Origin of the sequence: Rhodococcus sp. NPDC127527 (genome assembly GCF_042672245.1) — a bacterium.
Classification (GTDB): Bacteria; Actinomycetota; Actinomycetes; order Mycobacteriales; family Mycobacteriaceae; genus Rhodococcus_G.
Genome location: NZ_JBHXVP010000010.1, coordinates 1 through 185,330, shown reverse-complemented (window position 1 = coordinate 185,330; position 185,330 = coordinate 1). Strand labels below are relative to the sequence as shown.

Annotated in this window: 179 protein-coding genes, 1 pseudogene and 2 riboswitches; of the genes and pseudogenes, 102 read left to right on the top strand and 78 right to left on the bottom strand. The window is 69.5% G+C overall.

Annotation, left to right across the window (positions count from 1 at the left end; all coding sequences use genetic code 11):
* Positions 1-113: 113 nt before the first annotated feature.
* Entirely contained in the window at positions 114-1,457 is a 1,344-nt protein-coding gene (locus ACFVH2_RS17910) for a M1 family metallopeptidase (RefSeq protein WP_378423287.1), read from the bottom strand.
* A 13-nt stretch (positions 1,458-1,470) separates the two neighbouring features.
* The gene (locus tag ACFVH2_RS17905; protein WP_378423289.1) at positions 1,471-5,352 is read right to left on the bottom strand and encodes a Pls/PosA family non-ribosomal peptide synthetase; all 3,882 of its coding nucleotides are present in this window, start codon (positions 5,350-5,352) and stop codon (positions 1,471-1,473) included.
* A 180-nt stretch (positions 5,353-5,532) separates the two neighbouring features.
* Between ACFVH2_RS17905 and ACFVH2_RS17900 the strand changes: the two genes are divergently transcribed.
* Together ACFVH2_RS17900 and ACFVH2_RS17895 are read left to right on the top strand one after the other, a co-directional pair.
* Entirely contained in the window at positions 5,533-6,246 is a 714-nt protein-coding gene (locus ACFVH2_RS17900; protein ID WP_378423291.1) for a YciI family protein, read from the top strand.
* 1 nt (position 6,247) lies between these two features.
* Positions 6,248-7,504 (top strand): RNA polymerase sigma factor, encoded by a 1,257-nt coding sequence (locus tag ACFVH2_RS17895; protein ID WP_378423293.1) that lies wholly within the window; start codon positions 6,248-6,250, stop codon positions 7,502-7,504.
* A gap of 90 nt (positions 7,505-7,594) precedes the next feature.
* On the opposite strand, the gene ACFVH2_RS17890 is transcribed toward ACFVH2_RS17895, so the two are convergent.
* Positions 7,595-7,867: a DUF1876 domain-containing protein gene (locus tag ACFVH2_RS17890; RefSeq protein ID WP_378423294.1), complete on the bottom strand. Its 273-nt coding sequence runs from the start codon at positions 7,865-7,867 to the stop codon at positions 7,595-7,597.
* A 378-nt stretch (positions 7,868-8,245) separates the two neighbouring features.
* On the opposite strand from ACFVH2_RS17890, the gene ACFVH2_RS17885 reads away from it, so the two are divergent.
* Complete coding sequence (locus ACFVH2_RS17885; protein ID WP_378423594.1) at positions 8,246-10,228, top strand: CocE/NonD family hydrolase; 1,983 nt, start codon at positions 8,246-8,248, stop codon at positions 10,226-10,228.
* 26 nt (positions 10,229-10,254) lie between these two features.
* On the opposite strand, the gene ACFVH2_RS17880 is transcribed toward ACFVH2_RS17885, so the two are convergent.
* The 4 genes from ACFVH2_RS17880 to ACFVH2_RS17865 all read right to left on the bottom strand — a co-directional run bounded on the left by ACFVH2_RS17880 (position 10,255) and on the right by ACFVH2_RS17865 (position 14,051).
* A complete protein-coding gene (locus ACFVH2_RS17880) occupies positions 10,255-10,908 on the bottom strand; it encodes an NAD(P)-dependent oxidoreductase (RefSeq protein ID WP_378423296.1) in 654 nt (217 codons plus the stop codon).
* Between the two features lie 212 nt (positions 10,909-11,120).
* Entirely contained in the window at positions 11,121-11,255 is a 135-nt protein-coding gene (locus ACFVH2_RS17875) for a hypothetical protein (RefSeq protein ID WP_378423298.1), read from the bottom strand.
* 168 nt (positions 11,256-11,423) lie between these two features.
* Positions 11,424-12,839, bottom strand: coding sequence for an MFS transporter (locus ACFVH2_RS17870; protein WP_378423596.1), 1,416 nt, complete (start codon positions 12,837-12,839; stop codon positions 11,424-11,426).
* Between the two features lie 552 nt (positions 12,840-13,391).
* The gene (locus tag ACFVH2_RS17865) at positions 13,392-14,051 is read right to left on the bottom strand and encodes a TetR/AcrR family transcriptional regulator (protein ID WP_378423300.1); all 660 of its coding nucleotides are present in this window, start codon (positions 14,049-14,051) and stop codon (positions 13,392-13,394) included.
* Positions 14,052-14,147: 96 nt separating this feature from the next.
* Here ACFVH2_RS17865 and ACFVH2_RS17860 point away from each other — a divergent pair, with 96 nt between their 5' ends.
* The 3 genes from ACFVH2_RS17860 (at position 14,148) to ACFVH2_RS17850 (ending at position 18,097) form a co-directional block, all read left to right on the top strand.
* The gene (locus ACFVH2_RS17860; protein ID WP_378423302.1) at positions 14,148-15,485 is read left to right on the top strand and encodes a saccharopine dehydrogenase family protein; all 1,338 of its coding nucleotides are present in this window, start codon (positions 14,148-14,150) and stop codon (positions 15,483-15,485) included.
* 98 nt (positions 15,486-15,583) lie between these two features.
* Positions 15,584-16,759 (top strand): NADH:flavin oxidoreductase, encoded by a 1,176-nt coding sequence (locus tag ACFVH2_RS17855; RefSeq protein ID WP_378423304.1) that lies wholly within the window; start codon positions 15,584-15,586, stop codon positions 16,757-16,759.
* Between the two features lie 102 nt (positions 16,760-16,861).
* Positions 16,862-18,097 (top strand): NAD(P)/FAD-dependent oxidoreductase, encoded by a 1,236-nt coding sequence (locus tag ACFVH2_RS17850; protein ID WP_378423306.1) that lies wholly within the window; start codon positions 16,862-16,864, stop codon positions 18,095-18,097.
* A gap of 86 nt (positions 18,098-18,183) precedes the next feature.
* On the opposite strand, the gene ACFVH2_RS17845 is transcribed toward ACFVH2_RS17850, so the two are convergent.
* Entirely contained in the window at positions 18,184-19,461 is a 1,278-nt protein-coding gene (locus tag ACFVH2_RS17845) for an Ig-like domain-containing protein (RefSeq protein ID WP_378423598.1), read from the bottom strand.
* 556 nt (positions 19,462-20,017) lie between these two features.
* Between ACFVH2_RS17845 and ACFVH2_RS17840 the strand changes: the two genes are divergently transcribed.
* The 3 genes from ACFVH2_RS17840 to ACFVH2_RS17830 all read left to right on the top strand — a co-directional run bounded on the left by ACFVH2_RS17840 (position 20,018) and on the right by ACFVH2_RS17830 (position 22,578).
* On the top strand, positions 20,018-20,371 hold the full coding sequence (locus ACFVH2_RS17840) for a hypothetical protein (RefSeq protein ID WP_378423308.1): 354 nt from the start codon (positions 20,018-20,020) through the stop codon (positions 20,369-20,371).
* Positions 20,350-20,463: riboswitch (SAM riboswitch) on the top strand. (Overlaps the previous gene by 22 nt.)
* 48 nt (positions 20,464-20,511) lie before the next feature.
* The gene (locus tag ACFVH2_RS17835) at positions 20,512-21,810 is read left to right on the top strand and encodes an aminotransferase class V-fold PLP-dependent enzyme (RefSeq protein WP_378423310.1); all 1,299 of its coding nucleotides are present in this window, start codon (positions 20,512-20,514) and stop codon (positions 21,808-21,810) included.
* A gap of 147 nt (positions 21,811-21,957) precedes the next feature.
* Positions 21,958-22,578 (top strand): hypothetical protein, encoded by a 621-nt coding sequence (locus ACFVH2_RS17830; RefSeq protein ID WP_378423311.1) that lies wholly within the window; start codon positions 21,958-21,960, stop codon positions 22,576-22,578.
* A 79-nt stretch (positions 22,579-22,657) separates the two neighbouring features.
* Here ACFVH2_RS17830 and ACFVH2_RS17825 read toward each other — a convergent pair whose 3' ends face one another.
* From ACFVH2_RS17825 to ACFVH2_RS17805, 5 genes are all read right to left on the bottom strand, one after another.
* Entirely contained in the window at positions 22,658-23,188 is a 531-nt protein-coding gene (locus tag ACFVH2_RS17825; RefSeq protein ID WP_378423313.1) for a winged helix-turn-helix domain-containing protein, read from the bottom strand.
* A 117-nt stretch (positions 23,189-23,305) separates the two neighbouring features.
* Positions 23,306-23,773 carry a flavin reductase family protein gene (locus ACFVH2_RS17820; RefSeq protein ID WP_378423600.1) on the bottom strand — a complete coding sequence of 156 codons (468 nt, stop codon included), beginning with the start codon at positions 23,771-23,773 and terminating at the stop codon, positions 23,306-23,308.
* Positions 23,774-23,936: 163 nt separating this feature from the next.
* Entirely contained in the window at positions 23,937-24,008 is a 72-nt protein-coding gene (locus ACFVH2_RS17815) for a putative leader peptide (RefSeq protein WP_378423602.1), read from the bottom strand.
* Positions 24,009-24,049: 41 nt separating this feature from the next.
* Positions 24,050-24,523, bottom strand: a complete 474-nt coding sequence (locus ACFVH2_RS17810) for a YbaK/EbsC family protein (protein ID WP_378423315.1) — start codon at positions 24,521-24,523, stop codon at positions 24,050-24,052.
* 90 nt (positions 24,524-24,613) lie between these two features.
* On the bottom strand, positions 24,614-25,702 hold the full coding sequence (locus ACFVH2_RS17805; protein WP_378423317.1) for a hypothetical protein: 1,089 nt from the start codon (positions 25,700-25,702) through the stop codon (positions 24,614-24,616).
* Between the two features lie 181 nt (positions 25,703-25,883).
* On the opposite strand from ACFVH2_RS17805, the gene ACFVH2_RS17800 reads away from it, so the two are divergent.
* From ACFVH2_RS17800 to ACFVH2_RS17785, 4 genes are all read left to right on the top strand, one after another.
* Positions 25,884-26,453, top strand: coding sequence for a TetR/AcrR family transcriptional regulator (locus ACFVH2_RS17800; RefSeq protein WP_378423604.1), 570 nt, complete (start codon positions 25,884-25,886; stop codon positions 26,451-26,453).
* 87 nt (positions 26,454-26,540) lie between these two features.
* Entirely contained in the window at positions 26,541-27,368 is an 828-nt protein-coding gene (locus ACFVH2_RS17795) for a crotonase/enoyl-CoA hydratase family protein (protein WP_378423319.1), read from the top strand.
* A gap of 190 nt (positions 27,369-27,558) precedes the next feature.
* A complete protein-coding gene (locus ACFVH2_RS17790) occupies positions 27,559-28,047 on the top strand; it encodes a MarR family winged helix-turn-helix transcriptional regulator (RefSeq protein ID WP_378423321.1) in 489 nt (162 codons plus the stop codon).
* On the top strand, positions 28,044-29,735 hold the full coding sequence (locus ACFVH2_RS17785; protein WP_378423323.1) for an MDR family MFS transporter: 1,692 nt from the start codon (positions 28,044-28,046) through the stop codon (positions 29,733-29,735). The genes ACFVH2_RS17790 and ACFVH2_RS17785 overlap by 4 nt, the downstream gene beginning before the upstream one ends.
* A 149-nt stretch (positions 29,736-29,884) precedes the next feature.
* Here the strand turns inward: ACFVH2_RS17785 and ACFVH2_RS17780 are convergent, their stop codons facing one another.
* From ACFVH2_RS17780 to ACFVH2_RS17770, 3 genes are all read right to left on the bottom strand, one after another.
* Positions 29,885-30,040 carry a hypothetical protein gene (locus tag ACFVH2_RS17780; protein ID WP_378423324.1) on the bottom strand — a complete coding sequence of 52 codons (156 nt, stop codon included), beginning with the start codon at positions 30,038-30,040 and terminating at the stop codon, positions 29,885-29,887.
* 460 nt (positions 30,041-30,500) lie between these two features.
* A complete protein-coding gene (locus ACFVH2_RS17775) occupies positions 30,501-30,944 on the bottom strand; it encodes a hypothetical protein (RefSeq protein ID WP_378423326.1) in 444 nt (147 codons plus the stop codon).
* 33 nt (positions 30,945-30,977) lie between these two features.
* A complete protein-coding gene (locus ACFVH2_RS17770) occupies positions 30,978-31,538 on the bottom strand; it encodes a DUF2231 domain-containing protein (protein WP_378423328.1) in 561 nt (186 codons plus the stop codon).
* Positions 31,539-31,894: 356 nt separating this feature from the next.
* Between ACFVH2_RS17770 and ACFVH2_RS17765 the strand changes: the two genes are divergently transcribed.
* Positions 31,895-32,098, top strand: a complete 204-nt coding sequence (locus ACFVH2_RS17765) for a sigma factor-like helix-turn-helix DNA-binding protein (protein ID WP_378423330.1) — start codon at positions 31,895-31,897, stop codon at positions 32,096-32,098.
* Between the two features lie 12 nt (positions 32,099-32,110).
* Here ACFVH2_RS17765 and lexA read toward each other — a convergent pair whose 3' ends face one another.
* Entirely contained in the window at positions 32,111-32,773 is a 663-nt protein-coding gene (lexA, locus tag ACFVH2_RS17760) for a transcriptional repressor LexA (RefSeq protein WP_378423331.1), read from the bottom strand.
* Between the two features lie 101 nt (positions 32,774-32,874).
* A complete protein-coding gene (locus tag ACFVH2_RS17755; protein ID WP_378423334.1) occupies positions 32,875-33,366 on the bottom strand; it encodes an inorganic diphosphatase in 492 nt (163 codons plus the stop codon).
* Positions 33,367-33,520: 154 nt separating this feature from the next.
* On the opposite strand from ACFVH2_RS17755, the gene dacB reads away from it, so the two are divergent.
* The 6 genes from dacB (at position 33,521) to ACFVH2_RS17725 (ending at position 40,554) form a co-directional block, all read left to right on the top strand.
* Positions 33,521-34,909, top strand: a complete 1,389-nt coding sequence (gene dacB / locus ACFVH2_RS17750) for a D-alanyl-D-alanine carboxypeptidase/D-alanyl-D-alanine-endopeptidase (protein ID WP_378423607.1) — start codon at positions 33,521-33,523, stop codon at positions 34,907-34,909.
* Positions 34,906-35,973 carry a zinc-dependent metalloprotease gene (locus tag ACFVH2_RS17745; RefSeq protein WP_378423335.1) on the top strand — a complete coding sequence of 356 codons (1,068 nt, stop codon included), beginning with the start codon at positions 34,906-34,908 and terminating at the stop codon, positions 35,971-35,973. Before dacB ends, ACFVH2_RS17745 begins: the two co-directional genes overlap by 4 nt.
* Complete coding sequence (gene tilS, locus ACFVH2_RS17740; RefSeq protein ID WP_378423337.1) at positions 35,970-36,974, top strand: tRNA lysidine(34) synthetase TilS; 1,005 nt, start codon at positions 35,970-35,972, stop codon at positions 36,972-36,974. The genes ACFVH2_RS17745 and tilS overlap by 4 nt, the downstream gene beginning before the upstream one ends.
* Before the next feature lie 57 nt (positions 36,975-37,031).
* A complete protein-coding gene (gene hpt, locus ACFVH2_RS17735) occupies positions 37,032-37,586 on the top strand; it encodes a hypoxanthine phosphoribosyltransferase (protein WP_378423339.1) in 555 nt (184 codons plus the stop codon).
* A gap of 60 nt (positions 37,587-37,646) precedes the next feature.
* Positions 37,647-38,984 carry an amidase gene (locus tag ACFVH2_RS17730; protein ID WP_378423342.1) on the top strand — a complete coding sequence of 446 codons (1,338 nt, stop codon included), beginning with the start codon at positions 37,647-37,649 and terminating at the stop codon, positions 38,982-38,984.
* Between the two features lie 115 nt (positions 38,985-39,099).
* On the top strand, positions 39,100-40,554 hold the full coding sequence (locus ACFVH2_RS17725) for a glycoside hydrolase family 5 protein (protein ID WP_378423344.1): 1,455 nt from the start codon (positions 39,100-39,102) through the stop codon (positions 40,552-40,554).
* Positions 40,555-40,640: 86 nt separating this feature from the next.
* Here the strand turns inward: ACFVH2_RS17725 and ACFVH2_RS17720 are convergent, their stop codons facing one another.
* From ACFVH2_RS17720 to ACFVH2_RS17710, 3 genes are all read right to left on the bottom strand, one after another.
* Entirely contained in the window at positions 40,641-42,011 is a 1,371-nt protein-coding gene (locus ACFVH2_RS17720) for an MFS transporter (protein ID WP_378423346.1), read from the bottom strand.
* Positions 42,012-42,057: 46 nt separating this feature from the next.
* Entirely contained in the window at positions 42,058-42,450 is a 393-nt protein-coding gene (locus ACFVH2_RS17715; protein ID WP_378423347.1) for a carboxymuconolactone decarboxylase family protein, read from the bottom strand.
* A 180-nt stretch (positions 42,451-42,630) separates the two neighbouring features.
* On the bottom strand, positions 42,631-43,635 hold the full coding sequence (locus ACFVH2_RS17710; RefSeq protein WP_378423349.1) for an AraC family transcriptional regulator: 1,005 nt from the start codon (positions 43,633-43,635) through the stop codon (positions 42,631-42,633).
* Positions 43,636-43,818: 183 nt separating this feature from the next.
* On the opposite strand from ACFVH2_RS17710, the gene ACFVH2_RS17705 reads away from it, so the two are divergent.
* From ACFVH2_RS17705 to ACFVH2_RS17675, 7 genes are all read left to right on the top strand, one after another.
* Positions 43,819-44,793: a quinone oxidoreductase family protein gene (locus ACFVH2_RS17705; protein WP_378423351.1), complete on the top strand. Its 975-nt coding sequence runs from the start codon at positions 43,819-43,821 to the stop codon at positions 44,791-44,793.
* A 90-nt stretch (positions 44,794-44,883) separates the two neighbouring features.
* Positions 44,884-45,732, top strand: coding sequence for a TauD/TfdA dioxygenase family protein (locus ACFVH2_RS17700; RefSeq protein ID WP_378423609.1), 849 nt, complete (start codon positions 44,884-44,886; stop codon positions 45,730-45,732).
* Between the two features lie 56 nt (positions 45,733-45,788).
* Complete coding sequence (locus ACFVH2_RS17695) at positions 45,789-46,844, top strand: 3-keto-5-aminohexanoate cleavage protein (protein ID WP_378423353.1); 1,056 nt, start codon at positions 45,789-45,791, stop codon at positions 46,842-46,844.
* 110 nt (positions 46,845-46,954) lie between these two features.
* Positions 46,955-47,536, top strand: a complete 582-nt coding sequence (locus tag ACFVH2_RS17690) for an RBBP9/YdeN family alpha/beta hydrolase (protein ID WP_378423355.1) — start codon at positions 46,955-46,957, stop codon at positions 47,534-47,536.
* Positions 47,533-48,297: a CoA transferase subunit A gene (locus ACFVH2_RS17685; RefSeq protein ID WP_378423357.1), complete on the top strand. Its 765-nt coding sequence runs from the start codon at positions 47,533-47,535 to the stop codon at positions 48,295-48,297. Before ACFVH2_RS17690 ends, ACFVH2_RS17685 begins: the two co-directional genes overlap by 4 nt.
* On the top strand, positions 48,294-48,986 hold the full coding sequence (locus ACFVH2_RS17680; RefSeq protein WP_378423359.1) for a 3-oxoacid CoA-transferase subunit B: 693 nt from the start codon (positions 48,294-48,296) through the stop codon (positions 48,984-48,986). The genes ACFVH2_RS17685 and ACFVH2_RS17680 overlap by 4 nt, the downstream gene beginning before the upstream one ends.
* A 7-nt stretch (positions 48,987-48,993) precedes the next feature.
* Positions 48,994-50,565 carry a long-chain fatty acid--CoA ligase gene (locus tag ACFVH2_RS17675; RefSeq protein WP_378423361.1) on the top strand — a complete coding sequence of 524 codons (1,572 nt, stop codon included), beginning with the start codon at positions 48,994-48,996 and terminating at the stop codon, positions 50,563-50,565.
* 6 nt (positions 50,566-50,571) lie between these two features.
* Here the strand turns inward: ACFVH2_RS17675 and ACFVH2_RS17670 are convergent, their stop codons facing one another.
* Positions 50,572-51,471 (bottom strand): LysR family transcriptional regulator, encoded by a 900-nt coding sequence (locus ACFVH2_RS17670; protein WP_378423362.1) that lies wholly within the window; start codon positions 51,469-51,471, stop codon positions 50,572-50,574.
* A 102-nt stretch (positions 51,472-51,573) separates the two neighbouring features.
* On the opposite strand from ACFVH2_RS17670, the gene ACFVH2_RS17665 reads away from it, so the two are divergent.
* Positions 51,574-52,635 (top strand): YeiH family protein, encoded by a 1,062-nt coding sequence (locus ACFVH2_RS17665; RefSeq protein ID WP_378423364.1) that lies wholly within the window; start codon positions 51,574-51,576, stop codon positions 52,633-52,635.
* A 99-nt stretch (positions 52,636-52,734) separates the two neighbouring features.
* Here the strand turns inward: ACFVH2_RS17665 and ACFVH2_RS17660 are convergent, their stop codons facing one another.
* Both ACFVH2_RS17660 and ACFVH2_RS17655 read right to left on the bottom strand, forming a co-directional pair.
* On the bottom strand, positions 52,735-53,586 hold the full coding sequence (locus tag ACFVH2_RS17660; RefSeq protein ID WP_378423366.1) for an alpha/beta fold hydrolase: 852 nt from the start codon (positions 53,584-53,586) through the stop codon (positions 52,735-52,737).
* A 138-nt stretch (positions 53,587-53,724) separates the two neighbouring features.
* The gene (locus ACFVH2_RS17655) at positions 53,725-54,300 is read right to left on the bottom strand and encodes a TetR/AcrR family transcriptional regulator (protein ID WP_378423368.1); all 576 of its coding nucleotides are present in this window, start codon (positions 54,298-54,300) and stop codon (positions 53,725-53,727) included.
* 68 nt (positions 54,301-54,368) lie between these two features.
* On the opposite strand from ACFVH2_RS17655, the gene ACFVH2_RS17650 reads away from it, so the two are divergent.
* Positions 54,369-54,938 (top strand): dihydrofolate reductase family protein, encoded by a 570-nt coding sequence (locus tag ACFVH2_RS17650; RefSeq protein WP_378423370.1) that lies wholly within the window; start codon positions 54,369-54,371, stop codon positions 54,936-54,938.
* A gap of 9 nt (positions 54,939-54,947) precedes the next feature.
* Here ACFVH2_RS17650 and ACFVH2_RS17645 read toward each other — a convergent pair whose 3' ends face one another.
* Together ACFVH2_RS17645 and ACFVH2_RS17640 are read right to left on the bottom strand one after the other, a co-directional pair.
* On the bottom strand, positions 54,948-56,984 hold the full coding sequence (locus ACFVH2_RS17645) for a serine/threonine-protein kinase (RefSeq protein ID WP_378423371.1): 2,037 nt from the start codon (positions 56,982-56,984) through the stop codon (positions 54,948-54,950).
* Between the two features lie 85 nt (positions 56,985-57,069).
* A complete protein-coding gene (locus ACFVH2_RS17640; protein ID WP_378423373.1) occupies positions 57,070-57,702 on the bottom strand; it encodes a maleylpyruvate isomerase family mycothiol-dependent enzyme in 633 nt (210 codons plus the stop codon).
* 252 nt (positions 57,703-57,954) lie between these two features.
* Between ACFVH2_RS17640 and ftsH the strand changes: the two genes are divergently transcribed.
* The 22 genes from ftsH to ACFVH2_RS17530 all read left to right on the top strand — a co-directional run bounded on the left by ftsH (position 57,955) and on the right by ACFVH2_RS17530 (position 79,584).
* Complete coding sequence (ftsH, locus tag ACFVH2_RS17635) at positions 57,955-60,276, top strand: ATP-dependent zinc metalloprotease FtsH (RefSeq protein WP_378423375.1); 2,322 nt, start codon at positions 57,955-57,957, stop codon at positions 60,274-60,276.
* Between the two features lie 86 nt (positions 60,277-60,362).
* Entirely contained in the window at positions 60,363-61,007 is a 645-nt protein-coding gene (gene folE / locus ACFVH2_RS17630; protein WP_378423377.1) for a GTP cyclohydrolase I FolE, read from the top strand.
* 32 nt (positions 61,008-61,039) lie between these two features.
* Positions 61,040-61,855 carry a dihydropteroate synthase gene (folP, locus tag ACFVH2_RS17625; RefSeq protein ID WP_378423611.1) on the top strand — a complete coding sequence of 272 codons (816 nt, stop codon included), beginning with the start codon at positions 61,040-61,042 and terminating at the stop codon, positions 61,853-61,855.
* Complete coding sequence (gene folB, locus ACFVH2_RS17620; protein WP_378423379.1) at positions 61,848-62,222, top strand: dihydroneopterin aldolase; 375 nt, start codon at positions 61,848-61,850, stop codon at positions 62,220-62,222. Before folP ends, folB begins: the two co-directional genes overlap by 8 nt.
* The gene (folK, locus tag ACFVH2_RS17615; protein WP_378423381.1) at positions 62,219-62,725 is read left to right on the top strand and encodes a 2-amino-4-hydroxy-6-hydroxymethyldihydropteridine diphosphokinase; all 507 of its coding nucleotides are present in this window, start codon (positions 62,219-62,221) and stop codon (positions 62,723-62,725) included. The genes folB and folK overlap by 4 nt, the downstream gene beginning before the upstream one ends.
* The gene (locus ACFVH2_RS17610) at positions 62,725-63,192 is read left to right on the top strand and encodes a DUF3180 domain-containing protein (protein WP_378423383.1); all 468 of its coding nucleotides are present in this window, start codon (positions 62,725-62,727) and stop codon (positions 63,190-63,192) included. Before folK ends, ACFVH2_RS17610 begins: the two co-directional genes overlap by 1 nt.
* Positions 63,193-63,259: 67 nt before the next feature.
* Positions 63,260-64,276, top strand: coding sequence for a DUF6779 domain-containing protein (locus tag ACFVH2_RS17605; protein WP_378423385.1), 1,017 nt, complete (start codon positions 63,260-63,262; stop codon positions 64,274-64,276).
* Between the two features lie 109 nt (positions 64,277-64,385).
* On the top strand, positions 64,386-65,327 hold the full coding sequence (locus tag ACFVH2_RS17600) for a Rossmann-like and DUF2520 domain-containing protein (protein WP_378423387.1): 942 nt from the start codon (positions 64,386-64,388) through the stop codon (positions 65,325-65,327).
* Positions 65,324-66,238, top strand: a complete 915-nt coding sequence (gene panC / locus ACFVH2_RS17595) for a pantoate--beta-alanine ligase (RefSeq protein WP_378423389.1) — start codon at positions 65,324-65,326, stop codon at positions 66,236-66,238. Before ACFVH2_RS17600 ends, panC begins: the two co-directional genes overlap by 4 nt.
* Positions 66,239-66,288: 50 nt before the next feature.
* Positions 66,289-66,729 carry an aspartate 1-decarboxylase gene (panD, locus tag ACFVH2_RS17590; protein ID WP_378423391.1) on the top strand — a complete coding sequence of 147 codons (441 nt, stop codon included), beginning with the start codon at positions 66,289-66,291 and terminating at the stop codon, positions 66,727-66,729.
* A 2-nt stretch (positions 66,730-66,731) separates the two neighbouring features.
* Positions 66,732-67,547, top strand: a complete 816-nt coding sequence (locus ACFVH2_RS17585) for a type III pantothenate kinase (protein WP_378423393.1) — start codon at positions 66,732-66,734, stop codon at positions 67,545-67,547.
* A gap of 168 nt (positions 67,548-67,715) precedes the next feature.
* Positions 67,716-68,276 (top strand): cysteine dioxygenase, encoded by a 561-nt coding sequence (locus ACFVH2_RS17580; RefSeq protein ID WP_378423395.1) that lies wholly within the window; start codon positions 67,716-67,718, stop codon positions 68,274-68,276.
* Entirely contained in the window at positions 68,273-68,695 is a 423-nt protein-coding gene (locus tag ACFVH2_RS17575; protein ID WP_378423397.1) for a rhodanese-like domain-containing protein, read from the top strand. The genes ACFVH2_RS17580 and ACFVH2_RS17575 overlap by 4 nt, the downstream gene beginning before the upstream one ends.
* 89 nt (positions 68,696-68,784) lie before the next feature.
* Positions 68,785-70,296, top strand: coding sequence for a lysine--tRNA ligase (lysS, locus tag ACFVH2_RS17570; RefSeq protein ID WP_378423398.1), 1,512 nt, complete (start codon positions 68,785-68,787; stop codon positions 70,294-70,296).
* Positions 70,297-70,419: 123 nt separating this feature from the next.
* A complete protein-coding gene (locus ACFVH2_RS17565; protein ID WP_378423400.1) occupies positions 70,420-70,764 on the top strand; it encodes an Lsr2 family protein in 345 nt (114 codons plus the stop codon).
* A gap of 143 nt (positions 70,765-70,907) precedes the next feature.
* Positions 70,908-71,801, top strand: coding sequence for an esterase/lipase family protein (locus tag ACFVH2_RS17560; protein WP_378423613.1), 894 nt, complete (start codon positions 70,908-70,910; stop codon positions 71,799-71,801).
* A 364-nt stretch (positions 71,802-72,165) separates the two neighbouring features.
* A complete protein-coding gene (locus ACFVH2_RS17555) occupies positions 72,166-74,718 on the top strand; it encodes an ATP-dependent Clp protease ATP-binding subunit (protein WP_378423402.1) in 2,553 nt (850 codons plus the stop codon).
* Positions 74,719-74,843: 125 nt separating this feature from the next.
* Positions 74,844-76,034 carry an alpha/beta hydrolase family protein gene (locus ACFVH2_RS17550; RefSeq protein ID WP_378423404.1) on the top strand — a complete coding sequence of 397 codons (1,191 nt, stop codon included), beginning with the start codon at positions 74,844-74,846 and terminating at the stop codon, positions 76,032-76,034.
* 111 nt (positions 76,035-76,145) lie between these two features.
* A complete protein-coding gene (locus ACFVH2_RS17545; RefSeq protein ID WP_378423406.1) occupies positions 76,146-77,744 on the top strand; it encodes an MFS transporter in 1,599 nt (532 codons plus the stop codon).
* 69 nt (positions 77,745-77,813) lie between these two features.
* On the top strand, positions 77,814-78,248 hold the full coding sequence (locus tag ACFVH2_RS17540) for an OsmC family peroxiredoxin (protein WP_378423408.1): 435 nt from the start codon (positions 77,814-77,816) through the stop codon (positions 78,246-78,248).
* A gap of 243 nt (positions 78,249-78,491) precedes the next feature.
* Positions 78,492-78,671, top strand: a complete 180-nt coding sequence (locus tag ACFVH2_RS17535) for a hypothetical protein (protein WP_378423410.1) — start codon at positions 78,492-78,494, stop codon at positions 78,669-78,671.
* A gap of 220 nt (positions 78,672-78,891) precedes the next feature.
* The gene (locus ACFVH2_RS17530) at positions 78,892-79,584 is read left to right on the top strand and encodes a DsbA family oxidoreductase (protein WP_378423615.1); all 693 of its coding nucleotides are present in this window, start codon (positions 78,892-78,894) and stop codon (positions 79,582-79,584) included.
* Positions 79,585-79,663: 79 nt separating this feature from the next.
* Here ACFVH2_RS17530 and ACFVH2_RS17525 read toward each other — a convergent pair whose 3' ends face one another.
* The 5 genes from ACFVH2_RS17525 to ACFVH2_RS17505 all read right to left on the bottom strand — a co-directional run bounded on the left by ACFVH2_RS17525 (position 79,664) and on the right by ACFVH2_RS17505 (position 82,723).
* On the bottom strand, positions 79,664-80,500 hold the full coding sequence (locus tag ACFVH2_RS17525; RefSeq protein ID WP_378423412.1) for a CbtA family protein: 837 nt from the start codon (positions 80,498-80,500) through the stop codon (positions 79,664-79,666).
* On the bottom strand, positions 80,491-80,685 hold the full coding sequence (locus tag ACFVH2_RS17520) for a CbtB domain-containing protein (protein WP_142095147.1): 195 nt from the start codon (positions 80,683-80,685) through the stop codon (positions 80,491-80,493). Before ACFVH2_RS17520 ends, ACFVH2_RS17525 begins: the two co-directional genes overlap by 10 nt.
* Before the next feature lie 24 nt (positions 80,686-80,709).
* A riboswitch (cobalamin riboswitch) is annotated at positions 80,710-80,839 on the bottom strand.
* A 42-nt stretch (positions 80,840-80,881) separates the two neighbouring features.
* A complete protein-coding gene (locus tag ACFVH2_RS17515) occupies positions 80,882-81,925 on the bottom strand; it encodes an alpha/beta hydrolase (protein WP_378423414.1) in 1,044 nt (347 codons plus the stop codon).
* 59 nt (positions 81,926-81,984) lie between these two features.
* A complete protein-coding gene (gene mhuD / locus ACFVH2_RS17510) occupies positions 81,985-82,293 on the bottom strand; it encodes a mycobilin-forming heme oxygenase MhuD (protein WP_378423416.1) in 309 nt (102 codons plus the stop codon).
* Between the two features lie 40 nt (positions 82,294-82,333).
* A complete protein-coding gene (locus ACFVH2_RS17505) occupies positions 82,334-82,723 on the bottom strand; it encodes a MarR family winged helix-turn-helix transcriptional regulator (RefSeq protein WP_378423418.1) in 390 nt (129 codons plus the stop codon).
* Positions 82,724-82,823: 100 nt separating this feature from the next.
* Between ACFVH2_RS17505 and ACFVH2_RS17500 the strand changes: the two genes are divergently transcribed.
* Both ACFVH2_RS17500 and ACFVH2_RS17495 read left to right on the top strand, forming a co-directional pair.
* Positions 82,824-84,293, top strand: coding sequence for an MFS transporter (locus tag ACFVH2_RS17500; protein ID WP_378423420.1), 1,470 nt, complete (start codon positions 82,824-82,826; stop codon positions 84,291-84,293).
* A 49-nt stretch (positions 84,294-84,342) separates the two neighbouring features.
* The gene (locus ACFVH2_RS17495) at positions 84,343-85,089 is read left to right on the top strand and encodes an alpha/beta fold hydrolase (protein WP_378423421.1); all 747 of its coding nucleotides are present in this window, start codon (positions 84,343-84,345) and stop codon (positions 85,087-85,089) included.
* Positions 85,090-85,143: 54 nt separating this feature from the next.
* Here ACFVH2_RS17495 and ACFVH2_RS17490 read toward each other — a convergent pair whose 3' ends face one another.
* The 4 genes from ACFVH2_RS17490 to ACFVH2_RS17475 all read right to left on the bottom strand — a co-directional run bounded on the left by ACFVH2_RS17490 (position 85,144) and on the right by ACFVH2_RS17475 (position 89,761).
* Positions 85,144-87,429 (bottom strand): heavy metal translocating P-type ATPase, encoded by a 2,286-nt coding sequence (locus tag ACFVH2_RS17490; protein ID WP_378423423.1) that lies wholly within the window; start codon positions 87,427-87,429, stop codon positions 85,144-85,146.
* A gap of 24 nt (positions 87,430-87,453) precedes the next feature.
* The gene (locus ACFVH2_RS17485) at positions 87,454-88,380 is read right to left on the bottom strand and encodes a hypothetical protein (RefSeq protein WP_378423425.1); all 927 of its coding nucleotides are present in this window, start codon (positions 88,378-88,380) and stop codon (positions 87,454-87,456) included.
* Positions 88,377-88,601 carry a heavy-metal-associated domain-containing protein gene (locus ACFVH2_RS17480; RefSeq protein ID WP_378423427.1) on the bottom strand — a complete coding sequence of 75 codons (225 nt, stop codon included), beginning with the start codon at positions 88,599-88,601 and terminating at the stop codon, positions 88,377-88,379. The genes ACFVH2_RS17485 and ACFVH2_RS17480 overlap by 4 nt, the downstream gene beginning before the upstream one ends.
* A 278-nt stretch (positions 88,602-88,879) precedes the next feature.
* Positions 88,880-89,761, bottom strand: a complete 882-nt coding sequence (locus ACFVH2_RS17475; RefSeq protein WP_378423429.1) for an A/G-specific adenine glycosylase — start codon at positions 89,759-89,761, stop codon at positions 88,880-88,882.
* Positions 89,762-89,840: 79 nt separating this feature from the next.
* Between ACFVH2_RS17475 and ACFVH2_RS17470 the strand changes: the two genes are divergently transcribed.
* Positions 89,841-90,482, top strand: a complete 642-nt coding sequence (locus ACFVH2_RS17470; protein ID WP_378423430.1) for a carbonic anhydrase — start codon at positions 89,841-89,843, stop codon at positions 90,480-90,482.
* 71 nt (positions 90,483-90,553) lie between these two features.
* Positions 90,554-91,252, top strand: a complete 699-nt coding sequence (locus tag ACFVH2_RS17465) for a hypothetical protein (RefSeq protein ID WP_378423432.1) — start codon at positions 90,554-90,556, stop codon at positions 91,250-91,252.
* A 68-nt stretch (positions 91,253-91,320) separates the two neighbouring features.
* On the opposite strand, the gene disA is transcribed toward ACFVH2_RS17465, so the two are convergent.
* Positions 91,321-92,400 carry a DNA integrity scanning diadenylate cyclase DisA gene (gene disA, locus ACFVH2_RS17460; protein ID WP_378423435.1) on the bottom strand — a complete coding sequence of 360 codons (1,080 nt, stop codon included), beginning with the start codon at positions 92,398-92,400 and terminating at the stop codon, positions 91,321-91,323.
* A 94-nt stretch (positions 92,401-92,494) separates the two neighbouring features.
* Between disA and ACFVH2_RS17455 the strand changes: the two genes are divergently transcribed.
* Positions 92,495-93,052, top strand: a complete 558-nt coding sequence (locus ACFVH2_RS17455; protein ID WP_378423437.1) for a PaaI family thioesterase — start codon at positions 92,495-92,497, stop codon at positions 93,050-93,052.
* A 17-nt stretch (positions 93,053-93,069) separates the two neighbouring features.
* Here ACFVH2_RS17455 and radA read toward each other — a convergent pair whose 3' ends face one another.
* Genes radA through ACFVH2_RS17440 form a run of 3 tightly spaced genes read right to left on the bottom strand, consistent with a single transcriptional unit; the run spans position 93,070 to position 95,227 of the window.
* The gene (gene radA / locus ACFVH2_RS17450) at positions 93,070-94,470 is read right to left on the bottom strand and encodes a DNA repair protein RadA (RefSeq protein ID WP_378423439.1); all 1,401 of its coding nucleotides are present in this window, start codon (positions 94,468-94,470) and stop codon (positions 93,070-93,072) included.
* A gap of 53 nt (positions 94,471-94,523) precedes the next feature.
* Complete coding sequence (locus ACFVH2_RS17445) at positions 94,524-94,856, bottom strand: DUF202 domain-containing protein (protein WP_378423441.1); 333 nt, start codon at positions 94,854-94,856, stop codon at positions 94,524-94,526.
* Positions 94,853-95,227 (bottom strand): YidH family protein, encoded by a 375-nt coding sequence (locus ACFVH2_RS17440; RefSeq protein ID WP_378423443.1) that lies wholly within the window; start codon positions 95,225-95,227, stop codon positions 94,853-94,855. Before ACFVH2_RS17440 ends, ACFVH2_RS17445 begins: the two co-directional genes overlap by 4 nt.
* A gap of 391 nt (positions 95,228-95,618) precedes the next feature.
* Here ACFVH2_RS17440 and ACFVH2_RS17435 point away from each other — a divergent pair, with 391 nt between their 5' ends.
* The gene (locus tag ACFVH2_RS17435) at positions 95,619-97,712 is read left to right on the top strand and encodes a 3-hydroxyacyl-CoA dehydrogenase NAD-binding domain-containing protein (RefSeq protein WP_378423445.1); all 2,094 of its coding nucleotides are present in this window, start codon (positions 95,619-95,621) and stop codon (positions 97,710-97,712) included.
* Here the strand turns inward: ACFVH2_RS17435 and ACFVH2_RS17430 are convergent, their stop codons facing one another.
* The gene (locus ACFVH2_RS17430; protein WP_378423447.1) at positions 97,713-98,627 is read right to left on the bottom strand and encodes a LysR family transcriptional regulator; all 915 of its coding nucleotides are present in this window, start codon (positions 98,625-98,627) and stop codon (positions 97,713-97,715) included. It abuts the gene before it with no gap.
* Positions 98,628-98,719: 92 nt separating this feature from the next.
* On the opposite strand from ACFVH2_RS17430, the gene ACFVH2_RS17425 reads away from it, so the two are divergent.
* From ACFVH2_RS17425 to ACFVH2_RS17400, 6 genes and pseudogenes are all read left to right on the top strand, one after another.
* Positions 98,720-99,613 carry a LysR substrate-binding domain-containing protein gene (locus tag ACFVH2_RS17425; RefSeq protein WP_378423448.1) on the top strand — a complete coding sequence of 298 codons (894 nt, stop codon included), beginning with the start codon at positions 98,720-98,722 and terminating at the stop codon, positions 99,611-99,613.
* Positions 99,614-99,914: 301 nt separating this feature from the next.
* Positions 99,915-101,474: an MFS transporter gene (locus ACFVH2_RS17420; protein ID WP_378423450.1), complete on the top strand. Its 1,560-nt coding sequence runs from the start codon at positions 99,915-99,917 to the stop codon at positions 101,472-101,474.
* A 127-nt stretch (positions 101,475-101,601) separates the two neighbouring features.
* Positions 101,602-102,909 carry an MFS transporter gene (locus ACFVH2_RS17415; RefSeq protein ID WP_378423452.1) on the top strand — a complete coding sequence of 436 codons (1,308 nt, stop codon included), beginning with the start codon at positions 101,602-101,604 and terminating at the stop codon, positions 102,907-102,909.
* 237 nt (positions 102,910-103,146) lie between these two features.
* Positions 103,147-103,383: pseudogene (locus ACFVH2_RS17410) on the top strand (nitronate monooxygenase); the annotation flags it as partial.
* Positions 103,384-103,745: 362 nt separating this feature from the next.
* Positions 103,746-104,438 (top strand): hypothetical protein, encoded by a 693-nt coding sequence (locus ACFVH2_RS17405; protein WP_378423453.1) that lies wholly within the window; start codon positions 103,746-103,748, stop codon positions 104,436-104,438.
* Positions 104,439-104,630: 192 nt separating this feature from the next.
* Positions 104,631-107,195 (top strand): bifunctional lysylphosphatidylglycerol flippase/synthetase MprF, encoded by a 2,565-nt coding sequence (locus ACFVH2_RS17400; protein WP_378423455.1) that lies wholly within the window; start codon positions 104,631-104,633, stop codon positions 107,193-107,195.
* A 103-nt stretch (positions 107,196-107,298) separates the two neighbouring features.
* Here the strand turns inward: ACFVH2_RS17400 and ACFVH2_RS17395 are convergent, their stop codons facing one another.
* Entirely contained in the window at positions 107,299-107,913 is a 615-nt protein-coding gene (locus ACFVH2_RS17395; protein WP_378423456.1) for a hypothetical protein, read from the bottom strand.
* A 275-nt stretch (positions 107,914-108,188) separates the two neighbouring features.
* On the opposite strand from ACFVH2_RS17395, the gene carD reads away from it, so the two are divergent.
* From carD to ACFVH2_RS17365, 6 genes are read left to right on the top strand one after another with little or no spacing between them, the layout of a single operon-like run.
* On the top strand, positions 108,189-108,677 hold the full coding sequence (gene carD, locus ACFVH2_RS17390; protein ID WP_378423458.1) for an RNA polymerase-binding transcription factor CarD: 489 nt from the start codon (positions 108,189-108,191) through the stop codon (positions 108,675-108,677).
* A 5-nt stretch (positions 108,678-108,682) separates the two neighbouring features.
* On the top strand, positions 108,683-109,393 hold the full coding sequence (ispD, locus tag ACFVH2_RS17385; protein WP_378423460.1) for a 2-C-methyl-D-erythritol 4-phosphate cytidylyltransferase: 711 nt from the start codon (positions 108,683-108,685) through the stop codon (positions 109,391-109,393).
* An 11-nt stretch (positions 109,394-109,404) separates the two neighbouring features.
* Entirely contained in the window at positions 109,405-109,881 is a 477-nt protein-coding gene (gene ispF, locus ACFVH2_RS17380; protein WP_378423462.1) for a 2-C-methyl-D-erythritol 2,4-cyclodiphosphate synthase, read from the top strand.
* Positions 109,882-109,892: 11 nt separating this feature from the next.
* A complete protein-coding gene (gene cysS / locus ACFVH2_RS17375) occupies positions 109,893-111,302 on the top strand; it encodes a cysteine--tRNA ligase (RefSeq protein WP_378423464.1) in 1,410 nt (469 codons plus the stop codon).
* Positions 111,302-112,285: a 23S rRNA (guanosine(2251)-2'-O)-methyltransferase RlmB gene (rlmB, locus tag ACFVH2_RS17370; protein WP_378423466.1), complete on the top strand. Its 984-nt coding sequence runs from the start codon at positions 111,302-111,304 to the stop codon at positions 112,283-112,285. Before cysS ends, rlmB begins: the two co-directional genes overlap by 1 nt.
* Positions 112,286-112,304: 19 nt before the next feature.
* Positions 112,305-113,522 (top strand): amidase, encoded by a 1,218-nt coding sequence (locus ACFVH2_RS17365; RefSeq protein WP_378423468.1) that lies wholly within the window; start codon positions 112,305-112,307, stop codon positions 113,520-113,522.
* On the opposite strand, the gene ACFVH2_RS17360 is transcribed toward ACFVH2_RS17365, so the two are convergent.
* A complete protein-coding gene (locus ACFVH2_RS17360; protein WP_378423470.1) occupies positions 113,500-114,360 on the bottom strand; it encodes a biotin-dependent carboxyltransferase family protein in 861 nt (286 codons plus the stop codon). The two genes, ACFVH2_RS17365 and ACFVH2_RS17360, sit on opposite strands and share 23 nt — an antisense overlap.
* 37 nt (positions 114,361-114,397) lie before the next feature.
* Between ACFVH2_RS17360 and ACFVH2_RS17355 the strand changes: the two genes are divergently transcribed.
* Positions 114,398-115,087, top strand: a complete 690-nt coding sequence (locus tag ACFVH2_RS17355) for a ZIP family metal transporter (RefSeq protein ID WP_378423472.1) — start codon at positions 114,398-114,400, stop codon at positions 115,085-115,087.
* Between the two features lie 70 nt (positions 115,088-115,157).
* Positions 115,158-116,555, top strand: a complete 1,398-nt coding sequence (locus tag ACFVH2_RS17350; RefSeq protein WP_378423474.1) for an MFS transporter — start codon at positions 115,158-115,160, stop codon at positions 116,553-116,555.
* 18 nt (positions 116,556-116,573) lie between these two features.
* Here the strand turns inward: ACFVH2_RS17350 and ACFVH2_RS17345 are convergent, their stop codons facing one another.
* The 5 genes from ACFVH2_RS17345 to ACFVH2_RS17325 are packed head-to-tail and all read right to left on the bottom strand — an operon-like array spanning position 116,574 to position 120,793.
* On the bottom strand, positions 116,574-117,185 hold the full coding sequence (locus tag ACFVH2_RS17345) for an allophanate hydrolase subunit 1 (protein ID WP_378423476.1): 612 nt from the start codon (positions 117,183-117,185) through the stop codon (positions 116,574-116,576).
* Positions 117,185-117,943 carry a LamB/YcsF family protein gene (locus ACFVH2_RS17340; protein ID WP_378423478.1) on the bottom strand — a complete coding sequence of 253 codons (759 nt, stop codon included), beginning with the start codon at positions 117,941-117,943 and terminating at the stop codon, positions 117,185-117,187. The genes ACFVH2_RS17345 and ACFVH2_RS17340 overlap by 1 nt, the downstream gene beginning before the upstream one ends.
* Before the next feature lie 44 nt (positions 117,944-117,987).
* Positions 117,988-118,875, bottom strand: coding sequence for a metal ABC transporter permease (locus ACFVH2_RS17335; RefSeq protein ID WP_378423479.1), 888 nt, complete (start codon positions 118,873-118,875; stop codon positions 117,988-117,990).
* A complete protein-coding gene (locus ACFVH2_RS17330; RefSeq protein WP_378423481.1) occupies positions 118,872-119,720 on the bottom strand; it encodes a metal ABC transporter ATP-binding protein in 849 nt (282 codons plus the stop codon). The genes ACFVH2_RS17335 and ACFVH2_RS17330 overlap by 4 nt, the downstream gene beginning before the upstream one ends.
* A gap of 20 nt (positions 119,721-119,740) precedes the next feature.
* The gene (locus tag ACFVH2_RS17325) at positions 119,741-120,793 is read right to left on the bottom strand and encodes a metal ABC transporter solute-binding protein, Zn/Mn family (RefSeq protein ID WP_378423483.1); all 1,053 of its coding nucleotides are present in this window, start codon (positions 120,791-120,793) and stop codon (positions 119,741-119,743) included.
* A gap of 86 nt (positions 120,794-120,879) precedes the next feature.
* Here ACFVH2_RS17325 and ACFVH2_RS17320 point away from each other — a divergent pair, with 86 nt between their 5' ends.
* Positions 120,880-121,995, top strand: coding sequence for a LacI family DNA-binding transcriptional regulator (locus tag ACFVH2_RS17320; protein WP_378423485.1), 1,116 nt, complete (start codon positions 120,880-120,882; stop codon positions 121,993-121,995).
* A 25-nt stretch (positions 121,996-122,020) separates the two neighbouring features.
* Here ACFVH2_RS17320 and otsB read toward each other — a convergent pair whose 3' ends face one another.
* Both otsB and kstR read right to left on the bottom strand, forming a co-directional pair.
* Entirely contained in the window at positions 122,021-124,561 is a 2,541-nt protein-coding gene (otsB, locus tag ACFVH2_RS17315; protein WP_378423487.1) for a trehalose-phosphatase, read from the bottom strand.
* 14 nt (positions 124,562-124,575) lie between these two features.
* Entirely contained in the window at positions 124,576-125,238 is a 663-nt protein-coding gene (kstR, locus tag ACFVH2_RS17310; protein WP_378423489.1) for a cholesterol catabolism transcriptional regulator KstR, read from the bottom strand.
* 128 nt (positions 125,239-125,366) lie between these two features.
* Between kstR and ACFVH2_RS17305 the strand changes: the two genes are divergently transcribed.
* From ACFVH2_RS17305 to ACFVH2_RS17280, 6 genes are all read left to right on the top strand, one after another.
* A complete protein-coding gene (locus tag ACFVH2_RS17305; RefSeq protein ID WP_378423491.1) occupies positions 125,367-127,517 on the top strand; it encodes an acyl-CoA dehydrogenase in 2,151 nt (716 codons plus the stop codon).
* A gap of 79 nt (positions 127,518-127,596) precedes the next feature.
* Positions 127,597-128,661, top strand: coding sequence for an acyl-CoA dehydrogenase family protein (locus ACFVH2_RS17300; RefSeq protein ID WP_378423493.1), 1,065 nt, complete (start codon positions 127,597-127,599; stop codon positions 128,659-128,661).
* A complete protein-coding gene (locus tag ACFVH2_RS17295; RefSeq protein WP_378423495.1) occupies positions 128,646-129,794 on the top strand; it encodes an acyl-CoA dehydrogenase family protein in 1,149 nt (382 codons plus the stop codon). The genes ACFVH2_RS17300 and ACFVH2_RS17295 overlap by 16 nt, the downstream gene beginning before the upstream one ends.
* Positions 129,791-130,816 (top strand): bifunctional MaoC family dehydratase N-terminal/OB-fold nucleic acid binding domain-containing protein, encoded by a 1,026-nt coding sequence (locus ACFVH2_RS17290; RefSeq protein ID WP_378423497.1) that lies wholly within the window; start codon positions 129,791-129,793, stop codon positions 130,814-130,816. The genes ACFVH2_RS17295 and ACFVH2_RS17290 overlap by 4 nt, the downstream gene beginning before the upstream one ends.
* On the top strand, positions 130,816-131,226 hold the full coding sequence (locus ACFVH2_RS17285) for a MaoC family dehydratase (RefSeq protein WP_378423499.1): 411 nt from the start codon (positions 130,816-130,818) through the stop codon (positions 131,224-131,226). The genes ACFVH2_RS17290 and ACFVH2_RS17285 overlap by 1 nt, the downstream gene beginning before the upstream one ends.
* A complete protein-coding gene (locus ACFVH2_RS17280) occupies positions 131,223-132,395 on the top strand; it encodes a lipid-transfer protein (RefSeq protein ID WP_378423501.1) in 1,173 nt (390 codons plus the stop codon). The genes ACFVH2_RS17285 and ACFVH2_RS17280 overlap by 4 nt, the downstream gene beginning before the upstream one ends.
* A 76-nt stretch (positions 132,396-132,471) precedes the next feature.
* On the opposite strand, the gene ACFVH2_RS17275 is transcribed toward ACFVH2_RS17280, so the two are convergent.
* The gene (locus ACFVH2_RS17275) at positions 132,472-133,098 is read right to left on the bottom strand and encodes a TetR/AcrR family transcriptional regulator (RefSeq protein WP_378423502.1); all 627 of its coding nucleotides are present in this window, start codon (positions 133,096-133,098) and stop codon (positions 132,472-132,474) included.
* A gap of 68 nt (positions 133,099-133,166) precedes the next feature.
* Between ACFVH2_RS17275 and zapE the strand changes: the two genes are divergently transcribed.
* Positions 133,167-134,135: a cell division protein ZapE gene (gene zapE / locus ACFVH2_RS17270; protein ID WP_378423504.1), complete on the top strand. Its 969-nt coding sequence runs from the start codon at positions 133,167-133,169 to the stop codon at positions 134,133-134,135.
* Positions 134,136-134,144: 9 nt separating this feature from the next.
* Here the strand turns inward: zapE and ACFVH2_RS17265 are convergent, their stop codons facing one another.
* Positions 134,145-135,053 (bottom strand): bile acid:sodium symporter family protein, encoded by a 909-nt coding sequence (locus ACFVH2_RS17265; protein ID WP_378423506.1) that lies wholly within the window; start codon positions 135,051-135,053, stop codon positions 134,145-134,147.
* Positions 135,054-135,241: 188 nt separating this feature from the next.
* On the opposite strand from ACFVH2_RS17265, the gene ACFVH2_RS17260 reads away from it, so the two are divergent.
* Positions 135,242-136,078: a mycofactocin-coupled SDR family oxidoreductase gene (locus ACFVH2_RS17260; protein ID WP_378423508.1), complete on the top strand. Its 837-nt coding sequence runs from the start codon at positions 135,242-135,244 to the stop codon at positions 136,076-136,078.
* 120 nt (positions 136,079-136,198) lie between these two features.
* Here ACFVH2_RS17260 and ACFVH2_RS17255 read toward each other — a convergent pair whose 3' ends face one another.
* From ACFVH2_RS17255 to kstD, 3 genes are all read right to left on the bottom strand, one after another.
* Complete coding sequence (locus ACFVH2_RS17255) at positions 136,199-137,971, bottom strand: cholesterol oxidase substrate-binding domain-containing protein (protein WP_378423510.1); 1,773 nt, start codon at positions 137,969-137,971, stop codon at positions 136,199-136,201.
* A 68-nt stretch (positions 137,972-138,039) separates the two neighbouring features.
* Positions 138,040-138,900 carry a MaoC/PaaZ C-terminal domain-containing protein gene (locus ACFVH2_RS17250; protein ID WP_378423512.1) on the bottom strand — a complete coding sequence of 287 codons (861 nt, stop codon included), beginning with the start codon at positions 138,898-138,900 and terminating at the stop codon, positions 138,040-138,042.
* Between the two features lie 12 nt (positions 138,901-138,912).
* Complete coding sequence (kstD, locus tag ACFVH2_RS17245; protein WP_378423514.1) at positions 138,913-140,625, bottom strand: 3-oxosteroid 1-dehydrogenase; 1,713 nt, start codon at positions 140,623-140,625, stop codon at positions 138,913-138,915.
* A 124-nt stretch (positions 140,626-140,749) separates the two neighbouring features.
* Here kstD and ACFVH2_RS17240 point away from each other — a divergent pair, with 124 nt between their 5' ends.
* The 4 genes from ACFVH2_RS17240 to dmpG are packed head-to-tail and all read left to right on the top strand — an operon-like array spanning position 140,750 to position 145,157.
* A complete protein-coding gene (locus ACFVH2_RS17240) occupies positions 140,750-142,369 on the top strand; it encodes an FAD-binding protein (protein WP_378423515.1) in 1,620 nt (539 codons plus the stop codon).
* A 30-nt stretch (positions 142,370-142,399) separates the two neighbouring features.
* Complete coding sequence (locus ACFVH2_RS17235) at positions 142,400-143,185, top strand: 2-keto-4-pentenoate hydratase (RefSeq protein ID WP_378423517.1); 786 nt, start codon at positions 142,400-142,402, stop codon at positions 143,183-143,185.
* Positions 143,186-143,196: 11 nt separating this feature from the next.
* Positions 143,197-144,099, top strand: coding sequence for an acetaldehyde dehydrogenase (acetylating) (locus ACFVH2_RS17230; RefSeq protein WP_378423519.1), 903 nt, complete (start codon positions 143,197-143,199; stop codon positions 144,097-144,099).
* 5 nt (positions 144,100-144,104) lie between these two features.
* The gene (dmpG, locus tag ACFVH2_RS17225; protein WP_378423617.1) at positions 144,105-145,157 is read left to right on the top strand and encodes a 4-hydroxy-2-oxovalerate aldolase; all 1,053 of its coding nucleotides are present in this window, start codon (positions 144,105-144,107) and stop codon (positions 145,155-145,157) included.
* 252 nt (positions 145,158-145,409) lie between these two features.
* Here dmpG and ACFVH2_RS17220 read toward each other — a convergent pair whose 3' ends face one another.
* Both ACFVH2_RS17220 and ACFVH2_RS17215 read right to left on the bottom strand, forming a co-directional pair.
* Positions 145,410-145,751, bottom strand: a complete 342-nt coding sequence (locus tag ACFVH2_RS17220) for a hypothetical protein (protein ID WP_378423521.1) — start codon at positions 145,749-145,751, stop codon at positions 145,410-145,412.
* Positions 145,748-146,920: a Rieske 2Fe-2S domain-containing protein gene (locus tag ACFVH2_RS17215; RefSeq protein ID WP_378423523.1), complete on the bottom strand. Its 1,173-nt coding sequence runs from the start codon at positions 146,918-146,920 to the stop codon at positions 145,748-145,750. Before ACFVH2_RS17215 ends, ACFVH2_RS17220 begins: the two co-directional genes overlap by 4 nt.
* Positions 146,921-147,119: 199 nt before the next feature.
* On the opposite strand from ACFVH2_RS17215, the gene hsaA reads away from it, so the two are divergent.
* From hsaA to ACFVH2_RS17190, 5 genes are all read left to right on the top strand, one after another.
* Positions 147,120-148,295, top strand: coding sequence for a 3-hydroxy-9,10-secoandrosta-1,3,5(10)-triene-9,17-dione monooxygenase oxygenase subunit (gene hsaA, locus ACFVH2_RS17210; RefSeq protein ID WP_378423525.1), 1,176 nt, complete (start codon positions 147,120-147,122; stop codon positions 148,293-148,295).
* 10 nt (positions 148,296-148,305) lie between these two features.
* The gene (hsaD, locus tag ACFVH2_RS17205) at positions 148,306-149,211 is read left to right on the top strand and encodes a 4,5:9,10-diseco-3-hydroxy-5,9,17-trioxoandrosta-1(10),2-diene-4-oate hydrolase (protein ID WP_378423527.1); all 906 of its coding nucleotides are present in this window, start codon (positions 148,306-148,308) and stop codon (positions 149,209-149,211) included.
* Positions 149,211-150,110, top strand: coding sequence for an iron-dependent extradiol dioxygenase HsaC (gene hsaC, locus ACFVH2_RS17200; protein WP_378423529.1), 900 nt, complete (start codon positions 149,211-149,213; stop codon positions 150,108-150,110). Before hsaD ends, hsaC begins: the two co-directional genes overlap by 1 nt.
* Before the next feature lie 14 nt (positions 150,111-150,124).
* Positions 150,125-150,694 carry a 3-hydroxy-9,10-secoandrosta-1,3,5(10)-triene-9,17-dione monooxygenase reductase subunit gene (hsaB, locus tag ACFVH2_RS17195; protein ID WP_378423531.1) on the top strand — a complete coding sequence of 190 codons (570 nt, stop codon included), beginning with the start codon at positions 150,125-150,127 and terminating at the stop codon, positions 150,692-150,694.
* A 276-nt stretch (positions 150,695-150,970) separates the two neighbouring features.
* The gene (locus ACFVH2_RS17190) at positions 150,971-151,759 is read left to right on the top strand and encodes a hypothetical protein (RefSeq protein ID WP_378423533.1); all 789 of its coding nucleotides are present in this window, start codon (positions 150,971-150,973) and stop codon (positions 151,757-151,759) included.
* Between the two features lie 70 nt (positions 151,760-151,829).
* Here ACFVH2_RS17190 and ACFVH2_RS17185 read toward each other — a convergent pair whose 3' ends face one another.
* Positions 151,830-153,884 carry a neutral/alkaline ceramidase gene (locus ACFVH2_RS17185; RefSeq protein ID WP_378423535.1) on the bottom strand — a complete coding sequence of 685 codons (2,055 nt, stop codon included), beginning with the start codon at positions 153,882-153,884 and terminating at the stop codon, positions 151,830-151,832.
* Between the two features lie 303 nt (positions 153,885-154,187).
* Between ACFVH2_RS17185 and ACFVH2_RS17180 the strand changes: the two genes are divergently transcribed.
* The gene (locus ACFVH2_RS17180; protein ID WP_378423537.1) at positions 154,188-154,631 is read left to right on the top strand and encodes an SRPBCC family protein; all 444 of its coding nucleotides are present in this window, start codon (positions 154,188-154,190) and stop codon (positions 154,629-154,631) included.
* A 4-nt stretch (positions 154,632-154,635) separates the two neighbouring features.
* On the opposite strand, the gene ACFVH2_RS17175 is transcribed toward ACFVH2_RS17180, so the two are convergent.
* Together ACFVH2_RS17175 and ACFVH2_RS17170 are read right to left on the bottom strand one after the other, a co-directional pair.
* Positions 154,636-155,382 (bottom strand): acetoacetate decarboxylase family protein, encoded by a 747-nt coding sequence (locus ACFVH2_RS17175; protein ID WP_378423539.1) that lies wholly within the window; start codon positions 155,380-155,382, stop codon positions 154,636-154,638.
* A complete protein-coding gene (locus ACFVH2_RS17170; RefSeq protein WP_378423541.1) occupies positions 155,379-156,227 on the bottom strand; it encodes an SDR family oxidoreductase in 849 nt (282 codons plus the stop codon). The genes ACFVH2_RS17175 and ACFVH2_RS17170 overlap by 4 nt, the downstream gene beginning before the upstream one ends.
* Positions 156,228-156,359: 132 nt before the next feature.
* Between ACFVH2_RS17170 and ACFVH2_RS17165 the strand changes: the two genes are divergently transcribed.
* Complete coding sequence (locus ACFVH2_RS17165) at positions 156,360-157,532, top strand: cytochrome P450 (protein WP_378423543.1); 1,173 nt, start codon at positions 156,360-156,362, stop codon at positions 157,530-157,532.
* Positions 157,533-157,558: 26 nt separating this feature from the next.
* Here the strand turns inward: ACFVH2_RS17165 and ACFVH2_RS17160 are convergent, their stop codons facing one another.
* Positions 157,559-157,906, bottom strand: coding sequence for a DoxX family protein (locus ACFVH2_RS17160; protein WP_378423545.1), 348 nt, complete (start codon positions 157,904-157,906; stop codon positions 157,559-157,561).
* Between the two features lie 132 nt (positions 157,907-158,038).
* Between ACFVH2_RS17160 and ACFVH2_RS17155 the strand changes: the two genes are divergently transcribed.
* On the top strand, positions 158,039-158,377 hold the full coding sequence (locus ACFVH2_RS17155; RefSeq protein ID WP_378423547.1) for a winged helix-turn-helix transcriptional regulator: 339 nt from the start codon (positions 158,039-158,041) through the stop codon (positions 158,375-158,377).
* Positions 158,378-158,395: 18 nt separating this feature from the next.
* Here ACFVH2_RS17155 and ACFVH2_RS17150 read toward each other — a convergent pair whose 3' ends face one another.
* The 6 genes from ACFVH2_RS17150 to ACFVH2_RS17125 form a co-directional block, all read right to left on the bottom strand.
* The gene (locus ACFVH2_RS17150; RefSeq protein WP_378423549.1) at positions 158,396-158,884 is read right to left on the bottom strand and encodes a nuclear transport factor 2 family protein; all 489 of its coding nucleotides are present in this window, start codon (positions 158,882-158,884) and stop codon (positions 158,396-158,398) included.
* Positions 158,885-159,027: 143 nt separating this feature from the next.
* Entirely contained in the window at positions 159,028-160,155 is a 1,128-nt protein-coding gene (locus tag ACFVH2_RS17145; RefSeq protein ID WP_378423551.1) for an acyl-CoA dehydrogenase family protein, read from the bottom strand.
* The gene (locus ACFVH2_RS17140) at positions 160,152-161,141 is read right to left on the bottom strand and encodes an acyl-CoA dehydrogenase family protein (RefSeq protein WP_378423553.1); all 990 of its coding nucleotides are present in this window, start codon (positions 161,139-161,141) and stop codon (positions 160,152-160,154) included. The genes ACFVH2_RS17145 and ACFVH2_RS17140 overlap by 4 nt, the downstream gene beginning before the upstream one ends.
* Positions 161,138-162,277: an acyl-CoA dehydrogenase family protein gene (locus tag ACFVH2_RS17135; RefSeq protein WP_378423555.1), complete on the bottom strand. Its 1,140-nt coding sequence runs from the start codon at positions 162,275-162,277 to the stop codon at positions 161,138-161,140. The genes ACFVH2_RS17140 and ACFVH2_RS17135 overlap by 4 nt, the downstream gene beginning before the upstream one ends.
* Positions 162,277-163,152, bottom strand: a complete 876-nt coding sequence (locus tag ACFVH2_RS17130; RefSeq protein ID WP_378423619.1) for an enoyl-CoA hydratase — start codon at positions 163,150-163,152, stop codon at positions 162,277-162,279. Before ACFVH2_RS17130 ends, ACFVH2_RS17135 begins: the two co-directional genes overlap by 1 nt.
* Before the next feature lie 2 nt (positions 163,153-163,154).
* Entirely contained in the window at positions 163,155-164,732 is a 1,578-nt protein-coding gene (locus ACFVH2_RS17125; protein WP_378423621.1) for a FadD3 family acyl-CoA ligase, read from the bottom strand.
* A 76-nt stretch (positions 164,733-164,808) separates the two neighbouring features.
* Here ACFVH2_RS17125 and ACFVH2_RS17120 point away from each other — a divergent pair, with 76 nt between their 5' ends.
* The 3 genes from ACFVH2_RS17120 (at position 164,809) to ACFVH2_RS17110 (ending at position 167,999) form a co-directional block, all read left to right on the top strand.
* Complete coding sequence (locus tag ACFVH2_RS17120) at positions 164,809-166,008, top strand: acyl-CoA dehydrogenase family protein (protein WP_378423557.1); 1,200 nt, start codon at positions 164,809-164,811, stop codon at positions 166,006-166,008.
* Positions 166,005-166,814: an SDR family oxidoreductase gene (locus tag ACFVH2_RS17115; protein ID WP_378423558.1), complete on the top strand. Its 810-nt coding sequence runs from the start codon at positions 166,005-166,007 to the stop codon at positions 166,812-166,814. Before ACFVH2_RS17120 ends, ACFVH2_RS17115 begins: the two co-directional genes overlap by 4 nt.
* Positions 166,815-166,943: 129 nt before the next feature.
* Positions 166,944-167,999, top strand: coding sequence for a type IV toxin-antitoxin system AbiEi family antitoxin domain-containing protein (locus ACFVH2_RS17110; protein ID WP_378423560.1), 1,056 nt, complete (start codon positions 166,944-166,946; stop codon positions 167,997-167,999).
* A 23-nt stretch (positions 168,000-168,022) separates the two neighbouring features.
* Here ACFVH2_RS17110 and ACFVH2_RS17105 read toward each other — a convergent pair whose 3' ends face one another.
* Positions 168,023-168,784 (bottom strand): SDR family NAD(P)-dependent oxidoreductase, encoded by a 762-nt coding sequence (locus ACFVH2_RS17105; protein ID WP_378423562.1) that lies wholly within the window; start codon positions 168,782-168,784, stop codon positions 168,023-168,025.
* Positions 168,785-168,824: 40 nt separating this feature from the next.
* Here ACFVH2_RS17105 and ACFVH2_RS17100 point away from each other — a divergent pair, with 40 nt between their 5' ends.
* Both ACFVH2_RS17100 and ACFVH2_RS17095 read left to right on the top strand, forming a co-directional pair.
* The gene (locus ACFVH2_RS17100; protein ID WP_378423564.1) at positions 168,825-169,457 is read left to right on the top strand and encodes a TetR/AcrR family transcriptional regulator; all 633 of its coding nucleotides are present in this window, start codon (positions 168,825-168,827) and stop codon (positions 169,455-169,457) included.
* Between the two features lie 29 nt (positions 169,458-169,486).
* A complete protein-coding gene (locus ACFVH2_RS17095; RefSeq protein ID WP_378423566.1) occupies positions 169,487-170,641 on the top strand; it encodes an acetyl-CoA C-acetyltransferase in 1,155 nt (384 codons plus the stop codon).
* A gap of 67 nt (positions 170,642-170,708) precedes the next feature.
* Here ACFVH2_RS17095 and ACFVH2_RS17090 read toward each other — a convergent pair whose 3' ends face one another.
* The 4 genes from ACFVH2_RS17090 to ACFVH2_RS17075 all read right to left on the bottom strand — a co-directional run bounded on the left by ACFVH2_RS17090 (position 170,709) and on the right by ACFVH2_RS17075 (position 174,775).
* On the bottom strand, positions 170,709-171,407 hold the full coding sequence (locus tag ACFVH2_RS17090; RefSeq protein ID WP_378423568.1) for a methyltransferase domain-containing protein: 699 nt from the start codon (positions 171,405-171,407) through the stop codon (positions 170,709-170,711).
* A 95-nt stretch (positions 171,408-171,502) separates the two neighbouring features.
* The gene (locus ACFVH2_RS17085) at positions 171,503-172,603 is read right to left on the bottom strand and encodes an alpha/beta fold hydrolase (RefSeq protein WP_378423570.1); all 1,101 of its coding nucleotides are present in this window, start codon (positions 172,601-172,603) and stop codon (positions 171,503-171,505) included.
* Between the two features lie 88 nt (positions 172,604-172,691).
* A complete protein-coding gene (locus ACFVH2_RS17080; protein WP_378423572.1) occupies positions 172,692-173,318 on the bottom strand; it encodes a TetR/AcrR family transcriptional regulator in 627 nt (208 codons plus the stop codon).
* Between the two features lie 59 nt (positions 173,319-173,377).
* Positions 173,378-174,775: a cytochrome P450 gene (locus tag ACFVH2_RS17075; RefSeq protein ID WP_378423574.1), complete on the bottom strand. Its 1,398-nt coding sequence runs from the start codon at positions 174,773-174,775 to the stop codon at positions 173,378-173,380.
* Between the two features lie 82 nt (positions 174,776-174,857).
* Here ACFVH2_RS17075 and ACFVH2_RS17070 point away from each other — a divergent pair, with 82 nt between their 5' ends.
* Both ACFVH2_RS17070 and ACFVH2_RS17065 read left to right on the top strand, forming a co-directional pair.
* Positions 174,858-175,484 carry a TetR/AcrR family transcriptional regulator gene (locus tag ACFVH2_RS17070; RefSeq protein WP_378423576.1) on the top strand — a complete coding sequence of 209 codons (627 nt, stop codon included), beginning with the start codon at positions 174,858-174,860 and terminating at the stop codon, positions 175,482-175,484.
* 173 nt (positions 175,485-175,657) lie between these two features.
* Positions 175,658-175,936, top strand: a complete 279-nt coding sequence (locus ACFVH2_RS17065; protein ID WP_378423577.1) for a DUF2277 domain-containing protein — start codon at positions 175,658-175,660, stop codon at positions 175,934-175,936.
* A 60-nt stretch (positions 175,937-175,996) separates the two neighbouring features.
* On the opposite strand, the gene ACFVH2_RS17060 is transcribed toward ACFVH2_RS17065, so the two are convergent.
* Genes ACFVH2_RS17060 through echA20 form a run of 4 tightly spaced genes read right to left on the bottom strand, consistent with a single transcriptional unit; the run spans position 175,997 to position 179,476 of the window.
* Positions 175,997-177,064, bottom strand: a complete 1,068-nt coding sequence (locus tag ACFVH2_RS17060; protein WP_378423579.1) for an NAD(P)H-dependent flavin oxidoreductase — start codon at positions 177,062-177,064, stop codon at positions 175,997-175,999.
* On the bottom strand, positions 177,061-177,819 hold the full coding sequence (locus tag ACFVH2_RS17055) for a CoA-transferase subunit beta (RefSeq protein ID WP_378423581.1): 759 nt from the start codon (positions 177,817-177,819) through the stop codon (positions 177,061-177,063). The genes ACFVH2_RS17060 and ACFVH2_RS17055 overlap by 4 nt, the downstream gene beginning before the upstream one ends.
* Positions 177,816-178,700, bottom strand: a complete 885-nt coding sequence (ipdA, locus tag ACFVH2_RS17050) for a cholesterol ring-cleaving hydrolase subunit IpdA (protein ID WP_378423582.1) — start codon at positions 178,698-178,700, stop codon at positions 177,816-177,818. Before ipdA ends, ACFVH2_RS17055 begins: the two co-directional genes overlap by 4 nt.
* Before the next feature lie 14 nt (positions 178,701-178,714).
* Positions 178,715-179,476 (bottom strand): (7aS)-7a-methyl-1,5-dioxo-2,3,5,6,7,7a-hexahydro-1H-indene-carboxyl-CoA hydrolase, encoded by a 762-nt coding sequence (echA20, locus tag ACFVH2_RS17045; RefSeq protein ID WP_378423584.1) that lies wholly within the window; start codon positions 179,474-179,476, stop codon positions 178,715-178,717.
* 154 nt (positions 179,477-179,630) lie between these two features.
* Between echA20 and ACFVH2_RS17040 the strand changes: the two genes are divergently transcribed.
* The gene (locus ACFVH2_RS17040; protein ID WP_378423585.1) at positions 179,631-180,419 is read left to right on the top strand and encodes an SDR family oxidoreductase; all 789 of its coding nucleotides are present in this window, start codon (positions 179,631-179,633) and stop codon (positions 180,417-180,419) included.
* A gap of 9 nt (positions 180,420-180,428) precedes the next feature.
* Positions 180,429-181,343 (top strand): SDR family oxidoreductase, encoded by a 915-nt coding sequence (locus ACFVH2_RS17035; protein WP_378423587.1) that lies wholly within the window; start codon positions 180,429-180,431, stop codon positions 181,341-181,343.
* Positions 181,344-181,402: 59 nt separating this feature from the next.
* Here ACFVH2_RS17035 and ACFVH2_RS17030 read toward each other — a convergent pair whose 3' ends face one another.
* The 3 genes from ACFVH2_RS17030 to ACFVH2_RS17020 all read right to left on the bottom strand — a co-directional run bounded on the left by ACFVH2_RS17030 (position 181,403) and on the right by ACFVH2_RS17020 (position 183,818).
* The gene (locus tag ACFVH2_RS17030) at positions 181,403-182,080 is read right to left on the bottom strand and encodes a GNAT family N-acetyltransferase (protein WP_378428685.1); all 678 of its coding nucleotides are present in this window, start codon (positions 182,078-182,080) and stop codon (positions 181,403-181,405) included.
* A gap of 102 nt (positions 182,081-182,182) precedes the next feature.
* The gene (locus ACFVH2_RS17025; RefSeq protein WP_378428687.1) at positions 182,183-182,647 is read right to left on the bottom strand and encodes a nitroreductase family deazaflavin-dependent oxidoreductase; all 465 of its coding nucleotides are present in this window, start codon (positions 182,645-182,647) and stop codon (positions 182,183-182,185) included.
* Between the two features lie 7 nt (positions 182,648-182,654).
* The gene (locus tag ACFVH2_RS17020; protein WP_378428689.1) at positions 182,655-183,818 is read right to left on the bottom strand and encodes a steroid 3-ketoacyl-CoA thiolase; all 1,164 of its coding nucleotides are present in this window, start codon (positions 183,816-183,818) and stop codon (positions 182,655-182,657) included.
* A 162-nt stretch (positions 183,819-183,980) separates the two neighbouring features.
* Here ACFVH2_RS17020 and ACFVH2_RS17015 point away from each other — a divergent pair, with 162 nt between their 5' ends.
* Positions 183,981-185,234, top strand: a complete 1,254-nt coding sequence (locus ACFVH2_RS17015) for a cytochrome P450 (protein ID WP_378428691.1) — start codon at positions 183,981-183,983, stop codon at positions 185,232-185,234.
* Positions 185,235-185,330 lie beyond the last annotated feature (96 nt).

Sequence of the window (185,330 nt, the reverse complement as noted above, 5' to 3'; positions counted from 1 at the left end):
GCGCCCTCCGGGCCCCGCCAAGTCGCCGCCCACCCCGCGCCCTTCCCAGGGGGGGGGGGGGGGGGGCCGCGCGCCCGCCCCCCCCCCCCCCCCACCACTGCGGCGTAGCCGCATCAGGGCAGGGTCTTGCTCCAGAGCCAGGCGTCCCACAGCGGGCGCAGCGGGCGGTCGGTGAAATGTGCTGCCAGGTCGGTGAATTCCTCGGTGGTCACCGTCGCGTGGCGGTACTTCGCCGTCCACTGCCGGAGCAGGTCGAAGAACGCGTCGTCGCCGAGGACCTCGCGCAGCGCGTGCAGGGTGAGCGCGCCGCGCTTGTACACCCGGTCGTCGAACATCAGCCGGGGTCCGGGATCGCCGAGTAGCAGGTCGTACGGCAGGCCCGACAGGTTCCGGTGCGCCTGCGCCGCGATCTCCTGCGCGGACGGTCCGCCGGAGTTCTCCGACCACAACCACTCGGCGTAACAGGCGAATCCCTCGTGCAGCCAGATGTCGCGCCACGCGCCGAGCGTCAGGCTGTTCCCGAACCACTGGTGCGCGAGTTCGTGCGCGACGAGCCGCTCCGAACCCCGCCTGCCGTCGCAGTGGTTCGCCCCGAACACCGACATGCCCTGGGCCTCGATGGGAATCTCGAGCTCGTCGTCGGTGACGACGACGGTGTAGTCGGCGAACGGGTAGGGGCCGAACAGGCGGACGAAGGTCTCCATCATCTCCGGCTGCCTGCCGAAGTCGTGCTCGAAGGGCATTCGAAGTCGTTGCGGCAGAACGGCGTGCATGGGCACCCCGAGTGGGGCCTGCGCGCTGACCAGATGCCGGGCCGGTGTGATGCGGCGACGCTCGTACGGCCCGATCTGGATGGTCGCGAGGTAGCTGGCCATCGGCTCGCTCTGCTCGTACACCCAGGTCGTCTGGCTCGCGCGGGTCTGCTTGCGCACGAGCACGCCGTTCGCCAAGGCATAGTACGGCGAGTCGGTCGTGATGGAGATCTGGTAGCTGGCCTTGGCGCTGGGGTGGTCGTCACACGGGAACCAGGACGCCGCACCGTTCGGCTGGCTTGCCACGATCGCGCCCTCGGTCAGTTCCTCCCACCCGACCTCGCCCCACGGCCCGCGGATCGGCCTCGGGGTGCCGGCGTACTGCACCGTCACCGACAGCGCACCGCCCGCCGGGATCTTGTGCGCCGGCGTGACGGTCAGCTTCCCGTTCTGGTGGGTGTACTTGACGGACCGGGAGCCGTTGACGGTCACCTTCGACACCGCGAGCGACTGCGACAGGTCGAAGGCGAACCGGGGCCGAATCTCGGTGGAGGCCGCGGTGATCGAGGCCTTGCCCGCGAGCCGGTTGCTGGCGACCTTGTACGTCAGGTCCAGCTCGTAGCGTGACACCCGGTAGCCCCGGTTGCCCGCCGACGGCAGGTACGGGTCGATCGGCTCCTCGTAGAACTTTCCCGGCTTGACCATGCTCGCCGCCCCCTCAGTTCCAGGGCCCGATGGGGTTCCCCTGCCAGCGGGTGTTCGGCGGCACCACGTCGCCGCGCATCACCAGCGACGCGGGGCCGACGGTCGCGCCGTCGCCGATCCCGGAGGCGGGCAGTGCGACGCAGTGCGGTCCCAGGGTGGCTCCCTTGCCGAGGGTGACGGTGTCCATGGCCATGATCCGATCATGGAACAGGTGCGTCTGCACAACGCAACCGCGTTCGACGGTCGCGCCGTCACCGAGGGTCACCAGGTCGGCCTCCGGCAGCCAGTACGACTCGCACCACACGCCGCGGCCGATCCGCGCGCCCATGCCGCGCAGGTAGACGTTCAGGACCGCGGTGCCGGTCGCGGCCCGCGCGAACCACGGCGCCGCGACGGTCTCGACGAACGCGTCGGACACCTCGTTGCGCCACACGAACGAACTCCAGAGCGGGTGCTCGACCTTGTCGATTCGCCCGACCACCAACCACTTTGCCGCCACCGACACCGCCCCGGCCACCGCGCCGGCCACCAGCAGCACAGCGCCGCTCAGCAGCGCCGCGAGCCAGAACCCGACCGCGCCCGCCATCGCCTGCAGGGCGAACAGCACGCCGAGCCCGATACCGAAGGTGACCATCACCGGGATCAGCCGGCAGGTCTCGACCACCGCCCGCGCGACCTTGAGCCGCAGCGGCGGCTCGAACGTGCGCGCCGCGTCGGTGTCGCTGGCGGACCGGCGCAGCCGCACCGGCGGGCTGCCCAGCCACGAGGAACCCGACTTCGCCTTGCTCGGCGCGGCCGAGAGCACCGCGACCAGACCGTTCTTCGGTACCCGGCGGCCCGGACCGGCCATGCCGGAGTTGCCGAGGAACGCGCGCTTGCCGACCTTCGCCTCCTGGATGTGCAGCCAGCCGCCGCCGAGTTCGTAGGAGGCGATCATCGTGTCGTCGGCGAGGAAGGCGCCGTCGGCGACGGTGGTGAACTTCGGCAGCAGCAGCACCGTGGACGCCTCGACGTTCTTACCGACCTTCGCGCCGAGCAGTCGGAGCCAGCCGGGCGTGAGCAGGCTCGCGTACAGCGGGAAGAGGAAGGTGCGGGCGGAGTCGAGCAGCCGCTCGGTTGCCCACACCTGCCACCCGACCCGGCTGCGCACCGGGTGGTATCCCTCGCTGAGCCCGACGCCGAGCGCGCGCACCGCGACCACCGTGAGCGACGCGAACACGAACAGCGTGAGCAGGGTGGAGACCGGGAGCCAGGCGACGGCGCGCAGCACGGCCGACCCGAGGTCGGGGGCGTCGTGCACACCCCAGCCGATCACCGCGATCCCCACGGCCAGCGCGAGGATCGGCAGTCCCGCGATCGCCACCGAGGTCGCGCCGTAGACGGGCACCCACTGGGTCGCGCGGCGCGGCCGCTCCGCGGGCCACGGGTGCACCGCCTTGCCGACCTTGACGGCGGGGGAGCCGGCCCAGCTCTGTCCCGCCTTGACCCGGCCGATCACCGCCGACCCCGGGGCGACCTCCGCGTCCCTGCCGATGCGGGTGCCGGGGAGCAGCGTGGAGCGGGCCCCGACCGCGGCGCCGTCACCGATCCTGATCTCGCCGATGTGCACCACGTCGCCGTCGATCCAGTGCCCCGACAGGTCGACCTCGGGTTCCACCGAGCAGCCGTCGCCGAGTTCGAGCATGCCGGTCACGGGCGGCAGGGTGTGCAGGTCGACGCCCCGCCCGACCTTCGCGCCGAGCGCGCGGGCGTAGTAGATCATCCAGGGCGCGCCGGACAGGTTCGCGGCGCCGCTGGCCTCGGTGAGCCGGTGCGCGATCCACAGCCGGACGTGTTCGGGCCCGCCGCGCGGGTAGGTGCCCGGCGCGAGTCCGCGCAGCAGCAGCCGGGACCCGGCGACGGCGATCGACATCCGGCCGAGCGGGGTGATGAACAGGACCAGCGCGGCCAGCACCCACCACCAGGACAGCGTCGGGGCCCACGGCACGTCGACGAACCAGCCGAGCACGTTGTTCACCAGGGCCAGCCAGGTCACCCACTGCAGCCCGGTGAGGGTGGTCAGCGGGATCGTCGCGAGCACCTGCGCCCACTGCGTGGACCGCGGGGTGGGTGCGACCTCGCGCGGCTCCGCCGTCTCGGTGGGGGTGAGCCCGTCGAGGAAGTCGGCGAGCGAGCCGAGTCGGGGATGGTCGTAGAGCTGCGCGACGGTCACCTCGGGGAAGCGTTCCCGCAGGGCCGTCACCAGCTGGGCCGCGGCCAGCGAGCCGCCACCCGCGGCGAAGAAGTCGTCGCCGGGCCCGGTGATCTGGGCGCCGAGGATCGACGCCCACAGCCCGGCCACCCAGGCGGCGGTGCCGTCGAGCCCGGCGGCCGTCGCGGCGTCCTCCGACCCGGTCCCCGGCAACGGCCACGGCAGCGCGGCCCGGTCCACCTTGCCGGAGGTGCGGGTCGGCAGTTCGGCGAGCAGCGCCAGCCGGGGGACCAGCGCCGCGGGCAGCCGTTCGGCCAGCTGGTTCCGGGCGGCGCCGAGGTCGAAGTCGGGGTCGGTGCTGGCGAGGTAGCCGACCAGGATCGAGTTCCCGGCCGCCGTCTTGCGGACCGCCGCCGCGGCGCCGGCGACGCCGGGCAGGTTCTGCAGCGCGTTGTCCACCTCGCCGAGTTCGATCCGCCTGCCGCCGAGCTTGACCTGATCGTCGGCGCGGCCCTGGAACAGCAGTCCGGCGGTTTCGAGGCGCACCAGGTCGCCGCTGCGGTACGCGCGCTCCCAACCGAGCGAGGGCATCGGCGCGTACTTCTCGGCGTCCTTGGCCGGATCCAGGTAGCGGGCCAGGCCCACCCCGCCGATCACGAGTTCGCCGACCTCGCCGGCCGGCACCGGGATGCCGTCGCCGTCGACCACGGCGAGGTCCCAGCCGTCCAGCGGCAGCCCGATGCGCACCGGTCCGCGGCCGTCCATGAGGGCGCCGCACGCGACGACCGTCGCCTCCGTGGGTCCGTAGGTGTTCCACACCTCGCGACCGGGCACGGCCAGCCGTTCGGCCAGCTCCGGCGGGCAGGCCTCGCCGCCGAAGATCAGCAGCCGCACCGCCTCTAGAGCCTCGGCGGGCCACAGCGAGGCCAGGGTGGGCACCGTCGAGACGACCGTCACGTCCCGGGAGACCAGCCACGGGCCGAGGTCCATGCCGCTGCGGACCAGGGCGCGGGGCGCGGGCACCAGGCAGGCGCCGTGCCGCCAGGCCAGCCACATCTCCTCGCAGGAGGCGTCGAACGCGACGGACAGCCCCGCGAGGACCCGGTCGCCGGGACCGATCGGGTCCTGTTGCAGGAACATTCGGGCCTCGGCGTCGACGAAGGCGGCGGCGCTGCGATGGCTGACCGCGACGCCCTTGGGGGTGCCGGTGGAGCCCGAGGTGAAGATGATCCAGGCGTCGTCGTCGACCGTCGGCAGCCGGACCGCGCCGGGCTCGTGACGGTCGGCGGTGCCGGGTCCGATGCCGTCCTCGGTGATGATCGCCGCGACCGCCGCCTCGCCGAAGACCAACTCCGCGCGTTCGTCGGGATCGTCGGCGTCCACCGGCACGTAGGCCGCGCCCGCGGCGAGCACCGACAGGATCGCCACGTAGAGGGAGTTCGAGCCGGACGGCATCCGGATGCCGACCCGGTCACCCGCGGCGACACCCGCATCGCCGAGCCGTTCGGCCCCGGTGTGCACGGCGTCGAGCAGTTCGCCGTAGCTCAGGGCGGTGTCGCCGTCGTCGACGGCCGGAGCGTCGGGAAAGGTCTGCGCGGTCGCGGTGAGGACGTCGACGAGGGTGCGCGGCGCGGGGGCGTTCGGCGACCGGAGGTACTCGGTCGGTATCCGATGTGACTGGTCCGATGGTGACTGGAGATGCAAACCCGGGGTCCCGTCTGAGTCGGCTGGTTGTTGGGTCGTTATCTCATGACAAGTTGGCGCTTGGGTGAACGAATCGTACGCCGGGGACCGGTGGCGGCGCGGTGTCCGATCCGGGGTGGCCGGTTCGTCGTACTGGTAGAGGGGTTCCGACGGACCCCTTCGACCAGGAAGGATTGGACCATGTACTACCTCGGACTGTTCTACGCCGACGCGAATCGGCCGCCGGTGCGGCCCGGTTCCGCGGAGTTCGACGACCTCGTGGCGGCCTACGGCCGCTTCTTCGAGTTCGCGGGCGACGCGGCGGTCGCGAACGCACCGTTGCAGCCTGCGAGCACGGCCGCGACGATCCGGCACGGCGGCGGGACGCCGCTGATCACCGACGGCCCGTACACCGAGACGGGCGAGGTGGCCATCGGATTCTGTGTGCTCTCCGCCGAGGACCTCGACGAGGCGATCGAGCTGGCGCGCCGGATCCCGGCGGCAGGCGACGGCGCCGTCGAACTGTGGCCGATGGTCGACTTCTACGCGGCCGGCGAGATCGACCGGGACTGGTGGCTGGCGATGCTGCTCGAGCCACGCGGCGACGCGGTGACCCCGGGCAGCGACGAATGGGAGCAGGGCAAGGCCCGGCACGGCGAGTTCGCGAGGGTGGCCGGCTCGGCGATGCGCGGTGGCGGCGGCCTGTACCCGCCGGAGTCTGCGACCACGGTACGGGTGCGCGGCGGCGATGTGCTGCTCACCGACGGCCCGTTCGCGGAATCGGCGGAGCTCGCCAACGGGCTGTACCTGCTCGCGGCCGGCGACCGGACGTCGGCGGTCGAGCTCGCGGCGAAGATCCCGGTCGGACCCAAGGGCTGCGTCGAGGTTCGCCGGCTGATGCGGACGCGGGACTGACGTGACGGGCGCCCGCACTCCGATCACGACGGACCCGGCGCTCGATCGCGCCTTCCGGGAGGAGTCGGGGCGGGCGCTCGCCACGGTGGCTCGCATCGTCGGTGACCTTCAGTTGGCGGAGGACGCCGTGCAGGAGGCGTTCGTCGACGCGATGCGGACCTGGCCACGGTCCGGGGTGCCGGCCAATCCCGGTGCCTGGATCACCACGGCCGCCCGTAACCGGGCACTGGATCGGATTCGCCGCGAGTCACTGCGCGGCCCCAAGGAATTCGACTCGTACCGGCAGGCACCGCCGAGCGACGACGGGGAGGAGGTGTGGCCGGTGCGCGACGACCAGCTCCGGCTCATGTTCACCTGCTGCCACCCGGCCCTCTCGCGGGAGGCGCAGGTGGCGTTGACGCTGCGCCTGGTGGGCGGGCTCACCGCCGCCGAGATCGCCCGCGCCTTCCTGCAGACCGAGTCGACCGTCACTCGCAGGCTGACGCGTGCCAAGTCCAAGATTCGCGACGCCGCGATCCCGTTCCGGATGCCGCCCGAACACCTTCTGCCGGAACGGGTGCCGCAGGTCCTCGCCTGCATCTATCTGGTGTTCACCGAGGGCTACTCGGCGACCCGGACGTCCGTCGGTCCGTCCGTTCGCGGTGACCTGTGCGACGAGGCGATCCGGCTCGGCCGGCTGCTCACCGAGCTGATGCCGGACGAGCCGGACGCCTGGGCGCTGCAGGCGCTGATGCTGTTGCAGGACAGCCGCAGGGCCGAACGTCTCGACGAGGACGGGGCGGCCCGTCCGCTCGAGGAGCAGGACCGTTCGCGATGGGACCGGCAGCGAATCGAGGACGGCACCCGGTGCCTGCTTGCCGCCCGGAGGTCCACCGGCAGCTACCTGCCGCAGGCGGTCGTCGCGGCCGCGCACGCGCGGGCGGCGAGCTGGGAGGCCACCGACTGGTCGGTGATCGTCGCGGCCTACGAGCGACTCCTCGAGCTGACGGGGTCTCCGGTGGCCGCGGTGAACAGGGCTGTCGCCGTGGGTTTTCGGGACGGCTACGGTCGGGGCCTCGCCGCCCTCGACGAGATCGACGACGACCCCCGGCTGGACCGTCTGGTGCGACCGGTCCGGGCCGACCTGCTGCGGCGGGCCGGCAGGCACGACGAGGCCGAACTCGCGTATCTCGCCGCGCTCGAATCGCCGGTGAACGATGCCGCGGAACGGTTTCTGCAGCGGCGGCTGGTCGAGGTCCGCGCGGCACCGAGGCCTTGACGGCTCATTGCCCCAACGGGTCTCGTCGATTCGGCTGTCGAGCGCTGCGTGACCCGGAGGTCAGGGCCTCAGGGTGGTGGGTCGTCTCGCTCAGGCCCAGAGGTGCGCCGGTCGATGAGTGCTCGCCTGGATGTCCTCCGACGCCGCCTCGAGCAGCTTGTGTGCGAGATCGGACAGGGCCCGCGCGGCGGCCAACTCGTCCCCGATCTGGGGGATCGCACCGTCGCTGGGGCTGCATCGTGCCAGCCCCTCGCCGGTGATCACGCCGACCGGCCCGACCCGCTCGAGCTTCGCCTCGGCGCGGGTCTGGGGATCCCGCTCGTCGATGTCGATCGTGACGGTCCAGTGCTTTGCGCCGTTCATCGCGGGCCTCCCGGGTCTCGGATTCCTACTCCAATCCCACTCCGATGAGCACGCGAGGGCAAGGGTGACCGACCCGCTCGGTTGAATGGGGGTTCATGGCTCACTCCGCCGTCCCGAACGACCCGTGAACCCCCATTCAATCCTTGAGGGCGGCCGCGTCCCAGGATCCCGATGTGACCTGCATTACAGTCGGAAGTTAACGGGGAATGTTCACCTAGGGTTTCCCCGGTAGTGCTCGTCCTCGCAGGTTGGCGCCCCGAATACGTGTTTGGTCCGACTTTTGTGAGCGGGCAGTCGGGTCGTTGACAGGGGGAGACGTTGACCGTGCTCGTGAACGCGAAGGTGGCGAAAGCCACGCTGGTCGCTTCGGTCGGGGTGATGCTGACGGTTCCGTTCGCACCGGTGGCCTCGGCCGCCGGCACGCCGGACGGCGGCAGCCTCGGGGCGAAGTGGACCGCGACCGAGGACGGCCCGCAGCAGTACCCCGGGATGCACGTCGACTGGGACGTGCCGATCACCATGAGCGACGGTGTCGTGCTCGAGGCCAACGTCTACCGGCCCGCCGACGCGTCGGGGCGGGCCGTGGACACGAAGACACCCGTAGTCCTGAACCTGACCCCGTACACGAAGCTGGTATCCGCGGTCGCCGAAGCGGCGCTTGCCGTCCCGCAGCTCGGCGACCCGATCATGGCGTTCGCGCGGAGCCTGAACCTGTCGGGTACCCCGATCAGCGGTCTCGGCGACCTGATCAAGGTCACCTCGGGCGGCGGCTTGCGTTCGTTCAGCGTCGATCCGAAGCTCGTGCAGAGCGGCTACACGCAGGTGGTGGTCGACGTCCGCGGCACCGGGTTCTCGCAGGGCGAATGGCAGGTGTTCCAGAGCCGCGAGCAGCAGGACACCGTGGAGGCCATCGACTGGGCCGCCAAACAGCCGTGGTCGGACGGCAAGGTCGGCATGACCGGGGTCTCCTACTCCGCGATCAACCAGGTGCAGGCGGCGAGCAAGCGCCCCGCCGCGTTGAAGGCCATCGTTCCGGTGGAGCCGGGCGGCGACATCCTGCGTGACGTCGTCGCGCCCGGTGGCGGCATCGGCATCGGGTTCATGCCGGTGTGGCTGGCGGCGGTCAACGGCGCCAAGTGGCTGCCGAACGTGCAGTCGATCCTCAACGGCACCTTCGACTGGAAGTGGTTGGCGGACAGGCAGTCCGACCCCCTCACCTTCGTGTCGCTGCTGATGAACGCGCTCACCGTGCCGAGCGTCGACGCCGTCACGCCCGATCTGAAAACCCTCCTCGAGAGCGACAGTTCGCTGCGCCAGGACCTGATCTCGCATCCGGAGAACATCACCGCTCCGACCTTGGTCTACGGCGGCTGGCACGACATCTTCGCCAACAGCGAGCCGAAGATCTACAACGCGATCCCCCTGCCTCCCGGCGAGAAGCAGCTGATCATGGGCGACACCTACCACCTGAACTTCGGCACCGGTTTCGGCGAGCCGGGCAATCCGCCGCGGCTCGACGTGCTGCAGCGCGCATGGTTCGACCACTGGCTCAAGGGAATCGACAACGGGATCGAGACGTACGGCCCCGCAACGCTCTACCAGCAGGGCGCCGGTTGGACCACCGCCGACCAGTTCCCGCGGTCCGGAATGAGCTACCAGCGCATGTACCTCGACGGGCGCTCGAGCGGCACCGCGAACGGCAGCGTCCACGACGGCAGCCTGGTGCCCGCGACGCCGGCCGACCGGTCCACCCTCACGGTTGCGCCGGGCCTGGCGACGCTGTGTTCGCGGGATTCCGCGCAGGAGACGATCGGCGTCACCGCGGTGCTCGACGCCTGCGGCAAGGACGCTCGGTTCAGCGAACGGAACGCGCTCACCTTCACCAGCGCACCGGTGTCCGCGCGGACGGAGATCTCCGGTCCGGTGAACCTCCACCTGAACACCGTCCTCGACGCTACCGACGGCTACTGGACTGCGACGCTCAACGACGTTGCGCCGGACGGGACTTCGACGGTGCTGACCAGCGGGCAACTCACCTCGTCGCTGCGTGCGATCGACGACGCGAAGAGCGAGAAGTCGGCGAACGGCGACTACACGGACCCGTTCTACACCCTGACCCTCGACAGCAGGCAGCCGGTCGTGCCTGGACAGCCGACCGCGCTGGACGTCGGGCTGACCGCCACCGATGCGGTCCTGGCGCCCGGTCACCGGCTTCGCGTGGACGTCTTCGCGAGCAACCTGCCGAAGGGCATGCTGCTGCGCCCGCTGCTCAACGAGAGCGAGCTCAAACCGCAGCATCTCGTGCTGGACCCCGACGCGCCGAGCTTCGTCAACGTCCCGGTCGGCACGCGACTGGGCTGACCGTGGCGGGGCGCTCGACCACGCGGTCAGCGAGCGGAGTCGAGTGCCTCGCCGATCGGGACGTCGCCGTTGTTGAAGCCGATGAACTTGCCGGCGGTGTACGGCCTGGCCAACGTCGCTGCGGCGACAGCGGCGACGTCTTCCCGGGAGACGGTGCGGGGCCGGATGTCGGGTCCGGTCTCGATCTTGCCGGTGGGCGGTTCCAGGGTGAGCGTGCTGGGGCCGAGGATGGTCCAGGCGAGGTCGGTCGCGCGCAGGTACGCGTCCGCGGCGGCCTTCGCCTCCGCGTAGGCGAAGAACGAGTTGTCCGGCGGCACACCGTGATCGGTCCGAGATCCGAGATAGGACACCATCACGTAGCGGTCGACGCCCGCCAGGGCGGTGGCGTCCATCGAGCGGATCGCGGCGTCTCGGTCGACGCCGTAGGTGCGCGCCGCGTCGCCGCCGCCCGCGCCGGCGGACCACACCACGGCGTCGTGTCCGCGCAGGACCTCGGCCAGTGCCGGGGTGTCGAGGCTCTCGACATCCGCGACCACCGCGGCCGCGCCGGCGATCTCGACGTCGGAGGTGTGTTCGGGATTGCGGATCAGGGCGGTGACCTCGTCCGCGCGGGCGGAGAGGATCCGCGCGAGATGCAGGGCCACCTTGCCGTGACCGCCGATGACGACGACTCGTGCCATGCCGGTTCCTTCCGCGGGTCTTCACCAATGCCGGTACATATCGGGTTACGTGAGGATCGAACAAGTTGATCGGTCGGCAATCACACCTTACGGGGGCTCCTGATCACACACATCTCGGCGAGTTCGAGTGCGGCGAAGTCCCCTCAGCAGGCCAACGGGAGTGCGTCACGGGTCCCGGGCCATGCTGAGAGGACTTCACCTCGTTCTCGTGGCTACGCGGCCGACCCTCCGCCCGCGAGAGCTGCCAGGCCGAGCGCTGCGCCGACACCGGCGACCACGCCGCCGATCCCGCCGATCAGTGCCGCCGCGGTGCCGATCTGCTGGAGGTCGGTTGCTGAGGATCCCATGGTCAAACTCCTTTGTTCGTAATGTGATTCGCTTGTGGTGGTGTGGATCGGTTCGACGATTGTTGGCGTGGACTGTCCCTTGGCGGCTCCTTCCGTCGGGGCGGTCGACAGGTATCGGTCGGTGCTGCGCTCAGCCGGACCCTTCGTTCGGCGACGCAACTCCCGAAGTCAGGGCGCGTTGGAGGACAGCACGGGCGCTTCCGACGGCGACTGGGTGTCGGTGCCGAGGTCGGCGACCTGCTCGACCTTGCGTGGCAGGGCGAACGCGGCGACGGCCGCGATCAGTGCAGCTCCGGCGGCGATCAGGAAGCCGATCGTCAGTCCTTCGTCGGTGTAGAACGCCGCGCCCTCGACGACGGTCGCAATGTGGGAGTTGAGGACCGTGAAGGCGATCACCGGCAGAACGGCCGGGAAGACATTCTGGGATACCGAGGACACCGCACCGGTCGTCCCCTGCAGCGACTGCGGAACCGTCGCGAGCAGCAGGTTCGGTGTCGCCGCATAGCCGATTCCGCCGCCGAGACCGACCAGCGCGGAGAAGATGATCACGAGTGGCTTGGACTCGTGGGAGATTGCGGTCGACGTGCAGGCGAGAGCCATCGTGACCATGCCGACGACCATCAGGGGGCGCGCTCCCACGCGTGAGACCAGGGAGCCAACGAGGAATCCCCCGACAACAGTCGCGCCGCCGAGAGGAGCCTGGAAGACGGCGAACTCCTCGGCACTGACTCCGAACCCGTAGCCGAGGCCGAGGACCGCGGGGGTCATGCACATGAAGGGCAGCAGAATCGTGAACACCGCGCTGACCGCGTAGCAGAGCCCTCCGCTGAGCGTGGTCAAGGCGACGGCACGATTGGACAGGATCCGAAGGTCGATCAGTGGTTCGCGGATCATGCGAGCCGAAACGGCCCAGGCGGCGAACAACGCGGTTCCGCCGCCCAGGTATGCCAGGGTGCTCGGTGCGGTCCACCCCCACTCCGGAGCGAAGCTCACCCCGATCAGCACTCCGGCGATTCCCGCCCCGAGCAGCGCCGCGCCGACGAGATCGATCCTCGACCGCAATCGCACGGGCGACTCGTCGGTGGTAGCGAGAATGAGGGGCCCGAGAACGCAGAGACAGATCAGGGTGAACCAGAAGACACTGCGGAACCCGAAGTTGTCGACCAGCCAGCCGGTGAGGAACGGGGCGGGGATCGCGACCAGGCCCATGCCGCTGATGGCGACACTGACAGCCATCGCGACGGTTCGCCTGGGGAACACATCACGGATGAGGGTGTAGACCAGGAAGAGGCAGGGTCCGAGCATGCCGGTCAGCGCTCGGCCGGCGACGACGACACCGAAACTGGGGCCCGTGGCCGAGATCAACGCGCCGACTGCGGAGAGCGCGACGCACACCATCAGCAGCTTGCGCTTTCCGTGTGTGTCGGCGAGCTTGCCGATGAGCGGCGAGGCGACAGCGCCGAGGAGCAGGAAGGCTGTCTGCAGCCACGCGCCCTGGGTGGTCTGGTAGTGCGCGGAGATCTGAGGCAAGGCGATGGCGATCATCATGTAGCTGATCGACAACAGCTCGAGCAGCAGGGCCATGGAGGTCAGTGAGCCGATTACCCGCGGTGTCCAGTTCCTGCCGGCTGGCGTGTTCGTGACTTCGTGCGGGGGATCTGGGGTGCCGAGGGTGAACTGAGAAGCGTCCATGGATCGGAGTCCTTCCGGAAACGATGCGGATGCGGCAGGTGCCTAGCTCGGGGCGCGTCGATCGGTGAAGTCCTGGAATGGGATGGTGGTCGTTGGCGACCTGTACCGAGCACTGAGAGGTGTTCTCGGCCAGCAGATTCGACGCTGGGAACTGGACGGGAACGCTATCGCCGCACTGTTGCGAGAGAGCAGCGACCCTCCCGTTGAGTGGGACACTATTTGACTTGGCGATGCGTAGTGGCGGAGGTGAGGCCGGCCGCATTCGTCCCAGGATTCGCACTAATCGGGCGAATCGTCGGATCGCTTTGTAAATAAAGCGATTTGGGCGACTATTCCGCCCGCGCTGCGCATGCGGTCCCTTGCACCGGCGCAGTCGAGCGCCGGAATGGCGCTGCGCCCGAGGCTGATCCGCCGCGATGAGTGTGTTCGAGTGATTCGGCTCGGTCAGAGGAGGGCATGGCGGGCTTCGACACCCGCGATGAAGCTGTCGAGAGCCTCGATGAACGCGTCGTACCCGGCGTAGTCGTGCAGTTCGTACATGAATCGAACAGCGCCTCCGTGTGCAGGGGAGGACCTCAGGTCGAGCTCGGCGGCGGCCTGGCGGCGCCATTCACGCAGGTCGACGCCCGACTTGAGCTCGGCGCCGGGGTTGTCGACGGTAACCGCGGCCATTCCGAGGGTGAGGCCGGCCACGCCGAAGAGAACCGCGAAGCCCGCGGAACGGTCCATCCCGGCCTGGTCCAGGCGGTCGAGAAGAACCTCGAGCTGGTCGAGGGAGGCCAGGTCCACGCGGCGACGCGGCGTGCACCACACTCCGATCAACCAGGGGTGTTCCACGAATGCCTGCCAGTCGCCGAGTGCCATCGTCTTGATCAATTCCTGCCAGGAATACCCGGGATCGGTCGGCAGGGGACTCTGGCCGGTGATGGTGTCCACCATTGCGACGACGAGGTCGTCCCGGTCGACAACGTGGCGGTAGGGCGACATCGTCGCCACCCCGAGCGTGGTGGCGACGCGACGCATCGACACAGCCTCCAAGCCCTCTGCGTCGGCAATGGCTATGCCGGCCTGGGCAATTCGCTCACGGGTTAGCGGTTGCTTCATGGGTCGAAAATATCTCCTCGTCAACTAGTGACACAACCAACGTCCGTGTGTACATTGTACGCACGGCGAGGTGATCGACGCCACAACGCGCTCGTCGTGGCCGCCGGCACGCTCGCCGCCGACCAACGCCCCGGCCGACTCAGCCGCACCCATGCGGCGGGGTCAGCACGCTGTCGCGGCCTGCCGACGTCAGATTCAGGCTCCCGCACAGCCAGGCCGCAACCATCTACCGAATACGGCTCGTCCGCCCACACAGATCGAGGTCCGCCACCCATGAAACTCGTCATTCTCAGCGCCGGTTCCATCGCCAGCGGCGTTGCCAGAATCCTCGCCCGCTCCGGCTGCTACGACGAACTCGTCATCGCCGACATCGACCTCGACAAGGCCGGTGCCCTGGCCTATGAGCTGGGCGGAAAGGCCGAACAGTTCGATGCCTCCGACTCCGCCAGCATCAAGTCGGTGATTACCGGAGCCGACGTCGTGTTCAACGCGGTCGGACCGTTCTTCAAGTACGGCATGCCCATCATCCGCGCCGCCATCGAGTGCGGCGTCAACTACGTCGACGTCTGCGACGAGTTCGATGTCGCCGAGCAGATCATTCGGGACTCGGGCCTCGACGAGGCCGCGAAGAGGGCTGGAGTGACGATCGTGTTCGGCATGGGCTTCGCGCCGGGCATCACGAGCCTCCTCGGCCGATGGGCCGCAGACCTGCTGGACACCGCCGACAGCGTCGACGTCATGATGGCGATCCCGTACATGGTCAACATGGGCCCGACGATCAACGAGCACATGCTGCATTCGATGTCGGGCGACGTCCGGCAGTTCATCGACGGCGACGTCCGCTCCGTCCCGGCCTGGTCCGACCCGAAACCCTTTGCGCTGCAGGAGCCCTTCGGAGTCTGCCACGCCGGATACATGGGGCACCCCGAAGGCATCACGCTCGGCCGCTACGTGCCAGGGCTGCGCAATGCCGCCGTCAGGTTCACCTGGTTCGAGGAAGCCGGTAACGACACGTGGAAGGCGTTCGAGGCGCTCGGCCTGACCAACCCCGTCAGGCTCGACGGGCTGCCGATGTCGCCTCGGGAGTTCCTTGCGCGGTACATGGCCACCCCGGAGGGAGAGCGCGCACTTGCCGTGGAGCCCAGTGGCATGCCGGGCACGGTGATGCAGATCGTCGCGGAAGGCGAACTCGGTGGCGAGCCTGCCCAGGTCATCTTCGAAGCGCAGGTGATCTACGCGGACGGGGTGGCAGACGATCCGACGCCGCGGGCCGCCGCCGCCGCGGTGAGAGAGATGCTCGAAGGCCGGATCGTCGCGCGCGGAGTCTTTTCTCCGGAGGCGTGCATCGATCCTGAACCGTTCGTGCTCGGTGTCCTCGCATCAGCCGGGGTCACGCTCAGCAAGCGCATCGTGACCCTGACCGACATTCTCTGAACCCTCCTCTGAAGAACCCTGTGGGGCATCGCGCGACGTCGTCGATGCCGGTGCCCACAGGCCCCGTTTTCGCACACATCCAGGAAAGGCCGACCTCCGTGACAACTGGTCCTGACGTCCTCGCCCCGGCCACGCTCGGCCCGATCACACTGCGTAACCGCATCATCAAGTCCGCGACGTTCGAGGGCAAGACGCCGAACGCACTCGTCACCGACGAGCTCATCGAGTTCCATCGCCGCCCCGCCGCCGGTGGGGTGGGCATGTCCACCGTCGCGTACTGCGCGGTGGCCCCGGAGGGGCGCACCGAGTACGGACAGTTGTGGATGCGGCCGGAGGCGCTGCCCGGGTTGCGCCGGCTCACCGACGCGATCCATGCCGAGGGGGCTGCGGCCTCCGCGCAGCTGGGGCACGCGGGGCCAGTCGCGAATGAGAAGTCGACGGGTTTCCCGGCGTTGGCGCCGTCACGGTCGTTCAATCCGCTCAGCTTGAGGATGATCCGGTCCGCGACGAAGGACGACATCGAGCGGATCGCCGAGGCGCACGGCACCGCTGCGAGGCTGGCGGTCGACGCCGGATTCGACGCGGTGGAGATCCATTTCGGGCACAACTACTTCGCGAGCTCGTTCCTCAGTCCGAAGCTCAACCGCCGCAAGGACTCCTACGGCGGATCGCTGGCGAATCGGGCGCGGGTCGTGCTCGAGACCGCGCGCACTGTGCGCGAATCAGTCGGCGGCGAGGTCGCGATTCTCGCGAAGCTCAACATGGACGACGGTGTGCCGGGTGGCTTCTGGGTGGACGAGGCGATCCAGGTGGCGCAGTGGCTCGAGGCGGATGGCAGCCTCGACGCGCTCGAGCTGACCATGGGCAGTTCATTGCTCAACCCGATGTACCTGTTCAAGGGCGACGCCCCCGTCCGAGAGTTCGCCGCGGCGATGCCGCAGCCGGTGCGGCTCGGGGTGCAGCTGGTCGGCAAGCAGATGCTCCACGCCTACCCCTACCAGGACCTGTTCATGCTCGAGCAGGCCCGGCAGATCCGGGCGGCGGTGAAGCTGCCTCTGGTGCTGCTCGGTGGGGTCACCGACCGGGCCGGTATGGACACGGCGATGGCCGAGGGCTTCGACTTCGTGGCCATGGCGCGGGCGCTGCTGCGGGAGCCGGATCTGGTCAATCGGATCGCCGAGGACGCTCGGACGAAATCGCTGTGCATCCACTGCAACAAGTGCATGCCCACGATCTTCTCCGGCGCGCGCTGCGTGCTGGTCGAACGAGGATAGCGGGCAGTCGAAGGAAGGCGACTGCGTCGATGGCTGCCGACCCGCTCCGCCTGCCCACGGAACTCTCATCAGCCCGACGGGGCACACACTAGGAGGCTGCACATGGAAGCTGAACACGAGTTCGACGTCGTCGTGGTGGGAGCTGGTCCCATCGGAGCGGCCACGGCTAGGCATCTCACTGAGCTCGGCGCGGACGTCCTTGTCGTCGGCCCCGACGAACCCGCTCGTTTCGACGATCACGAGGGGGTGTGGGCCGGGCACTACGACCAGGGCCGACTGGCACACGTCCTCGAGGTGCCGCTCGTTGCCTCACTTCTCGCCAACCGTTCGATACGTCGATTTCCCGCCTTGTCCGAAAGCGCCGGCATCGAATTCGCCAAGCCCACACAGTCACTCGCCGTGATGCCGGAGACCATCGCGGACCCCGCGTCGGCTGAGTGGTTCGACAGGGAACGACTGGTCACCAATGCCGCGGACGTCGGAGTGGGAGTCGTCCGACTCGGCGAAGCTGACCTGCGCCAACGGTATCCGCGCCTGTGCTTCGAACCCGGGCACGTGGGGGTTGTTCAGCCAGAGGCCTTCATCGTCAATCCACGCGAATTGGTGCGGGCGTTGCTCACGGTATCCACGAGAAACGGGGCGACTCTCGTACGCGACGACATCGTCGACATTCGACGCGAGGCGGGCGGGCGACGTGTCACCGCGCGGTCCGGTCAGTCGTGGCGCGCCCGGTCCGTCGTCGTCGCGACCGGTGCGGCCACCAACGCAATCGGGTTGTTGGCCAGGCCCCTCGCGATGGACACCTTCGGGGCCACGGTCGTCCTCGTGGAGGCACCAGATCCCGACGAGGTCGATCTTCCGGCGACGATGTACCTCAAGATCCGCGAGGGCCAAACCCTCTACGGCGGAATCGTCATGCCGCCGCTTCGCTACCCAGACGGACGTTGGTACTTCAAATGCGCAGGAAACAGTGTGCTGGAGACTCCGTTGGACACGTCGGACGAGATCGCGCGATGGGTTCGAACTGGCGGCAACGAGAAGGACATCGACGATGCGCTTTCGGTCCTCACGGATCTGCTGCCGCGGCAGCGGTTCGGTCCGGCACACACGCGGCCGTGTCTGGTCTCGGCCAACCACACCGCCCACCCGTACATCGACCAGGTCGAGGACGACCTGGTCGTCGCGGTCGAGGGTGAGCGCGGTGTCATGGCGGCCGACGAGATCGGTCGACTCACCGCCGAGCTCGTCTCCACAGGTCGATGGTCCGACAGCATCCCCCACGACCTGCTGCGCGCTGTCTGGGATGCTCCGCTTGCGGCCGACTCGCTCGGACGGTGACGTGGTGTATCGCGTAGCCGATGAACGGGAGAACGGACGTCACGTCACCCGCGGCGAGCACGGTACGGCGCCCGCCGCCGACCCGGTCAGCGAGGAAGAGGCGCAGGTCCGGGCGCCGGCGCCGCGTTGTGGAGTGCGCTCCCCGCGACCCACTGCGCCCACGGCACGCTCCAGTCGCCGTTCTGCCACACCTCGAGCGGGGCCCCGCCGGTGTTGCGGACCTCGACGACGTCGCCCGGCTGGGAGAAGCCGAAGAACCACCGTGCGTTCTCCGGATTGAGGTTCAGGCAGCCGTGCGAGGTGTCGGTGTTGCCCTGGGCCCACACCGTGCTCTCCAGCTCGTGCAGGTAGATGCCGTCGGTGCTGATCCGGGTCGCCCAGTTGATCGACTCCTTGTAGCCGAGCCGGGAGTTGATCGGCAGGCCGTACGTCGAGGAGTCCATGATCACCGGGTTCGACTTGTCCATCACCGTGTAGGTGCCCGGCTGCGTCCAGAACGAGAGCGTGGTGTTGCCGATGGTCTCGGTGCCGCCGCGCCCCATCGAGGTGGGCATCTCCCGGACCACCTGGCCGTTCTCGTAGACCGTCACCATCTTCGTGTTGTCGTCGGCGATCGACACGTGCGAGTCGCCGATCCGGAAGGACACCTTCTCGTCCTGCTGGCCGTAGAGTCCCTTGCCGAGTTGGGCGCCGTAGATCTTCGCGTCCACCGACACGGTGGTGCCGGGCGCGTAGTAGTTCTGTGGTCGCCAGTGCGCGTTCTGGTCGTCCATCCAGTACCAGGAGCCCTGCACCGGGGGAGTGGTGGTGACCGTCAGCGCCTTCTCGGCCGCGGCCTTGTCGCCGATCTGCTCGTCGAAGTGCGCGACCACCACCATGCCCACGCCGTACGTCGCGCCGTCGATGAGCGAGATGCCGCCGGTGGTGTTCAGATTCACGGCGGTCTGGTTGCTCGGCGCCACGGTGGTGACAGTGGAGTCCTTCGTGGTGGCTACGCCGTCCTGGTCCACGGCCGCGACCGCGAGCTGGTAGGTCTTGCCGTACCCCAGCGGCTCGCCTGGCTTCCACGACGTCTTGTCCGGGGTGAGAATCCCGGGGATCACCTTGCCCTCGGGATTGGTCAGGGTCACCGACGTGATCGTGCCCTGCGCGACGTTCACCTGAACCGGGCTCAACGGGCTGACCGGGGTACCGGCATCCGCGGGGGTGACGGTCACGACGGCCGCGCTCTGCCTGGTGGTCGGGGCGGCGGCGGGTCCGTCCCCGGACTTGTCTCCGGTCGAGATGGTGCAGCCGGCGAGCGTGAGCGCTGCCACAACTGCACATGTCGCCGCGAGGGTCCTGCGCCGCAGGCGGGTAGCCATCATGCCTCCTCGTCGAGTTCGAGCGGACACGATGCACCGCACGTCGGAACCGACCCCAGAATATCGGCGTTCGACACCACGTGCGTCTGCGGCGCTCGCCGGTCGGAAAAGCGCAGGCCAGGGGAGGTCGGTCGGGATCGGGTGGGGGCTTGTCCGCCGATCGGGGGACGGGCGATTCATCCGGTCCCGGGTCCGGCCGGTGGACAGACTCCGGCGGCGCCCGCGGCGATAGTTGATGCATGCCGGAAACGGCGACGGAATGCGGGTTCGGGGTAACACTCGATGTGTTGCCGGTCACACCCGCGCAGGCGATGCCGCCGTGCAGGCGGATCGACACGAGGAGAGGCAGTGCACGAATGAACGCATCAGTGATCGCATCGTCGACGGGCCGGGCGGCGTCCCGGTACGGAGGGACGATGAGCACGGAGGAGATCAGGCTTCGGATCGACGCGATGTTCGCTCGCGACGAGGCCCCGTCGGTCCTCGGCGGGTCGGCAGTGCGAGCGGAGGGTGTCCGATGATCGACCGCGGTTTCCGTTGTGGGAAAGGAACATCGGTGAGGGTGACGGAGGAGACGGTGCGTTCGCGCCGGGTGCTGTGCATCGGAGACCCGGCCGCGTTCGTCGAGGCGGCGCAGTGGCTGGCGCGCCGTGGGCTGGAGGCGACCCCGGTCCTCGACGGTGACCTGCGGGGTGGTGGCCTGCTCGGCGCGCTCGCCACCGAGGACGTGCTCGACGGGCTGTGTACCGCCGCCGAGGCCGCGGCCGTCCAGCGCGTGAGAGCGCTCGATCTACCGCTGGTCTGGGTGCGTGATGTCGGCCGGTTCGATCTCCTGGTGGCGGGCGGGTGGCTTGACAACGCGCAGGGGAGCCTGCAATTCTCTGGTCAGGTCATGAGTGCCAGCAGATAGCCCCGGCTTGCTGGCCGGCAACCCTCCGCCGCGGTGGGGTGCCCCGGGTGACGACCTGGCCGTTGTCCGACCGGGCACGGCAAGCGCGGACTCGAAGCACAACCATCGATCGCTCGGGTCCCTGGACAAAGGGATGCTCCATGACTGCCGTTCTCTCCGCTGACACCTGTGCCACCACGGATGCGGTTATCGCTGAAATCTGCTCTGCGACTGCACCTTTCGCTCAGGTTTCCGGGTCCGAGCTCACCGTTCCGCTCGCCGACGGCGGTTCCTGCACGTACGCCAACTTCGACTACGCCGCCAGCGCTCCCGCCCTCGCTCAGGTGACCGAACGCGTGCAGGAGCTGCTGCCGTACTACGCGAGCGTGCATCGCGGCGCCGGCTACGCCTCGCAGGTGTGCACCGCCAGCTACGAGGGTGCTCGTGAGGTGGTGGCCCGGTTCGTCGGTGCCCGCGCCGACGACGTCGTGGTGTTCACCCGCAACACCACGGACTCCCTGAACCTGCTCGCGGGCTGCGTGCCCGGCGAGACCGTGGTTCTGGACATCGAGCACCACGCAAACCTGTTGCCGTGGAAGCGAAACGGTGCCCGAGTTGTCGAGTCCGCCGACTCGGTGGAGGAGACGGTGCGGCGGATCGCCGCCGAACTCTGCGCCCGCCCGACCGCGCTGCTCGCGGTCACCGGGGCCTCCAACGTCACGGGCGAGGTGCTGCCGATCGCGCGACTGGCCGAGATCGCGCACCGCTGCGGCGCAAGGATCCTGGTCGACGCCGCCCAGTTGCTGCCGCACCGCCGCGTCGACATCGCCGCGCTCGGGGTGGACTACCTGGTGTTCTCCGGGCACAAGCTGTACGCGCCGTTCGGTGCCGGAGCGCTCGTCGGGCCCGCCGACTGGCTCGACGCCGCGGAACCCTACCTCGCCGGCGGGGGTGCCACCCGCGACGTCTCGGCGGCGGGCACGGTGGAGTGGGCGAGTGCGCCGCAGCGTCACGAGGCCGGTACCCCGAACGTGCTGGGCGTTGCCGCGCTCGCCGCGGCCTGCGAGACGCTCGCCGGGCTCGACTCGGCGGGCGCGGAGGAGCACGAGCGCGCCCTGTGTGAGCGGTTGACCGACGGGCTGAGCGCGGTCGACGGTGTTCGCGTGCTGCGGATCTGGTCGGATGCACCGGACGCGGTCGGCATCGTCACCTTCACCGTCGACGGCGCCGAGCCGCGGGAGGTCGCGTCGTACCTGTCCGACCGGTACGGCATCGGGGTGCGCGACGGCAGGTTCTGCGCGCACCCGCTGCTGGCCCGGCTCGGCCGCCCCGAGGGCGCGGTCCGCGCCAGCCTCGGTCTCGGCAGCCACGCCGCGGACGTGGACCGGCTGATCGCGGCGGTCGCGGACTTCGTCTCCGCGCGCGCCGACGAGGGGTCGGCTCCGACGCTCTCGCGGTAGCATCTCGGCATGGCATCCGTGACGACCGTGGCGACCGACGCCCAATGGTGCCGTCGTCACGTGGATCTGTGCCGTACCGCGTCGGGAACGTGTCCGAGCTGAGGTCCGCCTCGAGCCCGTTCACCCCCACGCACACAGAGGACTGTCATGTCTGCCTATTCGCCTGTCCGCATACCGCCGCTGCACGTGGCGGTCGAACTCTCCGGCGCCGGACACCACCCCGCGTCGGGATCGCACACCGAGTTTCGAATCCCTTTGGGGCTCAGTGACTACTGGGTCGACCTCACCGGGTCGCCGCTGGATCTGGTCGCCGAGCCGGCCACCGTGGTCCGGGTTCGCGCGCACGACCTGCGCGAGGCCCAGTTGCGACGCGAGGCCGTCCGAGCCCGGGTCGCCGAGGAGGGGCGCGACCCGGACTCGGTGACCGTGCTGCTCGATCTCGAAGTACTGCTCGCCGACGATCATCGCAGCGCGCGAAGTGAACTCGCCCGGCTCGACGCGAGCCTGGCCCGGCCGCGGGTACCGGACTCGGTTTCCTACGTCGGCACCGCGCCGGGACTGGCCGGGCTGATCGCCGACATCGGCGCCGCCGGGGTCGCCGACGGAGTCACCCTGCTGCCACTGGTGCTCCCGCGGGTGCTCGACCGCGTCGTCGACGACGTCCTGCCCGAACTGCACGAGCGGGGTCTCGCCAGGCCGTCGGAGATCCTGGGTGAGGTGCTGAGCCGGTTTGGATTGTCCACGGACAGAGCGGTTCTCGCCTCCTGATTCGCTTGCGTCGCCGGGAGCCCTCGGTAGGTCGGGACCGAGGGCTCCCGCGGTCGAGCGTGCCGGGGCGGGGTGCGGGCTACGCCGCCGGTTCGGAGACGATGCGGACCCGGGGGTCGGGGTCGAAACGGTAGCCGGTGCCGCGCACCGTCGACACGAGCCACCCGAAGCGGTCCAGTTTGGTTCGCACGCGCGATACGTGCACGTCCACGCTGCGACCGGGTCGCTCCCTGTCGCCCAGGGTGCCGCTGAGCTCGAGGAGCCGTCGCCGCGAGACCACCACCCGGGGCCGTCGCGCGAGATGGGAGAGAATCTCGAATTCGGTGTGGCTCAAGGAGACCGGCTGACCGTGCAGGAGCACCTGACGGGCGGGCAGGTCGATCAACAGCGGCGCGTCCGAACTGGGACGGCGCTCGGTCGTCACCGGGGGCGTCGCGATGTCCACCCGAGCCCGGGTGCTGACCCCGGGCACGATGTCCTGGGCGGTGGCCCGCAGCGCGTTGGCGAGTGAGATCAACTGCTGTCGATCGGCCGAACCGGGATGCGAGAACTGCAGTGTGAGAACGAGCTCGGACGTCGAGTTCTGCTGTCCGACGGAAGAAACGGTCATGACGGCTCCAGGCGGAGGGTAGGGGAGGGTGCGGCGGTCGTCGTCAACGACAGCCGCGACACTCCCGTCCGTCGCCTGCGGCGCGCTCGGAGCGAGGCATGGTCGGGCGGGGGTTGCTCATTCGCCCAGCGGGGTGGGGCGGTAGTAGCGGCCGTCGTGGTAGAGCAGCGGGGCCGCGGCGGCCTCGGCGTCGTCCTCGTCGTGCACTCGGGTGACGAGCCCGATGACCAGGGTGTGGTCGCCGACCGGAATCAGCTGGTGCACCGTGGTGCGCAACCAGATCGGCGTCCCGTGCAGCACCGGTTCGCCGGTGTCGAGGCGCTTCCACAGCGATTCGTCGCTGAAACGCTGGTCGGCGCTGCGGGAGAACCGATGCGCGAGGTGCTGCTGGTGCTCGCCGAGCAGGTGGATGACCAGCGAGTCCGCCGCGAGCAGTGCCGCGATGGACGACGAGTTCTGCGCGATGTTGAACGAGATCAGCGGCGGGTCCAGCGACAGCGACGCGAAGGAGGTCGCGGTGAATCCCACCGGGCCGGCGCCCGAGTCGAGCGTGACGATGGTGACGCCCGCGGGGTAGCGGCGCATGGCGGCGCGATACTGGTCGGCGGTGATGCCGATCGGGTCCGCGGGGATCTGGGCGTGCGGAAGGTTCGCGAGAGGCTGGTGCGGGGCGGGCTGCGACAAGGCGTTCTCCGGATCTAGGACTGCACGAGTTGCACGCACCATCGGTGCGTGCTGACGAGTCGGATCAGTGCGAACACAGGCTTGCGGTGAGACGGCACAGGTCGACGTGTCGTCGGCTCCATGCTTCGTCAGCCACTTCGTCCTCCAGGGTCGGTTCGAGTCACTATAGAACCCGACTCAGTCGACGTCGATCTCCAGGCCCGCGGTGATCCGAACCAGCTCGCGAAAGGTCGTCCGGAACACCGCGTTCGGGTGCCCGGCGGACGCCCACAGTTCCGGGTAGTCGGCCAGCGCGGTGTCCACGTAGGTCGGCAGGTTGGTCGGGTGTCCGACCGGGGCGATCCCGCCGACCGGCTGCCCCGTCGCCCGCCGGACCATGTCGGCGGGGGCCCGGGTCAGGGTTCCCTCGAGCCGCTTGCCGGTCCGCTCGAGCTCCACCTGGTGTGCGCCCGAGACCAGCAGGAGCACCGGTTCGTCGTCGAGCAGGAACACCAGGGACTTGACGATCGCGGCGACGTCGACCCCGAGGGCGGCGGCCGCCTGCGCCGCGGTGTGCGTCGGTTCCTCGCGGGTGACCACCACCCCGTGGTGGCCGCGAGCGATCAGGGTCTGCGCCACGTGCGCTGCCTCCGGAAGCAGGATCCTCGCCATGCCCCACTCTATGGCGGCGCGCGTCAACGCGCCGCCCAACTGTCCCGCCGAGTTGTGCGGCGGACCCGGCCGGGCGGCGCGCCGGCCGGGTCAGACCGAGGCGGCCGCCCGGCCGGAGCGCGCGGCGCGGGCGGTGAATCCGAGCATCAGCGCCAGGCCGACCAGGGCGTAGAGGGTGAGGGTCACCGCCGGCTGGGCCACCCCGGTGCCGTGGAAGTAGACGATGCTCCGCACGCCCTCGGTGCCCGCACCGGGTGTGATCCACCGGCCGATGGTCGCCCAGAAGGTGGGCAGCACGTTGGACCCGAATGCGCCGCCGGCGCTGGGGTTTCCGAGCACGACGAAGATCAGGATCGCCAGCGGGACCGCCAGGATCCCGACCGCCGCGCGCAGGCCCATGGTGAACAGTCCGGTCGCGAACACCACGCCGAAGCCGAGCAGCGACAGCGGCAGCAGGTGTCCGGTGAAGGTGCCGAGCAGGTTCGTCGTGATCAGTGCGCCGAGGAACCCGGACGCGGCGGCGTATCCGGCCATGATCGCGACGTGCGCGCCGGCTTCCCTCAGGGTGCGCGGTGCGCCGATCATCAGCCCGATCGACGCGGCGAGCAGGTAGCCGCCGACCACCCAGCCGATCGAGAGGTAGAACCCGGACAACCCACGGTTGTCGTGCACCGAGACGGGCACCTCGTCGCGCACCACGAAGGTGCGGTGCTGGGCCGCGTCGGCCTTGGTGAAGATGCCTTCGAGCGCGGTGGCCGCGGAGGTGCCGGCGCCGCTGGCGGTGATCAGGGTGTCGGTGCCGGTCGGGCTGATCAGGTAGGCGCCCATGATCTCGCGGTCGTTGATCAGGTTCCGCGCCTCGTACGTGCTGGACAGCACGCGGGCCTGGACCGGGCGGCCGTCCGCGGCGTTGAGCTTGTCGGTGACCTGCTGGTCGACGCCCGCGGGCAGACCCGCGTCGGCGATGACGCCGATCGGGATGTCGTGCGGGGTCGGCTGGTGGAACGCGGCGACGTAGCTGGTGATGAAGCCGAGTTGGAGCAGCAGGACACCGAGCACGACGGCGACCATGATCTGGCGTCGGCTGTAGCGGTCGGTCGGGCTGGTCGACCGGTGCGGCTCGTCGACGGGGTCGGCGTCGACGAGTCCGGGTGCCGGTGCGCTGGTGGTGGTCGTCATGCGGATCTTCCTCGCTGTCGCGGCGATGCCTGATCCCGCAGCGAGCAACCTGATCTGCGGGACCCTTGCCGATACTCTGGGTATTGAATACCGTAAGTATCGTGATGTGGACGGGTCAAGCGTGAATTCGGACAGTTTCGGGAGAGCTGCATCACCGCAGGCCCGCCCGACCCGCACCGAGGTGCGGCAGCGGTTGATGGCCGCGGCCGCCGACGAGTTCGCCGAGCACGGCTTCGTCGCCGCACGGCTCACCGAGATCGCGCGACGCGCGGGGTTCACCAAGGGCGCCGTGTACTCGAACTTCGAGTCCAAGCAGGACCTGTTCGCCGAACTCTTCGCCGAACGGTCGCTGGAACTGGCTGGCCGCGTCCTCGGGGAGATCGCCGGCCTCAGCGTCACCGACGCCGCCGGGCGCAGCGGCGCGACCATCAGCTCCTGGCTGGTCAGCGACCCGGGGTGGGCCCTGCTCGTGCTCGAGTTCGGCGTCCAGGCGGGCCGCGACCCGTCGCTCGCCCAGGCCTACCTGCGCGAGCGCAGGCGGTTGCGGGGACAGATCGAGGAACTGGTCGCCGAGCGGGCCGACGAATGGGGCGTCGCCGACCGGCTCGACGCGCACAGCGTCGCCATCACCCTCATGGCGCTCATCTCCGGGCTGATGCTGGAGCACGCGGTCGATCCGGAACAGGTGGACCAGCAGGCGGTGCAGTCCGCCATCTCGGGGCTGTTCGCGAACGCGCTCGCGGGCGCCTGACCCTCCCGCTTCCCCGTGGTCGCCAGCGGCCGATCATTGAATTTCCACAGCCCTGACGTGTCGCCGGACGGTTGTTACTCTTGAGTAATGACCGAACACAGCTGGAACGCCTTCACCGTCGAGTGCAAGGACAACGTCGCGCAGGTGACCCTCATCGGTCCGGGCAAGGGCAACGCCCAGGGGCCCGACTTCTGGAGCGAGCTGCCGCAGATCTTCGCCGAGCTCGACGCCGACCCCGAGGTGCGGGCGGTCGTGCTCGCGGGCGCGGGCAAGAACTTCTCCTTCGGCCTCGACCTCCCGGCGATGGCGCCGGTGATGGGGCCAGTCCTCGCCGACAAGGCGCAGGCCGCGCCGCGCACCAACTTCCTCGGCGACATCAAGAAGATGCAGGCCTCGATCAACGCGGTCGCGGACTGCCGCAAGCCGGTCGTCGCGGCCGTGCAGGGATGGTGCATCGGCGGCGCGCTCGACCTCATCTCCGCGGCCGACATCCGCTACGCGAGCGCCGACGCGAAGTTCAGCATCCGTGAGGTCCGGGTCGCCATCGTCGCGGACATGGGCAGCTTTGCCCGGCTGCCCGCGATCATCGGCGATGGTCACCTGCGTGAGCTCGCGCTCACCGGCAAGGACATCGACGCCGCGCGGGCGGAGAAGATCGGCCTGGTCAACGACGTGTTCGCCGATGCCGACGCGGTGCTCGCGGCCGCGCACGCCACGGCCGCGGAGATCGCCGCCAACCCGCCGCTGGTGGTGCAGGGCGTCAAGGAGGTGCTCGACCACAGCCGCAAGCCGGCCGTCGACGACAGCCTCCGCTACGTCGCGGTCTGGAACGCGGCCTTCCTGCCCTCGGAGGACATCGGCGAGGCGATGGCGGCCGTCTTTCAGAAGCGTGCTCCCGAATTCAAGGGACGCTGACCTTCACGGGGCACTGACCCGATCCGGGTGAGAGGAGCCTTCGAACGGACGCACCGACGAAGGCTCCTCTTCGCGGCGCCGGGGCTGCCAAAGGGTCGGTAAACGCCGCGTTTTCGGTTGCCCGAGCGGCGGCGTCGCGGACATACTTGCGGGCATCAAGTAGTTGAATGACGCACGCAAGGAGTTGAACATGACGCCCGAAGAGGTCGAACCTCTCGCGGACGAGATCGGCAATTACCTGGTCCGCCTGCAGCGAGTGCGCGACCGGACGATCGCACACGCCAAGTCCACCGACGGTATCGACCCGGCCGCGTACGCCTGTCTGTTCCGGCTGATCAACGACGGTCCGATGCGATCCGGTGCGCTGGCCGAGGCCATGTACGCGGACCCGTCGACCGTGAGCAGGCAGGTCGCGCAGCTGGTCGAACGCGGTCACGTCGAGCGCCAGGCGGACCCGACGGACGGCCGGGCCAGCGTCCTGGCCGTCACCGACTCGGGTCGTGCGGCAGCGGGCCGGATCCGCGCGCTGCGCAACGAGAAGCTCGGCCGGCTGCTCGCCGACTGGCCGCTGCAGGATCTCGAGGACTTCGCCCGGCTGATGGACCGGTTCGTCTCCGACTACGAGCTCGCCCGCCCGACCTTCGCTGCCGTCGAACCCGGAACGAGGACCGCACGATGAGCAATGCGACCAACCCCACCGCGGACGTCGGGAACGCCACTCGGGAAGGGGTGTTCACCCACCGGGAGATCCTGGTGATTCTCTCCGGACTGATGCTCGGCATGTTCCTCGCGGCGCTCGACCAGACGATCGTCTCCACCGCGATCAGGACCATCGCCGACGATCTCAACGGCTATTCGCTGCAGGCCTGGGTCACCACCGCGTACCTGATCACCGCGACGCTGGCCACGCCGCTGTACGGCAAGCTCTCGGACATGTACGGCCGCAAGCCGTTCTTCATGGCCGCGATCATCATCTTCGTGCTCGGCTCGTTGCTGTGCACGCTGGCCCAGTCGATGTACATGCTCGCCGCGTTCCGTGCGTTCCAGGGGCTCGGCGCCGGCGGCCTGATGTCGCTGGCGCTGGCCATTCTCGGGGACATCGTCGGTCCGCGTGAACGCGCGAAGTACCAGGGCTACTTCCTCGCCGTCTTCGGTACCTCCAGCGTGCTCGGACCGGTGCTCGGCGGCCTGCTCGCCGGCCAGAGCTCGATCCTCGGCATCGACGGCTGGCGCTGGGTCTTCCTGGTGAACGTCCCGATCGGGATGTTCGCACTCGCCGTGGTCTACCGCGTCCTGCACCTGCCCAAGGTGCGCAAGCCCGGTGTGCGGATCGACTGGTGGGGCGCGCTCGTGCTCGCGATCGGCATCGTCCCGCTGCTGATCGTGGCCGAACAGGGCCGCGAATGGGGTTGGGGGAGTGCCGCATCGGTGAGCTGCTACGTGATCGGCGCCGTCGGCGTGCTCGGCTTCGTGTTCGTCGAGAAGAGCATGCGCGACGCGGCGCTGATCCCGCTGCGGATGTTCCGGAACTCCACCTTCGCGCTCGGCGTGGTGATCTCGATCGTGGTGGGCGCGGCCATGTTCGGTGGCATCTCGCTGTTGCCGCAGTACCTGCAGGTGGTCCGCGGGTCCAGTCCGACCCTCGCCGGGATGCAGATGCTGCCGATGGTGCTCGGGCTGATGATCGGATCCATCACCTCGGGGCAGCTGATCGCGAAGACCGGGCACTACCGGATGTTCCCGCTGATCGGCGCGAGCATGCTGACGCTCGGCATGTTCCTGCTGCACTTCGTGCAGGCGGACTCGCCGCTTCCACTGGTGATGGTGTTCATGCTGATCACGGGCTTCGGGCTCGGCAACCTGATGCAGCCGCTGACGCTGGCGATCCAGAACGCGCTGCCCCCGCAGGACATGGGTGTGTCCACCGCTGCCGCGACGTTCTTCCGACAGATCGGCGGCACCCTGGGTGTCGCGGTGTTCCTGTCGATCCTGTTCGCGCAGCTCACCCCGAACATCACCAGCCAGTTGCAGTCCGCTGCACATGATCCGGCCTTCCAGCAGGCGGTCGTCGAGGGCGCGCACAGCGCGAATCCCGCCGACGTCGCTCTGGCCACCGGACTGATGAGTCACGACACGACGGCCGCCGCCAGCGTGCTCCAGGACAGCTCGGTGATCCAGCAGCTCAGCCCCGCACTGGCCCAGCCGTTCAAGGTCGGGTTCGCGGACTCGATGTCGGTGGTGTTCCTGACGGTCACCGTGATCGCGCTGATCGCACTGGTACTGGTCGTGTTCTGGAAAGAGGTGCCGCTGCGCACCGCCGGCGGTCTGGCGGCGGCGCGGCAGGAATCCGACGGGTCACCGGACTAGGCACGGGCGTCGACGAACCCTCGGGCCCCGGCGGTCCCCCTCATCGATCCAACTCCGATCGGTGCGAGCGCCGGTGGTCCGCGGGTTCGCTACCCCGGAGGTCGTTGTGGCGGTGAGGTATTCGCCGGCCGCCGGGGCGGCTTGTCGTTCTATCCGTGGGGCCGCATGATGCGTGACCCCAGATGGAACGCGCGGCGGTGTTGTCCGCGTTGGCCGGGACTCTGGCGGCGGGCGGCCTGTACAGCCGCGGTGCCGCCGATCCCGACGGCCAGCATCGCCAGCAGTTGTGCCACGTTGGTGTTCACGGCCGTGCCCCCTCCGTTGGTTCGTTCCCGTCGAGGGCGTACATGGCCTCGATGCGGGTCTTGATCTCCTCGGTGCTCATCGAGGCGCCTCGAGCAATGGTGCGGCCGGTAGTCGTCGTGGTCGGTGTCGGGTACACGTGCGCCGGTTCCTGTCGTCAGTTGAATGTGCTTGCGCCGGTAATTGGTTCGGGGTAGTCGGTGCCCGTGCCGAACCGCGAGCGGTCCGGCCCCCGAGCAGCGGTGTGTCCAGGCGTTCTCGTTGTGCGCGGCCACAATTGTTGTGTGCTAAATCACAAATGTGCCGCGATGTCATTTCTACCGCACGGGCTCGGCTCGGCGCCACCCGGTCAATCGTTCAGTTGACCGGGATGGGCCGGGCGGGAGGCCGTTTCGTCCTCATTGCGATATTTCGATGGCGTCCGGCGGCCTCCCGTGACCCGGTTGGGATACGGCGATCGTTTCAGCTGCCGCCCACCCCGAGGGCGGTCAGCAGTACCAGCAGGACGGTCACGACGGCGAACAGTCCGTGGCCTGCGACGGCCGCAACGGGGAAGTGCTTCTCCGCCGGCTCCTGCTCCGCCGGGGTGGGCCGGTCGGTGCCGGCACCGAGAGCCGCGTGGGCGCGGTAAGTGGGGATCCAGCGCACCAGCATGGCAAACCCCAGGAGTGCGACCGGGACCAGCAGAACGAACGCGATCCAGGCGATCCCGTCCTTGTCGGTGACGAGGTAGACGATCCACACGATGAGGCCGATCACGGCGAGTGCGAAGTGCCCGAAGATCAGCGTCGGCGGAAAGTGGCTGGTATGTGGTTGGCGTGTCCCGCCTTTGGCGATCCAGGTTGCCAGCAGGTAGAAGCCGCCGACCGCCGTGAGTAGCCAGGTCACGAGTGCAGCGATACCCATGTCAACTCCTAACATATGTTGGACGAGAAGGGATTACGGCTGGACCGGGCGTTCGTGGCCTGCGGATGGTTCGAAGCCCTCGGCCTGGGTTGCCTCGTCCACGACCCGGACCCCGTAGCGGAATGCGAGCCTGCCTCCGAGGTATCCGGACACGGCCAGGGCGATCACGCTCACCACCGACAACGCCAACTGCCCGACACCGACCGCCTGTTGCTGCCCGTACACCGAGTGGCGCCAGAGAAAGTTCACCGCAAACGCGGCGGTCACCGCGAGATTGAGCGCCATGTGCACCAGGCCGGTGCGAAAGGCAGGCGTCCCCGTCGGAATCGCGAACAGGTCGAGAAAACCCACCATCGCCGCGGCCAGCGCGCCGAGCACCCCGATCGCGATCAGCCAGACCGAACCCTGCGTGAGGAAACTCGGCCGCTCGACGATCCGCGAAGCAATGTCGAACACCAGGCTCGCCACCCATGCCCCGATCGGGAGTGTCACCAGGATCGGATGGAACGGGTGGCCGTACGGCCCTGCCAACCCCGCGCTGACCGGACGCTTTCCGCGATCCGCCGCGCCCAGCAACCCGACCACCCACTTCACGCCCCCGCGAAGGTCTACTCAAATCTTGGTCCCGATGCCGGGAACGGTCAAGACCGGACGGTCGGACTCCCGACGGGCCGTTTCGGCGTTTCCGGCAGGGGAATCGACCCAGGAGAACCCGGAGGGCGAATTTCACCCCTAGGGTGCAGCGAACCCACCCCTAGGGTGCCTACTCCGGGCGGCCGCGCGCGGGAAACATGGGTGACGCACTCGAATCGGGAACCCGGCACCAGACCCGCCGGGACAACCGCCCGGAGCATCGCCCGAGGGGGTGATCGAGAAACATGTGGCCCCGGTCGGGCCGCCTCGACAGGTCGCGGACCAGTCCGCCCGCGCACCCGGAGGCGCCCGCCCCAATGCTGGTACGCGAGCGCGACGTCGTCCGCGCGCTGGTCGAGTTGCCGCCGGAACAACGGCAGCCGCTCGTACTGGCGTACTACCGCGGCATGTCGTGTGACGAGGTGGCGAAGAGCCTGTCCCTCGACGTCGGCGTCGTCATCGACCGTGTGCACGACGGGCTGACCACACTGGCGAGCTTGCTGCAGGCACCCTCCGCGTGACGATCGCCCGGCTCAGACGCGTCGCATCACCGAGACGACTTTGCCCAGCACCACGGCCTCGTCGCCGTCGATCACGGCGTAGGCGGCGTTGCGCGGCTCCAGGTAGACGTGCCCACCCCGGCGCCGGAACACCTTCACGGTGGCCTCGCCGTCGATCATCGCCGCGACGATCTCGCCGGAATGTGCCTCGTGCTGCTGGCGCACCACCACGATGTCCCCGTCGCAGATGGCGGCGTCGATCATCGACTCGCCGCGCACGCGCAGCCCGAACACCGTGCCGGACCCGACCAGTTCGCGGGGCAGCGTCAGTGCCTCGTCGGTGTGCTGCTCGGCGAGAATCGGTGTGCCCGCAGCGATGTCGCCGACCACGGGGACCGACACCGAATCGTCCGAGGTGGTGCGCGCCTCGGTGCCGCGGAGAAAGGGGCGCACGTCGATCGGCCGCGAGACCGACTGGCTGCGGCGAAGAAAACCCTTGTCCTCCAACGACTTCAGATGCTTCGACACCGACGACGTGGACGCCAGCCCGACCGCGTCCCCGATCTGTCGGGTGCTCGGTGCGAACCCGTGCAGGCCCACCCAGTCCCGGATCGTCACGAGAATGCGCTGCTGCCGCGGCGGCAGCGCAGCAGGGTCGAGGCCGCCGAAGGGGTCGATGTCGTCGTATCCGGTCACGCGGCGAATCGTAGTGGTGGGGTGCGACAAGCCCCGAAACGACGAAGGTGTGGCTTCTTCCCCGTCGGGAAGAAGCCACACCTTCGGTCGTGAAGTCGAGCTCAGTGGCCGCCGTTGGCCTTCAACCGCTCGAACGCCTCCGCGATGACCTTCTCGGCCTCCGCGAGGCCGACCCAGTCGGCGCCGGTGACGTGCTTGTTCGGCTCGAGGTCCTTGTAGTGGACGAAGAAGTGCTTGATCGCGTCCAGCTCGAACTGGGACACGTCGGAGATGTCCTGGATGTGGTCCCAGCGCGGATCGCCCGCGACCACGCACAGCACCTTGTCGTCGCCGCCGGCCTCGTCGACCATCTTGAACATGCCGACCGGGCGGGCCTCGACGATCACGCCGGGGTACACGGACTCGGGGAGCAGGACCATCGCGTCGAGCGGGTCGCCGTCCTCGCCGAGGGTGTTCTCGATGTAGCCGTAGTCGGCGGGGTAGCCGAAGGAGGTGTAGAGGTAGCGGTCCAGCTTCACGCGGCCGGTCTCGTGATCGACCTCGTACTTGTTGCGCTGGCCCTTGGGGATCTCGATGGTGACGTCGAACTCCACGCCTCTTCCTCGCTTTGTCTCGGTGGATGGTGCCGGGTCAGGGTAACCGGTCGACGATACTGTGGGGGAACTACAGCAGTCGGCTGCGACACCGCAGACGCGGTACCGATCATTCGGAGGGATGTTGGCAAAGGTAGGGGCGAAGGACCGCAAGATGGGGTCGCTGGCCGCGCAGCGACGCAAGCGCGTCCGGGTTCTGCTCGGGGCCGTCGGGGTCCTGGTGCTGGCGACCGCCGCCGGCGTCTTCGCACTCGCCCGTCCGAACCTGGGCTTCGACGCCGGCGCCGCCACCACCACGACCGCCCCCGCTCCGGCCCCGGTGGTGGCGACGCCGCAGGTGGCGCCGGTGCCCGCGGACGCGCCGATGCCGACCCCCGCCGCGCTGGCCGCCGCCCTCGGGCCGGCGCTGGCGAACCCGGCGCTCGGCACCCTGACCGGAGTGGTCTCCGACGCCGCGACCGGCACCGTGCTGTGGAGCCAGGGCCCCGACACCCCGATGGTCCCGGCGTCGACCACGAAGGTGCTCACCGCGACCGCCGCGCTGCTGGCGCTCCCCTCCGAGCACCGGGTGGCCACCCGCATCGTCCAGGGCGACGTCCCCGGGCAGATCGTGCTCGTCGGTGGCGGCGACCCGACGCTGACCGCGCAGCCGGCCGGGCAGCCGGGCTTCTACCCCGGCGCCCCCAGGCTCGACGACCTGGTCGAACAGGTCAAGCGCGCGGGCGCGACCGTCACCAGCGTCGTCGTCGACAACAGCGCCTACGCTGGACCGGCGCTGGCCCAGGGCTGGGATCCCGCGGACATCGCCGGCGGGAACATAGCGCCGATCGAACCGGTGATGCTCGACGGCGGGCGCATCAAGCCGCTCGAGGACGATTCGCCGCGCACCGCGACCCCGTCACTGGACGCCGGCCGACTGCTCGGTGCCGCGTTCGGCGTCGATCCCGCCCACGTCACGCTGGGGACCGCGCCGTCCGGTGCGGCGCCGCTCGCCTCGGTGGAATCCGCGCCGCTGCGGGTCCGGCTCGGCCAGATGATGGGGCATTCGGACAATGTGCTCGCCGAGGCGGTCGGCCGGGAGGTCGCCGCCAAGGTCGGCGCCGAGCCGTCGTTCGCGGGCGCCGTCACCGCCATCGGCCAGACGCTCGGCGCGGGCGGGTTCGACCTGCGCGGGCTCACCCTGCACGACGCGAGCGGGCTGTCGGTGGACGGGCGGATCCCCGCGCGGCTGCTCGACCAGGCCTTGTCCGCGGCGACCGGCGCCGACAAGCCGCAGTTGCGCCCGATCCTCGACTACCTGCCCGTCGCGGGCGCCACCGGAACACTCTCGGACCGGTACGCCACCGGGGACCGCAACGCCGCGGGCTGGGTGCGGGCCAAGACCGGCACCCTGTCCGCTGCGAGCGCGTTGGCCGGATACGTCACCGACGTCGGCAACCGGGTGCTGACCTTCGCGCTGATGTCGAACGACCGGCCGCCGGACGTGAGCAGGCCGGCACTCGACGCGATCGCCTCGACCTTGCGCTCCTGCGGATGCCGATGACCGGAGACCAGTCGGGCGGGGAGAAGTCGAGCGCATTCGCAGGCGCGGTCGACTGGGACCTGGCGGCATGGACCGGGGTCCGGCTCGCGCGGCCGGGGCCGAACACCTCGCGGTACTCCGCGGAGGCGGTGGTCGCCGAGCTGGCGGATGCGTCGATCCGAGCCGAGGGTCCGGTCCGCAGTGTCACCGGGCTCGCCGACGGGCTGCCGGTGCCGGACGCCGTGGTGGTCGACCGGCCGGGCTGGATTCGGGCCGCCGCCCGGTCGATGGCCAATCTCACCGGCGAGGACGGGGCGCAGACGAAGGGCCTGCTCGGCGGCCGTCCCGCCGGACTCCAGGCGGGCGCGATGCTCGCGTTCCTCTCGTCCGCGATCCTCGGCCAGTACGACCCGTTCACCGGGGAACACGGAACGCTGCTGCTGGTCGCGCCGAACGTGGTGAGCGTCGAACGCGCGCTCGCCGTCCCGCCCAGCGACTTTCGGCTGTGGGTGTGCCTGCACGAGGTCACCCACCGGGTGCAGTTCTCGTCCGCACCGTGGATCGCCGACTACATGCGCGCCAACGTCGCCACGCTCGGGCAGACCGGCGAGGAGCCCGTCACCGAGATGATCGGCAGGCTCGCCGCGGCGGTGCGGGGTCGACGCGCCGGTGCCGAGCAGGCACCCGAGGACACCGGCGTGCTGGGATTGCTGCGCGCCTCCCAGTCGGAGCCGCAGCGCGCGGCACTGGACCGGCTGCTGATGCTCGGCACCCTGCTCGAGGGGCATGCCGATCACGTCATGGACGCCGTCGGCTCGGACGTGGTGCCGTCGGTCGTGCGCATTCGCCAGACGTTCAACCAGCGCCGGACGCGGCAGAGCAACCCGCTGCAGCGGCTGGTCCGGGCGCTCCTCGGGATGGACGCGAAGATGGCCCAGTACGTGCGGGGCAAGGCGTTCGTCGACGCCGTCGTCGACCGGGTCGGGATGGCCGAGTTCAACGCGATCTGGACCGGACCCGACACCCTGCCGCTGACCACCGAGATCGAGGACCACGAGAAGTGGATCGCCCGGGTCCTGGGATGACGAGCGGGCCGTCGCTCGGTCCGCTGCCCGAGGGGCCCGCCCTGCTCGAGGTCCGACATGCGATCCGTCGTTGGGTGCGCGGGCATTGCGCCGACGGGAGCGGCGTTGCCGTTGCCCTGTCCGGCGGGGCCGACTCGCTGGCGCTGACCGCGGCGGCGGTCGCCGAGGCGGGTCCCGTGCACGCGCTCGTCGTCGACCACCGGCTGCAGGACGGCTCGGATGCCGTTGCCGCGCAGGCGGCCGAGCGCGCGGTCGCCCTCGGTTGCGCGACCGCGCGGGTGCTGCCCGTCACCGTCGACGGGCCGGGCGGGCTCGAGGCTGCCGCGCGGCGGGCGCGCTATGCGGCGCTCGACGCGGCCCGCGACGGACTGCCGGTGTTGCTCGGCCACACGCTCGACGACCAGGCGGAGACGGTGCTGCTCGGGCTGGCTCGTGGCTCCGGCCCACGCTCGCTGGCCGGGATGCGCGAGAACGACCCGCCGTGGGTGCGTCCGCTGCTGTCCGTGCGGCGCGCGGTCACCGAACGGGCGTGCGTCGAGTTGGCGCTGACTCCCTACCGGGACCCGCACAACGTCAGCCCCGAATTCACCCGGGTGCGGCTGCGCACGGAGGCCCTGCCGCTGCTCGAGCAGATCCTCGGTGGTGGTGTGGCCGAGGCGTTGGGCCGGACCGGGGCACAGCTGCGAGAGGACGGCGAGGTGCTCGACGGTCTGGCGGCCGAGCTGCTGGTCGACGCGGGTGCCGACGACGGCCTCGACGTCGCTGTCCTCGCCGGCGCACACCCGGCGCTGCGCCGGCGGGCCCTGCGGACCTGGCTGCTCGGGCGCGGTGCCCGCGGGTTGACCGACCGGCAGTTGCGCGCGGCCGACGACCTCGTGGGTCGTTGGCGAGGGCAGGGCGGGGTCGCGTTCGGCGGCGGCGGGCCAGGAGTCAGGTTGGTGCTCTCGCGGCGACGTGGGATGCTGTCGGTCGGGTTCGTCAGCGAACGGCCCCGTCAGTGAACGGCCGGCCGAGCCGGGCCGGGCACACGCCACCAAGAAGCAAAAGGGGCTAGCGCCGTGTACGAAGGCGATATCGCATCGGTCTTGATTTCCGAGGAGCAGATTCGTGACAAGACGGCCGAGCTGGCCGCCGCGATCGCGGAGCGCTACCCGGACGGTGCACCCGAGGGCGACCTGCTGCTCGTCGGCGTGCTCAAGGGCGCGATCTTCTTCATGACCGACCTGGCGCGGGCGCTGCCGATCCCCACTCAGATGGAGTTCATGGCCGTCAGCTCCTACGGCTCGTCCACCTCGTCGTCGGGTGTGGTGCGGATCCTCAAGGACCTCGACAAGGACATCGCCGGGCGGCACGTGCTGATCGTCGAGGACATCATCGACTCCGGGCTGACCCTGTCCTGGCTGATCCGCAACCTGTCCACCCGCAATCCGGCCTCGCTCGAGGTGGTCACCCTGCTGCGCAAGCCGGAGGCCACGAAGATCGAGGTCGACGTCGAGTGGGTCGGCTTCGACATCCCCAACGAGTTCGTCGTCGGCTACGGCCTCGACTACGCAGAGCGCTACCGCGACCTGCCCTACATCGGCACCCTCGAGCCCAGCGTCTACGGCGGCTGACCCGCCTTCCACCCGTGCGGCGATGCACCCGGTCGAGCGGCGATTCGAGCGCATAATCGGGTGATGGACCCGGAATTCACCGCCTCCTCCATTGCCGCGCGGGTGCGTTCGGGAGCGCTCACCCCGACCGAGGCCGTCGATGCCGCGCTGGTGCGAATCGCCGAACGCGATCTGCAGCTGGGTGCATTCGTGGCGGTGCGCCCGGAGCGGGCCAGGGCCGAGGCGGCCGCCCTGGCTGCCCGGGGCGACCTCTCGGACTTGCCGCTGGCCGGGGTGCCGATCGCGATCAAGGACAACGTGCCGGTGACCGGCCACCGACTCGGCAACGGATCGCGCGCGAGTTCGCCCCTGCCTGCGACGGCCGACCATCCGGTGGTGGCGCGGTTGCGCGCCGCGGGCGCGGTGGTCGTCGGGCTCACCGCCGTGCCCGAGTTGTGCCTGTGGGGGACGGCCGACACCCCGGAGGTGATCACCCGGAACCCGTGGAACCCGTCCCGGACGTCGGGCGGTTCGTCCGGCGGATCGGCGGTCGCGGTCGCGGCGGGCATGGTCCCGGCCGCGCACGGCGCCGACGGCATGGGTTCGATCCGGATCCCGTCCGCGGCGTGCGGGGTGGTCGGGATCAAGCCGGGCCGAGGCCTGGTGCCCGCCGAGCTCGGCGTCGACTCGTGGTTCGGGATGTCGGAGAACGGTCCGATCGCGACCACCGTCGCGGACGCCGCGCTGCTGCTGTCGGTGATGGCGGGCCGGCCCGAACTCTCCGAGGTCGCCGATCCCGGCCCGCTGCGGATCGCGGTGTCGACGCGGTCACCGCTCGCGTTCGTCCGGGTCGATCCGCACTGGCGGGCGGCGGCGGAGCGGGCCGCGGCCGCGCTCGGCGGGGCGGGCCATCACATCGCGACCGCACAGCTGCCGTACCCGGCGAACCCGCTCCCGCTGATCGCGCGGTGGACGGCGGGCACCGCGGCGGATGCGGCGGAGCTGGATCCGGCGTTGCTGCAGCGGCGGACCCGCGGGCACGCGGCGGTGGGTCGACGGCTCGCCAGGTTCGTCAAGCCCGAGCAGGTGGAGCGGGTGCAGCGGGCGCTGGACGGGTTCTTCGCCGACTACGACGTGGTGATCACGCCGACCCTGGCCGCGGCGCCGATTGCGTCGGCTCGGTGGAGCGAGAAGTCGTGGCTGTCGAATGTGGTCGCGAACGTGCGGTATGCGCCCTTCCCCTCGTTGTGGAATCTGGCGGGGTGGCCGGCGGCGAGCGTGCCTGCCGGGATCCACCCGCAGACCGGGACTCCGCTCGGAGTGCAGATCGCGGCGCCGCCCGGCGGCGAGGGAAAGATCCTGGCGGTGGCCGCGCAGCTGGAGCAGCTGCTGCCGTGGACGAGGGTCGCGTCGGTGTGACGGACGAGGGTCGCGTCGGTGTGACGGAAACCCGATGCTCCGTCTTGTACCCCCGACAGGTTGCGTGTGGCTAAACTCTGGGCAAACTGGACGGTTGTTTAGGAGGCACACGCTCGTGCGCACACTGCTTTTGGTAGTCCTCGCGGCCCTGACTCTGCAGGCGGCCCCGAGCGCTGCGGCAGCGCCTGCCCCCGCCGGCTGGTCGTTGCCGAGGCTGACCGTCGAGAACCGCACGATCAAGGACGTCGACGGGCGCACGGTGCTGTTGCGCGGTGTGAACGTCAACCAGCTCAACGACTATTCGGACAACGGCACCGGCCTGCCGACGGTGATGCCGCTCCACCGCAGCGATTTCGCGGGGATGGCGGCGCTGGGATTCAACGTCGTGCGGCTCAATGTCGCGTGGTCCAAGCTCGAGCCCACCCCCGGTGCGTTCGATCAGGACTACGTCGGTCGGATTCGGGAAGCCGTGTCGGACGCGAAGGCGCACGGTCTGTACACGGTGCTCGACATGCACCAGGATGCGTGGGGTCCGTCGGTGGGCACGCCGAAGGGCGAACAGTGCCCCCCGCTGACGAAGCCGGGGATCGGGTGGGACGGTGCGCCGGAATGGGCGACCATCACGCACGGTTGGACGACGTGCAACGTCGGGGGTGTCCGTGAGGTCTCGCCTGCGGTGGCCCGCGCATTCCAGTCGTTCTACGACGACGAACAGGGCGTGCAGGGTCACCTCGTCGCGACCTGGGCCCGGCTCGCGGCGGAGTTCAAGAACGAGCCCGCGGTTGCCGGTTACGACCTGTTGAACGAGCCCAATCCCGGTCTTCGGGACCCGGTCGCGGCGGCCGACCAGCTCGGTCGTTTCTATCAGCGCGCGATCGCGGCGATCCGGCAGGCGGAGGCGGGTGGGTTCCCGCACCTGGCCATCTTCGAGCCGAGTGCGATCTGGTCCGGGTTCGGGCTCGACGCGGTGCCGCCGCGTCACTACGTGTCGGATCCGCTCGTCGTCTTCTCTCCGCACCTCTACAGCCAGTCGATCACCGTGAGCAGCGACTTCCCGACCCTCGAGGAGGGATTCAAGATCGCCGCGGACGCGGCCGCAGGCTACGACGCACCGCTGTGGACGGGCGAGTGGGGCTGGTGGGGTGACAATGCGGCGGCCGACACGGACCGATTCACGGATGCGATGAACCGGTACCGCATCGGCGGCGCGTGGTGGTCGTGGATTCAGGCGTGCGGCGATCCGCATGCCGTGCGGGACGGCAACACGTCCAAGCCGCAGGAGAACCTCAATGTCGTCGACTGCCCGTCCGGCACCCCACTCGGGTTGCAGAACGACGTCGCGGCCGCACTGGCACGTGCGTACCCGCGCGCGGTTCCCGGTGAGCTGACCGAGGTCACGGCGATCGGCTTCGCCGGCAAGGGGTCGGGTCGCGTGGAGGCGTGGTACCCGGGCGACGTGCGGCCGCAACTGCGGACGGTCAACATGTCGGATGTGGTGCTCGAGGGCGTGGACGGCGGCTGGCGTATGACGGCGCATGCCGAAGGCGCGTACTCGGCAACGATGGGCTGACCGGTATTCAGCGAACTCGGACCTGTTGTGGTGAGATCGATTCCACCACAACAGGTCCGATTTGGTTCGACCGACGAGGCCTAGGCCTAGGCCGAGGCGGAGGCCTTGGCTGCCGCGGAGGCGGTCTGGTCCGCGAGCTTCGCGAGTCCGGCCGGGTACATCCGCCTGCCGAGGTACAGGGCGACGATCGCCAGGACGTACACCAGCGGTGCCAGTTGCAGCGCCTCGACCAGCCCGAGTCGGTCGGCGAGGAGACCGATGACGAACGGTCCGGTCGCCAGCCCGAGGATGTTGTTGGCGACGGTCAGCGTGCCCAAGGCGGACGAGCGCACCGCCGGGTGGGTCAGCCCTGCCACCACCGCCGCGGTGGGCCCGGAGGATCCCGCGGCGAAGAAGGCTCCGACACCGAGCAGGATCAATTGCGGCGCACCGGTGTGCAGGTGGAACGCGGTCCCGAGCATCACCAGCGAGATGATGCAGAACGCGATGGCGCTGGTCCACTTCCGTGACGGGTCGTTCCGGCTCACGCGGTCGGTGATGAACCCGCACACGACCATGCCGGAGCCGATGAGCAACACGAACACCGATGCGACCACCGCGGCCTTGTCGGGGGCCAGGCCGTACGTCCGGTTGAAGAAGCTCGGCATCCAGGCGAGCAGGACGGCCGCGGTGAACATCTGCAGGCCGCCGCCCAGGTACGCGCACCACACGGCGGAGTTGGTGAACAGGCTCGACACCGGGACCCGGACCGGCCTTCCGGAGGCACCGATGAGTGCGACGTCCTCGTTGACGGCATGCTCCGCGAGTCGGCGCTCGGTGACGACGGCGCGGAACACGGCGACCAGCAGGAGTCCGAGGACTGCCATCGCCGTGAACGACCAGCGCCAGCTCAGATGCACCGCGATGACACCTCCGAGGGAGACACCGACGACCGAGCCGAAGGACCCGCCGGCCATGAAGGCGCCGCTGAGTGTCGAGTGGACGCGGGGGGCGAAGACGCTGAGGACCACCGCGATGCCGACGCTGCCGTAGGCCGCCTCGCCCACGCCCACGAAGAAGCGGGCGACGAGCAGTTGATCGTAGTTGGAGGCGATCGCGCAGCTGAGGGTCGCAATGCTCCAGATCACCGCCATCAGGGTGAGGCTTCGGACACGACCCCACCGGTCGGCGAGCAGCGACAGCGGGAACGTGAGCAGCCCGACCATCAGCGCGACGATGCTGACGAGAGATGCGAGTTGCGAATCTGTCAGCGCCCATTCGGACTTGAGGAACGGGAACACCGCGCTGAGAACCTGGCGAGACATGTAGTCGGACAGCAGCAGTGCGAAGGTCAGTGCGAACACGAGCCAGGGGTAGAGCCTCCGGCGTCCGCGGTGCGGGCGGTTCTCGGCGGTCGCGCTGGGCGCGGGGCCGGCGGAACCGGACTCGTGGTCGGTCAGGGTGGAAGTGAGTTCCATGGTGCTCCTCATTCGGCAGAGGGACGGAAGGTGCGGCGGCAGGCGGTCAGCGCGCTGCGCGCCGGGATTCGAACGCGTCGAGTTCCTCCGCGAGAATCGGCACGCCGAGGTTGCAGGCGTGGATACCGAGGACGCTCACCATCTCGAGAACGGTGAGGATCTCCTGCCTGGACACGCCGAGCTCGAGTGCGGCCCGGATGTGCCGGCGAACTCCCGGCGCGTACATGTGGGTCGCGGCGGCGTCGATGGCGATGCTGAGCAGTTCCACGAACTCGGGCGAGAACACCCCCCGACGCACGGGGGTCGCATTCATTGCCATGAACTGCTCGGTCCATTCAGGATCCCATTGGAACAGCTTGTCCCACATAGGATTCCAGTTTCCCTCGCGCTGCATGCGGTCGATCGTGGGAGTAGGTGTCAACTCGGGGCTCGTCGTCATGCGTCGCTCGTTTCACGAATAACGAAAATGGATGAGATGCGGGCAACGATCCGGCCGGATGGTGGCCTGTATCACACTACGTCGCACGTGAGTCGAATAATTACCCCTGCGGGACGGGATGCTGTGCATATCGGGACATGGCCGGGAGGGTGGACTCGGCCGGTCGACCGGAAGGACCGGCTATCCCGCGGATTGCGTGCGCCACGCACGTGGGCTCATGCCGAACCGCTGGTTGAACCAGCGGGAGAAGCTGCTCGGCGTAGAGAAGGCGAGCATCTCCGAGATCTCCGTGAACGAGTATCGCCGGCCCGTGACCATGCGGTTCGCGAGTTCGGCTCGCGTGGAGTCGACGACCGAGGTGAACGTCTGTCCGGACTTCGTGAGGTGTCGATGCACCGTCCGTCGGTCGACGCCGAGGCTGCGGGCCACCTGCTCGATCGAGCACCGCCCGGTCGGCAGCAAGAGGTCGACGAGCTCGCGGATGCGGTTGTCGAGCGTGGGTTCCTCGGGGACGGTGAGTGTGTCGAGGAACTGCTGCGCGTACGACCGCAGGTGTGGGTCGGACAACCTGTTCGGTTCGTCCAGATCGCCTGTGTACGTGACGATTCCCGTGAAGTCGCTGTCGAAGTGGAGTGGTGCGTCGAAGACCTGGCGATGCGTCGTGTCGTCGGTGGGTCGGCTGTGCTCGAAGCACACCGACACCGGGTGCCATCGATCGCCGAGGAGCTGCCGCAGGAGCTGGTGGGTCACGGTGACCGCCAGTTCCACCGACTGCCGAACGGGGATCGGTTCGCCGGGCTCGACGCTGATCCGGATGGTGGTGAGGCCGTCCCGCTCCGACATCCGGATGTGCAGCGACTCGTTGTACATGTGCTGATACCGAATGAGCATGCGGAGCGCGCTTCGGGCGTCCGGCTCCTCGCGGATGCTCACGCTGAGCGGACCGAGGGTCGACAGTCGTCGCCGCTCGGCCAGCTTGAGTGCGAAGTCCTGTCGCCCCGACGTGGCCGCGGACTGTTCGAGGAGCCGGGCGACCGCCGATGCGGGCACCCAGCGATCCTGGAGCTCGAGGCCTCCCGGATCGAGGCCGGCGCCGCGAAGCATCTGCACCGGGTCGAGTGACAGCGTGCGGCTCAGCTCGATGTAGCCGGTCAACGCCGCATACCGCGCGAGGGGTTTTGCCACTCGAGTCACCTCTTCTCGATCGCGTTCGACTCGTCTCGGGCGCCTGCGGTACCTGTCCCGAAAGGCGAACAATTATGTCCCGTAGGGGTAAGTGTGAACCTTCTCTCATCGTTAGTGTCGTGTCAACTGAGTCACATCGGAACGTCGTCTGCTTCCGGTGGAACCACGATCAAGGAGAAGGCAATGGCGAAAGCGATCCGCTTCCACGAAACCGGCGGTCCGGAGGTCCTGCAGTGGGAATCCGTGCAGGTCGGCGAGCCGGGGCCGGGTGAGGTGCGGGTTCGCCACGAGGCGGTCGGCCTGAACTTCGCCGACACCTACTTCCGTACCGGACTGTACCCGGCGCCGCTGCCCGCGGGCATGGGCGTCGAGGCCGCCGGTGTCGTCGAGGCCGTCGGCGCCGGCGTCACGGGGTTCAAGGAGGGCGACCGAGTCACCTACACCGGCAGCCCGCTCGGTGCGTACAGCACCGAACGGCTGATGCCGGCTGAGCACCTGATCTCGCTGCCCGACGGCATCGAGTTCGAGACCGCCGCGGCGATGACGATGCGCGGGCTGACCTCGGCCTACCTGCTGCGCCGAATCCACCCGCTGAAGGCCGGCGACACCGTGCTGCTGCACGCCGCCGCCGGTGGCGTCGGACTCATCTTCACTCAGTGGGCAAAGCTGTTGGGTATCAAGGTGATCGGCACCGTCTCGACCGACGAGAAGGCTGTGGTCGCGAAGGAACACGGCTGCGAGCACGTCATCGTCTACAAGCGCGAGAATGTGGCCGAGCGGGTCCGCGAGATCACCGACGGCGTCGGCGTTCCCGTCGTGTACGACAGCATCGGGGCGACCACCTTCGAGACCTCCCTGGACTCGCTTGCGAGGCGTGGCCTGATGGTCTGCTTCGGCACCGCCTCGGGACCGACCCCGCCCATCATCGCCCAGCAGCTGGCCGTCAAGGGATCGCTGTACATCACCCGGCCGGCTCTCGCCGACTACATCGCGGATCCGGCCGAGCGGGCCGAGCTCGCGGGCGAACTGTTCGGTCATGTTGCGGCCGGCCGCATCTCGATCGAGATCAACCAGCGCTACGCCCTCGCGGACGCCGAGCGAGCGCATCGCGACATGGAGTCGGGCATCAGTATCGGCTCCTCGGTCCTCACAGTCTGAAAGCCCGTCCACCCGACCGCAAAGGAGAGCGTCATGACCACAATCATCGACCGCGCGGACGTTCGAACTGCAGCCGCCCCGGTGCCGACGATGGATGCCCGGCGGCTGACCTGCAGCATCGGCGCGGAACTCGTCGGCGTCGACCTCGCCGAGATCGCCCGCGACGACCGACTGTTCGCGGAGCTGAAGTCCCTGCTGCTCGAGCACAAGGTGCTGTTCTTCCGGGATCAGGACATGAGCCGCGCCGAGCACGTGGCGCTCGCCGAGCGGTTCGGCTCGCTCGAGGACCATCCCGCGCTGGGCAGCGATCCGGACCATCCCGGCCTCGTCCGGATCTACAAGGACCTCGACAGCCCACCGGAGCGGTTCGAGAACGCCTACCACTGCGATGCCACGTGGCGGGAGAACCCGCCGATGGGGTGCGTGCTGCGGTGCATCGAGGGACCCGAGGTCGGCGGCGACACCATGTGGGTGAACATGGCTCTTGCCTACGAGCGGCTGCCCGAGCACGTCAAGGAGCAGATCGCGGGTCTGCGGGCGCGGCACAGCATCGAGGCGACCTTCGGCGCGCGGATGCCGATCGAACAGCGACTCGAGCTCAAGGAGCGCTTTCCGGACGCCGAGCACCCCGTGGTGCGCACGCACCCGGAGACGGGCGAGAAGATCCTGTTCGTCAACAGTTTCACCACCCACCTGACGAACTTCCACACCGCCGAGAACGTCCGGTGCGGCATCGACTACGCACCGGGAGCGGGGGAGTTGCTGCGCTACCTGCAGAGCCAGGCCGCGATCCCCGAGTACCAGGTGCGCTGGCGGTGGACCCCCAACAGCGTCGCGATCTGGGACAACCGCTCCACGCAGCATTACGCAGTCCAGGACTACTGGCCCGACGTCCGAAAGATGGAGCGCGCCGGCATCATCGGCGACCGCCCCTTCTGATTCACGCGAACCCCTTTTCACTTCAAGCCTTTCCAGCCCCTCGACAGGAGATTGACATGCATTTCCACGACGACGCTCTGTTCCCCGAGAACCAGGACAAGCTGGTCATCACCGTTGCCCCGTACGGCCCGGAGTGGGCGGTCGAGGACTTCCCCGAGGACCTGCCCCTGACGATGGATGAGCACGTCCAGCAGGCCGTCGACTGCTTCGAGGCCGGCGCCACCGTGCTGCACATCCACGTCCGGGAGGAGGACGGCAAGGGCTCCAAGCGGCTGTCGAAGTTCAACGAGCTCCTCGGCCGCCTCCGCGAGGCGGTGCCGGAGATGATCCTGCAGGTCGGCGGCTCGATCTCCTTCGCGCCGGAGGGCGACGGCGCCGACGCGAAGTGGTTGCCGGACAACGTCCGCCACATGCTCGCCGAGCTCGATCCGAAGCCGGACCAGGTCACCATCGCGATCAACACCAGCCAGATGAACATCATGGAGCTGATGACCCCGGGCGACATCAAGGGCACCTCCCTCGAGAACGCCGAGCTCGCCACGACCTACCGCGAGATGACCGTGCCCGCCGGCCCCGAGTGGGTCGAGGAGCACCTGCGCCGCCTGCAGGCCGCCGGCATCCAGCCGCACTTCCAGCTCTCGTCGATCCCGCAGCTCGAGACCGTCGAGCGGCTGATCCGCCGCGGCGTCTACACCGGTCCGCTGAACCTGACCTGGGTCGCCATCGGTGGCGGCTTCGACGGCCCGAACCCGTACAACATGATGCAGTTCATCGACCGGGTCCCGGACGGCGCCTGCCTGACTCTGGAGACGCTGATGCGCAGCGTGCTGCCGGTGAACACGATGGCCATCGCGATGGGCCTGCACCCGCGCTGCGGCAACGAGGACAACCTGTGGGCGCCGAGCGGCGAGGTCAAGATCACCTCCGCCGAGCAGGTCCGCCAGCTGGTGCGCGTCGCCAACGAGCTGGGCCGCGAGGTCGCGACCGCGAAGGAGGCCCGCGACATCTACCGGATCGGCACCACCTACGCCGACGCCGACGAGACCCTCGCCAAGCTCGGGTACGCGCCGAACCGCAAGCCGGGCCAGACCGGATTCACCCAGCACGCCTGACCAGCGCATCCGATGTCCGTGCGTGACCGGTACTCCCTCCCCGGTACCGGTCACGCGCCGGCGGCGCTGTCGCGCCGATCTGCTTGTGTACCACCGAATTTTGGAGCCTCATGAACAGCAATGCCGACCCGACCGTGGTGATCGTGCCCGGTCTGCGCGACCACGTAGCCGACCACTGGCAGACCCTGCTCGCGGCCAAGCTGGACCGGGTGCGCACGGTGCCGCCGCTCGAACACGACAAGCTCAGCCTGGCCGCTCGGGTGGCCGCGCTCGACGCCGTGCTCGCGGACGTCCACGGGCCGGTCGTCCTGGTCGCGCACAGCGCCGGGTGCATGATCACGGTGCACTGGGCCCAGCGGCCGACCCGCCCGATCCAGGGTGCGCTGCTCGCGACCCCGGCGGACCTGGAACAGCCGCTGCCCGAGGGCTACCCGACTTTCGAGGACCTCGCCAGCCACGGCTGGCACCCCATCCCGCGGGGCCGCCTGCCGTTCCCGACCATCGTCGCGGCGAGCGACAACGACCCGCTCGGCGGCCACCGGCGGATCGCGGGCATGGCGGAGACGTGGGGCAGCCGACTGGTCGACCTCGGCGACGTCGGCCACCTCAATCCCGCATCCGGCTACGGGTACTGGCCGCAGGCCGAGGAGCTTCTCGCCGATCTGATGTGCGTCAAGGAGGTCGCATCGTGACCCGGGTATTCGTCTCGGCGGCGGAGGCGGTGGCCGACATCGGTAACGGCGCCTCGCTGGCGGTGGGGGGATTCGGGCTGTGTGGCATCCCCGACGCGCTGATCGCGGCGATCGCAGACGGGTCTGCAACCGACCTCGAGGTGGCGTCGAACAACTGCGGAACCGACGGGTACGGGCTCGGGCTGCTGTTGGGGCAGAAGCGGATCCGTCGGGTCATCGCGTCGTACGTCGGCGAGAACAAGGAGTTCGCCCGGCAGTATCTGGCGGGGGAACTGGAGGTCGAGCTGTCGCCGCAGGGCACGCTGGCCGAGCGGCTCCGCGCCGGCGGCGCAGGCATCCCGGCGTTCTTCACCCCGGCAGGGGTCGGTACCCCCGTGTCGGAGGGCGGTCTGCCGTGGCGGTACGGCGCCGATGGTTCGGTCGCCGTAGCGTCCCCTCCGAAGGAGGTCCGTGAGTACGCGGGCAAGCGGTACCTGCTCGAGGAGTCGATCACCACCGACTTCTCGTTGGTGCACGCCGCGATCGGGGACACCGACGGCAACCTCGTGTTCAACCTGGCGGCTCGCAACTTCAACCCGCTTGCGGCAATGGCCGGACGAGTCTGCATCGCACAGGTGGAGACCCTGGTGCAGCCCGGTGTGCTGGACCCGGGACAGGTGCACCTACCGGGGATCTTCGTCGACCGCGTCGTCGCAACGGGATTGCAGGACAAGCAGATCGAGAAGCGCACGGTGACGGCGCGGAAGGAGGCCGCCGCATGAGCACGACGGTGACCGAAGTGGTTGGCTGGACCCGCGCGCAGATGGCGGCCCGGGCGGCAGCGGAGCTTTCGGCGGGGGAGTACGTCAACCTCGGTATCGGCCTGCCCACGCTGATCCCGAATCACCTCCCGGCGGGGCTCGAGGTGGTGCTGCACAGTGAGAACGGGATCCTCGGCACCGGTGCCTATCCGGACGAGGACGCGGTGGACGCGGACCTGATCAACGCAGGCAAGGAAACCGTCACGGTCAATCCCGGCGCCGCGTTCTTCGACTCGGCGCTCTCCTTCGGGATGATCCGCGGCGGGCACATCGACACCGCGGTGCTCGGCGGGATGCAGGTCTCGGAGTCCGGTGACCTGGCGAACTGGATGGTGCCCGGTGCGATGGTCAAGGGCATGGGTGGTGCGATGGACCTCGTCCACGGCGCCCGCCGCGTCATCGTGCTGATGGAGCACACGGACAGGTACGGCGGATCGAAGATCGTGCGCGAGTGCACCCTTCCGCTCACCGGTCAGGCCGTGGTGCACCGGATCATCACCGATCTCGCCGTCATCGACGTGACCGAGGCGGGTCTGGTGCTGCGTGAATGCGCACCCGGAGTGACCGAGGAGTTCGTGCGTGCTGCCACGGACGCACCGCTCGCGTCGTGTGCCGACACCGACCCCATCCTCCGCGACAACCGAAAGTGACTTCAGCGTGCTGAACCTGTCCATGCTTCTGGAGGACTCCGCTCGCCGCTACCCCGACCGGGACGCGGTCGTCCTGGGCGACCAGCGGATGACCTACGCGGAGCTGAACGCCCGAGCCAATCGGGTGGCGAACCTGCTGATCTCGCGCGGCATCACGCCGGGCGACCGGGTCGCGCTGTCCTGCTCGAACCTGCCGCAGTTCCCGATCGTCTACTACGGGATCCTCAAGGCCGGTGCCGTGGTCGTCCCCCTGAACGTCATGCTCAAGGGTCGCGAAATCGCTTACCACCTCACGGATTCGAGCGCCAAGGCGTACTTCTGCTTCGAGGGAACCGCGGAACTGCCGATGGGTGAGTACGGCCGCGCCGGATTCGTGGAGTCGGACGGGTGCCGGGAGATGTTCCTCGTCACCGCCGACCCCGCGGCCGTCGCGCCGGTCGACGGCGTCACCACGCTGGCGGCGGCGTTGGCAGACATGCCCGCGGAGGCGGAATCAGTGGTGCGTGAGGCCGGCGACCCCGCGGTGATCCTCTACACCAGCGGCACGACGGGCAAGCCCAAGGGCGCCGAACTCACCCACTCCAACATGGTGATGAACGCGGCGACGGCCAACAGACTGTTCGACAGCAACCCGATTCGCCGCGACACGTACCTCGTCACCCTGCCGCTGTTCCACTCGTTCGGGCAGACCGTCGTGATGAACGCGGGCCTTGCGGTCGGCGCCACCCTCGTGATGCTGCCCAGATTCGAGGCCGCCGCGGCCCTGCGACTGATGGTCGACGAGGCCGTCACCGTGTTCGCGGGCGTGCCGACCATGTACTGGGCCCTGCTCGGTGCTCTCGACGGCTCCATCGACGTGGAGCGGATCGCGGGCACCATCCGCCGGGCCATCTCCGGCGGCGCAGCGCTGCCGGTGGAGATCCTCAACCGGTTCGCCGAGCGGTTCGGAGTGCAGATCCTCGAGGGGTACGGCCTGTCCGAGACCTCACCCCTCGCACTGTTCAGCGACCCGGAGCGGGACCCGCGCCCAGGTTCGATCGGCGTGCCGGTGTGGGGGATCGAGGCGCGACTGGTCGATCAGGACTGGAACACGGTGTCGGGCCCGGACGCGGTCGGGGAGATCGCGTTGCGTGGGCACAACATCATGGCGGGCTATCTCGGCCGCCCCGCCGCCACCGCCGAGGTGATGCGGAATGGTTGGCTACGCACCGGTGACCTGGCCCGCTGCGACGACGACGGCTTCTACTACATCGTCGACCGGGCGAAGGATCTCATCGTGCGCGGCGGGTTCAACGTCTATCCCCGCGAGATCGAGGAGGTCCTGCTGACTCACGAGGCAGTCTCCCTGGCCGCGGTCGTCGGTGTCCCGCACGAGAGTCACGGCGAGGAGATCAAGGCATTCGTCATCCTGGAGCCGAACGCGCAGATCACCGAGAGCGAACTGATCGCCTGGTGCAGGGACCAGATGGCGAACTACAAGTACCCCCGCCACATCGAGTTCGCCACCGTGCTGCCGATGACCGCCACCGGGAAGATCCTCAAGCGTGAACTCTCCGGGATGGTCTCCGCCACAAGGTGACAACCGTCAGCGCGCGGTGCGGCGGACCAGTCGGACCAGGTCGCCGGCCGGCCCCTCGAGCTGGCGCGGTGGGCGCCACACCGCGCGCAGCGTGCGAGCGAGGTCGAGCCCGTCGACCTCCACCGCCCGCACGTCGCCCGTCGCCAGCTGATCGGACACGGCCAGCGAGCTCAGCACCGCGGGTCCCACGCCGCTGAGCACGCTGGTCCGGATGGCGGCCGCACTGCCGAGTTCGAGAAGTGGTGCTGCCCGGTCGTATTCGTGCAGCGCGACGTCGAGGGTGGTGCGGGTGCCGGAGCCGGGCTCGCGGACCACCAGGGGGGTGCCCGCGAGCTCGGCGACGGACAGCGCACGCCTGCGCCGTGCCCACGGATGGTCGGGGTGGACGACGACGATCAGCCGGTCCCGGGCCACCGCGACACTGTGCAGCGGGCGGGGCACCGTCGGTGACTCGACGAAACCGATGTCGCAGGATCCGGCGGTCACGTCGGCGAACACCTGGGTGGAGTTCCGAACCTGAAGGTGGATAGTCACATTCGGATCCACTTGGCGGAACTGCCCGAGCCAGCGGGGCATGAGGTGCTCCGCGACGGTCATGCTCGCACTGATGGTGAGCTCGGCGGCGCGCTTCTCGCGCATGCCCTCGGCGACGTGCAGCAGTTGACGGGCGTCGGCGAGCACCTGCCTCGACCAGTGCGCGATCACGGTTCCCTCCGGCGTCAACGTCGATCCGGTCGGCTTTCGCTGCAGCAGTGCTGTGCCGATCTGTGCCTCGAGCCGTTTGATCGCGCGACTGGCGTTCGGCTGTGCGATTCCGGCGACTTTGGCAGCAGCGCTGAGGCTTCCGTGATCGTCGACCCCGACGAGCAGCTCCAGCACGTCGAGATCCGGCCATCGGGGGGACATCCGAATACTATATGCCATTCGAAGGTTTCATATCAGTTTGATATGCAGCGATGGTCAATCGGGGGCTACCCGGACGGGCCGGTGTGGCGAAGAGTTGCAGGCATGTCCCAAGAAGTTGACGAAGCCACCCGAGACCGCCAGCCGTCGGCCGGCCGAGCGGCCGTCGTCCAGTCCCGACCGCGGTCGGTCGGCATCGCGACGGGCGTGGGCCTGTGCGCGGTCGGCGCCGCGATCGCCATGGGGGTCGGGCGCCTCGTCCCCGCGGTGAATCCGATGCTGATCGCCATCGTGCTGGGCGCGTTGATGGCGAACCTCGTCACCGTCCCGGCCTGGATCCGGCCGGGGCTGGACTTCTCCGCCAAGCGACTGCTCCGAGTGGGCGTCGCACTTCTCGGGTTTCAGCTGATGTTCAGTGACGTCATCGGTCTGGGATGGGGGGTGATCGGCGCCGTGGTGGCCATCGTGGTCCTCGGGATCGTGGGAACCATGTACGTCGGCAAACTGCTCGGGCTGTCCTGGACCCAGCGGGTGCTCATCGCCTGCGGATTCTCGATCTGCGGTGCGGCTGCCGCGGCGGCCGCCGACGGCGTGGTCGATGCGAAGGAGGAGGAACTTCTCACCGCGGTCGCCCTGGTGGTGGTCTTCGGAACGCTGATGATCCCGACGATCCCGCTTCTGTCCCATGCCCTCGGACTCACGGACCGGCAGGCGGGGATGTGGGCGGGTGGATCCATCCACGAGGTCGCGCAGGTGGTCGCCGCGGGTGGTGTCATCGGCGGGGGAGCGCTGGCGGTCGCCACGGTCGTCAAGCTGGCCCGCGTGCTGATGCTGGCGCCGGTAATGGCGTACCTCGGTGCGCGGCAGCGTCGGAATGTCGACGGGAGCGGCAAGGCGAACTCCAAGCAGCCGCCGCTGGTTCCGATGTTCGTCGTCGCCTTCATCGGGTGTGTGGCGCTGCGTTCCTCCGGCATGCTGCCCGACGTTGTGATCGCGCAGGCGAAGGTGCTGCAGACGGCGCTGCTGACGGCGGCCATGTTCGCCCTCGGGCTCGGTGTCCGGGTGACGCTGTTGCGCTCGGTCGGGCCGCGCCCGTTCGTGCTCGCCGCGATTTCCACGGTGTGGGTCGCGGTCGTCGCCCTGATCGGTGTCTGGATCGTGAGCTAGCACCGAAGGTGCTGGCCGCCAGCGCCGAAGGAGCAGGCCGTGCGGGCGTTCGAGCGCCCGCGCGGCCCACTCATGTGTAGCTGAACTACCTGGTCACCCTCATCGATCTGCCTCGTGTTCGGGCTGAGGGCGCTCCGTTGTGCGGGTGAGGAATTCGCCGGCAACCGGCGCGAGGAGCTTGATGTTCGGGTTGTGGCTCAACTTCGGTACTTCTCGGTGGGTTGCGTTGGGCAGCACCGCGGTGATCGCCGCCGCGCCGGTGCGCAGCAGGGCGCCGCTCTTCTCCCCGGAGATGACCAGGGTCGGCGCGGTGACGGCGCTCCAGTCGGCGGGGTCGAGTGCCGCGCCGCGCATGTAGGGGCCCATCACGGCCCAGTCGTGTGCCGTCGAGGGGGCCGTGGCGAGCAGGTTCTTCCACATCGGGGTGAACCGCATCATCGCGGTGAACAGACGCGGCATCCCCATGGCCTCGGTCATGTAGATCCTGACGGTCTCGGCGCGTCGCCCGGCATCGATCATCTCGTGCAGCCGCACCTGCAGATCCGCTGCGGGGACGAAGTTCTCGTGGTCGACGACGAACGGTGGCTCGAAGGCGACCACCCGGCTCACGCCAGGCACCCGAGCCGCGGCCAGCAGTGCCAGCCCCGCGCCCGAGGACCAGCCGAACAGTGCCGCCGAGCCGCCGACGGCCTCGACCAGCGCGGCGATGTCGTCGATCTCGTTCTCGACGTCGTAGCTGCCCGGCGTATCGGTGCTGTCGCCACGGCCGCGGCGGTCGTAGTTGACGACGGTCAGGTGGTACGTCTCGGCGAGCTGCTCGGCCAGTGCCACCATCTTCGGGAACCTCCGCTCGCCGAAGGCGCCGCCGATCAGGATCACCGTCCCGGCGTCACCACCGACGTAGCGGTCGAAGGCCAGCACGATTCCGGCTGGTGTGGTGATGGTTTCCATGGTTGAGGCCTTTCGTTCCGGCGATACACGCTGCTGTGATCGAGGTGGTCGGTGATGTAGACGGACCGCGGCGCCGGAAATCATCGCTGCGACCGTCGATGCTGGCGGGGTGCAGGTCAGAGGTGTCGCAATGTGACGTCAGGTCTGCGGCAGGACCCGTTCCACGATCCGGGTCACCAGGTCGTGCATCTGTTCCTCGGGGAAGACGTCGGGAAGCGTGAGGTGCTCGACGATCAGCCAGTTCATCGAGAAGTACAGCGCGAGGACGCTGGTGGTGTCCCCGGGCAACCCGGAGTCCAGATGGTAGGCCACGTTGGCATCGACGTCCGCGCGGATCCGGGTGGTGAGCACGTCGCGGAGTTCGGGGCGTCGGGTTGCCTCGAGCCGAAGTTCGAGCAGGGCCAGGTATCCGGTTCGGTAGGCGCTGATGCGGTCGACGAGTTCGCGCATCAGCGCAGCCACCCGGGCGCGGTCGCGCGGACCGGAGAGGCTGGCCGCGATCGTGGACGCATCGGGCTGCAGGCGTTCGTAGATGCGGCCGCCCGCCTGGGTGAGCAGGTCGTCGCGGTTGGTGAAGTAGTTGGAGGCGGTGCCTGCCGGCACTGCGGCCTGTTTGTCCACGGCCCTGAAGGTGAGGCCGCGGGCCCCCTCGGCGGCCAGCACCTCGATGGCGGCGTCGACCAGTGCCGCCCGTCGTTCCGTGTTCTGCCGCATTGACACCACTCCAGTCGTAGTACTAAGTTCAAACCACTTCAGATAGAGTACTACGAACGGAGTTGTTCATGCGAAAGCTGGTCTACTACGTCGGTGTCTCGCTCGACGGCTACATCGCGGGCCCGAACGGGGAGTACGACTTCTACCCGGTGGGTGAGGACCTCGCGGCCTACATGAACGCCCAGTTCCCCGAGGTGGTCCCGGCGCACGTCCGCGAGGCGATCGGGCTCGAAGCCGAACCGGTGCGCTACGACACCCTGATCATGGGGCGCGGCACCTACGAGCCCGCACGGTCCGTCGGCATCGCCAGTCCCTACAGCCCGCTACGCCAGTACGTCGTGTCCACGACCCTCGGTGCGGTGGATCACCCGGACGTCGAGGTGACCGCCGACGACCCGGCCGAACTCATCCGGCGGCTCAAGCAGGAGGAGGGGAAGGACATCTACCTGGCCGGCGGGGGCAAGCTCGCGGCGTCGGTGCTGCCCCAGATCGACGAGCTGATCGTTAAGCTGTACCCGGTGGTCGCGGGCGCCGGCATCCGGGCCTTCTCCGGAGAGTTCCAGCCGACGATGTTCACCCTCACCGGCACCCGCGCCTTCGACAACGGCACTCTCGTGCTGACCTACGACCGGGCCTGAGCCGGACACTCAGCGTTCGGCGCGTTCGTGCGAGACGACCCGCTCGAGCGCATGCAGGTCGACCTCGAGCTGCCGGAACAGCCAGTAGGCCCAGACGAACGCGAAAATGGCTCCCACACTGAGGATTCGGACCGCGCTGATCATCGCGCCGATCTGGTCCGGGGACAGGAAGGTGATGCCGGCGACCGCGACCAGCGGAACCGAGGCGGCGACCGCGAGGTATCGGGTGCTGCGGCGGTCGAGTCCGCGCAGCTTGCGGTCGTCGTCACTGCTGGTGATGCCGAGCGGCAGCAGCACCGGGTACAGGCAGCGCACCGCGTAGAAGGTCACGAAGAAGAACGGATAGGCGACCGCGATCGCACCGCACACGACCAGCGAGCCGAGGAAGTGCACGTACGCGCCCGGCGGTACGCCGCCGGCCGCGACCTGGAGCGAGATCGGATACGCCAGGCCGGCGAACGCCCAGAGTCCGAACACGACCAGTACGACCCGGTCTCCGAGCAACAGGGTGTCGGTGCGGGCGCGCGCGAGGGTCGGCGCGTCGTACCGTCGGCCCTTGCGGAGTCCGCGCGGCACGGTGAGCGGATAGCGGCACAGGAACAACAGGATGATCGCGCCGAGCGGGAAGGTGATGGCGTTGATCACGAACTGGATCTGCTCGAAATGGCGCTGCGCCAGCGGCGAGAGCGTGCTGATGATCAGGGTCTTGTTGTGGTGGTAGTTGTAGGCGCCCGCCAGCGCGTTGGGAATGGCGATGGCGGCGACCAGGATCGGAATTGCCCACCGCTGCATGACCCGTCGCCAACTGTGTGGTGGTGGGTCGACGAGGTCTCTGGCGTGAGGGTCCAGGCAGAGCTCGAACTGCTGCGCCAGTTCCGCGCCGCTCTGCCAGCGTCTGGCGGGGTCGGGGTCGAGACAGGTGCGCAGCACCCGGCGCAGCGCGGCGGGGCAGTCGGCAGGCAGGCTCACCAGCGCCTCGGGTCCGATACCGCGTTTGCGTGACTCGAGCATTGGCTCCAGGGTCGGCGCGGTCGCCCCCCCGGCCCCGAGGTCGGCGAAAGGTTTCGTGCCGGTGAGCAGTTCCCACAGCATGACGCCGAGGGCGTAGATGTCGCTGCGGGTGTCGAGATCGGCGGCGGTCGTCGGCAGGTCGGGATGGCAGGCTCGCAACTGCTCCGGCGACATGTAGGACAGCGATCCGCCGAAGTAGGCGACCGGGCTCGTGCCTGCCACCTGATCACTGAAGCTGATGTTGAAGTCGGCGAGCTTGGGTACTCCCTCCGCGGTCAGCAGGACGTTCGCGGGCTTGATGTCGCGGTGCAGCACGCCCCGCTTGCCCGCGTAGTCGAGCGCCTCGGCCAGCCTGCGGCCGAGCCACGCGACCGTCTCCGGCCAGGACAGTCCGGCGATCTCGGCCCGTACCGTCGAATCGCTCGGCCTGATCGCTCCCTTGCTGTCGAGCACCGCGTCGATCGAGTCGAGCATCAATCGCCCGGTGCGGAGGTCGGGTGGTGTGTCGCGGACCCGCTGCAGCACCCCGAGCAGGGTGCCGCCGGGCACGTACTGCATGTAGAGCAGCTTCATCCCGAGTTCCTCGACGACGCGCTGGTCGAAGACCCGCACGATGTAGTCGTGGTCGAGCTGGGCGAGGGTCTGGGGCTCGGTGCCGTGGTCGCGGGAGATCTTCACTGCGACCACCCGCTGCATGGACCGCTGGCGCGCGAGGAACACCCGGGCGAACGCACCCCGGCCGAGGGCGACCAGCAGGTCGAAGTCGTCGACCCGCTCGCCGGCGTCGAGGTCGTCGAGGGTGCGCCGGTCGCCGGGCCCGGCGGGGACGGTGCTGATGTCACTGCGATGTGCGGGATCGCCCGCGGTCCCGGTCAGCAGTGCTTCGAGCTCGGTCGGTTCCTCCGGCACGGCACGGGAGTACTCGTTGGTCGCCTCGGTGGAAGCCGCACTCCGCCGCGTCGCGTCGGAGACAACCGTTTCGTCGTCGTCGGCGACGGTCGCGTCGGGGGTGGATCGAGTCGGGCGATCCGTCATGAAGCCTTCTAGCGTTTCGGGGGCGCCGGACACTCGGCGCCCGCGAATTCAAGGGTATCCCCGCGGGCAGAACCCGTCAGCGCACTCAGAACGGCCACGGGGGCAGCTCGGGCAGGTCCTCACGGGTGGGCCTGCCGACGATCCACGCAAGTAGTTCGGCCCGCGGCAGATCGGGCAGCGGCAGGTCCGGCGCGACCCTCGCCAGCTCCGGCAGCTGCGAGTCGAGGGTCGACTCGACGAATTCGACCGGCCAGTCCAGGCAGGTGTAGCCGAGGTCGAGATCGACGTGGTGGATCTCGAGTTCGCGCCAGCGCAGTACCGGGACCTCGGCGGCGGGGACGGGCCTGCGCCATTTCACCGGGGTGCCGAGCAGGTCGGGCCCGATCGACCGCAGCGCGTCGATCACCCGCCCCCCGGCGAACCGAAGGTCCGCCGTCAGCAGTTCGACGGGGCGATCCGCGCCCTCCTCGATGGCGGCCGCGCGGGCGTCGTGTCCGCCCGGGTACATCTCGGGGGACGTCCCGTCGAGCACGCCGCGCGCGAGCCGGTTCAGGGCGTCGGCGTTGCGGGCCAGGTGGGTGACCAGGTGTCCGCGGCTCCAGCCGGGCAGGGCGGACGCGGCGCGGGCCTGCATCTCGGTCAGCGTGGCGAGTGTCTCCTCGACTCGCGCCTGGGACCGTGCAACCAGCTCGACGACCTCGGGATACGCCAGCGTCATGTCGGTGAGCGTAGCGAGCGGCGGCCACGCGCGGCGGGATCACACGTCGTTGGGCGTGCCCCGAGGAACCATCGGCGGGATCCGCGCGTTCTACTGTTCGGGACCGGTGCCGACACCGGCCCGCCGCGACGAGTGCTACCGGCATCACCAGCAGGGTTCGCGGTAACCTTGATTGTCCGGTGAGCAGCCGGAACCCGGCGCACCGAGCTCGACCGGAACTGGAAAGGACTGGCCCGTAGCGGCTGAACCTGTATGAACCGCAAGACTGTGTTTCGCAACCTGGCGATCGTCGCCGGCATCCTGCTGATCATCTATGCGTTCAGCTACTTCGGCAACGACACCCGCGGGTACAAGAATGTCGACACCTCGGTGGCCATCGCCCAGCTCGAGGCGAAGAACGTCACCAACGCGCAGATCGACGACCGCGAACAGCAGGTCAGGCTGACCCTGAAGCAGGGCAACTCCGCCACCGACGACTCGACCCAGATCATCGCCAAGTACCCGAGTGCCGCCTCCGAGCAGATCTTCAACGACGTGCAGAAGGCCGGGCTCGAGAAGTACAACACGAAGATCAGCCAGCAGAGCTGGCTGACGCAGATCCTGCTCTTCGTGCTGCCGATGGTGATCCTGCTGGGACTGTTCGTCTTCGTCATGGGCCGCATGCAGGGCGGCGGTCGCGGCGGCGTGATGGGCTTCGGGAAGTCGAAGGCCAAGCAGATGACCAAGGACATGCCGAAGACCACCTTCGCGGACGTCGCGGGCGCTGACGAGGCGGTCGAAGAGCTGTACGAGATCAAGGACTTCCTGCAGAACCCGACCCGCTACCAGTCGCTCGGCGCGAAGATCCCGAAGGGCGTGCTGCTCTACGGACCGCCCGGTACCGGCAAGACGCTGCTGGCGCGCGCGGTGGCGGGCGAGGCCGGGGTGCCGTTCTTCACCATTTCCGGTTCGGACTTCGTCGAGATGTTCGTCGGTGTCGGCGCCTCCCGGGTGCGCGACCTGTTCGAGCAGGCCAAGCAGAACAGTCCCTGCATCATCTTCGTCGACGAGATCGACGCGGTCGGGCGCCAACGCGGCGCCGGCCTCGGCGGCGGCCACGACGAACGCGAGCAGACCCTCAACCAGCTGCTCGTCGAGATGGACGGTTTCGGTGACCGCACCGGCGTCATCCTGATCGCCGCGACGAACCGCCCCGACATCCTCGACCCGGCGCTGCTGCGACCGGGCCGCTTCGACCGCCAGATCCCGGTCAGCAACCCGGACCTGGCCGGCCGCCGCGCGATCCTCAAGGTGCACTCGCAGGGCAAGCCGCTCGACCAGCACGCGGACCTCGAGGGCCTCGCCAAGCGGACGGTCGGCATGTCCGGTGCGGACCTGGCGAACGTCATCAACGAGGCCGCACTGCTCACGGCCCGCGAGAACGGGACGGTCATCACCGAGGCCTCGCTCGAGGAATCGGTCGACCGGGTCATCGGCGGTCCCCGCCGCAAGAGCCGGATCATCTCCGAGCACGAGAAGAAGATCACCGCGTACCACGAGGGCGGGCACACCCTGGCCGCGTGGGCGATGCCGGACATCGAGCCGATCTACAAGGTGACGATCCTGGCCCGTGGCCGCACCGGTGGTCACGCGATGACAGTTCCGGAGGACGACAAGGGCCTGATGACCCGCTCCGAGATGATCGCGCGCCTGGTGATGGCGATGGGCGGTCGTGCGGCGGAGGAGCTGGTGTTCCACGAGCCCACCACCGGCGCGTCCTCCGACATCGACCAGGCCACCAAGATCGCCCGCGCGATGGTCACCGAGTACGGCATGAGCGCCAAGCTCGGCGCGGTTCGGTACGGCCAGGAGCAGGGCGACCCGTTCCTCGGCCGCTCGATGGGGATGAACTCGGACTACTCGCACGAGGTCGCCCGAGAGATCGACGAGGAGGTGCGCAACCTGATCGAGGCCGCGCACACCGAGGCGTGGGCGATCCTCAACGAGTACCGAGACGTGCTCGACATCCTCGCGACCGAGCTGCTCGAACGCGAGACGCTGACCCGCAAGGACCTCGAGAAGATCTTCACCACCGTCGAGAAGCGGCCGCGGATCACCGCGTTCAACGACTTCGGCGGCCGCACCCCATCCGACAAGCCGCCGGTGAAGACGCCGCGCGAGCTGGCGATCGAGCGGGGCGAGCCGTTGCCCGACGATTCGGTGCGCAAGCCGGCGTTCGGTGATCGCCAGCCTGTGGGGGCAACAGCCCCCACACCGCAGAACGGATACCCGGCGCCCGCGCCGCAGAACGGTGGCTACCCGCAGCCGGTGCCGGGCGGTGGCTACCCGCCGTACCCGCCGCAGCAGCAGGCGCCGCAGCCCTCGCCGGGTTCGGTGCCGGACTACGGTGCCCCCGCCGGCTGGTCGGCCCCGGGCTGGCCCCCGCGGAACCCGAACGAGGGCCAGCACACGCGGCCCGCGGACAACCCGTACAGCGGGTACCCGCAGTGGAATCCGCCACCGCAGCAGTCGCACCCGACCGGCGAGAAGGACGTCTCGACCGAGCCGTGGGAGGGGCCGAACGGGCAGCAGTAGATTCGCGCGCACTAGTGTTGGGCAACGATCCGTGCTGCACGGGACAAGCTGTGGACGTCGGTCCCTGAGAAGTGGAGGTGCGGTCGGTGTCGGTCAATCACATCGGTGGTGCGAGTTCCCGTGAGGGGAGTGAGTTCTTGCTGCAGTCGGTCGAGACAGGACGGATTTTCGACCAGGCCCGCGCGGAGGCGGCCGTTCGCGAGCTGCTGGTCGCGGTCGGCGAGGATCCGGACCGCCCCGGTCTGATCGACACCCCGGCGCGGGTGGCGCGCGCGTATCGCGAGGTCTTCGCGGGGCTGTACACGGACCCGGACTCGGTGCTCAACACCACGTTCGACGAGGGTCACCAGGAGCTGGTCCTGGTGCGCGACATTCCGATGTACTCGACCTGCGAGCACCACCTGGTGTCCTTCCACGGCGTGGCACACGTCGGTTACATCCCCGGCTCGACGGGCCGGGTCACCGGGTTGTCGAAGCTGGCCCGGCTGGTGGACCTGTACGCGAAGCGGCCGCAGGTCCAGGAACGACTGACCAGCCAGATCGCCGATGCCCTCGTCCGCAAGCTCGATCCGCGCGGCGTCATCGTCGTGGTCGAGGCCGAACACCTGTGCATGGCGATGCGCGGTATCCGCAAGCCGGGAGCGAGCACCACGACCTCGGCGGTGCGCGGTCTGCTCCAGTCCAGTGCTGCCTCGCGCGCCGAGGCACTGGACCTGATCCTGCGCAAGTGACCGTGTTGCCGACGCCGGGCCGCACCGTGGTGATGGGCGTCGTCAATGTCACCAGCGACTCCTTCTCGGACGGCGGGCGCTTTCTCGACCGTGACGCCGCCGTCGCGCACGGTCTGGAACTGCGGCGCCTCGGCGTCGACATCGTCGACGTCGGTGGCGAGTCCACGCGCCCCGGGGCCCAGCGGATCGATGCGGCGGTGGAGGCGCAGCGCGTCGCACCGGTGATCGCGGACCTGGTGGCCGAGGGCATCACTGTCAGCGTCGACACCATGCGGGCGTCGGTGGCCCGGGCGGCGATCGAGGCGGGTGCCGCGGTCGTGAACGACGTCTCCGGCGGGCGGGCCGATCCGGCGATGGCCTCGGTGATGGCGGACGCCGGATTGCCCTGGATCCTCATGCACTGGCGGTCGGCAGGCGCGTACGTCCACGCGGGCGGTGTCGAGCACTACGGCGACGTGGTCGCCGAGGTCAGCTCGGAACTGCTGGCGGCGGTGGACGACGCGGTGCGGGCCGGGGTCGACCCGTCCCGTCTGATCCTCGACCCGGGCCTCGGTTTCGCGAAGACCGCCGAACACAACTGGGCGCTGCTCGGGGCGCTGCCGCAGCTGAACGCGCTGGGTTTCCCGGTGCTGATCGGGGCCTCACGCAAGCGGTTCCTCGGCGCACTGCTGGCCGACGAGGAGGGCATTCGCCCGCCCGACGGTCGTGAGGTGGCCACCGCTGTCATCTCGGCCCTCGCGGCCCGTGGTGACGCCTGGGGTGTTCGGGTGCACGACGTCCGGGCCTCGCGGGACGCGATCGCGGTGGCCCGGGCCTGGACGACGGCGGAGAGGCCGGGGCATGTCTGATCGAATCGAGTTGCGCGGGTTGAAGGTTCGCGGCAATCACGGGGTATTCGACCACGAGAAGCGGGACGGGCAGGACTTCTACGTCGATGTCACCGTCTGGATGGACCTCGCGCCCGCCGCGGCCTCCGACGACCTCGAGGACACCCTGCACTACGGCGAGCTCGCGCAGACCGCGGCCGACATCGTGGCCGGCCCCTCGCGCGACCTCATCGAGACGGTGGCCGCCGAGATCGCCGACGCGGTGCTGGCCGACGACCGGGTCAATGCGGTCGAGGTGACGGTGCACAAGCCGTCGGCACCGATCCCGCTGACCTTCGCCGACGTCGCGGTGGTGGCACGACGGTCCCGCAAGGCGGCCCGGGGATGAGTCGCGTGGTGCTCTCGATCGGCTCGAACATGGGCGACCCGTTGGCGAACCTGCGGTCGGTGGTCGAGGCGCTGGGGGACCGCGTGATCTCGGCGTCGAGCGTCTACGCGACGGCGCCGTGGGGCGGGGTCGAACAGCAGGACTTCCTGAACGCGACGGTGATCGCCGAGGATCCGGACCTGGACTGCTGGGGATGGCTCGCACTGGGCCGCGAACTCGAGGCCGCGGCCGACCGGGTCCGCGAACAGCGGTGGGGCCCGCGCAGCCTGGACGTCGACGTGGTGGACTGCGACGGCGTGGTGAGCGCGGACGCCGAGTTGACGTTGCCGCACCCGCGGGCGCACGAGCGCGCGTTCGTCCTGGTGCCGTGGCTCGAGGTCGATCCGGCCGCCGAACTCCGGCTCGGCGGCGCGCCGGTACTCGCGCGCGATCTGCTGGCCGCCCTGGACCCCGCCGAGCGCGACGGCGTGCGCCGCACCGGCCTTCGATTGACGACACTGTGATGAAGCCGACCCGGGTCCGGGACCTGCTGGGACTGGCAGCCTTCGCGGCGATCGCGTCCTGGCTGCTGGTCGGTGCCTTCTACGGTTCGCTGCCCCCGGTCTCGGTGTTTGCCGGTGCCTCGCTGTATCCGGTCGCGGCGATCGAGGTCGGGCTGGCGTTCGTGATTCGGGCGCGCGTCGCCGAGCACAGGGTCGGGCCGGACCGGCATCAGCTCCATCCCATCACCGCGGCCCGCGCGGTCGCACTTGCGAAGGCGTCGTCACTGGTCGGGGCTGCGAGTGCGGGTGTGTGGCTGGGGCTGCTCCTGTTTCTGCTGCCGAAGAGGTCGACCGTGGATGCCGCCGCGGCGGACACGACCGGCGCGGTGGTGGGCCTGACCGCCGGCATTGCATTGGTCGCCGCAGCAATGTGGCTGGAGCATTGCTGCAAGACGCCCGACGAGCCGCCGGACGAGCCCGCGGTCTGACCTGCGCGGCGGGGGAACTCCGGTTGCCGACCCCGATGCCCGTGCCCCGGACGGCTATCCTCGCTGCATGACGGTTTCTGGTCGCGCGGGGTCGCTTCGGCGAGGCAAGCGCAGTGCAAGCCAGATGATCGTGGCCGGGCTGGTGGTGCTGGCGGTCCTGGCGAGTCTGTTCCTGATCTTCAGCGACAGCGTCGCGCTGCTTCGGGTCGGCACGGTCGTCGCGCTGTGGGCCGCGTTGCTCGGCGCGATCGCGATGATCAAGTACCGCCGCGAGTCGGACGCAGACAAGGCGAAGGTGCGCGACCTGCAGACGGTGTACGAGCTGCAGTTGGAGCGCGAGATCACCGCGCGCCGCGAGTACGAGTCCGGGGTCGAGGCCCGGGTCCGCAGCGAGACCAACCTCGACGTGTCGGAGATCGCGGCACTGCGCGCGGAACTGGCAGCGCTGCGCGGCAGTCTCGAGGTGCTGTTCGAGGGAAGGATGCCCGTCGATCGCGTCGCCCTCACCGCCGACGCCACCAGGGTTCCGGAACTCGCCAGCGCGGTCCGTGGCCCGTACGCCCCGCCGCGTACGTTCACTCCGGAGCCGACGTACGCCAACCCCGCCTCGGGTCCGACGTTCGCCACCCCCTTCGACGAACCGGTGACCGCCGAGGTCTCCGTGGTGGCCGACGCTGCCGAAGAGCCGGTGCCGCCGACCAAGGCCGCGCCCGTGGCTGCTCCCCGCCCCGTCGTCGTGTCCGGTGATACGACTCCCGGGTCCCGCCCGACGCCGGTCGGTGCGGTCCCGGTTTCCGTCTCGGCACCCGCACCCGCTCCCGCGGCCGCACCCGCACCCGCACCCGCACCCGCGCCGCGGCCGGCCCCGGAACCCGTGGTCGCGCAGGCTCCGGCCGCGGAGCCCGTCACCACGGGCGGTGGCCGCCGGCGCCGCGTCGACCCGGACGACGCCCAATCCGACGAAATCGCACCCGGTGCGCACTCGAGTGGCCTGTCCGTCGCGGAGATCATGGCGAACATGGCGACCGGCCGGTCGGAGACGGAGTCGGACGTCGGCAGGCCGGGCCGGCGTCGGCGCGACTGAGCCGTAGATCACTATTTTCGCCGTGGCGGCCCCCGACGGGCGGCGGCTATCCTCGCTGTGAACGTCCGGTACCCGCCCCGCGGGACTGGAACGAACGAGAGGAACAACGGTGACCTCATTCGAGATCACTCGAGACGGGCCCTGTCCGGACCCGGCGCCCGCACGATTGACAGTCGGAATCGTCTCGGCGGGACGCGTGGGTACTGCCCTCGGCGCCGCGCTCGAGCGGGTCGGCCACGTGGTGGTGGCCTGTTCCGCCGTTTCCGACGCCTCGGTCCGCCGCGCCACCGTGCGCCTGCCGGACACCGACATCTTTCCCGCCGCCGATGTCGCGGCCCGCTGTGAACTCCTGATTCTCGCCGTCCCCGACGACGAACTCGCCGCGCTGGTGGCGGGCCTCGCCGCGACCGAATCGATCCGACCGGGCACCCTCGTCGCGCACACCTCGGGCGCGAACGGCATCGGCGTCCTGGCCCCGCTCACGGCGATCGGTGCGGTGCCGCTGGCCATCCACCCCGCGATGACCTTCACCGGGCACGACGAGGACGTAACGCGAATGTCCTCCGCCTGTTTCGGCATCACCGCCGCGGACGAGATCGGGTACGCCATCGCCCAGGCGCTGGTGCTCGAGATCGGTGGGGAGCCGGTGCGGGTCCGTGAGGAGGTTCGCCCGCTCTATCACGCCGCACTCGCGCACGGCAGCAATCATCTGGTCACGCTGGTCGTCGACGCGGTCGCGGCGCTGCGCGTCGCCCTGGCCGGCGACGAGTTGCTCGGCCAGCAGGTGGTGGACGGCGACCCGAACGGTGTCGCCGAACGCGTGCTGGCCCCGCTGCTGTCCGCGGCGCTCGACAACGCGCTGCGCCGCGGGCCGTCCGCACTGACCGGCCCCGTCGCCCGCGGCGACGGTGCCGCGGTCGCCGCCCACCTGCGGGTCCTCGACGAGGTCGACCCGCAGATCGCTGCCGGCTACCGAGCGATGTCGCTGCGGTCCGCGCAACTGACAGGTGCATCACCCGCACTTCTCGAGATCCTGGAGGACCATTCGTGAACGGCTATGCGCGCGGGGAACTGACCGTGCATCACGATCCCGCCGAGCTGACCAGGGTTGCCAAGGCCCTGCGCGGCGTCGGCAGGCAGGTCGCGCTGGTGCCGACCATGGGTGCGCTGCACGCCGGGCACCTCGAGATCGTCCGCCAGGCCAAGCTGCGCGGCGCGGTGGTGGTCGTGTCGATCTTCGTCAACCCGCTGCAGTTCGGAGTGGGGGAGGACCTCGACGCGTACCCGCGCACCCTCGACCGCGACCTCGAGCTGCTGCGCGGCGAGGGGGTCGAACTCGCCTTCGTCCCGTCGGTCGCCGCGATGTACCCGAGCGGCCGGCGCACGATGATTCATCCGGGTCCGCTCGGCGGCGAGCTCGAGGGTGCCAGCAGGCCGACGCACTTCGCGGGCATGCTCACCGTGGTCGCCAAGCTGCTGCAGATCACGGTGCCGAACAGCGCATACTTCGGAGAGAAGGACTACCAGCAGCTCACCCTGATCCGGCAGATGGTGCGGGACCTCAACTTCGACGTCGAGATCCTCGGCGTGCCCACGGTGCGCGAGCAGGACGGCCTGGCCCTGTCGTCGCGCAATCGCTACCTCGACGACGCTCAGCGGACCGCGGCCGCGACGATCTCCGCTGCACTGGTGGCGGGCGCGCACGCGGCCGCGGGTGGTCCCGAGGCGATCCTCGCCACCGCACGCGAGGTGCTGGCCACGACGCCCGAACTGGTCGTCGACTACCTCGAGGTTCGTGGCGTCGACCTCGGTCCGGCACCCGAGCGGGGCGACGGCCGCCTGCTCGTCGCGGCGAGGCTCGGCGGCACCCGGTTGATCGACAACGTCGGTGTCGCCGTGGGCACTGGATTCCTGGAGCGGGACGAGGATCCCCGCACCGCGCAGCCGTCACAGGCGGGGTAACAGCACCCCCTCGACCGACCTGATATTCCGTTATCCCGTTAGGACTGCACATGTTTCGCACGATGATGAAGTCGAAGATCCACCGCGCCACCGTGACCCACGCCGATCTGCACTACGTCGGGTCGGTCACCGTGGACCAGGACCTGATGGACGCCGCGGACCTGCTCGAGGGCGAGCAGGTGTGCATCGTCGACATCGACAACGGCGCCCGCCTCGAGACCTATGTCATCGCCGGTGAGCGTGGCAGCGGAGTGATCGGGATCAACGGTGCGGCAGCGCATCTCGTCAAGCCCGGTGACCTCGTCATCCTCATCGCCTACGGCGTGATGAACGAGCAGGAGTGCCGCGACTACGACCCCCGCGTGGTCTTCGTCGACGCCGACAACCGGCAGGTCGAACTGGGCTCCGACCCGGCCCACGCCCCGGAGGGATCCGGGCTGATCACGCCTCGGATGCTCGCCACCCTCGACGGCCACGCGGCACTGGTGTAGCTGTGCTGCTCACCGTCGACGTCCGCAACACCAACATCTCGCTCGGGTTGTTCTCCGGATCCGGTGAGCACTCGAAGTTGGTGCAGGACTGGCGGATGCGGACCGACCCCCGGATGACGGCGGACGAGCTGGCCTGGATGCTGCGGGGACTGCTCGGCGCGCACGTGGATCAGGTGGTCGGTGTCTCGGCGCTGTCCACGGTTCCGTCGGTGCTGCGCGAGCTGCGGGTCATGCTGACCCGCTACTGGGGCCACGTCCCGCACGTCGTCGTCGAGCCCGGCGTGCGGACCGGCGTACCGCTGCTGGTCGACAACCCCAAGGAGGTCGGGGCCGACCGCATCGTCAACAGCCTTGCCGCACATCACCTCTACGGCGGTCCGTGCATCGTCGTCGACTTCGGGGTGTCCACGTGCGTCGACGTGGTGTCGGCGAAGGGCGAGTTCCTCGGCGGGTCGATCGCGCCCGGCCTCGAGATCTCCGCCGACGCGCTGGCCTCGCAGTCCGCCGCGCTGCGGAAGGTCGAGCTGGTGCGCCCGCGCGGCGTGGTCGGGAAGAACACCGTCGAGTGCATGCAGGCGGGAGCGATCTTCGGGTTCGCCGGGCTGGTCGACGGGTTGGTGCGCCGGGTGCGGGCCGAGTTGCCGGCCTTCTCGGGCGACGACGTCACGGTCATCGCGACGGGTGACAGTGCGCCGCTGGTGATGCCGGAATCGGAGACCATCGCCCACCTCGAACGCGATCTCGCGTTGGAGGGCCTGCGCATCGTCTACGAGCGCAACCAGGAACGGCGTGCGGCCAAGCGTCCGCCGTTGGCCTGACCGTCGACGCAGTGAACGGACCCTTTGCCAAACTCCGGATCTGTGTCACACTGGTCGGCGTGAATATCCGCATGGTTGCTCAGGAGTGTTGTCGAGGCTGATTGCCGCCTCGATTCGTTGAGGCACGTTGCACGGCCTTGACCAATTCACACTCCTGGAGTCTCTCCCATGCTTTCCACATCAGTGGTTTCATCTGTCACATCCCTGTCCGCGCCGGCATCGCCGAGTCGCCTTCGTCCCGCGGACCTTCTCCGCATCACCGACCAGGGCGCGCAGGACGTGCTCGACGGCCGCTTCGCGCACCTGCTTCCGGGGGCGGGCCAATGGCCGACCTCGGAGCGCTGGTCGGTCCGGCTGCACGCAGACGACGACGTCGACGTCTGGCTGATCAGCTGGGTGCCGGACCGGACGACCGAGCTGCACGACCACGCGGGTTCGCTCGGGGCGTTGACCGTCCTCAGTGGCACCCTCGCCGAATACCGTTGGAGCGGTAGCGAATTGAAGTACCGGACGCTCGAGGCCGGCGACCAGGCGTCGTTCCCGCTCGGCTGGGTGCACGACGTCATGGAGGCGCCGGGCAGCCCCGCGGACCCGGCGACCCCGACGCTGAGCGTGCACGCCTACTCGCCGCCACTGACCGCGATGTCGTACTACGAGGTCACCGACCACGGCAGCCTGCGTCGCACTCGCACCGAGCTGACCGATCTTCCGGAAGGACGGTCGGCATGACCATCGACGAGATGCTCGAGAAGGCCCGCGGCAGCTACCGGCGCATGTACGTCTTCGAGCTCGAGGACGCGATCGCGCGGGGCGCGATGATCGTCGACATCCGCCCGCAGGCACAGCGCGATCGCGAGGGCACGCTGCCCGGGGCGCTCGCGATCGAACGGAACGTGCTCGAGTGGCGGCTCGACCCCACCAGCGACGCACGTATTGCCCTTGCCTCGGACCACGATGTCGAGTGGATCGTGATCTGCTCCGAGGGCTACACCTCCAGCCTCGCCGCGGCGGCGCTGCAGGAGCTGGGTCTGCACCGGGCCACCGATCTGGTCGGCGGCTACCAGGCGATCCGTTCGGCCGGGCTGCTCGGGCTGGCGACGCGCTCGCGGCACCTGGTTCGCGACACCGCGGCGGCGGCCGCGCACTGACGGCGGCCGGCCCAGCGTTCGTGGGCGCCCCGAGGGGGAGGGAGGCCGACGCGGTCATCCCGCACCGCGGGGCATTACCCTGGTCAACCGTGAGTGATGTAGCAACCGAGCCCACCGACGACACCCCCGAGCAGCTGCGTATCCGCCGCGAGAAGCGGGACCGGATCCTGGCGCAGGGTGGACAGGCGTACCCGGTGTCGGTGCCGCGCACCCACGCCCTCGCCGAGATCCGCGCGAAGTACCCGGACCTCGAACCCGACACCGCGACCGGTGACCAGGTCGGGGTCGTCGGCCGGGTGATCTTCGTCCGTAACACCGGCAAGCTCTGCTTCGCCACGTTGCAGGAGGGTGACGGCACCCAGCTGCAGGCGATGATCAGCCTCGCCGCTGTCGGCGAGGAGGCGCTGGCGGCCTGGAAGTCGGACGTCGATCTCGGCGACTTCGTGTTCGTGCACGGCGAGGTCATCAGCTCCCGGCGCGGCGAGCTGAGCGTCATGGCCGATGCCTGGCAGATCGCGTCCAAGTCGCTGCGTCCGCTGCCGGTCGCGCACAAGGAGATGAGCGAGGAGTCACGGGTCCGGCAGCGCTATGCCGACCTGATCGTGCGCCCCGAGGCCCGGGACAACGCCCGCAAGCGCGTCGCGGTCGTGCGCGAGCTGAGGGCCGCCCTCGAGCGACGCGGATTCCTCGAGGTCGAGACCCCGATGCTGCAGACCCAGGCCGGTGGCGCGGCGGCCCGGCCGTTCGTCACCCATTCGAATGCGCTCGACATCGATCTGTATCTGCGGATCGCCCCCGAGTTGTTCCTCAAGCGGTGCGTCGTCGGTGGCATCGAGAAGGTATTCGAGATCAACCGGAACTTCCGCAACGAGGGCATCGATTCCACGCACTCCCCGGAATTCGCGATGCTCGAGACCTACGAGGCCTACGGCACCTACGACGATTCCGCGACGATGATTCGCGAATTGATCCAGGAGGTCGCGCAGGCGGCATTCGGCACCCAGGTGGTGACCCTCGCCGACGGCACCGAGTACGACCTCGGCGGCGAGTGGAAGACGATGGAGATGTACCCGTCGTTGTCGGCGGCGATCGGCGTTGCGGTCACCCCGGACACCACCGTCGACGAGCTGCTGTCGTTGGCCGAGAAGGTCGGCCTCGAGGTGCCCGAGGGCAAGGGCTACGGCCACGGCAAGCTGGTCGAGGAATTGTGGGAGCACCAATGCGGTGACCAGTTGTTCGCGCCCACCTTCGTGCGCAACTTCCCGGTCGAGACCTCGCCGCTGACCCGGCAGCACCGCAGCGAGGCGGGTGTCACCGAGAAGTGGGACCTGTACGTACGCGGTTTCGAGCTCGCGACCGGCTATTCGGAGCTGGTGGACCCGGTGATCCAGCGGGAGCGGTTCGTCGACCAGGCTCGGCTGGCCTCGGCCGGCGACGACGAGGCGATGCAGCTCGACGAGGAGTTCCTCGCGGCGATGGAACAGGGCATGCCGCCGACGACCGGCACCGGCATGGGTATCGACCGGCTGCTGATGGCATTGACCGGATTGGGTATCAGGGAAACGATCCTGTTCCCAATTGTCCGGCCTGCGGCGCGCTGATTTCTTTCTATTAGCGTTTTCCCTTTTCTTGCGTAGTGGGTATCTTCGATTCGGGGGTACACTCGGCCGAAACCGGAGCACGGGACCCGGTAATTGCGCGCTCATTTGAAGGGAACTCGACCTATGGCGAAGAAGGTCACCGTCACGCTGATCGACGATGTGGATCAGGAAGCCGCCGCCGACGAAACTGTCGAGTTCGGGCTCGACGGCGTCACCTACGAGATCGACCTCTCCTCGGAGAATGCGGCCAAACTGCGCGACCAGCTCGAGATGTGGGTTTCCCACGCCCGTAAGTCGACCGGGCGCAGGCGCGGCAAGTCCGTGCCGGTGACCGGCAAGTCGCGGGTGGCGGTGGATCGGGAGCAGAGCGCGGCCATTCGCGAGTGGGCCAGGCGGAACGGTCACCCGGTGTCCGCACGCGGCCGCATCTCCTCGGAAATCACGGAGCTGTACAACAAGGCAAACTGATCTCCCTGCTTCTTTCTTTCGTTTCCCCGCCCGCGCGTATCTCGGCTGTTAGCCTCGCGGGCGGGCGGGGAAACGACGAGAACTGTGGGGGGACTGTGCGCGGACGAATTGTCTTCGGTGCATTGATTTCGGCGGCAGCATTCATGCTGGGTGCCGGCACCGCGGGGGCCGCGCCGGCGCCGCTTCCCGTTCCGTATCAGTTCCTGGCAGGCGTTCCGCTGGAACTGGGGAATCCGGGTGGTTCGGCGCCCGGCTCCAACGACTGGTCCTGCAAGCCGACCGCGGCCCATCCCGAGCCGGTGGTCCTCGTGCACGGGACCGGCGGCAACCGCCAGACCAACTGGGCGACCTACGCGCCGCTCCTCGCGAACGAGGGCTACTGCGTCTTCTCCATCACCTACGGTGCCCACGACGAACTGCCGTGGCCGATCAGCGCCATCGGCGCGATGCGCCCGATGGAGCAGAGCGCCCAGGAACTCTCCGATTTCGTCGACCGGGTGCTCGCGTCGACCGGGGCCTCGAAGGTCGACATCGTCGGTCACTCGCAGGGCACCCTGATGCCCACCTACTGGGTGAAGTACCTCGGTGGCGCCGCCAAGGTCGACAAGTACGTCTCGCTGGCGCCGCTGTGGCACGGCGAGGGCGCCTTCGACTTGGATGCGACCCTGCGCCAGTACCGTGCGGCCGGAATGGCGGCCGCGACCCCCACGATGTCGCCCCTGTGCGGGGCGTGCACCCAGTTGGTCGCCGGTACTCCCTTCATGGAGAAGGTGCGCGCCGGCGGGGTGTACGCGCCCGGCATCACCTACACGAACATCATCACCCGCTACGACGAGCTGGTCATGCCCTACATGAGCGGCTTCGAGGAGGGTCCGAACGCGACGAACATCTTCGTCCAGGACTACTGCTCGCAGGACTACGGGGATCACCTGTCGATCTCGGGCGAGCCGGTGGCGGCGACGATCGTGCTCAATGCGCTCGACCCGGCGCACCCGCGCCCGGTGCCCTGCGTCTTCGTACCGCCGGTCGTCGGCTGAGCGGCTCGGCCGACGCCAGCGCAGCGGTTCGTTTCCAGACGCCGTTCGGCTAGGTTGCCCCGAACGGTGTCGCGGTGAGCCGTCCGAGCGTGCCCTCTGTCGCGAGGCCCCGTTGCGCAGACTCGATCTGCTCGCGCAGGGCCCTGTCGCGCGTGCTGCGCCATCTCCCCACTCTGTTCGCTGCAGGCGTAGCGCCGATGGGAAACGAAACACCTGGGTGCCGCGTTGTGACCAGTAAGCATGCACACTGTCCCCGTCGGAATGGGATGGAGGCGGCGCAGGCCGTACCACCGGCCACTAGAGTAGGGGTGCGGCTCGTGGATCCCGCTGAGGGATCTACCCATCAAGAACGTGAGGGAGAGCGATGTTCGAGAGGTTCACCGACCGCGCACGGCGCGTTGTTGTCCTGGCCCAGGAAGAGGCCCGGATGCTCAACCACAACTACATCGGCACGGAACACATCCTGCTCGGTCTCATCCACGAGGGTGAGGGCGTTGCGGCGAAGTCGCTGGAGTCGTTGGGTATCTCCCTCGAGGGCGTGCGCAGCCAGGTGGAAGAGATCATCGGCCAGGGTCAGCAGGCCCCGTCCGGTCACATCCCCTTCACCCCGCGCGCCAAGAAGGTGCTGGAGCTGAGCCTGCGCGAGGCGCTGCAGCTCGGCCACAACTACATCGGCACCGAGCACATCCTGCTCGGTCTCATCCGTGAGGGCGAGGGCGTGGCCGCCCAGGTCCTCGTGAAGCTGGGCGCCGATCTCAACCGGGTCCGTCAGCAGGTCATCCAGCTGCTGTCCGGCTACCAGGGCAAGGAGCCGACCGAGTCGGGCGGCAGTCGCGGGGAGGCGGGCACGCCGTCCACGTCGCTGGTCCTCGACCAGTTCGGCCGCAACCTGACGCAGGCCGCGCTGGAGGGCAAGCTCGACCCGGTCATCGGTCGTTCGAAAGAGATCGAGCGGGTCATGCAGGTGCTGTCGCGGCGCACCAAGAACAACCCGGTGCTCATCGGCGAGCCCGGCGTCGGCAAGACCGCCGTGGTCGAGGGCCTGGCCCAGGCGATCGTCAACGGCGAGGTCCCGGAGACGCTCAAGGACAAGCAGCTGTACACCCTCGACCTGGGTTCCCTGGTCGCGGGCAGCCGCTACCGCGGTGACTTCGAGGAGCGCCTGAAGAAGGTGCTCAAGGAGATCAACACCCGCGGCGACATCATCCTGTTCATCGACGAGCTGCACACGCTGGTCGGTGCGGGCGCGGCCGAGGGCGCCATCGACGCGGCCTCGATCCTCAAGCCGAAGCTGGCCCGCGGCGAGCTGCAGACGATCGGTGCGACCACCCTCGACGAGTACCGCAAGTACATCGAGAAGGACGCCGCCCTCGAGCGCCGGTTCCAGCCGGTTCAGGTCGGCGAGCCGACCGTCGAGCACACGATCGAGATCCTCAAGGGTCTGCGCGACCGCTACGAGGCGCACCACCGCGTGTCGATCACCGACGGCGCGCTGGTCGCGGCCGCCACCCTGGCCGACCGCTACATCAACGACCGCTTCCTGCCGGACAAGGCGATCGACCTCATCGACGAGGCGGGCGCCCGGATGCGCATCCGCCGGATGACCGCGCCGCCGGACCTGCGCGAGTTCGACGACAAGATCGCCGACGCGCGCCGGGAGAAGGAGTCCGCGATCGACGCGCAGGACTTCGAGAAGGCCGCGAACCTGCGTGACAAGGAGAAGACCCTCGTCGCGCAGCGCACCGAGCGTGAGAAGCAGTGGCGTTCCGGCGACCTGGACGTCATCGCCGAGGTCGACGACGAGCAGATCGCCGAGGTCCTGGGCAACTGGACCGGCATCCCGGTGTTCAAGCTCACCGAGGAGGAGACCACCCGTCTGCTCCGCATGGAGGACGAGCTGCACAAGCGGATCATCGGCCAGGAGGACGCCGTCAAGGCGGTCTCCAAGGCGATCCGCCGCACCCGCGCCGGCCTGAAGGATCCCAAGCGTCCGTCCGGATCGTTCATCTTCGCCGGCCCGTCCGGTGTCGGTAAGACCGAACTGTCCAAGGCGCTGGCGAACTTCCTGTTCGGCGACGACGACGCGCTCATCCAGATCGACATGGGCGAGTTCCACGACCGCTTCACCGCCTCGCGGTTGTTCGGTGCACCCCCCGGGTACGTCGGCTACGAGGAGGGCGGCCAGCTCACGGAGAAGGTGCGGCGCAAGCCGTTCTCGGTGGTGCTGTTCGACGAGATCGAGAAGGCACACCAGGAGATCTACAACACCCTCCTGCAGGTGCTCGAGGACGGCCGTCTCACCGACGGTCAGGGTCGCACGGTCGACTTCAAGAACACCGTGCTGATCTTCACCTCGAACCTGGGCACCTCGGACATCTCCAAGGCGGTCGGGTTGGGCTTCTCGTCCGGCTCGGGCACCGAGTCGAACTACGAGCGGATGAAGCTCAAGGTCAACGACGAGCTCAAGAAGCACTTCCGGCCCGAGTTCCTCAACCGCATCGACGACATCATCGTCTTCCACCAGCTGACCAAGGATCAGATCATCGAGATGGTCGACCTGATGATCGGCCGCGTGGAGAAGCAGCTGAAGAACAAGGACATGGACATCGAGCTGACCGAGCAGGCCAAGTCGCTGCTCGCCAAGCGCGGGTTCGATCCGGTCCTGGGGGCGCGGCCGCTGCGTCGCACCATCCAGCGCGAGATCGAGGACCAGCTCTCCGAGAAGATCCTCTTCAACGAGGTCGGACCCGGTCAGATCGTGCTCGTCGACGTCGAGGGCTGGGACGGCGAGAGCGCGGGCGAGGACGCGAAGTTCACGTTCACACCCAACCCGAAGCCGGTCAAGGTTCCGGACTCTCCCGCCGAGGCACTGGCGGGTGCGGGCGAGGCTCCGTCCGAGGGCGGTTCCGCCGAGTAGCTACCCACGCCACGACGCCCCGGAAGCATCGCTTCCGGGGCGTCGTCGTGTGCGGGGCGCTTCCCGGCGAGGGCGGGTTGCGGCGCTTCCTATGATCGAATGACGAACGATCGCAGGGGGCGCAGGTGTCCGAGCGCACGCTCGCGCGCACGACCGCCGCGGCTGTGCTGGCACTCGTCGCGGCGCTGCTGCAGGCCCTCGTCGCGCCGGCGGCCCAGGCACAGGAGCCGGTGTTGCCGACTCCCACCGGACCGCATCCGGTCGGCAGTGCGGTGCTGCACCTGGTCGACGAGGCCCGCGCCGACCCCTGGAAACCGGACCGGCGCCGGGAACTGATGGTCACCGTGTGGTACCCGGCACGGGACGTCGCGGGCCGTCCGCGCGCCCCGTACACCGGCGCCGAGTCCGCGCTCGGCTACCCGTTCGGTGGGCTTCCCCTGGCCGGGGCTACGGGCAACTCGTATGCGGGTGCGCCGGTGGACGATTCGCTCGGCGCGGTTCCGACCGTTCTGTTCTCGCCCGGATACGGCACCGCGCGCGACCTCTACTCGGTGATGGCAGAGGAACTGGCCAGCCGCGGGTTCGCGGTGGTCACCATGGACCACACGTTCGAGACCCCCGCGGTGGCGTTCCCCGGGGGACGCGTCGAGTACGCGGACCCCGCGGTGCTCGGCGACGAGTCGATGGTCGACGTCCGGGTCGCCGACAGCCGCTTCGTGCTCGACGACCTGTCCCGGATCGTGGCCGGCGAGAACCCGGACGCCGAGCACGCCGGGCTCCCCGCCGGTCTCGCACGGGCCCTGGACCTCGACCGGGTCGGAATGTTCGGGCACTCGTACGGCGGGTACACCGCGGTGGAGACGATGCGGGTGGACGCGCGGATCGATGCGGTCGTCGATCTCGACGGCGCGATCGGGTCGGACGACGAACCGGTGCCCGCCGTCACGGAGGGGATGGATCGCCCGGTTCTCCTGATGGCCAGCGGGGCGACCTACCGGTCGAGGGGAGGTGGTCCGGTGACGTGGGATCCGACGTGGGGGCCGTTCCTGTCGAACCACCGCGGCTGGGTGCGGGCGCTCGCCCTGCTCGACTCCGGCCACTTCAGCTATTCGGACCTGCCGGTGTTCATCCCGTTGGCCGCGGCCGTGCTGCCGTCGATCCGCGACGCCGCCGGGGTCGGGTCGGCCGAGCGCGCGATCGCGGTGCAGCGCGAGTACGTCCCCGCCATGTTCGACCGGTTCCTGCGCGATCGCGACGGCGCCCTCCTCGACGGTCCCACGCCGCGGTTCCCCGACGTCCTGTTCTGGACGCGGTGACCGCGCAGGGAGGGGTGGGCCGGGCCAGGTCGCAGGACGGCAGCGCGGCACGGCCGCGACTCGGTGCGCAATTCGGCGTTTCGGGGCCTCGCGGGTGGTGAACTGGTGGCCGTGACCACCGATGCCACGACCGACACGACCGGCGAGGCCCCCGCGCGGGCGACGCTCGTCCTGCTGTCTCTGATCCTCGTCGCCGCAGTCGCGAACCTGAACCTGGCGGTGGCGAACGTCGCCCTGCCCGACATCGGCAAGGCGTTCGACGCCGGCCAGACCGGTCTGAACCTGGTGGCGGTCGGCTATTCGGTCGGCCTGGCGGCGTCCGTGCTGTACCTCGGCGCCGTCGGAGACCGCTACGGGCGCAAGACGATGCTGGTGCTCGGCATGGTGCTGTCGATCCCGGCCTGCCTGGTGGCCGCGTTCGCGCCCAGCCTGGAGGTGCTCTTCGTCGCTCGCCTGGTCGGCGGCGTCTCCGCGGGCCTGGCCTTCCCCACCACGCTGGCACTGATCACCGCACTGTGGTCGGGCGCGGCCCGGACGCGGGCGATCGCGCTCTGGTCGGCGATCGGTGGCGGCCTCTCCGCGCTGGGCCCGCTGGTGGCGGGCGCCCTGCTGCAGTGGTTCTTCTGGGGATCGGTCTTCCTCGTCACGCTGCCGCTCGCGCTGGTCGCGTTGGCGATGGCGGTGCTCTTCGTGCCGGCGCACGTCAACGAGTCCACCGACCCCGTCGATCACCTCGGCGGCGTGGTGTCGGTGGTGCTGGTGGCGGCGCTCGTGCTCGGCATCAACTTCGCGCCGATGCCGGGATACGGTGCGACCGCCGTCGGCCTGCTGGTCATCGCGCTGGCCGCGGGCGTGGTGTTCGTGATCCGCCAGCGACGGGCGCCGAACCCGCTCTACGACCTGCAGGTCGCGGGTCGCCGGATCTTCTGGGTCGCGGCGGTGGCCGGCATCGTCGTCTTCGGCACCCTGATGGGCACGATGTACATCGGGCAGCAGTACATGCAGAACGTGCTCGGCTACTCCACGCTCGCCGCCGGATCCGCGGGTCTGCCCGCCGCAGCGGTCATGGTGCTGGTGGCGCCGCAGTCGGCGAAGCTCGTCGAGGCGCGCGGCGCCCGGTTCACCCTCCTGGCCGGTTACACCGCGATCGTGGCGGGGCTCGTGGTCGCGCTGCTGCTGTGGACGGAGGACGCCCAGTACTGGAAGATCGCGCTCAGCTACGTGCTGCTCGGCATCGGCGTCGGCCTGGCCGGTACGCCCGCGTCGCGGTCGTTGACGGGCTCGGTCCCGGTTCGCCGGGCCGGAATGGCCTCCGGCACCGCCGATCTGCAGCGCGATCTCGGCGGCGCGATCGTCCAGTCGATCCTCGGCGCGCTGCTCACCGCGGGGTACACGGCCTCGTTCGCGGCGTCGATCGCCGCGTCCGGCGATGCCGACGAGGTCAGCACCGAGGTACAGGGCACGTTGGAGAAGTCGTTCGCCGGCGCCGCCGGGATCGCCGAGCGGTACCCGCAGTACGCCGACCAGATCCTGTCCGCGGCGCGGGCGGCCTTCCTCGACGGCGACACCAAGGCGTACGCGGCGGCCATCGCGATCGTGCTCGTCGGCGCCGGGCTCGTGTTCTTCGTCTACCCGAAGCGGGAGGAGGAGCGGCGCCTGCTCGATCACTACCACGAGGTCGACGGCGAACCGGCGCCCCAGCCGCAGTGATTCGGCTTCCGCGCCGGCAGGTTCGGGAGAACACTGGTCCTCGCCCCGTTCATCGACGAGAGGACCGCCATGCCCACACGTACCGCCCGCACCGCCTGGAACGGCACCCTGGAGGCGGGCTCCGGCCAGGTCGAACTCAGCAGCTCCTGCGTCGGCACTTTCGAGGTCTCCTTCCCCAAGCGCGCCGCCGAAGACGCGGGCGGCACGACCAGTCCCGAGGAGCTGATCGCCGCCGCGCACTCGTCCTGCTACGCGATGCAGTTGTCCGCGCTGATCGGGGAGGCGGGTGGCGTCCCGCAGAGCTTGGAGGTGTCGGCCGCGGTCAGCCTCGGCCCGGACACCCCGGGCTTCAAGCTCACCGGCATCGTGCTGACCGTCCGCGGCGAGGTCGACGGGTTGGACGCCGCTGGGTTCGAGAAGGCCGCGCAGGCGGCCAAGGAGTCGTGCCCGGTCAGCAAGGCACTGACTGGCGTGGACATCACGCTGGACGCGGCCCTCGTCTGATTCCGCCGTCGGTACCCGGCGGCGTCGGTCGGATGCCGTCGGGTGCAGTACGGGCATCTTGTTAGAAAAGGCAAGGATCGCTCTCGTCAACGGGCGAATCTCCCTATATCATGGCTTTGCCGCGCCGATGCAACTGCCCGCCAGTTCCGACGCGGATCCCCCATGGAGACAGCTGCGAAGGCGCAGGTCGAGAATGTCGGCGCCGTGATTCGGGGCTGTCGATCGAAGTAAGGATTCATCGCTGTGATCAAGCCCACCATCTCGCCTGCCCGTCGTCTCGCGGCCAAGATCGCCCTCACCGGACTGTTGACCGCGCTGCCTCTCGGCCTTGCTGTGGGCCCGGCGCTCGCCGCCGGCACGCACGCGGGAAGCTGCAACATCGACGGAAACGTCAAGTGGGTCAAGGACTGCCCCAACGACTAGGGTTCGGTCCGTTGTCCGGGTCGCGGCGCGGATAACATTGCATCGCAATAGTTTTCAAATATTCCACGGCGTGGATGCGGTTGAACCGTTCGCGAGGGCGAACGGTCGACTGTTCGTCGTGCGAGCCTCGGGAACACCACGATAATGGTGGACGTTTCAACCAGTTGTGAGCACAGAACCAGTCGCAGCCCCGTCCGCCCCCGCCGCACCGGCCGTCCTGATGGAGGTGTGGTCCGACATCGCGTGTCCGTGGTGCTACATCGGTAAACGCCGCTTCGAGGCCGCGCTCGCGTCATTCGAGCACCGCGACCGAGTCGAGGTCGTGTGGCGGTCCTACCAGCTCGCGCCGGACACCCCGGTGGGCGCCCGCGTCGGTGAACTCGAGGCTCTCGTCCAGCAGAAGGGCATGCCCGCCGAGCAGGTCAGGCAGATGTTCGCCCACGTCGCGTCGGCGGCGGCTGCGGACGGCCTGACGATGGACTTCGACACGGTCATCGCTGCGAACACCTTCGACGCGCACCGGTTGGTGCACCTCGCGGGCGATCGCGGGCGAGACGTGATGGCGGCGCTGTTTCGCGCACACTTCAGCGAGGGCCGGGTCGTCGACGACCGCGCCGAGCTGGTGAGGATCGCGGGAGAGGTCGGGTTGGACGCCGAGCACGTGCGTGCGGCCCTCGACGGCGACGCCGCGGCCGACCGGGTGCGGTCCGACATCGCCGAGGCCCGCGCGCTGGGTGTCACCGGTGTCCCGTTCTTCGTCGCGAACCGGGCCATCGGGGTCTCCGGTGCGCAGCCGGTCGAGGTGTTCACCCAGTTGCTCGAGCAGGCCTACGCGCAGTCGGGCGCCATCGTCACCCTCGACGGCGCCGAGTCGGACGGCGAGACGTGCTCCGACGGCTCCTGCGCCGTCTGACCAGAGCCCCTGCCTCCCGAATGGCCCATCCGTTCAGTCCAACTGAACGGATGGGCCATTCGGGAAGGGGCAGGTGGTCCTAGCGGACCGCGTCGAGCGCCGCGTTCCGTGCTCGGGTGGCGCGTTCGGTGAGGAACGCGAAGCCGAGTCCGAGTGCGAGCCACAGCGTCGCCTGGATGGCCAACGAGGAGACTCGGAACTCCCACAACAACGTGGCGGGGAAATCGCTGCCGACTTCGTTGACGCCGGGGAGCGCGACGTACCCGATCGCCACGACCACCAGGAACACCAGCAGCGGCACCGCGATGCGCACGGTCAGGAACTGGTGCGCCGAGACGATCCTCGCCGCGTACGCCGCGAGCCCGACCGCGAGCAGTCCGAGCAGCACCGATGCGAGCCAGAGCCAGGTGCGCTTGTCGATGGTGTCCGGGTCGCCGACGGCGGGCGGGTTGGCCGGGTACTTGAAGAACGGCACCGCCTCGATGGCTAGCCAGCCGAGGCCGGCGAGGCACAGACCCAGGACCGGCCCGGACAGAGTGCTCACCCGCCGCGCGTAGTGGGCGACGACCGCGAAGATCGCGCCCAGTGCGAGCCCGGCGAACGTGGTGGCCAGGAACAGTCCGAACCGCTGACCGTCGCGACTGACCAGCGCGTCTCCGCCGTGCGAGTGGCCTGACGACTCGGCGGCAGGTTCATCGGGATGCTCGGTCGCGTCGGTGTGCACGGATGCGGCGTTGTGCTCGTGCGGCGTCGCCGCGTGCTCGGCCGGAGCGGATGCGGACTCCTCGATCGCGATGGCCGCGTCGATGTGCGGTTCGCCGATCACGAACGCGACGGCGCCGGCCAGCAGGCCGGCGACGAGGCCGGCCAGCAGGCCGCGGATGAGGAGTTTCGTGAAGGCGTCGGTCAGTGGCACGGCAGGCCCAGCAGGTGGCGACCGTCGTGCATCAGCTCGTGCATGTACATGCCGCCGCGCGAGACCGCACCCTGGTCGAAGCCGACCAGGTACAGGGTCAGCATCGCGAGCAGGACCACGCCCGCGATGATCATCGCAATGCCGATGGAATCGGTTGCCTTGCTGGGGGTGTGAACGAGTGCCATGGTTCCTCCTGGGATTGCGCGTCCCTCAAAAGTCCAGGCGATGGCCACGGTGTCTGGCTGTCGAGGCGGTGCCTCGATCACAGTGGCGCGACCGCTCCGGACTTTCGCCGGATTCCCGTCAGCCATCGCTATTACCAGCGCACTCTCGCACTGACCCGGCGGTGGTGTCAATCGATGCCGTCCCGGCGAGGAACGGCTACGGGGCGGAGACGGCCTTCCGCAGCGCGGCCGCGGCCCGTCCCATTGCCTCGGGCCCCGAGCGCCCGACGCCCACCATGTTCGCGAAGGAGTGGATCAGCCCGGGCTCGCGGACGTGCTGCACCTGCACCCCCGCTTCGCGGAGCTTCTCGGCGTAGTCGTCGCCCTCGTCGCGCAACGGGTCGAATCCGGCCGTCACGACACAGGCGGGCGGCAGGCCTGTCAGGTCGCCGTAGATCGGGGACAGCAGCGGGTCGGTCAGGTCCACCCCGGCGGGCGGGTAGCTCGCCTCGGTGAGGTCCGTGAACCGTTTGTTCAGGAAGAACCCAGTCGCGAAGGTCGTCCGGCTGGGCCGCTTCACGGCGAAATCCACCGCGGGATAGATCAGCAACTGGAAGACGGGCGGCGCCCCGACCTGCCCGCGGGTGGCGCGCTGGGCGAGCACCGCGGCGAGATTGCCGCCCGCGCTGTCACCGCCGACGGCGATGCGGTCCGGGTCGATGCCCAGGCCCGTCGCGTTGGCGGTCACGAACGAGTACGCCGCCTCGACGTCGTCGACGGCCGCGGGGAAGGGCGATTCGGGGGCGAGCCGGTAGTCGACGGCGACCACCCGGACTCCCGCCCGCTCGGCGAGGAAACGGCACATCGCGTCGTGGGATTCGAGGTCGCCGTAGATGAATCCGCCGCCGTGGACGAAGAACAGGGCCGGCGACGCCGCGGTCAACTTGCGCGGGGTGTAGAAGCGCAGCCGGAGCGGGCCGCCCGGACCGTCGATGTCGAGGTCGGTGACCGCGCCGATCGGCAGGTCGCCGCCGACCGCCTTGGCGGCGTCGACAAGCGCGCGTCGGCCGCTCGGAATCGGTCGTTCCTCGATGGCCGCGCCCTCGATCTTGCGCAGCGCGAGGACGAGCTGCATCTCGGGGTCGAGGACGTTGCCCTCGATCTCCACCGGCCGCCCTGCGAGGCGGCGGACGATGCCGGGGGGCAGCGACAGCAACGCCTGCAGGGTGTGCCGTTTCGCGGAGTCGACTACCGCGGTCATACGAGTGAATCTACCGGCGCGATCAGTACCAGACCGGGTTTCTCCGGGCTCGGGCGTCCCTATGCCTTGGCGGCGACGTCGAGCACGACCTCGAACTCGAGCAGGGAGGCGCCGGTGGCGACGGGCTTGCGCGCCTCGCCGGCGTGGGCGGCGCGGGCGTCACCGTCGCGCCAGGCCGCGAAGGCATCCTCGGACTCCCACTGGGTGACCACGAAGTAGCGGGTCTCGCCGCCGGTCGGGCGCAACAGCTGGAAGCCCAGGAATCCGGGGGAGTTCTCGACGGCGTCCGCGCGCTGCGCGAACCGCTTCTCGAGTTCGGGACCGGCGCCCGCGGGCACCTCGATTGCGTTGATCTTCACGACTGCCATGGCCGCGAGCGTACTCGCGACGCCTCGCGGAGTGGTGCGGTCAGCCGGCGTCGGTGGGCTCGCCGAGGTGCTCGGCGAGCACCGTCAGCTGGATCCCGGCGGCGTCCGCGTGGACCGCGCGCCCGGCATCCGTCACGTCGACGAAGACGCCGCGCCGGTCGGATTCGCACAGCGACCGCGACACCAGCCCGGCCTTCTCCAGCCGGGCCACGCTGCGCGAGAGCGCGCTCGGGCTCAGGTACATGTCGGCCGCCAGCTCCTGCATGCGCGGGTGCTTGCAGGTGACCGACATCAGGCGGTCCAGGGTCTCGAAGTCGCTCATGCTCAGCCCGTGGGCGCTCTGCATCCGCCGGTCGAGTTCGCAGGCGATGCCGTTGTACCGGGTCAGCAGGGTGCGCCAGGTGTCGCGCAGCTCCGCGGGTGAGGTCATGGCCGCATCCTAGTTCGCCCCCCGAATCGGTGCAAGCAAAATAAATGCAAACAGAATTAGTGCTTGCACATTGATTGCACATGCATCTACTGTCTCATTCGTGACCATCACCGAATCCATCCCGAACCTGACCACGACAACGGATTCGCCGGGGGCCCAACAAGGTTGGACGGCCCGGCTCTGGGGGATCCTCGCGGTGCTGTGCGTCGTGATGTTCCTCGACGGGCTCGACGTCTCCATGGTGGGCGTCGCACTGCCGTCCATCGGTACCGAACTCGGCCTCGACACCACCTCGCTGCAATGGATCATCAACGGCTACGTGCTCGGCTTCGGTGGCCTGCTGCTGCTCGGTGGGCGCACGGCCGACCTGCTCGGCAGGCGCAACGTCTTCCTGGTGGCTCTGGCGGTCTTCGCCCTGGCCTCGCTGGTCGGCGGGCTCGTCGACGACGGCACCCTGCTCATCGTGACCCGCTTCGTGAAGGGCCTCGCCGCGGCCTTCACCGCGCCGACCGCGATGTCGATCCTGACCACCACCTTCAAGGAGGGGCCTGCCCGCAACCGCGCGCTGTCGATCTTCTCCGTCTTCGGCGCCAGCGGCTACTCCTCCGGGTTGATCCTGGGCGGACTGCTGACCAGCGCCGGGTGGCGATGGACGTTCCTGATGCCGGTGCCGTTCGCGGTCGCCGCCCTTGGCGCCGCCGTCGTTCTCATCCCGCGGGACCGGCCGGCCGATACCGGCGGGCACGACCTCGCGGGTGCGGTCACCCTCGTCGCGGGCATGATGCTCGCCGTCTACACGGTCGTGTCCGCACCAGCGCGTGGCTGGGCGGCTCCGCTCACGCTCGGACTCTTCGCCCTCGCGGCCACGCTGCTCACCTCGTTCGTCGTGGTGGAGAAGCGAATTGCGCATCCACTGGTTCGGTTGAGCATCCTGCGGGTCGGCGCGATCGTGCGCGCCAACCTGAGCATCATCGCGCTGTTCGGTTCCTACCTGAGCTTCCAGTTCATGATGACGATCTTCCTGCAGTCGGGACTCGGCTGGTCGCCGCTGAAGATGGCAATGGCACTGCTCCCGGCGGGGCTGATCGTCGCGGTGATCTCACCGTTCGTCGGCCGACTCGTGGACCGCTTCGGGACGCCGCGGATGATCATCGCCGCGATCGGCTCGCTCAGCGCGGGCTACCTGTGGTTCCTGTTCGTCGGCAGTGACCAGCCCACCTACGTCGTTGCGATCATGCCGAGCGTCATCCTGCTCGGGTTCGGCTTCGCGTTCGGCTTCACCTCGATCATGGCGCAGGCCACCGCGGGCGTGGACGACTCCGAGCAGGGTCTGGCCTCGGGCCTCGTGCAGACCTCGATGCAGGTCGGCGCGGCCCTGGTGCTGGCGCTGACCACCGCGCTCGTCACCGGCGGCTCGCACGCAGCGGGAGCGGCCACCGCGAGCTTCGACCAGTTCCGGCCCGGGCTGGTGCTCGTCACCGGCGTGGCACTGGTCGGGCTGGCGGTCACCGTGTCCCCGCTGCTGCGGCGACGTAGGTACCCGGCGGTACCGGTGCTCGACCGGGGCTGACAGCACCAGGGGCGTCGATGCGGCACGGCACCGGGTTAACCTCGGTGCCGTGCTGCATGACGAGGGTGGGACCGGTCGGCCGATTCTGTTGCTCCACGGACTGATGGGCAGCGCCAGGACCTGGCGCAGGCACGTGCCGTGGCTGCGCGAGCACGGACACGTCTACACCTTCGACGCGGCCGGGCACGGCAGGCCCGCTCCCGCCGAGCTGACCACCGAGGCGTTCGTCGAGGATCTCGCCGCGGCGGTCGCGCCGATCACCGAACCGATGGTGGTGATCGGACATTCGATGGGCGGCCTACACGCGTGGTGTTTCGCCGCCGCCCATCCGGATCGCGTCACCGCGCTGGTGGTCGAGGACATGGCGCCCGACTTCCAGGGCCGCACCGCACGCGACTGGGCCGAGATGATCGGGTCCTGGCCGGCGCCCTTCCGGGACCGCGAGCACATGGTCGATTTCTTCGGACCCGTTGCGGCCCAGTACTTCATGGACTCGTTCGAGGAGCGACCCGACGGCTTCCACCTGCACGGCGAGGTGCCCGTGTGGCGGGACATCTCCGAGGAGTGGGGGACCCGCGACTTCTGGACGCAGTGGTCGGCGGTGCGGGCCCCGGCGCTGCTGCTCGAGGGCGAGTTCACCATCACCCCCGAGGGCCAGATGCGCGCGATGGCCGAGACTCCACGCGACGCGGCGACGAGCTACGTACTGGTGGCCGGCGCCGGACATCTCGTGCACGACGACCGGCCGGCCGAGTACCGGGCCGCGGTGGAGGCGTTCCTGGACGGGCAGAGCTGAGGGCGGGCGGCTCGTCGATCGAGCCGCCCGCCCTCAGGGTTCACCGCCGGCCCGCTACGTCGCGGTGGAGCGGAACCGGCGCAGCCGCAGGCTGTTGCTGACCACGAAGACCGAGGAGAAGGCCATCGCGGCGCCGGCCAGCATCGGGTTCAGCAGGCCTGCCGCGGCCAGCGGCAGGGCGGCCACGTTGTAGGCGAACGCCCAGAACAGGTTGCCCTTGATGGTGCCGAGGGTCTTGCGGGACAGGCGGATCGCGTCCGCTGCCGCCCGCAGGTCCCCGCGCACCAGGGTCAGGTCGCTGGCCTCGATCGCGACATCGGTGCCGGTGCCCATCGCCAGGCCGAGGTCGGCCTGGGCGAGGGCGGCCGCGTCGTTGACGCCGTCGCCGACCATCGCGACGACCCGGCCTTGCGCCTGCAGCCGCTTGACGGTCTCGACCTTGTCCTGCGGGAGCACCTCGGCGATCACCTCGTCGATCCCGACCTGGTCGGCGATGGTGCGCGCCGCGGCGGCGTTGTCGCCGGTGAGCATGATCGGGGTCAGTCCCAGCGCCCGCAGCTGCTCGATCGCCTCGGCGGAGGTGGCCTTGACCGCATCCGCGACCACGAGCACGCCGCGAGCCCGGCCGTCCCAGCCGACCGCGACGGCGGTCTTGCCCGCGGATTCGGCTGCGCGCATGGCCGTTTCGAGTTCGGCGGTCAGCGGTTGCGCCCAGTCCGCCAGCAGGCGGGCCCGGCCCACGATCACCGCGTGGCCGTCGACGATGCCCTGCACGCCGAGGCCCTCGATGTTCGCGAACTCAGCCACCGTGGCGAGGACGCTCGTCGCATTCCCCGTCGCTGCGCTCGCCCCGACCTTCTCGCGCGCGCCCTTGGCGATCGCCTGGGCGATCGGGTGCTCGGAGGAGTCCTCCAGCGCCCCGGCCAGCCGCAGCAGCTCGTCGGCGTCCACGCCCTCGGCCGCGACGACGTCCTGCAGGGTCATCTTGCCGGTGGTGACGGTGCCGGTCTTGTCCAGCACGACGGTGTCCACGCGCCGGGTGGACTCGAGCACCTCGGGCCCCTTGATCAGGATGCCGAGCTGCGCGCCGCGACCGGTGCCGACCATGAGCGCGGTCGGCGTGGCCAGCCCCAGGGCGCACGGGCAGGCGATGATGAGCACGGCGACGGCGGCGGTGAAGGCGGCGGCGATCGAGCCGCCGGTGCCGATCCAGAAGCCGAGGGTAGCCACCGACAGGGCGATCACGATCGGCACGAAGATCCCGGAGATCCTGTCGGCCAGGCGCTGCGCCTGGGCCTTGCCCGTCTGCGCGTCCTCGACCAGCTTCGCCATCTGCGCGAGCTGGGTGTCCGAGCCGATCCGGGTGGCGCGCACCACGATCCGGCCGCCCACGTTCACGGTGGCACCGACCACCGCGTCGCCCGGGCCGACCTCGACCGGAACGGATTCGCCGGTCAGCATCGAGGCGTCGACCGCGGACGAACCCTCGGTCACCTCGCCGTCGGTGGCGATCTTCTCGCCGGGACGGACGACGAACTCGTCGCCGACGGCGAGCTGGTCGACGGGGATGCGTTGTTCGACCCCGCCGCGCAGCACCGAGACCTCCTTGGCGCCGAGCTCGAGCAGGGCCCGCAGCGCGGCGCCGGCGCGACGCTTGGACCTGGCCTCGAAGTAGCGTCCAGCGAGGATGAACGTGGTCACGCCCGCCGCGGCCTCGAGGTAGATGTTGCCCGCGCCGTCGGTGCGGGAGATGGTCAGCTCGAACGGGTGCGTCATGCCCGCCACGCCCGCGGTGCCCCAGAACAGCGCGTACAGCGACCAGCCGAGCGCCGCGAGGGTGCCCATCGACACGAGGGTGTCCATGGTGGCGGTGCCGTGCCGCAGGTTGGTCCAGGCGGCCCGGTGGAACGGCCAGGCGCCCCACACCACGACGGGCGCGGCGAGGGTCAGCGACAGCCACTGCCAGTTGGTGAACTGCAGCGCCGGCACCATCGCCATCGCGATGACCGGCACGCTGAGCGCCGCCGAGATCAGCAGGCGGCGGCGCAGCGCCGCGGTCGGGTCGTCCTCGGCCGGTGCCGTGGCGTCGGGGGCCGCGCTCGCGGGGGTCGGCAGGGTGGCGCGGTAGCCGGCCTGCTCGACGGCGGCCACGAGCTCCTCGGTGGTCACGTCACCGTCGATGTCGACACGCGCCTTCTCGGTCGCGTAGTTGACGGTGGCGGTCACCCCGTCGATCTTGTTGAGCTTGCGCTCGATGCGGGCCGCGCAGGACGCGCAGGTCATGCCACCGATCAGCAACTCGACCTGTCCGTCGGCCGGGGCGTGCGTGACGGGGTTCATCGTGACTCCTCTCCGGTGTGGCTGTCAGTGTCCGTGGCCGCCGGTGGCGGGCTGGGGTGCGGCAGGTGTGGCCGCCTCGGTCTTTCCGGTGGCGACTGTGAATTCCGCTGTGCGGACGACGTTCTCGTGCTGGAAGTCGAGGTACACGCGGTAGCTGCCGTCGCTCGGTGCCTGGGCGTGGAAGGTGATCTCGGGTCCGGGCGCGGTGACGCCGTCGCCGGGTTCGCCCTGCGGGTGTACGTGCAGGTACGCGAGGTCGCCGGCGCGCAGCGCGACCAGGTGGCCGTAGGCACCGAGGTACGGCTGCAGGTCGGTGACGGGCTTGCCGTCCCTGGTGACCGTGAGTGTCAGCGGTCCGCCCTCGGTGGTGAGGTCTCCGTCGAGGGTCACCTGGTAGCCGTCGACCTCCGCGACCTGGGACGGCGCGGGCAGTGGGGTGGGGGCCAGATCGCCGGCGACCTCGACGTTGCGGCCGAGGGTGAGCTGGCCGGGGCCGCCGCTGGGCTGGAAGTCGGCGAACACCCGGTAGGTCCCGCCGCGGGCCCAGGTCCAGTCGATGGACCAGGTCCCGTTCGCGTCGAGGGCCGGGTGCACGTGCCGGAAACCGCTGGTGTCGGTGCGGACCGCGATCAGGTGCAGCTGCTTCTCGTGCAGGTCGTCGAACGTGGTGACCGGTGCGCCGTCGGGTCCGAGGATCCGGAAGGCCAGGGTGCCGGGCTGATTCGTGGCGACGGGCGCGGTGACCTCGGACAGGGTGTACCCCCGCTCCGAGACCTGCAGTCCGGCCGGCGTCGCGGCCTCGGTGTGACCGGCGTCGGCGGCGGCTTCGTGGGTGGAATGGTCGGTGGTCGTGTCGGCGGGGCTTCCGGTCGCGGCGCCGAGGCCGAGGGCCGCCGTGAAGATCACGGCGAGACCCCCGGCGTACCCGGCGAGTTTGGTTGCGGTGTTCACGGCCGATCCTGTGCGGGCGCGGCCCTGTAGCCGGCCTCGTCGACGGCCTCGATCACGGCGGCGTCGACGAGGGGGGCGGTGCTGGTGATCGTGAGACGGCCGGAGGGGACATCGACGTCGATCGCGGTGATCCCGTCGATCTTGCCGACCTCCTCGCGGACCGAGCTCGCGCAGTGGCCGCAGGTCATGCCGGTGACGGTGTAGTTCGCGATAGTGGTCATGTCGGTCTCCCTCTCTCTACATTCTGCCCTATACCACTGGGGGGTAGGGGCTCTTACGGAGATGAACATACCCCTGGGGGGTAGGTGACGCAAGGGGTGGACTCGGCCGCGGAGTCATACCGGGTGGGGGTATGCGTTTCGGGGTCTACGGCCGGAGAAAATCGCCTGGTCGGGGCAGGTGTGTCGGACATGCTGGTATTCGTGGTGTGGCGGAGGTCACGGAGTGTCCCGGGTCGGCGGTGCGCAGGCTGCGGGCGACTACCGGGTCGGGTCGGGCGTCAGTGCCCGGCGTCACCCTCGCCCGCGAGTGCGAACAGCCCGTCGTCGGTCTGCTCGACCAGCCCGTCCACGAGCAACGAGTCCAGCGCCCGGTCCCGCTGTGCGGGGTCGGTCGACCACGCCAGGTCGAGGCGCGCTCGTTCGACGGGTCCGTGGCTCTCGCGCAGCACGTCCATCAGGCGCCCACGCACCTGACGGTCGGTGCCGGCGAACTTCTGCACCTTGCGAGGGGGGCCGGTGTGTTCGGGGCGACCCGCGTCGACCCAGGCGCATTCGGTCAGCGGGCACCGGTCGCAATCGGCGTTGCGCGCGGTGCAGACGGTCGCGCCCAGTTCCATGAGCGCGGCCGAGAACACCGCGGCTCTCGCCCTGGCTCGGGGGAGAAGCGCCAGCGCGTCGGCCAGATCGCGGTTGGTCGACGGGTTTCCGGGCTCGGCCGCGCCGTGCACGGCACGGGCGATCACTCGGCGAACGTTGGTGTCCACCACGGGGACTCGCTGTCCGTAGGCGAAGCACGCAACCGCGCGGGCGGTGTAGGCGCCGATCCCCGGCAGGCCGAGCAGGACGTCCACGTCGGTGGGCACCTCGTCGCCGTGCTCGGTGGCGAGCACTCGCGCGCACTCGTGCAGCCGCAGCGCGCGGCGCGGGTAGCCGAGCTTGCCCCAGGCGCGCAGCACCTCGCCCTGGCTGGACGCGGCCATCGCCGACGGCACCGGCCAGCGCGCCACCCACTGCTCCCAGATCGGCGCCACCCGCACGACCGGTGTCTGCTGCAGCATGATCTCGCTCATGAGGATCTGCCAGGCGGTCACCGCCTCGCGCCGCCACGGCAGGTCTCGCCCCTCCTGCTCGAACCAGCGGATCAGTGCGGAGGAATTCACCGGATCGTCATGCCCTCTCGTCGCAGTTCTGCCAGGTCGCCGTTACAGCGGTGATGTGGTCGGGTGCACAATGGCTGGCATGCCTAACTCCAACCCGATTTCGGCCTGGAAAGCCCTCAAGCAGGGTAACGAGCGGTTCGTCAGCGACACCTCGCTGCACCCCAGTCAGGGGATCGCCGACCGGGCCAAGCTCGTCCAGGGACAGCACCCCACCGCAGTGCTGTTCGGATGCGGCGACTCACGTGTCGCCGCCGAGATCATCTTCGACCAGGGACTCGGCGACATGTTCGTCGTGCGGACCGCGGGTCACGTCATCGACAGCTCCGTGCTGGGCTCGATCGAGTACGCCGTCGACATCCTGAACGTGCCGCTGATCGTCGTGCTCGGTCACGACAGCTGCGGCGCGGTCGCCGCGACGCTCACCGCTCTCGACAAGGGTGAGGTGCCCGGTGGCTTCATCCGCAGCATCGTCGAGCGGGTCGCGCCGTCGATCCTGATGGGTCGCAACGAGGGACTGAGCACCGTCGACGAGCTCGAGGGCAGGCACGTGGTGGAGACCGGGTCGCTGCTGATGGACCGCTCGCGGATCATCGCGGAGCGGGTCGCCAACGGCACCTGTGCGATCGTCGGCGTCACGTACACGCTCGCCGACGGGGGCATCAAGCTGCGCGGTGTGGTCGGTGAGATCGGCGAGGTCGTCGACGAGGCCGAGTCCGCCTGATCGCAGCAGTGTGAGCGACACGCCGGACCTGGTGGGCGATGGTGTCGGCGCGGGCACCTACCGTGGTATCCGTGTTGGAACCATCCGGGCCGCTGCCCCCCGAGATCTACCAGCGACGCCGCATGCTTGCGCTCGGCGTGGCGGTGGTCGCGCTGATCGTTGTGGTGTTGATCGTCACCTCGCTTCGCGGCGGTGGCGACGACAACCCGTCCGCGGAAGCCGCGGCCGCGAGTTCCTCCCTGACCTCGACATCGACGACCGCCGCGTCGACCTCGGCCGACGCGGATGCCGGCTCCGGGTCGGTCTCGGGCGGCGCGGACGATCACGTGTCGGGGACCTCGGTCGCGGCCTCGGTGTCCGGGGCGGCGGTGCCCCCCGGGCAGTGCCCCGACAACTCGCTCGCGATCAAGGTCAGTTCGGACCAGCCGAACTACCCGGCCGGGACGGAGCCGTCGTTCGGCATCGTCGTCACCAACATCGGCAACGCTGCCTGCGACCGTGATCTCGGTGCCGGCATGCAGCAGGTGATGGTCTACTCCCTCGACGGACAGAAGCGGTTGTGGTCGAACACCGACTGCTTCCCGAACGCCGCCGCCGACGTGCGCACCCTCAAGCCGGGGGAGCAGGCGGCCTTCACGGTCAAGTGGTCGGGCGCGACCTCGGAGCCGGGCTGCACCGCGCCCCGGAACCCGGTCGGCCCCGGTGCCTACACGGTGGTCGGTCAGCTCGGTGCCCTGCGCAGCACGCCGGAGCCGTTCAACCTCGGCTGACCAGCCTCCGGCGCCTGTGCGCGATCCGCACCCTCCCCAGGGTGAGGATCGCGCACAGCGCGGAGGGCTCAGTCGAACGGGCCGGTGATCGAGGTCTCGGCCAGCCGGGACAGGCCCTCGCGGATGTGCCTGGCCCACAAGCCGCCGATGCCCTCCACCGACTGTAGGTCGGCGGCGGTCGCGGCGAGCAGGCCCTGCAGCGTGCCGAACGAGCCGACCAGCCGGTGCACCTGGTGGAACTGCAAGCGCGGGACCCGTGCCAGCACCCGGTACCCGCGCGGGCTCATCGGGGAGTCGAGCGCCTCGATCGTCGCGGGGTAGCCGAGCGCGCGGGCCAGGGTGGTCAGGTCCAGCAGGTCTGCGTCGGTCAGCTTGTCGAGTGCGGCGAGGGTCTTCTCGACCGACTCGGTCGTCGGCTGCCCGGATCCGGCGAGGTAGTCGCGGACCACCAGCTGCCGTGCCACGTCGTTGTCGCCGACCAGTTCCTCGAGCTGCAGTGCCAACTGCCTGCCGTCGGTGCCGAGCTCGAGCACGTCGCGTTCGATCTCCACCGACACTCGGCGCACCATCTCCAGCCGCTGCACGACGGTGAGCGCGTCACGCAGGGTCACGAAGTCCTCGATCTCGACGACCGAGAGCGCGTTGGTGACCTCGGTCAGTCGCGACTTGTAGCGCTCGAGGGTGGCGACCGCCTGGTTCGCGCGCGAGAGAATCGTCGCGGACCCGTCCAGCACGTGCCGGACCCCTCCGACGTAGACGCTGACGATGCTCATCGACTGGCTCACCGACACCACCGGGTAGCCGGTCTGGATGGCCGTGCGTTCCGCCGCGCGGTGCCGGGTGCCGGACTCGACGGTCGGGATCTTGTAGTCGGGCACCAGCTGCACGTTGGCGCGGACGATCCGGGTGCCGTCGGTGGAGAGCACCACCGCACCGTCCATCTTCGACAGCTCACGCAGTCGGGTCGGCGCGAACTCGACGTCGAGTTCGAAGCCGCCGTCGCAGAGTTCCTCGATCTCGTCGTCGTAGCCGAGCACGATGAGGGCGCCGGTGCGGCCGCGCAGAATGCGCTCGAGTCCGTCACGTAGTTCGGTGCCCGGCGCCAGCCGCGCCAGCGTCTCGCGCAGCGTGGCCGCGGTGTCTTCCATCGCCGTCCCCCTGCTCGCCGACCCTCGCGGTCCCGTTCCGATGCGAGGGAGCCGGTAACTCCACGCGCAATTCCCGCGGTTAGCCTACCTATCCATGAGTAGTACCTGGACTTTGCCCGATGATCTCGAACTTCCGACCCGCCCCGACTGGTTCCCGGCGCCCGGCGCTGCACTTCCCCAGCACTGGTCGAAGTGCTTCGGTTGCGGCGACGACCAGCCCAGCGGCATGGCCATGGCGTTCGTCGCGGAGGAGGGCATCGAGGTGTCCGGCCGGCTGACGGTCGCCAACCGCTACCAGGGCGGACCCGGAGTCATCCACGGCGGCATCCTGTCCACCGCGTTCGACGAGACGCAGGGCATGGCGTGCATGCTGCTCGGCGGGCCGGTGGTGACCGGGCACCTGGAGATCGATTTCGCCCGGCCGATTCCGCTCGGCTCGGTGCTCGAGTTCCGGGCCCGGATAGACGGCATGGTCCGACGCAAGGTCTACACCAGTTCGGAGGCCCGCATCGTGGAGGGCTCGGCGGCGAGCGACGAGGTGGTCGCCACCTCGCGCGGGCTGTTCCTGACCATCAAGCCCGAGCACTTCACGCCCATGCAGGAGTTCGTCGACGGCACGGCGACCTCCCCGTTCGGCAGTTCCACGCTCTAGCGGTACGGGCCGACTGCCTAGACCGCCTCCATCCTGCGGGGCAGTACGCGCAGTGCCTCGCGCAGGGTGGACACCTCGTCGACGCGCAGGCCGGCGGGGTGCGGCCCGGAGTCGCGGGGCACCACCGCGTGGGTGAATCCGAGGCGCTTGGCCTCGGCGAGTCGCCGCCCGACGGCGGTGACCCGTCGGACCTCTCCGGCCAGCCCGACCTCGCCGAGCACGACCAATCCCGGCGGCAGCGCCTGGTCGCGGTTCGCGGACGCGATGGCCAGCGCGAGCGCCAGGTCGGCCGCGGGTTCGGTCAGGCGCATACCGCCGACCGTCGCGGCGTACACCTCCTTGTCGTGGGTCCGCACATTGCCGTGCTTGGCGAGCACCGCCAGCACCATCGCCACCCGGGCCGCGTCCATGCCGCTCACCGCCCGGCGTGGCGACGGGTTCTGGGTCGGCACCACCAGGCCCTGCACCTCGCCGAGCAGCGCGCGTTTGCCGTCCATCGAGACGGTGACGGCGGTGCCGGGGGCGGTGTCGTCGCGGTGGTGCAGGAACAGGCCCGAGGGGTCGGTGACGCACTCGATGCCGTCCTCGCGCAGTTCGAAGCACCCGACCTCGTCGGCTGATCCGAACCGATTCTTCACCCCGCGCAACATCCGCAGCGTCGAGTGCTTGTCGCCCTCGAAGTGCAGCACCACGTCCACCAGGTGCTCGAGCGCGCGTGGGCCGGCGACCGCACCGTCCTTGGTGACGTGCCCGATCAGCAGCACCGGGATGCCGCTGGTCTTGGCGAGCGTCGTCAGGGCCGCGGTGATGGCGCGGACCTGGGTGACACCGCCGGTCACGCCCTCGACGTCGGCGGCGAGCATCGTCTGTACCGAGTCGACGATCAGCAGCGTGGGCTTGACCTGTTCCACGTGGCCGAACACCGTCGCCAGGTCCGATTCGGCGGCCAGGTACACGCGGTCGTGGACGGCGCCGGTGCGGTCGGCGCGCAGACGCACCTGTCCGGCGGACTCCTCGCCGGTCACGTAGAGCGAGCGGTCGTCGGGGCCGCGGCGCGCCCATCGGTGCACGACCTCGAGCAGCAACGTCGACTTGCCGACGCCCGGTTCGCCGGCGAGCAGGACCACCGACCCGGGGACGATGCCGCCGCCGAGGACCCGATCGAGCTCGGGGACGCCGGTCGGCTTGGCTCGGCTGACAGTGGCGCTGACCTGTGTCAGCGGCGTCGCGGGGGAGGTGGGGACCAGTCCGGTGCCGGCGCGGGCCGTGCTCGCGCCGGGCCGGCCGGCGACGGCGACGGCGAGCACCGGGGCCTCCTCGACCGAGCCCCAGGCGTCGCACTCCGGGCAGCGGCCCACCCACTTCGCCATCACGTGCTGGCAGGCCGAACAGCGGTAGCTGGATTTGGGTTTCGCCACGAGGGCAGCCTAGGTGCCGGGTCCGACACACCGTGCGGGAGCGAGCGCCGGCACTAGTGGGCGAGGACGAGTACGGCGGCGCCTCCGGCCAGGGTCAGCACGGTGGACGTGAGGAGCAGGTTCCAGCGGAGTGCGGGCGCAGCCGTGCCCGAGGCGAAGCGGTGGACCCGCGTGCCGTGACGGCGGCGCGCGGTCGCGAGCACGAAGAGCGGAAACATCAGGCACACGACGCCGACGGCCGTCGCGGCGACGGCACCGCCCGGCGTGACCCTGGCGAAGAGCAGGACGTCAGCGACCAGGACCGTCGCGGTGCGGATCCACGACAGGGTGGTGCGTTCGGGCTGCAGTCCGGGGTCGTCGTGGACGGGTTCGGCGACGGCCGTCACGGCAGTAGGACGGACATGAAGACGGCGCACGCTCCCACGAAGAAGACCGTCAGGACGCCGAAGACGACGGGCACGGGGAGGCTGCGCCCGGTCCGCATCGCCACCTCGATACGCAGCCATCGGTAGAGGGCCGCGACCACCACGACCGCCGCCAAGATCAGCAGCGCGGCCGCCACGACCTTGCGCAGTGTCGCAGGCAGCAGGTCGCCGGCGAAGGCCTCGAGCCCCAGCGCGGCGGCCACGATCCCCAGCGCAGTCCGCACCCAGGCCAGGAAGGTCCGCTCGTTCGCGAGGGTGAACCGCGGGTCCGGATCGGTTCCCTCGGTCAGGGACCGCGGTCGCCAGGGGGTACGGAGGTCGTTCGTTCCCATCACGTGAGCTCGGTCGGCGCCGCTGTGGAGCGGACGCTCGTACCGAGGGTGTCCCCGACAGCCTCCCGGATCGCTTCGCTGCTCTCGAAGACGCGCATGCCGTCGCTTTCTCTCAGGTCGATCGAAGTCGTATCAGCGTCGCCCCGTTCCGATCCCACGTCCAATACCAATAACCGGTGGCTCGAATAGGGATTGGCTATCGAATCGGGGGGCGGACAGGGCATCCGCCGGCAGCGCGTTGCCGACACATAGGCGCTGCCGATGCCCGCCTTCGGTTTTCGGACCTTGTCGTGCGCCCGCGCACACCGTTGACTGGATCTCGTCGCCACCACACCCGTGGCACAGGCGCTGCGGTCCGATCAACCCACCCGTGAGGAAGAGGTCCTGACATATGTCCACCCAGTACAGCGTCGCCGGGGGCGTCGCGATCATTCGACTCGACAATCCACCGGTCAACGGGCTCGGCCTCGAGACCCGGCGGGGGATCGTGCGTGATCTCGGCCTCGCGCTGGAGTCCGCCGACGTGGCGGCCATCGTGGTGGCCGGCAACGGGAAGTTCTTCTCCGCCGGTGCGGACATCTCCGAGTTCGGTACCGCCAACGCCGCAGCGGAGCCGTCGCTCCCCGCGGTGATCGAGGCGCTGGAGGAAGCCGGCAAGCCGGTGGTCGCGGCGATCGAGGGCACCTGCTTCGGCGGCGGGCTCGAACTCGCGCTGGGTGCGCACTACCGGGTCGCGAACGCCGCGGCGAAGGTGGGCCTGCCCGAGGTCAAGCTCGGACTGGTACCGGGCGCTGGTGGGACGCAGCGGATCCCGCGCGTGCTCGACGTGCGCACCGCGGCGGAGTTCATCACCGGGGGCGCGCCGCGCACCGCGAAGGCGCTCGCGACGGTGGCGGGCCAGCGGCTGTTCGACCGGGTCGTCGACGGCGACGCGGTGGCCGCGGCCACGCAGTTCGCGCTCGAGGTGGCCGGCGCCCCCACGCGCCCGCGGATTCGAGACCTGTCCGTCACACCGGACTCGGCCGGGGACCTCGACGCGTTACGCACCCAACTGACCAAGCGAGGTCGCGGATTCGCGGCGCCGCTGGTCGCGCTGGACCTGGTCGAGAAGGCGATCACGGTGCCGTTCGACGAGGGTCTCGCCGCGGAGCGTGCAGCGTTCCTCGGGCTTGTCGATGGCGACCAGTCCGCCTCGCTCAGGCACGCATTCTTCGCGGAGCGGACGGCCCGCCGGATTCCCGGCATCGCGGCCGACACTCCGGGGCGCCCCGTGGAGAAGGTCGCGGTGATCGGTGCCGGGACCATGGGAGGCGGCATCGCGATGAACTTCCTCGACGCGGGTGTCCCGGTGACGCTGCTCGAGACCGGTCAGGAGCCGCTCGATCGGGGCCTGGCCGTCATCCGCCGCAATTACCAGGCACAGGTCGACCGGGGGAAGCTGACGGCCGAGACGTTGGAGAAGCGGATGGCCCAGCTCAGCCCGACCACCGACTATGCGGACCTCGCCGACGTCGACCTGGTGATCGAGGCGGTCTTCGAGGACATGGACGTCAAGCGGGCGGTGTTCTCGCGGCTCGACGAGGTGGCCAAGCCGGGTGCGATCCTGGCGACGAACACGTCGACGCTGGACGTGAACGCCATCGCGGACATCACCGGTCGTCCCGGTGACGTGCTCGGCTTGCACTTCTTCAGCCCGGCCAACGTGATGACCCTGCTCGAGGTCGTGCGTGGTGCGAAGACGTCGGAGGACGTGCTGGCGACGGCGATGGCGGTGGGACAGCTGATCGGCAAGGTAGCGGTGGTGGCCGGCGTCTGCGACGGCTTCATCGGCAACCGGATGCTGGCCCGGTACCGGCAGGCGGCGAGCGGACTCCTCGTGGCGGGTGCCACGCCCGAGCAGATCGATCGCGCCATCGAGCGATTCGGCTACGCGATGGGGCCGTTCCGAATGGGTGACCTTGCCGGCGGCGACATCGGGTGGGCCATCCGCAAGCGGCGCTACGCGGAGGACCCCGACACGCCACGGGACGAGATCTCCGACAAGCTTTGCGAGATGGGCCGATTCGGGCAGAAGACGGGCGCCGGCTGGTACGACTACGCGGCCGGGAGCCGTGACGCGATCCCGAGCCCGGTCGTCGCGGAACTGTTGGAGACCTACCACCGCGAGCACGGAACCCGGCGGCGGGAGTTCTCGGACGAGGAGATCGTGCAGCGCTTGGTGTTTGCGCTCGTCGACGAGGGTGCCCGGATCCTGGACGAGGGAATTGCGTTGCGCGCCTCCGACATCGACGTCGTCTACCTGGCGGGATACGGGTTTCCCAGGTACCGCGGTGGACCGATGTTCTACGCCGACACCGTCGGACTGGACGTCGTCGAGGTGGCTCTGCGGCGTTTCGACGGCGACCGGGAACCTGCACCGCTGTTGGCGCGACTGGCGAAGGAAGGCAAGACCTTCAACCCGACGGCTTCCACGCGCGGAAGCTGATCACTGCCGGTCGGCCAGGTCCCGTCGCCGCAACGCGATCTCGAGCAGCGCCCGCGCGGCCGGGGCCAGTACCCCCGGACGGTGCAGCACGGCCATGGTGAGCAGCACGGGCGGGTCCGTCGCGCGCGACACCACACCGGGCTCGCTGGCGTTGTCGGCCTGTGTCCTTGTGGTCCAAGCCATTCCGGCGCCTGCGGCGACCAGCGGTATGGCCGCCTGCCGGTGCGCGGTGACAATGCCCAGCCTGGTCCGTTGGGATGCGTGGCGGAGCGCGGTCTCCACCACGAACCGCGCCCGGGCACCGCTGGGCACCGCGATCACCGGAAGGTCGGGGAGGCGCTCGAACGGCAGCGGGTCGGCCAGTTCCGCCGCGACCGATTCGGGAAGTGCCACAACCAGTTCGTCGACGATCAGGTCGTGGACCTCGAGATCCGTTGGCCTGCTGGGTTCGTCCAATTCGGGGAGTTCGAGGTAGCCGAATCCCAGTTCGACACTGCCGTCGCGGACGGCACGCACGACCTCCGGCTCGGACGCGTACTCATTGATCCGGACCGTCACGGTGGGGTACCTGCGCCTCAGGTCGCCGACCAGGTCCGGCAGCGCAGACTCGTGTGCGCCGGCGGTCGAGCCCACATCGACGTGCCCGCCGTGCAGACCCGAGAGCTCCGCAACGGAGGCCTGGGCGGTGGCCATGTCCCTGAGCAGCTGCCGGGCCGGTTTGACCAGATCCGTGCCGGCGGGGGTGGGGACGAGGCCGCGTCCGACACGGTGGAACAGCGGGGTGCCGAGTTCGCGTTCGAGGACCCTGATCGACTGTGACAGTGAGGGTTGCGCGAGGTGCAGTGCCGCGGCGGCCCTCACCACCCCGCCGTGCTCGATCACGGCAAGGAAATGCTCGGCCTGCCGAAACTCCATCCTGCACCTCGACATCACGTGGTCGCCGCCGCCGGCGACCGGACCCGGTCGGCTCAGCCTATCGCTCGGCGACCGGGGGATACGCTCGGGCGATGGATTCACGTCAGCTGCGCTACTTCCTCGCAGTGGTCGAGCACGGCAGCGTCACCCGGGCCGCCGAGATGCTCTTCGTCGCGCAGCCGGCGTTGTCCCAGTCGCTTCGATCCCTGGAGAACACCTTGGGCGTCGAGCTGTTCCGGCGGGTGCCGCGGGGCATGGAACTCACGGCAGCGGGCGTGGCACTGCTCGGTCCCGCGCGTCAGGTCATGGAGTCGTCGCGATCGGCGGACGAGGTGGTGCGTCGGATCGCCACGCTCGAACGGGGCCGGCTCGACGTGGCCAGCCCCTCGGACCTGGCGGTGGATCCGCTCACACCGCTGGTGGCCCAGTTCCGGGCGCGGTACCCGGGTGTCTGGGTGAACGTGATCGATCCGGGAGCCAACGCGAAGGTGGAGGACCTGCTTCGGAGCGCACGATGCGAGGTCGGGGTCGACTACCTGCCGGTCGGCGGTGCGAAGGTGGTCGCCCACCCCCTCGGCAGACGTCGGCTGCTGCTCGGCCTTCCGGCGGGTTCGCCGCACGCTGCATCGGCGACGCTGCCGTTCGCACAGCTCGCGGACGTGCCGCTGGTGGTGGGTCCGCGCGGTACCACGGTTCGAGACGAGATCGACCGCACGTGTGCCGCGTTCGGGTTCACTCCGCGCGTGGTGGTCGAGCTGGAACACGAGCACAATGTGTTCCTCCTGGTCGCGGCAGGTGCCGGGGCCGCGTTCCTCACCGAGCACGAGGCCGAGCAGGCGGCCCATCGAGGCGTCGACATCGTGCGCACCGAGCCGGAGCTGGGGCGTGACTTCGGCGTGGTGTGTCGAACCGATGAGCTGTCACCAGCCGCGAACGCCTTCGCGGAGATGGCCAGGGCCGCCGGGACGAGCAGCGCGACCGCTTAGCCGCCGAGCGAATCCCGCCGAGAGTGCGCCTGCCGGTGCATCGGCCGAGTGGCGGAGCAGAACGTGCCCGCGCGTCGGCCCGCATTTCGAACCGATACAAATCGGCTATGTCGCCATGTGGTTCTTCGTCTTTGACGCGAGGCGGTCCTCGAGGAGATGTTGGGTGCACGTGGCGAGACATGGTTCGACAGGGATGGGCGATGAGCGAGACCGGACAGAATGGTGTGGCCGACGTCGGCGCGCTGCCGGCCGGTACTGAACCCGGAGGGGCACCGGACGCGTCGGTGGCGCGGTCCGGAACGTGACCGACATTCGAGTCGCGATCCCTACCGATCCGGACGCGCGCCTCATGGGCGGCCGCCCGGTCTGGGTGCTCGTCGTCGCCTCGTTCACCGCGTTCCTCGGCGGTATCAACCAGGGCACACTGAACGTCGCGCTGCCCGTGATCGCTGTCGGACTAGGGTCCGGCCCGACGGCCACCAGCTGGATCCTGCTGTCCTACCTGGTCGGGATGGTCGGCACGATCCTGGTGTTCGGACGCGTCGCCGACATGATCGGTCGCCGCCGGGTGTTCCTGGCGGGGATGACTCTGTTCGCCGTGTCCAGCGCGCTGTCGGCCCTCGCGCCGGGAGCGGTCGCCCTGATCGCCGGGCGGGCGCTGCAGGGCATCGCCGCGGCGATGATGTTCGCGACCGGTGCGGCGATGATCGCTGCCGTGTATCCGCCGCGCCGACTGGGATCGGCGATGGGGATCTTCTTCGCGGTCAACTCCGTCGCGCAGATTGTCGGCCCGGTGCTCGGCGGCATCATCGTGTCCGGCCCGGGATGGCGGTGGTTGTTCTGGGTGAACGTCCCGATCGCGGTTGCCGCCTATCTCGCCGGGCTGCGAGTGCTGCCACGGCGGTCCGACGACCCCCGCAGCGGGGGATTCGACTGGGCCGGAGCCGGGCTGTCCGTCGCCGCGATCGTGTCGGGTGTGGCTGCGTTGAGTACGGGCAACGAACGAGGCTGGACGAGTCCACTGATCGTCGTGCTCGTCCTCGTGGCCGCCGTGTCGCTGGTCGTATTCCTCTGGTGGGAGCGGCGGTTCTCCTTCCCGATTCTCGACCTGTCCCTGTTCACCGACAGGGTCTTCCGGTGGGCGAACGTCTCCAGCTTCCTGAGCTGCGCGGTGCGCTTCCCGCTGATCCTGTTGATCGCCCTGATGTTCCAAACGGTGCATGCTCTCGGGCCGGCGGTCGCGGGCTTGGCGGTGGTTCCGCTCTCGATCGGAACAATGCTGGCCGCACTCGCCTACGGAGTCCTCGAGCGATGGTTCAGCCACTACTGGCTCGGTGTCGCAGGCTCGCTCGTCACGGTGGTCGGGGTGTTGCTCCTGTTGCCGACCGTGAGCGGGTCGGCTTACCTGCAGCTCACCGCGGTCGGGGGGTTCGTGTCGGGTACCGGGACGGGCATCCTGCTCACCGCCAACGGTGCGGCGCTGCTCCTGGATTGCGATCGCTCGAAACTGGGCGTCATCAGCGGCGTGCGGGCGTTGCTGCAGATGCTCGGCAACGTGATCGGCGTCGCCGGATGCCTTGTCGTGCTGGCAGCGCCGCTGTCCGGCCCGGACCGCAGTGCGGTGTACAGCCGCAGCGGCGAGGCTCTCGGGCCTGGTGCGGCGACCGCACTGGGACAGGGGTTCCAGATCGCCTTTACCGTGCTCGCCGTCGTCGCGCTGCTGGGCGCGCTTGCATCGGCCGCGGCGCGGTCGCACCGATCGGCGAACGACGGCAGTGTTGTGACGGAGCCCGTGGGTGGAACCGATGACCCGGATTCTGCATATTGCTCTACAGATGGACGTGATCGAGTGATGCACTGAGGGTGGCAGCATTCCTCGTCGGATCGGAGGGTCGCCGATGGCCGTTGGACCGCCCGCGATTTCCCCAGCGTCGCCCGTCAGTTCGCCGCCGCCACTGAACGGGCGCCAGGCGTGGGCGATCACGGGCATGTTGCTCCTGTTCATGCTGATCAACTTCGGGGACAAGGCGATTCTGGGGCTGGCGGCCAAGCCGATCATGAGGGATCTGGGGCTGTCAGCGAGTCAGTACGGGTTGCTGTCGAGTGGGTTCTTCGCGCTGTTCAGCATCTCGGCGATCGTGGTCGGGTTCGTGGCGAACCGGGTGCAGACCAAGTGGGTGCTGGCGGTGATCGCCGTCGTCTGGGCGGTGACGCAGTTGCCGATGTTGACGAATGTCGGGTTCATCGCGATCCTGGCGAGCCGGGTGGTGCTGGGTGCGGCGGAGGGGCCGGCGAATCCGCTGGCCTTGCACGCGGTGCAGAAGTGGTTCCCGGACGAACGGCGGGGCCTTCCGTGCTCGATCGTCAACCTCGGGGCCTCCCTGGGGGTCGTGGTGCTGGCCCCGGTGATGACCAGCATCATCATTTCCTTCGGGTGGCGCTGGGCGTTCTTCACCATGTTCGGCATCGGACTGCTGTGGGTGGCGGCGTGGCTGGTGGTCGGGCGCGAGGGACCGTACGACTCGATCGAAGCTGCGACGGCGGCACCGGTGGCGGACGGTTCGACGGCCGCGGAGCCACACATCGCCTACCGGCACATCTTTCTGTGCGGGACCAGCCTGAGTCTGCTGGTCGCGGGCTTCGCAGCGTACTGGGCGCTGGCCCTGCTGATCTCGTGGGTGCCGGCGTACCTCGAGGGGCCGCTCGGATTCGGCGCCAGGGCGGCCGGCCTGCTTGTCGTGCTGCCGTGGGGTGTCAGCGGTGTGCTGATGCTGTGCCAGGGCTTCCTGACCGACGGGTTGATGCGGCGCGGGGTTTCGAGCCGGATCGCGCGCGGGTTGCTCGGCGCCGGCTGTGTCCTGGTGGCCGGTGTCGCGATGCTGCTGCTGCCGGTGGCGCCGGCCGGTCTTGCGACGATGGTCCTGCTCACCCTGGCATTCGCGATCGGCGGCGTCCAGTTCGCGATCGGTGCGACGGTGATCGGTGCGATTGTCCCGGTTCGACAGCGGGCGGCCGTGTTCTCGACGCTGACCGGATTGATCACGACGGCAGGGCTGGTCGCGCCGTACGTGACCGGGCGGTTGGTGGAGGCCGCCGGCGGGGCCGATTCTGCCGCCGGGTTCAACCACGCGTTCGTGATCGCCGGGGTGCTCTTGCTGGCCGGCGGAACCATGTCGGTCCTGTTCACCCGGCCCGAGCGTGACGCCACACGACTGGGGGAGTCGGCGGAGGTCGCGACAGGACCGGGTGATCACGAGAACCTGTCGGACGCGTGTAAACGCGACTTTCCCTCCTGACGACAGACGACCGTCGATCTCAGGACGGACGCCCGGAAGGTCGAGGGTGGTCGTTACGTCGGACTCCCGTATCACATTGCCGGACAGCCCAGTTCGGCTGCCGTCCCGTCGCCGGAACTGGGCGAGCGCTCGGTGGCGGTGCTCCGCGAGGCGGGCCTGACCGGCGCGCAGATCGGCGCCCTGATCGAGTCCGGTGGTCGCCGAGCCGGACAACGTTTCGACGGAAGCCGCGTCGTAGGTGGGCTGTTCGACGATGTCCGAGACCTGGTGTCCGGCGCCCGCGGCCGCACGGTCTACGAGAACGGCGATCCCGAAGCCGGCATCTGGTCCGCCGGTATGTCGCAGGGTCTGATCCACGACGTCCCGACGGTGGCCGTGCTGGTCGACCGGATCGTGGCCGAGGCGGTCGAGCTGATCCAGGGCCGACTCGCCAGGTTCTGCGGGAGTCGAGAGCCCGAGGTGGTCGGGCTCTGAGCTCACCGAACGGCGGTAAGCCGCATGGGAATTGACGAGAACCGGGAAGGGCTGTCGAGGCTCTTCCCGGTTTCGTGACCGATGTGGGGGGCCGCCCTGATTCCATCGCCAGTGCCTATGGATGTATGTGGCATTTCGTCTTGGACCCCTGACCCGAACTGGCGGCATCATTACCGATGCCATGTGATTCGCACCACACGTTTGTTGCGGTCGTGGGCTTTCGCCCTCCGGGAGGAGTGACCCCCGACCGGCAGGCGCCCGCGGTCGGCCGACCTGTACCCGGGACGATCCCCGCTGCATCCGTTGTTCGCCTCGCGCTGGCACCCCCCTGCCAACCCGACAGAATCGAAAATACGATCACCATGAAGATTCGTAAGTTCACTGCCACCGCCGTCCTGGCGATCGCCGCCACCGGCATCGCCGCAGGCACCGCCTACGCCGCACCCGCGACGCCCGATGCGTCGCAGACCAGCCAGGCCGAGCAGCACGCCGTCGGCTGGACCGTCACCCGCAGCGGCAACCAGGTCATCGTCCAGACCGCCGCCGGATCGCTGAACGTCGAGGACAACCACCTGGTGGTCCGCGACGGCCAGGGCGTCGCCGTCGAGGCCGTGCCGCTGAGCCTGGCCGTCGACGGGCGCGCCTACCCGGTTGCCGCGCAGGTCGCAGGCAACACCGCGACCCTGACGGCGAACACCGATCCCGCTGTTGCCACCGCGGCGCCGAGGCTGGCGCCGAGCGACATCGACCTGCCCGCCGCGATCGGTGGCGTGCAGCCGGCGATCGGTCTGACCGCTTCGGTCGGTGGTTTCCTCGGTGCTGCGGCCGGCCTGGTCGGCGGTTGCATCCTCGGTGCGACGGTGGCGGGTGTGGTGTCGGCGCCGGCGGCGATGTTGTTCGGTGCGGGTCCGATCGCCGGGTGTATCGGTGGTGCGTTGCTGCTCGGTGCGACGTCGAGCCTGGCGGGTACCGCGGTCGGTGGCCTCGGTTCGGCGTTGGCGAATGCCCCGCAGTTCATGCAGGTGCTCAATCAGCCGGCTGCCCCGAAGAAGTAGTCGCCACCTCGAATCGGGTGGCCCGCCCCCACAACGGGGGCGGGCCGCCCGCCCGTGCTCCAACCGTCGTGAGGGCCGCGGTACCGCACGCAGATCCGTTCCCATCAGTACCAGCGCAGTGCCCGGGTCCTTGTTGCGCGACATGTCGACGAGTCCCGAGATGCGCTTGACGCAGAGAGTGGGGCTCGTGTCATGAGCTCGACAAGTCTGAGTTCGCCGCCGAGCGGGGCCACAGCGCGGAGGCAGGCCACCCGACTGGCAGGTCTGCCGCGCGCCGGTCTCGAGGGAGCCCCGGTCAGCATCGCAATTGTGCTGTCGTTGTGGACTGTCGGGCTGATCACCGGCACCCTCGCCCACGGCCCCGATCCGGACCTCTCGAGCCGCATCGGGATCGGCGCGGAGGCCCTCCGGGGAGGGCACTTGTGGGCGGTCCTCACCGCCGGCTTCTTGACGCCGGGATCGGGCGGGTTGTTCGTGGCGACCGCGTTGATCCTCGCCGTGGCGGTGCCGATCGAGCACAGAATCGGCTCCGCTCGATTCGTCGTGAGTGCGATCGTCGCCGAAGTTCTCGGAGTTATGCTCGCGCTGGGATCGGCCGCCCTGATCGCGCTGTTCCACACCACCTGGGGCGCACACCTGCAGCACGGCATCGCCATCGGTCCCGGTCTCTGGCTCGTCGGCGTGGTCACCGCTTCGAGCGTGGCGATGCCCACGATGTGGCGCCGTCGTATCCGGCTCGGCATGTTCTTCCTACTCACCACGCTGGCACTGTTCGGCGGTGCGCTCGACGATCTGATCAGGCTCGGTACCGCCGTGGCGGGTCTGCTCGTCGGGCCGGTGATCTTCCGAAGCGATACCAGCACCGTGTCGCAGAACCCGACGCTGCGGGAAAAGCGGGTCCTGGTCGCAATTGTCGTCGTCGCAAGCACAGTGGGGCCACTGCTTGCCGCGATCTCGCCGGGGGCGGTGGGTCCGCTGTCCTCTCTGCGGGACATGTTCAGCAGCCCCGGAATAGACGTCGCTCAGGTTCGAACACTCTGTGCCACTCCGGGTCTCGCGCACGAATGTCACCGCGGGCTGCGAGACCTGCAACTCTCGGGGGCCGGTCCGTATGTCCTGATGTTGATGCCGACGGTCCTGATGCTGGTGCTCAGCGACGGCCTGCGGCGCGGCAGGCGACTGGCCTGGCTCGCGGCCGTTGCCGCGACGTCCACGCTGCTCGGCCTCGGCGTGATGGTCACGGCAGTCAGGTATTTCACCCGCCGTCACCCGGGGCAAACTGCTCACGACGTAATCGGCCTTGCCCTCGAGCTCCTGCCCTACATGGCGATGGTGGTGGTCGTCCTGGTCCTGCTGCTGACCAGGAGACTGTTCTCCGTGACGACACCGCGAGGCGCCCGCCGGCGGACCGCGCGCACGATCGTCGCGGCCTTCGTGGTTTCGGCCGGCGTCTACGTCGTCATCGGCACGCTGACCCGCAACGGATTCGACCGGGCCCCGACGGCGCCGGAGTTGCTCCTCTCGTTTCCGCAGCGACTGGTACCGCCGGTGTTCCTCCAGTTCCTCACGCCCGCCTATCTGCCCCAGGCCCTGCCTGCGACGATCCTCTACGAATGGGTCGGGGTGCTCTTCTGGATCGTGGTCAGCTTCGTGTTGCTGTCTTCCCTCCTGACACCATCGGACGACGAGTCCGTGGGTTCGCGCACACGGGCTCGCGACCTTCTGCACAGCAACGGTGGCAGCGCGCTGTCCTGGATGACCACCTGGTCGGGGAACAGATACTGGTTCAGTGCGGACGGTTCCAGCTTTGTCGGGTATCGCGTCGTCGGTGGCGTTGCGCTGACGACCGGTGATCCGGTCGGACCACCGGATCACTTGCAGGACAACATGAAAGAGTTCTCCGACTTCTGCACCCTCAAAGGGTGGACGCCATGCTTCTACTCCGCCACCGGTCGGGTTGCCGAAACTGCGCACCGGGTCGGATGGAGCGCGATCCATATCGCCGAGAACACCGTCCTCGACCTCGACGAGCTGAGCTTCACCGGCAAGAAGTTCCAGGATGTCCGGACCGCGATCAACAAGGCGAAGAAGGTCGGAGTGCACGCCGAGTGGGTGTCCTTCGCAACCGCACCGGTGGTGATCGTCGACCAGATCACTATGATCTCGAACGGGTGGATCGCCGAGCGGGGCATGCCGGAGATGGGCTTCACCCTCGGCGGTCTGGAGGAGCTCTCCGATCCGGAGGTGCGCTGTCTCGTTGCCATCGACGACGACCGCACCGTGCATGCGGTGACCTCGTGGCTGCCCGTCTACGAGCGCGGTCGTCCGGTGGGCTGGACGTTGGACCTGATGCGCCGCCGATCGCTGGGGTTCAACCCCAGTATCGAGTTCCTGATCGCCTCGGCCGCGCTGCTGTTCAGGGAGGAGGGTGCGACGTTTCTCAGCCTGTCCGGCGCGCCCCTCGCCAGGGCCGAGCAGGAACCCGTGGGCCGCGTGGCCGACAGCGAGCGGCGCAGCGGCGCGGCGCTCGAGTGGATCATGGACGCGCTCGGGCGGACCCTCGAACCGGTGTACGGATTCCGTTCGCTGCTGGCATTCAAATCCAAGTTCCAGCCCCAGTACGCACCGATGTACCTGGTCTTTCCCGACGCCGTGGCGCTGCCGAGCATCGTGAACGCCGTCGCGCGCGCGTACCTGCCGGATGCGTCTCTCGGGCAACAGATACGGGTCGCGCGAAAACTCCTGCGGATCGGTTGAGTCTCAGCCGCCGGATCGCGGGGGACGCCGACCCGGGCGTCAGGACGAGAACGACCCCCGACCTGCAGGTCGGGGGTCGTTCTCTGAAGTTGCAGCTGTTCGGTCAGTGCCCGCCGGCGCTGCCGAGCGGCTCCGAGCCCGCGGTGCCCGACTTGGCGGACTCGTGGCGCTCGGCGGTCGGGCCCGCGTCGACCGGGACCTGGACCGTGATGTCACCCGCATGCTCGAAGGTGAACGTGATCGGCACGGTCAGGCCGGGGCGCACGCCCTCCTTGATCCCGTCGAGGGTGACCAGCACGAGCTGGGTCGGCTCCTCCGGGTTGTCCAGCACGGTGGCGGCGCGGACGCCGGCGCCGAGGGAGGTCTGCGGGTCGATCACGCGCCCGCCCACCTCGCCGGCGATCGTGACCGACTTGGCGTAGTCGGTGGTGATCCGGCCGAGGCGCTCGGACCGCTGCTCGTCGTTGTTCACCGCGGTGAACGCGAGGGCGGCGGTGCCGCCCGGCTCGAGGCTGTACTCCTCGCTCTGCGGGAAGAGGATGTGCACGTTGCGCAGCGAGATGTCGCCTTGGTTCGCGTAGTTACCGTTCACCGCGGCGACCTGGGTCGCGGTCTGGGTGATTTGGCCCGCGCTGCAGGCGGACAGCGAGATGGCCGCGGCTGCGGCCAGGGCAACGGCGGTGGCGACTCGGCGAGTCGACGCATTCAGGGCTGTCACGGGTTGTCCTCCACGGCATCGGGTCGTAACTCCACTAGGCAGAGTAGTAGTCAGATCCCGCGTGCCGATCCCCGGGTCGTTCTTCGGCAGGTCGCGCCGCGCGCCGGATGGCCGAATTGTGGGGCCAGTCGGTCGGTTTGGGTGCTCGAGGAAGCACGTTCAGGTCGCCCTGTCAAGCCCTCCAACCACCCCGCTGTGCCCCTGACCAGCGGCGTTGGAACCACTGCCGCGAGAACCCGTGTTAAACTGGGCAGATCGAAAGGGGCACGGGACAGATGATTTTTAAGGTCGGAGACACCGTCGTATACCCCCACCACGGAGCGGCGCTGATCGAGGCAATCGAAACTCGCACCATCAAGGGTGAACAAAAGGAGTACCTCGTTCTGAAGGTCGCGCAGGGCGACCTCACCGTTCGGGTTCCCGCAGACAACGCCGAGTACGTCGGCGTTCGTGATGTCGTGGGCCAGGAGGGGCTGGACAAGGTCTTCCAGGTGCTCCGCGCACCGCACACCGAGGAGCCGACCAACTGGTCGCGTCGGTACAAGGCGAATCTGGAGAAGCTCGCGTCGGGTGACGTGAACAAGGTGGCCGAGGTCGTGCGTGACCTCTGGCGACGCGAGCAGGATCGCGGGCTGTCCGCCGGCGAGAAGCGGATGTTGGCCAAGGCGCGGCAGATCCTCGTCGGCGAGCTCGCGCTCGCCGAGGGAACCGACGACGCCAAGGCCGAGACCATTCTCGACGAGGTTCTCGCCGCGGCGTCCTAGCGGAAATGGCTGAAGTGACAGACCCGGTCGACGTGAATGGCGGAGGCCGGGTCGTTGCGTTGGTGCCGGCCGCCGGTCAGGGGGTGCGGCTGGGGGAGGGCGTGCCCAAGGCGTTCGTGACGCTCGGCGGGCGGACCCTGCTGCGACTGTCGGTGGACGGGCTGCTGGCGTCCGGCGCGGTGGACCGGGTCGTCGTGATCGTGCCCGAGGACCGCGTCGCGGATGTTCGAGCCGAGCTGCCCGACGGCGTCGACGTGGTCGCCGGTGGGGCGGAGCGCACCGACTCGGTACGCGCGGGCATCGCCGCGGCGTCCGACGCGGGCCTGTTGCTCGTGCACGACGCGGCACGGGCGCTGACGCCGCCGTCGCTGATCACGCGGGTGGTCGCGGAACTGCGCGCCGGCCGCGAGGCAGTGGTGCCCGCCCTGCCGGTGGCGGACACGATCAAGACGGTGGACCTGCTCGGTGTCGTCACCGGCACGCCGCCCCGCTCGGAACTGCGCGCGATCCAGACGCCGCAGGGGTTCGAGGCCGGACTGCTCCGCCGCGCGTATGCGGAGGCCGCCGAGGCCACCGACGACGCGGGCCTGGTCGAGCGCCTCGGCGCACGGGTCCGGACCATCGCGGGCGAACCGCTCGCCTTCAAGATCACCACGCCACTCGACCTCGCGCTGGCCAGGGCCGTGGTCGACGACCGAGAATCGATCGAAGAGTAGGAGTGCACGGAGTGCGTGTGGGTATCGGTACCGACGTCCATCCGATCGAGGCGGGCCGGCCCTGCTGGATCGCGGGTCTGCTGTTCGAGGGTGAGGACGGCTGTGCCGGCCACTCGGACGGTGACGTCGCCGCCCACGCGCTCTGCGACGCGCTGCTGTCGGCGGCCGGTCTCGGTGATCTCGGTTCGGTGTTCGGCACCGGCCGCCCGGAGTGGGACGGCGCCAGCGGCGCCGCGCTGCTCGGCGAGGTGCGCCGCCTGCTCGAGGCCGAGGGGCTGGCCATCGGGAATGCTGCGGTGCAGGTGATCGGGAATCGCCCGAAGGTCGGCCCGCGCCGGCTCGAGGCCCAGTCCGTGTTGAGCTGCGTTCTCGGCGCACCGATCTCGGTGTCCGCGACCACCACCGACGGACTCGGACTGACCGGCCGCGGCGAGGGCATCGCCGCCGTCGCGACCGCGCTGGTACTTCCCGCCGGTTCGGACCGGTAAGATCGCACGTCGTGACCCTGCGCCTATTCGACACCGAGACGCGGGCCCTGCGTGACTTCGTTCCGCTGGCCCCCGGACACGCGTCGATCTACCTGTGTGGGGCCACCGTCCAGGGTGACCCGCACATCGGCCACGTCCGCAGCGGCGTGGCGTTCGACGTGCTGCGGCGCTGGCTGTTGGCGCACGACTACGACGTCGCGTTCGTCCGGAACGTCACCGACATCGACGACAAGATCCTGAACAAGGCCGCCGAGGCGGGTCGCCCGTGGTGGGAGTGGGCGGCGACCTACGAGCGCTCCTTCGACTGGGCCTACGGCCAGCTCGGCGTGCTGCCGCCGTCCGCCGAGCCGCGCGCGACCGGTCACGTCACCCAGATGGTCGAGTTGATGCAGCGGCTGATCGACGCCGGACACGCGTACGCCGCGGCCGGCGACGTGTACTTCGACGTGCAGAGTTGGAAGAACTACGGCGCGCTGTCCGGACACAAGCTCGACGACGTGCACCAGGGCGAGAGCGCCGCCGAGGGCAAGCGCGACCCGCGAGACTTCACGCTGTGGAAGGCAGAGAAGCCGGGGGAGCCGTCCTGGCCGACGCCGTGGGGGCGCGGCCGGCCGGGCTGGCACCTCGAGTGCTCCGCGATGGCCGAGGCATACCTGGGCTCGGAGTTCGACATTCACTGCGGTGGGCTCGATCTGGTGTTCCCGCACCACGAGAACGAGCTAGCGCAGAGCCGGGCCGCGGGGGACGGATTCGCGCGCTACTGGCTGCACAACGGCTGGGTCACCATGGGCGGCGAGAAGATGTCCAAGTCCCTCGGCAACGTGCTGTCGGTGCCGAACGTGCTGAAAAGAGTTCGGCCGCAAGAACTTCGGTTCTACCTCGGCGGCGCACACTACCGATCCATGCTCGAGTACTCCGATCATGCGCTCGACGTCGCGGCGGAAACCTACCGCGGCATCGAGGCATTCGTCCTCAAGACCCAGGAGCGGGCCGGCGACGTCCCGGTGGGGAAGTGGACCGAGGAGTTCGCCGCCGCCCTCGACGACGATCTCGGTGTGCCCAAGGCGCTGGCCGCGATTCACGGCCGCCGCACCGAGGGCAACAAGGCGCTCGACGCGGGCGACCTGGCCGCGGCCAGGGAGATCGCCGGACAGGTGCGCGCGATGATGGGCATCCTCGGCGTGGATCCGCTCGACCCGCACTGGGTCGCGGGGTCCGCCGACGCGTCCGCCGCACACGACGCGTTGGACGTGCTGGTCCGCGCGAGCCTCGACGCGCGAGCGCGGGCGAAGGCCGACAAGGACTGGGCGGCCGCCGACGAGATCCGTGATCGGCTCGCCGCGGCGGGCATCGCGGTCACCGACACCCCGAACGGGCCCGAATGGGCTCTCGACACGAACCACAACGAAGCAGGGCAGTGATGGCTGGCAATTCGAGCAGGCGCGGTGCGATCCGCAAGTCCGGCACCAAGAAGGGCCAGGTCACCGGTTCCGGCGGCAAGGGGCGCCGCAGCCTCGAGGGCCGCGGTGCGACCCCGCCCGCGATCGAGCGGACCAAGCATCCCGCGGCCAAGCGGGCCCGGGCAGCGGCGAAGGCCGCGAACACCGGCCGTCCGGGCGGCAGCGCGCCGCGCGGGCGTGGCGGCTCGCCCCGCAAGGGCGACGACGGCCCGGAGAACGTGCTCGGCCGCAACCCGGTGCTCGAGTGCCTGCGCGCAGGCGTCCCGGCGACCGCGCTGTACGTCGCGGTCGGCACCGAGAGCGACGACCGGCTCAAGGAGAGCGTGCAGATCGCCGCGGACGCCGGCATCTCCATCCTCGAGGTGCCGCGCGGCGACCTGGACCGGATGAGCGCCAACGGGCTGCACCAGGGCGTTGCCCTGCAGGTGCCGCCGTACCGGTACGCCCACCCCGACGACCTCATCGCCGAGGCCCGCAAGCAGCAGGAACCGGCGCTCCTGGTGGCGCTGGACAACATCACCGACCCGCGCAATCTCGGCGCGGTGGTGCGTTCGGTCGCCGCCTTCGGTGGACACGGCGTGGTGATCCCGCAGCGCCGCAGCGCATCCGTCACCGCGGTGGCATGGCGGACCAGTGCGGGCGCGGCGGCCCGGCTGCCGATCGCCCAGGCCACCAACCTGACCCGGACCCTGAAGGACTGGGCCGCCAAGGGCGTCCAGATCGTCGGGCTCGACGCGGGCGGCGACACCACCCTCGACCAGTACGACGGCACCGGTCCGGTGGTGATCGTGGTGGGGTCCGAGGGCAAGGGCCTGTCCCGGCTGGTCCGCGAGACCTGCGACACCATCCTCAGTATTCCGATGGCGGGCCCGGTCGAGTCCCTCAACGCGTCGGTCGCGGCCGGCGTCGTCCTCTCCGACATCGCCCGTCAGCGGCGACGCTGACGCGCGACCCCGACCGGCCGTGAGCCCGGGTCCCTCCGCGGGGTCCGCTCGTGCGGTGTGGCGGGAGTTCGGTAGGCCGCTGATCGCGCCGACGGGCACCGGACCGCTCGACGGGGTGAGCGTCGCGGTCAAGGACCTGTACGACGTCGCCGGCCACCGGGTCGGGGCGGGCAATCCCGCCTGGCTCGCCGAATCGGCACCCGCCGCTCGCACCGCCGCCGCGCCGGCGGCGTTGCTCGCCGCGGGGGCGCGGATCGCGGGGATCGCCCGCACCGACGAGTTCGCCTACAGCCTGACCGGAACCAACGCGCACTACGGAACCCCGCCGAACCCGGCCGCGCCGGATCGGATTCCGGGTGGGTCGAGTTCCGGCCCGGCCAGCGCGGTCGCGCTCGGAGAGGCCACGGTCGGTCTCGGCACCGACACCGCCGGATCGATCCGAGTTCCCGCGTCGTACCAGGGTCTCTACGGGATGCGCCCGACGCACGGTGTCGTGTCGACGGACGGGGTGGTCCCGCTGGCACCGTCCTTCGACACCGTCGGCTGGATCGCCCGGGACGCGGCGACGCTGACCGCGGTCGGTCGGGTGCTGTTACCGGGCCGTGCCCGGCGATCGTTCACGCGAGCGATCGTCGCCGACGACCTGTCGTCGTTCGTGTCGGCGCAGGTGCGGGACGCGACGACGAGGGCGATCGAGGCCTGGTCGGGCGACTCGGGTCTGCCGCCGGTCGAGCACCGGCCGCTCGACGCCGGCCGACTGGCGGGTGCGGTCCGCGACTTCCAGACCGTGCAGGGCTGGGAGGCGTGGCACGCGCACGGGCCGTGGATCTCTCGACACTGGGACAGCCTGAACCCGGACGTGCGTGCGCGATTCGAGGCCGCCGCGCGCCACACCGCCGCCGACCACGAACGCGCGGTCGGCGGGCTGCGCCGGTTCGCCGCGGAGCTGGACCGATTCCTCGGCGAGCACCTGCTTTTGCTGCCGTCGGCGTCGTCGGTCGCGCCGACCCGCGCGGAATCGGCGCTCGGCGGCCCGGTCGTGGAGCGGGCCCGCGCCGCGACCTTCGCGCTCACCTGTGTCGCCGGTGCGACCGGCCGCTGCGCGGTCAGTGTCCCGGTGCCCACCGTGGACGGAATTCCGGTGGGGCTCAGCCTCGTCGGTCCTCGCGGTCGGGACCTCGACGTCCTCGAGCTCGCGGCGCGGCTGGGCCAGGTCAGTGGGCGCGGGCGAACCTGAGCGTCGCGCCGGGGACGAGTTGGGCCGCGGCCCCCAGGTCGTCGCCCACGACCACCGCGATCACGGGGTAGCCGCCGGTCACGGGGTGGTCGGCGAGGAAGAGGACCGGCTGCCCGCTCGCCGGGACCTGCAGCGCGCCCGCCACCATGCCCTCGCTCGGCAGCTCGCTTCGGTCGGCGCGCACCAGGGCCTTCGGGCCCGTGAGCCGCGCGCCGACCCGGTTGCTGTCCTGCGACACCGTCCAGACCTGACCGAACAGGGTGTCGAGCGCCTCGGGCGCGAACATCGCGTCCCGCGGTCCGAGGCACACGCGCAGGGTCGTGGCCCCGACGGTCGGGGGCGGGGGGATGAGGTCCTCGGCGGGCCACTGCCGCGCCAGTCGCCCGATCGGGACGCGGTCGCCGGCGCGGATCGGCGGGGGACCGAGTCCGGCGAGGGTGTCGGTCGACCGGCTGCCCAGGGTCGGCGCGACGTCCACCCCGCCGCGTACGGCCAGATAGCTGCGCAGGCCGTTGGTGGCGTGGCCGAGGGTCAGCACATCGCCGTCGGACAGATGCGTTGCGCTGTAGTCGCCGCACGGAATCCCGTTGACCAGCAGGGGGATCCGTGCTCCGGTGACCGCGACCGTCGCCTGCCCGTGCGCGCGGACCCGCAGGCCGCCGAGCGTCACCTCGAGGGTCGCGGCGGCGGGGTCGTTGCCCACCAGGCGGTTTGCGCTGTCGTGCGAGCGTCGGTCGGCGGCGCCGGAGGTTCCGACGCCCAGTGCCGCGAAACCGGGTCGTCCCCGGTCCTGAACCGTGACCAGGATCCCGCTGCGCACGACCTCGAGCCAACTCACGCCACAATTGTCACCCACCGGGCCGTAGCATCGGCGAATGTCGACCGCTGCGCTCTACGGGTTGGGAACTGCGATACCGCTGCTCGTCGGCGCGGCGGTGGGATTGCGTTACGACCTGCCGCGGACCGTGCTCGCAGCACTGATGGCCTTCGGCGCGGGCACCATGGTGGCAGCGGTGTCCACCGAGCTGTTCCAGCCCGCGTTCACGTCCGAGGGCGGTCTGATCGCGGGGTCGGCACTGATGGCCGGCGCGCTGGTGTACGTGGTCGCCGATCACCTCATCGAGAACAAACTCGGCCCCGCGGCGCTCGGTTGGGCGCTGATGCTCGGCTCGCTGCTCGACGGCATCCCCGAGAACACCGCGCTCGGTGTCTCGCTGGGCGGGGGAGGCGGCGTCGTGCTGCTCGTCGCGGTCGCGGTGGGCAACGTGCCCGAGGCGGTGGCCGGTGCCGCGTCGATGCGCAAGCAGCCGAATTTCAACGTGCGCCGGGCCCTGCTGCTGTGGACGGTCACCGCGGTCGTGTTGGTACTGGTGGTCGTCGCCGCGAACGCGGCGGCCGACAACATCCCGGACCGGTCCATCGCGGTGATCCAGGCGTTCGCCGGTGGCGCCACGATCGCGGTGCTCGCCGATTCGCTGATGCCCGAGGCGTACCGGGAGGGCGGCTGGTGGGTGGGTTTGTCCACCGCGCTCGGTTTCCTGGTCGCCTTCGCCCTCGGCGGATAGTCGCCGAGGACGGGCATCTCGACGGGCCGCGGTTGACTTCGAGTGCACTCGAGGTTCTAGCGTTGCGGTCATGCAGCTGACCGAGACCGAACCCCCGACCCCCGTTCGCGGCTGGCGTGAACTGCTCGGGCCCGCGTACCTCGGACCGATGGTCGTGCTGGCGGGCGGGGTCGCGCTCTACGCGATCAACATCTACCTGACGACCAGCCTGCTGCCGTCGGCGATCGACGAGATCGGCGGCGCGCGGTTCTACGCTTGGGCGACAACGATATTCCTCGTCGCCTCTGTGGTCGCCGCGGTGCTCGTCAGCAGGCTTCTCTCGGCGGCGGGCCCGCGCGGGGCCTACCTGGTGGCGATCGCGGTGTTCGCGGTCGGCACCGTCGTGTGCACGGTCGCCCCCGACATGACCGTCCTACTGCTCGGACGCGCGCTGCAGGGATTCGGCGGCGGCCTGCTCAGCGGGCTCGGCTACGCCCTCATCCGCTCCGTGCTGCCCGCGCACCTGTGGGCGCGGGCGTCGGCGCTCGTGTCGGGCATGTGGGGTCTCGGGACGTTCGTCGGCCCGTCCCTCGGCGGCGTGTTCGCCCAGTTCGGTGCGTGGCGGCTGGCGTTCGTGGTGCTGGCGGTTCTCGCCGCAGGCATCGCGGCCATGGTGCCGCGGTACATCTCGGGCAGCCGGGCCGACGCGTCCGCGGTGGACGCGGTGCCGGTCCGGTCGATGCTGTTGCTCTCGGCCGCGGCGCTGGTCGTGAGCGTGGCGAGTCTGGCGACGCGCGCCGGCGTCGCCGCCGCCGGGGTGGTGGCGGGGCTGGCGCTGCTGGCCGTCTTCGTGATCTGCGAGCGGACGTCGACCACCCGGGTGCTGCCCGTGATCACGTTCGCCGCGAGCAACCGGCTGCGGTGGGCCTACCTGACCATCGCGCTGCTCGCGATCGCGTCCACGGCGGAGACGTTCGTCCCACTGTTCGGCCAGCGGCTCGGTGGGCTCGCGCCGGTCGCCGCGGGGTTCCTCGGCGCGGCGCTGGCGGTGGGCTGGACGATCGGCGAGCTCTCCAGCGCCGGCGCCGCCCGGCCCCGGACGGTCCGGGCGGTGGTGGTCTCGGGGCCGGCCCTGGTCGCGTTCGGCTTTCTCGCCGCGGCTCTCTCCCAGCGCGAGACGTCGTCCGGCTGGGTGATCGCGACCTGGGTCCTGGCCCTCGTGGTGGCCGGCGCGGGCATCGGAGTCGCGTGGCCGCACCTGGCGACGTTCGTGATGGGCAGCGTGGACGATCCCGGCGAGGGCGGCCGCGCGGCCGCGGCGATCAACACGGTCCAGCTGGTGGCCAATGCGTTCGGGTCCGCGCTGGCCGGGGTGCTGGTCAATCTCGGCGGCTCGATGTCGGGGTCGGCGCGACTGCTGTTCGGGGTGTTCGCGGTGATCGCCGTCGCCGCGGTGCCGATGGCGTGGCGCGCGCAGCCGGCCCGGTAGGCGCCGCGGAGGCGTCGGTCAGAGCGCGTGGAAGCGCACGGTGACACCGGGCCGGAGCAACGCGGGCGGGTCGCGTTCGGCGTCCCACACGAGCGTCTCGGTGCTGCCGATCAACTGCCAGCCGCCCGGCGAGGACCGCGGGTAGACGCCGGAGAACTCGCCCGCCAGCCCGACCGCCCCGGCCGGGACCGCGACTCGGGGCGTCTCACGACGCGGCACCCGTAGCGAGGGGGCGCCGCCGACGAGGTAGCCGAAGCCGGGGGCGAATCCGGAGAAGGCGACCGTCCACCGACTGCCGGTGTGCGCGGCGATCACGCCGTCGACGCCGAGGCCGGTCAGTCGCCCGACCTCGGTCAGGTCGGGGCCGTCGTATCGGACGCCGATCCGGACCGACTCGGCGGCCTCGGCGGGCACACCGACCAGCGGCTCGGTCTCGCGGAGCCACCGCGCGACCGCCTCCCGGTCGGTGCTCGCGCGGTCGAAGCGAACCAGGAGGGTGCGGGCCGCGGGGACGAGGTCGAGCACCCCGGGACGGCGGTCGGTGTCCAGTGCGCGGAAGTGTGCGAGCACCGCGTCGAGATCCTCGTACTCGACCAGCACCGCGCTGTCGCCCGCGTCCAGCAGACGCATCAGACGAAGGCGGTCAGGGCGACGCCCGCGGCCTCGAGCCGCGCCCGGATCCGTTCGGCCAACGCGACCGCGGCCGGCGAGTCGCCGTGTACGCACACCGATTCGGGGTGGACCGTCAGGACGGTGCCGTCGACGGCCTCGATCTCGGACCGCTCGACCATCCTGAGCACCCGCTCGGCGACGACGTCCGGATCCGAGAGCACCGCGCCCGGTGTTCCGCGCGGCACCAGCTCGCCGGTGGGGGTGTAGGCCCGGTCGGCGAAGGCCTCGGTCACCGTGCGCAGGCCCGCGGCCTCCGCCTCGGCGAGGAACACCGAACCGGGCAGACCGAGGACCGGGAGGGTGGGGTCGTACGCGAGGACCGCCTCGACCACCGCCCGCGCCTGCCCGCGATGGTGGACGATCGTGTTGTACAGCGCGCCATGCGGTTTGACGTACCCCACCGCGGACCCGGCGACCTGCGCGAGGCCGTCCAGTGCGCCGATCTGGTAGATCACGTCGGCCGTGAGATCGGTCGGGGCGACGTCGACGAAGCGCCGGCCGAACCCGGCGAGGTCGTGGTAGCCGACCTGGGCACCGATCCGGACGGTGCGCCCCGCGGCGGCACGGCAGGTGCTCAGCAGCGTGGTCGGGTCGCCGGCGTGGAAGCCGCAGGCGATGTTGGCGCTCGTCACCACGGTCAGCATGGCGTCGTCGTCGCCGAGTCGCCAGGCGCCGAAACTCTCGCCGAGGTCGCTGTTGAGATCGATGGACGCCATCCCCGAATCCTAGGTGCCCGCGGCGCTCGCCGACGGTCGAGGCGTCAGGCGGCGGCCGGGACCGGCTTGCGTCCGGCGCCGCGGCCGCGCCGCGCCCCGACGGCCCGGCAGGCCAGGTAGATCACGAACGAGATGGTGGTGACGAACGTCGAGACCGGCACGCCCGGCGCGAGCGAGAGCAGGATGCCGCCGACCGCCGCCACCTCGGCGAACACGATGGACAGCACGGTGGTCCGCAGCGGGCTCGAGGTGATACGTGCGGCCGCGGCGGCCGGGGTGATCAGCAGCGAGAGCACCAGCAGCGCGCCGACGATCTGGACGCCGAGGGCGGCGGCCACACCGACGAGTACCGCGAACACGATGGACAGCATGCGGATCGGGACCCCGCGGGCCAGCGCGACGTCGGGATCGGTGCTGGCGAACAGCAGCGGCCGGTACACCACCAGCAGGACGGCGAGGACCAGCACCGCGCACACCAGGAGCAGTTGCAGCCCGCTGTTCCCGACGCCGACGATCTGCCCGACCAGCAGGGAGAAGCTGGTGCCGGTGCGGCCCGGGTAGAGCCACATGAACAGCACGGACAGGCCGAGGCCGAACGACATGATCACGCCGATCACCGAATCGCGTTCGCGCGCCTTCGAACCCAACAGGCCGAACAGGACCGCGGCGACCACCGAACCGACGATCGCGCCGACGCCGACGCTCACCCCGGCGAGCAGGGCGGCCGACGCGCCGGTCAGCGACAGCTCGCTGGTGCCGTGCACCGCGAACGACATCTGCCTGCTGATGATCAGCGGCCCGATGGCGCCCGCGAGCAGTCCGAGGATCGCGGCGGCCAGCAGCGCCTGCTGCACGAAGTCGTAGTGCAGCAGGTCCAGGGTGGCCTGCCAGTCGAACATGTTCGACAGTGCGTCGGAGAGCTTCTCGTTCATGCGTGGTCCTCGTGGTGGACACCCTCGTCGCCGCGGCCGCCCGCGCTGCCGAGCGCGTCGATGGCGTCGCCGGTGCCGACGACGACCAGCCTGCCGCGTACGTGCAACACCTCGACATCGGTCTGGTAGAGCTCGGACAGCACCTCTGAGGTCATCACCTCTGCGGCGGTGCCGATGCGGAAGCGCCCGTCCACCAGGTACAGCACCCGGTCGACGAGCGGCAGGATCGGATTGATCTCGTGCGTCACGAACAGCACCGCGGTGTCGTGGCCGAGTCGGCGCCGGTTGATCAGGTCGGAGACCCGGTGCTGGTTCGCCAGGTCGAGGCTGAGCAGGGGTTCGTCGCACAGCAGCACCCGGGGATCACCGACCAGTGCCTGGGCCACCCGCAGTCGCTGCTGCTCGCCGCCGGAGAGCGACCCGACCGGTGCGTCGGCGTACGACTGCGCTCCGACCTCGGTGATGGCGGCGTCGACGATCGCGTTGCGGGCGCGCCTGCCTCGCAGCCCCGTTCCCCAGCGGTGACCGTCGACGCCGAGTCCGACCAGGTCGCGGCCGCGCAGCGGCAGACCCTCGTCCATGGACTTCTGCTGGGGGATGTACCCGACGTGGGCGTTGCCGGCCTTGGCCGGCGTGCCCGCGACCCGGGCGGTCCCACCGGACAGGGGCACCTGGCCCAGCAGGACCTTGAGCAGAGACGTCTTGCCGGATCCGTTGGGGCCGAGAACTGCGACGAACTCGCCGGGCGCGACCTCGAGGTCGAGGCCCGACCAGAGGGTGCGGTCGCCGTAGGCGAGCCGCGCGCCCTGCAGTTGTACCGCGGGGGCGGTGGGTTCGGTTGTCACGTGGTGGCCTTCGGTGTCCGTCAGCCGAGCGGTGCCGGGCCGAGCGCGGCCGCGAGCTGCTCCGCGTTGTTGGTCTGCCACGTAATGTAGTCGACCCCCGTGGGGAGGGTCTCTGTCACCTCGACCACCCGGATACCCGCGGCCTCGGCCGCGGACCGGATGTCCTTGGTGACCTTGTCCTGGGTCTGGGTGTTGTAGACGAGAGCGCCGACCTTCTTCGCCGCCAGCAGGTCTCGGGTCGCGGCGATGGCGGCAGGCGGCGGGTCGTTGCCGTCCTCGATGGCCTTGGTGAAGTCCTCGGGGGTCTTGTCGTGCAGGTCGGCGGCGGCGAGCAGGTAGTGCGCGATGGGCTCGGTCTGTGCGACCGGGGCCTGCGGGTGGTTCTTCGCGATCGACGAGGTGACGGCGGTGATCGCGTGCAGCTTCTCGTGGTACGCGGCGGCGTTGGCGGTGTACGCGGCGGCGTTTGCCGGGTCGAGCTCGCCGAGTTCGGTGGCGACCTGCTTGGCGACGGCGTCGACGGTGGGTACGTCGTACCAGACGTGCTCGTTCACCGCGCCGTGCGCATGGTCGTGGCCGTCGTGCGAATCGGGCGCTGCGGCAACGGGTGCGGCGGCGACGGGATCGGCGGCGTGGTCGTGTCCGTCCGCGAGGTCCGACTCCGAGCCGTACAACTCGAACGCGTTGACCGTGCGCTTGTCGCGGGTGCTGCGCAGGACGTCGTCGAGGAATCCGTCGTAGCCGCCCCCGTTGTAGACGATCAGGTCGGCGTCGGTGAGCCTCGCCGCATCTCGCGGGCTCACCTCGTAGGAGTGCGGGTCGGCCGCCGGGTCGGTGACGATGGAGGTCACGTCGGCGCGGTCGCCTGCGACCGCGGCGGCCACCGAGCCCCACACGTTGGTGGAGGCGACGACGCTGATGCGCTGTCCGTTCGCTGCCCTGTCGCCCGCCGAGGCCGACGAACAGGCGCTCAGGCCGAGTGCGGCGACGGCGACCAGACCGATCGCGGCGAACCCTGCCGCGCGCGGGCGGGCGCGGCGGAACCGCTGGGGCTGGAAGTCGACCGGAGGCATGTCCAAGATCTTAATGGAAACCGTTTCCGTTGTACATTAGCGGGGTCGTGCTTTCGGTCACCCCGGGCATTGCGTACCGTCCCGTTATGCCCCGGTCCCGTCATCCACGTCGTCAGGCGACGCTGGCGTCGCTGGCTGCGGAGCTCAAGGTGTCCCGAACCACGGTCTCCAACGCCTACAACCGGCCCGACCAACTGTCCGCGGAACTGCGCGAGCGGGTCCTCGACGCGGCCAAGCGGCGTGGCTACCCGGGGCCGGATCCGGTCGCCCGCTCGCTGCGCACCCGACGGGCGGGCGCGGTCGGGCTGCTGCTGACCGAGGCGCTGAGCTACTCGTTCCGGGACCCGGCGGCGATGAGCTTCCTGGCGGGACTGGCGGAGTCCTGTGAGGCCGCCGGTCAGGGTCTGCTGCTGGTGCCGGCCGGACCGGGTCGCGACGACGTCAGCGCGGCAGCGGTCGTGCAGCAGGCCGGGGTGGACGGCTTCGTCGTCTACTCGGTCGCCGACGACGACCCGTACCTCGCGGCCGTGGTCGAGCGCAGGCTGCCGATGGTCGTGTGCGACCAGCCGCGCGAGATCCCGGGCGCGTCGCTGGTCGGCATCGACGACCGCGGGGCCATGCGCAAGGTGGCCGACTACCTGTTGTCGTTGGGGCACGAGGAGATCGGCGTGGTGTGCATGCGGCTCGGGCGCGACCAGCGGGACGGCACCGCCGACGCGGAGCGGCTCCAGTCGCCGAACTTCCACGTCCAGCGGGAACGGATCGCAGGTGTGCGCGACGCGCTGTCCGCGGCCGGACTCGACCCGGCGTCGCTCACCGTGATCGAGCGCGCCGAGCACAGCGCGAAAGCCGGGCACTCCGCCGCCGAAGAGGCGATGACGGTGAATCCGCGCATCACCGCTTTGCTGTGCACCACGGACGTGCTGGCCCTCGGTGCGCTGGACTTCGCCCGCTGGGGTGGGCTCGACGTGCCCGGCCAGCTGTCCATCACCGGATTCGACGGCATCGACGAGGCGTTGAGGGAGGGACTGACCACGGTCCGCCAGCCGGCCGAGGAGAAGGGTCGGCGGGCGGGCGCGCTGTTGCTCAGGCCCTCGCATCCCGGCATCGCGACCGTCGAGATGCTCGACACCGAACTCGTTCGCGGCCACACCGCTGCGCCGCCCTCACCCGGCGGAGGGCGACGCACCCGTCGTCGGTGAGGTCGATCCCCGCGGCCCCGAGGGATCAGCTGAGCAACTGCGCGCAGCGGAGCAGCCCGATGTGGCTGTACGCCTGTGGGTGGTTGCCCAGCGATCGTTCGGCGACCGGGTCGTACTCCTCGCTGAGCAGGCCGGTCGGGCCGGCCGTCTCGACCAACTGGGCGAACAGCGCCTCGGCGTCGGCACGTTGTCCGGTCAGCAGGTAGGCCTCCACCAGCCAGGCCGCGCACAGGTGGAATCCGCCCTCGCCGCCGGGCAGTCCGTCGTCGTGGTGGTACCGGTACACCGTCGAGCCGCTGCGCAGTTCGGCCTCCGTCGCGGTCACCGTCGCCGCGAACCGAGGGTCGGCTGGGTCGATCAGCCCGGACAGTCCGATGTGCAGGGTGGCCGCGTCGAGGTCGGTGCCGTCGTAGGCGGCGGTGAACGAGCGCGCGCGGTCGCTCCAGCCGCGGTCCAGGACCTCGTCGGCGATCTCGGCGCGCAGCGCCGACCACTCCGGCTCGGCGTCGCGGCCGAAGACCTCGGCGAGGGTCAGAGCGCGGTCCACGGTCACCCAGCACATCACCTTCGAGTACACGTGGTGACGGGGGTTGCCGCGGATCTCCCAGATGCCGTTGTCCGGTTCGGCCCATCGGGCCTGGACCGCGGAAACCATGGCGCACACCAGGTTCCAGTCGGCGTCGGTCACCGGCTCGGCGACGCCGTGCTCGGCGCGGGCGTGCGCCAGGTGCGAGATGAGGTCCACGATCGGACCGAACACGTCGAGCTGCACCTGCGAGTTCGCCGCGTTGCCGATCCGCACCGGCCGCGAGCCGCTGTAACCGGGCAGCGAGTCGATCACGGCCTCGGCGGGCAGGTTGCCGCCGTAGATCGTGTACAGCGGGTGCAGGCGTTCGGGCCCGGGAAGCGTCTCGAGCACGCCGTGCACCCAGGTCAGGAATGCCTCGGCCTCGCCGAGCGAGCCCAGCGCGACGAGCGCGGACGCGGTCAGCGCGGCGTCACGCAGCCAGCAGTAGCGGTAGTCCCAGTTGCGGACTCCGCCGATCTCCTCGGGGAGCGAGGTGGTGGCGGCGGCGAGGATCGAGCCGGAGTCCGCATGCACGAGCCCGCGCAGGGTCAGCGCCGAACGCTTCATCAGACCGCGCTTGCGGGTCGGCAGCTCGAGGCTTTCCGCCCAGTCGCGCCAGTACGACTCGCTCTCCGCTCGGCGTTCCGGCTCGGGTATCTCGGAGGGGCCGAGTTCGGAACTGCCGCAACGTAGTTCGAGCAGGACCGGCCCCTCGGACGGGTCGACGACCGCGCTGGCGGTCTGCTGCACGCCGTCGCTGGAGATCTCCCAGTGCACGCCGGGGGAGCGCAACACCACCGGATCGCTGGTGCCGTACACGCGCAGGCCGTCCTCCTCGAGCTCGAGATGGACCTGGACCTGCCCGAATTCCGGGCGGGGCGCGAAGGTCACCACGGCCTTGGCCCGGCCGGTGATCATCCGGATCAGGTCGGTGCGCCCGGGTCCGACGTCGTGCGGCAGGTAGTCGGTGACCTGCAGGCTCGCCCACCGGGTCTGCACGGTCATGGTGCCGTCGATGTAGCGCTGGCTCAGTGGAAGGGCGGCGCGGTGCGGCGCGACGGTGAAGTGTCCGGCCCCGACTCCGCCGAGCAGGTGTGCGAACATCGCGGCCGAGTCCGGTTCGGGATGGCACAACCAGGTCAGGGTCGCATCGGGGGTCAGCAGGGCCACCGAGCGCGGGCTGGCCAGCATGGTCAGTCGCTGGATCGGGGTGGCGCTGTCGCCGTGCAGCCAGGTGTGCCGCTCCTCGAGCAGGAACGCCAGCGCGGCGCTGACGTCCTCGGTGCTCGCCACCCGGTACTCGGCGAGCGTGTCGCCCTCGCCGACCTTGATGCCGACGTCGGGTCCCTGCAGCCGGCTGAAGGCCTTCTCGTCGGTGACGTCGTCGCCGAAGAACACGGTCGCCGACGCACCCTCCCGGTGTCGCAGGATGTCGAGCGCCTCGCCCTTGTCGGTCGCGATGACCGCGAGCTCGATGACGGCCTTGCCCTCGGTGACCTGCACCCCGTTCCAGGTGGCGGCGCCGCCGCGTACCCGCTCGAGCGCGGCCTCGCCGATCTCGGGCGCGGCGTTGCGCACGTGCAGCGCGGCACTGGCCGGCTTGATCTCGACCGTGAGGCCCGCGCCCTCGGCCGCGATCTCCTGCAGTTCCTCGGTGAGTTCGCGCAGCAGGCGGCGGGCGTCGTCGCTGATCTCGTGCACGAAGCCGACGTCGAACTCGGAGCCGTGACTGCCGACGAGCTGCACCTCGACGGGCAGCCGCGACAGCATGGCGAGGTCACGCAGCGCGCGCCCGGAGATCACCGCGGAGGTCGTCGCGGGCAGGCTCGCGAGCGACCGTAGCGCTCGCACGGATTCCGCGTGGGGGAAGGCCTTCGACGGGTCGGACACGATCGGGGCCATGGTCCCGTCGTAATCGGACGCGACTAGTAGACGCGGCGTCCTCGCGACGGACACGAGACGCCTGCGGAGCTCGACGGGTAGATCCTGCGCACTCACTGCGCGAATTCTACTTATGGAGTGACGGGATCCTTGTAACCGCCGCCGAGAAGAAGTTCAACGGTCAGTTCGAGCCGCTTCGCCACGTCGGTGGCGGAGGAGCGACGCGTCAGCCACGCGACCAGATTCGACAGCCACACATCGGAGATGACACGGGCGATCGCGAGCTGCTCCTCGGACGGGACGCCGTCGCTCATGGCCCTGGCGAACAGCGAGTCCATCAGCTTGCCGACCTGGTCGACCTCGGCGGCGGCCGACGCGTCGGCGAACATGAACGCGCGCGTCATGGCCTCGGTGAGCAGCGGGTCGCGCTGCATGGCGCGGGTGATCTGGCCCAGGATCAGATGCATGCGCTCGATCGGGCTGTTGCCCGGCGGCATCTTCCTGCGGGAGTCGATCTTCTCGAATTCGTTCGCGAGCGCCGAGACCAGGAGATGCACCTTCGACGGGAAGTAGCGGTAGAGCGTGCCCACCGCGACGTCGGCGCGTTCGGCGACGGCGCGCATCTGCACCGCCTCGTATCCGCCCTTGGACGCCAGCGCCAGCGTCGCGTCGAGGATCCGCTTGCGGCGTTCACGCTGCGCATTGGAACTGAGGTCGTCGTCGGTCAGCGTCGAGACAGTCCCGTTGTTTGCGGAGGACTTGTCCGCGGAACGACTACGAGAGGAGGAGGTCATCGACGAATTCCTTGAGTTTCGGCCGAGGATGCTTCGTGTGGATCCGGCTCGGCCTTGACTCCGGACCAACATAGAGATTAGAACACGTTCTAGACGGTTTTGTCAGTATCGAAAGGTTGGACCTCCTTGTGACGATCGCCACGACAGACGAGCAACGAGCGGTCCAGGAATCTATTCAGTCCTGGGCGCGTGCGGCGCATCCCATCGAGACGCTGCGCTCGGGTCCGGCGGACTCCTGGCGTTCGCACTGGTCCGCGCTCGCCGATCTCGGGCTGTTCATGGTCGCGCAGGCCGAGGAGGTGGGTGGCGCGGACGGCGAGATCGTCGACCTCGCGGTCATGCTCGAGCAGGCCGCGACCGAGCTCGCCTGCGGCCCGGTGCTCTCCACCGCGCTCGCTGCGCTGGTGGTCGGCCGCAGCGGCGAGCCGGCGGCCAAGCAGTGGGGGCCCGAGCTGGCCGAGGGTGCAGTCCCGGTCGGTGTGGTGATCGACGGAGCCGTGCCCGCCGAGGCCGACGGCGACGGCGGACTGGTGCTGTCCGGCGCGGCCGGCTTCGCGCTCGGCGGCGCGCCCGGTGTCGCGGTGCTGCTGCCCGCCGCCGTCGGCAATGCAGTCACGTGGTGCCTGGTCGAGGCGGACGCGCCGGGCCTCGGTGTCGAGGCGGTCGAGAACGTCGACGTGAGCACCCCGTTGGCCTCCGTGACCTGTGACGGGGTGCGGGTCTCCGCGGACCGCGTGCTGTCGGAGGTTCGCCCCGGGCTGGTCCGCGACCTGGTGGCCACCCTCGCCGCCGCCGAGGCCGCCGGCGTGGCCGGCTGGTGCCTGCGAACCGCGGTGGAGTACGCCAAGATTCGCGAACAGTTCGGCAAGCCGATCGGTTCGTTCCAGGCGATCAAGCACCTGTGCGCCGAGATGCTGTGCCGGGTCGAACAGATCCGCGCGGTGGCGTGGGACGCGGCGGTCGCCGCGGAGTCCGGCGAGGAGCTGCCGGTCGCGGCCGCGGTCGCCGCCTCGGTCGCGTTGGACGCGGCGGTCGACACCGCCAAGGACTGCATCCAGGTGCTCGGCGGAATCGGCTTCACCTGGGAGCACGACGCTCACTTCTACCTGCGTCGGGTGCTCTCGCTGCGGCAGCTGCTCGGCGGGTCGGCGGCCTGGCGGGCCCGGGTCGCCGAGCTGACCAATGCCGGCGCGCGGCGCCACCTCACCGTCGACCTCGGCGAGCTCGAGGCGCAGCGCGACGCCGTCCGCGGTGAGCTGGAGGCGATCGCCGCGCTGCCCGAGGACGGCAGGCGTGCGGCGTTCGCGGAGTCCGGGTACCTGGCCGCGCACTGGCCGCAGCCGTACGGCAAGTCGGCCAAGGCGGCCGAGCAGATCCTGATCGGCGAGGAGCTCGTGCGCGCCGGACTGGAGACGCCGAACCTGGTCATCGGGTGGTGGGCGGTGCCGACGATCCTCGAGCACGGCACGCCCGAGCAGATCGAACGCTTCGCCATGCCGACGCTGCGCGGTGACGTGATCTGGTGCCAGCTGTTCAGCGAGCCGGGCGCGGGTTCCGACCTCGCCGCGCTGCGCACCACCGCGGAGAAGGTCGACGGCGGCTGGAAGCTGCAGGGTCAGAAGGTGTGGACCTCGCTTGCGCGTGAGGCGGATTGGGCGATCTGCCTGGCACGCACCGACAAGGACGCCCCCAAGCACCGCGGCATCACCTACTTCCTGGTGGACATGCGCAGCGCGGGCATCCGCATCTCCCCGCTGCGGGAGATCACCGGCGACGCCCTGTTCAACGAGGTCTTCCTCGACGACGTGTTCGTCCCCGACGACTGCGTGGTCGGACAGATCAACGGCGGCTGGAAGCTGGCACGCACCACCCTCGCCAACGAGCGCGTGGCGATGAGCGGCGGCTCCTCGCTCGGCAAGGCGATGGAGGAACTGCTCGAGCTCGCCGGCCGTGGCGGGTCGAACCCCGTCACCGACGACCGCGTCGGCTTCCTCGTCGGCGAGGCGATGGTCGGGTCGCTGCTCGAGCACCGGACCACGTTGCGTCAGCTCGACGGCCAGGACCCCGGTCCGGCGTCGAGTGTGCGCAAGCTGGTCGGTGTCCGGCACCGGCAGGCGGTCGCGGAGTTCGCACTCGAGCTGGCGGGCACCGCCGGTGCGGTCGAGGGACCGCTCTCGCGCGAATTCCTCAACACCCGATGCCTGTCCATCGCGGGCGGCACCGAGCAGATCCTGCTCACGGTCGCTGCCGAGCACCTCCTGGGGCTGCCGCGGAACTAGCCGTCAGGACACTGTCGGGACCTTCGGAAACCTGATACAACTTAGAACACGTTCTAACTCGTAGGCGGGATTGTTCAGCGTGGATTTCTCTCTCGATCAGACTCAAGAAACGGTGGCGGAGATCGTCGTCGGCCTGTTGGCCCGCGAACCCTCCGATCCCGCCGACACCAGCGGGTTCAACCCGGCGTTGTGGGAGGCGATGGCCAAGGCCGACCTGCTCTCGCTCGCCGTACCCGAGCGCCTGGGCGGCGCCGGGCTCGGCCTGCCCGAGGTGCTGCCCCTGCTCACCGAGGTCGGTCGCGGTGCCGCTCCGGTGCCCGCGCTGGCGACCCTCGGCTTCGGCCTGCTGCCGATCCTCGCGCTCGGTTCGGACGAGCAGCAGGACGCGCTGCTCGCCGAGGTCGCGACCGGCCGAATCCTCACCGCCGGGCTCAGCGAGCCCGGGGCGGCCTTCCCGGCCGCGCCGTCGACCACGGCGGTCGCGGACGGCGACGACGTGCTCGTCAACGGGCTGAAGGTGGCGGTGCCGTTCGCGGACGTCGCGTACCGGATCCTGGTGCCGACCGACGCGGGCGTCGTACTGGTCGCCCCGGACGCCCCCGGTGTCAGCCTGTCGAGAATCTCCTCGTCCTCGGGCAGCCCGGAGTTCTCGGTGCGCCTCGACAACGTGCGGGTCCCCGCCGCTGAGGTCCTGGGCGGCGACAACGCCGTCCTGTACCAGATCGCACAGGCCGCGATCGGCGCGTACGCGGACGGACTGCTCGCCGGCGCCACCACACTGACCGCCGAGCACCTGCGCACCCGTGAGCAGTTCGGCAAGCCGCTGGCGACCTTCCAGGCCGTGGCCCAGCAGATCGCCGACGTCTACGTCACCTCGCGGACCCTGCACGTCTCGGCGCTCGCGTCGGGCTGGCGGGTGTCGGAGGGGCTCGACGCCGACGACGATCTCGAGGTGCTGTCCTACTGGATCGCCGCCGAGGTGCCCGCCGCGATGCGCACGCTGCACCACCTGCACGGTGGGCTCGGCGTCGACGTCACCTACCCGATGCACCGCTACTTCTCCATTGCCAAAGACCTGGCCCGCCTCGTCGGCGGTGCCTCGTCCCGACTCGACCTCGTGGGGGCCCGGTGTTCATCGATCTGACACCGCAGCAGCGTGAGCTGCAGGCGGAACTGCGCCGATACTTCGCCAACCTGATCTCGCCGGAGGAGGCCGAGATCATGCTCACCGAGCGGCACGGTCCGACCTACCGCGAGGTGATCCGCCGGATGGGCAAGGACGGCTGGCTCGGCGTGGGCTGGCCGACGGAGTTCGGCGGTCGCGGCTTCGGCGAGATCGAGCAGCAGATCTTCGTCAACGAGGCCGTCCGCGCGGACGTGCCGCTGCCGTCGGTGACGTTGCAGACGGTCGGACCGACCCTGCAGGTGTACGGCACCGAGGAGCAGAAGCAGAAGTTCCTGCCCGCGATCCTGGCTGGTGAGGTCCACTTCGCGATCGGCTACTCCGAGCCCGACGCCGGCACCGACCTGGCCGCGCTGCGCACCACCGCGGTGCGCGACGGCGACGACTACATCGTCAACGGCCAGAAGATCTTCACCACCGGCGGCCACGACGCGGACTACATCTGGCTCGCCGTGCGCACCGGTGACGCGGACTCGCGTCACCGTGGCATCTCGATCCTGATCGTGGACACCAAGGACCCCGGTTTCACGTGGACCCCGATCATCACCGCCGACGGCGCGCACCACGTCAACGCCACCTACTACTCCGACGTCCGGGTGCCCGCGAGCATGCTCGTCGGAGAGGAGAACAAGGGCTGGAAGCTCATCACCACCCAGCTCAACCACGAGCGCGTCATGCTCGGACCGGCCGGCCGAGTCGCGGGCCTGTACGAGAAGGTGCACGAGTGGGCGGCCAAGCGGGATCTGTTGTCCGAGCCCGATGTCCAGCGCGGCCTCGGAGAGATCCACGCGACCTACCGGCTCAACGAGCTGCTGAACTGGCAGGTGGCGGCGGCCACCGGCGACGTCGACATCGCGGACGCCTCGGCCACCAAGGTCTTTGCGACCGAACGGATCCAGCGTGTGGGACGCATCGCGGACGAGATCATCGGCGCGCACGGCGATCCGGGTGACCCGGAGACCGCGAAGCTGATGCACTGGCTCGACGTGCAGATCAAGCGCAACGTGGTCATCACCTTCGGCGGTGGCGTCAACGAGGTCATGCGCGAGCTCATCGCGATGGCCGGGCTCAGCCTGCCGAAGGTCCCGCGATGACCACGACGGAGGGTGCAGTGAGCGACAAGGAAGCATCGATCCTCGCTGCGGCGCAGCGAGTCCGGGACGGCGGTGCCAGCAAGCCGCGGGCCGGTCGTGACCCGATCAACATGCCGATGATCCGCAACTGGGTCGAGGCGATCGGCGACGAGAACCCCATCTACGTCGACGAGGACGCCGCCATTGCGGCGGGCCACGGCGGCATCGTCGCACCGCCGGCCATGGCGCAGGTCTGGACGATGCGTGGGCTCGGCGCCGTGCGCGAGGAGGACGATCCGCTCGGCCGGATGACGGAGATCCTCGACGAGGCCGGGTACACCTCGGTGGTCGCGACGAACTGCGACCAGACCTACCACCGCTACGTCCGCCCGGGCGAGGAGGTGACCATCGAGTCGGTCCTCGAAGACGTTGTGGGACCGAAGAAGACCGGACTGGGTGAGGGCTGGTTCTTCACCACCCGGAACTTCTGGAAGGTGGGCGACGAGGTCGTCGCCGAGATGCTCTTCCGGATCCTGAAGTTCGCACCCCCGGCGAAGGCGGAGGCCGCCCCCGCGGGATCCGCGTCGTCGAGCCTGGGCGAGTCGCTCGACGACCTCGACCCGACCCGGATGCTGCGACCCTCGCAGTCCCGCGACACCGAGTTCTTCTGGGAGGGCGTCGCCGCCCACGAGCTTCGCCTCCAGCAGCGACCGGACGGCTCGCTCCAGCACCCGCCGGTCCCGGCGATCTGGAAGGACAAGTCCGAGCGCACCGACTACGTGGTCGCGTCCGGCCGCGGCACGGTGTTCAGCTACGTCGTTCACCACGCGCCGAAGGTGCCGGGCCGTTCGCTCCCGTTCGTCGTCGCGCTCGTGGAACTCGCGGAGGGCGTGCGGATGCTCGGCGAGCTGCGCGGCGTCGACCCGAGCGAGGTCACGATCGGGGCGCCCGTGCAGGTGGAGTTCCTCGACCTGCCCGGCGACGACGAGACCGGACAACAGCCGTGGACGCTGTACGCGTGGCGTCCCGTGAAGGAGCAGTGATGAGCTCGACCCTGACAGCGACGGTGGGGGAGACCCTGCCCACCCTGTCCATCCACGGCGACCCGACGTTCATCGTGTCGACGGCGTTGGCCACCAGGGACTTCCAGGACGTCCACCACGACCGCGACAAGGCGCAGCAGCGCGGTTCCAAGGACATCTTCGTCAACATCCTCACCGACACCGGCCTGGTGCAGCGGTACGTCACCGACTGGGCCGGCCCGCGTGCCGTGATCAAGTCGATCAAGCTGCGCCTCGGGGTGCCCTGGTACGCCTACGACACCCTGACCCTGACCGGCACTGTGGCGTCGGTCGAGGACGGTCTGGTCACCCTCGACATCGTCGGCAAGGACAGCCTCGGCGACCACATCAAGTCGACGGTCACCCTCGTGATGGACGGAGCGGGCGCATGAGCGACGCACTCTCGGGCAAGGCCGCCATCGTCGGCATCGGCGCCACCGACTTCTCCAAGGATTCGGGACGCAGCGAGCTGCGCCTCGCGGCGGAGGCAGTGCAGGCCGCCCTCGACGACGCCGGCCTGAAGCCGTCCGACGTGGACGGCCTGACCTCGTTCACCATGGACACGAACACCGAAGTGGCCGTGGCCCGTTCGGTCGGCATCCCGAACCTGAAGTTCTTCTCCCGCATCCACTACGGCGGCGGCGCGGCCTGTGCCACCATCCAGCAGGCGGCGATGGCGGTGGCCACCGGCGTTGCCGACGTGGTGGTCGCGTACCGCGCGTTCAACGAGCGCTCGGGAATGCGCTTCGGGCAGGTCAATTCGGCGCTGGTGCAGCAGGTGAACTCGTCGGGCACCGACAACGCGTTCTCCTACCCGCACGGCCTGAGCACCCCGGCCTCGTTCGTCGCGATGATCGCGCAGCGGTACATGCACGTGTACGGCGCCACCAGCCGGGATTTCGGGGCGGTGGCGGTCGCCGACCGCAAGCACGCGGCGACCAACCCGAACGCCTTCTTCTACGGCAAGCCGATCACGATCGAGGACCACCAGGCCTCGCGGTGGATCGCCGAGCCGCTGCACCTGCTGGACTGCTGCCAGGAGACCGACGGCGGCATCGCGATCGTGGTGACCTCGCCGGAGCGGGCGAAGGACCTGCCCAACACGCCGGCGATCATCGCCGCCGCCGCGCAGGGCAGCGGGGCGGACCAGTACATCATGACCAGCTACTACCGGGACGGCCTGAGCGGCCTGCCGGAGATGGGGCTGGTCGGCGACCAGCTGTGGGCCCAGTCGGGGCTGCGTCCGCAGGACATGCAGACCGCGGTGCTCTACGACCACTTCACCCCGTACGTGCTCATGCAGCTCGAGGAGCTCGGCTTCTGCGGTCGCGGCGAGGCGAAGGACTTCATCGCCGACGGCGCCATCGAGCTGGGCGGCCGGCTGCCGCTCAACACCCACGGCGGCCAGCTCGGCGAGGGATACATCCACGGCATGAACGGGATCGCCGAGGGCGTGCGGCAGATCCGCGGGACCTCCGTCAACCAGGTGCCCGACGTGCAGAACGTGCTCGTCACCGCGGGCACCGGCGTCCCGACGTCGGGTCTGGTGCTCACGGCCTGATCCACCACGAACGGGCGGTTGCCGCGGCTCCCTCACGGGGGTTGGCCGGGCAACCGCCCGTTCGGCGTATCCGGGGTCAGCGCACAGCTTCACCGGCGCGGGCGACCACTCCGCTCAGGTACGTCGCGACGGCGGCGGTGAGCAGGCGGCGGCTCGCGGTGGTACCCGGAGCCGGTCCGGTGATTGCCCGCATCCCGACCGAGCTCTCCCACACCAGTCCCTCGCACAGCGCCACGAAGTTGCCGCCGTCGACTTCGGGATCGCTCGATCCCAGGGCGCGGACCAGGTCCGTGGCCAGCTCCCGCGAGAAGATGCTGGTCGACAGCGACTGCTGAATCTCCTTGTCGTGCATCATCTCCAGCATCAGTGCGCAGCGGACCCGTAGGTCGCGAGCCCGATCGGCGAGCGTGGCGTCGAGCGCCGCGCCGATATCGGCGGCGATCCGAGTGATCGGCGGTGTCGCGTCCGGCGGTGGTGGGGCGAGTCGGGAGCTCCGGAAGTCGCGTCGGGAGATCTCGGTGAGGTGCGCGGCGGCTGCGACGAGCAGTTCCCGTTTGGTCCGGAAGTAGTACGAGGTGGACCCGGCCGGAAGTTCGAGGTGCCGGTCGACCGCGCGGTGGGTCAGCGCCCGGATGCCGTCCGCGTCGACTATGTCGAGTACGGCGTCCGAGATTCGTTCGCGCCGGTCGGTTCCGCTCGCCATCGTGGTGCCCTCTCGCTGATGCCTTCGTCACATTGCCGACTGTGACTCTACATTCGTAGAGTCGAGTCATGCGAACCCGTCACCCGAAGATCACCGTCGAGACCTTCGAACGCGCCGCCGCGGCCGCCGGCTTCGCGCTCGACCCCGGCCAGCTCGCGGTCGCCGCGCGGCTCGCACGGCTGGATCTGCGCCCCGGCCGCGGCGTCTACCTGTGGGGTTCGGTCGGCCGCGGCAAGACCTGGCTGATCGACGTCTACCGGGAGGCGCTGGTGGGCCGCCGGACGACCCGCGTCCACTTCCACGACTTCTTCCGGCGGCTGCACGCTCTCGTGCACACGAACGGGATCGACGGAGCGATGGATCAGATGCTGGACGGCTGCCAGGTCCTGTTCTTCGACGAATTCCACGTGCACGACGTCGGCGACGGTGCGCTGCTGGCCCGACTGCTGCGAGCGTTGGGCGACCGGGGGACGGCCCTGGTGGTCACCTCCAACTACCCGCCGGAGGGGCTGATGCCGAATCCCCTGTTCCACGACGGCTTCCTACCGACCATCGCGGTGCTGCGCGAGCGGCTCGAGGTGGTCGAGCTCGACGGCGGGCGCGACTACCGGATCGACAGGCAGGGGGCGAGCGGCGGCTTCGCTTCGGGTCGCTACCTGGTCGCCGCATCCGCGGAACCGGACGCGGACGAACGGGTCGTCCTGACACCGTCGAGTCGGCCGATCGTGGCCCGGGCCGTGCGGGGAGACCAGGTCTGGTTCGACTTCGGGGACCTCTGCGAGCAGCCGACCTCGACGCACGACTACCTGCGGCTCACCGCCGAGCACCGGCAGTGGGTGGTGAGCGGACTCCCGCCGATCGGGGCGGCGACGCCGGACGGGGTGCAGCGCTTCTGCTCGCTGGTCGACGTGCTGCACGACAGCGACATCCCGCTGACCGTGGTCGGCGCGGACTGGACACGGGACCCCTCGGTCACGGTGGACCGCGTGCACGACCTCGCTCGGACGCGGAGCAGGCTGTCCCTGCTGACGGCCTGAACGGCGCGGCTAGCCCGCGACCTCGACCGCCGCGCCGCTGTCCGGCGCCTGATCGCCGAAGCCTGTGCGCCGGTGGGTGATTGCCCACCCGAACAGCGCCGCGACCGGGAACATCGCGACGCCGTAGACGGCGGCGGGGACGGCGATGCGGGTGCTGTCGAGGAGGCCGACCGCGATGGTGATCGCGAGGGTGCTGTTGTGGATGCCGATCTCCATCGAGCTGGCGATCGACTGGTGGCTGGTGATCCCCAGTGCGCGCGGGACGACGTATCCGATGGTCAGGCTCAGTACGCAGAAGATCAGCACGACCACCCCGACGTCGGCGAGATAGCCCGCGATGTTCTCCCGTTCGGCCACCACGGTGCCGAGGACGACCAGCGCCAGCGCGACCGCGGAGCTGATCCGCACGGGGCGGTCCATCCGGTTCGCGAATCCGGGCCGCACCCGCCGCACCCACACCCCGATCGCGACGGGGATCAGCACGATCGCGAAGATCTGCAGCACCTTGGCGAACTGCAGTCCGAGCGGTCCGCCGTCCGGCGGGTCGAAGTAGCCGAGTGCGAAGTTGGTGATCAGTGGCAGGGTCACCACCGCGATCACCGAGTTCACCGCGGTGAGACTGACGTTGAGCGCCACGTCGCCACGGAACAGGTGGCTGAAGAGGTTCGCGGTGGTGCCGCCGGGCGAGGCGGCGAGCAGCATCATGCCCACCGCGAGGAGGGCGGGCAGGTCGAAGAGCAGGACGAGTCCGAAGGCGACGGCGGGCAGGACGACGAGCTGGCAGACCAGCGCGATCGCGACGGCCCTCGGATGCCGGGCCACCCGGGTGAAGTCGCCGACGGTCAGGGACAGACCGAGCCCGAACATGATGACCGCCAGCACGATCGGCAGACCAATGGTGGAAAGACCGGAGTTCATGTCTGCCTCGTCGTCGTCGGGAAGCGGTCGGGCGCGCTCAACAAATAGAGAACGGACGCCCCCGCGCCGGGAAACCGGACAATTCGGGTCGCTCGCGGGAGTGGTACCGGTCATCGGGACTGCGCGGCCGCCGCAGCCCTCGGGCCGGTAGTCATGGAGCGAGGAAGACCGAACTGAGGAGCGCAGGGATGGACGATTTCGACGGCAAGGTTGCACTGATCACCGGCGGCGCCCGAGGGCAGGGCCGGTCGCACGCGGTCGCATTCGCCGAACGCGGCGCCGACGTGGTGATCTGCGACCGCTGCGAGGACAGCCCAGCCGTGTTCTACCCGCTCGCCACCGAGGACGACCTGGCCGAAACGGTCCGGCTGGTCGAGGCGACCGGGCGTCGATGCATCGCGGTCAAGGCCGACACCGCGGACCGTCCTGCGATGGACGCGCTGGTGGCCCGCGCCGAGTCCGAGTTCGGTCGCGTGGACATCGCGGTCGCGAACGCCGGCGTGTCCGTCGCGGCCCCCGTGCAGTCGATGACGACCGCGCAGTGGAACGAGACCGTCAACTCCAACCTGACCGGCGTCTTCAACACCCTCGGCGCGGTCGCACCGGGCATGATCGAACGTGGTTACGGCCGGATCGTCACGATCTCCTCGATGCTCGGACGCGCGGGCAGCACGAACATGGTCGCCTACGCCGCCTCGAAGTGGGGCGTGATCGGCATGACCAAGAGCGCCGCGCTGGATCTCGCCCAGTCCGGCATCACCGTCAATGCGATTGCCCCGGGCAACATTTCGACTCCGATGATCCACAACGACGCCTTGTATTCCCTGATGCGCCCGGATCTGGCGGCCCCGACTGCGGACGACGTGGCGCCGGTGTTCGAGAGCCTGCACGCGCAGCCGGTGCCCTGGCTCGACCCGTACGAGATCACGCGCGCCGTGCTCTTCTTCGCGGCCGAGGCGAGTGCCCACATCAGCGGCACCGTGTTGCCGATCGACGCGGGCAACGCCGCTCGCGTCACCGGGTGATCGCCGCGCCGAGGAACGCCGTTCGACGCCGGCGGAGGCGGACGCCCCGGGAACGCGAACGCCGGTGGTGCCGGCGCGTGAGCGCGGACACCACCGGCGTCGGTGGAACGGGCTGGTGCGTTACGGCAGCAGCTGGTCCATGAAGGTGTTGCTGTAGATGTGGTGCGGGTCGAGCTCGTTGAACGTGTCGCGGGCGGTGTCCCAGTTGTCGCTCGCGGGCAATCCGTCCCGGTAGCTCTGGGGGAGGGCGCCGCTGATGATTCCGCCGTCGGTGTACGGGTTCGGGCCGAACGCCCAGCCCTTCGACCACTCCGGACGGAAGGTGTACTCCGAGCCGGTGTAGTGCGAGCGCATCCACTGCTCCATCTCGCGGTAGAACTCGAACATGCCGGGGGTGCCGGGAACGCCGAGCACGTTCAGCCAGATGGCGGTGTCCCAGTCCGGATGGTCCGGCCGCGGCCGCATCGCGGAGATGGTCGGCGCGCCGGCCGACGGGACCTTCACGTCGGCGGCCTGGTCGAGGCCGCAGCAGCGGATCTCGACGGGACCGTTGAGCGGGAACTTCCCCTGGGCCCGGTAGAACTCGATGCGCTCGTTGTACCAGGTGGTGAAGTCGTGGATGACCTGACCGATGTTCTCGCGCTTGGTGATGACGGCGCCGCCGCCCTCGGTCAGACGCAGGGTGGTCGCCTTGATGTAGAACTGGACGTCCTTCGACCAACCCCAGATGTCGTTCGCGTTCGTCGCGGCCAGTCCGGCGACCGTGGTGGAGTACATGGTCTGGCCGAACATCGGGGCGATGCCGGGCAGGCCGGAGTTCATCTTCCCGAGCAGGTCGGTGAGGACCTCGGGCAGGTTGTCCGAGAACGGGTAGTTGTACGGCCCGGTGACCTCCCGCGATCCGGCGGGCTTGCTGGGCGCGAGCGACCACACCTTGAGCCACGGCTTGTCGGTGAAGGGGTACCAGATGGCCTCGACGCCGCCGTTGGCCTTGACGTAGCTCTCGAAGGTGCGGCCCGATGCGCCCTTGGGCGCGAACATGTCCTGCCACTTGATGTCGGTGTAGCTCTGGCACCGCATCCGGAAGTTCGGGCCTGCCTGCAGGGTGACCGAGGTGAGGAAGGTGCGACCGAGGTTGGTCAGCAGCGGCTTGATCTGGGGATCGTTGCGCGAGTACGTCTTCTGGGCGTACTCGGTGCCGTTCCAGACCACCGCGGTCAGCGAGGTCACCAGGTTGGACAGCGAGCCGTAGGTGTGACCGGGTGCGGTGGCCTGGCCATCCGCGGGCAGGGCGGCGCCGTGCGCATCGACGGCAAGCGAGCCCGCGATGGACAGCACACCCGGGGCGGGGAGGTTCGCGAAGCCGAGGTTCTTCGTCTGCAGCGCGGTGGTGATCGCGTCCAGGGTGGCACCCGGACCCGCGGTGACGGTCGCCGGGGAGCCGCCCGCGTCGACCGAAACGCCGTTGAGGTGCTTCATCGTGTCGACGAGGATGACCTTGTCGACGGACGCGCCGTTGACGACGGTCAGCGGGGTCCAGCCGTGCTGGGCGCCACGCGGGCGCAGCGTGTAGCTGTTGGCGTGTGCCCAGTTCGCCAGGGTCACAACGTCCTCGGCGGTCTTCGGCGAGCACGTCCAGACGGCGTCCAGCATGATCTCCTTGGACCAGTTCTGGTACGCCTGCTGAGCCAGGTCGATGCCGCTCGGGAAGTTCGGGGGCGCCGGCAGCGTGGTACCGCCGGCGGATCCCGAAGCCGATCCCGACGACCCGAACGGAATGGCGTAGGCGGGTGTCCAGGCGCCCACTGCGCCCACGGCGAGGGCGCCGGCGCCCGCGGCGGTGAGGAAGCCGCGCCGGGACAATCCGGCGGCCGTGTCGTCCGTTTTCGGCATGCGATAACTCCAGTCGTGATGAGGGGGAGGATTCAGCGGTAGAGCAAGTTGGTCAGTTGTCCGGCATGTTAGGCGAGTGTGAGGACAACGTCAGCAAGTGCGGGTGAACTGTCGCGATCCGGGACGGTCGCCGAAATCAGCAGCCGGCCCGAGTCCTTCCAGATCCGGACGGCGAGGGACTCGCCCGGGTACACGACCCCGGCGAAGCGTGCCCGGTAGCCCTTCACCTTCGACGCGTCCGCTTCGAGCGCCACGTCGACCGCCGCCTTGCATACGATCCCGTACGTGCAGAGCCCATGCAGGATAGGCGCTGGGAAGCCTGCCGCGGTGGCGAATTCGGGATCCGAGTGGAGCGGATTGCGGTCGCCGCACATCCGGTACAGCAATGCCTGCTGCGGCAGGGTGGCCACCACGGTCTCGAAGTCCGGCGCGCGGTCCGGCAGCTCGACGGATTCCGACGGCCCACGCTCGCCGCCGAAGCCGCCCTCACCGCGGGCGAAGATCGACGAGCGCGCGGTCCACAGCGGGTTGCCGTCGAAGTCGGTGGTGACCGACTCCTGCACGATGACCGCGGCCTTGCCCTTGTCCCACACCTCGGCGATCCGAGTGGTGGTACGGCCGCTGCCCGCCGCGGGGATCGGCTGGTGCACGGTCACCTCCTGGCTGCCGTGCACCACCTTCGCGAGGTCGATTTCCACGCCGGGGAAGGACACCTTCGGTGCCTCGGTGGCATGGATGTTGGCCACCACCGTGGCAAACGTCGGCAGCACCTGCGGCTTGCCGTCCTCGAGGTAGCGCAACTCGCTGGAGTCGAGCGGGCGGGCGCCCGCTCCGATTCCGAGGTGGTAGAGCTGTACGTCCGAGCTGGTCCAGGTGAACTCCTGGCTGGGCAGCTCGGCTCCGATCGCGATGTCGGGATTGATGGGCACGAGGTGTCCTGTTCAGTTCGAAGTGGCAGCGGCAGAGCTGGACTCGGGGTCCGAGGCGCCCTTCGCTCGCTCGGCGATGTCGAGGACGGCGAGGTAGGCGAACGTCATCGCGGGTCCGATGGTCGCGCCCGGGCCCGCGTAGGTGTGGCCCATCACGGGGGCGCTGACGTTGCCGGCCGCGTAGAGGCCCTCGATGACCGTGCCGTCCTCGCGCACCGCGCGGCCGTCGACGTCGGTCTGGATGCCGCCCTTGGTGCCCAGGTCGCCCGGCACCATCTTGATCGCGTAGAACGGGGCCTTGCTGATCTCGGCGAGGCTGGGGTTCTTCAGGCGGGGATCGCCGTAGTAGGCGTCGTAGCCGCTGTCGCCGCGGCCGAAGTCCTCGTCCTTGCCGTTGCGGGCGAAGCCGTTGAACCGCTCGACGGTCTCGGTCAGCGCCTCGACCGGCAACCCGGTCTTCTCCGCAAGCTCGGCGATGGTGTTGGCCTTCACCACGATCCCGGCCTTGAGCCAGCGGCCCGGGAACGGCGAACGCGGGGTGATGCCGGCGAAGGTGTAGCGGTTGCGGTAGCGCTGGTCGAGGATCATCCAGGTCGGGATGTTCTCGCCGTCGCCCTCGCCCTGGCCGTACTTGCCGCCGTACATCATGTGGGTGGCCTCGACGTAGGGCGCGGCCTCGTTGCCGAACCGCTTGCCGCGGGTGTTGACCATCATCGAGCCGGGCAGGGTCCGCTCGGAGAGCGCGAACCAGGGGCCGCCGGTCAGTGGGATGGACGGGCCCCACCAGGCGTCGTCCATGAAATCGAGTGCGGCGCCGACCTTCTCGCCTGCGAGGATGCCGTCGCCAGTGTTGGCCTTGGCGCCGACGGTCCACTCGGTCCCGATCGGGCCGCGCTGGTACTTCTTACGCATCTCGTCGTTGTGCTCGAAGCCGCCGGAGCCCAGCACGACACCGTGCTTGGCGCGGATGACCTGCTCCTCGCCGTCGATCAGGACCTTCACGCCGCGCACGGCGCCGTCCTCGGTGTACAGCTCGGTCAGGGGGGTGTTGAGCAGGATCGGCACGCCAGCGTCGCGGAGGCCGATACGCATGCCCGCGACCAGAGCCTGGCCGCGCACGAGCAGATCCTTGCCGGACGCCTTGGCGGCCAGGAAGCGCATGCCGACCTTCATCGCGCGCATGGGGCCGCGACGGTTGCGCATCAGCAGGTTGAGCCACTTGTAGTCGGCCTGGGTGATGACGAAGTTCTTCGGCGCCTTCACGTAGTCCGGCTCGAGGTTCTTGCGGTCGTCGCCGAGCTGGTTGCCGTCGAACGGGGTGGGCTCGACGGAGCGGCCGCCGACTCGGCCGCCGGGGGCCTCCGGGTAGTAGTCCGAGTAACCGGGCACCCACTGCAGCTTCAGCGCGCTGTTCTTCATCACGAACGAGAGCATCTCGGGGCCGCGGTCGAGGTAGGTGTCGATCCGCTCGGGGGCGACCACGTCGCCGATGATGTTGTGCAGGTACTCGCGCGCGGCTTCGGGGGTGTCGGTGACGCCGTCGGCCTGGAGGACCTCGTTGTTGGGGATCCAGACGCCGCCGCCGGACCGCGCGGTGGATCCGCCGTAGTGGGCGGCCTTCTCGACGATGACAACGCTCAGCCCGTGGTGGGCGGCGGTCAGTGCCGCGGTCATGCCCGCGGCACCGCTTCCGACGACGACGACGTCGTATTCCTGCTTACTCATGTAGAACACGTTATAGAATGAGGTGGGCATGAGTCCATGCTTTCTGCCAGGAAGTATTGCCGAGATCGGCTGTGCGGCCGGTATGCAAACGAAACGCGTTGCAGTTTGAAAGGGGCGGTGCGCTGTGGCCTGGGATCTTTCCGCCGATGTCGTGGTGGTCGGAGTCGGCGTTGCGGGTGCCTCCGCGGCACTGGAGGCGTTGGCGGCGGGCGCGGACGTGATCGCGCTCGACCGGTTCGCCGGCGGCGGCGCCAGCACGATCTCCGGCGGCATCGTCTACGCGGGCGGCGGCACCAGGATCCAGCGCGACGCGGGTGTCGAGGACACCCCGGACGCCATGTTCGCCTACCTCAGCCGCGAGGTCGGAGACGCCGTCCGGCCGGAAACCCTGCGCAAGTTCTGCGACGAGAGTCCGGCGATGATCGACTGGCTCGCCGGGCACGGGGTGCCGTTCGAGGGATCGCTCTGCCCCTACAAGACCTCCTATCCGACGGATCGCCACTACCTGTACTTCTCCGGTAGCGAGGCCGCCGGCGGTTTCCGAGACGTGGCGCCACCCGCACCGCGCGGGCACCGGGCCAAGGGCAAGGGCACGTCCGGCAAGATGCTCTACCGGCCGCTGATCGACTCCGCCGTCGCCAAGGGCCTACGGCTCGAACAGCAGACGCGGGCGGTTCGGTTGCTCACCGACGACGAGGGCGCGGTGATCGGTGTCGAGTGCAGGAGCCTGCGGGGTGCGTCCAAACGGGTGCGTGCCCAGCACGCCCGACTGTCGGCGCTGTCGGCGAAGCCCGGGATCTACTACCCGCCCATGCGCAAGGCTCTGCAGAAACGGGTCGAACGGCTCGAGGCGGCCCACGCACGGCCGATCCGGATCGAGGCCCGATCCGGGGTGATCCTGAGTTCCGGAGGCTTCATCGCCAACCGCGGCATGGTCGCCGAGCACGCGCCCCGCTACCGAGGCGGGCTCGCGTTGGGCACCGCGGGCGACGACGGCAGTGGCATTCTCATGGGCACCGACGTCGGAGGGGCGACCGACAAGCTCGCCAGCATCTCGGCATGGCGATTCATCGTGCCGCCGAGTGCCTTTCTCGGGTCGCTGCTGGTGAACCGCAAGGGCGACCGGATGGTCGACGAGTCGCGGTACGGCGCGGCTCTCGGGCACGCGATGATCTCCGAGCACGAGGGGGAGGGCTGGCTCGTCGCCGACGCCGACCTGGTCGCCCGGGCCCGAGGCTCGCTCGGCGAGCAGACCAACTGGTTCCAGCGCATCCAGTCGGAGACCCTGATGCGGGTCGACCGGACGACCGGTGCCACCTTGGAGGAACTCGCGGGCAAGGTCGGCATAGACCCGGCCGGCCTGGTCGCGACGGTGGCCGCGCACAACGAGGCGATCTCCGCGGGCACCCCCGACCCGATGGGCAAGCCCGACGACTTCCGGCGCCCGGTCGTGTCCGGGCCGTTCTCGCTGTTCGACGTCTCCCTCAAGAAGAGTCTGACCAACCCCCTGCCGATGCTGACGCTCGGCGGCCTCGTCGTCGACGAGCAGTCCGGGGCCGTCATGACCGACGGCGGTAATGCGATCGACGGCTTATACGCGGCCGGTCGCACCGCGGTGGGGATTTGCTCGAACTCCTACGTGAGTGGGCTCTCACTTGCAGACTGTGTGTTCTCCGGCCGTCGTGCCGCCGCGCACGCTGCTCGTCGCGGGGCTTCCCGGTCCGGAGCTGTCTCGACGACTTAGTCGCACACGCTACCGAAGGGAACCCGACCCATGCTCTCGACCGAAATGCGTATCGATATTGCGGATCGACTGCATGCTGCGGAGAAGGGGTTCGCACCGCTCGACCCGTTGACGGTGCTCCATCCGGACATCGAGGTGGTCGACGCCTACGAGATCCAGTTGCTCAACGTCCGCCGCCGAGTCGCGGCCGGCGAGCGCGTGATCGGGCACAAGGTCGGCCTGACTGCCAAGGCGATGCAGGAGATGCTCGGTGTCAGCGAGCCCGACTACGGGCACCTCTTCGACACCCAGGAACTCCGGGAGGGGGAGCCGGTCGCCTGCTCGCGCTACCTGTTGCCCCGGGTGGAGGTGGAGGTCAGTTTCGTTCTCGGCGCCGATCTGCCAGGAGCGGGTTGTACCGTCGAGGACGTGCTGGCTGCAACGGAGTTCGTGGTCCCGTCGATCGAACTGATCGACTCGCGGATCAAGGACTGGAAGATCGGTCTGCTCGACACCGTCGCCGACAACGCGTCGTATGCCGGTCACGCGATCGGTACCGGTCGGGTCCGGCCTGGCGACATCGACCTCGCCGGCATCGACGTGACCCTGGCCGTCAACGGTGAGCGGGTCGCCGAGGGGCGCAGTGACGCGGTCCTCGGGCATCCGGCCAGGGCGGTGGCCTGGCTGGCGCAGAAGGTGGACAGCTTCGGGGTTCGGTTGAAGGCTGGAGACATCGTGTTGCCGGGTTCGTGCACTCGCGCCTTCGATGTCCGTCCGGGTGACCAGGTCTACGCCGAGTTCGGGGGGCTCGGTTCCGTATCTCTCCAATTCACATAGGAGTGGTTTCGATGGCCAAGGCGAGCGTTGCGATTGTCGGATCCGGGAACATCAGTACCGATCTGCTCTACAAACTGCAGCGATCGCGGTGGCTCGAGCCGCGCTGGATGATCGGCATCGATCCCGAGAGTGAGGGTCTCGCCCGAGCACGCTCGATAGGCCTCGAGACCTCGGCGGAGGGTGTCGACTGGCTGCTCGCCCAGTCGGAGAAGCCCGACCTGGTGTTCGAGGCAACCTCGGCGTACGTGCACCGCGACGCTGCCCCGAAGTACCGGGCCGCCGGAATTCGCGCCGTCGACCTCACTCCGGCGGCGGTCGGCCCGGCGGTGGTGCCGCCGGCGAACCTGCGCGAGCATCTCGACGCCCCGAACGTCAACATGATCACCTGTGGCGGACAGGCCACCATCCCGGTCGTGTACGCGGTCTCCCGCGTTGTCGACGTGCCCTATGCCGAGATCGTCGCGTCGGTCGCCTCGGTCTCGGCCGGCCCTGGCACCCGCGCGAACATCGACGAGTTCACCAAGACCACCAGCCGCGGCGTGGAGGTGATCGGCGGGGCCCGCCGGGGCAAGGCGATCATCATCCTCAACCCGGCGGACCCGCCGATGATCATGCGCGACACCATCTTCTGCGCGATACCGGAGGACGCGGATCGAGGCGCGATCACCGACTCGATCCACCGGGTGGTCGCCGACATCGCGCAGTACGTGCCCGGGTACCGACTGCTGAACGAACCGCAGTTCGACGAGCCGAGCGTCGTCTCCGGCGGGTACGCGACCGTCACCACCTTCGTGGAGGTCGAAGGTGCGGGCGACTTCCTGCCGCCGTACGCAGGCAATCTCGACATCATGACCGCGGCGGCCACCAAGGTGGGCGAGGAGATCGCCCAGAAGCTCCTGCGCGTGGAGGCGTGACCGACATGACTCGCACCGGCAGCACCGTCCATTTCGATCCCTCGTGGGACGTCCGGGTCACCGACACCTCGCTCCGGGACGGCTCGCATCACAAGCGGCACCAGTTCACCGGCGAGGAGGTGCGCGCGATCGTCGGTGCCCTCGACCACGCCGGCGTGCCGGTCATCGAGGTCACGCACGGTGACGGCCTCGGTGGCTCGTCGTTCAACTACGGCTTCTCCAGGACCCCGGAGCAGGAGCTGATCACGATCGCGGTGGAGACCGCGAAGCGGGCGAAGATCGCCTTCCTGATGCTGCCCGGCGTCGGGGTCAAGGAGGACATCATCGAGGCCCAGGACAACGGAGCCTCGATCTGCCGCATCGCCACGCACTGCACCGAGGCCGACGTGTCCGTCCAGCACTTCGGGCTGGCGCGCGAGCGCGGGCTCGAGACGGTCGGGTTCCTGATGATGGCGCACACCGTCACGCCCGAGAAACTGGCCCGGCAGGCACGCATCATGGCCGATGCCGGCTGCCAGTGCGTGTACGTCGTCGATTCCGCAGGCGCACTGGTGCTCGAGCAGGTCGCCGATCGCGTCGAGGCCCTGGCCGCGGAACTCGGGCACGACGCGCAGGTCGGTTTCCACGGCCACGAGAACCTGGGCCTGGGCGTCGCGAATTCCATTGCGGCCGTTCGGGCCGGCGCCAAGCAGATCGACGGCAGCACCCGACGTTTCGGCGCCGGTGCCGGCAACGCGCCCGTCGAGGCATTCGTCGGGGTGTGCGACAAGATCGGGGTCAAGACCGGCATCGACTTCTTCGCGATCGCCGACGCCGCCGAGGACGTGGTTCGCCCGACGATGCCGGCCGAGTGCCTGCTGGACCGGCAGGCCCTGATGATGGGCTACGCGGGCGTGTACTCGAGCTTCCTCAAGCATGCCGAGCGGCAGGCCGAGCGGTACGGCGTCTCCGCCGCGGAGATGCTGGTCCGGGCCGGCAAGCGCAAGCTCGTCGGGGGGCAGGAGGACCAGTTGATCGACATCGCGCTGGAGTTGCAGCGCGAGCAGGCCGGGGCCTGACCGCCGGGCCCGGCGGGGATCACTTCTTCTCGAGGAGGTACTTCGTGACGTCGGGCCACGTCTTGAACTTGTCCGAACCGAACTCGATCAACTCGCCCCCGAACTTGCCGGCGCCGATGGCCTTCCGGTCGTCAACCAGGAAGTCGCCGCGGTTGAGGTTCTTGCGCAGTATTGCCCGGCCACCGACATCCCGGGCGGGGACGAGAAAGGGGCGTGCATCCCCTCGGATGCACGCCCCTCGTTCCGTGTCGACTACTCGGACTGCGCGTCGCGGACCTCGAGGATGCCCTCCATCACCGCGTGGTTGATGCTGTTCATCAGCCGCGGGCAGGTCTGCCGCGACCCGGTGCGTCCGCCTGCGCTGACGAACTCCGGGCACACCGTGGCGGGATCGGCCTGCCACTGGATGCTCGTGTGTTTGAAGCTGTTCTTCCGGACCAGCACACAGGTACCGCACGCGCGGCACTCCACCTCCTGCAGCCCCTGCTCGAGGTAGGTCTGGTGGTCGACTGCGGTCTGCGCACGGACGGCCTCGACCCGGGCCGGGCTGTCTGCGTAGTTCGGGGCCTTGGCCCAGGTCGAGGTCATCGTCACACGCCTGTCTTGTTCTCGGCCGCGGCCTTCTCCTCGGCCTGACGGGCGAGGTTCGCGTCGACCTCGCGCTGCCACGCCTCGACGGCCTTGGTGGTGTCGATCTCGAACTCGAACCGCTGCGTCATCTTCTCGTCGATGTCGGCGACGTCGACGTAGAACTGCTCGTACCAGCGTCGTAGCTGGTAGACCGGGCCGTCCTCCTCGCAGAGCAGCGGATTCTCGATCTTGGTCTTGTTCTTCCAGATCGCGACGTCCTGCTCGAAGCCCATCGCCACACCCTCGGTGAACTTGCGTGCCAGCTTCTCACTGGTGGCGTCGTCGAGGCCCTTCGGCTTCTCCACGCTCACGCCGTACATGAGCATGAAGGAGTCCTGCGTGATCGGGTAGTGGCAGTTGATCAGGACACTCTCGACCTTGTAGCCGCTGTAGTTGTTGTGCAGCCAGTTGACCATGTACGACGGGCCGAAGTACGAGGCCTCCGAGTCCAGGACGGACTCGCCGTACTGGGTGCCCATGTTGCCGACGTCCGGTCGGCCGTGGTTCTGGAGGTACTGGGTCGCGACGTGGCCCTCGAAGACGTTCTTGAAGTACTTCGGGAATCCGAAGTGGACGTAGAAGAAGTGCGCCATGTCCACGACGTTGTCGACGATCTCGCGGCAGTTCGAGCCGGTGACCACGATCCGGTTCCACTGCCAGTCGGTCCACTCGTCGGTGAGAACCTCCGGCAGCTCGGGGATCGTGACGTCCTCCGGCGGCGGGTTGCCCTCGGGGTCGTGCCAGACGAAGAGCTGCTTGTTGCGCTGCAGCGTGGTCCACGAGCGGGTGCGTGCGAGCGGCGGAACGCGACGGGCGTAGGGGATGCCGGTGCACTTGCCGTTGCCGCCCCAGCGCCAGTCGTGGAACGGGCAGGCGATCGAGTCGTCCTTGACGGTGCCCTGGCTGAGGTCACCGCCCATGTGCCGGCAGTACGCGTCGAGAACGTTCAGCTTGCCCTCGCTGTCGGCGAAGACGACGAGCTTGGTGCCGAACGCCTCCACCGAGTGCGGCTTGCCGTCGAGGAACTCACTCTCGAGGCCGATGCAGTGCCATCCGCGGGCGTACCGCGTCGGGGTGCTGCCTACATCGATCTCACGAACGCCCTTGCCGGATGCGCCGCTCTTCTGCGTCATCTGTCCCCTCACATCCCTTCGTTCTTGTTACTAGAACACGTTATAGAACTTGTGCCAGTTTTGCTAGATATTCATGCGGGTAGCCGCAGTCAGGGACTTTTGTCGCAGTGAGCCCCCAGTTGCTCGACACGAATGGGAACGTGTTCTAGTCTCAGGGGAAAGTGAACCTCCGAGCCGCACGACACAAGAGGAGTGACCAGTGGGTGAGCACGACAGCCGCGTGGTGATCGAGAAGCTGAACGAGCTTCTGCCGACCCTGCGCGAGCGCGCACAGGAGACCGAGGATCTTCGTCGCATCCCCGACGACTCGATCAAGGCGCTCCAGGAGGCCGGCTTCTTCCGTCTTCTCCAGCCCGCCCAGTGGGGTGGCTACGAGGCCGATCCCGTCACCTTCTACACGGCGGTCCGCAACATCGCGAGCGCGTGCGGCTCCACCGGTTGGGTCTCCGGCATCATCGGCGTCCACAACTGGCACCTGGCACTGTTCGACCAGCAGGCGCAGGAGGACGTGTGGGGCCAGGACACCGACGTGCGGATCTCCTCGTCCTACGCGCCGATGGGTGCCGGTGAGGTCGTCGACGGCGGCTACAAGGTCAACGGCGCCTGGGCCTGGTCCTCGGGTTGCGACCACGCCACCTGGGTCGTCGTCGGTGGTCCTGTCATCAAGGACGGCCGCCCGGTCGACTTCGGCAGCTTCCTGATCCCCCGCGAGGACTACCAGATCGACGACGTGTGGAACGTCGTCGGCCTGCGCGGCACCGGCAGCAACACGGTCGTCGTCAAGGACGTGTTCGTGCCGCGTCACCGTTTCCTGAGCTTCAAGGCGATGAGCGACCTGACCGCTCCGGGTCTCCAGCAGAACACCGCGCCGGTCTACAAGATGCCGTGGGGCACCATCCATCCCACCACCATCTCGACCCCGATCGTCGGCATGGCGTACGGCGCCTACGACGCCCACGTCGAGCACCAGGGCAAGCGAGTGCGCGCTGCCTACGCAGGCGAGAAGGCCAAGGACGACCCGTTCGCGAAGGTGCGGATCGCGGAGGCCTCCAGCGACATCGACGCCGCCTGGCGCCAGCTGTCGGGCAACGTCGCCGACGAGTACGCCCACCTGCTCGCGGGCGAGGACGTGCCGCTCGAGCTGCGCCTGCGGGCCCGTCGTGACCAGGTGCGAGCCACCGGTCGCGCGATCGCCTCGATCGACCTGCTCTTCGAGAACTCCGGTGCGACGGCCCTCGCGAACGGCACTCCGATCCAGCGTTTCTGGCGCGACGCGCACGCCGGCCGGGTTCACGCGGCCAACGACGCCGAGCGCGCGTACGTGATGTTCGGTGGCGCCGAGTTCGGCCTGCCCCTGACCGACACGATGGTCTAGGGGAGAGTCGATGACGGCAACCGAAGAACTCACCTACGAATCCACCTCCCGCTTCGCTCAGGTGCGGCCCGACCTGCAGCTGCACTACCACGAGGCCGGCGTCGGCAACGGGCCGACGATCGTGCTGCTGCACGGCGGCGGTCCCGGCGCGTCGTCGTGGTCGAACTTCGCCAAGAACATTCCCGTGCTGGCGCAGCAGTTCCACGTGCTCGCCGTCGACCAGCCGGGCTACGGCAAGTCGGACAAGCCGACCGAGCATCCGCAGTACTTCCGGCACAGTGCCTCGGCGCTGAAGGATCTGCTCGACACCCTCGGCATCACCGAACGCGTTCACCTGCTGGGCAATTCGCTCGGCGGCGGCGCCGCGGTGCGCTTCGCCCTGGACTACCCGGACCGGGCCGGCCGGCTCGTGCTCATGGGCCCGGGTGGGCTCAGCGTCAACCTGTTCGCGCCGGACCCGACCGAGGGCGTCAAGAACCTCGGCAAGTTCAGCTACCAGCCGACCCGCGAGAACCTCGAGGCGTTCCTGCGGATCATGGTCTTCGACCAGTCCCTCATCACCCCGGAACTGATCGACGACCGGTTCGCCGCGGCCAGCACCCCGGAGTCGCTGGCGGCGGCCAAGGCGATGGGGAAGTCCTTCTCCGGCCCTGAGTTCGAGCTCGGCATGCTCTGGCGTGATGCCTACAAGCTGCGCCAGCGCGTGCTGCTGATCTGGGGCCGCGAGGATCGGGTCAACCCGATCGACGGGGCGCTCGTCGCCCTCAAGATGATCCCGCGGGTGCAACTGCACGTCTTCGGCGGCTGCGGCCACTGGGCGCAGCTCGAGAAGTTCGACGAGTTCAACCGCCTGGCCGGCGACTTCCTTCTCGACAGTGACATTGCCCGAGGCTCCGCCCGAGAAGGAGGCAAGTGATGGGTATTCGTTCGCTCGCGTACATGCGCATCGAGGCCACCGACATGGCGGCCTGGCGCGAGTACGGTCTCAAGGTTCTCGGCATGATCGAGGGCAAGGGCACCAACCCGGACGCCCTGTACCTGCGTATGGACGACTTCCCGGCCCGCCTGGTGATCGTGCCGGGCGAGAAGGACCGGCTGCAGGTCTCCGGCTGGGAGACGGCCAATGCTGCCGGCCTGCAGGAGGTTCGGGACAACCTGGCCGCCGCGGGAGTGCCGTTCAAGGAGGGCACCGCCGACCAGTTGGCGGACCGTCGCGTCGTCGAGCTGATCACCTTCGAGGACACCTCCGGCAACACCCTCGAGGTGTTCCACGGTGCCGCGCTCGAGCACCGGCGGATCGTGAGCCCGTACGGGCACAAGTTCGTCACCGGCGAGCAGGGTCTCGGGCACGTGGTGCTCACCACGAACGACGACGAGGCCTCGCTCCGGTTCTACCGGGACGTCCTCGGGTTCAAGCTGCGCGACTCGATGCGCCTGCCTCCGCAGATGGTTGGCCGTCCCGCCGACGGCGAGCCGGCCTGGCTGCGCTTCCTCGGCTGCAACCCGCGTCATCACAGCCTCGCGTTCCTGCCGCTGCCGAACCCGACCGGGATCGTGCACCTGATGGTAGAGGTGGAGAACTCGGACGACGTCGGCCTGTGCCTGGACCGGGCGCTGCGCAAGAAGGTCAAGATGTCGGCCAGCCTCGGCCGGCACGTCAACGACCTGATGCTCTCGTTCTACATGAAGACCCCGGGCGGGTTCGACATCGAGTTCGGCTGTGAGGGACTCGAGGTCGAGGACGAGAACTGGATCGCGCGGGAGAGCACCGCAGTGAGCCTGTGGGGTCACGACTTCACGGTGGGAATGAAGTAGTGAGCTCGTCCGAGGTGGCATCAGAGACGGGTGCGACGATCGACCCGCGTCAGTTCCGCACCGTGCTCGGTCAGTTCTGCACCGGCGTCACGATCATCACCACGGTCGACGACGGCGAGCCGGTCGGGTTCGCGTGCCAGTCGTTCGCGGCGCTGTCGCTCGATCCGCCGCTGGTGCTGTTCTGCCCCACCAAGGGCTCACGGTCCTGGGCGGCGATCGAGCGCACCGGGAAGTTCTGCGTGAACGTACTCGCCGAGGAGCAGCAGTCGGTGTGTGCACGATTCGGCTCCCGTGAGCCGGACAAGTTCGCCGGAATCGACTGGACACCTTCGCCGTTGGGTTCGCCGATCATCGACAAGTCGCTCGCGCACATCGACTGCTCCGTCGAGACCGTCCACGACGGCGGTGACCACTACGTGGTGTTCGGCAGGGTGTCGTCGATGAGCGAGATCAAGACCGAGCGCCCGCTGCTGTTCTACCGCGGGCAGTACACCGGCATCGAGCCGGACAAGACGGTCCCCGCGCCCTGGCGCGACGACCTCGAGGCGTTCCTCACCGCGACCACGGAGGACACCTGGCTGTAAGGCCGCACAGACCCGGAGGGGCGAAAAGGGAAGGGCCCGTTCACGCGAACCGCGTGGACGGGCCCTTCCTGGTGTTCGTCCCGGTGCACTCGCCGAGCGAGATCAGGACCGCGAACGGCCGTTGCTGTTCTATCGTGGTCGGTACACAGTCATCGAGCCGGCGAAGTGGCGGGACGACCTCGAGACGGTCCTGACGGCAGTAGGGTTCTCACAACAGAGAGGCGGAACGCGGTGCACGTGTCCCGTGGACGACGACAGGCGTTGGCACGGGGTGCGATGGGTGCGCTCGCCCTTCCCCTGGTCCTCGTCGCACCCGCCGCGGCCGATCCGGCCGCAGCGGGTGCGACGCATGTCGGGGTCGTGGAGGCACGGTCGTGTGCCAACCTGGGTGTCACGATCCCGCTCGACCCGGGGCAGGCCGAGCGGGCCCGGGCGATGCTCCCGGCCGGATTCGCCCTCGCCGCAATGCCCACGATGCTGGTCGAGACCTCGACTTGCGCGGGTGCGGACGTGAACGGAACCGAGATCGGCCGATTCCACCTGTCCGAAGCCGCACTGTCGGTCGAGCCGCCGCGGCCGATCGCGTCGCCGCGACTGGGTGAGGCCGTCGCCGAGAACATCTACATGATCTCGCAGTTGGACACGAACGAGTTGCTGTCCGAGTTCAAGTCGGGGCTCGGCTATCGCAGCGAGCTCGTGGACATCACCCTCGACCTCGGCGCGCCCGATCAGCTCGGCAGGCTCGCCTCGGCGACGGCCGGCGGTGAACTCGCGCCGACCGCGGCCACGGCACAGCTGACGCCGTCACTGCTTCCCGACGGGGTGCGGGTACCGAACCCCGGAATCGTGTACAAGTTGTGGACGCGGGATGCGCAGGGCCGCTATGTGGTAACCACGAACGCGAACATGACGATCGACCGCCCCGCGGCGGGCGTCGGGACCGTGACTGCTCCGGAGGGCACCGCGGTGCACCGGATTCTCGGCGGGGACACCGCGACCGGCATCGCGTTCTCCGGGCGCGCGGAGCGCTTCGTCAACGACACCTTCGTCATCCCCGCGGGCTGACCGCGCAGCGGCTCGTGTCCCGCGCGCAGACACTCTCGCCCGCCTCGGCTTCGAGGCGGGCGAGAACGCGTCAGACGGTGAACTCCGCGGAGGTGCCGGTGAACGGCGCGATCGAACCGTCCGGGTTCTTGCGGTCGCCGAAATGTTGGATCCGGTAGCGGCCGGCGGCCGTCCCCTCCGGCACGTCCCAGGTGATGCGCGCGACCGAGGCGTTCGAACCCTCACGGCGCCAGTGGTACTTGGTGGACCAGTCGCCGTCGTCGGCGTGCCGCACCCACCGCCCGCCGTCGAGTCGCTGGACCTCGAAGAAGGTGCCGCGGCGGTGCAGGTTGTTCTTCGGATGCCCGGTGGAGAACTCGACGGCCACCTGGGTCCCGACCGCCGCGGCGGCGGAGGGCTGGATCAGTACGTCACCGAACTGGCGGCCCGGCGTCGGCGCGTCTGCCGGGACGTCCGGGCCGAAGCTCGGCTGGAATCCGGACAGGTCGCGGGGTGCGGGTCCGCGGGGCACCTCGGCGCCGTCGCGCATGGCGATCGCGAGCTGCGCGTAGCCCTGCTGGTAGGCGGGAAGGGTGTTGCGGCCGAACAGCGTCGAGCCGCCCTCGTACTGCTGGGAGTCGTACTCCTCGGGGGTCGTGCAGTAGCTCGAGTACGCATTGGCGTAGCCCTGGAAGATCACCTTCTCGAGCGGCACGCCGAGTTCCTCGGCGACCGTCCGGCGCACCCGCAACCCCGAGACGATGGTGAACTCCGCGGGTCCGCCGACCACGTAGAGGTCGCCGATCCGGATGATCTGGATCTTGAGGACGTGCGGCACCCAGCCGTCCGGTGGGAGCAGGCCCACGGGCACGACCACGAGCTTCGGCGCCTGTGCGTCGGCGAGCCACTGGGGAGTCTTGGTGTCGATTCCGCCGAGGGCGTCGATCACCGGGTTGCGGGTGCCCTCCGGGAAGATCGGGATGGCGGGGCCGTCCTCGGTGCTGCCTGCGGCCATCGACGCGCCGACGCAGGCGGGCGAGGTGCGCTGCGGCTTACCGTCGCTGGTGTAGCGACCGTCGACGAGCTGGTTCGCCATGTCGAGGTACATGATCCGACTGTCCACGACCGTGGAGGAGATCGGCTCGGCCGACTTGAAGGCGACGCGCGCCGCGGCGAGTTGGCGCTCGCCGATCAGCCGGGTGTTCTCGAACTCGTCGTCGGTCGGACCCTTGCCGGGCTCGAGGTCCAGGTTCGGCGACATGTCGCCGGTGTTGGTCTGCGGGAACGACGCGACGAAGCTCGGCTTCCCGTCGAGGTAGCGCACCCCGGCGACGTCGTGCTCCCAGAAGTAGGCGGCGGCACCCTTGTTGTCGCCGGAGATGAGCTTGTTCTCCTCGGTGAGCGAGGCCCCGTGGGTGGGGAACCAGCCGATGGCGCCGACGTTGTCGCTGCCCTGGCTGACGCGAAGCACCCGCATGTGGCTGTCGATGCCCAGCGGGTAGTAGTCCTTGTCGCTCTGCGGATTCCGGTCGAAGGCGACCCGGGAGCGGTTGACGCTGGCATCGGTGAGTTCGCTGTTGCCCAGTGCGACGGTGCCCGGCGCGAGGTTGTCGTGGGCGGCGCTGATCGCCTCGACCAGGCCGTCGACCTCGGCGTTGAAGACCAGCGGCTGGAAGCCGAGGGTGGCCAGGCTGTACGCGTAGTCCTGCGACGCCCCGCCGCAGGCGGCGTGCGAGTGCACGGCGGTGAGCATGACGTTGCGTTCGGTGTAGGTGTTGCCGTACTTCTGGCTGAGCCGAACCATGACCGCGTCGTGCACGGCCTGGAAGATCATGCAGGTGTCGGCGCAGACGAAGACCACCCGAGAATCGTCGGCGCCGGCGAATATGTAGGCGCGCACGCGGGTGCGCTGATGCAGTCCCTCGGCGCGCTGCTCGAAGCTCGAGTAGCCCATCATGCCGTTCTCGGCGACGGGTCCGGTCATGTCGGACAGGCCGACGCCCACACGGAACCCGCCCTTGGCAGGCGCGGTCCGCGCGTGCTCGGTGGTGCGCGGCGCCGCTGCGGTGGCGCGGCCGGCGCCGAGGGCGGCCAGCGCCGGAGTGGCAGCGGCCCCCGCGAGCACGCTGCGTCGACTGATCGTCACGACGGAATCCTTTGCGAGATGAGAAGAATGCGATTTGGTCAAGTGTCCAGATGACAGCACACACGACGAGGCGGCGATTGGCAAGGGGTTTGGCGCACTTCTGTCGCGGCGCCGATCAGCCTAGGATTGGCCGTGGCGATGGAAGATCGCGGTGGGAACCGTCCAGCGGTCCCGGCGGAGTCGTCTCGCTGAACTCCCTCGCGTCGACTCGGCTGGCAGGTTCCCGGTTGTCGGGTGCGCGCGCCATCGTCCGTGCATCCGGCGTGGCAGAGCAGTTCGCCCACCAGGCAAGGATCCCTGCGCATGTCCAAGACACTGAAGACCGAAGAATCGATCAACATTCAACGACCCGTGGCCGAGGTGTTCGAGTACCTGTCGAACCCCGACAACGTCACGAACTGGAGCAGCAACGTCATCGACTACAGGCTGGTCTCGGGCAAGGCGGACGAGGTCGGAGCAGTGTTGTCCCTCGCGGTCAAGGCCGCCGGCGTGCGGGTCGAGGGTACGGAGGAACTGACCGAGTACGAGGCGAACAAGCGAATGGGGTTCCGGTCGAAGGAAACGAAGATCGGCTACACGAGGGAACTGGACTTCGCGGCGGACGGTGACGGCACCCGGGTGACCTTCCTGCAGGAGTCGGAGGCGGGCACGGGACTGTTCAAGTTTGCCGATCCGATCGTGCAGCGGCTCTACGCGCACGATGTGCGGGGCAACCTGGAGAAGGCCAAGACGATCCTCGAATCCTGATCCCTCACACCGGCTTCGCGTCCCCGAAGGTCATCTTCAGGTTCGGGATCGACGACGTCATCAGCGCTCGCCGGGGCAACCCGACCGCACGCAACTCGTCGGCAATCGGATGCGAGCCGAGTGTGAGATCGGCACCTCCGATCCTGGACCGCACACCGCTCGGGTGCATGTCCCAGGCGGTGTGGCGGGTGATGCCGTCGAGATGCGAATAGGCCTCCAGCGAGGTGCTGGTCCCCGACCCGGGCAGCCGGATGCCCGGCCTCAGGGTCAGCGACGCGATCAGTTGCCCGTCCCTGCTGACGGAGGCTCGCTTGACCCGGCTCGAGTGGTCGGCGTCGAACTCCGCCAGTACCTTGGGGAATCCCCAGATCCCGCGGCCCGCAGCCATGGTGAACTCGCCGTCGACGGGCAGTTGATGGATGAGGGTGCCCGCACTTCCCGTCGCGAGCGAGCGCAGGTCCGCGGGCACCGATGTGCCGCGGGAGGCCAGATGGTTGCGGACCATGAAGGTGACGCCGAATTCGTTGTAGGGGCCCAGGTCCCCGTCCACGTAGTCGACGAACACGAGCGCGCACAGGCCGCGGCCGGGCCGGTACTGCAGGATCTCGAGCCCGGTGTAGTCGATCACGGACTGCGCCGCGGCGGTCGGCACCGAGTACATCGCCATGAACGCGGAGGCCTGGCGAATCTGCACGGGCATCTCGACCCGCCGGCCGAGGACTTCGTGGGAGGTTCCGCTGCCGGACATCATTGCGGCACCACGCCACGCAGGCCGTCGGCGCCGTAGGCCTGCTCGAGCATCGAGCTGAAATCCGGTCCACGGCGCAGCATCTGGCCGCCGTCGACATTGATGATCTGACCGGTGATCCAGGTCGACTCGTCACCGAGGAGGAACCGGGCGAGCCGCGCGACGTCCTCCGGTTCGCCGATACGCGGCAGGGGAGTGCAGGCCCGGTAGTCGTCGAGTAGCGGGCCGCCGTCGGTGATGAGCGCGACCAGGTCGGTGCGCGTCAGGCCGGGCCTGATGCAGTTGACGCGGACGTTGCTGGCGCCGAGTTCGTCGGCGCCGAGCTGGACGAGGTGGTCCACGCCGGACTTCGAGACGCCGTAGGCACCGAACCAGCGATGGGTGTTGCTGCTGGCGATCGAGGAGATCGCGACGAACGATCCACCGCCGCCTCGAACGAGTTCGCGGGCAGCATGTTTGAGCGTGAGCATGGTGCCGGTGACGTTCAGCTCGACGGTGCGGCGCCAGGCGTCGACATCGAGCTGGGTGACAGGCGCGATGGTCTCGTTGCCGCCGGCGCAGGCGACCACGCCGTCGAGCCGACCGGTGACGGCGGTCGCGGCGCGGACGGCGCTCGCGACCTGCTCCTCGACGGTGACGTCGGCGGCGTGGTGAGCGATCGAACCGCCGTGTTCGGGTGTGACGGTCGCGGCGGCCGCCACGAGCTTGTCCGGCGTGCGCCCGCAGATCGTGACGTGGGCGCCGGACTGCGCGAGCAGCTCGGCCACGCCGAGTCCGATACCGCTGCCGCCTCCCGTCACCAGCACGGACTTGCCCTCCACGGCACCTGTCCCGTTCGCGACCACCACGCCCTCCCTCCGCTCGCAACCCGTTCTACCACCGGAAGGTGTATTCCGGACACGTAATCCGTGTGTCGGGAATAGGGTCGGAATCAACCTGTGTGGACAGGTTCCGGGGCTGCCGACCGAGGGGACGAAACCATGCGACCCGACATCGACCTGGTCGACGGACGGTTCTATGCCGGGAACCTCGGCGACCCGCGCGAGGCGTACGCGTGGATGCGGGCGAACGAGCCGGTGTTCCGGGACCGGCACGGGCGGCCGGGCGCGGCGGGCTACGCGGCGGTGATCGACGCCGAACGCGATGCCGTGGTGTTCTCCAATGCCGGCGGAATCCGTCCCGACGTCGGACCGCTGCCACACATGATCGACATGGACGACCCCGAGCACCTGCACCGGCGCAAGCTCGTCAACACCGGATTCACCCGCAGGCGGGTCGAGGCGAAGATCGACGACATCCGCCGTATCTGCGACGAATTGATCGACGCCGTGATCGACAAGGGGGAGTGTGACTTCGTCCGGGACCTGGCCGCGCCGCTGCCGATGGCGGTCATCGGCGACATGCTCGGGGTCCGCCCGCAGGAGCGCACCATGTTCCTGGAGTGGAGTGACGATCTCGTCAAGGCGCAGGGCAGCAACGTGTCCGAGGAGACGGTCGCCAAGATGATGTCGGCGTACGTCTCGTTCGTGGACTTCACGATGCGCACGATCGCAGACCGGCGCTCGGCGCCGACCGAGGACCTGACCAGCGTCCTGGTTCACGCTGAGATCGACGGTCATCGGCTCACCGACGAGGAGATCGTCGCCGAGACCCTGCTGATCCTGATCGGCGGGGACGAGACGACCCGGCACGTGCTCAGCGGCGGGATGGAGCAGTTGCTGCGCAACCCGGAGCAGCGCGACAAGCTGGTTGCGGATCGAACGCTGATCCCGCAGGCGCTCGAGGAGATGCTGCGCTGGGCGTCACCGGTGAAGAACATGTGCCGCACCGTGACCCGGGACGTCGAGTTCCACGGCACGCAGTTGCGCGAGGGCGAGAAGATGATGCTGCTGTTCGAGGCTGCGAACTTCGACGAGTCCGTGTTCGAGAGGCCCGAGCGCTTCGACGTCACTCGGGATCCGAACCCGCACATCGCTTTCGGATTCGGATCCCACTTCTGCCTCGGCAATCAGTTGGCCCGGATCGAGGGCAGGCTGATGTTCGACCGGCTGCTCGAGCGAGTCCCGACGATGGGGCTCGTCTCCGAAGCGACGCTGTCGAGGCGGCCCGCGAACTTCGTCACCGGTATCGAGGAGATGCCCGTCCGCTGGTAGACGCCGCGGTCCTCCGACGGGGTTGCTCAGGCGGCGACCGGCACCAGGACTGCGACCGCGATCGCGACGAGCATCAGCACACCGGCGGGGGCGATGGTCTTGTCGTTCGCGCGCAGGTGCATGAGGATCGCGCCGAGGAAGTAGGCGACGACACCGATTGCGGCGGCGAGGCCGATCGGCCACCAGAACAGGCCGACGATCAGGCCCACCGCGCCGGCCAGTTCGGCGAGCGCGAGCAACCACATCCTGTCGACGGGGAAGCCGACATTGGTCATGCTCTCGACCTGCTGGGGGTTCCTGGTCAGCTTGCCCACGGCGGAAAACGCCAGGACGAGGGCGAGCAGCACGGACACGATTGCGGCGGCGATGAACATGGGTGACTCCTCGAGGATCGGTGCCGGTACTCGTCACGGCCCCTTCGGAAAAACGAGTGACACCGAAGAAGCTAGCGCACTTCGGAAAAGCTAGCAACTATCGGTGCTGGAGTCGGTTGGTAGGGTGGAGAAATGCAGAAGGAGGCCGAGGGCCACGAGCCGCGCGAGTGCGATGCCGGGCTGACCCAGGCGTTCAAATTCCTCGGCAAGCGCTGGAACGGCGTGTTGATCGGCACCCTGGTGCAGGGGCCGGCCGGTTTCGCGGAACTCAAACGGGCCGTCGCCGGGATCAGCGATTCGGTCCTCTCCGAGCGGCTGACCGAACTCACCGCGGCGGGACTGGCGCAGCGCACCGTCGACGAGGGGCCTCCGATCACGGTCGTGTACAGCGCGACCGAGGCGAGCAAGGCCCTGATCCCCGCGCTCGACGCCATCGCGTCCTGGGCGCGCGACAACCTGACGGGCCCCTGACCCGGGAGGGGTCGTGAGTCAGCCGTCGGCGGCCGGGCGATCGGCCCACATGTGGGACAGGAACCGGTGGCTCGGCATGTCGTCGAGCGAGATCAGCGATTCGTAGATCCGCGTGTACGAGGTGCGGGTGATCCGCCAGCGGCCGTCCCGGTCGCGACGGTAGGCGTCCCGGTAGTACCCGGCGCCACGGATCTGGCTGTTGGCGTCCGGGACGATCACGGTGTCCTCGAAACACCACGACCCGACCGCAGAGTCGCCCGTCACGGTGATCTCCGGATGGCTGGCGACGTGGACCGTGGTGATCGACGGGCCGAGCGTCTGTCGCATGAACCCGGCCAGTGCCTCGCGACCCTCGAACGCCAGCGGGTCGGTGAGCGCATGCGTGCCGTATTCGGCGACGACGTCCTCGGCGAGGGTGTCCGCGAACTCGTCCCACAGTTTGAGGTCCAGGGTGCGGAAGTATCGGTACTTGAGCTGACGGACGTCCTCGATCGCTGCCAGGTCCATGCGCGAAGCATGGCACCGGCCGCGGACCCGGTGCGCGATTTTCGCCGATCCCGTGAATCGAGACCCTGATCGCGGGCCGGAAAGCCGGGCGGGGGAGACGCTTTCGGGCTCGCGGGGTGTGACACCCCGCGAGCCCGGCGACCTCATGCAGACAGGCCCGCCAGCGACTCCATCTCCTTGATGAACTCCTCGGGCTGCCCGAACAGCTGCGAGCTGCCGTGCGCGCGCTTGAAGAACAGGTGCGCGTCATGCTCCCAGGTGATCGCGATGCCGCCGTGCAGCTGGATCGCATCCCCGGTGATCGCGTTGAACGCCTCCGAGCAGTACGCCTTCGCGACTGCGGCGTCCGCGGCCGCCGACGGCAGGCCCTCGCTGAGCGAGTACACCGCCGCGTACGACGCCGACCGCGCCGTCTCGACCAGGAAGTACAGGTCGGCCATGCGGTGCTTGAGCGCCTGGAAGCTACCGATCGCGCGACCGAACTGGACGCGGTCCTTGCTGTAGTCCACCGTCATCTGCATGCAGCGCTCGGCGGCGCCGACCTGCTCGGCCGACAACGCCACGATGGCGATGGTCCGGACCCGCTCGAGCGACGCGGACGCGTCGTCGGCGGTGAGCCGCACGGCCGGGGTGGAAGCGAACTCCACCAACGACATCGGGCGGGTCAGGTCCATCGTCGGCAGCTGACGGCGGGCGACGCCGTCGGCGGACGGGTCGACCTCGAACAGCGCGATCACGCCTCCCACCGAGGCCGCCACGATCAGCACGTCGGCGTGCGCGCCGTCGAGCACGTAGTGCGCGGTGCCCGAGACGGTGTAGCCGTCGGCGTCGCTGCCGGCCGCAGTGCACGCCACCTCGTTGCTGCGCCAGTGACCCTCGGGGCCCACCCAGCACAGCGCGGCGATGGACGAGCCCTCGGCGATGCCGGGAAGCAGACGCTCGCACGCCTCCGTGTTGCCGGACGCCAGGATCGCCTGCGCGGCCAGGACCGCGGAACCGAGCATCGGGGACGGCGTCAGCGCGGCGCCGAGCTCCTCGAGCACCAGGTGCTGCTCGACGAGTGTGGCACCGAAGCCGCCGAACTCCTCCGGGATTGCGAGCGCCGCGACGCCGACCTGCTGGCACAGCACGTCCCACAGGCCGCGGTCGAACGCCTCGCCCGACTCGAGCGTCTTGCGCAGCGCGGTCGCGTCGGCGCGCTTGCCCAGCAATTGGGCAACCGTCTTGCGGAGCTCGATCTGCTCCTCCGCGAACACTCCGACCCCGCTCACAGCGCGCTCGCAATCCGTGCGCGGTGCGCGGAGGCGGTGCCCCACGCGGACTGCAGGGCCCGCACCTTGGTCAGCCACAGCGACAGGTCGCACTCGAGGGTGTACCCGATGGCGCCGTGGACCTGCAGCGTCTTGCGCGACGCCAGGTAGGCGGCGTTCGCGGCGGCGACCTTTGCGGCCGAGACGTCGCGGGCGATCGTGTCCGAACCCTCGGCGATGGAGATCGCCGCGCCGTACACCAGCGGGGTCGCCATCTCGACGGCCACGAGCGCGTCGGAGAGGTGGTGCTTGACGGCCTGGAAGCTGCCGATCACGCGGCCGAACTGGGACCGGTTCTTCGCGTACTCGGTGGCGGTGTCGATCATCGCGTGGCCGGCGCCGATCAGCTGCGCCGCGGCGGCCAGGACCGCGAGGTCGTACGCCTTCTCCGCCGCCGCGGCGACGTCCGCACCCTGCGCGAGCGTCTCGACGGACTCGACCTCGAACAGGCGTCGGGCCGGGTCGACCGACTCGAGCTGGGTGGTCGCGCGGACCAGCTCGAGGGTGTCGCCGGAGACCCGCAGAACCGGGTCGGCCAGGTCGGCGTCGAGGGCCCGCGGGGTGGACGGTTCGAGCACCAGCGAGGCCAGGGACGTGCCCTCGGCGATGCCCGGCAGGAAACGCTTGGCGAGCTGCTGGTCGTCGAGTGCCGACAGCAGGGCGGGCACCGCGGCGGCGGTCTCGAGAATGGGGCCGGGCACGGCGGCGCGGCCCAGCTCGACGAACGCCACGGCCAGATCGGCGGGGTGCGCGGCGATGCCGTCGAACTCCTCGGGCACGGCGAGCGCGGTCACGCCGGTCTCGGCGAGCTGCTGCAGCAGCTCACGGCCCGGGGCGGTGTCGTTCTCACCCCACGACCGGACGACGGCCGGGGTGTTGGCGTTGGCGAGCAGTCCGCGGAGGCTGTCCGCGAAATCGCGCTGCTCGGTGGACAGGGAGAATTTCATCGATCCGCCTTCGGGAGTCCGAGCAGACGCTCGGCAACGATGTTGCGCTGAATTTCGTTGGTGCCGGCGTAGATCGGGCCGGACAGCGAGAACAGGTACCCGTCCTGCCACTTGCCGGCGAGCTCACCGTCGGCGCCGAGCAGGTCGAGGGCCGTCTCGTGGATCCGGACGTCGAGCTCGGACCAGAAGATCTTGTTGATCGAGCCCTCGACACCCAGCGGGACGCCTTCGAGCATCCGGGTCACGGTGCCCCAGGTGTGCAGGCGGTACGCCTCGGCGCCGATCCACGCGTCGACCACGCGGTCGCGGGCGGCGGTGTCGCTGTCGTCGGCGTTCGCCTTCCAGACCTCGATCAGCCGATCCACCGCGGACATGAAGCGGCCCGGGCTGCGCAGCGACAGGCCACGCTCGTTGCTGGCGGTGCTCATCGCGACCCGCCACCCGTTGTTGACCTCGCCGACGACGTCGGCGTCCGGGACGAAGACGTCCTCGAAGAAGATCTCCGCGAAACCGGGCTCGCCGTCGAGCTGCGGGATCGGGCGCACGGTGACGCCGTCCTGGTTCAGCGGGAACATGAAGTAGGTCAGACCCTTGTGGCGCTGCGCCTCCGGGTCGGTGCGGAACATGCCGAAGCCCCAGTCGGCGTACGTGGCGCGGGAGCTCCACGTCTTCTGCCCGTTGAGGATCCAGCCGCCTTCGGTGCGGCGGGCCGTCGAGCGGATGCCCGCGAGGTCGCTGCCGGCCTCGGGCTCCGACCACGCCTGCGCCCAGATGTCGTCGGCGCGGGACATACGCGGCATGATGCGCGCGAGCTGCTCCTCGGTGCCGTGCTCGAAGAGCGTCGGCGCGAACAGGAAGATGCCGTTCTGGCTGACCCGGCCGGGGGCGCCGGCCTTGTAGTACTCCTCCTCGAAGAGCACCCACTCGATCATCGACGCGTCACGGCCGCCGAACTCCGCCGGCCACGCGACGGTCGACAGGCGGGCGTCGGCGAGCTTGTGCTCCCACTCGCGGTGGGCCTCGAAACCCTCCGCGGTGTCCATCGACGGCAGCGGCTGTGCCGGGACGTTGGCAGCGAGCCATTCGCGCACTTCCAGTTGGAAGGCGCGGGCCTTCTCATCCAGTTCGAGATCCACTATTCCGCCTTCGCTTTCATACTGTTGACGTCCATTCCGCCAAGGGAGTCCCTACCCACCTCGGCGTTGTGCGCATGGGCAAAGTGGTGCAGGCCGAACACCGAGTCCATCCCGGCACGCTGACCCATCAGGTCCTCGCACTGGTTGACGGCCTTCTTGGTCAATGCCAGACCGAATCGCGGCATCTGCGCGACGCGCGCGGCCAGCTCGCGGGTCTCGGCCTCCAGGTCGGCGCGCGGCACGACCCGGTTGACCATCCCCACCTCATACGCGCGCTGCGCGGTGAAGCGATCGCCCGTGAAGAGGATCTCCTTCGCGAACCGTGACCCCAGCACCCACGGGTGGGCGAAGTACTCGACACCCGGAATGCCCATCCGGACAACCGGATCCGAGAAGAACGCGTCGTCGGTGGCGACGATCAGGTCGCAGCACCAGGCCAGCATCAGGCCACCGGCGATGCACGCGCCGTGGATCTGCGCGATCATCGGCTTCGGCATCTCCCGCCAGCGGCGGCACATGCCCAGGTACACCTCGGTCTCGCGGGCGAAACGCTGGTCGCCGCCCGGCTTGCCGAGGTGGTCCCACCACAGGGCGGCCTTGTTCTCGTAGTGCACGTGATGGTCGCGGCCCTGTGTCCCGATGTCGTGGCCGGCGCTGAAGTGCTCGCCGTTGCCGGCCAGCACGATCACCTTGACGTCGTCGTCCTCGACGGCCCGCTCGAATGCGGCGTCGAGGGCGTACGTCATCACCGAGTTCTGCGCATTGCGGTACTCGGGTCGGTTCATCGTCACGTACGCAACATGGTCGCGGACCTCGTAGGTGACGACGTCGCCCTCGTCGGGAAGGGTCCCGGCATCCGTGTCGCTGACGGTCATGGTCATGCCTTCCCCTGGCGGAGGTCGTTCTTGAGCACCTTGCCGGACGGGTTGCGCGGCAGACCGTCGATGATGTGAACCTCGCGCGGAATCTTGAAGCCCGCCAGGCGCTCCTTGCAAAACGCGATGACCTCGTCGGCCGTCAGGGTGGCGCCGGGCTTGACGACCACGTAGGCGCGCCCGACCTCGCCGGCCCGCTCGTCGGGAATGCCGATGACGGCGGCCTCGGCGACGGAGTCGATGCGTGCCAGGGTGTTCTCGACCTCGGCCGGATACACGTTGAAGCCGTTCGAGATGAACATGTCCTTGAGCCGGTCGGTGATGTCGAGGTAGCCGCGATCGTCCAGGACTCCGACGTCCCCGGTGTGCAGCCAGCCGTCCTCGTCGATCGTCTTCCGCGTCGACTCGGGGTCGTCGAGGTAGCCGAGCATGATGTTCTCGCCGCGGACCAGGATCTCGCCCTGCTCGCCGATCTTGACCTCCATGCCGGGGATCGCGCGGCCGGACGACGTCGACACGGTGACCGGATCGTCGTCGGTTCGGCACATGGTCACCACGACCGCTTCGGTCTGGCCGTAAGCGGTGATGACGGCGTCGTAGCCCAGTTCGGCCTGCATGCGCTCCACGAGCACGACCGGGACAGCGGCCGCGCCGGTGATCGCGACGCGCAGGCTCGACAGGTTGTAGTCGCCGCGGGTCGGGAAGTCGAGGATCGTCTGGTGGATCGTGGGGGCGCCCGGAAGCACGCTGATCTTCTCGTCGGCGATCATCGTCATGATCGTGGGGACGTCGAACACCGCGGCAGGCACGATCGTCGCGCCGCGCAGGATGCACACCATGATTCCGGCCTTGTAGCCGAAGGTGTGGAAGAACGGGTTGATGACGAGGTAGCGGTCCTTGTCGTCGACCTCGGCGCAGTCGGCCCACGCGTCGGCGATCCCGACGGTCTGGCGGTGCGCGGTCATGACGCCCTTGCTCTTGCCGGTGGTGCCGGACGTGAACAGGATGTCTGCGACGTCGTCGGGGGAGACGGCGTGAGCGCGGACGTCGGCCTCTTCCACCGAGACGGGTTCGGCGGCCTCGGGGATCTGATCCCACTCGAGGATCTCGCCACCCGGGAATTCCGTCGTGGGGGCGCCCGAGGTCGGATCGTCGGACGGGGTGCGCACCACGAGCTCGAGTGCCGGGATTCCGCTCTCGCCCGCCGCCTTGAGGACGTCCGCGAGGCGATCGGCCTTGAGGAAACGATCCGGCACGACCAGGACCTTCGCCTTGGTGCGCTGGAGGATGTCGAGGGCCTCGTGGCCGGTGTAGCGGGTGCTGATCGGAACCAGCGTCGCACCGGCGTACTGGGCCGCGAGGAACGCCTCGACCCAGTGGTAGGTGTTCGGCGCCCAGATTGCGATACGGTCGCCGGCCTGGACGCCCTTGGCCATCAGCGCCCGCGCGGCGGTGCGCACGCGGTCGAGCAACTCGGTGTAGGTAATGCGCTCGGATCCGTCTGCAACGGCCTCGTTCGACCCGAATTGTTCAGCGGCGCGCCACAGCGCGGCCGGGGTGGTCCGGGGCCCGGTGGTCACATTCGTGCTCACAATCTCTCCTCAACGAGGCGGAACCTCTATACAAAGCAAGTGCTTGGTAGGGTACCGTATCGCTGTGGACGTTAGCCAGGGTGAGAGCGAGGCCGCCGACGCGGCATTCGCCAAAGAAGTACGCGAATGGCTCGAAGAGAACCTCTCCGGGAAGTTTGCCGAGCTGAAGGGCCTGGGCGGGCCGGGGCGTGAACACGAGGCGTTCGAGGAACGCCTGGAGTGGGATCGCCACCTGGCCGCCGCCGGCTGGACCTGCCTCGGGTGGCCGAAGGAGTACGGCGGACGCGAGGCGACGCTGAGCCAGCAGATCATCTTCCATCAGGAGTACGCGCGTGCGAACGCACCGGCACGCGTGAGCCACATCGGTGAGGAACTGCTGGGCCCGACGCTCATCGCGTTCGGCACCGAGGAGCAGAAGCAGCGCTTCCTGCCGGGAATCAAGACCGTCACCGAACTGTGGTGCCAGGGCTACTCCGAGCCAGGCGCCGGTTCCGACCTCGCGAACGTGTCGACCACCGCGCGTATCGAGGGCGACCAGTGGGTCGTGAACGGCCAGAAGGTCTGGACGTCCCTAGCGCACCTGGCCGACTGGTGCTTCGTCGTCGCGCGCACCGAGCCGGGGTCGTCGCGCCACAAGGGCCTGTCCTACCTCCTGGTTCCCATGAATCAGCAGGGCATCGAGGTCCGCCCGATCATCCAGCTGACCGGCACCTCGGAGTTCAACGAGGTGTTCTTCGACAACGCCCGCACCGACGCGGACCTCGTCGTCGGCGGCGAGGGCAACGGTTGGGCCACCGCGATGGGCACGCTCACCTTCGAGCGCGGCGTCTCGACCCTCGGCCAGCAGATCGGCTTCGCCCGTGAGCTCGAGTCCATCGTCGAGTTGGCCGAGCGCAACGGGGCGGCGCAGGACCCGGCGATCCGCAACAAGATCTCCCGCGCCTGGATGAGCCTGCAGGTCATTCGGGCCCACGCGCTGCGCACGCTCGCCAGCGTCGACGCGAGCTCCAACGGTGGCGAGGCGTCGGTCGCGAAGCTGCTGTGGGCCAACTGGCACCGCGGGCTCGGCGAACTCGCCATGGAGGTCCAGGGTGCCGCCTCGCTCGTGGGCGTCGAGAACACCGAGCCCGGCGAGGAACTGAACGATCTGCAGCGTCTGTGGCTGTTCACGCGCGCCGACACCATCTACGGCGGATCCAACGAGATCCAGCGCAACATCATCGCCGAGCGCGTGCTCGGCCTTCCCCGAGAGGCACGCCCGTGACCGCCACCATCAAGTCCCCGCTCGCCGTCGCCCCCGCGGAGATCGAGGGCCACAACCTGCTCAAGGGAAAGAAGGTCGTCGTGACGGCCGCCGCCGGCACGGGCATCGGCTTCGCCACCGCCCGCCGCGCGCTGCTCGAGGGCGCCGACGTCCTGGTCTCGGACTTCCACGAGCGTCGCCTCGGGGAGACCGTCGAGAAGCTCGCCGCCGAGTTCGGCGGCCAGCAGATCGAGTCGTTCGTGTGTGACGTCTCGAGCACCGAACAGGTCGACGCGCTCATCGCCGGCGCCGCGGAGAAGCTCGGCCGCATCGACGTCCTGGTCAACAACGCCGGCCTCGGCGGCGAGACCCCGATCGTCGACATGACCGACGAGCAGTGGGACCGCGTCGTCGACGTCACGCTGACCAGCACCTTCCGTGCCACCCGTGCGGCGCTGCGGTACTTCAAGTCCGTCGACCACAACGGCGTCCTGGTGAACAACGCGTCGGTGCTCGGCTGGCGTGCGCAGCACTCGCAGTCGCACTACGCCGCGGCCAAGGCAGGCGTCATGGCGCTGACCCGCTGCTCGGCGATCGAGGCGGCCGAGTACGGCGTCCGGATCAACGCGGTCGCGCCGTCCATCGCGAAGCACGCGTTCCTGTCGAAGGTCACCAGCGAGGAACTGCTGGACCAGCTGGCCGGGGCCGAGGCCTTCGGCCGCGCCGCCGAGGTGTGGGAGATCGCCGCGACCATCGCGATGCTCGCGAGCGACTACACCACCTACCTCACCGGCGAGATCGTCTCCATCTCCAGCCAGCGCGCCTAGGCGGCTCCGCCGCCTGTGCGTGGTTGACGAGTCCTGGCACTCGTCAACCACGCAAAGGTGTGTAGCGCCTGTGGATAACCCGCCCCGCTTTCGTCGATCCGGTCGGTGCCCGACGCGAGTGTCGTCGGCATGCCCGCAACGTTTTCGCCCGCAGCGCTACAGGCCCTCGTCGACCGCCAGTGCGGAATCGTCACCGCGGCGCAACTGCACGCCCTGGGATTCCCGCCGTCGAGAACGCGTCAACGCCTCGAAACCGGGCGCTGGCAGCGGGTGCTGCACGGGGTCTACGCGATCACCTCGGGTGCGCTGAGTCGAGACGCGATCCTCGAAGCGGGGCTGCTCTACGGAGGCGCAGCGGCGATGATCAGTCACCGGACGGCCGCGGAGCTGTGGGGGATGGCCCCGGTGGACGAGGCCGGTCCCGTCCACATCACGGTTCCCTACGGTGTCTCCGCGATCGGTCAACCCGCGACAGCGGTCGGACACGCGCTCCGCGGCGACCACGTGGTACCCGCCCGGGGGAGTGTCCTGCACCCCGGGGTGGTGGTGCACCGGTCGCGCGCGCAACGCCACATCGGCGCCGCCGACCTCCTGCCCCCGCGCACGACCCGCGCGGACACCGCGCTCGACGTAGCCATCGCCGAGCCCTCGGCGCACGAGGCATACGTCAGCCTGATCGGCACCGTCACGAACGCTCGTATCCGGTTGGACGACATCCGGCGGCGGATGCACGAGCGGACCCCGCGGCGCTACCGGAAAGCGCTCGAGGCTGCCGTCCGGCTGCTGTCCGAGGGGGTCCAGTCGATGCTCGAGTACCGCTTCGCGATCGATGTGGAACAGGCCCACGGACTTCCCGTGGCCCGCAGGCAGGGGCCGGTGGTGGTCGACGGTCGGACGCTCTGGGAGGACTGTGACTACACCGAACACGGTGTCCCGCTGATCGTGCGCCTCGACGGGCGCCGGTCGCACTCCATGCGCGAGGTGGCGTTCCGGGACCGTCGCCGCGACAACGCCGCCGAACTGGCCGATCGGCCACGGCTGGTGTTCGGCTACGAGGAGGTCGCGGGGACGCCGTGCCTGGTAGCCGGGGACGTCGAGCAGGTCCTGCGCCGCGAGGGATGGATCAGGCGCGACGAAAACCCGTGTCGCGCCTGTGCGCGGCCGACGAGTCCTGACACTCGTTGACCGCGCACGGGCGGCGAAGCCGCCTAGACCGTGTAGCCGCCGTCGACGTTCAGTTTCTGTCCGGTGACGAAGCCGGCCTTCTCGCTTGCCAGGAAGCAGACGGCCTCGGCGACGTCCGCCGCGGAGCCGAAGCGCTGCAGCGGGATCCTGCTCATCGCGACCGCCTGTGCGCGCTCGTCGAGGTCCGCGTTGCCCATCAGTCGCTCGGCCATGCCGTCGGTCAGCATGCCGGGTCCGACGGAGTTGAAGCGGACGCCGAAGCGGCCCTCCTCGGCGGCGAACGCCCGGACCAGCGCCTCGACGGCGCCCTTGGTGCCCGACGACAGTCCGTCGCGGACCGGGAACCGGTCGGTGGCGGCGGTGGTCACCGCGACCACCGAGCCGCGCGTCTCCCGAAGTGCGGGCAGGAAGCCGTGCACGAGCGTGAAGAACGCGGCGGCCTCGGCGCCGAGATGTGCGGAGAAGGTGTCGGGCGAGACCTTCGACAGGTGCACCATCGGGATGTGCGGCCCGGCCGCGTGCACCAGTACCGCGGGCTGTCCGAACTCGGCGGTCAGCGCCTGCGCCCAGCCGGCGACCTGCCCGGTGTCGGCGAGGTCCACCCGGTCCGCGCGGGCGCGTCCGCCGGCGGCGGTGAGCTCAGCGACCAGGGCGTCGGCGCGTGCGGCGTTGGAGTGGTACGTGATCGCGACGGGCAGTCCGTCGGCGGCGAGACGCCGGGAGATCTCGATACCGATGCCACCGGAACCGCCGGTGACGACTGCGCAGGGAGATTGGAGGGGCATGCCGATACCCTAACAAGCGCTTGGTTGATATCCTGTCGTTGTGACCCCTCCGCCTCGTGCCGCCGAAGAGTCCGCCAACAAGTCCGGCCGTCGAGCCGAACTGCTCGAGTTGGCGGCCTCGCTGTTCGCCGACCGTGGGATGCGCGCGACTACCGTCCGCGACATCGCCGATGCCGCTGGAATCCTCTCCGGCAGTCTCTACCACCACTTCGACTCGAAGGAGTCGATGGTCGACGAGATCCTCAAGGGCTTCCTCGACGACCTGTTCGGCCGCTACCGCGCAATCGTGGACGCCGGGCTCAGTGCCCGCGCAACCCTCGAGTCGCTGGTCGTCGCGTCGTTCGACTCCATCGACCAGTCGCACGCCGCGGTGGCGATCTACCAGGACGAGGCCAAGCACCTCGTCGGCAGCGAGCGGTTCGACTACATCACCGAGCGTAATCGGGAGTTCCGCGGCCTGTGGGTCTCGGTGCTCGAGTCCGGCATCGAGGACGGCAGCTTCCGTCCCGACATCGACGTCGAACTGGTCTACCGCTTCATGCGTGACACCGTGTGGGTGGCGGTCCGCTGGTATCGGCCGGGCGGACCGATGACCGCCGAGACCGTTGCCAAGCAGTACCTGGCGATCGTGCTCGACGGGCTCGCCAGCCCCCAGTCACGACCGGCTTCCTAAGTCTCGATCCGAACCGTAGGAGTTATCCCATGCCCGAGGCATACATCGTCGACGCCATCCGCACCCCGATCGGCAAGAAGAACGGTGGCCTGGCCCCCGTCCACCCGATCGACCTCGGCGCGCACGTCATCAAGGCCGTCGTCGAGCGGACCGGCATCGACCCGTCGGACGTCGACGACGTCATCTTCGGCTGTGTCGACGCCATCGGCGGCCAGGCCGGCAACATCGCGCGCCTGTCGTGGCTGGCCGCGGGCCTGCCGCAGCACGTGCCGGGCGTGACCGTGGACCGTCAGTGCGGTTCGAGCCAGCAGGCCATCCAGTTCGGTGCGCAGGCGATCCTCTCCGGCACCGCCGACCTGATCATCGCCGGCGGCGTCCAGAACATGAGCCAGATCCCGATCTCGGCCGCCATGATCGTCGGCGACCAGTACGGCTTCTCCACCCCTACCGCCGAGTCCAAGGGCTGGACCGAGCGCTACGGCAACGAGGAGGTCTCGCAGTTCCGCGGTGCCGAGATGATCGCCGAGAAGTGGGACATCAGCCGCGAGGAGCTCGAGAAGTGGGCCCTGCAGAGCCACGAGCGCGCCAAGTCCGCGATCGCCGAGGGACGCTTCGAGAAGGAGATCGTCCCGTTCGGTGACGTCACCACCGACGAGGGCCCGCGTGAGACCAGCCTCGAGAAGATGGCCGGCCTCAACGTCCTGGTCGAGGGTGGACGCCTGACCGCCGCCGTCGCCAGCCAGATCTCCGACGGCGCCAGCGCGCTGCTGCTCGCCTCGGAGGAGGCCGTCGCCAAGCACGGTCTGAAGCCCCGCGCCCGGATCCACCACATGAGCGCCCGTGGCGACGACCCGATCTTCATGCTCAGCGCCCCGATCCCGGCCACCCAGCACGCGCTCGCCAAGACCGGCCTGACCATCGACGACATCGATCTGATCGAGATCAACGAGGCCTTCGCGCCCGTCGTGCTCGCCTGGATCAAGGAGATCGGCGCCGACCCGGCCAAGGTCAACGTCAACGGCGGCGCGATCGCGCTCGGCCACCCGCTCGGCGCCACCGGCACCAAGCTGATGGCCACCCTGCTCAACGAGCTCGAGCGCACCGGCGGCCGCTACGGCCTGCTCACCATCTGCGAGGGTGGCGGCACCGCGAACGTCACGATCATCGAGCGCATCCAGGACTAGTCCCGGCCGCTGTCGAAGCCCTCCCGATCGTCGATCGGGAGGGCTTCGACGTCTGTCCAGGGTTCCGTCAGCTGTGTTTGCGGGCGACGCCTGCGATCTGGGTGTTGGCCGGCAGGAAGGGCGAGCGCAGCCGGTAGGCCTCGACGGTCGTCTCGGCGAATCCGGCAGCCTCGACGACTGCCCGCAGGTCCCGCTCGCAGGAGCAGCCTTCGAAGGTCCAACTCCATGGCCGCCGCGCGGCCCGCTGCAGGCGGCGCAGGGCCGTGCCGTCCGGGGCGGCGACGTGTTCCAGGAAGGCGTATCGCCCCCCGGGACGCAGGACGCGGTGGACCTCGGTGAGGACGGCGGCGGGGTCGGGCACGGTGCAGAGCACGAGGCTGGATATCACCGCGTCGACCGACGCGTCGGGCAGATCGAGCCGTTCGGCGCCGGTGGCGTGCAGTTCCACATCGATTCGGGCGCGGGCGGCACGCGCGCGCAGGCGATCGCGCATGGCCGGGTTCGGCTCGACGGCGATCAGCCGGGTGCCCGCGCGGAGATAGCGCAGGTTCGCCCCCACACCGGGCCCCAGCTCGACGACGGTGCCGGGAAGGTTGTCGAACAGGGACCGTTTGTGCGGCTGCAGCAGGTGATCCAGGTACCGGTCGAGCGCGGTGAAGAACAGGGCGTTGAACGGCCCGCGGAGGGGATGGTGCCGAACTGCTCCTGGCGTGATCGGCGCAGACTCCTCGGGCTCGCGGGACAACACATCGTGGCTGGCGTCCATCGCTGGCGCTCCTTTCCGGGTTCACGGTCGAGGTGACGACAAGCCTGGCGGAGGGGCGTAGCGGTGGATAGGCGGGAATCACCCCAGCCGGTACCTCAATCCGGTACCTCGACGTCGGTTCCCGAGCTGGGCGAGATTCGCCGGCCCCACCAGGCGGCGACCTGGGCGCGGGACGTGACGCCGAGCCGGAGGCGGATGCGCTCCAGGTGTCCCTCGGCAGAGCGCTCCTCGATGCCCAGCCGCTGGGCGATCTGCCGGTTGGTCATGCCATCGGCGACGAGTGCGGCCACCTGCAGCTGTCGCGGGGTCAACTCGCCCGCGGGCGGGGCTGGCCGTTCCGTCGGGGGCGTGGCGGGACCGCTCCGGAGGAATTCCAGGATCGCCCGGACGATGGCCGCGGCCTCGCCCACGTACGGGAAATGGCTGTTGCCGGGCAGTGAGATCAGCCGCGCGCCGGGGATCCGCGCGGCCAGCTCCCGGCCCGCACGGTAGGGGATGGCCCGGTCTCCGCGCCGGTGCACCACCAGCGTCGGGGCGGCGACCCGGGCGAGTAGATCGGTCACGTCGATCTCGTAGCACTGCGCGAGCAGGTCGACGGCGAGGTGCGGCGATGCCGCCTCCCGCTGCAGGCGGGCGAAGAGCGCCTTGGTCGCGGTACTGCCGTCCGGCAGGAAGATGTCCGCCAGCAGCTCCGACCCCAACCCCCAGTGCGCCCGGATCATGCCCAGCATGGCGGTGCGGACCTCCGGCGCGGCGATGTGCGCGCCGTCGGCGTAACCGCCGTACAGGATCAGCCGGTCGACCCGCTGTGGGAACCGGGCCGCGACGGCGACCGACACCGGCGCGCCCAGGGAGATGCCCAGCAGATCGAAGCGGTCCAGGTCCAGGTGATCGGCAAGGCCGTGAAGCACCGCCACATCGGTGTCCAGTCCCTGCGCCCCCGGCCAGGGGTCGGAAAGCCCGCAGCCGGGCCGGTCGTACTGCACTACCGTGCGGACCGCCGACAGTGGAGCGAAGAAGGCGCGGTAGGCCGGGTCCTGCCACAGCAGTTCCAGATGGCTGATCCACGCCGCGGGAACCAGCAGGGCTTTCCCCCGTCCCATGCAGGTGTATGCGATCCGCGCGCCGGTCGGCGCCGTGCAGAAGCGGACCGGGCGCCGCGGCTCGAGTGTCTCCTGCGAGGACGGTTGGCCCATGGGCCTCCAGCCTTTGATGCCTACGTCACACCATCATGCCGCACGAGGTGGCAAACTGGTGGGCGACGACGGGGCTGTGCCCGAGCGGCTACTGGAGCGTGCCGATCAGTGCGTAGAGCGCGTCGGCGAGGCGCTCGCACCACGCGTCGGCGTCCTCGTAGCCGTGCGCCAGGCCCCGGATCATGGTGCTGGACACCAGAATGTCGAACACCGTCTCGGCGGTGGTCTCGGCGTGCGGGCCGGGGGACGGGACGGCCTGGAGGATGCGCGCGACCAGTACCGTGCGCACCGGTTTCTCGGCGCGCTGCACGACGCGCTCGTGCACCCCGTCGTGGTGGTGGTACGCCGAGAGCAGACCCGGGATCGCCGAGCGGGCGGCGGGGTGGGCGGTACGGGCGAGGAACTTGTGGATCCACGCCAGCAGGTCGGCGCGCAGGTCGTCGGTGGCGGGTGGCAGCGGGACCTCGCCACTTTGGAGGCCGAAGATCGCGTCCTCGATGATCATCTCGCGGGTGGCCCAGCGGCGGTAGATCGCCGGCGCGCTGACCTGTGCGCGACGGGCGATCGCCTGGATGGTGGTCTTCTGGTACCCGGCCTCGACGAGTAGATCCACCGTCGCCTGCATGACCGCCAGGTCTACCTGCGGGTCGCGGGGTCGGCCGGGGCCGCTGGCCTCGACGGAATGCTCGTGGGACGCCTTCACAAGGGCGGACATTACCGGAGCGGGGTGGAGGCCCGGCTCGTCCGAGGCTCTTCGGTCCGGTTCCGGTTGTCTCAGTGTCTGCGGGTGAGCGTGACGTCGAATCGTGTCGGCATCAGCGTCAGTCGCTCCTGAACGCGCAACCGGTAGTTCGGATCGCCGGTGATGTCGTAGCGATGGAGCACGGTGCCGAGCACGAGAACGGCCTCGTGCAAAGCGAATTGGCGTCCAATGCAGGCACGCTCGCCGGTACCGAACGGCTTGTAGACGTGGGCCGGTCGGGTCCGGACGCGCTCGGAGAGGAAGCGGTCGGGGTCGAAGCGGTCCGGATCGGATCCCCACACCGGGTTTCGGTGCAGAGCCGGGATCAGCACGAGCATCCAGTCGCCCGCCCGCATCCGGTGCCTGCCGAGCAGTGTCGTGTCGTGAACGGCTTCCCGCGCGTAGGCGGGCGCGGTCGGCCACAGCCGGAGTGACTCGTCGAGGATCCTGCGGACGTACCGCAGTTTCGCGATCTGCTCGTAGGACGGCCGGTGGTCGCGCTCACGGCCCCACACCGCGTCCACCTCGGCCTGCGCCCGGGCCAGGACCTCGGGATGACGTGAGAGGTAGTAGAGCGCGAACGACAGTGCCCCGGACGTGGTTTCGTGGCCGGCGACGAGGAAGGTGATGACCTGGTGCCGAATGTTGAGTTCGTCGACACGATTCGGGCTGTTCTCACGCTCGGCGCGCAGCATCAGTTCGAGCAGGTCCTCGGGCGCGCTCTCGATGCTGTCCCAGCGGGACCGGATAACCTCGTCGACGACCTCGGCGAGGTAGGCGACGTCCGCCTCGTGACGAGACTTTCGGCGGGCCAGGGGGAGTCGGCCGACGGGGGAGGTCATCAGCTGGGCGTGGGAGAGGGCGCGGACCATGGTCTCGACGAACGGGTGGGGCCGGTCGCGCTCGAACGAGTCGAACGAGTAGCTGAAGCCGGTGCGGCCGATCGTCTCGAGCGTCAGCTTGGTCATGTCGGACGAGACATCCACCCGCGCAGTCGGTTCGAGTCGGCGATCCCAGTGCCGCGTCAGTTCGCCCGCGACGTCGACCATCGTCTCGTGGTACGACCGCATCGCGCTCTTGGTGAATGCGGGCATCAACAGTTCGTGTCCGCGCCGCCAGTTCGGTTCCTCGCTGTACGCGGTGAACAGTCCGTCGCCCGCGATGCCGCGCAGCGCCGCGACAGCCGGGGCGAGGTGTTTGCGGAACCGCGTCTCGTCGCCGAGCTCGGCGACGATGTCGGGGTCCGAGACGATGACGAATCGGGTGCCGAGAACCTTCCGCTCGAAGATCGGCCCGAGTTCGGCCGCGTAGCGCATCGAATCCTGCACGGGCGTGCGCGGATTGACGCCGATCACGTCGCCAAGGACGGGCAGTCGCCGGCGCGGATGCGGAATCGCGAGCCGGCCGGTCGGAAGCAGGTCCACGCTCACGTCAGCCTCCCCAGTACTGAACTCGTGTCTAGTAAGGCAACGTACCCCTTACTGAACTCGTGTCAAGTAGTCTGGGCTCACGATGTCGGAACCACGTCGCCGCCTGGCCCCCGAGCAGCGCCGGATGCAGCTGCTCGACATCGGTGCCCGCCTCTTCGCGGAGCGCCCGTACGACGAGGTGTGGATAGAAGAGGTCGCGGAACTCGCCGGGGTCTCGCGCGGGCTGATGTACCACTACTTCCCGAACAAGCGGGACTTCTTCGCGGCGATCGTGCAGCGGGCGGCGGACGCGCTGGTCGAGGCGACGAGGCCCGACCCCGACCTTCCGGTCCGCGACCAGGTGACGGCGGGACTCGATGCCTACCTCGACCACTTCGCGGCGAACGGTCACGGAATCCGGGCGGTCAACCAGGGTGCGCTGTCCGCCGACCCCGGCATCCGCGCCATCGTCGAGCGTGAGATCGACACCCAGCAGCGCCGGATCCTCGACGCGATCGACCTCGACCCGTCCGAACTGGAGGTCGCCGCGATTGCGGTGCACGGCTGGCTCGCCTTCGTCCGGGCCACCTGCCTCGACTGGCTCGATCACCCCGCGGTCCCGGCCGCCGAGCTGCGCGAGCTGTGCCTGCGCACCCTGGCGGGGGCGCTGGCGCCCTACACCGATCTGGTTGTCGGTCGGCCCTCGCCGCCGCCGACGATCCGGGGTTAGCGCCCCGCGCCCGAAGTCTTCTCGCGGTTGCCGGGGCCAACGCGGCGCCTCGCTGCGTTGTCGAAGTCCCAGGTAGAACACCGCTACCTGGGACTCCTCCGCCTTCCGATGCATCCACGTGGATCCCCGGCAACCATCAAGGGACTTCGAGCACGAGGCGCTAGGGTCGGGGCATGTGCCGAAACATCACCGAGCTGCGCGGACTCGAGCCGGCCGCCACGGCGGAGGAGATCGAGGCCGCAGCGCGTCAGTACGTTCGGAAGGTGAGCGGGATCCAGAAGCTCTCCGACGCCAACCGGGAGGCCTTCGAGAAGGCGGTCGAGGAGGTCACCGCGACCACCGCCGAGCTGCTGGCGGCGCTCCCTCCGCGCAGGCAGCCCCCGCAGACCGTCCCACCGCTGCGCCGTCCGGAGGTACGCGCCCGCATCGCGGCCGCCGCCGCAAACGGGTGAGGGGAGCCTCCGACCAGTTGGACCGGTCGAAGGCTCCCCTCATCACGTGGGAGTGTGCGCTCAGGCCTTGAAGGCCCCGAGGGCGTCGATCCGCTTCACGGCGTCGGCCATGATCCGGTCGATCAGTTCCTGGCAGCTGGGCAGGTCGTCGATCATGCCGACCACCTGACCCGACGCCAGCACGCCCGCCTCGGTGTTGCCCTCGACCAGTCCGGCCTTGAGCAGCATCGGGGTGTTGGCGGCCATGATGATCTGCTGCCAGGTCCGGTCGCCGGACTTCTTCATCGCCAGGCCGTCCTTGGCCAGCGTCGACCACTTCATGCCCGTCATGGCCTTGAACTTCAGGGCGTTCTTCGTCGCGGCGACGAGTCCCTTTGCGTAGCTGGACTTCTCGAGGCTGTTGACCAGGTCGGTGTTGAGCACCCGGTGCGGCATGCCGTCGACCTTGACGGACACCGTGGTGTCCTGCAGGCCGCGCTTGAGGTACTCCTGCTTGACCGAGTCCGGCACCGCGGAGTCGCTGGTGAGCAGGAAGCGGGTGCCCATCGCGACACCGGCCGCACCGTACGACAGTGCTGCCGCCAGTCCGCGCCCGTCGAAGAAGCCGCCGCCGGCGATCACCGGGATGTCGACCGCGTCCAGGACCGAGGGCAGCAGCAGCGTCGTCGCGACGCCGCCGGTGTGCCCGCCGCCCTCGCCGCCCTGCACGACCACCGCGTCCGCGCCCCAGGAGGCTACCTTGACCGCGTGCTTGGCGGCACCGATCGAGGGGACCACGACGATGCCGTTGTCCTTGAGCTTGGCGATCAGGTCCTTCTTCGGCGCCAGCGCGAACGAGGCGACCTTGACGCCCTCACGGATCAGCAGGTCGCACCGCTGCCCGGCGTCCGACGCGTCGGCGCGCATGTTGACGCCGAACGGCTTGTCGGTGAGCTGCTTGGTCTTCTTGATCGCCGCCTCGAGCTCGTCGTAGGTCATCGTCGCCGAGGCGAGGATGCCCAGGCCACCCGCGTTGCAGGTGGCCGCGGTCAGGCGCGGGCCCGAGACCCAGCCCATGCCGGTCTGCACGATCGGGTGCTCGATGCCGACCAGTTCGGTCAGCGGCGTGCGGAGAACCTGCGCGCTCACGCTGAGACCTCGCGGTCGCGGAAGCTCTTCGGGTCGAGCACCTCGCGGATGATGCGCAGCTCCTCGGCGGTCGGCTCGCGGGTGACACCCGCCTCGGCGAGACCGGCGACCTCGAAGGAGGTGTTCTCCGCGACCTCGTCGGCGGTGACGCCCGGGTGCAGGGTCAGCGCGCGGAAGGTGCGGCCCGGCCCACCGAAGTCGAAGACGCCCAGGTTGGTGACGACGCGGTACACGCCCAGGTACTTGTAGGCCGGGTTCTCCGGATCGACCTTGTCGTAGCCCACGCCCGAGACGACGTCGACCTGGTCGCAGAAGACGCGCGAGGTGTGCTTGCCGACCCAGTAGCTGGTGGCGTGGTTGATCGTGTTGCCCGGGGCTCCGCGGACACCGAACATCTGCCGGCTCGGCTGCTGCAGCGGACCGAAGGCGGACAGGTTCTGGTTGCCGTACTTGTCGATCTGGTTGGCGCCCATGACGACGTGGCGGCGACCGGAGGCGACGACGTCGAACACCTTGCGGAACGGCATCCAACCCTCGACCGGACCGGTCTTGCCGACGGCCGGGGTGTCGGCAAGGATCAGCGCCTCGCCGTCGGTGATCAGCAGGTCCGGCTCGGTGGTGAGCCGGGCCAGGCGGGCGCCGAGCTGCGACATCGTCGACATCGGGCTGGCCATGATCTCGCCGGCGCCGGCGAACAGGTCGGCGCAGGCGATCGCGCAGTACTCGGCGCGAGTTACGGTCTCGGTGGCGGTCATGCCTGCTGCTCCTCTGCGAACTTCTTGACGGCGGCCTGGTAGTCGTCCTCGGAACCGGACAGGAAGCGGTCCACGAAGGCCTGCCAGGACTCGGGGGTCTTGGCGGCCTCGGCGTAGTGCCGCTGGAACTTCTCGTCCCGGCCGTAGGACTCGCCGGCGAGGGTGAAGTGTGCGCCGTTCGGGGCCTCGACCACGGCGTCGACCATCATCCGATTGACGATCAGCTGCTGCAGCGGCACCTCCTTGACCAGCTGCTCGGTCTCGACGACCTTCTCGACCGAGAGGTAACGCCTCTCGGCGGCCATCAGGTACAGGTCGTCGAAGTAGGGGTCGACGCCCTGGTATCCGGCGTTGCCGCGGGCGTCGCCGATGTTCAGGTGCACGAACGCGGCGTCCAGGTTCAGCGCCGGCATCGCGATCAGGGTCTCGGGCTTGCCGGACTCGTCGGCGTAGGGGGAGGTGACGGTCTTGAGCTCGTCGCCCCAGAAGTTCTGCACGTCCGAGCCGAGGCCGGCGCGGATCGGCAGGAACGGCAGGCGTGCGGCGGCGGCCTCGAGGCCGCACTTGACCATGCCCTCGTCCATCTCGCGGGCGACGAGCTCGCCGGAGGTGCGGGCCTTGGCGAACCACGGGTCGTAGAACGGCGCCGAGTCCAGCGACACGAATCCGTAGTAGGCCTTCTTGACCTTGCCCGCCGAGCACAGCAGGCCCAGGTCGGGTCCGCCGTAGGTGACGACGGTCAGGTCCTTGACGTCCGAGCGCAGGATCGCGCGGACGAACGCCATCGGCTTGCGGCGCGATCCCCAGCCGCCGAGGCCGATGGTCATGCCGCTGCGCAGTTCGCCGACGATCTCGTCGAGCGACTTCCTCTTGTCAGCCATTCTCAGTTCACTCCCTACTTGTTCGCGCGCGGCTTGCCGGTGGCGACGAACTCGTCGCGGTGCTCGTCGGCGACGCCGGCGAGGTTGAGCTCGAACGTGAAGCCCTGCTCGATCCGGTAGCTGGTGTGTACGTCCATCACGTCGATGCGGTTGATGGCTTCCTTGGCGCGCCGGATGACCCGGGTGTCCTTGGCGGCGATCTCGCCGGCGATCTTCAGTGCGCAGGCGTCGAGTTCGGCGCGCGGGACCACGTCGTACACGGAACCGAAGTGCTTGAGGGTCTGGGCGTCGACGTTCTTCGCCGTGTAGTACAGCGTGCGCATCATGTGCTGGGGGACCAGGCGCGCGAGGTGCGTGGCCGCACCGAGTGCGCCGCGGTCGACCTCGGGCAGACCGAAGATCGCGTCGTCGGACGCGACGATGACGTCCGCGTTGCCGACCAGGCCGATGCCGCCGCCGACGCAGAAGCCGTTGACGGCGACCACGACGGGAACCTCGCAGTCGTAGACCGCGGAGAAGGCCGCAGCGCAGCCGCGGTTGGCGTCGATCAACGCGCCGTGACCCTCGGTGGCCTGCATTTCCTTGATGTCGACGCCGGCGTTGAAGCCGCGGCCCTCGGCTCGCAGGATCACCACGTGGGTGCTCTGATCCTTGCCGGCCTCGCGGATGGCGTCAGCCAGTTCGAACCACCCCTTCGAGGGGATGGCGTTCACAGGGGGGTAGTCGACGGTGACCGTGGTGATGCCGGACCCGTCGGATTTTGAGGTGATTCCCATCGTGTTTCCTTAGGTAGGTCGCCAAACCAAGCGATTGCTTGGTAAGTTAGCACACCTGCGGGTCGAGCCGGAGTTCGTTCGATGTGGACGGGCGGTCCCTCGACCCGCAGAGAATCCCTGACGCGCGGGGAATCTTCAGGCAGCGGAGGTACTGGTGGAGCTAGGTCTGGACGGCAACGTCGTACTCGTCACCGGCGGCGTACGTGGCATCGGTGCGGGTATCAGCCGCGCCTTCCTGGCCGCCGGCGCCACGGTGATCACCTGCGCGCGGCGGCCCGCGGACGAGCCGATCGAGGTCGACGGACGAGCGGTCGAGTTCATCGCGTGTGACGTCCGCGATCCCGAGCAGGTGCAGTCGATGATCGAGCAGATCGTCGCGACGCACGGCCGGCTCGACACCGTCGTCAACAACGCGGGCGGCGCGCCCTACGCGCTCGCTGCCGACGCGAGCCCGCGCTTCCACTCGAAGATCGTGGAGCTGAATCTGCTCGCGCCGCTGCTCATCTCGCAGGTGGCGAATGCCGTGATGCAGAAGCAGGACGGCGGCGGCTCGATCGTGATGGTCTCGAGCGTCAGCGGCAGCAGGCCCTCACCGGGCACGGCGGCGTACGGTGCCGCCAAGGCGGGCATCGACAGCCTGTCGACGAGCCTCGCGGTGGAGTGGGCGCCGAAGGTCCGGGTCAACTCGATCGTCGTCGGCCTCGTCGAGACCGAGCAGTCGCACCTGCACTACGGCGGCCCCGAGGGCATCGCCGCGGTCGGCGAAACGGTCCCGCTGGGCAGGATGGCCCGGCCCGAGGACATCGGAAACAGTGCGATCTTCCTCGCGTCCCCGCTGGCGTCGTACGTCAGCGGTTCGACCCTGACCGTGCACGGTGGCGGTGAACGCCCGGCCTTCCTGGCTGCGGCGGACGCGGAAACTTCGAACAATGCAGCAAGTTAAGGAGAACAAGTGAGCGGACTGGTAGACGGTCGCGTCGTCATCGTGACGGGCGCGGGCCGCGGCATCGGGCGGGCGCACGCGCTGGCTTTCGCGGCCGAGGGTGCGAAGGTCGTCGTCAACGACATCGGTGTCGGCGGAGACGGATCGGCGACGGGTGAGAGCCCCGGCGAGCAGGTCGTCGCGGAGATCATCGCCGCCGGCGGCCAGGCGGTCGTGAACGGCGACGACGTCGCCGACTGGGACGGCGCCCAGAACCTGATCAAGACGGCCATCGACAACTTCGGCGGCCTCGACGTGCTGGTCAACAACGCGGGCTTCCTGCGCGACCGCATGCTCGTCGGGATGGCCGAGGAGGAGTGGGACGCGGTGATCCGCGTGCACCTCAAGGGTCACTTCGCGCCGCTGCGGCACGCCGCCGCGTACTGGCGCGCCGAGTCCAAGGCCGGACGTCCGGTGGACGCGCGCATCATCAACACCAGCTCGGGCGCGGGCCTGCAGGGCTCCATCGGCCAGGGCAACTACGCGGCCGCCAAGGCCGGTATCGCCGAGATGACCATCCAGGCCGCCGCCGAGCTGAAGAACTACGGCGTCTCGGTGAACGCGATCGCTCCCGCGGCCCGCACGCGCATGACCGTCGGCGCCGGCGGCGCGATGGCCGAGGCGATGGCCGCGCCGGAGGAGGGCTTCGACGCGATGGCGCCGGAGAACATCTCCCCGCTGGTCGTGTGGCTGGGTTCGACCGAGTCGAAGGCCGTCAGCGGCCGGGTGTTCGAGGTCGAGGGCGGCAAGATCACGGTCGCCGAGGGCTGGCGCCACGGACCCTCCCAGGACAAGGGTGACCGCTGGGATCCCAAGGAGCTCGGTCCCGTCGTCGCGGACCTGCTGGAGAAGGCCGAGACGCCCACTCCCGTCTACGGCGCGTAAAGCGCTTCGCGCAGTGGTGCGGTTACGGAGGGCAGGCCCTCCGCAACCGCACCACTGCGCTATGCGCCGGCGGGGGTCCGGACGACGACGACGGTCCCGGGGAAGTAGGCGGCCAGCTCGCTGCGCGACTGCTTGAGCGCAGCGGTGCCGTATCCGTGCTTGCGTGACTGCGGTGCGATCCACACCGCGATGTCCACTTCCTGACCGGTCAGCTCGCCGAAAACGAGGCCGACGCTCTGGGGCCGGTCGCCGCTCACGTCCTCGCAGACGAACCACGCCGCGCTCTCGTCGTCGACCCGATTCAGTCCGGCCGTGCGCTCGGACTCCACCCGATCGGTCGGCCACGGCGCACCGTTCTCGTCGAGCTGCTCGGCCGACCGCAGTCGGAACAGCTCGGTGTCGGTGTCGCTGGTGCTGAACGGCCGCAGTCGAACCCCTGCGCCGGTCGCGAACGGTCGCTGTTCCGGCAGCCACTTGAGCGTCGCGTCCAGGTTTCGCACCTCGTTGCTGAGCCGGTCGCGTTCGATCCTGGTCAACCTGCCGAGCTGCAGGCCGAGCACCACGTTGGCGTTGGCTGCGCTCGTCTCGAGCAACCCGCTGACGGTGCGCACGGCGGACTCGTGGTCGTCACTGTCGACGATGGCGTCGAGGACCTCGTGCCGCATGTCGAGCGCCTTCAGCAGCGCCGCGGCGAGCTCACGTCGGTCCAGGATCTGATCTTGGGGGCCAGCCGTCATGACGAAATCTCCCTATCCGTTGGTGTACAACAGCGGAGCGCGCGCCTGCCTGGTGGGCGGCGGACGCTCTCATCGCATTGTCTGTCAACGGACAGGCAATTGCTATGCGCACACGACGACGGGAATCGTCCGATCGGTCCAGGACTGGTAGTCGTCGAACTCGGGGTACATCGCGACCAGCTTGGGCCACAGCTCCGCGTGCTCGGCGTCGTCCGCGACCTTCGCAACCAGATGGCGCACGTCGGAACGGATCTGGACGGTGACGTTGGGGTCGGCCTTCAGGTTCAGGTACCACATTGGGTTCTTGGGCTGGCCGCCCTGGGAGGCGACCAGTACGACCCGGTCGCCGTCCTCGAGGAACAGCAGCGGGCTCACCCGCGGCTCGCCGCTCTTGCGTCCGGTGGTGGTGAGCAGGCAGATCGGCAGGCCGCTGCGCGCGGCACTGCCGACCCGCCATTTGCCGCCGAGGCGCCCACCGGTTGCCCGGTACGCGATCACGTTCGACTTCGACATCCATTTGATGACGACCCGGGTGAACTTCGTGTCGAGCAGCGGTGGGCGCTTCATCGTGGCGTCAGATCCGCTCGATGATGGTGCCGGTGGCCAGCGCGCCGCCCGCGCACATCGAGATCAGGGCGGTCGAGCCGTCGCGACGCTCGAGCTCGTGCAGGGCGGTGGTGATCAGTCGCGAGCCGGTGCTGCCGACCGGGTGGCCGAGCGCCAGCGCGCCGCCGTTGACGTTCACCTTGTCCATGTCCGGTCCGTGCACCTGGGCCCAGGACAGTGCCACGGAGGCGAAGGCTTCGTTGACCTCGAACAGGTCGAGGTCGCCGATCTTCATGCCGGCCTTCTCCAGGACCTTGGCGGTCGCCTGGACGGGGCCGTCGAGGTGGAACTCGGGCTCGGCGCCGACGAGCACCTGCGAGACGATCCGCGCGCGGGGCTTGAGGCCGAGCGCGATCGCGCGGTCGGAGTCCATCAGCAGCACGGCGGCGGCGCCGTCGGAGATCTGCGACGAGGTGCCCGCGGTGTGGATGCCGCCCTCGATGACCGGCTTGAGCTTGGCGAGGGACTCCGCGGTGGTGTCGCGCAGGCCCTGGTCCCGGGAGATGACGGTGGTCTCGTCGGTGGGCAGCTTGTCCTCGCCGATGACGGGCGCCGTCACGGGAAGCACCTCGCGGTCGAAGCGGCCCTCGGCCCAGGCCTGCTTGGCCAGTGCCTGCGACCGGACGCCGAGCGCCTCGATGTCCTCACGGGTGATGCCGCGGCGCTTCGCGATCCGCTCGGCGGCCTCGAACTGGGCGGGCATGTCGATGTCCCACGACGCGGGGCGGCGCGGGCCGGCCTCGGTGCCGACGTTCGCGCCGAGCGGGACCTGGCTCATCTGCTCGACGCCACAGGCGACGCCCATGTCGATGGCGCCGGTGGCGATGAGGCCGGCGATCAGGTGGTTGGCCTGCTGCGCCGATCCGCACTGGCAGTCGATGGTGGTGGCGCCGACCTGCCACGGGAGCCCGGCCGCGAGCCACGCCGTGCGGGTGACGTTGTTGGACTGCGCACCCGCCTGCGTGACGCAGCCGCCGATCACCTGCTCGACGAGGGCGGGATCGACGCCGGCGCGCTCGAGCAGCCCGACCTGAACGGCCCCGAGGGTCTCCGCGGCGTGCAGCCCGGACAGCCAGCCGCCGCGCTTGCCGATGGGGGTGCGAACTGCCTCGACGATTACTGGTGTGCCCACGGCGGGCTCCTTTCCGTTTGTACCTTGAAAAGTAGAACAGGTTCACCTCAGGAGCAAGGACTGTGCCCACGGTTCTTCCCTATACGGAGGGCCTGTGATTCAATGTTTATAGAACGTGTTACAGATCACTTGCGACATCGATCGCGGGGGCAGGAGACAACAGTGGCACAGCCCAACATTCCCGCGGGATTCGACTTTACGGACCCCGACATCTACGCACACCGGCTTCCGGTGGAGGAACTCGCCGAGGTCCGCAAGGCCGAGCCGGTGTACTGGGTCGAGCAGCCCGACGGCGTCGGCGGGTTCAACGACGGTGGCTACTGGCTGGTCACCCGGCACGAGGACATCCGGGACGTCTCGCAGCGCAGCGACGTCTTCTCCACTTGGGAGAACACCGCCATCCCGCGCTTCGCCGACGACATGCAGCGTGAGCAGATCGAACTCCAGCGCTTCGTGCTCCTGAACAAGGACGCGCCGGAGCACACCAAGCTGCGCAAGCTGGTCTCCCGCGGCTTCACCCCCCGCGCGATCAACGGGATCAAGGAAGAGCTGCGGGACCGCGCCGAGGCCATCGTCAAGGCCGCCGCCGCGGAGGGCAGCGGCGACTTCGTCACCCAGGTTGCGGCGGAGCTGCCGCTGCAGGCCATCGCGGAACTGATCGGCGTGCCGCAGGAGGACCGCGGCAAGGTCTTCGAGTGGTCCAACCAGATGACCTCGTACGACGACCCCGAGTTCGCGGACATCGATCCGGCGGCCGCGTCGATGGAGATCCTCGGCTACGCGTACCAGATGGCCGAGGCCCGCAAGCAGAACCCGGCCGACGACCTCGTCACCACCCTCATCGAGGCGGACGTCGACGGCGACGTGCTCAGCCCGGAGGAGTTCGGCTTCTTCGTGATCGTGCTCGCGGTGGCCGGCAACGAGACCACCCGCAACGCCACCACGCACGGCATGAAGGCCTTCATGGACAACCCCGAGCAGTGGGAGCTGTACAAGAAGGAGCGGCCGAAGACCACGGCCGACGAGATCATCCGCTGGGCCACCCCGGTCGCTGCCTTCCAGCGTACGGCGCTCGAGGACACCGAGATCGGTGGCGTGGCGATCAAGAAGGGCCAGCGCGTGGTGATGAGCTACGTGTCGGCGAACTTCGACGAGGACGTGTTCGAGAACCCGGAGAAGTTCGACATCCTGCGCGACCCGAACCCGCACCTGTCGTTCGGCGGTACCGGCGCCCACTACTGCCTCGGCGCCAACCTGGCCCGGATGGAGATCGACCTGATCTTCAACGCGATCGCCGACTTCCTGCCGGACATCGTCGAGGCCGGCGACACCCGCCGGCTGCGCTCCGGCTGGCTCAACGGCATCAAGGAGTACCAGGTCGACTACAAGACCGGCGGTTGCCCGGTCGCCCACTAGGGCAGTCGTTCCACCAGCATCATCCGGCGGCGGGGGGGGGGGGGGGCCCGGCCGCCCCCCCCCCCGGGGTGGGGCCCGCCACGAACCCACCACCCC

Bases quoted from the DNA above. Each gene is read 5' to 3' on its own strand.
- ACFVH2_RS17110 (WP_378423560.1), top strand. From the start codon at position 166,944: ATGCCCGCAACGTTTTCGCCCGCAGCGCTACAGGCCCTCGTCGACCGC.
- ACFVH2_RS17515 (WP_378423414.1), bottom strand. From the start codon at position 81,925: ATGACCGCGGTAGTCGACTCCGCGAAACGGCACACCCTGCAGGCGTTG.
- carD (WP_378423458.1), top strand. From the start codon at position 108,189: ATGATTTTTAAGGTCGGAGACACCGTCGTATACCCCCACCACGGAGCG.
- ACFVH2_RS17765 (WP_378423330.1), top strand. From the start codon at position 31,895: ATGCTGGTACGCGAGCGCGACGTCGTCCGCGCGCTGGTCGAGTTGCCG.
- ACFVH2_RS17430 (WP_378423447.1), bottom strand. From the start codon at position 98,627: ATGGAGTTTCGGCAGGCCGAGCATTTCCTTGCCGTGATCGAGCACGGC.
- ACFVH2_RS17555 (WP_378423402.1), top strand. From the start codon at position 72,166: ATGTTCGAGAGGTTCACCGACCGCGCACGGCGCGTTGTTGTCCTGGCC.
- ACFVH2_RS17070 (WP_378423576.1), top strand. From the start codon at position 174,858: ATGTCGGAACCACGTCGCCGCCTGGCCCCCGAGCAGCGCCGGATGCAG.
- ACFVH2_RS17865 (WP_378423300.1), bottom strand. From the start codon at position 14,051: ATGAAGCAACCGCTAACCCGTGAGCGAATTGCCCAGGCCGGCATAGCC.
- hsaC (WP_378423529.1), top strand. From the start codon at position 149,211: ATGGGTATTCGTTCGCTCGCGTACATGCGCATCGAGGCCACCGACATG.
- kstD (WP_378423514.1), bottom strand. From the start codon at position 140,625: ATGAGTAAGCAGGAATACGACGTCGTCGTCGTCGGAAGCGGTGCCGCG.
- ACFVH2_RS17235 (WP_378423517.1), top strand. From the start codon at position 142,400: ATGCTCTCGACCGAAATGCGTATCGATATTGCGGATCGACTGCATGCT.
- ACFVH2_RS17255 (WP_378423510.1), bottom strand. From the start codon at position 137,971: ATGCCGAAAACGGACGACACGGCCGCCGGATTGTCCCGGCGCGGCTTC.
- zapE (WP_378423504.1), top strand. From the start codon at position 133,167: ATGCGAACCCGTCACCCGAAGATCACCGTCGAGACCTTCGAACGCGCC.
- ACFVH2_RS17260 (WP_378423508.1), top strand. From the start codon at position 135,242: ATGGACGATTTCGACGGCAAGGTTGCACTGATCACCGGCGGCGCCCGA.
- ACFVH2_RS17190 (WP_378423533.1), top strand. From the start codon at position 150,971: ATGGGTGCGCTCGCCCTTCCCCTGGTCCTCGTCGCACCCGCCGCGGCC.
- ftsH (WP_378423375.1), top strand. From the start codon at position 57,955: ATGAACCGCAAGACTGTGTTTCGCAACCTGGCGATCGTCGCCGGCATC.
- ACFVH2_RS17280 (WP_378423501.1), top strand. From the start codon at position 131,223: ATGAGCGACGCACTCTCGGGCAAGGCCGCCATCGTCGGCATCGGCGCC.
- ACFVH2_RS17605 (WP_378423385.1), top strand. From the start codon at position 63,260: ATGACGGTTTCTGGTCGCGCGGGGTCGCTTCGGCGAGGCAAGCGCAGT.
- ACFVH2_RS17645 (WP_378423371.1), bottom strand. From the start codon at position 56,984: ATGACGGATCGCCCGACTCGATCCACCCCCGACGCGACCGTCGCCGAC.
- ACFVH2_RS17875 (WP_378423298.1), bottom strand. From the start codon at position 11,255: ATGGGATCCTCAGCAACCGACCTCCAGCAGATCGGCACCGCGGCGGCA.
- ACFVH2_RS17830 (WP_378423311.1), top strand. From the start codon at position 21,958: ATGTCTGCCTATTCGCCTGTCCGCATACCGCCGCTGCACGTGGCGGTC.
- panD (WP_378423391.1), top strand. From the start codon at position 66,289: ATGTTTCGCACGATGATGAAGTCGAAGATCCACCGCGCCACCGTGACC.
- ACFVH2_RS17910 (WP_378423287.1), bottom strand. From the start codon at position 1,457: ATGGTCAAGCCGGGAAAGTTCTACGAGGAGCCGATCGACCCGTACCTG.
- rlmB (WP_378423466.1), top strand. From the start codon at position 111,302: ATGGCTGGCAATTCGAGCAGGCGCGGTGCGATCCGCAAGTCCGGCACC.
- ACFVH2_RS17435 (WP_378423445.1), top strand. From the start codon at position 95,619: ATGTCCACCCAGTACAGCGTCGCCGGGGGCGTCGCGATCATTCGACTC.
- ACFVH2_RS17640 (WP_378423373.1), bottom strand. From the start codon at position 57,702: ATGACGCTGGCGTATCCCGAGGTCGTCGAGCTGGTTGCACGGTCCCAG.
- ACFVH2_RS17835 (WP_378423310.1), top strand. From the start codon at position 20,512: ATGACTGCCGTTCTCTCCGCTGACACCTGTGCCACCACGGATGCGGTT.
- ACFVH2_RS17090 (WP_378423568.1), bottom strand. From the start codon at position 171,407: ATGGACGCCAGCCACGATGTGTTGTCCCGCGAGCCCGAGGAGTCTGCG.
- ACFVH2_RS17575 (WP_378423397.1), top strand. From the start codon at position 68,273: ATGACCATCGACGAGATGCTCGAGAAGGCCCGCGGCAGCTACCGGCGC.
- ACFVH2_RS17095 (WP_378423566.1), top strand. From the start codon at position 169,487: ATGCCCGAGGCATACATCGTCGACGCCATCCGCACCCCGATCGGCAAG.
- ACFVH2_RS17340 (WP_378423478.1), bottom strand. From the start codon at position 117,943: ATGGCGTCCATCGATCTCAACAGCGACCTCGGCGAGAGTTTCGGCGCC.
- ACFVH2_RS17775 (WP_378423326.1), bottom strand. From the start codon at position 30,944: ATGGGTATCGCTGCACTCGTGACCTGGCTACTCACGGCGGTCGGCGGC.
- ACFVH2_RS17700 (WP_378423609.1), top strand. From the start codon at position 44,884: ATGGATGCCCGGCGGCTGACCTGCAGCATCGGCGCGGAACTCGTCGGC.
- ACFVH2_RS17425 (WP_378423448.1), top strand. From the start codon at position 98,720: ATGGATTCACGTCAGCTGCGCTACTTCCTCGCAGTGGTCGAGCACGGC.
- ACFVH2_RS17350 (WP_378423474.1), top strand. From the start codon at position 115,158: ATGCAGCTGACCGAGACCGAACCCCCGACCCCCGTTCGCGGCTGGCGT.
- ACFVH2_RS17415 (WP_378423452.1), top strand. From the start codon at position 101,602: ATGTTGCTCCTGTTCATGCTGATCAACTTCGGGGACAAGGCGATTCTG.
- ACFVH2_RS17160 (WP_378423545.1), bottom strand. From the start codon at position 157,906: ATGTTCATCGCCGCCGCAATCGTGTCCGTGCTGCTCGCCCTCGTCCTG.
- ACFVH2_RS17335 (WP_378423479.1), bottom strand. From the start codon at position 118,875: ATGAACGAGAAGCTCTCCGACGCACTGTCGAACATGTTCGACTGGCAG.
- ACFVH2_RS17175 (WP_378423539.1), bottom strand. From the start codon at position 155,382: ATGATGTCCGGCAGCGGAACCTCCCACGAAGTCCTCGGCCGGCGGGTC.
- ACFVH2_RS17900 (WP_378423291.1), top strand. From the start codon at position 5,533: ATGTACTACCTCGGACTGTTCTACGCCGACGCGAATCGGCCGCCGGTG.
- ACFVH2_RS17870 (WP_378423596.1), bottom strand. From the start codon at position 12,839: ATGGCCCTGCTGCTCGAGCTGTTGTCGATCAGCTACATGATGATCGCC.
- ACFVH2_RS17650 (WP_378423370.1), top strand. From the start codon at position 54,369: ATGCGAAAGCTGGTCTACTACGTCGGTGTCTCGCTCGACGGCTACATC.
- ACFVH2_RS17275 (WP_378423502.1), bottom strand. From the start codon at position 133,098: ATGGCGAGCGGAACCGACCGGCGCGAACGAATCTCGGACGCCGTACTC.
- ACFVH2_RS17085 (WP_378423570.1), bottom strand. From the start codon at position 172,603: ATGGGCCAACCGTCCTCGCAGGAGACACTCGAGCCGCGGCGCCCGGTC.
- ACFVH2_RS17565 (WP_378423400.1), top strand. From the start codon at position 70,420: ATGGCGAAGAAGGTCACCGTCACGCTGATCGACGATGTGGATCAGGAA.
- ACFVH2_RS17180 (WP_378423537.1), top strand. From the start codon at position 154,188: ATGTCCAAGACACTGAAGACCGAAGAATCGATCAACATTCAACGACCC.
- ACFVH2_RS17165 (WP_378423543.1), top strand. From the start codon at position 156,360: ATGCGACCCGACATCGACCTGGTCGACGGACGGTTCTATGCCGGGAAC.
- ACFVH2_RS17610 (WP_378423383.1), top strand. From the start codon at position 62,725: ATGAAGCCGACCCGGGTCCGGGACCTGCTGGGACTGGCAGCCTTCGCG.
- ACFVH2_RS17290 (WP_378423497.1), top strand. From the start codon at position 129,791: ATGACCACGACGGAGGGTGCAGTGAGCGACAAGGAAGCATCGATCCTC.
- ACFVH2_RS17055 (WP_378423581.1), bottom strand. From the start codon at position 177,819: ATGACCGCCACCGAGACCGTAACTCGCGCCGAGTACTGCGCGATCGCC.
- ACFVH2_RS17795 (WP_378423319.1), top strand. From the start codon at position 26,541: ATGACCGAACACAGCTGGAACGCCTTCACCGTCGAGTGCAAGGACAAC.
- ACFVH2_RS17455 (WP_378423437.1), top strand. From the start codon at position 92,495: ATGAGTAGTACCTGGACTTTGCCCGATGATCTCGAACTTCCGACCCGC.
- ACFVH2_RS17150 (WP_378423549.1), bottom strand. From the start codon at position 158,884: ATGGACCTGGCAGCGATCGAGGACGTCCGTCAGCTCAAGTACCGATAC.
- ACFVH2_RS17880 (WP_378423296.1), bottom strand. From the start codon at position 10,908: ATGGCACGAGTCGTCGTCATCGGCGGTCACGGCAAGGTGGCCCTGCAT.
- ACFVH2_RS17850 (WP_378423306.1), top strand. From the start codon at position 16,862: ATGGAAGCTGAACACGAGTTCGACGTCGTCGTGGTGGGAGCTGGTCCC.
- ispD (WP_378423460.1), top strand. From the start codon at position 108,683: ATGGCTGAAGTGACAGACCCGGTCGACGTGAATGGCGGAGGCCGGGTC.
- ACFVH2_RS17560 (WP_378423613.1), top strand. From the start codon at position 70,908: ATGCTGGGTGCCGGCACCGCGGGGGCCGCGCCGGCGCCGCTTCCCGTT.
- ACFVH2_RS17665 (WP_378423364.1), top strand. From the start codon at position 51,574: ATGTCCCAAGAAGTTGACGAAGCCACCCGAGACCGCCAGCCGTCGGCC.
- ACFVH2_RS17355 (WP_378423472.1), top strand. From the start codon at position 114,398: ATGTCGACCGCTGCGCTCTACGGGTTGGGAACTGCGATACCGCTGCTC.
- dmpG (WP_378423617.1), top strand. From the start codon at position 144,105: ATGACTCGCACCGGCAGCACCGTCCATTTCGATCCCTCGTGGGACGTC.
- ACFVH2_RS17480 (WP_378423427.1), bottom strand. From the start codon at position 88,601: ATGACCACTATCGCGAACTACACCGTCACCGGCATGACCTGCGGCCAC.
- ACFVH2_RS17790 (WP_378423321.1), top strand. From the start codon at position 27,559: ATGACGCCCGAAGAGGTCGAACCTCTCGCGGACGAGATCGGCAATTAC.
- ACFVH2_RS17810 (WP_378423315.1), bottom strand. From the start codon at position 24,523: ATGGCGAGGATCCTGCTTCCGGAGGCAGCGCACGTGGCGCAGACCCTG.
- ACFVH2_RS17285 (WP_378423499.1), top strand. From the start codon at position 130,816: ATGAGCTCGACCCTGACAGCGACGGTGGGGGAGACCCTGCCCACCCTG.
- ACFVH2_RS17265 (WP_378423506.1), bottom strand. From the start codon at position 135,053: ATGAACTCCGGTCTTTCCACCATTGGTCTGCCGATCGTGCTGGCGGTC.
- ACFVH2_RS17405 (WP_378423453.1), top strand. From the start codon at position 103,746: ATGAAGATTCGTAAGTTCACTGCCACCGCCGTCCTGGCGATCGCCGCC.
- ACFVH2_RS17440 (WP_378423443.1), bottom strand. From the start codon at position 95,227: ATGGGAACGAACGACCTCCGTACCCCCTGGCGACCGCGGTCCCTGACC.
- ACFVH2_RS17745 (WP_378423335.1), top strand. From the start codon at position 34,906: ATGACCGGAGACCAGTCGGGCGGGGAGAAGTCGAGCGCATTCGCAGGC.
- ACFVH2_RS17580 (WP_378423395.1), top strand. From the start codon at position 67,716: ATGCTTTCCACATCAGTGGTTTCATCTGTCACATCCCTGTCCGCGCCG.
- ACFVH2_RS17230 (WP_378423519.1), top strand. From the start codon at position 143,197: ATGGCCAAGGCGAGCGTTGCGATTGTCGGATCCGGGAACATCAGTACC.
- ACFVH2_RS17720 (WP_378423346.1), bottom strand. From the start codon at position 42,011: ATGGAACTCACTTCCACCCTGACCGACCACGAGTCCGGTTCCGCCGGC.
- ACFVH2_RS17065 (WP_378423577.1), top strand. From the start codon at position 175,658: ATGTGCCGAAACATCACCGAGCTGCGCGGACTCGAGCCGGCCGCCACG.
- folB (WP_378423379.1), top strand. From the start codon at position 61,848: ATGTCTGATCGAATCGAGTTGCGCGGGTTGAAGGTTCGCGGCAATCAC.
- mhuD (WP_378423416.1), bottom strand. From the start codon at position 82,293: ATGGCAGTCGTGAAGATCAACGCAATCGAGGTGCCCGCGGGCGCCGGT.
- tilS (WP_378423337.1), top strand. From the start codon at position 35,970: ATGACGAGCGGGCCGTCGCTCGGTCCGCTGCCCGAGGGGCCCGCCCTG.
- ACFVH2_RS17025 (WP_378428687.1), bottom strand. From the start codon at position 182,647: ATGAAGCGCCCACCGCTGCTCGACACGAAGTTCACCCGGGTCGTCATC.
- kstR (WP_378423489.1), bottom strand. From the start codon at position 125,238: ATGACCTCCTCCTCTCGTAGTCGTTCCGCGGACAAGTCCTCCGCAAAC.
- ipdA (WP_378423582.1), bottom strand. From the start codon at position 178,700: ATGGCTGACAAGAGGAAGTCGCTCGACGAGATCGTCGGCGAACTGCGC.
- ACFVH2_RS17030 (WP_378428685.1), bottom strand. From the start codon at position 182,080: ATGACGGCTGGCCCCCAAGATCAGATCCTGGACCGACGTGAGCTCGCC.
- ACFVH2_RS17825 (WP_378423313.1), bottom strand. From the start codon at position 23,188: ATGACCGTTTCTTCCGTCGGACAGCAGAACTCGACGTCCGAGCTCGTT.
- folP (WP_378423611.1), top strand. From the start codon at position 61,040: ATGGGCGTCGTCAATGTCACCAGCGACTCCTTCTCGGACGGCGGGCGC.
- ACFVH2_RS17105 (WP_378423562.1), bottom strand. From the start codon at position 168,784: ATGCCCCTCCAATCTCCCTGCGCAGTCGTCACCGGCGGTTCCGGTGGC.
- ACFVH2_RS17655 (WP_378423368.1), bottom strand. From the start codon at position 54,300: ATGCGGCAGAACACGGAACGACGGGCGGCACTGGTCGACGCCGCCATC.
- ACFVH2_RS17530 (WP_378423615.1), top strand. From the start codon at position 78,892: ATGGAGGTGTGGTCCGACATCGCGTGTCCGTGGTGCTACATCGGTAAA.
- ACFVH2_RS17695 (WP_378423353.1), top strand. From the start codon at position 45,789: ATGCATTTCCACGACGACGCTCTGTTCCCCGAGAACCAGGACAAGCTG.
- ACFVH2_RS17325 (WP_378423483.1), bottom strand. From the start codon at position 120,793: ATGCCTCCGGTCGACTTCCAGCCCCAGCGGTTCCGCCGCGCCCGCCCG.
- ACFVH2_RS17885 (WP_378423594.1), top strand. From the start codon at position 8,246: ATGCTGACGGTTCCGTTCGCACCGGTGGCCTCGGCCGCCGGCACGCCG.
- folK (WP_378423381.1), top strand. From the start codon at position 62,219: ATGAGTCGCGTGGTGCTCTCGATCGGCTCGAACATGGGCGACCCGTTG.
- ACFVH2_RS17660 (WP_378423366.1), bottom strand. From the start codon at position 53,586: ATGGAAACCATCACCACACCAGCCGGAATCGTGCTGGCCTTCGACCGC.
- ACFVH2_RS17845 (WP_378423598.1), bottom strand. From the start codon at position 19,461: ATGGCTACCCGCCTGCGGCGCAGGACCCTCGCGGCGACATGTGCAGTT.
- ACFVH2_RS17670 (WP_378423362.1), bottom strand. From the start codon at position 51,471: ATGTCCCCCCGATGGCCGGATCTCGACGTGCTGGAGCTGCTCGTCGGG.
- ACFVH2_RS17470 (WP_378423430.1), top strand. From the start codon at position 89,841: ATGCCTAACTCCAACCCGATTTCGGCCTGGAAAGCCCTCAAGCAGGGT.
- ACFVH2_RS17140 (WP_378423553.1), bottom strand. From the start codon at position 161,141: ATGAAATTCTCCCTGTCCACCGAGCAGCGCGATTTCGCGGACAGCCTC.
- ACFVH2_RS17805 (WP_378423317.1), bottom strand. From the start codon at position 25,702: ATGACGACCACCACCAGCGCACCGGCACCCGGACTCGTCGACGCCGAC.
- ACFVH2_RS17400 (WP_378423455.1), top strand. From the start codon at position 104,631: ATGAGCTCGACAAGTCTGAGTTCGCCGCCGAGCGGGGCCACAGCGCGG.
- disA (WP_378423435.1), bottom strand. From the start codon at position 92,400: ATGGAAGACACCGCGGCCACGCTGCGCGAGACGCTGGCGCGGCTGGCG.
- hsaD (WP_378423527.1), top strand. From the start codon at position 148,306: ATGACGGCAACCGAAGAACTCACCTACGAATCCACCTCCCGCTTCGCT.
- ACFVH2_RS17080 (WP_378423572.1), bottom strand. From the start codon at position 173,318: ATGTCCGCCCTTGTGAAGGCGTCCCACGAGCATTCCGTCGAGGCCAGC.
- ACFVH2_RS17130 (WP_378423619.1), bottom strand. From the start codon at position 163,152: ATGACCGTCAGCGACACGGATGCCGGGACCCTTCCCGACGAGGGCGAC.
- ACFVH2_RS17345 (WP_378423476.1), bottom strand. From the start codon at position 117,185: ATGCGTCTGCTGGACGCGGGCGACAGCGCGGTGCTGGTCGAGTACGAG.
- ACFVH2_RS17890 (WP_378423294.1), bottom strand. From the start codon at position 7,867: ATGAACGGCGCAAAGCACTGGACCGTCACGATCGACATCGACGAGCGG.
- ACFVH2_RS17705 (WP_378423351.1), top strand. From the start codon at position 43,819: ATGGCGAAAGCGATCCGCTTCCACGAAACCGGCGGTCCGGAGGTCCTG.
- ACFVH2_RS17715 (WP_378423347.1), bottom strand. From the start codon at position 42,450: ATGACGACGAGCCCCGAGTTGACACCTACTCCCACGATCGACCGCATG.
- ACFVH2_RS17785 (WP_378423323.1), top strand. From the start codon at position 28,044: ATGAGCAATGCGACCAACCCCACCGCGGACGTCGGGAACGCCACTCGG.
- ACFVH2_RS17215 (WP_378423523.1), bottom strand. From the start codon at position 146,920: ATGACGCAGAAGAGCGGCGCATCCGGCAAGGGCGTTCGTGAGATCGAT.
- ACFVH2_RS17820 (WP_378423600.1), bottom strand. From the start codon at position 23,773: ATGCGCCGCTACCCCGCGGGCGTCACCATCGTCACGCTCGACTCGGGC.
- ACFVH2_RS17490 (WP_378423423.1), bottom strand. From the start codon at position 87,429: ATGAACCCCGTCACGCACGCCCCGGCCGACGGACAGGTCGAGTTGCTG.
- ACFVH2_RS17155 (WP_378423547.1), top strand. From the start codon at position 158,039: ATGCAGAAGGAGGCCGAGGGCCACGAGCCGCGCGAGTGCGATGCCGGG.
- ACFVH2_RS17540 (WP_378423408.1), top strand. From the start codon at position 77,814: ATGCCCACACGTACCGCCCGCACCGCCTGGAACGGCACCCTGGAGGCG.
- ACFVH2_RS17690 (WP_378423355.1), top strand. From the start codon at position 46,955: ATGAACAGCAATGCCGACCCGACCGTGGTGATCGTGCCCGGTCTGCGC.
- echA20 (WP_378423584.1), bottom strand. From the start codon at position 179,476: ATGGGAATCACCTCAAAATCCGACGGGTCCGGCATCACCACGGTCACC.
- ACFVH2_RS17320 (WP_378423485.1), top strand. From the start codon at position 120,880: ATGCCCCGGTCCCGTCATCCACGTCGTCAGGCGACGCTGGCGTCGCTG.
- ACFVH2_RS17680 (WP_378423359.1), top strand. From the start codon at position 48,294: ATGAGCACGACGGTGACCGAAGTGGTTGGCTGGACCCGCGCGCAGATG.
- ACFVH2_RS17505 (WP_378423418.1), bottom strand. From the start codon at position 82,723: ATGACCTCACCCGCGGAGCTGCGCGACACCTGGCGCACCCTGCTGACC.
- dacB (WP_378423607.1), top strand. From the start codon at position 33,521: ATGGGGTCGCTGGCCGCGCAGCGACGCAAGCGCGTCCGGGTTCTGCTC.
- ACFVH2_RS17520 (WP_142095147.1), bottom strand. From the start codon at position 80,685: ATGGCACTCGTTCACACCCCCAGCAAGGCAACCGATTCCATCGGCATT.